This is a genomic window from Xenorhabdus sp. TS4 (assembly GCF_014467265.1).
Lineage (GTDB): Bacteria > Pseudomonadota > Gammaproteobacteria > Enterobacterales > Enterobacteriaceae > Xenorhabdus > Xenorhabdus ehlersii.
Window position 1 is genome coordinate 1 of record NZ_NKHQ01000080.1, and the last position, 170729, is coordinate 170729.

At 42.3% G+C, this 170729-nt stretch carries 146 protein-coding genes, 3 tRNA genes, 6 pseudogenes and 1 other annotated feature; of the genes and pseudogenes, 79 read left to right on the forward strand and 76 right to left on the reverse strand.

Annotated elements, in window-relative coordinates; genetic code table 11:
• Positions 1–46 precede the first annotated feature (46 nt).
• From Xets_RS16510 to Xets_RS16550, 9 genes are all read left to right on the forward strand, one after another.
• A complete protein-coding gene (locus Xets_RS16510; protein WP_187652143.1) occupies positions 47–964 on the forward strand; it encodes an integrase domain-containing protein in 918 nt (305 codons plus the stop codon).
• Between the two features lie 322 nt (positions 965–1286).
• Complete coding sequence (locus tag Xets_RS16515; RefSeq protein ID WP_074025092.1) at positions 1287–1727, forward strand: antirestriction protein; 441 nt, start codon at positions 1287–1289, stop codon at positions 1725–1727.
• Between the two features lie 96 nt (positions 1728–1823).
• Positions 1824–2288: an antirestriction protein gene (locus tag Xets_RS16520; protein WP_187652144.1), complete on the forward strand. Its 465-nt coding sequence runs from the start codon at positions 1824–1826 to the stop codon at positions 2286–2288.
• A 124-nt stretch (positions 2289–2412) separates the two neighbouring features.
• Positions 2413–2955: a hypothetical protein gene (locus tag Xets_RS16525; protein ID WP_187652145.1), complete on the forward strand. Its 543-nt coding sequence runs from the start codon at positions 2413–2415 to the stop codon at positions 2953–2955.
• Positions 2956–2971: 16 nt separating this feature from the next.
• Positions 2972–3280 (forward strand): TA system toxin CbtA family protein, encoded by a 309-nt coding sequence (locus tag Xets_RS16530; protein WP_074025093.1) that lies wholly within the window; start codon positions 2972–2974, stop codon positions 3278–3280.
• Between the two features lie 89 nt (positions 3281–3369).
• Entirely contained in the window at positions 3370–4293 is a 924-nt protein-coding gene (locus Xets_RS16535) for a DUF1281 domain-containing protein (protein WP_187652146.1), read from the forward strand.
• 114 nt (positions 4294–4407) lie between these two features.
• A complete protein-coding gene (locus Xets_RS16540; protein WP_187652147.1) occupies positions 4408–5097 on the forward strand; it encodes an N-6 DNA methylase in 690 nt (229 codons plus the stop codon).
• A gap of 228 nt (positions 5098–5325) precedes the next feature.
• Positions 5326–6357: a TraI domain-containing protein gene (locus Xets_RS16545; protein WP_099130989.1), complete on the forward strand. Its 1032-nt coding sequence runs from the start codon at positions 5326–5328 to the stop codon at positions 6355–6357.
• 79 nt (positions 6358–6436) lie between these two features.
• Positions 6437–7465, forward strand: coding sequence for a site-specific integrase (locus tag Xets_RS16550; protein ID WP_187652199.1), 1029 nt, complete (start codon positions 6437–6439; stop codon positions 7463–7465).
• A 37-nt stretch (positions 7466–7502) separates the two neighbouring features.
• Here Xets_RS16550 and Xets_RS16555 read toward each other — a convergent pair whose 3' ends face one another.
• The 6 genes from Xets_RS16555 to aspA all read right to left on the reverse strand — a co-directional run bounded on the left by Xets_RS16555 (position 7503) and on the right by aspA (position 13462).
• Positions 7503–7670, reverse strand: a complete 168-nt coding sequence (locus Xets_RS16555) for a hypothetical protein (RefSeq protein ID WP_167383256.1) — start codon at positions 7668–7670, stop codon at positions 7503–7505.
• Between the two features lie 142 nt (positions 7671–7812).
• Positions 7813–7888 (reverse strand) — tRNA-Phe (locus Xets_RS16560).
• A 129-nt stretch (positions 7889–8017) separates the two neighbouring features.
• The gene (locus Xets_RS16565; RefSeq protein ID WP_099133142.1) at positions 8018–8590 is read right to left on the reverse strand and encodes a transcriptional regulator; all 573 of its coding nucleotides are present in this window, start codon (positions 8588–8590) and stop codon (positions 8018–8020) included.
• Positions 8591–8608: 18 nt separating this feature from the next.
• Positions 8609–10387 (reverse strand): protein-disulfide reductase DsbD, encoded by a 1779-nt coding sequence (locus Xets_RS16570; RefSeq protein WP_099133248.1) that lies wholly within the window; start codon positions 10385–10387, stop codon positions 8609–8611.
• Between the two features lie 209 nt (positions 10388–10596).
• The gene (locus Xets_RS16575; protein WP_099133143.1) at positions 10597–11898 is read right to left on the reverse strand and encodes an anaerobic C4-dicarboxylate transporter; all 1302 of its coding nucleotides are present in this window, start codon (positions 11896–11898) and stop codon (positions 10597–10599) included.
• Between the two features lie 139 nt (positions 11899–12037).
• On the reverse strand, positions 12038–13462 hold the full coding sequence (aspA, locus tag Xets_RS16580) for an aspartate ammonia-lyase (protein ID WP_187652148.1): 1425 nt from the start codon (positions 13460–13462) through the stop codon (positions 12038–12040).
• Between the two features lie 332 nt (positions 13463–13794).
• Between aspA and Xets_RS16585 the strand changes: the two genes are divergently transcribed.
• The 4 genes from Xets_RS16585 to Xets_RS16600 all read left to right on the forward strand — a co-directional run bounded on the left by Xets_RS16585 (position 13795) and on the right by Xets_RS16600 (position 16974).
• Positions 13795–14337 carry an FxsA family protein gene (locus Xets_RS16585; protein WP_099133145.1) on the forward strand — a complete coding sequence of 181 codons (543 nt, stop codon included), beginning with the start codon at positions 13795–13797 and terminating at the stop codon, positions 14335–14337.
• A gap of 185 nt (positions 14338–14522) precedes the next feature.
• A complete protein-coding gene (locus Xets_RS16590; RefSeq protein ID WP_074020370.1) occupies positions 14523–14816 on the forward strand; it encodes a co-chaperone GroES in 294 nt (97 codons plus the stop codon).
• A 59-nt stretch (positions 14817–14875) separates the two neighbouring features.
• Positions 14876–16522, forward strand: coding sequence for a chaperonin GroEL (gene groL / locus Xets_RS16595; protein WP_099133146.1), 1647 nt, complete (start codon positions 14876–14878; stop codon positions 16520–16522).
• A gap of 110 nt (positions 16523–16632) precedes the next feature.
• On the forward strand, positions 16633–16974 hold the full coding sequence (locus Xets_RS16600; RefSeq protein WP_187652149.1) for a DUF4156 domain-containing protein: 342 nt from the start codon (positions 16633–16635) through the stop codon (positions 16972–16974).
• A 169-nt stretch (positions 16975–17143) separates the two neighbouring features.
• On the opposite strand, the gene epmB is transcribed toward Xets_RS16600, so the two are convergent.
• Positions 17144–18172, reverse strand: a complete 1029-nt coding sequence (gene epmB / locus Xets_RS16605) for an EF-P beta-lysylation protein EpmB (protein ID WP_187652150.1) — start codon at positions 18170–18172, stop codon at positions 17144–17146.
• Between the two features lie 40 nt (positions 18173–18212).
• On the opposite strand from epmB, the gene efp reads away from it, so the two are divergent.
• Positions 18213–18779: an elongation factor P gene (efp, locus tag Xets_RS16610; protein ID WP_099133149.1), complete on the forward strand. Its 567-nt coding sequence runs from the start codon at positions 18213–18215 to the stop codon at positions 18777–18779.
• A 203-nt stretch (positions 18780–18982) separates the two neighbouring features.
• A complete protein-coding gene (sugE, locus tag Xets_RS16615) occupies positions 18983–19297 on the forward strand; it encodes a quaternary ammonium compound efflux SMR transporter SugE (RefSeq protein WP_099133150.1) in 315 nt (104 codons plus the stop codon).
• Positions 19298–19336: 39 nt separating this feature from the next.
• On the opposite strand, the gene Xets_RS16620 is transcribed toward sugE, so the two are convergent.
• Positions 19337–19549 (reverse strand): helix-turn-helix transcriptional regulator, encoded by a 213-nt coding sequence (locus Xets_RS16620; protein ID WP_099133151.1) that lies wholly within the window; start codon positions 19547–19549, stop codon positions 19337–19339.
• Between the two features lie 218 nt (positions 19550–19767).
• Between Xets_RS16620 and Xets_RS16625 the strand changes: the two genes are divergently transcribed.
• Both Xets_RS16625 and Xets_RS16630 read left to right on the forward strand, forming a co-directional pair.
• Complete coding sequence (locus Xets_RS16625) at positions 19768–19938, forward strand: helix-turn-helix domain-containing protein (RefSeq protein ID WP_311062235.1); 171 nt, start codon at positions 19768–19770, stop codon at positions 19936–19938.
• A gap of 276 nt (positions 19939–20214) precedes the next feature.
• Positions 20215–21003, forward strand: a complete 789-nt coding sequence (locus Xets_RS16630; RefSeq protein ID WP_099133250.1) for a sulfite exporter TauE/SafE family protein — start codon at positions 20215–20217, stop codon at positions 21001–21003.
• Positions 21004–21067: 64 nt separating this feature from the next.
• Here Xets_RS16630 and Xets_RS16635 read toward each other — a convergent pair whose 3' ends face one another.
• Positions 21068–22018 carry a nucleoside hydrolase gene (locus Xets_RS16635; protein ID WP_187652151.1) on the reverse strand — a complete coding sequence of 317 codons (951 nt, stop codon included), beginning with the start codon at positions 22016–22018 and terminating at the stop codon, positions 21068–21070.
• Between the two features lie 441 nt (positions 22019–22459).
• On the opposite strand from Xets_RS16635, the gene Xets_RS16640 reads away from it, so the two are divergent.
• The 4 genes from Xets_RS16640 to phoA all read left to right on the forward strand — a co-directional run bounded on the left by Xets_RS16640 (position 22460) and on the right by phoA (position 27360).
• Positions 22460–23761: an FAD-binding oxidoreductase gene (locus tag Xets_RS16640; protein ID WP_099133252.1), complete on the forward strand. Its 1302-nt coding sequence runs from the start codon at positions 22460–22462 to the stop codon at positions 23759–23761.
• A 47-nt stretch (positions 23762–23808) separates the two neighbouring features.
• Positions 23809–24189, forward strand: coding sequence for a cupin domain-containing protein (locus Xets_RS16645; RefSeq protein WP_099133154.1), 381 nt, complete (start codon positions 23809–23811; stop codon positions 24187–24189).
• A gap of 15 nt (positions 24190–24204) precedes the next feature.
• Positions 24205–25698, forward strand: a complete 1494-nt coding sequence (locus Xets_RS16650; RefSeq protein WP_187652200.1) for an aldehyde dehydrogenase family protein — start codon at positions 24205–24207, stop codon at positions 25696–25698.
• Between the two features lie 225 nt (positions 25699–25923).
• Positions 25924–27360 carry an alkaline phosphatase gene (phoA, locus tag Xets_RS16655; RefSeq protein WP_099133155.1) on the forward strand — a complete coding sequence of 479 codons (1437 nt, stop codon included), beginning with the start codon at positions 25924–25926 and terminating at the stop codon, positions 27358–27360.
• 360 nt (positions 27361–27720) lie between these two features.
• On the opposite strand, the pseudogene Xets_RS28745 reads toward phoA, so the two are convergent.
• A pseudogene (locus Xets_RS28745) lies at positions 27721–27918 on the reverse strand (ISAs1 family transposase); the annotation flags it as partial.
• A 46-nt stretch (positions 27919–27964) separates the two neighbouring features.
• Positions 27965–28214 (reverse strand): annotated as a pseudogene (locus tag Xets_RS16665) (hypothetical protein); the annotation flags it as partial.
• A gap of 250 nt (positions 28215–28464) precedes the next feature.
• Between Xets_RS16665 and Xets_RS16670 the strand changes: the two are divergent.
• The 4 genes and pseudogenes from Xets_RS16670 to Xets_RS16685 all read left to right on the forward strand — a co-directional run.
• A pseudogene (locus tag Xets_RS16670) lies at positions 28465–29331 on the forward strand (peptidase domain-containing ABC transporter); the annotation flags it as partial.
• Positions 29332–29471: 140 nt separating this feature from the next.
• Entirely contained in the window at positions 29472–30812 is a 1341-nt protein-coding gene (locus Xets_RS16675) for an HlyD family type I secretion periplasmic adaptor subunit (RefSeq protein WP_187652152.1), read from the forward strand.
• 107 nt (positions 30813–30919) lie between these two features.
• Complete coding sequence (locus tag Xets_RS16680; protein WP_187652153.1) at positions 30920–31300, forward strand: tetratricopeptide repeat protein; 381 nt, start codon at positions 30920–30922, stop codon at positions 31298–31300.
• Positions 31301–31318: 18 nt separating this feature from the next.
• Positions 31319–32515, forward strand: a complete 1197-nt coding sequence (locus Xets_RS16685; protein ID WP_187652154.1) for a hypothetical protein — start codon at positions 31319–31321, stop codon at positions 32513–32515.
• A gap of 63 nt (positions 32516–32578) precedes the next feature.
• Here Xets_RS16685 and Xets_RS16690 read toward each other — a convergent pair.
• A pseudogene (locus tag Xets_RS16690) lies at positions 32579–32671 on the reverse strand (IS5/IS1182 family transposase); the annotation flags it as partial.
• Positions 32672–32760: 89 nt separating this feature from the next.
• Here Xets_RS16690 and Xets_RS16695 point away from each other — a divergent pair.
• Positions 32761–33795: an IS110 family transposase gene (locus tag Xets_RS16695; RefSeq protein ID WP_187652156.1), complete on the forward strand. Its 1035-nt coding sequence runs from the start codon at positions 32761–32763 to the stop codon at positions 33793–33795.
• A gap of 313 nt (positions 33796–34108) precedes the next feature.
• Positions 34109–34553, forward strand: a pseudogene (locus Xets_RS16705) (IS1 family transposase); the annotation flags it as partial.
• Between the two features lie 294 nt (positions 34554–34847).
• Here Xets_RS16705 and Xets_RS16710 read toward each other — a convergent pair.
• From Xets_RS16710 to rsmC, 3 genes are all read right to left on the reverse strand, one after another.
• Positions 34848–34934 (reverse strand) — tRNA-Leu (locus Xets_RS16710).
• A gap of 46 nt (positions 34935–34980) precedes the next feature.
• Positions 34981–35067, reverse strand: a tRNA-Leu gene (locus tag Xets_RS16715).
• A gap of 217 nt (positions 35068–35284) precedes the next feature.
• Positions 35285–36298 (reverse strand): 16S rRNA (guanine(1207)-N(2))-methyltransferase RsmC, encoded by a 1014-nt coding sequence (rsmC, locus tag Xets_RS16720; protein WP_099133172.1) that lies wholly within the window; start codon positions 36296–36298, stop codon positions 35285–35287.
• 135 nt (positions 36299–36433) lie between these two features.
• On the opposite strand from rsmC, the gene Xets_RS16725 reads away from it, so the two are divergent.
• The 17 genes from Xets_RS16725 to Xets_RS16805 all read left to right on the forward strand — a co-directional run bounded on the left by Xets_RS16725 (position 36434) and on the right by Xets_RS16805 (position 54910).
• Positions 36434–36844, forward strand: coding sequence for a DNA polymerase III subunit psi (locus Xets_RS16725; RefSeq protein ID WP_099133173.1), 411 nt, complete (start codon positions 36434–36436; stop codon positions 36842–36844).
• A complete protein-coding gene (rimI, locus tag Xets_RS16730; RefSeq protein WP_187652158.1) occupies positions 36813–37289 on the forward strand; it encodes a ribosomal protein S18-alanine N-acetyltransferase in 477 nt (158 codons plus the stop codon). The genes Xets_RS16725 and rimI overlap by 32 nt, the downstream gene beginning before the upstream one ends.
• A gap of 112 nt (positions 37290–37401) precedes the next feature.
• Entirely contained in the window at positions 37402–38991 is a 1590-nt protein-coding gene (prfC, locus tag Xets_RS16735) for a peptide chain release factor 3 (RefSeq protein WP_187652159.1), read from the forward strand.
• A 198-nt stretch (positions 38992–39189) separates the two neighbouring features.
• Positions 39190–39591, forward strand: a complete 402-nt coding sequence (locus Xets_RS16740) for a BON domain-containing protein (protein WP_187652160.1) — start codon at positions 39190–39192, stop codon at positions 39589–39591.
• Positions 39592–39867: 276 nt separating this feature from the next.
• The gene (locus Xets_RS16745) at positions 39868–40974 is read left to right on the forward strand and encodes a DUF6363 domain-containing protein (protein ID WP_187652161.1); all 1107 of its coding nucleotides are present in this window, start codon (positions 39868–39870) and stop codon (positions 40972–40974) included.
• The gene (locus Xets_RS16750) at positions 40975–41745 is read left to right on the forward strand and encodes a TatD family hydrolase (protein ID WP_099132760.1); all 771 of its coding nucleotides are present in this window, start codon (positions 40975–40977) and stop codon (positions 41743–41745) included. It begins immediately after the preceding gene.
• Positions 41746–42041: 296 nt separating this feature from the next.
• Entirely contained in the window at positions 42042–43307 is a 1266-nt protein-coding gene (locus Xets_RS16755; protein WP_187652202.1) for a NupC/NupG family nucleoside CNT transporter, read from the forward strand.
• Between the two features lie 108 nt (positions 43308–43415).
• Positions 43416–44195, forward strand: coding sequence for a deoxyribose-phosphate aldolase (gene deoC / locus Xets_RS16760; protein ID WP_187652162.1), 780 nt, complete (start codon positions 43416–43418; stop codon positions 44193–44195).
• Positions 44196–44279: 84 nt separating this feature from the next.
• Positions 44280–45635, forward strand: a complete 1356-nt coding sequence (gene deoA / locus Xets_RS16765) for a thymidine phosphorylase (RefSeq protein ID WP_187652163.1) — start codon at positions 44280–44282, stop codon at positions 45633–45635.
• A gap of 77 nt (positions 45636–45712) precedes the next feature.
• Positions 45713–46936, forward strand: a complete 1224-nt coding sequence (deoB, locus tag Xets_RS16770; protein WP_187652164.1) for a phosphopentomutase — start codon at positions 45713–45715, stop codon at positions 46934–46936.
• Between the two features lie 73 nt (positions 46937–47009).
• Entirely contained in the window at positions 47010–47726 is a 717-nt protein-coding gene (gene deoD, locus Xets_RS16775; protein WP_099132755.1) for a purine-nucleoside phosphorylase, read from the forward strand.
• Between the two features lie 723 nt (positions 47727–48449).
• On the forward strand, positions 48450–49001 hold the full coding sequence (locus Xets_RS16780; RefSeq protein ID WP_099132754.1) for a fimbrial protein: 552 nt from the start codon (positions 48450–48452) through the stop codon (positions 48999–49001).
• A 497-nt stretch (positions 49002–49498) separates the two neighbouring features.
• Positions 49499–52141 carry an outer membrane usher protein gene (locus Xets_RS16785; protein WP_099132796.1) on the forward strand — a complete coding sequence of 881 codons (2643 nt, stop codon included), beginning with the start codon at positions 49499–49501 and terminating at the stop codon, positions 52139–52141.
• A gap of 130 nt (positions 52142–52271) precedes the next feature.
• Positions 52272–53030, forward strand: a complete 759-nt coding sequence (locus Xets_RS16790; protein WP_099132753.1) for a fimbria/pilus periplasmic chaperone — start codon at positions 52272–52274, stop codon at positions 53028–53030.
• Between the two features lie 118 nt (positions 53031–53148).
• Positions 53149–53712, forward strand: coding sequence for a fimbrial protein (locus tag Xets_RS16795; protein ID WP_099132752.1), 564 nt, complete (start codon positions 53149–53151; stop codon positions 53710–53712).
• A 64-nt stretch (positions 53713–53776) separates the two neighbouring features.
• Positions 53777–54616, forward strand: coding sequence for a pilus assembly protein (locus tag Xets_RS16800; RefSeq protein ID WP_099132751.1), 840 nt, complete (start codon positions 53777–53779; stop codon positions 54614–54616).
• Between the two features lie 30 nt (positions 54617–54646).
• Complete coding sequence (locus tag Xets_RS16805) at positions 54647–54910, forward strand: helix-turn-helix transcriptional regulator (protein WP_317618135.1); 264 nt, start codon at positions 54647–54649, stop codon at positions 54908–54910.
• A 95-nt stretch (positions 54911–55005) separates the two neighbouring features.
• Here Xets_RS16805 and carB read toward each other — a convergent pair whose 3' ends face one another.
• From carB to ribF, 8 genes are all read right to left on the reverse strand, one after another.
• Positions 55006–58230 carry a carbamoyl-phosphate synthase large subunit gene (gene carB, locus Xets_RS16810; protein WP_187652166.1) on the reverse strand — a complete coding sequence of 1075 codons (3225 nt, stop codon included), beginning with the start codon at positions 58228–58230 and terminating at the stop codon, positions 55006–55008.
• A 16-nt stretch (positions 58231–58246) separates the two neighbouring features.
• Positions 58247–59407: a glutamine-hydrolyzing carbamoyl-phosphate synthase small subunit gene (gene carA / locus Xets_RS16815; protein ID WP_099132748.1), complete on the reverse strand. Its 1161-nt coding sequence runs from the start codon at positions 59405–59407 to the stop codon at positions 58247–58249.
• 438 nt (positions 59408–59845) lie between these two features.
• Complete coding sequence (dapB, locus tag Xets_RS16820; protein WP_099132747.1) at positions 59846–60667, reverse strand: 4-hydroxy-tetrahydrodipicolinate reductase; 822 nt, start codon at positions 60665–60667, stop codon at positions 59846–59848.
• Positions 60668–61068: 401 nt separating this feature from the next.
• Positions 61069–62022 carry a 4-hydroxy-3-methylbut-2-enyl diphosphate reductase gene (gene ispH / locus Xets_RS16825; RefSeq protein ID WP_187652167.1) on the reverse strand — a complete coding sequence of 318 codons (954 nt, stop codon included), beginning with the start codon at positions 62020–62022 and terminating at the stop codon, positions 61069–61071.
• Positions 62003–62473, reverse strand: a complete 471-nt coding sequence (gene fkpB, locus Xets_RS16830; RefSeq protein WP_099132745.1) for an FKBP-type peptidyl-prolyl cis-trans isomerase — start codon at positions 62471–62473, stop codon at positions 62003–62005. Before fkpB ends, ispH begins: the two co-directional genes overlap by 20 nt.
• A gap of 115 nt (positions 62474–62588) precedes the next feature.
• Positions 62589–63101, reverse strand: a complete 513-nt coding sequence (lspA, locus tag Xets_RS16835; protein WP_099132744.1) for a signal peptidase II — start codon at positions 63099–63101, stop codon at positions 62589–62591.
• Complete coding sequence (ileS, locus tag Xets_RS16840) at positions 63101–65914, reverse strand: isoleucine--tRNA ligase (RefSeq protein ID WP_187652168.1); 2814 nt, start codon at positions 65912–65914, stop codon at positions 63101–63103. The genes lspA and ileS overlap by 1 nt, the downstream gene beginning before the upstream one ends.
• A gap of 26 nt (positions 65915–65940) precedes the next feature.
• Complete coding sequence (ribF, locus tag Xets_RS16845; RefSeq protein WP_187652169.1) at positions 65941–66885, reverse strand: bifunctional riboflavin kinase/FAD synthetase; 945 nt, start codon at positions 66883–66885, stop codon at positions 65941–65943.
• Between the two features lie 348 nt (positions 66886–67233).
• Here ribF and rpsT point away from each other — a divergent pair, with 348 nt between their 5' ends.
• Positions 67234–67494 (forward strand): 30S ribosomal protein S20, encoded by a 261-nt coding sequence (gene rpsT / locus Xets_RS16850; protein ID WP_038240544.1) that lies wholly within the window; start codon positions 67234–67236, stop codon positions 67492–67494.
• Positions 67495–67597: 103 nt separating this feature from the next.
• Here rpsT and nhaR read toward each other — a convergent pair whose 3' ends face one another.
• Together nhaR and nhaA are read right to left on the reverse strand one after the other, a co-directional pair.
• A complete protein-coding gene (gene nhaR, locus Xets_RS16855) occupies positions 67598–68524 on the reverse strand; it encodes a transcriptional activator NhaR (protein ID WP_099132741.1) in 927 nt (308 codons plus the stop codon).
• Positions 68525–68741: 217 nt separating this feature from the next.
• The gene (gene nhaA / locus Xets_RS16860) at positions 68742–69920 is read right to left on the reverse strand and encodes a Na+/H+ antiporter NhaA (RefSeq protein WP_187652170.1); all 1179 of its coding nucleotides are present in this window, start codon (positions 69918–69920) and stop codon (positions 68742–68744) included.
• Positions 69921–70127: 207 nt separating this feature from the next.
• On the opposite strand from nhaA, the gene Xets_RS16865 reads away from it, so the two are divergent.
• Positions 70128–70973 (forward strand): DMT family transporter, encoded by an 846-nt coding sequence (locus tag Xets_RS16865; RefSeq protein WP_099132739.1) that lies wholly within the window; start codon positions 70128–70130, stop codon positions 70971–70973.
• A gap of 111 nt (positions 70974–71084) precedes the next feature.
• Here the strand turns inward: Xets_RS16865 and dnaJ are convergent, their stop codons facing one another.
• Both dnaJ and dnaK read right to left on the reverse strand, forming a co-directional pair.
• Positions 71085–72221 (reverse strand): molecular chaperone DnaJ, encoded by a 1137-nt coding sequence (gene dnaJ, locus Xets_RS16870; RefSeq protein WP_099132738.1) that lies wholly within the window; start codon positions 72219–72221, stop codon positions 71085–71087.
• Between the two features lie 104 nt (positions 72222–72325).
• Positions 72326–74236 carry a molecular chaperone DnaK gene (dnaK, locus tag Xets_RS16875; RefSeq protein WP_099132737.1) on the reverse strand — a complete coding sequence of 637 codons (1911 nt, stop codon included), beginning with the start codon at positions 74234–74236 and terminating at the stop codon, positions 72326–72328.
• 349 nt (positions 74237–74585) lie between these two features.
• Here dnaK and satP point away from each other — a divergent pair, with 349 nt between their 5' ends.
• Complete coding sequence (gene satP, locus Xets_RS16880; protein ID WP_099132736.1) at positions 74586–75158, forward strand: acetate uptake transporter; 573 nt, start codon at positions 74586–74588, stop codon at positions 75156–75158.
• Between the two features lie 72 nt (positions 75159–75230).
• Here the strand turns inward: satP and Xets_RS16885 are convergent, their stop codons facing one another.
• The 9 genes from Xets_RS16885 to Xets_RS16925 all read right to left on the reverse strand — a co-directional run bounded on the left by Xets_RS16885 (position 75231) and on the right by Xets_RS16925 (position 86694).
• Entirely contained in the window at positions 75231–76502 is a 1272-nt protein-coding gene (locus tag Xets_RS16885) for an MFS transporter (protein WP_099132735.1), read from the reverse strand.
• A gap of 305 nt (positions 76503–76807) precedes the next feature.
• On the reverse strand, positions 76808–77383 hold the full coding sequence (locus Xets_RS16890; RefSeq protein ID WP_187652171.1) for a flavoprotein: 576 nt from the start codon (positions 77381–77383) through the stop codon (positions 76808–76810).
• A 34-nt stretch (positions 77384–77417) separates the two neighbouring features.
• A complete protein-coding gene (locus Xets_RS16895; protein WP_099132733.1) occupies positions 77418–78260 on the reverse strand; it encodes a metallophosphoesterase in 843 nt (280 codons plus the stop codon).
• Positions 78261–78301: 41 nt separating this feature from the next.
• Entirely contained in the window at positions 78302–78766 is a 465-nt protein-coding gene (locus Xets_RS16900) for a group II truncated hemoglobin (RefSeq protein WP_187652172.1), read from the reverse strand.
• 72 nt (positions 78767–78838) lie between these two features.
• Positions 78839–79708, reverse strand: a complete 870-nt coding sequence (locus tag Xets_RS16905) for a GNAT family N-acetyltransferase (protein WP_099132732.1) — start codon at positions 79706–79708, stop codon at positions 78839–78841.
• Between the two features lie 37 nt (positions 79709–79745).
• On the reverse strand, positions 79746–80882 hold the full coding sequence (locus Xets_RS16910) for an acyl-CoA dehydrogenase family protein (RefSeq protein WP_099132731.1): 1137 nt from the start codon (positions 80880–80882) through the stop codon (positions 79746–79748).
• Positions 80872–81636 (reverse strand): thioesterase II family protein, encoded by a 765-nt coding sequence (locus Xets_RS16915; protein WP_099132730.1) that lies wholly within the window; start codon positions 81634–81636, stop codon positions 80872–80874. The genes Xets_RS16910 and Xets_RS16915 overlap by 11 nt, the downstream gene beginning before the upstream one ends.
• The gene (locus Xets_RS16920) at positions 81626–83278 is read right to left on the reverse strand and encodes a GMC family oxidoreductase (RefSeq protein WP_099132729.1); all 1653 of its coding nucleotides are present in this window, start codon (positions 83276–83278) and stop codon (positions 81626–81628) included. Before Xets_RS16920 ends, Xets_RS16915 begins: the two co-directional genes overlap by 11 nt.
• Positions 83275–86694 carry a non-ribosomal peptide synthetase gene (locus Xets_RS16925; protein ID WP_187652173.1) on the reverse strand — a complete coding sequence of 1140 codons (3420 nt, stop codon included), beginning with the start codon at positions 86692–86694 and terminating at the stop codon, positions 83275–83277. The genes Xets_RS16920 and Xets_RS16925 overlap by 4 nt, the downstream gene beginning before the upstream one ends.
• Before the next feature lie 889 nt (positions 86695–87583).
• Here Xets_RS16925 and trxA point away from each other — a divergent pair.
• Positions 87584–87904 (forward strand): thioredoxin, encoded by a 321-nt coding sequence (trxA, locus tag Xets_RS16930; protein WP_099132727.1) that lies wholly within the window; start codon positions 87584–87586, stop codon positions 87902–87904.
• Between the two features lie 115 nt (positions 87905–88019).
• Entirely contained in the window at positions 88020–88175 is a 156-nt protein-coding gene (locus Xets_RS16935; RefSeq protein ID WP_187652174.1) for a hypothetical protein, read from the forward strand.
• A 114-nt stretch (positions 88176–88289) separates the two neighbouring features.
• Here Xets_RS16935 and Xets_RS16940 read toward each other — a convergent pair whose 3' ends face one another.
• Positions 88290–88787 carry a DUF2938 domain-containing protein gene (locus Xets_RS16940; RefSeq protein ID WP_099132726.1) on the reverse strand — a complete coding sequence of 166 codons (498 nt, stop codon included), beginning with the start codon at positions 88785–88787 and terminating at the stop codon, positions 88290–88292.
• Between the two features lie 135 nt (positions 88788–88922).
• Here Xets_RS16940 and Xets_RS16945 point away from each other — a divergent pair, with 135 nt between their 5' ends.
• From Xets_RS16945 to ascB, 3 genes and pseudogenes are all read left to right on the forward strand, one after another.
• The gene (locus tag Xets_RS16945; RefSeq protein WP_099132725.1) at positions 88923–89564 is read left to right on the forward strand and encodes a metalloregulator ArsR/SmtB family transcription factor; all 642 of its coding nucleotides are present in this window, start codon (positions 88923–88925) and stop codon (positions 89562–89564) included.
• Between the two features lie 213 nt (positions 89565–89777).
• Positions 89778–91166, forward strand: a pseudogene (locus tag Xets_RS16950) (PTS transporter subunit EIIC); the annotation flags it as partial.
• A gap of 71 nt (positions 91167–91237) precedes the next feature.
• Positions 91238–92638: a 6-phospho-beta-glucosidase gene (gene ascB / locus Xets_RS16955; RefSeq protein ID WP_187652175.1), complete on the forward strand. Its 1401-nt coding sequence runs from the start codon at positions 91238–91240 to the stop codon at positions 92636–92638.
• An 86-nt stretch (positions 92639–92724) separates the two neighbouring features.
• Here ascB and mog read toward each other — a convergent pair whose 3' ends face one another.
• From mog to tal, 3 genes are all read right to left on the reverse strand, one after another.
• The gene (gene mog / locus Xets_RS16960; RefSeq protein ID WP_099132722.1) at positions 92725–93300 is read right to left on the reverse strand and encodes a molybdopterin adenylyltransferase; all 576 of its coding nucleotides are present in this window, start codon (positions 93298–93300) and stop codon (positions 92725–92727) included.
• 370 nt (positions 93301–93670) lie between these two features.
• Complete coding sequence (locus Xets_RS16965) at positions 93671–95923, reverse strand: TonB-dependent receptor domain-containing protein (RefSeq protein ID WP_167450518.1); 2253 nt, start codon at positions 95921–95923, stop codon at positions 93671–93673.
• Positions 95924–96170: 247 nt separating this feature from the next.
• Positions 96171–97124 carry a transaldolase gene (gene tal, locus Xets_RS16970; RefSeq protein ID WP_099132720.1) on the reverse strand — a complete coding sequence of 318 codons (954 nt, stop codon included), beginning with the start codon at positions 97122–97124 and terminating at the stop codon, positions 96171–96173.
• A gap of 170 nt (positions 97125–97294) precedes the next feature.
• Here tal and yaaA point away from each other — a divergent pair, with 170 nt between their 5' ends.
• A complete protein-coding gene (gene yaaA, locus Xets_RS16975) occupies positions 97295–98071 on the forward strand; it encodes a peroxide stress protein YaaA (protein ID WP_099132719.1) in 777 nt (258 codons plus the stop codon).
• Positions 98072–98154: 83 nt separating this feature from the next.
• Here the strand turns inward: yaaA and thrC are convergent, their stop codons facing one another.
• The 3 genes from thrC to thrA are packed head-to-tail and all read right to left on the reverse strand — an operon-like array spanning position 98155 to position 102856.
• The gene (thrC, locus tag Xets_RS16980) at positions 98155–99447 is read right to left on the reverse strand and encodes a threonine synthase (RefSeq protein ID WP_099132718.1); all 1293 of its coding nucleotides are present in this window, start codon (positions 99445–99447) and stop codon (positions 98155–98157) included.
• Between the two features lie 2 nt (positions 99448–99449).
• Positions 99450–100400 carry a homoserine kinase gene (thrB, locus tag Xets_RS16985; RefSeq protein WP_187652176.1) on the reverse strand — a complete coding sequence of 317 codons (951 nt, stop codon included), beginning with the start codon at positions 100398–100400 and terminating at the stop codon, positions 99450–99452.
• Positions 100382–102856, reverse strand: a complete 2475-nt coding sequence (thrA, locus tag Xets_RS16990) for a bifunctional aspartate kinase/homoserine dehydrogenase I (RefSeq protein ID WP_187652177.1) — start codon at positions 102854–102856, stop codon at positions 100382–100384. Before thrA ends, thrB begins: the two co-directional genes overlap by 19 nt.
• A gap of 25 nt (positions 102857–102881) precedes the next feature.
• Positions 102882–102998: a sequence feature (Thr leader region), on the reverse strand.
• Positions 102999–103704: 706 nt separating this feature from the next.
• Between thrA and arcA the strand changes: the two genes are divergently transcribed.
• Complete coding sequence (gene arcA / locus Xets_RS16995) at positions 103705–104421, forward strand: two-component system response regulator ArcA (RefSeq protein ID WP_099132715.1); 717 nt, start codon at positions 103705–103707, stop codon at positions 104419–104421.
• A 117-nt stretch (positions 104422–104538) separates the two neighbouring features.
• Here the strand turns inward: arcA and creA are convergent, their stop codons facing one another.
• Complete coding sequence (gene creA / locus Xets_RS17000; protein ID WP_099132714.1) at positions 104539–105015, reverse strand: protein CreA; 477 nt, start codon at positions 105013–105015, stop codon at positions 104539–104541.
• 631 nt (positions 105016–105646) lie between these two features.
• Here creA and robA point away from each other — a divergent pair.
• Positions 105647–106528, forward strand: coding sequence for an MDR efflux pump AcrAB transcriptional activator RobA (gene robA / locus Xets_RS17005; protein WP_099132713.1), 882 nt, complete (start codon positions 105647–105649; stop codon positions 106526–106528).
• On the opposite strand, the gene gpmB is transcribed toward robA, so the two are convergent.
• On the reverse strand, positions 106525–107172 hold the full coding sequence (gene gpmB, locus Xets_RS17010; RefSeq protein ID WP_099132712.1) for a 2,3-diphosphoglycerate-dependent phosphoglycerate mutase GpmB: 648 nt from the start codon (positions 107170–107172) through the stop codon (positions 106525–106527). The genes robA and gpmB overlap by 4 nt on opposite strands.
• Positions 107173–107226: 54 nt before the next feature.
• Between gpmB and yjjX the strand changes: the two genes are divergently transcribed.
• Positions 107227–107754, forward strand: coding sequence for an inosine/xanthosine triphosphatase (gene yjjX / locus Xets_RS17015; protein ID WP_099132711.1), 528 nt, complete (start codon positions 107227–107229; stop codon positions 107752–107754).
• 83 nt (positions 107755–107837) lie between these two features.
• Here the strand turns inward: yjjX and trpR are convergent, their stop codons facing one another.
• The gene (gene trpR / locus Xets_RS17020) at positions 107838–108161 is read right to left on the reverse strand and encodes a trp operon repressor (protein ID WP_099132710.1); all 324 of its coding nucleotides are present in this window, start codon (positions 108159–108161) and stop codon (positions 107838–107840) included.
• 54 nt (positions 108162–108215) lie between these two features.
• Entirely contained in the window at positions 108216–110135 is a 1920-nt protein-coding gene (gene sltY / locus Xets_RS17025) for a murein transglycosylase (RefSeq protein ID WP_099132709.1), read from the reverse strand.
• Between the two features lie 264 nt (positions 110136–110399).
• Between sltY and ettA the strand changes: the two genes are divergently transcribed.
• On the forward strand, positions 110400–112067 hold the full coding sequence (ettA, locus tag Xets_RS17030) for an energy-dependent translational throttle protein EttA (RefSeq protein WP_187652178.1): 1668 nt from the start codon (positions 110400–110402) through the stop codon (positions 112065–112067).
• A gap of 91 nt (positions 112068–112158) precedes the next feature.
• Here the strand turns inward: ettA and Xets_RS17035 are convergent, their stop codons facing one another.
• The 4 genes from Xets_RS17035 to serB all read right to left on the reverse strand — a co-directional run bounded on the left by Xets_RS17035 (position 112159) and on the right by serB (position 117752).
• Positions 112159–112887 carry an ATP-binding cassette domain-containing protein gene (locus Xets_RS17035; protein WP_099132707.1) on the reverse strand — a complete coding sequence of 243 codons (729 nt, stop codon included), beginning with the start codon at positions 112885–112887 and terminating at the stop codon, positions 112159–112161.
• A 676-nt stretch (positions 112888–113563) separates the two neighbouring features.
• Positions 113564–114790 carry a multifunctional transcriptional regulator/nicotinamide-nucleotide adenylyltransferase/ribosylnicotinamide kinase NadR gene (gene nadR, locus Xets_RS17040; protein ID WP_187652179.1) on the reverse strand — a complete coding sequence of 409 codons (1227 nt, stop codon included), beginning with the start codon at positions 114788–114790 and terminating at the stop codon, positions 113564–113566.
• A gap of 562 nt (positions 114791–115352) precedes the next feature.
• Positions 115353–116735: a DNA repair protein RadA gene (radA, locus tag Xets_RS17045; protein ID WP_187652180.1), complete on the reverse strand. Its 1383-nt coding sequence runs from the start codon at positions 116733–116735 to the stop codon at positions 115353–115355.
• Positions 116736–116774: 39 nt separating this feature from the next.
• Positions 116775–117752 carry a phosphoserine phosphatase gene (serB, locus tag Xets_RS17050; RefSeq protein ID WP_099132704.1) on the reverse strand — a complete coding sequence of 326 codons (978 nt, stop codon included), beginning with the start codon at positions 117750–117752 and terminating at the stop codon, positions 116775–116777.
• A 116-nt stretch (positions 117753–117868) separates the two neighbouring features.
• Between serB and Xets_RS17055 the strand changes: the two genes are divergently transcribed.
• Positions 117869–118534, forward strand: coding sequence for a YtjB family periplasmic protein (locus Xets_RS17055; protein WP_187652181.1), 666 nt, complete (start codon positions 117869–117871; stop codon positions 118532–118534).
• 13 nt (positions 118535–118547) lie between these two features.
• On the opposite strand, the gene Xets_RS17060 is transcribed toward Xets_RS17055, so the two are convergent.
• From Xets_RS17060 to metC, 4 genes are all read right to left on the reverse strand, one after another.
• Positions 118548–118859, reverse strand: coding sequence for a hypothetical protein (locus Xets_RS17060; protein ID WP_099132703.1), 312 nt, complete (start codon positions 118857–118859; stop codon positions 118548–118550).
• 306 nt (positions 118860–119165) lie between these two features.
• Positions 119166–119996: a 2,5-didehydrogluconate reductase DkgA gene (gene dkgA / locus Xets_RS17065; RefSeq protein ID WP_099132702.1), complete on the reverse strand. Its 831-nt coding sequence runs from the start codon at positions 119994–119996 to the stop codon at positions 119166–119168.
• Positions 119997–120248: 252 nt separating this feature from the next.
• Entirely contained in the window at positions 120249–120920 is a 672-nt protein-coding gene (locus Xets_RS17070) for a DedA family protein (protein ID WP_099132701.1), read from the reverse strand.
• 161 nt (positions 120921–121081) lie between these two features.
• A complete protein-coding gene (gene metC / locus Xets_RS17075; protein ID WP_187652182.1) occupies positions 121082–122275 on the reverse strand; it encodes a cystathionine beta-lyase in 1194 nt (397 codons plus the stop codon).
• 465 nt (positions 122276–122740) lie between these two features.
• Here metC and exbB point away from each other — a divergent pair, with 465 nt between their 5' ends.
• The 4 genes from exbB to Xets_RS17095 all read left to right on the forward strand — a co-directional run bounded on the left by exbB (position 122741) and on the right by Xets_RS17095 (position 124856).
• On the forward strand, positions 122741–123700 hold the full coding sequence (exbB, locus tag Xets_RS17080; protein ID WP_187652183.1) for a tonB-system energizer ExbB: 960 nt from the start codon (positions 122741–122743) through the stop codon (positions 123698–123700).
• A gap of 6 nt (positions 123701–123706) precedes the next feature.
• On the forward strand, positions 123707–124132 hold the full coding sequence (gene exbD / locus Xets_RS17085; protein ID WP_099132699.1) for a TonB system transport protein ExbD: 426 nt from the start codon (positions 123707–123709) through the stop codon (positions 124130–124132).
• A gap of 181 nt (positions 124133–124313) precedes the next feature.
• Positions 124314–124574 (forward strand): type II toxin-antitoxin system RelB/DinJ family antitoxin, encoded by a 261-nt coding sequence (locus Xets_RS17090; RefSeq protein ID WP_099132698.1) that lies wholly within the window; start codon positions 124314–124316, stop codon positions 124572–124574.
• A 6-nt stretch (positions 124575–124580) separates the two neighbouring features.
• Entirely contained in the window at positions 124581–124856 is a 276-nt protein-coding gene (locus tag Xets_RS17095; protein ID WP_099132697.1) for a type II toxin-antitoxin system YafQ family toxin, read from the forward strand.
• A 43-nt stretch (positions 124857–124899) separates the two neighbouring features.
• On the opposite strand, the gene Xets_RS17100 is transcribed toward Xets_RS17095, so the two are convergent.
• The 6 genes from Xets_RS17100 to Xets_RS17125 all read right to left on the reverse strand — a co-directional run bounded on the left by Xets_RS17100 (position 124900) and on the right by Xets_RS17125 (position 129112).
• Complete coding sequence (locus tag Xets_RS17100) at positions 124900–125289, reverse strand: cytidine deaminase (RefSeq protein WP_222941629.1); 390 nt, start codon at positions 125287–125289, stop codon at positions 124900–124902.
• 46 nt (positions 125290–125335) lie between these two features.
• A complete protein-coding gene (locus Xets_RS17105) occupies positions 125336–125596 on the reverse strand; it encodes an HPr family phosphocarrier protein (RefSeq protein ID WP_187652184.1) in 261 nt (86 codons plus the stop codon).
• A 71-nt stretch (positions 125597–125667) separates the two neighbouring features.
• A complete protein-coding gene (locus Xets_RS17110; protein ID WP_099132695.1) occupies positions 125668–127107 on the reverse strand; it encodes a glycoside hydrolase family 1 protein in 1440 nt (479 codons plus the stop codon).
• Positions 127108–127118: 11 nt separating this feature from the next.
• On the reverse strand, positions 127119–127460 hold the full coding sequence (locus Xets_RS17115; RefSeq protein ID WP_099132694.1) for a PTS lactose/cellobiose transporter subunit IIA: 342 nt from the start codon (positions 127458–127460) through the stop codon (positions 127119–127121).
• A 29-nt stretch (positions 127461–127489) separates the two neighbouring features.
• The gene (locus tag Xets_RS17120) at positions 127490–128734 is read right to left on the reverse strand and encodes a PTS transporter subunit EIIC (protein WP_187652185.1); all 1245 of its coding nucleotides are present in this window, start codon (positions 128732–128734) and stop codon (positions 127490–127492) included.
• Positions 128735–128797: 63 nt separating this feature from the next.
• Positions 128798–129112 (reverse strand): PTS sugar transporter subunit IIB, encoded by a 315-nt coding sequence (locus Xets_RS17125; RefSeq protein ID WP_099132692.1) that lies wholly within the window; start codon positions 129110–129112, stop codon positions 128798–128800.
• Positions 129113–129297: 185 nt separating this feature from the next.
• Between Xets_RS17125 and Xets_RS17130 the strand changes: the two genes are divergently transcribed.
• From Xets_RS17130 to Xets_RS17150, 5 genes are all read left to right on the forward strand, one after another.
• Positions 129298–131211: a transcription antiterminator gene (locus Xets_RS17130; protein ID WP_187652186.1), complete on the forward strand. Its 1914-nt coding sequence runs from the start codon at positions 129298–129300 to the stop codon at positions 131209–131211.
• 611 nt (positions 131212–131822) lie between these two features.
• Positions 131823–133037, forward strand: coding sequence for an alpha-xenorhabdolysin family binary toxin subunit A (locus Xets_RS17135; protein ID WP_099132690.1), 1215 nt, complete (start codon positions 131823–131825; stop codon positions 133035–133037).
• Between the two features lie 42 nt (positions 133038–133079).
• The gene (locus tag Xets_RS17140) at positions 133080–134132 is read left to right on the forward strand and encodes an alpha-xenorhabdolysin family binary toxin subunit B (RefSeq protein ID WP_187652187.1); all 1053 of its coding nucleotides are present in this window, start codon (positions 133080–133082) and stop codon (positions 134130–134132) included.
• A 490-nt stretch (positions 134133–134622) separates the two neighbouring features.
• Positions 134623–135282, forward strand: a complete 660-nt coding sequence (locus tag Xets_RS17145) for an SGNH/GDSL hydrolase family protein (protein ID WP_099132688.1) — start codon at positions 134623–134625, stop codon at positions 135280–135282.
• Between the two features lie 12 nt (positions 135283–135294).
• Positions 135295–136338 (forward strand): acyltransferase, encoded by a 1044-nt coding sequence (locus Xets_RS17150; protein WP_099132687.1) that lies wholly within the window; start codon positions 135295–135297, stop codon positions 136336–136338.
• A 433-nt stretch (positions 136339–136771) separates the two neighbouring features.
• Here Xets_RS17150 and Xets_RS17155 read toward each other — a convergent pair.
• A protein-coding gene (locus tag Xets_RS17155; protein WP_120211298.1) for an IS1 family transposase occupies positions 136772–137465 on the reverse strand; the annotation gives its coding sequence in 2 pieces (ribosomal slippage) (positions 136772–137192 and positions 137191–137465; 696 coding nt in all).
• 116 nt (positions 137466–137581) lie between these two features.
• On the opposite strand from Xets_RS17155, the gene Xets_RS26765 reads away from it, so the two are divergent.
• Entirely contained in the window at positions 137582–138124 is a 543-nt protein-coding gene (locus Xets_RS26765; RefSeq protein ID WP_099132685.1) for a hypothetical protein, read from the forward strand.
• Positions 138125–138284: 160 nt separating this feature from the next.
• Here Xets_RS26765 and Xets_RS17165 read toward each other — a convergent pair whose 3' ends face one another.
• The 3 genes from Xets_RS17165 to Xets_RS17175 form a co-directional block, all read right to left on the reverse strand.
• The gene (locus Xets_RS17165) at positions 138285–138911 is read right to left on the reverse strand and encodes a TetR/AcrR family transcriptional regulator (protein ID WP_099132684.1); all 627 of its coding nucleotides are present in this window, start codon (positions 138909–138911) and stop codon (positions 138285–138287) included.
• Between the two features lie 196 nt (positions 138912–139107).
• Entirely contained in the window at positions 139108–139509 is a 402-nt protein-coding gene (locus tag Xets_RS17170) for a type II toxin-antitoxin system VapC family toxin (RefSeq protein ID WP_099132683.1), read from the reverse strand.
• Entirely contained in the window at positions 139509–139754 is a 246-nt protein-coding gene (locus Xets_RS17175) for a type II toxin-antitoxin system Phd/YefM family antitoxin (protein ID WP_099132682.1), read from the reverse strand. Before Xets_RS17175 ends, Xets_RS17170 begins: the two co-directional genes overlap by 1 nt.
• 436 nt (positions 139755–140190) lie before the next feature.
• Here Xets_RS17175 and Xets_RS17180 point away from each other — a divergent pair, with 436 nt between their 5' ends.
• On the forward strand, positions 140191–141339 hold the full coding sequence (locus Xets_RS17180) for a porin (RefSeq protein ID WP_222941636.1): 1149 nt from the start codon (positions 140191–140193) through the stop codon (positions 141337–141339).
• Positions 141340–141383: 44 nt separating this feature from the next.
• Here the strand turns inward: Xets_RS17180 and rdgC are convergent, their stop codons facing one another.
• Complete coding sequence (gene rdgC / locus Xets_RS17185; protein ID WP_099132681.1) at positions 141384–142295, reverse strand: recombination-associated protein RdgC; 912 nt, start codon at positions 142293–142295, stop codon at positions 141384–141386.
• 168 nt (positions 142296–142463) lie between these two features.
• Here rdgC and mak point away from each other — a divergent pair, with 168 nt between their 5' ends.
• The 5 genes from mak to Xets_RS17210 all read left to right on the forward strand — a co-directional run bounded on the left by mak (position 142464) and on the right by Xets_RS17210 (position 151014).
• Positions 142464–143372 (forward strand): fructokinase, encoded by a 909-nt coding sequence (gene mak, locus Xets_RS17190; RefSeq protein WP_187652188.1) that lies wholly within the window; start codon positions 142464–142466, stop codon positions 143370–143372.
• Positions 143373–143465: 93 nt separating this feature from the next.
• Positions 143466–145436 (forward strand): bifunctional 2',3'-cyclic-nucleotide 2'-phosphodiesterase/3'-nucleotidase, encoded by a 1971-nt coding sequence (locus Xets_RS17195; protein WP_187652205.1) that lies wholly within the window; start codon positions 143466–143468, stop codon positions 145434–145436.
• A gap of 481 nt (positions 145437–145917) precedes the next feature.
• Entirely contained in the window at positions 145918–147552 is a 1635-nt protein-coding gene (locus Xets_RS17200; protein WP_187652189.1) for an ABC transporter substrate-binding protein, read from the forward strand.
• Positions 147553–147683: 131 nt separating this feature from the next.
• Entirely contained in the window at positions 147684–149318 is a 1635-nt protein-coding gene (locus Xets_RS17205; protein WP_187652190.1) for an ABC transporter substrate-binding protein, read from the forward strand.
• Positions 149319–149391: 73 nt separating this feature from the next.
• On the forward strand, positions 149392–151014 hold the full coding sequence (locus tag Xets_RS17210) for an ABC transporter substrate-binding protein (RefSeq protein WP_187652191.1): 1623 nt from the start codon (positions 149392–149394) through the stop codon (positions 151012–151014).
• A gap of 83 nt (positions 151015–151097) precedes the next feature.
• Here the strand turns inward: Xets_RS17210 and gltP are convergent, their stop codons facing one another.
• Positions 151098–152411 carry a glutamate/aspartate:proton symporter GltP gene (gene gltP / locus Xets_RS17215; protein ID WP_099132447.1) on the reverse strand — a complete coding sequence of 438 codons (1314 nt, stop codon included), beginning with the start codon at positions 152409–152411 and terminating at the stop codon, positions 151098–151100.
• A gap of 751 nt (positions 152412–153162) precedes the next feature.
• On the opposite strand from gltP, the gene Xets_RS17220 reads away from it, so the two are divergent.
• Positions 153163–154785, forward strand: coding sequence for an ABC transporter substrate-binding protein (locus tag Xets_RS17220; protein ID WP_167450522.1), 1623 nt, complete (start codon positions 153163–153165; stop codon positions 154783–154785).
• A 34-nt stretch (positions 154786–154819) separates the two neighbouring features.
• Here the strand turns inward: Xets_RS17220 and Xets_RS17225 are convergent, their stop codons facing one another.
• From Xets_RS17225 to sbcD, 4 genes are all read right to left on the reverse strand, one after another.
• Positions 154820–155224 (reverse strand): type II toxin-antitoxin system HicB family antitoxin, encoded by a 405-nt coding sequence (locus Xets_RS17225; protein WP_187652192.1) that lies wholly within the window; start codon positions 155222–155224, stop codon positions 154820–154822.
• Positions 155225–155275: 51 nt separating this feature from the next.
• Positions 155276–155467 (reverse strand): type II toxin-antitoxin system HicA family toxin, encoded by a 192-nt coding sequence (locus Xets_RS17230; RefSeq protein ID WP_099132450.1) that lies wholly within the window; start codon positions 155465–155467, stop codon positions 155276–155278.
• Positions 155468–155546: 79 nt separating this feature from the next.
• The gene (locus Xets_RS17235; RefSeq protein ID WP_187652193.1) at positions 155547–159227 is read right to left on the reverse strand and encodes an AAA family ATPase; all 3681 of its coding nucleotides are present in this window, start codon (positions 159225–159227) and stop codon (positions 155547–155549) included.
• A gap of 17 nt (positions 159228–159244) precedes the next feature.
• Entirely contained in the window at positions 159245–160462 is a 1218-nt protein-coding gene (gene sbcD / locus Xets_RS17240; RefSeq protein ID WP_099132452.1) for an exonuclease subunit SbcD, read from the reverse strand.
• Positions 160463–160754: 292 nt separating this feature from the next.
• Here sbcD and phoB point away from each other — a divergent pair, with 292 nt between their 5' ends.
• The 3 genes from phoB to brnQ all read left to right on the forward strand — a co-directional run bounded on the left by phoB (position 160755) and on the right by brnQ (position 164469).
• The gene (phoB, locus tag Xets_RS17245) at positions 160755–161444 is read left to right on the forward strand and encodes a phosphate regulon transcriptional regulator PhoB (protein ID WP_099132454.1); all 690 of its coding nucleotides are present in this window, start codon (positions 160755–160757) and stop codon (positions 161442–161444) included.
• A 19-nt stretch (positions 161445–161463) separates the two neighbouring features.
• Positions 161464–162774, forward strand: coding sequence for a phosphate regulon sensor histidine kinase PhoR (gene phoR, locus Xets_RS17250; RefSeq protein WP_187652194.1), 1311 nt, complete (start codon positions 161464–161466; stop codon positions 162772–162774).
• A 354-nt stretch (positions 162775–163128) separates the two neighbouring features.
• Positions 163129–164469: a branched-chain amino acid transport system II carrier protein gene (brnQ, locus tag Xets_RS17255; RefSeq protein ID WP_187652195.1), complete on the forward strand. Its 1341-nt coding sequence runs from the start codon at positions 163129–163131 to the stop codon at positions 164467–164469.
• 94 nt (positions 164470–164563) lie between these two features.
• On the opposite strand, the gene ggt is transcribed toward brnQ, so the two are convergent.
• The 3 genes from ggt to Xets_RS17270 all read right to left on the reverse strand — a co-directional run bounded on the left by ggt (position 164564) and on the right by Xets_RS17270 (position 167913).
• Positions 164564–166324, reverse strand: coding sequence for a gamma-glutamyltransferase (gene ggt / locus Xets_RS17260; protein ID WP_187652196.1), 1761 nt, complete (start codon positions 166322–166324; stop codon positions 164564–164566).
• 199 nt (positions 166325–166523) lie between these two features.
• On the reverse strand, positions 166524–167126 hold the full coding sequence (locus tag Xets_RS17265; protein WP_099132457.1) for a peroxiredoxin C: 603 nt from the start codon (positions 167124–167126) through the stop codon (positions 166524–166526).
• A gap of 199 nt (positions 167127–167325) precedes the next feature.
• On the reverse strand, positions 167326–167913 hold the full coding sequence (locus Xets_RS17270) for an ACP phosphodiesterase (RefSeq protein ID WP_099132560.1): 588 nt from the start codon (positions 167911–167913) through the stop codon (positions 167326–167328).
• A 118-nt stretch (positions 167914–168031) separates the two neighbouring features.
• Between Xets_RS17270 and queA the strand changes: the two genes are divergently transcribed.
• On the forward strand, positions 168032–169105 hold the full coding sequence (queA, locus tag Xets_RS17275) for a tRNA preQ1(34) S-adenosylmethionine ribosyltransferase-isomerase QueA (RefSeq protein WP_187652197.1): 1074 nt from the start codon (positions 168032–168034) through the stop codon (positions 169103–169105).
• 177 nt (positions 169106–169282) lie between these two features.
• Here the strand turns inward: queA and Xets_RS17280 are convergent, their stop codons facing one another.
• Together Xets_RS17280 and Xets_RS22630 are read right to left on the reverse strand one after the other, a co-directional pair.
• Complete coding sequence (locus Xets_RS17280; RefSeq protein ID WP_187652198.1) at positions 169283–170329, reverse strand: site-specific integrase; 1047 nt, start codon at positions 170327–170329, stop codon at positions 169283–169285.
• Between the two features lie 201 nt (positions 170330–170530).
• Positions 170531–170729: hypothetical protein (locus Xets_RS22630; protein ID WP_222941630.1), on the reverse strand; the 199-nt coding region annotated here is incomplete at its 5' end.

The following is a 170729-nucleotide window of genomic DNA, read 5'->3' on the forward strand; positions in this document are numbered from 1 at the left end:
CTCAAAAAATGAATAAAACACAAGCAAAGCAGCAGGAGAGGCGAGAATGGCGCAGGGATCGACACGTTCAAAGGTTGAGCAGTTCAGAAAAGCCTTTATTACTCATGCCCGACAGGCGGGCGGAAGTTTTGTGACAGTGGCTGATCGTGAGCGGATTGCCCGGTATTTCCTTGATTATTTAAAAAACAATGGCATCAAACTCCGGCAAATGGATAGCCTGAAGGTGAAATATATTGAGCGCTACATCGCTGAACGGAAAGCTCACCATATTAATCACCGGACATTGCAAAATGAAATGTCGGTGCTGCGGGCCATTTTAGCGCAGGCGGGAAAGCACAAGCTGGCTGATCCCGATAATGCCCGCCTGAGTAACCGGGCATTGGGTATCGCTGAGACGAGCCGCAAGGGAACGAAAACGGCGTTGACACCGGTCGCGTTCCGGGAAATTTTTCAGCAGGTGGAACAAAAAGACCGGCGCGTGGCAGCGGTAATGCAACTGGCTTATGTACTGGGGCTGCGCACCAAAGAAGCGATCGAAGCCTATAAATCGTTAGCGACCTGGAAAAAAGCGCTGGAAAACGGGCATACCTCTGTGCGGGTGGTGTTCGGCACCAAAGGCGGACGTCCAAGACAAACGGTCATATTGGATCGGGAAGCCCTGCAACACGCGATTGCTTATGCGGAACGCGAGCAGGCCGGGCGTAGCGGCAAATTGATTGATAAGCCCACTATCACCCAGGCCATAGATCGCTATCGGTATATTGTCAGAAGGGCAGGCCTGAGCGGCAAGAAAGCCCCACACAGTATGCGCTACCATTTTGCCCAGCAATCTGGTGAACATTATACCGCGCAGGGCTTCAGCGAGCAGGAAGCACAGGCCCTGGTCTCGATGGATTTGGGGCATGGCGATGGGCGTGGGCGCTATATCCGGCAGGTGTATTACCAGAATATTGAGGGTGAATAAGATCATCCCGTTTCTGACATTATTTTCAGTATCAGAAAATGAATTACCCATTGATCTTAATATGTTCATTGATTAGCGTAGCCAGACTTATCAATGATCCGGTCGCTTGTGAGGATCACCTTCGGGCAGCGACACCCACACTCCCGTAGCCTGCAAGAGAGTACACACTGTGTGGTACATCTGCCCACCTTTGGAAGCAGATATCATCTTTGTTGATGATGAAGGTTATTTAATCCACGCTGGCAACCCAGCCAGTCAACCCGGACGGGGAACATGCTTCCCGTCGGGCAAGGTGTTCTCCGTTATTTTAAAGGAGTCCACCATGCAACAAAACGAAACCAGGACAACGGTGCATGCTGTACCGGCGTCTGAATTGTCCCCTTTTGCGGACGTCTTTCCGCGAAGTAGCCCACTGGAATTGAGGCTGCTGGAACACTCGGTCATTAAAGCGGCGGTTACGCTGTGTGAGGATTACCGGTGTGATACCTGGCAGTGCCGGAAAGTGTCCGACAAAATTGCCTATGCCGTGCCGACCCGTGCTGACACGTATGGGGTCAAAATCGAGACCACTGACTTTAACAGCGAGGTGTCAGCAGATACGTTCGGGCTGATGGTCACCCTGACGGTACTGGGCTATCTGACGGCACTGGTAAAGCAGGATGAAATCGCTGAACGGTTGTGTGATTTGCGGGAATATGCGCTGCAACACCCCCAGGCCCCGTGTATCCGGGCGGCTTTAAGTTTAGCAGGGGCATGGCGATAATTTAATCTACCCTGGCACAATGCCAGTCACCCGACGGGGAATTCCTTTCCCATCGGGCAGGGTGTTCTCCGTCTTTTTTATTTACAGGAGAACATCATGCAAGAAGGTGACCTTATCATGCTGGACAGTCTCGCGCTGTCCGCGGCATTTCCCGGCAAAAAATCGCTGGAGCGGTTGTTTCTGGGATTTCTGATTGTCAATACTGCCTCAACGTTATGCCGGGATTACCCGTCTGAGCAATGGACAGGCCGACAGGTGTCTGAGTCGCTGGCCTATATGGTGCCGACATCCGCGAAAAACTATCCGGTGTACCTGTCGGACACGCAGTTAACGGTGACACTCTCAGCCGATGCCTTCGGGCTGGCGGTGACGTCAATCGTGCTTGCCCGTATCGCCGCGCTGAATGAGCTGAATGCGGATGCCTGTCGGTTTCGCGAATTGCAGGAATATGCGAAGCAACATCCGGAAAATGGCCTGATAGAGTCAGTCATGACATTGAGACTCCACGAGGACTTTATCAGCCCGTCATTAATCGAAAATCAAAATCATCATCATCATTGAGGTTATCGGCCTATGTCGCTGTTAACCCTGCTCTTTTCTTAAGCGCCTGACCAGGGAGCTGAAAACACCTTCCCGGCATCGGGCGGGTGTTTTCTTTATTTGACATTCAATCAAGGAAATACCGATGAACCCGATTTTTCTGCCCGTGCCGGCTGAAACCAACCCGGCCTTACGTGAAGATATTTTTACTGCCCAGGTCACCGGCCTGATGCAACCCCCACAAATGCCCCCGTCTCTGCGGGCGGAAACCCTGACGGTGTGCGAAGCTTTCTCGGTTATGGAAGTGGTGCAGCGGCTGAAGGTTATCCATTTACTGGGGGACTGGCCGGTGCCGGAGACTCCATCCGGTCAGGCGGCATGTGTGTTTTTTCCGCTGACCGTCATGATTTATGACGCCGGGGACAGAAAGGTGCTCGGTGGCCGGTTTTATGACGAAATTGTCTGGGCACAGCCGGTGACGCTGGCCTCAGAGCGCCTGTCACTGGCACAACGGCAACAGCAATTGTGTCAGTCGGCGGTATTTGAGCAGAGCTGGCAGAATATCCCGGCCGCTCGGGCATTGTGGCATGAGGCGCACTTACTGTCGCTGCATGGGGTTTCGCCCCGTTATCAACAGTGCCGTGAAGTGCAGGATATTCTCCGGCACAGCACGACAGTCAGTATTTAACGTGTGAGATATTACTATGGCACCTTTACGTTTAACCGTCTGGCAGGTGATTGCCGGCACGCTGCTGAAACGGCATTTTGGCCTGAACCTGAATGATACGGCCCTGTGTGATGCTGACACCGTGGCTGAACTGATGGCCAGTGGCGTCCAGCCCTTTGAAGCCATCAATGCGTTGGTGGATAAATACGATTTAACCCGGCTGAATGCGCAGGGTATCCAGAGCAGTACACCGTATCTGGGTATTCATGATGAACTGAGGGCGATTTTCGACAGCGGTATTACCGAAACGCTGCTCAGTCAGGACACAGGGTCACAGCCCAAATAACCTATTTTTCAATCACCCATCGGGGGAGCGGTGCCCTGATGGCGCGGTTCCTCCGGTTTATGCTGATTCATCCAATGAGGAACCTGACCATGGCAGAATGGTATACTAATCAACTGGACATCACCGGTAAGTCGGTGTGTATTGACGTAATGCAGCAATGGGTCTGCGGGGAAGAACCCCCCCGTTACCGCCAGGCGGTACAGCAAAGCCTGCGGCTGTTTCTGGCCGGCTGTGCGGGGATACTGAAACCGACTAAACCGCAAACCTATGCGCCTTACCCGGCACTGGTGTGCGGCACGGCGGCGCCGACGGCACAGAACCTGGCTTTTGAACAGTGGCTTAAGTTGTTGCAGGATAATGTGCCGTTAAACAGTGACAACATTAAACGGACCGATAACCTGTACCGCCAGTCCTGTCTCAGCCTGGTGCGCTGGGACAATGTACCGGCACCGGCGCGTGACATTATCACCCGTCTCCTGACCCGCCAGTATACCGACTGGTTTGGCATGGTGGGCTGGTCTGAAACTATCGATATCGGCGCGTGCTGGGATAAGCTGAACACTTACCCGGGATCGGCGCAGCCCTGCGATATGCTGATGATAATGCCGACCTGCCTTGCCACTGAGATTAACGGCAACAGTGGCTTGCTCAAAGGCATCGCGACTCCGGCGCAGTTTTACGACGCGCAATACGGTATGGAATGGCCGTTGGGTCACCATGTCCGCTGGGAGCGCCGGCATGTCAGCAGCCTGACCGTGCGCTTTGATTCCCCCTGGGCACCCCCTTCGGCCGAACTGATGGGCGAGCTGTCATCGGTGTTTGACTGTGAAATCCGCCACTGGTACAGCGAACCGTCAGGAAGCCTCAAAGGTTACGATTGCTATGACCAGGGCGAGCATGTGGACAGTGGCAACGGGCTGTCAGGACGGGAGAACCGGCCTGCGCTTTATCTGGTCAACGATGACAAACGGGCGGTGAACCTGCCCGTGCCGGCCATTGCCGTTGGGCAGTAACGCGTTATTTAACCCATCATTAATTTATTTTTTATCTTCACTTCAACCGAAAGGGGAAACATTTTCCCTTTTCGGGATGTGTTTTCCCGTTATTTTTTGCAAGGAAAACACGTGATGTCATCACAACTGAATCACCAAAAAGCATTTATCGCACTGTTTAACCAGACGGCACGTGACCACCGTCGTTATCAGGTTTTTCAGGATTTTTGCAATAGTGCAATGACCGCCATTCACAATAAATACCATTATTGTGAGGAGCTGGAGCAGTATTACCTGAAAACCATCAATAAGTACGAACGGGAGGATGTTGACCGGATTGTAGAACTTTTTTCCTGTACCGTGCTGGGGCTGGCGCAGGAACCCGGTGATTTTCTGGGCAGTGTGTTTATGGCGCTTGATTTAGGTAATAAAGAACTTAATCAGTTTCTTACCCCCTGGTGCGTGGCCAGAATGATGGCGGAGATGCAGTTGCAGGATGTCTCTGCACGCTTGCAGGAGAAACCCTTTATCACCCTGTACGAGCCGGCCTGTGGGGCGGGTTGTATGACGCTGGCCGCTGCCGACGTCTTGAGAGCGCAGGGGCATGATCCGTTATGCAGTCTGTGGGTATCAGCGATTGATATTGATCCGCTGGCCGCGGTGATGGCCTACATCCAGCTTGCCCTGACCGGCATTCCGGCCGCGGTCACCATTGGCAATGCCCTGCATGATGGCGGCAGTCAGCGAACCCGCTATACACCGGCACATTATCTGGGTAACTGGTCGAACCGTTTACGGGAGCATCAACAGCCACAGGCAGCCTGAATTTTTCTCAGTATCTATTCTATTGTTCTCATGCGCCTTTCGGGGCGCTTTCTTACTTTTGAGTAGTATTAATGCATTGATTTATAATTAGAATTAAAGTGACCCGGTAAATGAATCCATGGATGAATCGGGTCAGTTTAATTTTCATTTCCGCAAAAAGAGTTTCTCCTTGTTTCCGATTGTGATCCACCGACACTGAACCCAATTTGAACCGAAAGAGGAAAAACTATGTTTGAACGTTTTAAATCGCATTTTGCCCGCCAGTCTGCCACACCGCAAAAATCCCCCGAACAACAACCGGCCGCTATTCGTGACAGCCAGGGCTATTTCCGGCCGCAATCGGCTGACGAGTTACTGGCAACGCCCCTGCGCCGCCAGTGTCTTCAGCAATTATGGCAAAACAGTGCCTTGCCGGAAGGGCTGTATCAGCGTTTCTATCTTGCACCGGTGAAGCAATTACTGGGCAGTGTCCAGCAAGTACCCGCTACGTCGGAAGGTGACTGGTCAGGGGCAGGGGGATTTGCCGACCTGACGCTGCAATTTACCACCTGTGCCGTGCGGCTGGCGAAAGGGCATCTGTTACCACCGGGGGCGGCACCCGAAACGCAGGCGGCACAGAGCCTGTTGTGGCAGGCGGTGGTGTTCTGGGCGGCGTTGTTTTACCACCTGCCGTTATTGCGGCAGCTCGAAGGAGAACTGGAAGACGGGCATGTCTGGCAACCGGGCATGGGTATCCCCGATAAACCGTTTCGTTTCCGTTTTCGCGCACCGGAGAACATACCGTCGGTTCCGCAGGAAGTGTTGCTGGCTGCCTGTTTGTTACCAGAAAAAGCCATGATGTGGCTGGTGAGTGTACCGGCAGTCTGGCATTGTCTGATGCAGCATCTCAATGGGTGTCCCTCCACTGTTCCGCTGATAGATACATTGCTTCAGGACGCTGCCGGGCAGGTTCATTCCCCTTTGCGGGGAAAACAGGGAGTTTCTCCATCTCCGGCGAAGGAGGCGGTGTGCTCTTCCGAATATAATCCGGTACCGGAAACGATACCCACGCCGCCTGTCAGTGAAATCACAACCCCGCCGCTATCCGTGTCTGATGATACCCTGACATTATTATCCTTATTTCAGTCACCTGATGGATCTTCGCCGCAAAATCAGGGAAAAAGTCACCCCCCCGCCTCAAAACTGACCAAACGGTCAAAACGGGAGAAAGAAAGTATTGCCCCTGACAGTCACCAGCGTTCATCATTTAAAGATAAATAATTCAAACAGTTATTTTTATTTTATTGCCGCGAATTGTTTTTGGACAGGAAACGGCAGGATGAGCCGAGGAAAAAATAATATGTTGCACACAGCAGAAGCCCACAGTTGGGAAGCGCTATTAGAAGAGTACTTTTTTTCACATATCCTGCGACCGGATACCGCATGGAGTTATCGTAAGGTCACACGGGGTTTTATCCGGTTTATGGGGGAAGCGGCATCACCGGCGCAGATCACTCATCGGGATGTGTTGCGGTGGCGGCGCCATCTTCTGGTGGAAAAAAAGCAGTCGAGCCATACCTGGAACAATAAGGTAGCCCACCTGCGGGCGATTTTTAATTTCGGTATGGCGCAAAAATTGCTGCCCCACACCGAAAACCCGTTTAACCACGCCGTGGTTAAAAAAGAGAAGAAAAAGAAGAAGATTTTGAGTCAGCCGCAGATAACCCGTATTAACCTGTTGATGGGGAAGTTTGCGGAAGAAGAAAGAACCGACGTGATGCCACGGGGAGGGCGGTGTGCGCTGTACCCAACCTGGTATTGGTCAACCGTGCTGGCGACATTGCGCTTTACGGGAATGCGCCAGAACCAGTTACTGCACCTGCGGCTGCGGGATATTAACCTGGAAAGCAATTATATTGAACTGGGGCTGGAAGGCAGTAAAAACCACAGTGAATGGGAGATACCGATTATTCCGCAACTCAAACCCTGGCTGGCACAACTCGTGGCAAGGGCGATGGCTGCCGGTGCTGAAGGCCACGATCCAATTTTCGATCTCAGCCGGTTAAGTGTGCCGCACCCCAGCCGGCTTTCCCGTTACCAATATGATATCAATCGGGAAAAACAACAGCTCCGTTCTTTCTTTCGTCGGCTGTCCAGGGAGTGTGATTTTGCCGTCTCGCCTCACCGTTTTCGCCATACCGTGGCCACGACGCTGATGAAAGCGCCGGATCGGAACCTGCCGTTGGTGAAAAGATTACTGGGGCATCGTAATGTCGCGACCACGATGGAGTACATTGATCTCGATATGGAAGTGACGGGGAAAACACTGGAGCGGGAGCTGGGATTGTACACCGATCGTTCTGATGAGCCTGCCGGTGAGAAGGAATAAAGCGGATTAAAAAAATCAGGGCAGATCGCAGGATGGATTAAGGAGGAGATAGCGTGAGCTGCCCTGCATCAACAGTGATGGGATGGAAAAAAGCGTTCATGCTGATCCGGTATCCCGTCGTGAAGTTTTCACCTGACTTGACATCAGAATCAATTACTGAAATCATTACCTTAAACAAGAAAAGGGCAACTGATAAAACAGCCACCCTGTTATCTTGTCTTAAATGTTCTTATCGACTAAACAGTACAAATTGAACTGATTAGGCTTTAACATTTAATTAACGATTGATTCTTTTTCGCGCTTTTGTCAGGGAATTTAACAATCTACGACAAACCCGCATGGAAACTTGGTGCCCGGAGGCGGAATCGAACCACCGACACGGGGATTTTCAATCCCCTGCTCTACCGACTGAGCTATCCGGGCTAACGGGGCGCATTAAACCGTATTCAGCCCAATCCGTCAAACACTTTCTGCGAAAAAACCATAAAAATTGATTGATTGCTTTATTTTTATACCGCCTCAGTGTGGTTATTCAGCTAATGCCGTTTTTTATTAACTTAACGCCCCATTTTTTCGGCATTTTGCGATGGTTAGAATATCTTGAGCCAGAATTTTCGCAGTGATCACATCTTCAAGGTCTCTTTTCACCAATAGCTTACTGAGACACCCCTCAAGAATAAGTTCCATCTGTTGGGCGACTTGCTTACTGTCGTCAATATCAAGTTGTTGTAATAATTCTTCCGTGTAATGGAAAGAGTTTTGTTTTTGTAATTCTGCTAATTGGTGGATTGGATGGTCAACATCAGGAAAAGCGTTGCAAGCAGCAATAAACAGGCAACCTGGATAATGCTGTTCCTGTACTTTTTCCTTAAGAGCGTCGTAGCGTGCCAGTAATTTTTGCTCAGGGCTTAAGGCTTCATTTAACAGGGTTTGACGCTGCCAGATTTCAATTTGCTGGCTGTGATGGCGCAGGCAGTCGTAGAGTAAGGCTTCACGATCAGGCCAAAAATGTTTTATATGGCTGATATCAATATCGATAGGGTTTAAAAGTGTCTCGAGTGTCGCTGACAGGCCATGTTGCTCCAATAAGTTCAGGACATGACTAAGTACATATTCACGTTGCACGGTGGCTCTCCTTCCAGATTATTTTTGTTGTAGATGTTGTAATTGCTGTACATGCTGGTTAAAACGCTGAGCGTCCATGAATCCATTGACCCTCTCATCGGTTAGCTCTTTTCCCTTATCGAAAAATAAGATAGTGGGAAGTCCCAGCACTTGCAGTTTTTGCAACAATTCTTTTTGTTTTGGGGCGTTATCTGTGACATCTGCCTGTAACAAGAGAAATTGGCTTAATTGTGCCTGTACTTGTGGATCACTGAAAGTATATTTTTCAAACTCCTTGCAGGCTATACACCAGTCAGCATAGAGGTCCAACATAATCGGTCGATGATGATTTTCAGCCAGAATTTGACTCAACTCTTGCCAATCAGAGACTTGTTGAAATTTTAAAGTGGCTTTTTGCTGCTCTGCCGCAGGGCTTCCCCATACCCAATCTTGCAAAGGACGTGAAGCGATAAGCGCCAAAGCCAGCAAGATGATTTGTAAAGTTCGTACCCAGCCGTTTTTGCTGTTTAAGGTTAATGCGAATGCCCAACCAAGGAAAGAAAATGCCAATAGGCTCCATAATCTTATGCCCCATGTGTCACCAAGTACGCGTTCCAGTAGGAAGACTGGCAGGGCCAATATAATGAATCCGAAAGCTTCCTTGACGTATTGCATCCACGGGCCGCTGCGTGGCAGGAGTTTGTGACCAAATAGTGTGACGGCGATAAGCGGTAAGCCCATTCCCAAGGCGTAGAGGTATAAGGTTAAGCCACCGACCAATGTATTACCGCTTTGGGCGATATAAAGCAAAATAGCACTGAGTGGTGCGGTAGTGCAGGGAGAGGCGATTAATCCGGCTAAAGCTCCCATCACAAATACGCCAATGTAAGAGCCGCTTTGCTGTTGGTTGCTCCAATCCACGAGGCGAGTTTGGAGTGAAGAAGGAAGTTGTAATGTATATAGCTCAAACATTGATAAGGCGAGCAAAATAAACAGCACTGACAGCCCTACGAGAATGTAAGGATTTTGCAGGGCCGCCTGAAATTGCAAGCCAGCCGCCGCGACGACTAAACCAAGTATTGTATAAGTGAGCGCCATTCCCTGAACGTAACTCATGGCAAGCCAAAAGATCCGTTTTAGGCTTTCAGGACGTTTTTGGCCCAAAATAATACTGGAAATCAGCGGATACATGGGCAGTATGCAGGGAGTAAAAGCAATACCAATGCCAATTAATAACGCCCAGAGTGGCGAAAATGGCACATCATGGGACTCGGATGGTATATCTTCCTGTTGCAGAGGTGCTTGTAAGGAGCTGTCTTCTTTATTTGTCGCTATGTTAGTTGGTGTCGCGGTTTCATTGCCTGATAGGGTGGAGGCAGCCACGGCTTGCAATGGTACGTTTAGGGTCTCAGGCGGATAACAATAACCCGCTTCTGCACATCCTTGATATGTGACCTGGAGAGAGCCGTCGTTGGTGGCAGACAGAATGGGAATATCAATCTGTGCCGATTGAAAATAGACTTCTGTTTTGCCAAAAAACTCATCTTCATGATCTACACCTTTAGCGTATGTAATTTTACCCAATGATGTTTCTTGATTAGGAATGATGTTGAATTGTTTTCGATAAAGGTAATAACCGGGTTTAATATCCCAGTTCAACGTGAGTTTATTTCCTTGTTGCTGAAAATCAAACATGAATGCCTGATCAGCAGGAAGGTAGAGACTTTTCCCCGGTTGCTCAAACAGTGCGTTAGCTTTGTCAGGAGACAGAGCGATACCACTGAACAATAGAAACAACATCAGAATACGTTTCATCATAAGATAATCTTTAGCCTGCCTGTATCGTAAGTTTGATTTGGGAAATTTATTAGAATCTGCACTATAACTGATGATGCTCATAGCAGAAAGTCACTTGTTCAATATTAAGACAATACTGGATTTTTGACAGGAAAAGATAGGCAAGGAAGGAAGTTTCAGGGGCTGGCAGGCCCCTGAAATAACGATGTCAAACAATCGAAATTGTAAAGTTACAAGATAATACCGCCAAACAGGAAACCGAATGTGACCGCCAATACAACGGCAAGGGTTCCCGGAATAAAGAATGGATGATTGAAGACAAAACGCCCGATACGAGTGGTTCCGGTATCATCCATCTGTACGGCGGCAACCAATGTTGGATAAGTTGGCAGAATAAACAGACCCGACACCGCCGAGAACGAAGCAATTGCTGTTAATGGAGTGACATTCAGTGCCAGAGCCATTGGCATCAACGCCTTAGCCGTTGCTGCTTGTGAATAGAGCAAGGCTGAACAGAAGAAGAAAATGATTGCCAGCAGCCACGGTTGGGCATGAATCAAACTGCCCGCAGTTTCTTTGATCCAATCGAGATTGGCCTGTACAAAAGTATCCCCCAGCCATGCAACCCCTAAGATACAGATACATGCGCTCATGCCTGCTTTGAAAGTGCTTGAGTTCAGGATGGCATCGGTATCGACGGAGCAAATAATGGTGGTGAGAGTAGCGATACTGAGCATGATGATCAAAATCGCATTTGTGGTGTTCATCAGGGGTTTTTCAACCAGACCGACACTTGGGCTATTGATAATCGCATAAATAACAACACTCACGACACCTAGCAGGAACAACAGAACAGAGCATTTTGCTTTGGGTTTGATTTGAATCTGGCTGGCACCACGCATTTCTATCAAGCCATCTTCAAGGCGTTTTTGGTAAACAGGATCATTCGACAGTTTGGCATCAAAAAGCCATGAAATAATGAATGACATGAGGATGATGGCACAAAATGTTGAAGGCAGTAATACCATTAACAGGTGGATATAGCTGATGCCTTGCCCTTCCATAATCGATGCCATATAAACCACCGCCGCAGAAATAGGCGAAGCAGTGATCCCTATCTGGGCAGCAACAACAGCAGTAGAGAGTGGACGGCATGGTTTTATGCCCTGCTCTTTGGCAACCTCTGTAATAACAGGCAATGTTGCCAGTGAGATATTCCCCGTACCTGCAAATAGCGTCAGAAAATAAGTGACGATCGGTGCAAGGATTGTGATGTATTTGGGATTCTTACGCAGTAATTTTTCAGTTTGCTGAACGAGATAATCTAATCCCCCAGCCACTTGCATGGCTGATATCGCAGCAATGACGGCCATGATAATTGAAATAACATCAAATGGAATACTCCCTGGTTTAACACCGATGGCGGCGAGGATGAGAACACCAAGCCCACCAGCAAAGCCAATACCAATTCCCCCTAGTCGTGCTCCCAAAAAAATGGCCAGCAGAACGATAGCTAATTCTACGGCTAACATGTTAAATACTCCTTCATTTATTTAGTATTATGAAAATCTATGGTTAATAGTTTGTGTTTGCGGAAAATTAAAAAGGCACGCTTCCGGTTGGAATAGCGTGCCTTAATAATTAAGACGAACTTGTTATTATAATCATTAATTAGTCATCAAAACGTTTTGCTTTATAAGTTGGATGTTTTAGGTTCTCAACGGAGAAAATATCATCTAATTCAGTTTCGGTCAGTAAACCACGCTCAAGCACGACTTCACGGACGCTTTTGCCCGTTTCAGCACAGATCTTGCCCACGATATCACCATTGTGGTGACCAATAAATGGGTTCAGATAAGTCACGATCCCGATGGAGTTGAATACGAAACTTTCACAGACTTCTTTATTGGCAGTAATACCGTTGATACATTTTTCAACCAAATTACGGCATGCATTGCTCAGGATAGATATAGATTCAAACATAGCCTGACCAATCGCAGGTTCCATTACGTTAAGCTGTAACTGACCGGCTTCTGCTGCCATCGTGACACAAGTATCGTTACCGATGACTTTGAAGCAAACCTGGTTAACAACTTCTGGCACAACGGGATTAACTTTCGCTGGCATGATGGAGGAACCTGCCTGCAATTCTGGTAGGTTGATTTCATTCAGGCCAGCACGAGGGCCGGAAGAGAGTAGACGCAAGTCATTACAAATCTTGGACATCTTAACCGCCAGACGCTTCAACGCGCTGTGAACCATAACGTAAGCTCCACAGTCAGAGGTAGCTTCTATCAAATCTTCCGCTGGTTGGCAAGGTAATCCTGTGACTTCGGCCAATTTTTCAACTACCAGTTTTTGGTAACCTGGTGCAGTATTCAGGCCAGTACCGATAGCAGTCGCGCCAAGGTTCACTTCCAGCAGCAGCTCTGCCGTGCGAGTGATGTTTTTGATCTCTTCTTTCAACAGCACGGAAAAAGCACGGAATTCTTGACCCAGTGTCATTGGGACCGCATCTTGTAGTTGGGTACGGCCCATTTTCAGGATGTCGTCGAATTCAACACTTTTTTTGTCGAAGCCCTCTTTCAGCAATTCGATGGAATCAATTAAGTGCATCAAGGAGTTATAAACAGCAATACGGAAGCCTGTAGGGTAAGCGTCATTGGTTGATTGGCTTCTGTTCAGGTGATCATTTGGATTCAGGTACTCATATTCGCCTTTTTGATGTCCCATCAACTCCAGGCCGATATTTGCCAACACCTCATTAGTGTTCATGTTCAGTGAGGTACCGGCCCCCCCCTGAAAGACATCAACAGGGAATTGATCCATACATTTGCTTTTAATGAGAACTTCATCACAGGCTTTGACAATGATATCTGCCACTTTTCCAGGAATAGTATGGAGTTCTTTGTTTGCCAGTGCCGCGGCTTTTTTCACCATCACCATGCCACGGATGAATTCAGGCACATTGTTGATGGTACGGTCACTGATATAAAAGTTTTCAATCGCACGCAGAGTGTGAATACCGTAGTAGGCTTCAGCAGGAACTTCTCGTTTACCTAACAGGTCTTCTTCGATACGAATGTTGTTTGACATGAGAACCTTCTTAAAATTGGATACGTTTTTTGACTGTTCTATTACGTGTTTGTTGAAAAATAATGTTGCCGATAACAATTTCCCTGATATTAGACACTTATCATGAAATTGCTGGCGCGATCATATGTGGATTTGTAAGAAATGCCTTGAACCTGGATCACTTTATAGTGCTATTTTATTAATGGAATACCATATGTGTGACTGAGGTCACGATTACGGAGAGAAAAAGTTAAGAGTTCGAAGTATTGAAAATGATCACGATTATCCCCACATGTGTTATCTAACACCATATTATGTGATCTAATCCTCAATAATAATGAAAGGAGAACCACGTGCGTTGGCTCCCGCTTATCCTTATATGCCTTCTGGTTTACATCGAGTCTGTCCTGTTTGTTCGGATTGCCTCTGAAGTTGGGGTCTTGTTGACTCTGTTATTGGTTATTCTTACGTCTTGTCTTGGTGTATCCCTTGTGCGTAATCAAGGCATCAAGAATTTTATCTCTATGCAGCAAAAACTTACAGTCGGTGAGAGTCCTGCGGAAGAGGCGGTAAAAAGTGTTTCTTTGGTCATGGCTGGATTTTTGCTGATATTGCCTGGTTTTTTCACCGATTTTCTCGGATTACTGTTGTTATTGTCTCCCGTACAGAAACTGCTGACAGCGAAGTTATTGCCTCATATTAAGTTTTACCGCCCGAATACTTTTTATGGTTCCGGTAATAACGGTAATCATAATGGCGGTTATGGTCAGAGCGGGCAGACTTTTGAGGGCGAATATGAGCGCAGGCAAGATGGCGCTTCCCGTATATCGGATGACCAAAAATCCGCAGAGCAAAAGCATTATGGTGAGTCTGGCAGTGAGTGCAATAAAAAATGATTGCCGCTGTGTTGGCTGAGATTTCAGTGAGTAAGAAAAAAGTAAAATATTTTTGTTACTCACCCTTGAAGTCATGATCTCAAGCCCCAATTTGTAGCTTCATGATACCGGTTCTTACTGGTTATGCTGGGTTCTGGTATCAATCCTCTTACCTGATATGGACTTTATTTATAGGAGATCTATCAATGAAAATTCGTCCATTACATGACCGCGTTATCATTAAGCGTACAGAAGTTGAATCAAAATCCGCTGGCGGTATTGTTTTGACGGGCTCTGCTGCGGGCAAATCTACCCGTGGAAAAGTTTTGGCAGTCGGCAATGGTCGCATCCTCGAAAATGGGGAAGTGAAGGCGCTGGACGTAAAAGTGGGTGATACCGTTATTTTTAATGAAGGTTACGGCGTTAAAACAGAAAAGATCGATAATGAAGAAGTATTGATCATGTCTGAAAGCGACATTCTGGCAATTGTTGAAGCGTAATTGAGAATCTTATTTACGCTTAGATCTTCTTAATTGAACGAATTTAAAGGAAAGACACAATGGCAGCTAAAGACGTAAAATTTGGTAATGATGCTCGCAGCAAAATGCTACGCGGTGTGAATGTACTGGCTGATGCAGTTAAAGTGACCTTGGGTCCTAAAGGCCGTAATGTAGTTTTGGATAAATCTTTCGGTGCACCTGTCATCACTAAAGACGGTGTATCTGTAGCACGTGAAATCGAATTGGAAGACAAATTCGAGAACATGGGTGCTCAGATGGTTAAAGAAGTCGCTTCTAAAGCTAATGATGCGGCCGGTGATGGTACCACCACAGCAACCGTATTGGCTCAAGCTATCGTCACCGAAGGTCTGAAAGCTGTTGCTGCTGGCATGAACCCAATGGATTTGAAACGCGGTATCGATAAAGCAGTTATTTCCGCTGTTAATGAGCTGAAAAAACTGTCCGTACCTTGCTCTGATTCCACTGCTATTGCACAGGTTGGTACTATCTCTGCAAACTCCGACGAAACCGTAGGTAAACTGATCGCAGAAGCGATGGACAAAGTCGGTAAAGAAGGTGTAATCACCGTTGAAGAAGGTACTGGCCTGGAAGATGAGCTGGATGTTGTTGAAGGTATGCAGTTCGACCGTGGTTACCTGTCTCCTTATTTCATCAACAAACCAGAATCGGGTTCTGTTGAACTGGAAAACCCATACATCCTGCTGGTTGATAAGAAAATTTCCAACATCCGTGAACTACTGCCAGTTCTGGAAGGCGTCGCTAAGGCAAGCAAGCCTTTGATGATTATCGCTGAAGATGTTGAAGGCGAAGCATTGGCAACTCTGGTTGTTAACAACATGCGTGGTATCGTGAAAGTTGCTGCGGTTAAAGCACCTGGCTTCGGTGATCGCCGTAAAGCAATGTTGCAAGATATCGCTACCCTGACCAACGGTACTGTTATCTCTGAAGAGATTGGTCTGGAGCTGGAAAAAGCGACTCTGGAAGATCTGGGCCAAGCAAAACGTGTTGTTATCAACAAAGACACTACAACTATCATTGATGGTGTAGGTGAAGAAAGCGCAATTGCTGCACGTGTTACTCAGATCCGTCAGCAAATCGAAGAATCTACTTCTGATTATGACCGTGAAAAACTGCAAGAGCGTGTTGCTAAACTGGCAGGCGGTGTTGCTGTAATCAAAGTAGGTGCAGCAACTGAAGTTGAAATGAAAGAAAAACGCGCTCGCGTTGATGATGCATTGCACGCAACTCGTGCGGCTGTAGAAGAAGGTGTTGTTGCTGGTGGCGGTGTTGCTCTGGTTCGTGTTGCCAGCGCGATCACTGACCTGACTGGTGACAACGAAGATCAGAACGTCGGTATTCGCGTTGCACTGCGTGCAATGGAAGCACCAATGCGTCAGATCGTAGAAAACGCAGGTGAAGAACCTTCTGTTGTTGTAAACAACGTGAAAGCAGGTAAGGACAACTACGGTTATAACGCTGCAACTGAACAGTACGGCGATATGATCGAAATGGGTATTTTGGATCCAACTAAAGTAACCCGTTCTGCACTGCAATTCGCAGCTTCTATCGCTGGTTTGATGATCACTACCGAAGCAATGGTGACTGAACTACCTAAAGATGACAAAGCTGACTTAGGTGCTGCTGGTGGCATGGGCGGCATGGGTGGAATGGGCGGCATGATGTAGTGCTGTTCATCCTGATGATGGCATTGCCCATCCGTTAGGATAAGCCTTTAAAGGCGAGCAGGGAAAACTTGCTCGCCTTTTTATTGTTCCTATAACTAATGAGGGAAGTTATGCGAATTAAAATTTTGTTTGGTGCGTCAGTATTACTGTTGGCAGGGTGCACCACAACTCATCAATTAACCTCCGCTGGTGCTAATGTGCGTTTTGCGGATACCCAACCAGGAAGTGAATGCCAGCGGCTAGGTGAAGTGACTGGTACTCAAAGCAACTGGCTCAATGGCGTTAGTAATGAGAGCAGTTCTATGCGCAGTGCAGCCAATGACTTACGTAATAAAGCGGCTGAAATGGGCGGTAATGTTATTTATGGGATAAATAGTCCATCAGAGGGATTACTGGCAAGTTTTGTCCCCCTCGATAGCAAAATGGTTGGCCAGGTCTATAAGTGCCCTTAGGTATTAATAGATGGGGCTAGTGAGAAAGTGGTTTGGGCAATGCCAAGAAAGAATGTTTCGAAACAGCAAGATTTGCGTATACATTCAGTTTCTGTGCGCTGCCCATTTAGAAGAACTCAATAATGATGGAATTAACCTAATCAGTTATCGATTGGCATAGGAACTATCACTAGTTTTGTGCTAGCCCTAAATCCAGCGGGGTTTTGCTTGGTTCTCCACCAATTTCCCTGGTCAGACTCGGAACCAGATAACCGGATACTTTAGTCAATAATTCTCGCATGATAGTTTTTGCCTCGTCATCGTCCACGAGAAAATGTGCGGCACCTTGAACTTTATCCAGCACGTGAATGTAGTAAGGTAATATGCCTGCGTCAAAGAGTGCATTACTTAAATCAGCCAAAGTATCTGTATTATTATTGACATCACGTAACATCACACTTTGATTCAGCAGTGTCACTCCAGCTTGTTTTAGTCGCATCATACTTGTGCGGAACGCATCATCAATTTCATTTGCATGGTTGATATGGGTCACCATGATCACCTGCAAACGAGTTTGTTCTAAACGATTACACAGTGAAAGCGTGATTCGATCAGGGATCACAACCGGCAAACGCGTATGGATACGTAATCGCTTAATGTGTGGAATTGACTCAAGGCGGCTGATTAACCAATCCAGTTCATGATCCTTAGCCATTAGCGGATCACCACCAGAGAAGATAATCTCGTCAAGTTCAGGGTGTTGTTCAATATAATCCAGAGCAAGCAGCCAATTGTTTTTATTGCCTTTATTGTCTCCGTAAGGGAAATGACGACGAAAACAATAGCGACAATTAACCGCGCAGCCCCCTTTGACCAATAGCAAGGCTCGATTGTGATATTTATGCAATAGACCTGGAACAACACTGCGTTGTTCATCCAACGGATCGGTGGAGAAACCAGGGGATATTGTAAACTCTTCCCGTAAGGTCAGGACTTGTAATAGAAGAGGATCACGGGGATCGCCCTTTTTCATCCGTGTTACAAATGCTCTTGGCACACGCAGAGGAAATAAGCGCTTTGCTTCATTGCCTTCTTGCAGCTTCGTGTGTGTATTTAAGGATAATAGTTGCAACAACTCATTGGGATCAGTAATAACATCCGCGAGTTGTTGTAGCCAGACTTCTCTGACGGGGTGAATATGGTTTATAATGTGTGCCATTTTTTGGCTAAGCCATTTTGTTAAAAATTAGAGGATCTCCATGGCTACTTATAGTACCAATGAATTCCGTTCAGGTCTTAAAATCATGTTAGATGGCGAGCCGTGCGCTATTCTTGACAGTGAATTTGTTAAACCAGGTAAAGGACAGGCATTCGCCCGTGTTCGTATTCGTAAACTGATCTCTGGTAAACTGCTAGAAAAAACTTTTAAATCAACAGATTCTGTTGAAAGTGCAGATGTCATGGATGTCAACCTGACTTATTTGTACAACGACGGTGAATTCTGGCATTTCATGAACAACGAAACTTTCGAGCAGTTGGCTGCGGATGAGAAAGCCGTTGGTGACAATGCAAAATGGCTGATCGATCAGGCAGAATGTATTCTGACTCTGTGGGATGGCCGTCCTATCGCTGTAACTCCACCAAACTTTGTTGAACTGGAAATCGTTGATACTGATCCAGGTCTGAAAGGTGATACTGCGGGTACTGGCGGTAAACCTGCAACCTTGAGCACCGGTGCTGTCGTTAAAGTCCCTCTGTTTGTACAGATTGGCGAAGTGATCAAAGTTGACACTCGTTCTGGCGAATACGTTTCTCGCGTGAAATAATCGCGTTTGCTATTCTAAAAAAACCGCAGCCTCTTCGTCCAGAGGCTGTGTTTTTTTTGTTATAACTCCTTGGTTATTATCATTGCAAGCTATCAGATCGGATAGCTATAATCCAATTTCATTTCTTATCGTTATCCTGGACGACCTGGATCAACGTCATTTCATCGGGGACGGCCCCACTTGTCTCATATAAAGGGCAAAATATGTCTTGGTTGATCCTTCTTATTGCTGGTTTATTAGAAGTAGTGTGGGCGGTAGGCCTAAAATATACCCACGGTTTTTCACGCTTGGTGCCGAGTTTAATTACGATCAGCGCGATGGTGGTCAGTATGGGGTTACTGGCCTATGCCATGAAAAATCTACCGGCAGGAACTGCCTATGCAGTGTGGACAGGTATTGGCGCGGTAGGTACGGCGATTTTCGGCATCATGGTGCTAGGGGAATCTGCAAATTTCACTCGGATATTGAGCCTTGGCCTGATTGTGATTGGCATTATTGGCTTAAAGTTGGCGAGCTGATTACTTATAAATAAACCCAGCGTAGTGCTGGGCTTATGATTATTTCTTTTCATAACGCGAAGGCCATATTTCTTCTGGCGTGCGTCCCAGCGCTGTTGCAATAAGACGCTCGCCTTTTGGCCAGTGTCGTTGCAATGCATTGGCAAGAGTTGATGACGCCAGTCCTGCTGCTCGCGATACTTCTGACAGTGTTGTCCCGCGTTTTTTCAATTCAGCGATGATGTCAGCAGAATGCCAGTCTTTTTTTTCCATCCTTAAGCTCTCCAGTTATCAATCATCTTTTCAATTAAAAAGTGAGTGAGTATTCAGTAGACTATAAGTCACACATCATAGCATAACTCTAGCTGAAACGTGACTCATAGTCCGTGGTCGGATAAGTAACATGAATCGATACTTATCGGATGAAAAAATCGAACAACATCAGATCCCTTTTTGGTCAAAGAATTAGGTATCTCAGGAGAGAGGCTGGGATGTCACAGGAGGCTTTTGCCGATAAGTGTGGACTGGATCGCACTTATGTCAGTGGTATTGAACGTGGTGTCAGGAACCCTACCTTGGAAATTATTAATGTGATAGCAAATGGATTACAGATTGAACTCAGTGAATTGTTCGATTTTGGGACAATACACCCTCCCCATTAAAACCAATGATCAAGATAAAATACAGATCGTTAGAAATATAAATTTCAGCAACTAATCCCCTATATTTTCATCTTCTTTACTTTCAATTGCAAAGTTGCAGCCAATAAAGCTGCGACTTGAAAGAATCGTGTTTCCTTGTCGTTTGGCCTTAGTACCAAACTGAGAGATATATTCTATTTTTGAATATGATATTTATTTTTGTCATATTATAAGCAATGCTTGCTGAAACTTGGTAAGAAAATGATCTTTGATTAGATATCAGCTGGGAACAAAATGATGTTAGTGATCCCTGAACTTGCGATTGGGGCGATTGTTGGTTTGATTATCAGTACTACCGGTGTTGGTGGTGGAGTGATAGTTTTGCCGATCCTGACCTATTTTTTTGGATTAGATGCACTAGCTTCTGTCGCGACGGCTAATTTTCTTTCAATGTTGATGAAAATATCATCTTCTTATATACACTTTCGCATGGGAAATATTCCCTTACGCCAATCTTTGATTATTCTGCTGATTATGATACCCGGTACGGTATTCGCCAGTTATGGCGTCACTATGCTGAGTCATTTAAGCCATAATCGAGTACAATTTGAATGGGGAATTAATTTACTGGTTTTATTGGCTATCTTGTTTTCCCTTTATCTTTTTTACTGCCGAATACGTCAGCCACAGTTACACATGAACCAAACGCAACCACAATTACAATCTGAGTTGATTAAGCCTTTTTTGCTGCCTGGTACGGGGGCTGGGTTGGTGCTTGGGGCGACAGGAGTTGGTGGTGGCATAGTGGTATTGCCACTATTATTACGCTATGGGCAAATGAGTATTAAACAAGCGGTTGGTGTTTCCCTTTTTATCACGATGATGTTATCCGGCTCATCTGCTTTTGCTTATGCCTATGGAGGGCATACGGATTGGAAACTGGCGTTGGTACTGTTTATTGGTTCTTTGCTGGCTATCCCTTTTGCCAGGTATTTGATAAAGCATTTGTCTGACAAAGCACTACAATATGCCACATTATTCCTGATCTTATGTAGTGCTGTGTTGATGGGTATCCGGTTAGTTTGATAGAAATTCTTTGACTATTGAGGCAGAGAGATAACCTCAATAGTCAAAGAATAAATTAATAATATCAGTAAGTTGTTTCACCAATGTTTTTCAGAGCATCAATCACTAATTGCCAGAATTTGGCATGATCCAATTTGACAGCAACTTGCGTATGGCAATCTTCAGGTGGTGGAAAACGGAAATCTGCAACTGTCATTCCTGTTGTTAAAGTTCCCATCAGTTCAATATTAACGGGGACTTTTTGGGTCGTCATAACATCAGGATTGATCACATAGGCTACAGCACAGGGATCATGCACAGGAGGATAGCCAAATCCTTGATGTTCACGATACCTGTCACCATAAAATTTCAGTGCATCCAAAACGAACTGGGCGGAACGTGTTTTAATCTGGGCAATTGCTTCGATAATTTCAGGTGTTGCTTGCGCTTGGTGAGTGAGATCTAAACCAACCATCGTCAGCGGCCATTTTTCATTAAAAACAATGTGAGCGGCTTCTGGATCGATCACGATATTGAATTCTGCAACTGCACTTCTGTTTCCTTTATGATAACCACCTCCCATTAATACAACTTCTTTTACACGCTCAACAAGTTGCGGTGCTTTGCGTGCAGCCATAGCGATATTCGTCAAACCCGCAGTTGGCACCAAAGTCACACTTTTGGGCGGATTTTCCATAATCACATCAATAATGAGATCAACTGCGTGGCGCGCATCTAGTTTCATGTTAGGTTCAGGAAGAATAGGGCCATCCAGACCCGTTTCCCCATGAATGTCTGGAGCTGTATTGATCTCCCGAACAAGTGGACGGTGGCAACCTGCTGCGAAAGGAACGTTATGAATATTAGCGATGCGTGCAACGCAAAGAGCATTGCGGGTGACTTTATTCAGGGTTTGATTACCAACAACTGTCGTTACAGCCAATAATTCAATATTGGGGTTCCCGTGGGCAAGCAGGAGAGCAATGGCATCATCATGCCCGGGATCGCAGTCAAGGATAATTTTCTTGGGTAGCATACTTATTCCTTTCCAGTAATTATGAACTTAATTTCTCAAGTTGCTGTTTTGTCGGCTACAACTCGAAACCTATTAAGTACATATGTAAATATTTATGTTCAGGATAATTTACTAACAGAAAAAATTCCTTCCAACTCCATCACAAAATGAAAATGTAAAAATTACAATTTGTTAATAAACATTTTAATAATTGTGATTTGATTAACATGAAAACAACAAATGGTTTGAGCATTTCAAGTACATATGATTCATATATATATCAGACATGAAATGCATGGATGTCTGTTTTTATTAATTTATTAACTTATTAATATTTTGTTCTTTATTGTTTTGTTAATACACATGAACAACTAATGTTCAAAAAATGTGATAAGCACCCCTGATAAAAGGAGTAGCAAGGCAACACCATCAGGGGATAAGCAGATGCTCATGGGGTATAACATGAATAATAAACTTGATTCATTAACATATTATACGACGACGAAAAAATATGATCTTCGTTTTCCAATGCTGACAGAAGATTTGGATGTTGATGTAGTTATCATTGGCGGAGGCTTTTCCGGTATCAATACGGCATTAGAGCTGGCAGAAAAAGGCATCACCAATATTGCTATTTTGGAAGGCCGAACGTTGGGATATGGCGGTACAGGCCGTAATGGTGGACAGGTGATGACGGGTATTGGTCATGATTTGGATAAGATCAAACGCCATGTGGGTAAAAAAGGCCTGGAAACTATATTTAAAATCAGCAACTTGGGGGCGGGAATTATTCGTGATCGAATTGCCAAATATGATATTCAGGCTGACTTTTGCCAAGGTTATGCCTATCTTGGCTGGAATTCGCGACATGATAAAACCCTGCATAGTTGGTTACAGGAATTTCGTTCGGCTTCCCCTGATGAAGAAATTGAGCTTTATACTGGTGCAGATGTTAAAAAAGTCATTGGCTCAGACCGTTATACCAGTGCATTAAAACATATGGGGGGCGGGCATGTGCACTCACTCAACTTGCTGCTAGGAGAAGCCAAAGCTGTCACTGAATATGGCGTCAAAATCTTCGAAAACAGTCAGGTTGTGAGCGTAGAGTATGGTCCCAGGGTTATAGTACGTACAGTAACGGGATCAGTTCGTGCCAGTAAGATGCTGTGGGCATGTAATGCCTTTTTGGATGGGCTCGAACCGACTATTTATAGAAAGACGATCAATACTTATGCTTTTCAATTGATGACAGAAGAATTGTCGGACGATTTGATTGAAAAGATCAGCCCAATTCGTGGGGCATACAGTGATATTAGTCCGGTCATTGATTACTACCGTGTTACCAAAGAAAATCGCCTGTTATATGGCAGCGCGACACACTTTCTTGAATATATACCTTCCGATTTAAAAGCATGGAACCGCAATCTCATGCTCAAGACTTTCCCTTACTTGAAAGATGTGGAGATAGAACTGGCATGGGGCGGGCCATTATGTTGCAGCGCTAACCTGTTTCCGCAAATGGGTTCTCTGCCTAATCATAAAAATGTGTTCTATGTTCAAGGCTATTCGGGTTTTGGTGTAACGCCGAGCCACATCATCTGCAAAATTCTGGCTGAGGGAATGAGCGAAGGCTCAGAGCGTTATTCGCTACTCAGTTCGATTCCACACCTTGATATTATCGGGAAAGACAAACTGAGAAATGTATTGCTCTCTGTCGGTAAGACCTGGCACCAGGCTTCAGGTTACTGGAAAGGGCGTCGTTAGTTTTTCTTTTTACATTTTTGGAACGGTCACAGTTAAAGGTAAAAGTCATGATAAAGCCATTATTGTTAGATAAAGCTCTTCCTGAATTAATGCCAATTGGCAGTGTCACTCATCTTGGTTCTGTTGTGGTGGAAGGTGATCCGCAGGCAAGTGTAGCCATGATCTACGGGGAACCATCGGATAATCTGACATGTGGTATTTTTGCCTGTACCAAGGGCAAATTTAAAATGACCTATCCCTTTGATGAGATGGCAACGGTGCATGAGGGTTCAGTGAAATTGACCGATGTCAAAACAGGGGTGATGGTTGAATATCATAAAGGTGATTCGTGGTTTGCGGCAAAAGGAAGTGAAATATTGTGGGAAATCACCAGCGAGCGTTTTGTCAAACATTATATGGCTTGTATAAATGGGGAATTGTCTGACTAGACAGGGGAAAAGATGATGAGTGAAGTTAATTTGCTGGAGTCCGTTACAACTTTTTTGCAGCGCTCTCATGGTCATTATATTAATGGAGTCTCTGTTCTTGGTCAGGAAAATGAAGCTTTTTCTGTTATTAACCCTGCTTCTGGTGAAGTGATAGCTACGGTTAATCAAGGAGGAGAGCACGAAGTTAATCAGGCAATGCAGGCAGCATCAGATGCTTTTCACGGCGCATGGGCACAGATTTCTCCTATGGAACGGGGGAATTGCCTGAATCGGTTGGCTGATCTATTACAAAAAAATAGTGAGGAGTTGGCACAACTGGAAAGTTTATGCTCTGGTAAACCGATTCAATTATCCCGTATGTTGGATGTGGGAGCATCAGCCGATTATTTACGCTATTTTGCCGGATGGTCGACCAAAATCACGGGTGAAACACTGAATGTTTCATTGCCATCGCTTAAAGGGGAAAAATATTCCGCGTTCACGCGCCGTGAGCCTATCGGTGTCGTAGTTGGCATTATTCCGTGGAATTTTTCCATCATGATTGCGATCTGGAAATTGGGGGCGGCATTGGCCTGTGGTTGTACGATTGTGCTTAAACCCAGTGAATATACCCCCTTAACCATACTTCGTGTGGCGGAACTGGCAAAAGAAACGGGAATTCCAGATGGTGTGATCAATATTGTCAATGGTTCAGGTGCTCGCGTGGGTACTTCTCTCATTAATCATCCTCAATGTGCCAAAGTCACTTTTACAGGCTCTGTTCCAACAGGAATGAACGTGGGAAAATTGGCCTTGGAGCAGGGATTAAAGCGCACAACGCTGGAACTTGGCGGCAAAAACGCGGCGGCTTTTCTGTCTGATATGACAATTGAAAAGATCGTTGATGGCATACTGGAAGCGGGATATGTGTATCAAGGGCAAATTTGTGCAGCCGCGGAGCGTTTTTATATTCCATCCGTTCATATGGATGCGGTTTTGGTATTACTTTCTGAACGTTTATCTGCAATGAAAATTGGTTCCCCCCTTGATGAATCGACGGAAATGGGGCCTTTGGCAAATAAAGAACATTACGAAAAAATTCTGTCTATGTTTGAGACGGCGCGTCAGGAAGGCAATGAAATTGTCCACGGAGGCTATGCTTTGGAGGGGCCGGGATTTTTTGTCGCACCAACAGTGATTAAAGCCAATAGTGTTGAAGACACATTAATGAACGAGGAGACATTCGGGCCGATTGGCACTTTCCTCAGTTATGATGATGAGGAAGAGCTAATTACTATGATGAATGCAACGCCATTTGGTCTGTCAGCCAGCCTATGGACGAATGATATGAGCAAGGCGATGCGTATGATCCCTGATATTAAAGCGGGAATACTGTGGATTAATATGCATACGTTCCTGGATCCTGCGGTTCCATTTGGTGGGATTAAATCTTCAGGGATTGGTCGTGAGTTTGGCAGTGCATTCATTGAGCATTATACGGAGCTGAAATCGGTCATGATGCGTTATTGATGGATGCGTTAAGTCACCAATGGAATAGGGAATTATATTGGTAGAGCGCTGTTTGGCCTTTGTCTGCTGAGGCGCTCATTTTTTTCTTCTTGCCTTGCAGAAAAAATCGTTGTCACAAGAATGTCGCCATAGGTTCAAATAATTGTCATGTGACATATCTATTATCCGGGCAATTCAACATGATGATTTTTTTTATCCTATTCATCCGATTGCAAGGAAAATCCTATGTCGCGTAATCATGAAAAAAACCTGCTTGCTATGGTAGTTGCTGCATTGATGTCAGGGGTTACAGTGCCTGTATGGGCTGTCAGCGATTCAAATCACATTATGGCGCAACAGCGTGCAGCCCAAGGCAATATTACCGAATTTGGTGGTGCCCGCCGTCTTACCCAAGATCAAACTGAAGCGCTTAAGGCTGAATTAAGCAATAACAAAGCTAAAAATGTGATCCTGTTTATCGGTGATGGTATGGGGGATTCTGAAATAACCATTGCCCGTAATTATGCCGAAGGTGCAGGTGGATTCTTTAAAGGGATAGATGCCTTGCCATTCACGGGGCAATATACACACTACTCATTAGACAAGAAGACGAAGAAACCTAACTATGTTACAGATTCAGCGGCTTCTGCCACGGCCTGGGCAACAGGAGTAAAAACTTATAATGGGGCGTTGGGAATCGATGTCTTTGGCAACCCTCATCAATCTCTTTTGGAGCTGGCTAAAAAGAACGGTAAGGCAACGGGAAATATCACCACGGCCGAAATTCAGGATGCAACACCAGCGGCTTTATACGCCCATATTACGCATCGTAACTGCTACGGCCCTAAAGAAACTTCAAAGTATTGCGCCACAGATGCCCTGGAAAATGGAGGTAAAGGCTCTATTACTGAACAATTGCTGACCGCACGTGCGGATGTCACCTTGGGAGGTGGTGCAAAATCGTTTACCCAGCAATCGAGATCCGGCGCCAATAAAGGGAAGACATTGCAACAACAGGCATTGGAGCAGGGATACCAATGGGTAACGGATGCGAAGTCTTTGGCAGCCGTCAAAGACGCCAATCAACAACAACCCTTGTTGGGTTTATTCCATGATGGAAATATGGATGTCGCCTGGGAAGGGCCAAAAGCAGTTTACCACGGTAATATCAATGAAAAGCCAGTGAAATGTGCAGTGAATGCTAAATTAGATCCTAACGCACCTACATTGGAGCAAATGACAGAAAAGGCGATTGATTTACTGAAAAAGAATAAAAATGGCTTTTTCCTGCAAGTGGAAAGCGCTTCGATTGATAAACAGGATCATAATGCCAACCCTTGTGCACAAATTGGTGAAACAGTAGCTTTGGATAAGGCCGTACAAGCTGGCCTTAAGTTTGCCAAAGAACATGGTGATACTCTGGTGATTGTGACTGCCGATCATGCGCATGCTAGCCAAATCATTGAGCCTGATGTCAAATCCCCTGGCTTGACTCGATCGCTGATTACAAAAGATGGCGCAGTCATGACCGTAAACTATGGTAATTCGGAAGGAGATAGACAGGAACATACCGGTACACAGCTACGTGTTGCCGCTTATGGAGCACATGCTGCCAATGTTGTCGGTTTGACTGATCAGACCGATCTGTTCTTTACCATACGTGACGCAATGGCGTTAAAATAATCATATCTTGCTTATAATCCCTGTCATTTACTTTCAACTTGTGATTAATTCGCTACCATATATGGTATTGAGAATCATTATTGTTATAGTGGGTGGCTACTATGTTTAGCGAAAAGTGGAATTTAAAGCTGTTTTTTTGCCAAAGCATGATGGGATAAGGTATGACGGGATTCTGGGGATTACTGTTATTCAGCTTGATCGCATCGGTAGTGGTTGTGTCAGTGCTGGAAATAGTCTGTGCAGGTGTAGTGGTCAAGGAATTCCGGACACATTTTTAGCCTCTTCCCTCTGTTTTTCATATTCAGCCGGTGAAATTCCTCCATTAAGACTATGTGGGTGGGTGATTGTAATAACCTCCCAAATATTGAGTGATATCCCGTATAGCATCATGGATATCACGATATTTTCCACTGCATTTTCTCGATAAATCTGACCATCATCCTCGTGAAAAGTCGCATCTAATACCCAATGGAGATTATTCTCAATACGCCAATAGTTGCGTACTGCCTGTGCGAAGTTTTCTTCTGTCAATGTGGCTGAGCTAATGTAATAGCGATACCTGTTCCAGTGGCAAACTTACAGATACCCGTTCTTTCAGGCTCTATTCTGAACGTGGATAAGGGTAATCGGCACGAAAGTAGATAACTGAATCACTGGCATTGAGTTCATGCAAAAGCGTGGGAATATCACTTTGGGCACTGCTTGGCGCATTCTGTTAAGTTGGCCGAAACCAAGCCAGCTTAACTCTTTTTCAGGCGAAACACGGATGTCCGCAAGAAACGGTCATTGAACCCCATCGGTTTCAGCAGGAGACTCAGGCTGCTAAGCTTGATTTCACCTCCACGGTGGCTGAGGGTTTTCAATGCTTAATAAAAGAAATAATTCAATTGAAAGTGATTATAATTTGTGTTTATATTATCATTAATAGTATTAATCATTATGGATTTTTTTAAGTGTCAGACAATTTACTTACTGGATTAGTACTTATTGCGGGATACCATGGTGTAAATTTAGATAGTCAGATGATAAAACAGAGGTTTTGTGATAAAAATGGCAACGTTGGCGTGACTCAGTGTTTGCTGGCTGCTAAAAAAAAAGCTATCACAAGTTGCAGCACCTATTATTAGATTAGCTCAATTGTGGCAAGATTTTCAGCAAGTAAGTATATCAGTTGCTAGATTGGGTGATATATTAAATTCTCCAATAGAGCACTCAAAAAATAGCTTAACGTTATCGAATCTACAAGGAAAAATCACTTTTGATAAGGTTAATTTTCGTTATAGTCCTAATGGTAAATGGAATATTGATAATATTTCATTAAATATTAGACCTGGTGAAATCATTGGTATTGTTGGAGAATCAGGTTCAGGTAAAAGTACAATAACAAAATTACTTCAACGTTTTTATACTCCAGAAACGGGAAATATTACTATTGATGATTTAGATCTTTCTTTAGTTGATCCAATCTGGTTACGCCAAAATGTAGGTGTTGTTCAACAAGAAAACGTTTTACTAAATCGGACAATAAAAGAAAACGTATCACTAACAAAACCATCAGCATCTTTAGAACAAATTATATTAGCATGCAAACAAGCTGGAGCGCATGATTTTATTATGCAATTATCAGAAGGATATAATACACAATTAGGAGAAAATGGTGTTGGATTATCGGGAGGCCAAAGACAAAGAATAGCCATCGCAAGAATATTACTAAATAACCCCAAAATACTTATTCTAGATGAAGCTACAAGTGCACTCGATTATGAGTCAGAAAAAATTATTATGAATAATATGCCTCTCATATGCCAGAATAAGACTGTGATTATAATTGCACATAGATTATCTACAGTAAGAATAGCGAACCGGATAATAGTAATGGATAAAGGCAGAGTCATTGAAGAGGGCACGCACGATAATTTAATGGCAATTGAAAATGGCGCTTATCGCAAAATGATTGAGTGTGTAAGATAATGAATATACTTACTAATATTCATATTCGGCTTAAAGGAGTAATATATTTTCTTCAGTATTATAAGTCGACTTTTTTTAAGGTTTAGCACATTCGCCATAAACTATCCTCAACCAAATATATTAAAGATGAAAGAGCATTTTTGCCTGATTATTTACAATTAATAGAAAATCCACCTTCGCCGACAGTAAGGTGGACCTCTTGCTCTATTGTCATCTTTTCATTATTAATCATTATATGGTCATTTATAGGTAAAATTGATATTCATGTTATTTCACAAGGTAAGATCATAAGTAATGGTAGAAGTAAGATTATTCAGCCTTTAGAAACCGGAAGAATAAAGGCTATATACGTTAATGAAGGGCAAATAGTAAATAAAGGCGACAAATTAACTAATATAGAAGTTATTGGCGCTGAAGAGATATATTTGCAAAATGAATCAGACTTAATTTCATCTTTTATTAACTATCAGATTGGTCATTCGGTAATAATAGCAATGTCTTCAACTTCATTTAATTTTGAATGGTTAAATGAGTTACCTCACAATGGAAAAAAGTATATAATATCTGATATGAAAACCACTTACATTAAACAAAATCATGAGGGAGAGAAAATAGCTCTATCGATATATCAGTCATGGATAAATAAAATAAGAAAATTAACAGAAAGGAAAAAACAAATAGAATCAGAGATGTTGGCTACAAAAGAAGAGATAAAGTCATTGTCTTTTTCTATTAGTTTGGAATCTAATAAATTAAATGACTACCAAAAATTGAATAGTAAAAATTATTTATCACATCATGAATTAATTAACCTGAAAGATAAAATATCAAAATTAAATCATCAATGTGAAATTACAAAAAGCAAATACAATGAGCTTTCTTATAAAAACAATGAGATAGATAATGAAATGGAAATAAATACCCAAGAGGTATTAAGAAATGCTATTGAAATGAAAAGAAATGCCGATAATGAAATAAAGAAATTAATTATAGAAATGATAAAAAACAAAAAAAGATATCAGACAACAACCTTAACTAGTCCTGTTGATGGTAGAGTACAACAACTATCAGTTAATACGATTAATGGCGTGGTTACGACCGCCACACCTTTAATGGTTATTGTACCGAATGATTCACCATATGAAATAGAAATAATGATAGAAAATAAAGATATTGGATTTATTAGAGAAAATCAATCTGTCATTGTAAAAATAGATTCATTTCCTTATACAAGATATGGTTATTTAACGGGTAAAATAAAAAGTATCAGTTATGATTCAGTAAAAGATGATGATAAGGGATATGTATTCCCTGCAATAGTAAATCTTGTAAATAATAAAATAATTATCAATGGTGAGTCTGTAAATTTAAAAGCTGGAATGACTGTAACTTCAGAAATAAAAACAGGGGAAAGAAAGGTTATTGATTATGTAATTAGTCCATTACAAACAAAGATAGATGAAAGTTTTTGGGAAAGATAAGTTAATAATTCTAAAAAGAGGTAATGATGAATAATTTTTTTAAATCATTAATAATACCATTGTCAGTGTTAATGGGGGGATGTTCCCATAACAATGGGATGCCAAAAATGAATGATGGGGATTTATTAAAAGAAGCTAATGATCTTTATTGGAATAAAAAGGAATACAACAAAGCTTTCGACTATTACTTATATTTGTCTAACAAAGATGATATGGTTGCCATGAATAATTTAGGTTTCATGTATGAACGAGGGGAAGGGGTAAGACAAGACTATCAAAAGGCTTTTGAATATTATAGTAAAGCAGCAAAAAAAGATCATTCTAGTGCTATAAGTAATTTGGCTGGGTTATATTTGAATGGACTAGGAGTAAAAAAAGATAAAGAAAAGGCCATTAATTTGCTAGAAAAGGCTGCAAAACTAGGAAATAAACAAGCAGCTGACGATTTATATTGGTTAACACACCCAGAATCAAAAGAAAATTATTAATATCTAAGGAAATATATTATGGAGAATATACTCAAAATACCAAATGAACATGGAGCCTATACTTTTCAACATGAAGTCACTGTGCATGTTGCTAAACCTGGAACTAAAATTAAAAATTCTAATGGTTCATATGATACTTCAAAAACGGGTCATGTTTGGCTTAGCATTGAAATGCCTGGCTCTACGAGGACTTTTAAAACTGATGCTGGGTGGTCAACAGGTGACTCAATGAAAGTTGGCGGTTATGATAATGTTAACCTAAATGATAGTGAAATGTATGATAAAAGTACAGTAAAAAGTGTCACCATTAATATGGATTACTCAAACGTAGAAAAATTGGCAGAATTTGTTAATAAAGCTCCATTAGGATTAATAAAGGGTTTTTCCAGTAATTATAATCTTTTAACTAATAATTGTATTCACTTTGTAAGACCCGCTCTTAATTATGCGGATTCTAATGCAGGTAATAAAGTACTTCCATACTTCACACCAAATCAAAATTATGGAAGTCTAGAGTCAATGATAAATAATAATATTAATCTTCCTTCTCCATTAGTTATCGATTTAAATAATGATGGAGTTAAAACCATTGCAGAAGGAAGTGTGTTTTTTGATCTTGATAATAATAACTCTAAAGAATCAGTTGGATGGATAGATAAAAATGATGGCTTCATCGTGTATGATAAAAATAATGATGGGAAAATTGATTCAGGTTCTTTTCTTTTTGGAAATCATACTGAAATTAATGGATTAAGTAATTTTAAAAATGGCTTTCATGCTTTATCACAATTAGATTCAAATAACGATTTGATTATATCAAAGGATGATAATGATTGGAATAACTTAAAGGTTTGGCAAGATAAAAATACTAATGGAATTGTGGATAATGATGAATTAAATACATTATCTGATATTGGAATTAAAGAGATTGATTTGAATTACAAAGAAAAACCTTTTATAGATGATAATAAAAACTTACATAAGGAGATTTCACAAGTAACTTGGGATAATGGAGATAAAACTGATATCGTAGATGTTTGGTTTTTAACTCATCCTAAAGTTACGAAAGAAAATTCTAATCCAGTTATTCAGCAGGAAATTCATAAAATTGTTAATTCAATGGTTGAGTTTAATGGGGAAATATCAAGTTTTTCTGAAAATCAAATTTTATCTAGACAAAACACAATGTCTGAAATATTAACTATTCCTAACTAATTTCTTTAATTAACATTCTCGCTTTATGGGTTATATTGCGGGAATGTTTTTAGTTTGTGTCCCTTAATTATATAATTTCCGGCAACAGAGTCGAATACAGACTAATTTCACCATGGACAGGTAGTTTCGCGCTGTCTTTTCGTAACGTGTTACGATACTCTGTAGTGATGTGATGGACGTCCCCTTTTTCAGCAGTAAATAGTGCCATCTTTTTTCCGATGCACTGAATTTCGGGAGAACATCTCATGAATGCGATTAAAGTCATTGGCATTGACCTCGCCAAAAACGTTTTTCAAGTCTGTGTCTGGATGGAGGACGGTTCTGTCGCCTCGAACCGAAAAATTTCACGGCAAAAATTGCTTGATACTGTGCGCACTTTTTCGCCAGGAACCCTCATTGCTATGGAGGCCTGTGCAACTTCTCACTATTGGGGCAGAACCCTTCAGGCGATGGGATTTATCATCAGGCTTGTGCCGACCCAGCATGTTAAAGCTTTCAGCCATCATCAAAAAAATGATGCCAATGATGCACTGGCTATCTGCGAAACGGCCTGCCGACCCGGTATCCATTTTGTTCCGGTCAAGACGGTGGAACAGCAAGATATCAAGGCACTGCGCAGTGCCCGACAACTCATGGTGGAACAACGTACCGCACTCACCAACCAGATTCGGGCTTTCCTCGCTGAGGAGGGGGTGATCGTTCCTGCTGGTATTCAGAAACTGCAACAGTACCTGCCTGAGATTCTAGAAGAGGAGAGCCATGAGCTGTCCTCTGTACTACGACGTTTGCTTCATACTTTGGGGGAAGACCTACGGAATCTGAACATTCGCATTCATGAAATGGATAATGAAATAGCGGCACTTTCTCGTCAGCAAAGTGGTTATCACCATCTGCTCACGATCCCCGGCGTCGGTCCTCTTATTGCAGCCGCCTTCGTGAGTGAAGTCAGTGCGCCCCAATTTGCCAATGGCCGGCAACTTTCTGCCTGGTGTGGCCTGGTTCCCCGACAACACAGTTCAGGTGGAAAAAACCGGCTGTCTTCCCTGAGCAAAAATGGAAACCGTCATCTCCGAACGTTAATTATCCACGGTGCTCGTGCCGTGATGCGCTGTGTCCAAAATCGTGATGATGGTCTGGGAGAATGGTTGAGAAAACTGATTGCCCGATGTGGGTTTATGAAAGCCACGATCGCTTTAGCCAACAAACTGACCCGGATTATCTGGCGTGTTCTGCGGGATGAAGTGGATTTTAATATGCAAAAAGCTTTTACTATTAATTAATTGAGCAACAAAAATAGACGCATTATCGAGTTTGCAAACACTGATGAGAAAACGGCTACCGTCCCTGTAATAGCCTGTTCTTATACAAGGTAGTGATATACCGATGTAGTGAGAAGGAAGCAGGGTGCGGATGACATCATGGCGCGGATAATTTTTCCATTATGACGCCGGATATATGGTCGCAAACCGTATAACTTAGTGCTTGCACAACTGGGGCGTCCATATATGGTATAAGAACCCTTGACACTTTATAATCCTGCTAAGTTTGTGTACAAGGCCTATAAAACAAAAGTGAAGTTAAATATTTTCGTAAAAATTCGATCTCCGGAACGTGACGACCTTGCCGCTTGGAAGAGGTGATATTCAGCTTATCTGCGAGATAGATGAACAATGGTCGTTTGTCGGAAGTAAGAAAAATCAGCGCTGGCTTTGGTATGCTTATTAGGAACCCCCGAATGAAACGCATTGTGGCGCATGTTTTTGGTGATCGCAGGAGGAAAACACGGGATAAATTACTAGCGCAGCTGTTTCCCTTTAACATTCGGTTCTATTGCACGGATGATTATGTTGTTTATCATTGCTTTCCGGAAGAAAACCAGCTTGTTGGAAAGACGTTTACCCAACGAATAGAGCGAAATAATCTCACTCATTGTACCCGGCTAAAAAAGCTGAATCGAAAAACAATAGGCTATTCTAAATCGGAAGAAATGCACGATAAAGTGATAGAGACATTTATTGAGTGTGAAAACTACGTTTAGCGAGTGATCTAACCATTCAATACATGACCAGATTTTTCACTCTGAATACGCGTATTGCCCTTTAAAACCCTTATCACAGTGAGTGGTTCTGTTGCATAAACCCAGTTGGCTCAATGGAAGCAAAGCTGTAAGATACGATATTTAAACATTGTTGAGAAGCTCAAGTTTTGTTATTGCCCCAGCAGTTCTCCATGCCAACATTTTACACGTATTATGAATAGACCTGTGCTTGCGTTATCTGGGACATTAAGGAAGATCGGGGAAACAACGAGAAAGAGAAGAAAAATGTAACAGTGGTGCGAAGGGGGGGACTTGAACCCCCACGTCCGTAAGGACACTAACACCTGAAGCTAGCGCGTCTACCAATTCCGCCACCCTCGCAGGTACTGCCATTTATCTAGTTTGTTTAATCGATAGCCATCTGATTTGGTGCGAAGGGGGGGACTTGAACCCCCACGTCCGTAAGAACACTAACACCTGAAGCTAGCGCGTCTACCAATTCCGCCACCCTCGCGTTAATCAGATACTATTACTTAAACAAATAGCATGGAGGCGCATTCTAGAGATTTTATGGCTGGCGTCAATCATTATTTAGGGAGAAAACGTGTGATTGGTGTAAAAATCAGCATGTCGATATGTTTGGCAAGGGCAGAAATGAAATGCCAGAAAATAGAAATTGCCTGCCCGTTAAGTTGAGGCAGGCAACACAGGAATTGCGTTTGCTGCTCCAATTATTTCTTAGTCGCTTGGTATACTTTGAATTTACCTGTTTGCGCAATAACTTCATGGTGGCCAAAGGCATTATCTAGCAGATCAGGATAAGGTAAGAAAGCGTTTGCAACGATCCGCAATTTACCGCCGGATTTTAGATAATTGGGTGCCATGCGGATCATATCTTCAGCCGCCACCAGGTTGGTTTTTATGCCATCATGGAAGGGGGGATTAGAAATGATCCAGTCAAATTTTTCTTCAATGGCAGAATACACATTACTTGTGACTACATTGCCTTTCAGTTTATTGGCTTGCAGGGTCGCCTTACTCGATACGATAGCGGCAGCATTGACATCACTCAATGTCAGGGACAAGTCGGGGTTCTTTTTACCCAATACGGTAGCCAGTACTCCGGCACCACAAGCCAAATCCAACAGACTGCCAGAGATAGGAGCATCGAAAGTAGAAAGTAGCAGACGACTGCCGATATCCAAATCATCCTGGCTAAATACGCCGGGCAGCGTATTGACGGTGACATCTCCCACCTGATAACTGTTCCACCAATTGTTTTGGTCAAACTGAACCTGGTTTTTCAATTGACCGTAAAACAGGCTGCAACGGCGTGCTGTATCAATTTTGCGGAAAGTAGCGATGCCTTCCATTAACTTATCAATACTGCGTACACCACTACGGTTTTCACCCACAATAAAGATATCAGTACCGGATGGCAGGATAGAAAATAGATTGCGTAGTTGAAAACGCGCTTCCTGTTTGCTTTTTGGCCAGTAATAAATCAGCGTATCACATCCTCCGATAAATGCGCTGTCCGCTACGAGGCCAAACCAGGCATTGTCACCAAGCTGGCGGATCAGGGATTGCCAGTGGTGATATTGGTTAGTATGCACACGCACACTTGCAGCTTCGATTTCCGTTGCCAGGTTATCCTGAAGATCACCGGCAAAAAGCAGATGATGGGAGCGAAATTGCTCATGATGGCGCAGGATAACTTCGCTGGCCGGGGTTAATACTGACATCTATGTATAGCTCCTTATAAATCTTTATCTGAATATCAATATCAGCGGGCAGTGCTGACAAGCTGGTTGGCGCAGAGCTAAGCCCTCTGATAATATATTACCTGTTATTTTTTATGGCAGATGGAATAAAACACGATGACAAAGCGTGACAGATTACTCTCCCGGTTGGGGATCACCCAATGGGTTTTGCGTAGCCCAATGGCTTTGCAAGGTGAATTATCTGTCCTCATCCCTGATTCAACCCGTCTATTGATCATTAGCCATGATCACATTGACTTAAGTCATTCATTGTTTGCTGATATTTTTACAGCCATGGGGATCGATGCCTCATCGGTATATTGCATCACGACAAAAGATGTTGAGCTACTTTCGGAATCAATCCACTGCCCAAGCTGGCTGCTGGGGGTTGATATTACCTTACCAGTACAAGGGATTTCTTTGAGAAGCCCGGCATTAAATGATTTATCTCTTGATGGGAATGCAAAACGCGCTCTTTGGCAACAAATTTACCATTATGAAGAATATTTCTCTATTAACTCCCGTTGATCTTCCCGCAGCATTTCAAATAGAACAGGCCAGTCATGCGTTTCCGTGGAGTGAAAAAACCTTTTACTCCAATCAGGGGGAACGTTATCTCAACTATAAGATATCGCAGAATGACCAGATTATCGGTTTTGCGATAACACAGTATGTCATGGATGAAGCAACACTATTTAATATCGCTATTCATCCTGAATATCAATCACGGGGATATGGCAGGGCATTGCTGGAGCATCTTATCAACATATTACCTGAAAAACAGATCAATACATTGTGGCTTGAAGTCCGACGCTCTAACCAGGCTGCCATTCGTTTATACGAAGAGATGGGTTTCAATGAGGTTTCCATCCGCAAGAATTATTACCCGACTGCGGCAGGTAAGGAAGATGCCATTATTATGGCATTGCCGTTGTTTGAAGTCGATTTGGATAATAAGTCGCAAAATCACTGATTGTTTATAAATCCAAGTTCAGCGAAAATAAGCGCCAATCACGACTAACACGACGGATTGAGGCGCTTTCCAAGTGATATCAATCCGCCTACGAACCAGAAGATTCTAATTGATGTCAAATTCCCCATTTCAGCAGGAAGTCGCGAAACGGCGCACTTTTGCAATAATTTCTCACCCGGATGCGGGTAAAACAACCATTACCGAAAAAGTATTACTGTTCGGACAGGCGATCCAGAAAGCGGGAACGGTAAAAGGCCGCGGCTCCAACCAACACGCAAAATCAGACTGGATGGAGATGGAAAAACAGCGTGGTATTTCCATTACCACTTCCGTGATGCAGTTTCCCTATGCTGACTGTTTGGTTAACTTACTGGATACCCCAGGGCACGAAGACTTTTCGGAAGATACTTACCGCACTTTGACAGCCGTTGACTGCTGTTTGATGGTCATTGATGCCGCGAAAGGGGTTGAGGATCGCACCCGTAAGTTGATGGAAGTGACTCGCCTGCGTGATACACCGATCCTGACATTCATGAACAAGCTCGACCGTGATATTCGTGATCCAATGGAGCTCATGGATGAAGTGGAAAATGAGCTGAATATTGCCTGTAGCCCAATCACATGGCCAATCGGCTGTGGTAAATACTTTAAAGGCGTTTATCACCTCTATCTTGATGAAACTTACCTGTACCAATCAGGACAAGGGCATACCATTCAGGAAGTTCGTGTTATCAAAGGAGTGGACAACCCTGAGCTGGATGTGGCAGTGGGTGAAGATTTGGCGAACCAATTGCGCGAAGAGCTGGAACTCGTCAAAGGTGCGTCCCATGAATTTGATCAGGAAGCCTTTTTACAGGGAGAATTAACACCGGTCTTCTTCGGTACTGCATTGGGTAACTTTGGTGTTGATCATATGCTGGATGGCCTGGTTAAATGGGCTCCAACCCCAATGCCGCGTCAGGCTGATGCACGTGAAGTGCCTGCCAGCGAAGAGAAATTCACCGGTTTTGTTTTCAAAATTCAGGCGAATATGGACCCGAAACACCGTGACCGTGTGGCATTTTTGCGGGTTGTTTCCGGTAAATATGAAAAAGGCATGAAACTGCGCCAGGTTCGCATTAAGAAAGATGTTGTCATTTCTGATGCACTGACCTTTATGGCAGGGGATCGTTCTCATGTCGAGCACGCTTATCCGGGGGACATTATCGGTCTGCACAATCATGGCACTATTCAGATTGGCGATACCTTCACTCAAGGTGAAGAGCTGAAGTTTACCGGCATCCCTAACTTTGCACCTGAATTGTTCCGCCGGATTCGCTTGCGCGACCCGTTGAAGCAGAAACAATTGCTGAAAGGTCTGGTGCAATTATCAGAAGAAGGTGCTGTGCAGGTATTCCGTCCGCTATCCAATAACGATCTGATCGTCGGGGCGGTAGGTGTGCTGCAGTTCGACGTAGTTGTTGCCCGTTTGAAGAGCGAATACAACGTTGAAGCGCTGTATGAACCGGTTAACGTTTCTACGGCCCGCTGGGTAGAGTGCAGCGATGCGAAGAAATTGGAAGAGTTCAAGCGCAAAAATGAGCAGAATCTGGCTCTTGATGGTGGTGATAACTTAACTTACATTGCACCAACCATGGTCAATTTAAACTTGACCAGTGAGCGCTATCCTGAGGTTTCCTTCCGTAAAACACGGGAACATTAATATCTTTTCAGGGCCAGCTATCCTGTTGGCCCTTATTCTTTATCTTATCTTTATATTCTGCTTTTAATGACAATAGAAGAATAATTCTCTGGATTAATGAAAATATACGTTATTTTTTGTAAATCTGATTTTATCATTATTGTCTAATTGACATACTGCCTTAGTGGTCGTTCAAGCTGAAGTTAAAAAGGTGGTAGGATGAAAAATATCAAGTTTACACATTCACTACTGGCTGTTGTTCTAGGCTCGGTATTGGCTAGTAGTAGTGCTCTGGCAGCGGATCTTTCTGTGGGAAAAACGTTCGAGAATACAGGGCAGCAAATCGATAAATCTCTAGACAGCGCAGGGAAAAAAATTGATAACTCCTTACAAAAAGCAGATGCTTATTTAGACGATAGTGCCATCACAGCAAAAGTGAAGGAAAAATTGCTGGAACATAAGGGCATAAATAGTCATGACATTTCGGTGAAAACGGAAAAAGGTGTTGTCCATCTTGCCGGTTTTGTCAAAAACAAACATCAAGCAGCGAAAATAGCTAAGATTGTTCATGGAATAAAAGGTGTCAAAGCAGTAAAAAGCACGATAGAGATTAAGAAATAATTTTAATCTGAAAAAATAACAGACATTGTGAATAGAGTGGCTGATAATAGCCACTCCTTCTGCTTCTTTTCCTCAAATAATATCTTGTCAATTTACGAAATTATTCATAGGAATGTTATTCGTTGGCGGCATTCCGATAACTTGCTATTTTCATATCACTCGTATCAATTTAACTATTGATGCTTTGTTTTTCACTTTTTATAAAAATGTTACAAGCAAGTTGTTCGAGCAACGATATACTGATAGATATTCAGCGGCTTTCAGAGGGAGAGAAGAGTGGGGAAACATATTTCAATAACATTGGGTAATATTGAACCTTTAGCTTATAAATCACAGATTAAACCTGGGAAAATTGCTCTCGTTTGTGAAGGTGGTGGTCAGCGAGGTATTTTTACCGCCGGTGTTTTGGATGAATTTCTCCGTCTTGGTTTTAATCCGTTTGAACTGTTCCTTGGGACATCTGCGGGAGCGCAAAACCTTTCTGCTTATATTTGTGGTCAGAGGGGGTATGCACGCAAGGTCATCAACCGTTATACAACCGACCCCGCCTTTTTTAATCCATTGCGCTTTGTACGCGGCGGGCATTTGATCGATTTAGATTGGTATGTTGATACCCTATCTGAGCAGTTACCACTCAATCTTTCTGTCGCAATGCGTCAGTTTGATTCTGGACGTGAATTCTATATGTGTGCTTGCCGATCGGACAATTTTGAGCCAAGTTACCTGCATCCAGATGACAAAAACTGGATGGATATTGTCAAGGCCTCAAGTGCCATTCCGGGGTTTTATCGTAATGGCGTTACTCTGGGTGATGTGGTTTATCAAGATGGTGGTATTTGTGATGCGATCCCAGTGCAGGAGGCCTATCGCCGAGGAGCGGATACTATCGTTGTGATTCGCACAGTGCCTTCACAGCTTTACTATACGCCTCAGTGGTTCAAGCGCATGGAGCGCTGGTTAGAGGTTAGTAGTTTGCAAAAAATGGTCAAGATGCTTAACCTTCATGCACAAAGTTACCGTCGAACCCAGAAATTTATCGAAAATCCACCGGATGATGTGCAAATCTTCGAAATTTATCCACCAGCACCATTGGCAACAATGGCTTTAGGCAGTCGGCTCAGTGCGCTAAATCAGGATTATCATTTAGGCCGGCGTTGTGGACGATATTTTCTGGCAACGATTGGGCATACTTTTGTTGAAGGAAAATTTGGGTATACAGAACGTAAGAGTTATGGGGTATGCCGTACAGGGTTAAGTTCTGATCGCAACTGTTTTCGGCGAAACCATTTCCTGAACAGCGGCAATCACTGCCCGCCAGTGGAACCCCCTGTGCCTGAGGTGGTGGAGCCGTCAGGAACTCTGATGATGGATAAGTTGGACTAAATGCTTATTGATACACATTGCCATTTTGATTTCCCTCCTTTTGTTGGTGATGAAATAGCGAGCCTGCAACAAGCCAGACAAATGGGCGTGGAAAAAATTATCGTTCCCACAATAAGTCAAACAAATTTCCAGAGAGTTTCTGCGTTGGCTGAGGCTTATTCTCCGATTTATGCCGCATTTGGTTTACATCCACTCTATATTGCTGAACACCAAGAGGTTCATTTGGATGAGTTGGAGCAAAAACTACAGGAAAAAGAGGCCAAATGCGTGGCGGTAGGTGAAATCGGTCTTGACCTTTATATGCCAGAGCCGCAGTTTGAAAAGCAGAAAAGCATGTTAGAAGCACAGCTAAAACTCGCGAAACAATATGAGCTACCTGTGATCCTCCATTCCAGAAAAAGCCATGATCAATTGGCGGCAATCTTGAGAAAACACAAGTTACCACGAGCAGGGGTTATTCATGGTTTTGCGGGGAGTTTATCCCAGGCTCAAGTCTTTATTCGCCAGGGGTTTTACATTGGTGTCGGGGGGACAATTACCTATGACAGAGCGCAAAAAACACGTAACACCATTTCACAATTGCCCCTGTCATCTTTGGTATTGGAAACAGATGCACCTGATATGCCGTTATCTGGGTTTCAGGGGCAGCCAAATCGACCAGAGAGAGTTGCACAGGTTTTCTCTGCATTGTGTGAGTTGCGGCGAGAGCCGTCAGATGAAATTGCCAATCAAATTTACCAAAATAGTATGGCCCTATTTGCATTGAGTTGACTTATAACATATTAATAATGCTTAACTTGTATTTCTTGCCTGTTTATCCTGTTTTTCACCTTTTCCTCCGTTAAATTATCTAATCTCACCGAAATTAGATGGATTTATGTGATGTATATCTCATTTTTCATTTTTATATTGCTTTTTGCGACATTAATTTGTGATGTTAGTTGCTTGTTCTTTTTTAGTCCTAGGTATAATCGGCCCACACACAATGTCAGTAGAATCTTATGGAATAACTGACATATTTTCTTATTATTTTTTAGTGAACAGGGATTCTTCCAATGCAACTCCTTATGAGCCTGGTCGGGATGGTAGTGCTGATTTTTATCGCGGTACTCTTTTCCAGTAATTATCGAGCCATTAAAATCCGCACTGTCCTGGGCGCCTTTCTGATTCAGGTTGCCGTTGGGGCATTTGTACTGTACGTACCAGCCGGTAAAGACATTTTGGAGGCAATATCCTCAGGTGTTTCCAATGTGATTGGATACGGACAAAAAGGAACAGATTTTATTTTTGGCGGCCTGGTGTCCGACAAAATGTTTGAATTGTTCGGCGGCGGCGGTTTTGTTTTTGCTCTGCGTGTCCTGCCAGTCATTGTTTTCTTCTCATCTCTCATTGCGGTGTTGTATTACATGGGCATTATGCAGCTCATCATCAAAATATTGGGTGGTGGATTGCAGAAATTATTGGGAACCTCACGGACTGAATCTTTGTCTGCAACGGCGAATATTTTCGTAGGTCAAACCGAAGCTCCTTTGGTTGTACGTCCGTACATTTCGACCATGACCCAGTCTGAATTGTTCGCTGTGATGTGTGGTGGATTGGCTTCTGTTGCCGGCTCTGTACTGGCGGGCTATGCATCTATGGGTGTTCCATTGGAATACCTGATTGCGGCCTCATTTATGGCAGCACCAGGTGGTTTGCTGTTTGCAAAATTGCTGGTGCCGGAAACAGAAAAAACTCGCGATACTGATGATGCGATGTCGTTGGTTGCGGCGGAAGATCGTCCTGCAAATATTATTGATGCTGCGGCATCGGGTGCAGCATCCGGTATGCAGTTAGCTTTGAATGTCGGTGCCATGCTGTTGGCGTTCACCGCATTGATTGCTTTGCTGAACGGTATCTTAGGCGGTATTGGCGGCTGGTTTGATTATCCTCAATTATCAATGGAATTGATTTTGGGTTGGGTTTTTGCACCAATCGCCTACCTGATCGGTATTCCGTGGAATGAGGCAACAATTGCGGGTTCTTTCATCGGGCAGAAATTAGTTGTTAATGAATTCGTGGCATTTATGAGCTTTAGTGAATACCTGCAAGCAGATGATGTCGTCCAGGCTGCGGGTCTGCAAGTGCTTTCTGGTCATACTAAAGCTATTATCTCTTTTGCTCTGTGTGGTTTCGCTAACTTGTCTTCTGTTGCGATCCTTCTGGGCGGCTTAGGTGGTATGGCACCAAACCGTCGTGGTGATATTGCCCGTTACGGTTTGAAAGCCGTATTGGCGGGTTCACTCTCTAACTTGATGAGTGCAACAATTGCCGGATTCTTCCTCTCGTTGTAAGACGCAGGAAGTCTATATCAAATTGAATGCAGGTGAGATTTCTCACCTGCATTTGTTTTAAGTCTGTTGTCTGATTCAGTGACGATAATAATACCGTTGGAGAGTTTTATGACCGATTTAACTGCCGCCGCTCAGCAGGCGCTGAGTTTGATGGATTTAACTACACTTAATGATGATGATACAGATGAAAAAGTGGCAGCACTTTGTCGTCAGGCAAACAGCCCTGCCGGACAGACGGCAGCTATCTGTATCTACCCACGTTTTATCCCTTGGGCACGTAAAGTATTACGCGAACAGGGAACCCCTGATATTCGTATTGCCACGGTGACTAACTTCCCACATGGTAATGATGATATCGACATTGCATTGGCTGAAACTCGTGCTGCCATAGCTTATGGTGCTGATGAAGTGGATGTTGTTTTTCCTTATCGCGCCTTGATGGCCGGTAATGAGCAGATTGGTTTTGACTTGGTAACAGCCTGTAAAACGGCCTGTGCTGAATCAGGCGTCTGGCTAAAAGTCATCATTGAAACGGGGGAATTAAAAGAAGCGACTTTGATTCGCAAGGCATCTGAAATTTCCGTTAAAGCTGGAGCGGATTTCATCAAAACTTCAACCGGTAAGGTTCCTGTTAATGCGACGCTGGAAAGTGCTGAAATTATGCTGGGTGTGATCCGTGAGATGGGCGTAGGTGATAGCGTTGGTTTTAAACCGGCAGGCGGTGTACGTACTAGCGAAGAAGCGGCACAATATCTGGCGTTGGCAGAACGTATTATGGGAAACAAATGGGTTGATTCCCGTCATTTCCGTTTCGGTGCTTCCAGTTTGTTGGACAGTTTGTTGACTACTCTTGGACACCAGAGTCAAAAACAGAGTAGTGGTTATTGAGATCAATAATGACTCATTGCACACACGATAAAATAGTGTGTATTACTGCCATTCTTTTCAGATAATAATGATTGGGAGGTAGCTTTGTTTTTGGCACAGGAAATTATCCGCAAAAAACGTGATGGTCATCCATTGAATGAAGAAGAAATCCGCTTCTTTATTAACGGCGTCCGCGATAATACGGTTTCCGAAGGGCAGATTGCTGCACTGGCAATGACTATCTATTTCCATGACATGACGATGGATGAACGTGTCGCACTGACATTAGCGATGCGTGATTCTGGTACGGTTTTAGACTGGAAGAAATTGAATTTACCTGGCCCGATTGTCGATAAACACTCGACGGGCGGTGTGGGGGATGTCACTTCCCTGATGCTTGGCCCAATGGTGGCGGCTTGTGGGGGATATGTGCCGATGATATCGGGACGTGGCTTGGGACATACCGGAGGAACACTGGATAAATTAGAATCCATTCCCGGTTTTGACATTTTCCCTGATAGGTGCCGTTTCCGCGATATTATTCGCAATGTAGGTATTGCCATTATCGGACAGACAAATTCGCTGGCACCTGCGGATAAACGCTTTTATGCGACGCGCGATATTACGGCGACCGTTGATTCTATCCCTTTGATTACCGCCTCTATCTTGGGTAAAAAATTAGCCGAAGGGCTGGATGCTTTAGTCATGGATGTGAAAGTGGGTTCTGGGGCATTTATGCCGACCTACGAACAATCGGAACGGCTGGCCGAAGCCATCGTTGAAGTCGCCAATGGTGCGGGATGTAAGACCACGGCACTATTGACGGATATGAATCAAGTTTTGGCATCCAGCGCGGGTAATGCTTTGGAAGTGCGTGAAGCTGTCCAATTCCTGACGGGGGAATATCGTAACCCCCGGTTACTTGAAGTCACCATGGCATTGTCTGCTGAAATGCTGGTGTCAGGTAATTTGGCTATTGATCGTGACGATGCATATCATAAGTTACAAGCAGCATTGGACAGTGGCAGGGCGGCGGAAACATTTGGTCGCATGGTGGCAGCGCAGAAAGGGCCTATTGATTTTGTTGAAAATTACACTCGTTACCTCCCGACTGCGGACTTTGTCAAGCCAGTATTGGCTGGAGAGGTGTTAGCTGAACAGATGTTAGCGGGAAAAAATTGCATTGTTGCAGAAATGGATACCCGTGTCTTAGGAATGTCTGTTGTTGCATTGGGTGGAGGACGTCGTAAGGCGACAGATCCTATTAATTACAGTGTGGGGCTCAGTGATATCATTGCGCTAGGCACAAACGTGAATGCGGATACTCCTTTGGCAATGATTCATGCTAGCAGTGAGCATGACTGGCATGAAGCCGCAGAAGCAGTACGTAAGGCTCTTGTTTTTAAGGAAAGCGAGACACAAGCCACTACACCGATGGTTTATCGTTATATCCGTGGATAAACCATACAAGCATTGAAATTGATTTTAATAGCTGGCAGTTTCCGCATTGATAGCGTGAATTGACGCAGGAGAAAATTATGAAACGTACATTCATCATGGTATTGGATTCCTTTGGTATCGGTGCAACTGCTGATGCTGAAAAGTTTGGTGACAAGGGATCTAATACTTTGGGTCATATAGCAGAACGCTGTGCCCGTGGTGAGGCTGATATTGGCCGTAAGGGACCACTACATTTGCCAAACCTGAGCCGTCTGGGATTGGGTAAGGCAGCAGAAGAGTCTTGCGGAACGTTCCCGATTGGTCTGGATAAAGATGCCGAAATTATTGGCGCTTATGGTTACGCGAGTGAGCTTTCTTCTGGTAAAGACACGCCGTCAGGACATTGGGAAATTGCCGGCGTTCCGGTTCTGTTTGACTGGGGTTATTTCCGTGATGAAGAAAACAGCTTTCCACAGGAATTGCTGGATAAACTGGTCGAACGTGCAAATCTGCCTGGTTATCTGGGTAACTGTCACTCTTCCGGTACCGTTATTCTGGACAAGTTGGGTGAAGAGCACATGAAAACCGGTAAACCGATTTTCTATACTTCTGCGGATTCTGTTTTCCAGATTGCTTGCCATGAAGAGACATTTGGCCTGGATCGTCTGTATGAGCTGTGTGAAATCGCTCGTGAAGAGTTGAATATTGGCGAATATAACATTGGTCGCGTTATTGCCCGTCCATTTGTGGGGGATAAAGCCGGGAATTTTCAGCGTACTGGCAACCGTCATGATTTGGCCGTTGAGCCACCAGCCCCAACTGTCCTGAAAAAACTGGTTGATGAAAAGCAGGGAGAAGTGGTTTCCATTGGCAAAATTGCAGATATCTACGCGAATGTAGGGATCACCAAAAAGGTCAAGGCGACAGGCATTGATGCCCTGTTTGATGCTTCGCTGATTGAAATGGAGCAGGCGGGGGATAACACTATCGTATTTACCAACTTTGTTGATTTTGACTCTTCTTATGGCCACCGCCGTGATGTCGCCGGTTACGCAGCAGCGCTGGAGTTGTTTGACCGTCGTTTGCCAGAAATGCTGAAATTGGTTAAAGAAGATGACATTCTGATCTTGACCGCTGACCATGGTTGTGACCCAACTTGGGCGGGAACAGATCATACCCGTGAACATGTCCCAGTTCTGGTTTACGGACCTAAAGTTAAACCAGGTTCATTAGGACATCGTGAAACGTTCGCCGACATGGGTCAGACAGTAGCTAAATACTTCGATCTGACGCCAATGGATTACGGTAAACCGATGTTTTAATTTTTGGAGGAGATCTCAGGGTCTCCCCATTTTCATCTATTTTGATATGTAATAAAAACAAGGAAATAAATTTATGGCCACCCCACATATTAATGCTGAGATGGGCGATTTTGCTGATGTTGTTTTGATGCCTGGAGACCCACTGCGTGCAAAATACATTGCAGAAACTTTCTTGGAAGATGCTCGTCAGGTTAACAATGTTCGCGGTATGCTGGGTTTCACCGGTACTTACAAAGGTCGCCGCATCTCTGTTATGGGCCATGGAATGGGTATCCCATCTTGCTCTATCTATGCCAAAGAGCTGATCACTGAATTTGGTGTTAAAAAAATCATCCGTATCGGTTCCTGCGGTGCAGTCAGCAAAGACGTTAAAATCCGTGATGTTGTGATCGGTATGGGTGCATGTACTGATTCCAAAGTAAACCGCATGCGTTTTAAAGATCACGACTTCGCCGCTATTGCTGACTTTGATCTGGTTCGTAATGCAGTGGATGCAGCGAAGGCGAAGAATATCAACGCGCGTGTCGGTAATATCTTCTCTGTGGATCTGTTTTATACGCCAGATCCTCAAATGTTCGATGTAATGGAAAAATACGGCATCTTAGGTGTTGAAATGGAAGCTGCGGGTATTTACGGTGTTGCTGCTGAATTTGGTGCAAAAGCGTTGGCGATTTGTACTGTGTCTGACCATATCCGTACTGGTGAACAAACCACTGCTGAAGAGCGGCAAAATACATTTAATGACATGATTGAGATTGCGCTTGAATCCATCCTGATGGGTGACAATTAAAAAAGTGTAAATAGTTTTAGTCTTTCATTAAAGAATTACAGGCCCTTTCCATTATTGGAAAGGGTTTTTTTTATAAATTACATGCCAATTGATATCTATTATTGAGAATAGTTTTTAGCTATTTATTTAATAGGTATTTCTTTTCTTCTAATTTGACTGGAAAACGAATGAAAAATAATAAGCTTAACAATATTTGGACGATTTTTTTAAGTGATATTTTCAATTAACAATTAGCTTGATAATTATGTTTTCTGGATAAATGTACTGATTTTATATTGACGTTCCCGATAATCATGACAATAAAAACCAAATGTTATGGTTATAACGGGATAATAAAATGCACATGTCTTTCAGGAAGATAAAACAGAGCAATAAAACAACGCCAATTAAGATGCTAAATTACTAAACATTGTTCGATATAACTTAGGGGAATAACCCAAAATTGAAAAATAATTAGTAAAATACACTACTCATTATGCGTACTTTTTTGCAAAAAATCATATTTCATATGATGTTAAGGATCATAAGCAGACTTATCGGCTGAAATTTGACTTAAGATTTATTATGTACAATGATATTGCCGGTTTGGTTTATTTTGACTGGTTATGATTTTTGTCAAAAAACTAAATAATCATTTGCCTAAGTGTCAGAAATTAATTTCTGCGCTTCGGCTTCCCTTTGGTTATGAATATCTACTTTTTGATTAAAGGAATAAGTTAAATTATGAAACTTAACAAATTGGCAATGGTTTTAGGTTTTGGTGTGGCTTTAGCTGCTGGCGCTGCAAGTGCGACTAACCAAGGTAGTGGTACAGTTAAATTCAGAGGTTCTATCATTGATGCGCCTTGCTCAATCAAACACACTAATGTCGAAGTTGATCTGGGCGCTGTTTCTAGTCAGGTTCTGGACAAGGGCGGTCGTTCAGCTTCTAAGGCTTTTAAAATTGAATTAGAAGGTTGTACGACTGAGACTCAAAAAAGCGTGAAAACCACCTTTACTGGCCCAGAAGCGAGTGAGAAAGGTTTACTGGCTATCGAAGGTACAGCACAAGGTGCAGCAATCGCAATCACTAACCACGGTAACAAAGTGATTCCTTTGGGGACAGAATCAGACGCAATGTCTCTACATGATGGCAACAACGATCTGAATTTCGCAGCACATCTGAAAGGTCTGACAAGTCAGGCAGGTCAGGCTGGAGAGGAAGGTGGAAATACTGTGAAAGTCGTACCAGGTGATTTCACTGCTATCGCAAACTTTACTTTAAGCTACCTATAATATTGCAAGCTATCTGATATTTTTTAATGCTTGAATATCAGGAAATTCACTTTAATTGTTAATCTTGACTTTCCTGATAATATATTTAGGGTATTTCTGGGATATAACGTGTAAGTAAGGTATGACTACAATATTCTGTAACAAGATCTGTTTTATTGATGTAAATCAATATTATTCATGCTTGAGTAAGCAGATTATGTCATTAACGAAATGATCCCTGTAGCAGTAAATTGAAATACCCTTTTTTATTTATTTAATCAGTGAAGCATAAACAGAGAACGTAACATATTACGGCTAGGCAGGACATGTGGCTATCTCTGCAATCCCAGTATCGGTCAGGGTCCTCAATTTAGATCGATGAACTTTAATGACGCCATGTATGAGGTAAGAACTCCTGTGCGCTTACAGACAGGATCATGTCTGACAGCGGCTAATTTCAAACTGGATGATTAACGATTCATTGTTCAGAGGATGCTATGGCTTTGTTTTCAGATTCTATGAATCATGATTTTTTATCTAATAATAGAAAAATAATCAGTAATAAAAAGACAAACAGTAATAGAAATAATGTGATTAATCAAAAAAGAATAGCTAATAAAATAAAAACAGAACACCTACTATTCGGAATTAATCCTCTTTTTGCTCTTATACTGTTTGCGTTGTCTGGCATTCAGGTTACTCATTCCAGACCATCAATTGAATTCAATATTGGTGCACTGGATGTCAATGAACGTGCCAATATTGATTTGGATAAATTTGCCCGTGCAGGGTACATCATGCCGGGTAACTATATGATGAGTGTTCGGATGAATCAGCATGAACTCTCGGATACCTATTCTATCGATTTCATTGCACCGCCTGATGATCCAACGGGTAGTGAAGCCTGTATATCTCCTGAATTGGTGAAACAAATCGCCCTGAAACAACAGTGGGTAGAAAAATTAGGTTGGCAGAATGAAGGTAAATGTCTTGATCTCAATACGTTGCCAGGTACGTCAGCCAGAGGTGATCTCGCTACTTATACGCTTTATTTAATCATACCTAAAATTTACCTGGAATATGACTTACCAGACTGGGACCCCCCTGCCCGTTGGGATAATGGGATACCTGGGTTACTGTTTGATTATAACGTTAACGCACAAACCTCTAAACCTGTTCACGGGAGTAGTAACCAACAAATAAGTGCTATCGGAACAGCGGGCATGAATGTAGGGGAGTGGCGTTTTCGGGCTGATTGGCAGGCCAGATATAACCGTTTCAAAAACCAAAGTGGCGATAAATTAGGCTCTTCTGGTGGGAGAGAACGCGATTGGGACTGGAGCCGTTACTACATGTATCGTGCGATCCCTCGCCTGGAAGCGAAATTGACATTGGGGGAGGATTACCTCAATTCCAGCATTTTCGATAGTTTCCGTTATACGGGGGTCAGTCTAGTGACTGATGAAAATATGTTGCCCCCGAATTTACGTGGATATGCGCCTGAAGTCACGGGTGTAGCACGGACTAATGCCAAGGTGACAGTGAGGCAACAGGGAAGAGTGCTGTATGAAACTCAGGTCGCTTCTGGCCCATTCCGGATTCAGGATCTTAGTGATGCGGTGGTAGGAACGCTGGATGTCAGAGTCGAAGAGCAAGATGGTGGTGTGCAAGAGTTTCAGGTTAATACTGCGACGATCCCTTATCTGACCCGCCCCGGACGAGTACAGTATAAATTTGTTGGTGGTCAATCCACGAATGATAAGCACCGTCGTGAAGGGCCTGCGTTCGGCCTGGGTGAATTCTCGTGGGGAATTAACAACGGTTGGTCACTGTATGGTGGTCTCTTAGCCGCGGGAGATTATAACGCCCTGTCACTGGGGATCGGCCGCGACTTGATGATGTTTGGTGCACTGTCGTTTGATGTGACGGAATCAAGGGCAAGATTACCGGGAGAAAACAAAACTCTTACCGGTGGATCTTATCGTTTCAGTTATTCGAAACGTTTTGATCAATATAACAGTCAGGTGACGTTTGCCGGATATCGTTTCTCTGAGCGCAATTTCATGAATATGGGGCAGTATATCGATCGCCGCTATCGCAACGTTTCTTCTAATAGCGGTAAAGAGATGTATACCATTACCTTCAACAAACAATTTATAGATATTGGTTTAAGTGCCTACCTTAACTATAGCCATCAAACTTACTGGAATCGGCCAACAAACGATCGCTATAACATTTCCTTATCCAAGTATTTTGATATTGGGCGTTATAAAAATATCAGCGTCAATCTGTCAGCCTATCGTAACAATTTTGACAATAAAAAAGATGATGGCATGTATCTGAATCTTTCCATTCCGTGGGGAGAAAGTGGCACTGTCAGCTACAACGGATTGGTCAATCGTCAGGGCAATGCTCATACAGTGGGTTATTTTGATCGTATTGATGATCGCAATAACTATCGTGTTTCAATGGGTACGAGTATCGATGGCAGGGCATCAGTTGACGGTTATTACAACCATTATGGTGACCAGACGTTGCTCACTGCCAGTGCCAGTTATCGGGATGGTGGCAATACTACGGCAGCCCTTGGCCTGCAAGGTGGGGTGACTGTAACGGCAAAAGGGGCTGCACTGCACCGTACTAATATGCCTGGCGCGACGCGCTTGATGGTAGATACAGAAGGGGTTAGCAATGTGCCTATTCGGGGATTTGGTTCAGCGGTGTATACCAACTACTTTGGTAAAGCTGTGTTGGCCGATGTGAATAACTACTATCGCAACAGGGCAAATATTGACTTAGATAACTTACCTGATGATGTAGAAGCACTGCGTTCTGTTCAGCAAGCAACATTAACGGAAGGCGCAATTGGTTATCGTAAATTCCAAGTGATATCAGGAATTAAAGCAATGACAATTATCCGGTTATCTGACGGATCATTTCCACCTTTTGGTGCTTCTGTCTTGAATTCTGCCCAGCGTGAAATCGGAATTGTCAGTGATGATGGATATGCTTATCTGAGCGGAATAAATCAGGGTGAAAAGCTGCAAGTGCATTGGGATGGACAAGTTCAGTGCGAGATTACAGTGCCAGATGAAATGACCTCAGAGCCTTTAACTTCACTTTTGCTACCTTGCCAGTTTTTAACAGGTGATGATAAGTAAATTGTAATGAAACGATCTGAAAAATCTTTATTTAATAGAGTATTATGTTTATTTGATTTGAAAAATATGGCGATTAGTTAGTGCAGCAAATATAAACATGAATCTCTTTTGAGCTTGAGCAAATGACACTATGAAACTGAAAAATATTCTAATGATAACCGCTATGACGGTAAGTTGTTTGATGCCAATTCATCAGGCAACAGCGGCGATAGCGTTAGATCGCACTCGCGTAATTTTTAATGGAAATATGAAATCCGTCAGCTTGAACATTGAAAATCAGCATCTTGATTTGCCTTATCTGGCACAGGCATGGATTGAAGATGATAAGGGAAATAAGATAAATGGCCCGATTGTCGTGGTCCCGCCAGTACAGCGTGTTGAAGCTGGAGCGAAGAGCCAAGTCAAAATTCAAACACTGCCAGCGATAGCCCAATTGCCACAAGATCGGGAAAGTTTGTTCTATTTCAACTTACGTGAAATTCCACCACGCAGTGAAAAACCAAACGTGCTGCAAATCGCCTTGCAGACACGTGTCAAGCTGTTCTATCGCCCGGAAGCCGTGATTGCACGCCGTATTGATCTTGATAATCCCTGGCAGGAAAAACTCACCTTAACCCGCGAAGGCAATCAATATGTGGTGAATAACCCAACACCTTATTACATCACTATTTCAGAAGCATCGAATAAGGTGAACGGTAAAAGTGTCGAGGGGTTTGAGCCTCTTATGTTGGCACCCAGAAGCAGTGAAAAACTTGGAGGAAGCGCTAACTCATTAGGCAATACGCCAGTACTGACCTATGTCAATGATTATGGTGGACGTCCACAGTTAACATTCAACTGTAGTGGCAATCCCTGCGCAGTGACAAAAGTTGTTACTGATGGAAACTGATTAAGTTGTATCGATGATGTTCCATCAATCAAGGTGTTGACTGGGCATCAACACAGAATTAGCCGAAATATGATGCGTTTTTTCGGTAATTAGTTGGATAAATGTAGGGTAAATAATCATGAATCCGTTAAGTATCAGATTATCCAGATATGTATTGCCAATGCTGTTTCTTTTCGGCATTGGTAGTCAGCAAAGTGCCTATGCACAAGATAATCTGCGTCAGGATGTCAGAATTACGCTAACTGTACTTGCTCCTACTTGTTCGATTAAGACAGAAGATCAAAACATAGAAGTGGATTTTGGAAATATTCTTAACAGTGATCTTTATCTGAAACATCGTACAAAGGGCGAGCTATTTTATCTGTATTTAGAGGATTGTGATCCTCAAATGATAAAGCGACTAAAAATCAAATTCTTAGGAGAGCCAAGCGAAGAGTTACCGGGGCTGTTGGCAATTAGATCTAATGGCCGCATTCGCGGAGTTGCCATTGGTATGGAAAAAATTGATGGTACGCCGATGCCGTTTAATAAAACCAGTGAATTCCCGTTATTAGCTAATAAAAAAGAGAATGTGATTCCATTCCGAGCATACATACAAGCAGCCCCCCGTGCTATTCAAGAGAAAAAGATTGGTTTTGGTCCATTTACTGCTGTCGCAACTTTTGAAGTTAATTACGACTAGTCATGCTGACTGGTTTTTCATCCACGATCTTGAGTCAGAGTTTGATGTTATTGGAAAATAAGTTATGTGCCATGTTAAAAAATCGTTGTTGAAGCTAGCAGCCTTGTTATTTTTGGTCAGTACCACGCATGTTTATGGCGGGGCTTATGTTATGCCGGTGAATACGCTTCCCTCAGGTAATCAAGCTATTACGACCATGGAAATCGTTGCATGGACAGAGGAAGAAGGGATACCAAATCCTTGCTACGGAAATACCGAATGCTATGTTGGCCCAGATGTGAAGTATAAGAATGGGCATCAACCGGGAATGTACGGCTCCTGTAGAGGGGCGAGGGTATGTTTGAATGATGCAAATAAATACCGGACAACTGCCGACGTTATGCGAGCCTATAAACACAAATTTGGCATTCCTAAACAGGTAACATTTACCATCATGACCACAGAGGCGGATTGTATCGGTTTGTTTTATACAACAAAGATAGATCCGGGATACGGTCAGGCTCAACAATTTCCCAATTCCACTTGCAACAAAATGCCACCTCCAAATCAAAGTTGTGAAATCCATTTACCTTCTGAAATTGCTTATGGGGAATTAACCGCTACAGAAGTGAATAATGCGACCCGCACAATTGACGGTACATTTAAATGTGCTGTTTATAGTAACAAGATTATGTTGCATGCCAAATCAACTAATAATGAAACAAAAATCTATCTCGATTCCGATAAGCAAATATATTCGACGTTACAGATTAATAAAATAAATGCAGCAAATGGAGTGAATGTCACTACTGATGGGAAGAATGTTGCCACGCCTTTCACACTGACGTCAGTATTGCACACACTAACACCACCGAAAGCCGGAAAATATGAAGGTACCGCAATAGTTTATTTAACTTATTTATAAATTGAGAGTAAAGATATTATGCAAGTCAGTATGCTGGTAGGAAAAAGAATCCAAATGAAAAGAAAAGAAATTGGAGTGACAGCAGCAGAGCTGGCAGACAAAATTGGAGTTAGTCATCAGCAATTGTCACGTTATGAACGCGGAACCAATAAAATCAGTCTGGAGCATTTGGTCGCTATTTCTATTGCCCTGGAAACGCCCGCAAACTGGTTTTTAGAGGATTGTTTTACTCCCCCTAAGGTTCATATGAATAATCAATATACCTGTGTAGCAGAAACAATATTGGGTTTGTAACACGAGCTTATTTATATTGATAGCAGCCATTCCAATTCAGGAATGGCTTTGTTTTTTTACCGCCAAAAATGGCGGTATCTTATGGTAGGGTTATTTTATTTAGCAATTTTAGCATGCATTTCTTGTACAGAAATAACCTGCTCAGTAGGATCAGCGCTAAGTGCCATAGTGGTTGCAAAGCCACCATTCAGAGTTGTGTCATAGTGCACTTTATATTGCAGTGCGCTGCGGCGCAGCAGTTTTGAATCTTCAATTGCTTGGCGACCCGCAGTGGTATTAACAATATAGTCGTATTCACCATTTTTGATCCTGTCCTGAATATGCGGGCGTCCTTCATGAACTTTGTTCACCAAACGTGGGTTGATCCCTGCTTCACCCAATACAATCGCTGTACCGTGCGTTGCATCCAGTTCAAAGCCATGTTTAAGTAATTTAGCGGCTAAATCAACAACGCGCTCTTTATCACCTTCGCGTACAGACAGTAGTGCCCGGCCTTTTTTGCGCATGGTGGAATTACTGCCTAACATTGCTTTTGAAAAGGCTTCGGCAAAGGTCCGGCCAACCCCCATTACTTCACCGGTAGAACGCATTTCTGGTCCCAGAATTGGGTCAACGCCTGGGAATTTATTGAATGGCAGTACCACTTCTTTTACGGAGTAGTAAGGTGGAATGATCTCTTCCATTGTACCTTGCTCAAGCAGAGACTGGCCTGCCATCACACGTGCCGCTATTTTTGCCAGCGGCATACCCGTTGCCTTGGAAACAAATGGGACGGTACGTGCTGCACGTGGGTTCACTTCAATCAGGTAAACTTCGTTGTCTTTCACCGCAAACTGGACGTTCATCAGGCCGCGGACACGCAGTTCAAAGGCCAGTTTTTCAACTTGCTGGCGCATAACATCCTGAATTTCTTTGCTCAAGGTATAAGCAGGCAGAGAACAGGCTGAGTCACCGGAGTGAACACCCGCTTGCTCAATATGTTCCATAATGCCGCCAATCAGGACACGTTCACCATCACAGATAGCATCCACATCAACTTCAACAGCATCATCAAGGAAGCGATCCAGCAGGACTGGCGCATCGTTGGATACGCTGACCGCAGTCTGGAAGTAACGGCGCAAGTCTGACTCGTCGTATACAATTTCCATTGCACGCCCACCCAGCACATACGATGGACGAACGACCAGCGGATAACCAATCTCATTACCTTTTTCAACCGCCTGCTCGATAGTGGATACTGTGGCATTGGCTGGTTGTTTCAGGCCAAGACGATTAACGGCTTGCTGGAAACGTTCACGGTCTTCTGCCCGGTCAATGGCATCAGGGCTGGTGCCAATAATGGGTACACCGGCTGCTTCCAGTTCACGAGCCAGTTTCAGTGGTGTCTGGCCGCCATACTGGACAATAACGCCTTTTGGCTGTTCAACACGCACGATTTCCAGCACGTCTTCCAGTGTAACAGGTTCAAAATAAAGACGATCGGAAGTGTCATAATCGGTAGAAACGGTTTCTGGGTTACAGTTCACCATGATGGTCTCAAAACCATCTTCACGCAGAGCCAGAGCAGCATGTACGCAGCAATAATCGAACTCAATGCCTTGCCCGATGCGGTTCGGGCCTCCGCCTAATACCATGATTTTCGGTTTGTCGTTGTTCGGGTTGGCTTCACATTCGTCTTCGTATGTGGAGTACATGTAAGCAGTATCGGTAGCAAATTCTGCCGCACAGGTGTCAACACGCTTATAAACGGGGTATAAGTTGTAGTCATAGCGTAGCTTACGGATCTCTTTACCAGAGACTCCCACCAGTTTCGCCAGACGCGCATCCGCAAAACCTTTGCGTTTAAGATGGCGCAAGAAATCAAGGGTCAGGCCGTTAATACCTTGTTCTGCAACTTGTTCTTCCAGACGAATCAACTCTTCAATTTGTACCAAGAACCAGCGGTCGATATTGGTCAGGTTGAAGAGTCCATCAACGGACATACCAGCGCGGAAAGCATCAGCGATATACCAAATACGCTCAGCACCTGCATCTTTCAATTCACTACGGATTTTAGTCAGGGATTGTGGATCATCCAGATTGACTTTAGCATCAAATCCGGTCGCGCCAACTTCCAGACCACGCAGGGCTTTCTGCATGGACTCTTGGAAAGTACGGCCAATTGCCATCACTTCACCAACAGATTTCATCTGAGTGGTGAGGCGGTCATTGCTGCCGGCAAATTTCTCAAAGTTGAAGCGAGGAATTTTCGTCACAACATAATCGATGGAAGGTTCGAAAGACGCAGGGGTGAGTCCGCCCGTGATGTCGTTCATCAATTCATCAAGGGTATAACCGACCGCCAGTTTTGCGGCGATTTTCGCGATTGGGAAACCTGTTGCCTTGGAAGCCAATGCTGATGAACGAGAGACTCGTGGATTCATTTCAATGACGATCAGGCGGCCATTTTTCGGGTTCACTGCAAACTGAACGTTTGAACCACCGGTTTCGACACCAATTTCACGCAATACCGCCATCGAAGCGTTACGCATGATTTGGTATTCTTTGTCGGTCAGTGTCTGTGCTGGTGCTACGGTGATGGAGTCACCAGTATGGATGCCCATTGGATCGAAGTTTTCAATGGAACAGACGATAATGCAGTTATCGTTTTTATCCCGCACCACTTCCATTTCATACTCTTTCCAGCCAATCAGGGATTCATCGATCAGCAATTCATTAGTTGGGGAAAGGTCTAAGCCGCGTTCGCAGATTTCTTCGAACTCTTCACGGTTGTAAGCGATACCGCCCCCGCTTCCACCCATGGTAAAAGAGGGGCGGATAATGCAAGGGAAACCCACTTCTTCAGCTACCGCCAGCGCTTCTTCCATCGTGTGGGCAATGCCAGAACGAGCGGTGTCTAAGCCAATTTTCTTCATCGCCTTGTCAAAACGCTGGCGATCTTCTGCTTTATCGATGGCATCAGCGGTCGCCCCAATCATGGTGACGCTAAATTCTTTCAGTACGCCCTGACGCTCCAGTTCCAATGCACAGTTTAGTGCCGTTTGCCCACCCATTGTTGGCAGGATGGCATCCGGGCGCTCTTTTTCAATGATTTTGCGTACTACTTCCCACTGGATCGGCTCGATATAAGTTGCATCAGCCATTTCAGGATCGGTCATTATTGTTGCTGGGTTCGAGTTTACCAGAATGACGCGATAACCTTCTTCTCTCAGCGCCTTACAAGCCTGTGCGCCGGAGTAGTCAAATTCACAAGCCTGGCCGATAACAATGGGGCCAGCACCTAAGATCAGGATACTTTTAATATCAGTACGTTTTGCCATTTTTTTCTTCTCCTGATTATTTGGTGTTCTGAACGTTTGTCAGGCGATATTGCTCAATTAACTCGATAAAATGATCGAACAGTGAAGCGGCTTCATGTGGGCCTGGGCTAGCTTCTGGGTGCCCCTGAAAACTGAATGCTGGCTTGTCAGTACGATGAATGCCTTGCAATGTGCCATCAAAAAGTGACTTATGTGTTACACGCAGATTGGCTGGCAGTGAACTTTCATCAACAGCAAAACCGTGGTTCTGTGCCGTGATCATGACAACATTGCGATCCAGATCTTTGACCGGATGGTTGCCACCATGATGACCAAACTTCATTTTCACCGTTTTTGCGCCGCTGGCCAGTGCCAGCAACTGGTGTCCTAAACAGATGCCAAATACAGGGATTTCGGTATTCAGGAAGGTTTTGATTGCTTCGATAGCATAGTCGCATGGCTCTGGATCACCAGGTCCATTGGACAGGAAAATGCCATCCGGTGCCATTTTCAGTACTTCGTCGGCGGGAGTTTTTGCCGGTACAACGGTAACGCGGCAGCCGCGATCGACCAGCATACGCAGGATATTGCGCTTCACCCCAAAATCATAGGCCACAATATGGTAAGGCAATTCTTGCTCTTTGCGAGCTTCGGGTAGCCCATCCGCTAATGTCCAGCTTCCTTGTACCCATTGGTAAGATTGTGCTGTCGTGACTTCTTTTGCCAAATCCATGCCTTTCAGGCCAGGAAATGCTTTTGCTTTTTCCAGTGCAATCTGAGCATCTGCATCATTACCTGCAATGATACAGCCGTTCTGTGCCCCTTTTTCTCTTAATAGTCGGGTCAGTTTGCGTGTATCGATATCCGCGATGGCGACGATATTATGACGTTTCAGGTAATCAGACAGGTTTTCTTCGCTGCGGAAGTTACTGGTCACTAAGGGTAAATCACGAATAACTAAGCCTTGGGCTTGAATGGCGGGGGATTCTTCATCAGCGGCATTGATGCCGACATTACCAATATGGGGATAAGTAAGAGTAACAATTTGGCGGGAATAGGAAGGGTCGGTAAGTATTTCTTGATATCCGGTCATTGAGGTATTGAAGACCACTTCTCCAACAGCCACACCTTCTGCACCAATGGCGCGACCGTGAAATTGGGTTCCATCTTCCAGAACCAATATAGCTGACTTAATCAAAACGCCCTCCAAAAATGAATAATCAGTCGCATCCAATGCATATTAATTCAGAATTAGTCCTTAAAATCAATGCCAATCATGATTTTTGTCAAAATTTTGGCAAATTGCGCGCATTCTAATGATGAGAAGGGGGGTTGTCTACAAAAAATGGCATTTTTATTGGCTTTTTTACAACTCCCGGTTTGAGTTTGAATAAATATAGCTGAAAAGTATAAGGAAAGGGTGAGCAGATAAACGATTATGGTGGGAGAAAACTTAAGAACAGAAAAAATATGTGGTTTTTTTCGTGTTTATGAGAAAAAGACCACAAAAAGACTAAATATTATTACATAAATAGTCATTAATTGGGGTATTTTATCATAGATTGTCTATATATCATTTTTACGCAATTATTTTTTAAATAATTGCGTAAAAACATAATGTTATAATATTTTAAAATTAAATTTTATCAAGATTTAGTACATCTTTCATATTATAAAGTCCACTGTTTTTTCCTGTTAACCATATGGCTGCCTTAATTGCGCCATTAGCAAAGGTCATGCGGCTTGAAGCCTTGTGGCTTATCTCTACACGTTCACCGATATCGGCAAAGATCGCAGTATGCTCTCCCACAATATCACCTGCTCGGATGGTGGCAAATCCAATGCTTTTAGGATCGCGTTCTCCTGTATGGCCTTCACGGGCATAAACTGCGCTGGTTTTGAGATCGCGGCCTAATGCACTGGCGATGGATTCCCCCATTGCCAATGCTGTTCCTGATGGAGCATCTACCTTATGGCGATGGTGGGCTTCAATAATCTCGATGTCAGTATATTCCCCCATCACTGCGGCAGCTTTTTCCAGCAATTTTAATACCAGATTGACACCGACACTAAAATTCGCAGCAAAAACAATGGAGATCTCACGGGAGGCTTCTGCAATAGCTTGTTTACCGGCATCATCAAAACCTGTTGTGCCGATGACCATTGATTTGCGATATTGCCGACAAATGGAGAGGTAGGCCAATGTGCCTTCAGGGCGAGTAAAATCGACCAGTACATCAAAGTGTTCAATGACCTGATGCAGGTCATCATTAATCATCACGCCGTTTTTACCAATCCCAGCCAGCTCTCCCGCATCGATTCCCACCAATGATGAGCCGGAACGCTCTAATGCTGCACCAAGCGTAACACCATCCAACAACTGGATAGCCTGAATGAGGTGGCGTCCCATGCGCCCGCCAGCGCCCACGATAGCAACACGAATATCTGTATCAGCCATAAGGCCCTCTCTATAAATCATTTTTAATTGAGGTGACAAAGGAAAGTTCTACAGCTTAACTGGCAAGAACTGGCAGCGCCAGATTTATAGCTTGGTCATAAGAAAAACAGGGATCATGTTGGAAATTATAAAATTTATCTATCTTCCTGCCTCTGGCAATTCGTAATGAAGATATTTGGTATTAAATCCTGCTAACAGTCATAAATGGCGTTTTAGCATTAGCAATAATAGTTATAAATATATAATGTGTTGATTTAATATACTGAATTATTGAGGTAATCTCTGGTAATGAGAAAAATGAAGAGGATAGTATTGCAAACTCGGTTTTTGTTGGAAATCGTATCAGAATAAATTGCTTATACGTTCCAACCTAAAAAAACCGAGTTTAAATAAAATTGAAGCTAATTAACCTCTTTCACTTCAACCCGTAACTCTTTTGGTACTTCAAAAACAATATTTTCTTCTCGGCCATGCAGCTCGTTAACCGTTTCTGCACCGAAAGTTTTCAAACGTTCAATCACCTGTTGTACCAAAATATCAGGCGCAGATGCACCTGCCGTGACACCCACTGCATCCACACCTGTGATCCATTCTTCCTGGATATCCTTAGCTGAATCAATCAAATAGGCAGGCTTGCCTACGCGTTGTGCAAGTTCGGCCAAGCGATTTGAGTTTGATGAGTTTTTAGAACCAACCACTAGAACCACATCAGCCCCTAATGCCAAATCACGTACCGCTTCCTGACGGTTAGTTGTGGCATAGCAGATATCATCTTTGCGTGGGCCGACAATATTGGGGAACCTTGCATTAAGCGCATCAATCACTTCTGAGGTGTCATCAACAGAAAGTGTTGTTTGGGTCATAAAGCAGAGGTTATTTTCATCCTTAACTTGCAGTTTCCACACGTCTTCCGGTGATTCCACCAGATACATGCCACCATTAGGGTTATTGTATTGCCCCATGGTGCCTTCTACTTCGGGATGACCGGCATGTCCGATTAAAATTGCCTCTTTGCCTTTGCGACTCGCCCTTGCCACTTCCATATGGACTTTAGTAACCAGCGGGCAGGTAGCATCAAACAGCATGGTTAAATTACGGGAGCGGGCTTCTGCACGAATGGCCTGGGAAACACCATGGGCAGAGAAGATCAAAATGGCGCCATCAGGCACTTCTGAAATTTCTTCAATGAAAATGGCGCCGCGTTTCCTGAGGTTGTCAACCACATAACGGTTGTGTACCACTTCATGGCGAACATAGATGGGGGCACCGTACAATTCCAGTGCACGCTCCACGATGCTGATAGCACGATCAACACCGGCACAGAAACCACGAGGGTTAGCCAGCAATATTTGCATGGGTTTCCTCCAACTGAGGGTCAATTTCCAGCACTTCAATTTCAAAAGTGATGTTTTGTTCAGCCAGTGGATGGTTAAAATCAACAGTAATGGAACCTTCAGCCACTTCTTTGACAAACCCCGGCATTTCACTGCCGTTTATGGCTGTAAATAACATGATGGTTCCCACTTCTGGGATACCGGCATCGGAAAAATCACGAGGAGTGAAGTATTGGACTAAATCAGGATTGTGTTTGCCAAAAATGGTTTCCCCAGCCAGCGTAAATTGATGCTTATCACCAACTTTCAACCCAAGAAGCTGCTCTTCCAGTGGGGCAGAGAGGCTACCATCACCGAGGCGGAATAATGCGGGTTTATCTTGACTATAAGTCGAGTCTGCCGTAGAGCCATCATCCAGCTTTAATGTGAAATGTAATAAAACTGCACTGTGCGCTTGCACCTGCATTGACATGTTGCTCAAGCCTTTTACTTAAAAATGATTGCAAGTATACCGCTATTGGGTATAGACGAAGTTACCAGCCCCAGTTAACCATGCTGGGGCTGGTTTATTATCATTCTTTCAATGACTAAGTTTTCGAGACTGCTTGCTTGTCCTTGTTATCAGGGCTGATAAAGCTCTCTATGATAATGAGAGCAGCACCGATACAAATTGCAGAATCGGCAATATTAAAGGTAGGCCAGTGCCATTCTCCGACATAAAAGTCGATAAAATCGACAACAAAGCCATGCACCAGCCTATCGAACAAATTTCCCAAAGCCCCACCAATCACTAAGGCGTAGGCAATATTGCTCAGTTTTTGCTTGGCATTGGAACGATACATCATTACCAGCAGAACAACCGTGATGGCAACTGCCACCAATGCAAAGAACCAACGCTGCCAGCCACCCTTATCGGCCAGAAAACTAAAGGCTGCCCCTAAATTCTGGGCGTAAGTCAGATTGAAATAAGGTATCAATGGAATGGATTCGTACAGCGTGAAATGCTGCAACACTAAGTACTTGCTTCCCAAATCCAGGATGAATACCACAACAACCAGCCAAAGCCAGCGAAGTCCGGTGGAACAAATGGGCTTACTCATCAGGCAAATTTACGCTCTTCACCGTTACCGGCAACGTTAGTCACACAGCGGCCGCAAAGTTCTGCATGTTCCGCCACCAGACCCACGTTTTTAGCATAGTGCCAGCAACGTGGACATTTTTCTCCGTCTGCTTTGCGCAAAGCCACTTTAAGACCTGCCATTTCACTTTGTTGTGCATTCTCACTGGCGGCTGCATAAGCAGCAACTTCAACCTGAGAGGTCAGCAGGACAAAGCGCAGTTCATCAGACAGTTTGTCGAGTTTTTCTGCCAGTGCTTCATCTGCATAGAGTGTGACAGCCGCTTCCAGTGAACTGCGGATATGCTTATCATTACGAGCCTGTTCCAGAACTTTGTTCACTTCGCTACGTACTGCCAGCAGGTCAGCCCAGAAAGTATCGTTCATATCTTCGCCATCTGCCAGACCAAACAGCCCGTCATACCACTCTTCGGTAAAGACGTATTGAACACGTTTACCTGGCAATTCATGCCAAATTTCATCAGCAGTAAACGACAGAATCGGCATCATCCAGCGAACCAGGGCTTCTGCGATATGGAACAAGGCAGTCTGGCAGCTACGACGGGCAAGGCCGTCACTTTTCGCGGTATACTGGCGATCTTTGATGATATCCAGATAGAACGAACCCATTTCCACGGAACAGAATTGCATCAAGCGTTGAACCACAGAGTGGAAATCATACTCTTCATAGTATTTAAGGATATCTGCCTGTGCGGCCTGAGCGCGGCCTACAGCCCAGCGATCCAGAACAACCATATCTTCTGCTTTTACCATGTGCTCTTCTGGGTTGAAACCATTCAGATTTGCCAGCAGGAAGCGGGCGGTGTTGCGGATACGGCGGTAAGCATCAGCAGAACGTTTCAAGATCTCGTCAGAAACAGCGATTTCGCCAGTATAATCAGTGGCTGCCACCCATAAACGCAGGATATCTGCGCCCAGTTTGTTCATCACATCTTGCGGGCTGATGGTATTGCCGATGGATTTGGACATTTTACGCCCTTGTTCATCAACGGTGAAACCATGAGTCAGAACCTGGCGGTAAGGGGCTTTGCCTTTGATCGCAGTGGACAGCATCAATGAAGACATGAACCAGCCACGGTGCTGGTCAGAACCTTCCAGATACAGATCGGCTGAATTGCCGTTGAATTCTGGACGGGCATCCACAACCGAAGAATGGGTACTTCCTGAATCAAACCAAACATCCAGCGTATCTGGCGCTTTGGTGTAATCTGCGGCCTCATCACCCAGCAGGTCTGCTGCGTCCAGATCCCACCATGCCTGAATGCCATCGACTTCAACGCGTTTAGCGACTTCTTCGATCAATTCAACGGTACGAGGATGTGGCTCTTGTGTCCCTTTATGAATGAACAGAGACATGGGTACGCCCCATGTACGCTGGCGAGAAATACACCAGTCTGGACGGTTTTCTACCATTGATTCGATACGCGCTTGTCCCCAACCAGGTATCCACTGAACATCTTTGATCTCTTTTAGGGATTGTGCACGTAAACCATTTTTGTCCATGCTAATGAACCATTGTGGTGTTGCACGGAAGATGATGGGTTTTTTGTGGCGCCAGCAGCACGGGTAGCTGTGTTGGATTTTTTCCAGATTCAGCAATGTGCCTTTCTCTTTCAGCAATTCAACAATGATGTCGTTGGCTTTAAAGACAAATTGTCCATCCAGTGAAGGATAAGTGCCAGAGAGATAGCAGCCATTAGGGCCAACCGGGTTAGCGATTTCAAGGCCATATTTTAAGCTGATAGAGTAATCGTCTGGACCGTGACCACCAGCAGTATGTACTGCACCTGTACCGGCTTCAAGCGTTACGTGATCACCGAGGATGGCGGGAACATCGTAGCCCATGAATGGATGGTTGAAGCGCAACAGTTCCAGAGCTGCGCCCGTGCAATCGCCTAAAACTTCCCATGCAGTGATACCTGCGCGCTGCATAACGCTTTCGACAAGTTCAGCCGCCAGAATGATGCATTCATCATTGATTTTGACCAATTGGTAGGTAATTTCCGCACCCAAGGCAATTGCACGGTTTGCTGGCAATGTCCACGGGGTGGTGGTCCAGATGATTAAAGAAACAGGCAGCCCTTGTGGTTGTACATCAAATTTGGCGTACACGGCATCGGCATCAACGGCCGCGAAGCGCACGTCGATGGAAGGGGAGGTTTTATCGTAGTATTCCACTTCCGCTTCGGCGAGGGAGGAACCACAGTCAGTACACCAGTGAACAGGTTTTACACCTTTCAGCAAGTGCCCATTTTTGATAATACGGCCTAGTGCACGAATGATGTCGGCTTCGGTTTTGAAGTCCATGGTCAGGTAAGGTTTATCCCAATCGCCCAAGACACCCAGACGTTTGAAGTCCGCTTTTTGTGCTTCGACCTGAGTCATGGCATATTTACGGCACTCAGCACGGAATTCAGCGGCGGAAAATTTTTCCCCTGGCTTGCCGATAATCTGCTCAACCTTGAGCTCAATAGGCAAACCGTGGCAGTCCCAACCCGGAATATAAGGTGAGTCGAAGCCTGACAGCCCCTTGGACTTAATAACAATATCTTTGAGAATTTTATTAACTGAGTGACCAATATGAATATCGCCGTTTGCATAAGGAGGGCCATCATGCAAAATAAACGTTTTCTTGCCAGATTTTGCTTTTCTAATTGCCTGATACAAACCTTCTTTGTACCAACGTTTCAACATATCTGGTTCGCGCTTAGCTAAATCCCCGCGCATAGGGAACCCTGTTTCCGGTAAATTCAGGGTGTCTTTATAGTCACTCATTATAGATTCTCAGTTCCAATTTTCCGCTAGATACATGACTTGGCTCGCTGCAAGAGATAGTCTCTCGCAGCAACCACATCATTTGCGATTTGCTGTTTAAGCGCATCAAGCGAAGCAAATCGCTGCTCATTACGCAATTTTTTACGTAATACCACATCGATATGATGCCCATACAGATCCATTTGGGTATCAATCAAATGCACTTCAAGTTGCTGGCCAAGGCCTGCAACTGTGGGGCGATTGCCTATGTTTGCAACACCCGGTAGGGGGTTATCGCCCAGTCCGTGGACTTCAACAGCATAAACGCCCTTAACAGGCGCAACGAGACGTTTCAACGGTAAGTTGGCTGTGGGAAAACCGATGGTGCGCCCCAATTGCTTACCGTGAACAACTCTGCCACTTATACTGTAAGGATGCCCCAATAATATTTCGGCCAAAGCCAAGTCATCACTTTGCAGTGCCTGACGAATGGCTGTACTGCTGATCCTAAGACCGCTATCACAAAAACTGTCTGTGCTGGCGACATCAAAACTGTATTGTTTACCTGCTTGTTGTAAGTAGTGGAAATCTCCGCGGCGATTTTTGCCAAAACGGAAATCGTCTCCTATTGCCAGAAACTTAACACCCAGTTTTTCAACGAGCAACTGTGAAACAAAGGCTTCAGGTGAGTTGGCTGCAAAATGTTTGTCAAATTTCACACATAACAGATAATCAACGCCATTTTGGGCTAGATATTTTATTTTATCTCTCAGCCTTGTCAGGCGAGCTGGCGCTTTATCTGCCACAAAAACTTCCAGAGGCTGCGGTTCGAAAATCATGACCATCGTCGGTAACCCGAGACGCTGCCCTTCTTGCTTCAAGTGTTTTAATAAAGCCTGATGCCCGCGATGGACACCATCAAAATTACCAATCGTCAGCACGCAACCATGGTGACGCGCCCGGATATTGTGTATACCGCGAATTAGCTCCATAGCTGGCTCAATACCGTGGAAATTGCCGGATTATACCTTGTACAAAGCTCAAGGTTAACCCACGATCACAAAGGGTTTTAATTAATAACCTGATTCATACAATAAAAATAGGCTAGATGCCCGAAAAATATTTAATTTATCGCATTTCTCTGTGATTCATTCAGTTTTTTATTGCGAAAGACTGTATTCCCTCTGAGTAAGCTGATAAAATCCCGCCCCATCACAACGTAATCAGCGTCGCTGTACAACGACGCTTATTTGCACAAATCCATTGACAAAAGAAGGCTGAACAGGCATATTCCTCGGCCTTTGAATTGTCCTCGATAGAATATATTTGGGAGTTGGACCTTGGCTAATATCAAATCAGCTAAGAAACGCGCCGTACAGTCTGAGAAACGCCGTCAGCACAATGCGAGCCGTCGTTCTATGGTGCGCACTTTTATCAAGAAAGTCTACGCGGCTATCGCTGCTGGCGACAAAGAAGCTGCACAGAAAGCATTCAATGACATGCAACCAATTGTTGATCGTCACGCCTGCAAAGGTCTGATCCACAAAAACAAAGCAGCACGTCATAAATCTGCTCTGGCAGCACAAATCAAAGCAATGTAATCATTCGTTTTGATGATGCTAAAAAAACCGGCTTTAAGCCGGTTTTTTTGTATCTGCTGGTTTTAACGTGTTAGTTTTAATCTGCTGTTTTTAAATAAAAACTTTAATATAATTTTTCAGGGCGACTTTTTGGTGGTGAACTGAATAAAGCAGAAAAATCTTTGTTACACACGCGCTGGACTGCCGGATGCTGAATCATACGCTCGGCAAAGATGACGTAATATTCTTCCTGTACCGTATCCAATCGACCTATCTCAACAATATCACTATCAGCAAAAATATCATTGGCGTAGAAAGAAGGCGCAATGAAAATGGCGTTGTGATACATACCAAATGCTTTCATCAAAGCGGCATCATCAAATTCACCCAGCACTTCAACTTCAAGATTTTTATTGCGTATCCATGTCAGGAGCTTTCTTCCCAACATTGAGCGGCGGCCCGGAATTAATAAACGGCGCTCTTCCAAACATGCTGGAAAGGATTTTTCTGGAATTGGTTGGCGGCAGTAAAAACTAATATTACATTCCCCCAATTTCACTGAAAACAATCCTTCCTGTTGAGAAGAATCCACTGGGCAATCGGATAGGATCATATCCAGCTTATGCTGGCTAAGTTGTTCAAGCAGCATTTCATGTGTAGATTCAAAACAACGCAAGTGGATCTTTTCGTGCTCTACAACGGTCGTTTCCAATACCTTACTTACTAAACGTTTGGACAGCGCATCAGCGACACCTACATCAAACAGCAAATTTGATTCTCGGCTGTAAGTCACGATGTCCATCATTTCCTGGCTGAGTGTAAACATCTTATCCGCATAGCGGAAAACTAATTGTCCCAGTTCTGAGGGCACTAATCCTCTTCCTTGGCGTTTGAATAACTTCCCACCCAGGCGCTCTTCCAACGCTTTTATCTGTCCTGTAATGGTTTGTGGGGTCAGATATAGTGCTTCTGCCGCTCCCACAACAGAGCCTTCCTTGCAAACGTGCCAAAAATAATAGAGGTGGTTAAAATTTAAATGTGAAACCCGCATATATTTATCCTTGTGTATTGCCTCGTATCTGTATAACAGCCGTGACCATACATTTCAGGTCGCCAGATTATGGCGTTTTCCTATTTTTCTATCACTATTTTTTATTACTATGAAAATATTCGCGACATCTCAGGTATCAAAGTTTTGCCGCGAATATTAAAAGAATGAGTTACCTCGGAAATTCTTTCTATATCTGTGCTTAAATTAATCTATTCATCTATTTTTGACCACGTTTTTTCTTCGGTAACAGTATGGTGAGTAACCCATAACCAACAACCGCCGCGGTTGTGGAACCTATCAATATGCCTAAGCGGGAATAAGTACTGAAGGTATCATTGAGACCTTCAAATGCCAGACCTGAGATAAAAATAGACATGGTAAAACCGATTCCACACAGTACGGAAACAGCGAAGATTTGTCTCATACCAATTTTTTCCGGCAATTTGGCGATCCCCAGTTTTACCGAAATCCAGCTAAACAGGAAAATACCCAATGGCTTACCAAGAAACAGGCCAAGTGCGATGCCTATAGGCAATATACTGGTTAAACCATCTAATGTGACACCCTGTAGTGAAACACCCGCATTGGCAAAAGCAAACAGTGGCAGAATTAAATAAGCGACCCATGAATGCAGTTCATGCTCCAGGGTTTCTGAGGGTGACTCACCTTTTTTATCTCGAAGGGGGATCAAGAATCCAACAATAACGCCAGCCAGTGTGGCATGAACACCTGATTTCAAGATACACACCCATAAAACAGCACCAACAATCAGATAAGCGGATGTTTTAGCTATTCCTTTCCAATTCATCCAAGCCAATAGCCCAATCATGGCGGTAGCCAAACCTAATGCAGCCAGGGATATTGTTTTGGTATAGAACAAAGCGATAATGATGATGACACCTAAATCATCAATAATCGCCAGCGCAAGCAAAAATACTTTTAATGCGGTGGGAACGCGTTTCCCCAACAACGCCATGATCCCTAATGCAAAAGCGATATCTGTTGCGCAGGGAATTGCCCAACCTTGTTGGGTGATCTCGTCACTGCCATTAAACAGCAGATAGATCAATGCCGGAGCCAACATCCCTCCAAGCGCCGCAATGGCGGGGAAAATGGCTTTGTCGCGACCAGCAAGTGAGCCTTCCATGAGTTCCCGTTTCACTTCCAGCCCGACAATGAGAAAAAACACGGCCATTAATCCATCATTTATCCATAGTAATAATGGCTTATTGATTTCCAGCGCTGCGAATTGCATTGCAACAGGAAGATTGAGAAATTGATGATAAATACCCTGCAATGGCGTATTCGCCATAACCAGCGCAAAAATGGCCGCTATAATGAGAAGGATTCCTCCAGCGGCCTCTAATTTCAAGAATTGGCGAATGATTGCAGTCATGGATAAATTAACCTATGAAATGGATCAAGGTCATGCATATTATGCTAGTCATGATATCGGAAAAAGCAGATTATTTGTGCTAAATTGTTCGTTATATTCGAATTATAACATAATGAAATAATGTTTTTCGAACTATTGATAAATTACACTGCATAGCAGAAGAAATTTTAATCATTATTTGTGCTAACGATATAAGAAAAATACTCTATGACAACGTTACTTTTCCTGTTTGTCCTTGGCGCAGCATTGCTACATGCCAGTTGGAATGCTTTGGTTAAGATTAGCGCAGATCGGTTCTTGGGCATTGCAATTATTGTCTTTTTTGCCGGAATTATCGCCACATTGGGATTGTTTTGGGTTGAATTGCCGTCATTATCCTCTCTGCCGTGGTTAATCTTCTCTGCTGTTTTACATACGACTTATTGTCTGTTTTTAAGCCGCTCTTATGCTACGGGAGATTTAGGGCAGGTATATCCAATTGCCAGAGGTTGTGCGCCACTCATTACCGCTTTATTTAGTTGGGTCATTTTGCAGGAAATGTTGCCGCCCCTTGCCATGCTCGGAGTAGGGCTTATTATCGTAGGGATTATGTTAATTGCTTTTCCACACGGGAAAAATTCTCTTCAACTGGATCGCAAAACGTTAATTGCAGCAATCATAACATCGGCATTTACCGCTGGTTATACTTTATCCGATGGAGCAGGCTCCAGAGCCAGCGATAATACTTTGACCTATATCTTATGGCTGTTTGCTATTAATGGCTGGGTAATGGGCGCGATTATGTATTTCCGGTATTGGAATACTGCCGGAAGGATGCTCCACCAATACTGGAAACAGGGAGTACTGGGCGGGCTGATGCAATTATTAAGTTATGGCATCGTAATTTGGGCGATGGGTCATGCGCCCATCGTGCTGGTTGCGGCATTGCGCGAAACTAGCGTGTTATTTGCAATGTTATTGTCAGTCGTTATCTTGCGGGAACCGTTTAGCAAAATGCGATTATTAGCTTGTATTGTGATTGTGGCTGGGGTTATTGCTACGAAGCTAGGGTAACTTCCCTTTAAAGTTGAGGGTGGCTTAATAGATTAGAAATCCCGCCTGATTATCAATACATTAGAAAGATAATCAGATGGGATTTATGCGAGATCTCACAAAGGTATTAAATTACTTAGTCAGATCATCAAAAAATTTCTTCACACCATCAAGGAAACTTTTGGAGCGAGGGCTATTGGTTTCACCGCTTTTTCCGCCAAAAGATTCGCCCAATTTACGCATCAGCTCTTTTTGCTCTTCATTCAGCTTAACCGGTGTTTCTACTACGACACGGCACAGCAAGTCGCCCTGAACACCGCCACGGACGGATTTAACACCTTTACCTTTCATACGGAACAACTTGCCAGTTTGGGTTTCCGCCGGGATTTTCAGGCTGACACGGCCATCAAGGGTTGGGACTTCAATTTCGCCGCCCAATGCCGCGGTTGCGAAGTTGATCGGAACTTCACAATAAAGATTGCTACCATCGCGCTCGAAGATATGGTGAGGCTTGACTTGAACCTGAACGTACAAATCGCCGGATGGTGCTCCGTGTTCACCGGCTTCACCTTCACCACTCAAGCGAATGCGATCGCCAGTGTCGACGCCTGCTGGAATTTTAACGGACAGCGTTTTGTATTTTTCAACACGACCATGTCCATGACATTTACCGCAAGGATCTTTGATGATTTTTCCGTGTCCATGACACTGCGGGCAAGCTTGTTGAACTGCGAAGAACCCTTGGCGCATTTGTACCTGACCTGCCCCGTGACAGGTTGGGCAAGTTTCTGGGCTGGTACCCGCTTTAGCTCCGCTGCCGTGACAGGTATCACAAGATTCCAGGGTTGGAATGCGGATCTCTTTGGTCACACCACGGACAGCTTCTTCCAGGGTTAATTCCATGCTGTAACGCAGGTCTGAGCCACGGCTAGGACGCTGCTGACGACGGCCACCACCGAAAATATCTCCGAAAACGTCACCAAAGATATCGCTAAAGTCAGCTCCGCCACCGAAACCACCTGAGCCACCGCCCATGCCACCTTGTTCAAAGGCAGCGTGACCATATTGGTCATAAGCGGCACGTTTCTGAGAATCTGTCAGGATCTCATACGCTTCTTTAATTTCTTTGAATTTACTTTCTGATTCTTTATCACCCTGGTTACGGTCTGGGTGATATTTCATTGCCAGCCGTTTATAGGCTTTTTTGATCTCTTTTTCGTCTGCGGTTTTGGAAACTCCCAAAACTTCGTAATAATCTTTTTTTGCCATCGTATTGTTTACCCTTAACACGCACGCACGGGCGTAGAGTTACCTCAACGCCCGTGCCAGTTAACAAGTAACAGGCGCCCTGTTACTTTGCCCGCTAAGGGCTATTATTTTTTGTCTTTAACTTCTTCGAATTCAGCGTCTACAACGTCGTCGTCTTTCTTCGCGTTGCTTGCGCCAGCATCGGCAGCACCAGCCTGAGCTTGTTGTTGGGCAATTTCCAGCAGTTTCTTGGATGCTTCAACCAAGGCTTGGATCTTCGCTTCAATTTCAGCTTTATCTTCGCCTTTCGCCGCAGTTTCCAGCTCAGAAGTTGCTTTCTCGATTGCCGCTTTATCGTCTGCTGCCAGTTTGTCACCCGCTTCTTCAACTTGCTTACGAGTGCCGTGGATCAGTTGGTCAGCTTGGTTACGGATTTGAACCAGCTCTTCAAACTTACGGTCAGCTTCTGCGTTTGCTTCTGCATCACGTACCATCTGTTGGATTTCTTCTTCGTTCAGACCAGAAGAGGCTTTGATGGTGATGTTTTGCTCGCGACCTGAGTTTTTGTCTTTCGCAGAAACGTGCAGGATGCCGTCAGCATCGATATCGAAAGTCACTTCGATCTGCGGAGTACCGCGCATTGCTGGCTGAATACCATCCAGGTTGAACTGACCCAGAGATTTGTTATCGCCGGCACGCTTACGCTCACCTTGTAATACATGGATCGTTACCGCAGACTGGTTGTCTTCCGCTGTAGAGAACACTTGACTATGTTTAGTCGGGATAGTGGTGTTCTTAGAAATCAGGGAAGTCATCACGCCGCCCATGGTTTCGATACCCAGAGACAGTGGAGTTACGTCCAGCAGCAGAACGTCTTTCACGTCACCAGCCAGTACACCACCTTGAACTGCTGCACCCATTGCCACTGCTTCGTCTGGGTTCACGTCTTTACGTGGTTCTTTGCCGAAGAAATCTGCGACTGCTTTCTGCACCAGTGGCATACGAGTCTGACCACCAACCAGAATAACGTCGTTGATGTCAGAGACAGACAGGCCAGCGTCATTCAATGCAACTTTCAGAGGTTCGATAGAACGTTTAACCAGGTCTTCAACCAGAGATTCCAGTTTTGCACGGGTAACTTTAATGTTCATGTGCTTAGGACCGGTTGCATCTGCTGTGATGTATGGCAGGTTTACATCAGTCTGCTGTGCAGAAGAAAGTTCGATCTTCGCTTTTTCTGCTGCTTCTTTCAGACGCTGCATTGCCAGTGGGTCATTACGTAGATCGATGCCTTGTTCTTTCTTAAACTCGTCAACCAGATAGTTGATCATGCGGCTGTCGAAGTCTTCACCACCTAAGTGGGTATCACCATTGGTTGCCAGAACTTCATACGTTTTTTCACCATCAACTTCATCGATTTCGATGATAGAGATATCGAAAGTACCACCACCCAAGTCATAAACCGCGATGGTACGGTTGCCCACTTCTCTGTCCAGGCCGTAAGCCAGTGCAGCCGCAGTAGGTTCGTTGATGATACGCTTAACTTCCAGACCTGCGATACGGCCAGCATCTTTAGTTGCCTGACGCTGTGCGTCGTTGAAGTATGCAGGAACGGTGATAACCGCTTCGGTTACTGGTTCACCCAGATAGTCTTCCGCTGTTTTCTTCATTTTTTTCAGAACTTCAGCAGAAACTTGAGGGGGTGCCATTTTTTGGCCTTTTACTTCCAGCCATGCATCGCCGTTATCCGCACCTGTGATTTTGTATGGCATGATAGATACGTCACGCTGTACTTCTTCGTCCTGGAAACGACGGCCAATCAAACGTTTAATGGCGAACAACGTGTTTTGCGGGTTAGTAACAGCCTGACGTTTAGCTGGTTGACCAACCAGAGTTTCACCATCCTGAGTATATGCGATGATAGAAGGTGTGGTACGGTCACCTTCGCTGTTTTCAAGCACACGAGTGGTTGTGCCGTCCATAATTGCTACACAAGAGTTGGTAGTTCCCAAGTCGATACCAATGATTTTACCCATCTAAACGCCTCCACAAAGAATTCATATATTCGGTCAAGTTACTAAGCTATATGAGGACGAATGTTTACTTTTCAATGGCTCTGTTCGCCAGACATTCCTCATTTTGTTTTCCAGCTAATGCTGAAATATTCAGTAGTAACTGTAGTTGAGACTTAGATGGGGTCATTCATCTCATCATCAAGGGGAGAATTGAAAAAAAATTGAGATTTAATAAAAAAATTTTTCGCAGGCCATTGTGTAGTTGATGTCATCACATTATGATTCGCCGCCTTTTATGATTTCTTGGTGCAGGAAAGCGCCACGATAAATTTTTTAATATTTTGTTTTATTTGTATTTTCTAGGGGAAGTATGCATTCTAATCAGTTGGCGAACCCAGGCCCATTGGGTTTAATGGGTTTTGGCATGACAACCATTTTGTTGAATTTGCACAATGCAGGTTTTTTCCCATTGGCATCAGCAATTTTGAGCATGGGAATTTTTTACGGTGGTTTGGCTCAGGTGCTGGCCGGCATCTTTGAGTACAAAAAAGGAAATACGTTTGCTGCAACCGCATTTACCTCTTACGGCCTGTTCTGGTTGAGTCTGATCGCTTTGCTTTTCCTGCCAAAGATGGGGCTGGCTGACGCAACCAGTCATGAGTTCCTTGGTGTTTATCTCGCCTTGTGGGGAATCTTCACACTGTTTATGTTCTTTGGTACGTTGAAAGCTAACCGTGTCCTGCAATTTGTCTTTGGCAGCTTGACGCTGCTGTTTGCATTGCTGGCAATTGGCAACATCACCGGCAATGCCAGCATCTTGATCTTCGCGGGTTTTGAAGGTGTTATCTGTGGTGCGAGTGCTTTCTATCTGGCAATGGCTGAGGTTCTGAATGAACAATATGGCCGTACTATTCTGCCAATTGGTGAAGTGAAACACGCTTAACCGTTTTTAACAGGATGAGTCATTCATGCTCATCCTGTGCTTTATCAATCCTCTAATTTCTTACCTACTTCTTCAGATAGATTTTTTCCGCAAGTAAAACCCCAATAACAGGCCAACAGCCGATAAGGTCATCATATAGTAAGCGGGTGCCAGTGCGGTATATGTCAGTAGTAAGGTGACGAAAATTGGTGTCAATCCACCAAAAATGGCATAAGCCAAATTATATGCAAATGAAATGCCACTAAACCTGACTTCTGGCGGATAGCTTTTCACCATAACAAAAGGAGTGGCGCCAATCACACCGACAGTCAGACCAGCGAGGGAATAAGTACTAAATAGTTTAAGTGGTTCATGGCTGATATTGTGGTAGAAAAACCATGTTGTGGCAGCCAATAGAGTGCAACCGATAATCAGCACGATACCGGCTCCCCATTTATCGCATAAATATCCGACAGAGATACAGCCAATCGCCAATGAGATAATAGCCAGACTGTTTGCTTTCAAAGTCAGTGATTGTTCCAGATTAAATACCGACTGCATATAGGTTGGTGTCATCAAGATAACGACGACAATGCCTGCGGAAAGGAGCCATGTCAGCAGCATGGAAATAGAGATGGCGCGTTTGTGATTAAAAACAACAGTTTTTAGTGGCAGCTCTCCTGCCAACGCTTTGCGTTCTTGCATTTCCTTGAAGACAGGGGTTTCATGGAGCCAACGGCGCAGATACATGGCGCATAAACCGAAAATACCGCCTAAGAAAAATGGCAGACGCCACGCCCAATCTAAGACTTCTTGTCTGGAATAAATCGAAGTAATAATGGTTGCGACGAGAGAACCAAATAAAATCCCCAAACTCAATCCTGCCGTTAAAACACCACAGGCAAATCCGATGCGTTTATGAGGAACATGCTCTGCCACAAAAACCCAGGCTCCGGGTACTTCTCCACCAATTGCGGCTCCCTGCATAATCCGCATCAGTAGCAGCAGGATAGGGGCAGCAATGCCTATGGCGTCATAGGTGGGCAACAGGCCGATGGTCAGTGTTGGTACAGCCATCAACAATATGCTGAGTGAAAACATTTTCTTACGCCCAATGAGATCGCCAAAATGGGCCATGACGATCCCACCTAAAGGCCGAACCAGATAACCCGCAGCAAAAATACCAAATGTCTGTAGTTGCCTGAGCCATTCAGGTATATCAGCAGGAAAAAAGAGTTCCCCAAGCGCAACAGCAAAGAAGATAAAGATAATAAAGTCGTAAAATTCCAGAGCGCCACCTAAAGCCGCCAAGGACAGCGTTTTATAATCTTGTTTATTTAATGGACGATTGTGATGTTGTGACATAAGTTACCGGTTTATAGTTATAAAATGGGTTCTAAGGTGATTATTTTCAATGTCCTGACCAGACTCAAAATAGATGAAAATAAAACTTACACTATATTAAAAGATATTTATTCTACAATTTTTAAAAAGAACCCATTGTGGTGATATGTAACTTAGATTTGAACAGAGGAAGAATTTACAGCTATATATCAGGGAAAATGTGAAATAGAAGAGTACCCAGCCCACATATTAGATCACTTTCATGTCGAATATTTTTTGTCAATTAAGGGGCGAAATACTCTTCCATAACGCGATTAATCTCGAACTTATTCTGACTGATATTGTTTCAGTAGTGAAATAACGGTTTCAATATCTGGTAATGAAGGATGTCCAACCATTCGTTGTAGTGAAACATCAAAATTTTCGTGCCATACAGGTTCAATAACGTGATAGCCATCATCACGTAATTGATTGATATTGCGACGTGTTGCTTTTTTTTCCCACATTACGTGTCCCATGACAGGAAAAAACAGCACAGGAAATGTGGAGGCCAGCACGACAGTTGTTAATCGATTGGTTGCGCCACCACAAGCAACGGTCGCAAGCGTGTTAGCTGTTGCAGGTAAAACCGCCATAATGTCATGATCCGCGACAATGCGTGAAGGTTTGTCTGTTGGCCAATCGTGGGGCATCTCTCCGCTAATGACCCGATCGGCATAGAGCGCTATGGTTGAAGCGGGTAAAAAGGTGGTGGCATTGTTTGTCATCAATACTGTTAATGTACAGTCGATCGCCGCCTTAATTGCTGAAAGATATTTGGGGAGGAGGGTGATATCTACTGACCCGGTTGTCCCAATTAAGATCCGAGGTTTTATCTGTGGAATTATTTCATCATTTTTCATCGTTAAATTAGCCTCTTATTATAAAAATAGATGATTAGCTATACGCGTTAGCGTGTTCCAGTAATCCGTCTAGTTGTACTAAGTAAGAACTTCTGCCACGCTCTTGCCATTCCCGCGGATATCCCAAAGAGACTTCCAAATGAGCAACATCTTGAATATATTCGAGATTAGGAATGTGTAGGTGTCCATATACCACCATGCGAACCCCTTTTTTTGATGCCCATTGGTGAGTTTTTTCACTGCCACACCAAATGGAAAATTCACTGTTGCGTAAGGATTCGAGCGGCTTACGGATAATGGGGAAATGGCTTATCAGTACGATATCTTTGCCATCTGGAATGGTGTTCAAGCGTTTGGCGGTATATTGGATACGTTCCCGACACCAATCGATAATATTTCTATGGGGATAGGTTTTCAGGAAGAATTCGTCAGAGCTAATGACACCACAACGACGAGCGCGTTCTATAGCCTGTTCCGCCGTATAGTCATAGGTATTTCTAAATGAATAATCGTATAGGGTAAAAATAGGGGCAATGGTAACCGTTGTACCATTCCCCATGCGGTAATGACGAAACTCATCTTCGGGGGTGAGTACGTTATGCTGCCGACAGATATTGACCAGATGTTCATAACGCAGTACGCCAGGCAACTTTAATTGATCTTTTGGTGTGCACCAGAGTTCATGATTTCCTGGCGTCCAGACGACTTGAGCAAACCGTTGGGAAAGCATACTGATGACCCATGTAAAATCTGACTCCTGCTCTGCGATGTCGCCTGCCAGCAGCAGCCAATCGTCAGGTGTTGATGGCCTGAATGATTCGACTATAGCCCTATTTGTTGCATGAGATACATGTAAGTCACTGACGGCCAACAACATAAGCTCACCTCTCTAACTTTACCTGTAAGTTTCTTTAAAAATCAGGGCGTTCCTGGAGGAGCTTCTCCCCATCCCCACTTGGGTACGGTTTCGCGACGTGAAGGAGCAGCATTGGGTTGAGAATTGGCCTCAGCCCTGCGTGAACCCCATTCGATGTAACCGGCGAATGCTGCGCGAAATTCAGGATCAGAAGGTAAGCCGATTTCATCAGCAGATTCCATCAACAGTTCTACCCATCTCTTTCTTTGTTCAGGTTGGATGCTTCTGCCTCTGTGACGGCTTATCATAACCTTGAAGCCACCACGATCTTTGGTATAGCGATTTTCTCCGCCGAGTACTTCTTCCAACCACATGGCGACGTGACCAGGGTGATCGGATTTCATATTTTTAAACAGTGGAGCAAGCAGCTCATCTTTTTCAACCTTGGTATAAAAGGCGTCCATGAGTTTCATGAGTACCTCACGGCCTCCCATCCATTCAAATAAGGTCGGTGTTTCATTTGCCATAACATAACCTCTCATATGAATATATTTATTGATGATGTTGCGATTCAGGTAATGGCTGTTTGTTGATATCCATTACCCTAACTCCAAAGACGCAATGGCCTTGACCTTATCCAGCCGCCCCTTTGGTATGAGATTGCCTTTGTACATTCTGTATGTGTTAAACAGTCCCTTTAGCCCATATTCGTTAGCCAATTGGAGAAACTCGTTGTTATCGGTTTCGGGAACATCGACCGATACAGGTAAACCATCAGGGATCTGTGCGAATGCGGTAAGAGCTAATGTTTCAACAGCTTCAGCGTTATCGGCAAAGAAAGGGCCTATTCGGTAGCCATTTTGCGATCGTCTTATGCCAATAACGCCGGAAATTCCCGTTCTGGAATAAGTACAAAATCCATAACGTTCTTTTCCCCAAAACCAATTAGCAAGTAATGCCCCTCGATGAACACCAATGCATTCAGTATCATATTTAATGACTTCATCAATATTGGCTGGCGTAATCAGAATAGCGCCAGCTGGTGGAGTGATTTTTTGCTTGATGAGTCCGGAAAGCCGGACATTACGATAATGGATGGCAAATCCTCTTCTTTCGTAGAGTTGCGTTCTATCCCAGTTACCATCACAGCCAATGGTGCGATGTTCTGCATAGTCCATAGAGCATTTCCATATTTTTCCTGCACAAACATGATTGCGGAATTCTGGTTGTATAATGAAATTGCCACCGAACGAATAAAAATCTGAATAATTCACCATCGATATTGATGCGATGGGTTGAATACCACGATAGGCAATAAAAAAAGCCTCTGGATCTACCCTAAAGAAACAGGCTGCATCGTCCACATTCATATCCCAGTTTTCGGCCTTTGCCCAATTAAGAATGATTGAGTTCCATTGACTGACATTGACCGATCGAATGAGACACGACTTGCTGTTCATCTTATTCATAACCAATATATCCTCTCCAACCGCGTATTATTGTGCTTTAAAGTCCGATTGATTTACTGATGATTTCTTGCAGTACCTCGCTGGTTCCACCGTAAATAGTCTGGGCGCGGCTATTCAACCAATTCTTGCCCGCAATGGAATCACGCATATAACCCAAGCCGCCGTGCAATTGCAGGCAACGATCTGCCACTTTCATTTGCAGTTCGGTCGTCCACCACTTGATGCGGGCTGCATCTACTAAACTGAAAAGCCCCTGATTAAAGAGATCAACGGCGTTATCCAGGTAGATTCGGGCAATTTTTACTTCGGTATCTAATTGCGCCAGAATAAAACGGTTGTATTGAAAGGAGCCGATCGGTTGATTGAAAGCTGTTCTTTCTTTCACATATTCCAGTGTGCTCTGCAATATATGTTCTGCACTGGCAACCGCCACAGTTGAGATGCTGAGGCGTTCGCGGGGCATTGCTGACATAAAGTAATAGTTACCGAGGTTTTCACGGCCAATCAGGTTGGTAACAGGGACCTTACAGTCATGGAAAAAGAGTTCAGCCGTGTCGCTGCCATTCCAGCCAATTTTCTTTAATGGCGCTCCTCTGGTGAATCCGGTCATATCCCGTTCTATTGCCAGTAAACTGATACCCTGGCCTTGTTGCCCCTCTTCTGTTTTTACCGCTACCACGATCAGATCCGCATTGATACCATTGGTGATGTAAGTTTTGCCGCCATTCACCAGATAGTGATCACCTTGACGTTTAGCCACAGTTTTGATGTCTGCGGTATTGGAACCACCAGTTGGCTCTGTCATAGCAATGGCGGCAACCCGTTTTCCGCTACACAATTCCGGCAGCCATCTTTTTTTCTGTTCCTGATTACCGAGGGCAAAAATGTAGCTGGCAACAATATCGTTATGAGCAACGATGCCTGGTACAGTTACACCTGCCTTGATGAGTTCTTCTGTCAGAATGACCGCAAACCGATAATCGTTTTTTCCCAGTCCTCCAAGCTCAGGGCTGACGCTCATACCTAATAACCCTGACTGGCCTAATTTCTCCCAAAAGGTGCGTTCAACCAGCCCATGCTCTTCCCACCTCTGATGTTCAGGGACGATTTCACGCTCAAGGAATTCACGACAGGATTTCCGGTAATTATCAAAATTATCAATCTCAATACGCATATTTACTCCAGTTCTTTGTCAGCCCAAATGGTTTTTCACTCAGCAATATTTGTTTAATAACATCCCAGTGGTGGTACACAGCAAAGTGATCCCCTTCAATATGGATGAGTGAAATATCGTCAGCGGTGTAATTTTTCCAGGCTTCCATGTCTGCCAAAGTGACATAACTGTCGAGAGTGGCGGAAACCAGCACCAGTGGATAACTCACCTGTATATTGCCAAGTTGGGGAAATTGGCTGCGTATCAGGTAATCATTGCGCAGTTGCCGGATGATGGGTTTTATCAGCGCCGGTTCGTTCAAGATTGCGTCAGGTGTCCCTTGATCCGCTTTGGTTTTCTGAATCAATTGTTCATCTGTCCATTCATGTCGTTCATCTTTGGGTTGACGATGAGGGGGGACAGAGCTGGATACCACGCCAAATAAAGGGGAAGTGCCATAGTTTTTCATTATCGCCTGACCTACCGCGATGCTCAGCACGCCACCAAAGCTATGACCAAAGGTGATCCACTCCGTGATACCCTGTGTTTGTTTCTGCTGAAAATCTGCCCAGATATCTGATGCCAGTCGTTCAGTCAGGGCATCGAGATCGTGAATTTCAGGTTCTTTAGCCAGATAACCACGACCTGGGATCGCAACGGGTTGTAAGATCGCAGATTGGGTGGTCATGAGATCAGTTAGCCAGGGGCGATAAATCGCTGTTGTTGCTCCTGCATGGGGAAAGGCATAAATCACCCGTCTGCAATTAGTTGCCATTTATCCTCCGCTCGCTGGTGGTTTCTCTTTCTATTAAAAAACTGACAATGCGTTCAGCCGTCATAATGGTTGTCAGATTAGTTGGCATAGAGGGAATAGTGGGGAATAGAGAAGCGTCAGCAACTGTCACACCCGTAACGCCATGGACTCGACCGTCTTCTTGCGTGGCGCTATCAGGATCATCATGGGTGCCCATTCTGAGCGTTCCAGACGCATGCCAGCCTGGATTAACCAGGTTTTTGATTGCACTGTTCATGATTTCATCGTTATGAATCATGGAGTCAGACCAAAATTGGATGCCATCAAGGAAGGTATCCACTTCCGGGTGGCGTAAAACCTGCCAAATTTTACGCACTCCCCCGACAAGGCGTGCGATATCTGATGGGGAGTGAGTCAACGGCAGATCAATTTGGGGTAATCCTGTGGGCGTGGCGGAATTGATGAAAACCCGTCCTTGAATCTCTGGACGCATTAACATGACGGAAGCACCAACCAGCATTGGATAAGTAACGCGATCTCTGAACCCCGGTACGGTGTCACTGGCAACATTGTTCAGCAAGCCAATTTGTACATCGACTTTTGCGTCATAACCGCTTCTAATGCGAGCAGCAATTTGCCGCCACGGCAGGCCCGTGGTACAGACACCGGCTTTAGGCAGCGCCCAGAGCACCACGGAAGCATGGTCAGTTAAATTTCTGCCAACGGCGGGCACTTGCGCAACGACAGGGATACCTAATCTGCTCAGATGTTCTGGATCACCCACACCTGAGCGCTGTAATAATGTTGCCGAACCAATTGCGCCAGCGCAGAGAACAATTTGTTTGGCCTGATAAACCTGCTCTTCTCCCGCCTGAATAATTTTTACCCCTGAGGCGACAGTGCCGTTGAAAATGATCTGCGTGACCAGGGCATCCGTCAGCACATGCAGATTTTCTCTATTCAGGATCGGTTCAAGGTATGAACGATAAACATCGACTCTTTCTGCGCCGTTAACGACATTGGCGGGCACAGGGCCGACAGCAGGATCTTCACCGATATTGAGATCATCGGCGTAAGGTACACCAAACTGTTCGCAGGCATGGGCAAAAGCCATATCAAGAGGGTGGATCTCGTTATTTGCCGGTCTGCGCAGACACATCGGCCCCTGTGAACCGTGGTTATCATCACCGATATAATCAGTGTCATTTTCCAAATGCTTAAACCATGGCAGGACTTGTTCCCAAGACCAATTAGGGCAGCCCATTTGGGTCCATTTATCAAAATCGCTCGGAAATCCTCGCAGGGCAATAGCACCGTTAACAGCGGAGGAACCCCCAAGGACTTTCCCCACACGATAATTGAACGGCTTGCGCTCTTTGTGCTTGCGAGTTTGTTGTTTGTTATCTTTTCCATGGGCAGGAGAAGCCATGAGATCGGCGAACCGATCACCATCATTGCGCACATTGGCTTCGTAATCCCAGTTATATCCTTCCAGCACCAGCCTTGACGCATCTCTGAGTGGACTGGCAGGGTTGTGTACATCAGATTCGTGACCTGCTTCAATCAGCAGTACGGACTTCGTGCTATTTTCAGACAGGCGAGAGGCAGCCACGCATCCTGCTGAACCACCGCCTACCACGATATAATCATATGCTTTGGTCATAGCTCATTCACCGCTTGAGATTGGACGATGGTTTCGATGATGCGAGAGAAAGACTGAATATTAGAATTCATGAACAGCCCTTCGATAATGTCCTGTTCGCCAACTGGCGTAATATTAAATTCCTGTCGCAGAGCACTCAGTAAACCAACGGCATGGAGTGAATCACCGCCAATATCAAAAAAGCCATCGGTGACATCAAAATCATCGTGTTGAAGTTGTGCTTGCCAGAGTTTCAGGATCTTCGCTTCTATTTCATTAGCGGGAGCAACCGGAGCATCTGCATGTTCTTCGGTATCAGACCAGGGAATAGGCAGCGCTTTACGGTCAATTTTTCCATTACTGGTTAACGGCATATGGGGCAATAAGATGTAATAACTGGGCACCATATAAGAGGGCAATGTTTTGCGGGCAATTTCCCTCAATTGATCCTGAAAATGGGTCGGATCATCCAACGTTTCTTGCGCCTCAGGCACAACATAGGAAACGAGATGTCGTTGTCCGGTTTTGGCATGAACGGGAGCATCAATGACGACATGGCTGGCATTTTCGTGGGTCAGAAGGCAGGCTTCAATTTCGCCTAATTCAATGCGGTAGCCGTTGATTTTTACCTGATTGTCTTCACGCCCTAAAATTTCTATCAAGCCATCGGTAATATATCGTCCCAAATCTCCAGTTCTGTACAGCCGTTCACCTGTGGCGGGATGAATAATAAAGCGTAATGCGGTTTTTTCTGCATCGCCCAAATAACCTTGAGTCACTCCGTCTCCGCCAATATAGAGTTCTCCGGTGACCCATTTGGGGCAGGGAAGAAGCCAGTTATTCAAAACATGGAATGTTTGATTTGCCAGCGGCTTACCATAAGGAATGCTTTTCCAGTTTTTATCAATTTTCTCAATGGGATAATGTATCGACCAGATAGAACCTTCAGTTGCTCCACCGAGACTGATTATCGCAGTATTTGGCAAACTTTCCCGAATACGTTCAGGGAGATCGACAGGTATCCAGTCTCCGCTCATAAGGATTAGCCTTAATTGGGTCGCGGATAGTGCGGAACCATTTCTGTCTACCAATACTTTCACGGGAGCAGGGACACTATTCCAAATCGTAATTTGATGTTTGATCAGCATGTCTAGCCAGATTTTTGGGTCATTGGCCGTTTCTGACATGGAAAAAATAACTTTTCCTCCCACGCCTAATAGCCCGAAATAGTCATAGACGGACAAATCAAACCCGGCAGGCGCGACAGACAACACAACATCTTTTTCTGTTACCCGGAATTTATGATTAATATCAAATACGGTATTGGCGGCATTACGGTGGGAAGCCATCACCCCTTTCGGCTCTCCTGTTGAACCAGAGGTAAAGATGACATAGGCCAGATCATCTAATCCTTGCATTGAAGGCATGGAAGACCAATGTGCCGTAGCCATTTGTTCTGTATCCATTGCCTGATGCATAGAACACTCATCCAGATTGATACGAAGTAAATTCGTAAATTCATCATGTGCAAAAACCGTGCTGTCAGTGACAATCCCTTTGGCTGAACAGCGGTTGAGCAAACTCATTCGACGTTCCGCAGGCAGTTGGGGATCAATGGCCACGTAGGCCGCACCTGACATAAGAACACCCAGCAACCCAATGACTAACTCTGGGCTTTGTGGCAGGGAGACAGCGACAATATCATTGGGATGAATTAGGACAGAGCTTCGTAGTTGTTGTGCTATTGCATAAGCTCTGTTAGCCATTTCTGCATAGGTAACTTGTTTTTCGCCCTGAATAAGTGCAATTGCATTGGGAAATTTGTCAGCAGCTTGTAAAACCATTTCATGCAGTAGCTTGAGATCAAATTCGGTATCTGTTGCATTGGCTTTTGTTCTTTCCACTAAATCTGAGGCAGGCAATGTCACCAGTGGTGCGTTTTTATCCCATACTGAATTGTCTTCTGCACAAGTCGTTATCAGTGCCAGATACGCATCCAACATGGCTTCCACCATGCCATCAGGGAATAGCTCATTGACTGTATTCCAGTTAATTTGCACCAGATCATCAACACGAACAATCTGGTTCTCTAACCAAACTTGGGGGGTTTGATTACTGCTATAAACTTGGGTCGCTTCCGTCCAACTGATATCTGTCACGACATTATCCAAATTGGCCGTCAGGGTATTGCTAAATACTACGGGGGCGGTTGCTGCTCGGTTGCCATGATTTCGGCGGGTCAGTTCTCTGAGAACTTGAACACCATTATAGGAACAGTGCCAGCGGTTCATCATCAAATCAGTCTGGATCTGTACCAAACGATTATTGAGGCTTTCTTCTCCTGTTCCTCCAATACCCAGTAACATGGGTTGCAGGAAATTGCCGACAACATTTTCAATGCCATCAAAATAAGGACGGCGTCCAAATTGAGTGACAGTCAGTGTAAAAGTCTGACGTTTCGACCATTGACGAAGCACTTCTGCGTACATACCGAGCAGTACAGTTTCCAATGTTAATTTGCGTAATTCCGCTTTTTTTCTCAGAGCTAATAATGTTTCAGAAGAAATTGTTCGGCTGTAACGTTTGAACACTGGTGGAGAAAGTATCTCTGGTGCATTTTTTAAAGGTAATTCCGGTGGTTGAGGTAAATGCTCTAGCTGTTGTTCCCAATAAGTTTTATCACGTAATCCTTGTGGCTGCCCCTGTAGATAACGTTCTAATTTGATATAACTGGGGAAATTCATATTATCAGGTAGAGCAGGCAGCTCATAACCTTGATAAACTTGCCACCAGTCACGTAATACCAAACGGACACTATGAATGTCGACAAACATCAGGTCGAAATAAATATGCAGACGGGTAATATCATTATTAAGTATTGTTGCCCGTATATCGAATGTAGGGGCTTTATCTACAGGTAATAATTGCGTTTCCATTTCCCGACGAAGTTTTTCCAGTCTATTATCTTTTTCTGACTCTGACCACTTTCTACAATCCTGAATAGGAATGATGTAATTTAATGGTGTGGGTAAAATCCGCTGTTGTCCATCTAAAGATAAAGTCGCCCTTAACATAGGGTGATATGCAATGATTTTGTTTAATGCGTTATTTAATAAATTGATATCTAATGAATTAATATCTAATTCAGTATATAGGCAACTGGTTAAACCTCCTAGTTCCAGTCCGGGGTTACGCCCAATTAAATAGGCATATTGAATATCTGTTAATGGAAAACTTTCTGTCTCAATCGTATTTTCTTGTAGAGTTACAGGAATGATAATATTTATTAATGGTAATCTGTTTTGAAGTATCCCATTAACCTGATTTTTCAATTTTGATAGCTCTACTTCTAAATTTTTATTTTCTGGTTTATATAATTCAGGGGGATTAGAGGTTTCTAATCCGGATTCTTGTAATGCCTGGAGGAAATTTTGCATGCATTATCCCTTGTATTTGATTGATAAGTTAACTTATGTTTTTTTGAGGTTGTTTTTTTATCTTTGAAATAAAATAGTGCCGGGAATAGGGTTGGAGTTCTTAACAAAGAATCTTTTTACAGTTCACCAATTTATTTTGGTGAAAATAAACATCATTTACTATCAGATTAATATATTGACTCATGAGTTTAAAATAAAAGCAGTGCATATTCAGACGCCTCATTAATCTTAGTAAGGTGTTTAGTTTTATTTGTTGGTTTGCTTTTATGCAAAAATAACATGTTTATAACTAAATGTAATATCAAATAATAATATTTTATTAACGATTATTGTTATGTGAAATATATGGATACTGATCAAATTCAAGTTGGTAGTCGCATAATAATTCCTGACGCCTCACCAACCTGCTAATCTCCTGTGGGTAAATTAATAACTCCCTGGCAAAATATTATTACGTTATTTTTTGATTTTTTAATAGTTAATATATGAAATCATCGTATTTATAATTAGCAGATTGCCCATTGGTTTTTTCTCTGGTTAAAGTTATTAGTCAGAATTTATGTGATTGATTTTTTTGATTATTATGTTTATCCAATATTGAATGAATAAATTTTGTGTGATTTATTTTAAGGATTTTAATAACTGATTGTTATTAATTGATAGCCTATTCCTATCTTCCTGATAGGAAAAGATCTATTGATCTAACTATAATATTCAATATAATAATTGAATTGAGGGTATCGAGTATTCTGAGTTAGCGATTATCTTGTACATGGATTCATAAAATGAATGTTCCAATATCAAAGTTAACAAATATACATGCGCATACCCCACATTTCATTTATGAGCTGCATTTTAGTAACTTAAAAATTTTTACTGAGGATTCAATATGAGTACATTAATTGAATTAACCGAAGATAATTTTGATAGTGTAGTCGGTTCTAAAGGGATCTGTGTTGTTAGATTCTGGGCGCCATGGTGTGGCCCGTGTCGTGCGGTAGCACCAACGTTTAATCAATTATCAATTGATATGAAAGATAGTGCCACTTTCGGGGAAATCAATATTGATGATGCCAATAATATCGCTATGAAATATGGTATTCGCAGCATACCAACGACATTAGTATATAAAGATGGGCAACCTGTAGATTCTCTTGTTGGCGTCGCTTCATTATCACAATTTAAGAATATGGTTTCTAAAAATTTGTAATCCAGGTTGAGTTAAATTTGAGGAGCCTGCCTTAATTAAACAATTTAATGTTTTTGTGTCAGGCTCAATTTATCAAAAATAAGCGCTTAAAAATAACAGTGAAAAAATTTGGCCGATGAGTTTTGGTTCATCTGTTTCGGGTAATCAGATTAATTCATTGGGAAAATATCCATGGGAATACCTAAAAGTCATGATGATTTTTTCATCTGATGAACCAGCAAAATGGTCGCTTTCATTGGAAAGTGCTTATGTCATCAAAGAGTTTTTGTAAAAATTATAGATAAGATCCCAAATTGGATAACAATAATAAGAAAATAGATGGAAATAAAATGTGTATTCCGTCGATAAATAATGAAAATTTATCGACGGTCATTTAAAAATGAAATCAAGAAAATAACGTTAATAATAACGCAGCTAAATACAGACCAACACCATAAGAAGTGTGTGCCATCAGGCTTCTTAGTCTGGTTGTATTAGGGGCAGGTGTTTTAGATGCAGCCATCCCCATTCCCATACCTGGTTGCATAATGAAGAAAGGGGCAACTAAAGTAACGATGCCGATAATTAAAGCTGGCAGAAAAGTGGGGTTTCTTGCCCAATCTAATCCATAAATGAGTAATAGTACGCCGGCAAAAATGATCCCAATCAAATAGTGGGCAAACCAACCAATTCCGGTTTCACCTTTCACAGGCTCAGCTTGTAGAATGCTTGTATGGATAAATTTCCCTTTGGGAATATGTCCAATCCAGCGTCCTACCATGCTATAGTTCAGTGAGGGAATTCCGAAACACCGTTTTATGAAAACCGCCCAAAGATCCATAACAACCGTTGCACCAACGCCAATCAGTACAGAATAAACAATAAACTCCAATCCTTCATTCATCTGTTGCGATCCTCCGAATTGTGGCTATCTATTAATGGTCAATCAATCAGCGAGTACTCGAAATGACTAAAAAACTTTGCTACCATGATGGTCAATTAAATTATTGAATATAATAATGATGGAAGTAGAAAGTCAATGTTTGATAAAGAAATTCTTGTTGAGATCGCGGAAATTGCTAAGGTGTTGGGAAATTCCCATCGATTGATATTGCTTGAGTGTCTGATAGATACTGAACAATCCGTGGAAAATTTGTCGGAGCTTTCCGGTTTGTCGATTGCCAATACTTCCCAGCATCTCCAGCATCTCAAACGTGCAGGGTTGCTCCAGTCTCGCAAATCAGGTAAGCATGTACTTTATCGTCGGAGTGAAGGGCCTATCATAGAGGTTATCTCTGCGATCCAGCAATATGCCGAATTTAACCGCAAAGAAATGCGTAGGTTGATCGATGATTCGAGCAATCAGGAAGCCGTTTCGTGGGAAGAGCTGCTGGAGAGGATCAAAGCTAAGAGTATGACTTTACTCGATGTCAGACCAAAAGAGGAGTTTGAACAGGGTCATTTACCCGATGCCATTAATATTCCTGTTGATGAGCTGGAGAATAGGCTGGATGAACTGGCATCTAATAGGGAGTTGATCGCCTATTGCCGTGGCCCTTATTGTGTACTTTCTGCCAATGCCCTCGCATTGCTTCGTGCTAAGGGAATTCAAGCCCGTCGGTTTAAAAAAGGATTTTCGGGTTGGAAAGAGGCCGGAATGCGAATCGAGACAAAATCTTAATAAATATCTAGCGATCACAATCACATTTTTGTTGATTAAAAATTGAGCTGGCATTAAAAGTAAATAAAATCAAAAACTGATTGTTACTGCTTAGATAGGAAAAACCTGACATCGGCTTTCTCCACGGTATAGAGACTGACGTTGTCAGGTTTTTTTCATTGGTAGCCAATAGATTTTGACAGCACAGGCAGTGCGGAAAACGAGGGAAGTGGCATGACATACCAGATACTGACCCAAGAAATCATTGCAGGTGTTGGTGGTAAAGAAAATATTGTCAGTCTCGTTCATTGTGCGACTCGGCTGCGCTTTAAACTATGGGATAGCACACTCGCCGATATCAATAAACTAAAAGCCCATCCTAATATCATTACGGTTGTTGAAAGTGGAGGGCAATTTCAGGTTGTGATTGGTAATCAAGTCAAAGAGGTATATCAGGCTATTCAGCAAGTGTTGGCACCTTCTGATGAAGCACCCTTAATGGCAAATCCAACTGGCAAGCGAGATAATTTATTTAACCATTTTATCGATATTATTTCGGGTATCTTTACCCCATTTTTAGGGGTAATGGCAGCTTCCGGGATCTTAAAAGGCTTGCTTGCAGTTGCCATTGCATTTCATTGGCTAACGCTTGATAGCGGTACTTATCGTATCTGGTATGCAGCCAGTGACTCGCTGTTTTATTTTTTTCCTTTATTACTTGGCTATACCGCGGGTAAAAAATTTGGGGGTAATCCATTTATTACGATGGGAATTGGCGGAGCTTTGGTACATCCCATGATCATCTCTGCTTTCGAGGTATCAATGGTTGCTGGCAGCGCAACTAAATACTTTATGGGGATCCCTCTCTCATTTTTGAATTATAGCTCTTCTGTGATCCCAATTATTTTTGCCTCATGGATAAGCTGTAAAATCGAGAAAAAATTGGATGCACACCTGCCAGCCACTATCAAAACCTTCATTACTCCCCTTGTCTGTCTGATGTTGATTGTTCCGCTCGTATTTATTGTCATTGGGCCAGTGGCGACATGGTTAAGTCATTCACTGGCTTATGCTTATCAAGCCGTATATGGATTTGCTCCGGTTCTGGCAGGAGCGATTATGGGGGCAATCTGGCAAGTTTGTGTCATTTTTGGCCTGCATTGGGGACTAGTGCCAGTCATATTCAACAACTTAACTGTGTTGGGGCATGATACGTTAGTCCCTCTGTTGTTGCCCGCCGTAATGGGACAAACGGGAGCGGCATTGGGCGTTTTCCTGCGTACCCGCGATGCTAAATTAAAAATGCTATCTGGCTCTGCTGTTACTGCCGGTATATTTGGTATCACTGAGCCTGCGGTTTATGGGGTTACCCTGCCTTACCGGCGACCGTTTATCTTTGGTTGTCTTGCTGGTGCGATCGGTGGCTCTGTTGTTGGTTATTACCAAAGTGCCATCTATTCAATAGGACTGAGCAATATTTTTACCTTCACTCAAATGATCCCGCCATCAGGAATCGATAATACTGTTTGGGGTGCAATTATTGGCACGTTGCTGGCATTTATTATTGCGGCTATTTTGACGTGGATGTTTGGTCTGCCTGCCGTTACCAATCCGCCTACAGAAACAATACTTACTGATAAAAACCAGTCTGAATTCCCACATAAGCCTTAAATGTCCATGAGAGGAGGGTTTGCATGAAACAGTTTCCAATGCATTTTTTATGGGGAGGCGCGATTGCTGCCAATCAAGTTGAAGGTGCTTATTTGACGGATGGAAAAGGTCTTTCTACTTCAGATGTTTTGCCGCAGGGGATTATTGGCCCTGTTGTTGAACGTGCTCCTTCGGATGAAACGCGATATCTCAAAGATATTGCTATCGATTTCTATCACCGTTACTCCGAAGATATCGCCTTGTTTGCGGAAATGGGATTTAAATGCTTACGTACATCTATTGCCTGGAGCCGGATTTTTCCTCATGGGGATGATAAGCAACCCAATGAAGCAGGCCTGGCATTTTATGACAGGTTGTTCGACGAAATGGCCAAATATGGCATTCAACCTTTGATCACATTATCTCACTATGAAATGCCGTGGACGTTAGTCAAAAAATATGGCGGGTGGGGGGATCGTAGACTGATTGCATTTTTTGAACGTTATGCGCGCACGGTATTGACTCGCTACCAGAGTAAGGTGAAGTTATGGCTGACATTTAATGAAATCAATATGTCGCTGCATGAACCGCTGACAGGTGTTGGATTGCCGAGAAATAGCACTCAATCAGAGATCTATCAGGCTATTCACCATCAATTGGTTGCCAGTGCCAGAGTGGTGAAATTGTGCCGAGAAATCATTCCTGATGCCCAGATTGGTAATATGTTGCTTGGTGGTTTGATGTATCCATTAACCTGTAAACCAGAAGATGTATTGGCAACTCTTCAGCAAAATCAAAAGTGGTTGTTTTTTGGCGATGTCCAGAGCCGTGGGAATTATCCTGGCTACATGCTGCGTTATTTTCGCGAGAATGGTATTGAACTTACTATTACAGAGCAAGATAGGCATGATCTGAAAAATACGGTCGATTTTATCTCATTTAGTTATTACATGAGCGGCTGTATGATCGCAGATAAAGCGGAATACCAGAAACAGCGGGGCAATATTCTGCATATGGTGGCTAATCCTTACTTGCCCAGTTCAGAATGGGGTTGGCAGATAGATCCCCTTGGTTTACGCACTATATTGAATTTGCTATGGGATCGCTATCAGAAGCCCTTGTTTATTGTTGAGAATGGCTTGGGGGCGAAAGATACACCGGAAGCAGATGGCAGTATTCAGGATGATTATCGTATTCAATACCTTAAAGAGCATCTTATCCAGGTCAGAGAAGCGATTGAAGATGGTGTGGATATTATGGGGTATACCAGTTGGGGGCCGATTGATTTGGTCAGTGCTTCAAAAGGTGAGATAACCAAACGCTACGGTTATATCTATGTTGACCAGAATGAACAGGGAACAGGTACGTTGGAGCGACGTCGTAAGAAGAGCTTTTATTGGTATAGACAAGTGATTGCAACCAATGGCAGTAGCTTGAGTGAATGATTCTATTTTTGATTCATAAGGTTCTGAGTCTGTTCAGAACCTTTATGGTCTTCAATGATTAATAGCAACAATCAACATGTGGATTTTTAACGACGTGCACTTTTCGGCCTGAATGCGGCTACAACGCTTTCATCTGTTTCTACATAAGGGCCATCCAGCAATTGGATGCAGTAGGGAACACTGGCGAAAATTCCCGCTACCAACACCTTGCCATCTTCGTTTTTTAATCCTTCTAGTGTTTCTGCGATGGCTTTCGGTTGTCCGGGAAGGTTTAGAATCAGCGCTTGATTGCGGATCACGCCAACTTGCCGGGACAGAATGGCTGTTGGTACAAATTGAAGGCTGATTTGGCGCATTTGTTCCCCAAATCCTGGCATTTCACGATCAGCAATTGCCAGCGTTGCATCCGGCGTTACATCGCGACGTGCGGGACCCGTCCCCCCAGTGGTCAGTACCAGATGACATCCCAATTCATCGACCAGTTCACACAATGTTTGTTCAATCAGGATTTGCTCATCAGGGATCAGGCGGGTTTCTACGCTAAAAGGTGTGGTAATCGCTTTTTTCAGCCATGTTTCCAGTGCGGGCAGCCCTTTATCCTGATAAACGCCATTTGACGCACGATCAGAAACAGACACGAGGCCAATGCGCAATACATTCATACAAACCTCAATTAATTATGAAAAATAATAAAACTTTTTGGCTGCAACTTGAAATTTATTGGGTATAAGTTATAGCTAAGTCGATGGTAGCATGGCTCCAACTTCGTTGCAGCGTAATAATATTTCTACTATTCACCTATATGGTATTGTGGCAAATTTTTATCGTCCACATCCATCTCCTGGTACAGATAAAGGTGCTGTTGCGGGAAAGCAGATGAAGTTTAAAGCTATAAAATCACGCTGTACTGCTTTAATCATAGCCTGAGGAGTTCCACTATTCTGTTTTCTTTAACAAAAATTTTGATCGTTCCTCAGGCTCTGAGTTTCCTTTCTTAAGCAGAGTTCGGGTTATTTAATCAACTTTATTTGATCAAAAAGTCGCCGTTATACCTAACCTGAATGTACGACCAGGAGAAGGAATATAACCTACATTAATTGGTTGTATATAATATCTATCAAAAACATTATCCACAGTAAAATCTGCTATTATGTTTTTATTTATAATTAATGAACTTCTAAAATCAACGATTGTTGCCGGTTTATAGTCGATAGGTGCTAACAATGGAGCAGAACCTCGTCCAACCCTAGCGGTTGGTATTGCTCTTTTATCAAAGTACGATATTCGTCCACCAATAGATAATTTGTTGTTAAGGAACCCTTGATTTACATCGAGTGAATAGCTTTTTTTAGGCGGAATGTGGTTTGTTGCATAATCAGATGGAAGGTTCTCATTAATGCATCCTTTTTCTTTTTTACAAAACTCAATATTTATATAGTAATTTGCTGATGCTTTTACTGTAAAATCCTTAATCTTATAGCTTGTCTCTAGCTCAATTCCTTCAAATTTTGCTTTATTGATATTATCAATATGCATTGAAAATTTATCCCATTGCCAGCTACGACTAATATAATTATCAATGTTAGAGTTAAAATAACCGATGCTTAATTTTAATTCATCATTTGCTATCAGATTTTCAAAGCCAAACGCAGATCCTATTTCAATATTTTTCATAGTCTCATGTTGTAGGTTATTATCAGCTTTCATAAAAAAGCCATTTGTCCCTTCAACTAATGAAGGAAATCTTGGACTTTGAGAATAACGACTATACAGCATTATTTGTTTTGTTGGTCTATATTCAACGCCGAAACTATATCCATAAGCCGTTCCATCCTTAGGTATTGATGGGGTATCACCTTTATCTTTTAATGAATAACCTTTATGCTCAAAAGAAGATAGTAAATTAATGTTATTGGTTAATTCATACTTCCCATTAACAAAAATACGGTATTCTTGTCTTGTTCCTTCTCGCTGGTGAGGATGCTGAGACCAAAAACCTTTGGCTGGCCCCGTTTTTTCGGTAAGATAACTCCCTCCCAGAAGTACATTTGTTGGTTTATTATACATGTCAAATTCTAAGTCATTAGAAAGATTAACCCCCCATGTGTCAGATTTCTTTTCATCACCTAATGTATTTTGGGATGTTTTAGGTCTGTCTTTTAAATCTAAATGCCATAGAGAAAAGTTAAAATCAATTAACGGGTTACTTGATTTCCAATCATAACCTAGTTTATATCTTGCTAAACGAACATAAGCATTTGGTCCTTGTGATACTGGGACCGTAGTTCCTTTATCTATAGTTGTTGTATCTGCAACATATGTTTCACCAAAAGTACTATCATATAGGCTGTAAACAGCACTAACTCTGTGCTCATCATTAATCCATGCGCTGGTTTTTAATAAATAAGAACGTGTATTCTCTGATGTATTAGGTACTGCTGCACCTTTAGGATAAATGGTATAACCAGCATCTTGGACAGTTTCGGCTGTTACGGGGCAAGGCGCTATATTGTCATTATCATCATAATATTCATCCGGACATAAATACCCTGGTCGCGTATAATTATTTGTACCAAATCCTTTTTTTCCTGAATGATAATTTCCTCTGATGCGTTTTGATACCCCAGCTAAAAACTCGAAATTTTCATCTGCATAAGCAACCACTACACTTCCAGTGTTGTTTTTTCCATTAAATATGTTTTCTTTTTTTGGAGACGGTTCATCATTCCATGTGTAATTATTATAGTTTGAGTGGTTACTTAAAAGACTACCTTTTAGGCGTATACCAAAGTTATCACCTGGAATTAATATATCAGCAGGAGATATTGTTTTCATATTCACAGTACCACCTATCCCTGTAATACCGGAACCGCCATAAAATCCTTTTTTTATATCTACTTCACCGATGAAGTCTGGATCAATATAAGTACGGTTAGATACCCCCTGATAGCCTCGATATAAGGCTGTTTGATTTATAGTATCATCAACACTAGTAGAAATTCTTCCTTGACCTTGTAAACCTCGGATATTGACATCTATTGCTCCTGATGATCTGGATTCACCAGACAGAACTCCCGATGTACTTTTAAATATATCAGCAGGATTAATGATTATTTGTTTATTTAATTCCTGACTATCTAGTAATACTTCATTATTCTTCTTTAAGTCTAATGAAGAATAAACATATATAGTATCGCTTGAATGTTCGGTAGTTGATTCATTCGCAGCGAAAGAGTAAAGCGGGCTGACTGCAAAAAGAGTGATAAAAAAGTGTGGATTATTCATAAGATTACTACATTTGTTGATAATAATAACTATTATCATTATGCATTAATAATGTTCTTTGAACAACTTATCTTTAGGGGTTTTGTACGGAGCGAGCAGGAGCCAAAATGTCAAATAGGGGCAGGACAAATCGGTTTGATGGCAAGGCAAAAAAACAAACTCCATTAGTTTTGAATGGAGTTTGTCAGTGGCTTAAGGCGACCAATTAGTCGCCTTTGTGCAAGAAAAAATAGCGTATCGCTTGAGATTACAGCAGATCAGCAATCATGCTCTCAAGTTTGCCTTGGTCTACTGCAAACTTACGGATACCTTCTGCCAGTTTTTCAGTTGCCATTGCATCTTGGTGGTGGTTCCAGTAGAACTCGGCTTCAGTCATTGGCGCTGGACGTCCTTTGGTTTCGCCTTCGTAACCCAGTTTGCGCTCAACTTCACCTTCTGTCTCAGACAGTTCTTTTAGCAGTGCTGGAGAGATTGTCAGGCGGTCACAGCCTGCCAGTTCCAGAATTTCACCAGAGTTACGGAAACTTGCACCCATAACAACCGTGTTGTAACCGTGCTCTTTGTAGTACTGATAAATTTCAGAAACAGAAATCACACCTGGATCTTCATGCGGTGCGAATTCTTGCTTGCCACTATTTGCTTTGTACCAGTCAAGGATACGGCCGACAAATGGAGAAATCAGGTAGACACCGGCTTCTGCACAAGCACGTGCCTGGGCAAAGGAGAACAGCAGAGTCAGGTTACAGTTGATGCCTTCTTTTTCCAGTTGTTCCGCAGCACGGATACCTTGCCAGGTGGAGGCCAGTTTGATCAGGATGCGATCGTTGCTGATACCTGCTTCGTTGTACAGTTTGATCAGACGTTTTGCTTTCGCTACGCTTGCTTCGGTGTCATAAGACAGGCGTGCATCAACTTCAGTGGAGATACGGCCAGGGATCAGTTTCAGAATTTCCAGACCAATGTTAACAGCCAATTTATCGCTGGCATCAATAACTTGTTGTTCACGGGAATCGCTTTGACCACGCGCCCATTCAACAGCTTCATCGATCAGTTGGCGATATTCTGGAATTTGAGCTGCATTCAAAATCAGGGAAGGGTTAGTGGTCGCATCTTGCGGCTGATACAGTTTCATCGCCTCGATATCCCCGGTATCTGCTACTACTGTTGTCAGTTTACGCAGGGAAGTCAGTTTATCGGTCATGTTTAATATCTCATCGTTATACGTAAAATCTTTGGCAACGTTGCCTCGCCATCTTGTGATAATAACATGGTCAAGCGCGGCTGTAAGGTAGGAAAATTCTATCGCTGAGATTCTCCGCTTTTTGTCTTTTTTGCTAAAGTGAGGGAAGTCTGGATTATTAGGAAAAAATAATGCTTATTATCATTTCACCTGCAAAAACACTCGATTATGAAAGTCCACTCGCAACAGAAAAATATAGTCAACCGCTGTTATTGACGGAATCCCAACAACTGATCGAGATTTGCCGGACGTTAACACCCGCACAAATCGGTAGTTTGATGAGTATTAGTGATAAATTGGCGGGATTGAATGCTGCTCGTTTTGCAGAATGGCAGCCCGATTTCACGCCAGAAAATGCCCGTCAGGCGATTTTGGCATTTAAAGGCGATGTTTATACCGGTATGCAGGCTGAAACTTTTTCTGCCGATGATTTTGATTTTGCCCAAACACATTTAAGAATTCTATCTGGCCTGTATGGGGTTTTGCGTCCTCTCGACTTGATGCAGCCTTATCGTTTGGAAATGGGCATTAAGCTGGAAAATCCACGCGGTAAAGATCTGTATCAGTTTTGGGGTGATTGTATTACTGAAAACTTAAATACAGCATTGGAACAGCAAGGTGATGATGTTCTGGTCAATCTGGCATCAGATGAGTATTTCAAATCAGTAAATACCAAAAAGCTGGCAGCCAGGATTATCAAACCTGTTTTTCTGGATGAAAAAAATGGTAAATACAAGGTCATTAGCTTCTATGCTAAAAAAGCTCGTGGTCTGATGAGCCGTTTTATCATTCAAAACGAACTGACCGATCCAGCACGGCTGGTAGAGTTCAATCTGGAAGGATACGTTTTTGATGAATCTCTCTCTAAGGGAAATGAATTGGTATTTAAGCGTTCTGCGCAGAATTAGTTTCTTAGTGTAACCAATTTTAGTCTATAAAGCCCAGTATGGAATCACTCCACCTATAAATGGGTGGAGTGATAAATGCCAGGTTATTTCGATGCTTTTTCCATCAAAAATTCACGTAACGTTAAGAAATCAGCGGGCATAAAGTGGGATAACAAGTCCAGATCTGCGCGTTCAGCTAACGCTTGTGGCAAGGACAATGGTTGGCCGAGTGTTGCTTCGACGCTTTCCTTAAATTTGGCTGGATGAGCAGTACCCAGGAACAAGCCATATTCCCCTTCTTGTAATTGATCACGCAAAACACGATAAGCGACGGCAGCATGTGGTTCGGAAATATAGCCTTTTGCCGCCAGTTCGCGCATGGTGCTTTGAGTGGTTGTATCATCCACAACCCCGTTGGCCAGTTCACTCAGTGCCCAGCTTTTGCGTTCGAACAGTTCTTCAATGCGCGGCCAGTTATTGGGCTGGCTGACATCCATGGCATTGGATAATGTTGGAATGGTTTGATGTGGTAGCCACTTACCTTCCGCTAAATAACGAGGAACAGTGTCATTAACATTAGTTGCCGCGATAAAACGTTTTATCGGCAATCCCAGCGATTTTGCCAGTAGCCCTGCGGTTAAATTACCAAAATTTCCGCTTGGGACGGAAATAACTAATTGTTCACGTTTTTCTGCTGGGATTTGTGCAACCGCTTCAAAGTAATAACAGATTTGTGCCAGTAGGCGGCTGATATTAATTGAGTTGGCTGAGTTGAGATGTAAAGCCTGCTTCAATTCTTCGTCATCAAAAGCCTGTTTGACCAATGCCTGGCAAGCATCGAAATCCCCCTTGATAGCAACCGTATGAATGTTGCCACCCAGAGTACAAAAGAGTTTTTCCTGCAATGGGCTGATTTTGCCTTCGGGATAAAGGATCACAACCTGTACGTTATTCAATCCATAGAAAGCATGAGCAACTGCGGCGCCGGTATCACCGGATGTTGCAGTCAAAATAGTGACGGGTTGTTCTCCTGCAATCTGGGTAAGAATTTGTGCCATGAAACGGCCGCCAAAGTCTTTGAACGCCAGTGTTGGGCCGTGATAAAGCTCCAGTGAAGCGATGTCATCTTCGACAGTCGCTACAGGGGCAGGGAAGGCAAATGCATTTTTCACGCGAACTGCCAATTGCTCTGCGGGAATTTCATCGCCGATAAAGGCAGTGAGAATACGTTGGCTGCGGCTGACAAAATCCAATTGCAATAAGTCATCAATTTCATTACGGCTGAATGCTGGTAAATCCTGTGGAAAAAAGAGGCCTTGCTGTTTACCTAATCCCTGTTTTACCGCCTGTGAAAAACTGACCTGCTCGCTGTTGTCTTTTAAATTATATAATTTCATGGTTACTTTACCTGTCGTGCGCCTGCGAGATCCAGACGGCAAATGTGTACAAAGCCTTCATCATTCTGTACGTAATGTTGTTGCAGCCAGTGTGCAACCTCTTCTGCTACAGCTTTTTTATTACAAATTGCAAAAAGTGTTGGGCCAGAACCGGAAATGCCGCACGCCAGCGCCCCTAATTTTTTGACTGCATCGCGTGCATTGGCAAATCCCGGTAAGAGTTGTGTGCGATAAGGTTCTGCCACAACATCTTGCATTAATTTGGCAGCCAGTTCTGATTGCTGGGTATGGCAGGCATGGATAAAACCAGCAAAGTGACGTCCATGCTCAATGATGTCTTTACGGGCGTAGTGATTGGGCAGGATTGCACGGGCTTCCGCTGTCGATACTTTGATGCCAGGATAAGCCATTACCCATAGCCAATCATCAAATGTGGGAACAGGCAGACAGGTGGTATCTTCCTGAGATAATATCAATTGCAATCCTCCCAAATAGCAGGGAGCGACATTATCATAATGAACACCACCGGAAATGCGCCCTTCTAATTCTCCCATCATGCCCAGCAACTGGTGTTGGTTAAATGGTCGGCCTGTATATTCATTCAATGCCACTAAACCGGCGACGACAGAGCAGGCACTGGAGCCTAATCCTGAACCGATCGGCATATTTTTCTCTAATGTCATGGCAACGGGCAGTTCTTTTCCCAGTTGTTGACAAAAAAGCTGCCAGCATTGGTAGACAATGTTTTGTTTGGGATCGGCAGGTAATTTGCCAACAAATCGCCCTTTATTATTCAGGCTGAAACTTTCAGCTTCACTTACGGAGACACAATCTCCAAGTAACGAGCCATCAATGGGAGAAACTGCTGCGCCAAGCACATCAAATCCGACGCCAACGTTCCCGATAGAGGCAGGCGCATAAACCCTGATAACCATTAAACCCCCAATTTCCATGACAGAGTGCGTAATATATCAGCAAAAACGCCGGCTGCCGTTACATCATTTCCTGCGCCATAACCACGTAATACCAGCGGAATGGGTTGATAATAACGGGTGTAGAAAGCCAGAGCGTTTTCGCCATTTTTGACTTTATAAAGTGGATCGTTGCCATCAACAGAGACAATTTTCACTGTACAACGGCCTTGCTCAATTAAGCCAACATAACGCAAGACTTTCCCTTGTTCTGCGGCTTGTTCCGCACGTTGGCTAAATTCCTGATCCAGTTGCGATAAACGTTGCAGGAAACTGTCAACTTCGCCACTGGCGTCGAACGATATGGGTAAAACGGGTTCGACATGAATATCTTCCAGTTCCAGTTCATAACCTGCCTCACGCGCTAAAATCAGCAGCTTTCGGGCAACATCCATGCCAGAGAGATCATCGCGTGGATCGGGTTCAGTAAAGCCTTTCTCTTTGGCGAGCATGGTTGCTTGTGACAGCGTCATACCTTCATCCAGCATACCGAAAATATAGGATAGAGAACCCGACAGGATGCCACTGAACTGTACTAGTTCATCACCGGCATTAAGCAGATTTTGTAAGTTTTCGATAACAGGCAATCCAGCCCCTACGTTAGTGTCATACAGGAACTTACGTTTCGATTTTTCTGCGGCCTGACGGATTTGGCGATAATAAGCCATTGATAAAGTATTGGCTTTTTTATTTGGTGTGACAACGTTAAAGCCATCGCTGAGGAAGCTCGCATACTGTTCCGCAATCGACTGATTGGAAGTACAGTCCACAATGACTGGATTCAGGAGATGGTACTCTTTTTCAAGGCGGATCAGACGACTCAAGCTAAAAGGCTCAGTTGCTTCTGAGAGTGCTTGCTGCCAGTTATCCAGACAGATACCTTGCGCATCAGTCAATAAAGCACGGGAATTGGCAATACCACAGACGCGCAAATCGATATGTTTCTGTTTGAGCCAGGTTTGCTGACGACGTATTTGCTCGATCAACGCACTGCCTACACCACCTACACCGACAACAAAGACCTCAACAACTTGAGCTGTGTTAAACAGCATTTGATGGCAGAGACGAACAGCCGTAGTCGCGGCATCATTTTCAATGACGGCGGAAATGGAACGTTCGGAAGAACCTTGCGCAATGGCAATGATGTTGATATTGGCGCGTGTTAATGCGGAGAAAAAGCGGGCAGAAGTCCCCGGCTGAGTACGCATACCATCGCCAACGACAGAAATAATGGCAAGATTATCGATCACGTCAATGGGATCAAGCACACCATCTTTCAGCTCCAGATAAAATTCTTCTGTCAGTGCCTTCTGTGCTTTTGTCGATTCTTTTTGTGGTACACAGAAGCTGATGCTGTATTCTGACGAGGACTGCGTGATTAACACAACGGAAATACCTTTGCGTGACATGACGGAAAAGATCCGTGCTGCCATCCCGACCATACCTTTCATGCCAGGGCCGGAAACGTTGAACATTGCCATATGATCCAGATTGGTAATGCCCTTAATCGGCATGTTCTGGTCTTTTTGCCCATCATCAATGAGCGCATCGCCAATAAACGTACCCGGTGCATCGGGATTAGCCGTATTTTTTATCAGGCAAGGAATTTGAAACTGGGCAATCGGGGCGATAGTACGAGGATGAAGGACTTTCGCACCGAAATAAGACAATTCCATCGCTTCTTGATATGACAGGCTTTTCAGCAAGCGTGCATCTTTCACCGCTCTTGGATCACAAGTATAAACACCGTCTACATCCGTCCAGATTTCACAACAATCTGCACGCAGGCATGCTGCCAATACTGCGGCTGAATAGTCAGAGCCGTTGCGTCCCAACACAACCAATTCGCCATTTTCATTGCCCGCAGTGAAACCAGCCATCAGGATGATGTGGTCAGCAGGAATGTTAAGTGCCGCAATGCGTTTGGAAGATTCATGGATATCGACGGTGGATTCGAGACAATGCCCATGCGCCAAAAGGTTTTTGACCGGATCAATGACAGTCACTTTATGACCACGAGCTTGTAGCACGGATTCCATGATGGCAATCGACAGTTTTTCACCACGACAGATCAGAGATGCATTAATGCTGTCTGGGCATTGTTTTAACAAAGAAATGCCGTGCAGAGTCTGTTTAAGGCTGGCAAGCTCACGCTCTACTAGCCCTTTCAGGCGTTCATAATCAAACCCTGGTTGTTGTTCTTTCAATCCTGACAGCAAATCAGCAAAGATTTGGGTAGCATCGCTCATATTGGAAACAATATCTTGCCCAGCAACCGTTTTTTCGATCATCGCCACCAGATGGTTTGTGATTTTTGCTGGTGCAGAAAGTACTAAGGCAACTTGTCCAAGGGATAACTCATTCTCGGCGATATCTGCAACACTCAGTACACGCTGGTGATTCGCAACTGAGGTTCCGCCAAATTTCAATACTCGCATTAACGTTCTTCTCCTGATTTCTGTCCAAAAAAAAGCCCGTATCTTGTGGGATACGGGCTCAATGTTGTTTTATGTGTATACGTCAGCCCGCACCGCAACTCATGGTTCCGGTGGTAATCGTGGTTGTAGTAATGGTTATAGTGGTGTTTGCAAGAACCATTTTTTTCGGGCTGATGTGGTGCATAGTTTCCTGTCTGTCTTTTTAATTCGTTTGACCCCCTATTGGTTAAATTAAATTGTGGTCAATGTCAAATATTTTTTATGGTGAAAGAAGAAAAAAACGTCATTTTCCGTATCGAAATTATTCAAAATATAACCCAAATGACAAATCATTATTTGGTTAGTCAGCTTATTTAATAGCATTTAATTTTACAAAAAACATATTTTGTAATTATTTTGTCTTTATGATAAAAACGTGTCATCTGGATATTTCAGTGTCGAGCGAATCTCTCTTCAAGTATTCACGACATTTCAACATCCATTAACATAACTTATTCAAGTTAATAACAAACAACCCAAATTAAAATTAACAATTACAATTAATGTTAACGTGCTACAATTGATTTTGATATGTATCAACAAAAGTTAGTTTTTTTAGAAGGCAAATGCATTACTAGCTGTTATATTGCTGTTAATAGACTAATATAGAAGCCTCGTTTAAATCGGGTTTTTTCGGGTATGTACCCTCTAGGAAAGCGACGCTGGCTTTTAGCGTAAAACATATCAAAACATTTATTTCGGGCATAAGCTGGTTTTCTGTCATTCAGAACAAGATCAGCATATTTTCTTTTAATAATAACAGCTTGTGTCATACAGATTCTGTTTTTTAGCGATTTTAGGTAGCAACCATGCAAACCCCGCACATTTTGATTGTTGAAGACGAAATTGTCACACGCAATACCCTTAAGAGTATTTTTGAGGCTGAAGGGTATGTTGTTTATGAAGCCAATGATGGTTCAGAAATGCACAACATTCTGTCAGATAACGATATCAATTTAGTCATTATGGATATCAATTTGCCAGGTAAAAATGGCTTACTGCTTGCCCGTGAATTACGTGAGCAGGCAAATGTTGCATTGATGTTCTTAACCGGCCGTGATAATGAAGTGGACAAAATTCTTGGTCTCGAAATCGGTGCTGATGATTATATAACTAAGCCATTTAACCCACGCGAACTAACCATCCGTGCTCGTAATTTGCTTTCGCGGACAATGAACCTGAGTCATCCAGGAGAAGAGCGTCGCCAAGTTGAAAGTTATAAGTTCAATGGATGGGAGCTGGATATCAATAGCCGCTCTTTGGTTAGCCCGATGGGAGATCATTACAAACTGCCGCGTAGTGAATTTCGTGCGATGCTCCATTTCTGTGAGAATCCAGGAAAAATCCAAACCCGTGCAGAATTGTTGAAAAAAATGACGGGCCGTGAACTGAAACCTCACGATCGTACGGTTGATGTAACTATTCGCCGTATTCGTAAACACTTCGAATCGACACCAGATACTCCAGAAATCATTGCGACCATCCACGGTGAAGGTTACCGTTTCTGTGGTGATTTAGAAGAATGATTGATACCTTTTTATAGGTATGTATTCTACATAGGATATCTGTCAAAAGCCCCGTATGTCTTATGACATCAGGGCTTTTCTTTTAGTCGGTGCTTGCTTGCCTCAGTGATGAGTTATTCACTCTTTCCACGGCATAATCGGTACAGCACTGATGGCATTTTTAGGGGAACCATCGATCACTTTGTCAGAATAAGTTAAATAAATTAGTGAATTACGATTTGGATCGTAGAAGCGTACAACCTGCAATTTTTTAAATACCAAAGAAGTGCGTTTTTGGAAGACGACGTGTCCTTTCTTGGCGGATTTTTTTATCTTATCTGCCAATTCGATCGGGCCAATTTGCTGACAGGATATGGCTGCATCAGATGTATCTTCTGCCAATCCCAATCCTCCCTTGAGTCCTCCAGTTTTGGCTCTGCTCAGATAACAGGTGACATTTTTAACGTCAGGATCATCAAAGGCTTCTATCACTATCTTGTTATCAGGGCCAAAAAGTTTGAACACTGTGTCAACAGAACCGATCTCTTCAGCATGCAACGCCGCAGGAGAAAAGAGTAAGGTAGCCGCTATCACTATTTTCTTCATTGTTGCCATATATATAGTCCAATTGAATTAAATAAATACAGTGAAAATATCTATCATTCACATATAATGTAACGCAATAAATTTAATTAAATCATTTCCAATGTGAATGTGTCTGTGATGGAAAATCAGGGCATTATAGCTGAATATGCACCCAAGACGAGTAAGTAATGGTCTTTAAAAATTTATGCCATTGGAATTAGGTCAACATCCAGCACATCAGTAGTAGATATATTTTCTCTTATAATTCATATCATTGACTTATTTATCAAGACAATGCTTGACATATTACCGATTCTGCTATTAATTTATTCCAAGTGAAAACTTGTTTAATTCATTGAGGGTTTATTGATAACATCAATGTAACAATCAATATGCCTAATGGAATCATCTTGGCATATTGTACCTAAAGAATAACTAACTAATAGTTATAGTAAATATTGGTAATCAATTACTGGGATAGGTGTACTGCAACAACACTCAGGGAAATTGTCATCTAGGTTTATTTGGGGAAAAGTATAGGTGTTGATTATTTATCAAACTACACAATATCTTTTTTAGGAAAAAACTTTTAGTTTTCAAACTAATAAGTTGTTTTACATTTATATGATTTTCTTTTTGTCTTAATGACTGAGGGAGATGTATGGATCAAACCAACATCATTCGAGACTTGCTGCATTGGGTGGATAATAATCTGGATCGTCCATTGTCTCTTGATAACGTTGCAGCAAAAGCAGGTTACTCCAAATGGCACTTGCAGCGCATGTTCAAGGAGGTAACAGGCCAGGCAATAGGTTCTTATATCCGTGCGAGAAGATTATCCAGAGCCGCCGTTGCATTACGTTTAACCAGCCGTCCTATCTTGGACATTGCCTTGCAATATCGCTTTGATTCTCAACAAACTTTCACAAGAGCTTTCAAAAAACAGTTTGACCGAACGCCAGCAGCCTATCGTCGCAGCGAAGAGTGGTGCGCAAAAGGAATATGTCCTCCTATCTTGCTGGATAACAAACCTTTGCCAGAGCACAAATTTGTCACGTTGGAAGAGAAGTCACTTATCGGTACTGAGCACACTTGCAGTTACACGCTTGAGCAGTGGTCAGAAGATTGCAAGAATATGCGTCATGAGTTTTGGATTAACTATCTACAAGATGCGGAAATATTACCACCGAGACTTTATGGACTACACCATACGACCCCTTGTATGGAAAGTGAAGATGAACAGACAGTGTTCTATACCACAGCCATAGAACCAGAATATGCTACCTTTGATACCAAAGATAGCCGTCCAGTCGCCTTGCCGAGTGGAGATTATATTTCATTCAGTTATTTTGGTGATAAAGAGCAGTTACAAGAGTTTCTCTTTACCGTTTATGGTGTCTGTTTGCCTACACTAAACATAACTCGCAGAAAGGGATACGATGTCGAGCGATATTACCTCACTAATCTTGAATGGAAAAATCTTGGGGATGAGACACAAAATCATGTTGTGGAATTTGAGTATCTCATCCCAATTGAACGTTAACCTTGTAATTCATCCAAGGCGGGCATATCCAGATGAGTGATATCGCCCGTTGTTTCAACTATCCAACCTGGGGCCAGCCACGGGCTATCCTGATAATCCACCCGTGAGATGGAACAGTTTCTCAACCGTAGGCGGCGTTCTGAGTTAGCGGGAAGGCCCAGAATAGAGCAGATCAAACCGACGAGTGCTATTCCATGACTGACCAAAAGTGGACGGCTACCCGTAGGCAGGTTAAGGCAATTTTCCAGTGCGGCCCGCATACGGGTAGATACTTCATGCATCGATTCACCTTCTGGGATCCGTCCATTTGGTGTACCATCAACAAGACTTTTACGCCAAGATTCTTCTTCTGGTGTGAGGGAAGTTAGTTCGCGATTTTCCAGAACGCCCATATTTAACTCTCGCAGGCGTGGTTCCAGTATGACGTCACAGCCACAGGCTCTCGCGATGATTTCTGCTGTTTGGCGTGTCCGACCAAGGTCACTGGTGATAACATGGGTAATGTTTTCTGATTTAATTCTCTGCGCGACCAAGTGAGCTTGGCGCTGACCCGTTTCAGTCAAAGGACTGTCAGATTGCCCCTGAATACGACGAGCCACATTCCATTCGGTTTCGCCATGACGAACAAGATAGACCTGTAACATAGTTATTTTCCGTTATACTGCATCATGAAATAATTCAAAGGATAATTTATTTATATGTACCACGTTATTGCAGCAACAACTAACCCTGCGAAGATAAAAGCGATTAGCCTTGCATTCGATGATGTTTTTGGCCCAGGCACTTACCACATAGAAGATGTTAATGTAGACAGTAGCGTACCTCAACAACCCATTGGTAATACTGAGACTCGTACAGGTGCTCGTCATCGAGTTATGGCTGCTCGCCAGGTCCGGCCTGAAGCTGATTTCTGGGTTGGAGTTGAAGCAGGAATTGAAGATGATATGACGTTTGCCTGGATGGTCGTTGAACATAAACAAATTCGGGGAGAATCGCGTTCTGCTAGCCTGATGTTGCCAGAAAAAGTTCTGGAAGGCATTCGTAAAGGACGCGAACTTGGCCATGAAATGGCGGATGTCACTGGCGTCGATAATATCAAGCAGAAAGGTGGTGCGATTGGCTTTTTTACCAATGGTATTCTGACGCGTACCAGCGTTTATCATCAAGCTCTGATACTGGCTCTGGTGCCTATTCATCATGAAATTTACAAAGAGTCGAATAACTAATCTTAACGGTACATCGTTGTTTGGGGGCGCGATTGGACGGCCCCCGCTGCATTATCTAATTTGTTATTTTATCGTGGTTATTGTCAATCAGTTATTAACTGATTTTCCAGCCATTTCTTAACATGAGCCGGTGCGTTCTTTAAGCTATTGGAACCACGTGTAATTGTCGCAATACCAACGCCTAGCTCATTTTTCAGTTCGCGCTGGTTCATTTGACCACGCATCAATTCCTGAATAATCCGAACCCGAGTTGATAAAGCGGTACGTTCATCGGGAGTCAATAATAGCTGCAAAATAGAATGTTGCAAATTTTGTTCAAATGCTATTTTTAACAACTCAACAAAAGTGAGCCAGTCATCACCATCTTCCGGGGAAAGCGCCGGATCAATCAAATGATTTTGTGCCATAATTAACCGCCATACTATTCAACTAGTACAGTAGCATATCATATTTATCTTAAATTAATAACGTCTTTGCCATTCCGCATTTGTCAGCACATTGGGCATTTTCCCCATAAAATTATGGTAGAACATGTCGTAGGCAAGAACATTTTTGACATAAGAACGTGTTTCCGCAAAAGGAATGCTCTCAATAAAGGCGATGGGATCGATGTTCCCAGCGGTGTTAGCTAACCAACGCTCAACATTTGCAGGGCCGGCATTATAAGCGGCACTGGCAAGAATACGGTTATTGTCAAAACGCTGATAGACTGACTCCAGATAAGCGGTGCCAATTTTAATATTAGTAATCGGGTTCATTAATTGATTGCTGCTGACATAACCCTGAATTTTCTCACTCTTCACGGTATGTTCGGCGGTTTTGGGCATGATCTGCATTAATCCACTGGCTCCTTTGGAAGAACGGGCCTGTGGGTCCCAGGCACTTTCCTGACGGGCAATTGCCATTGCATAACTTTGTGAAATATTTTTATCTGATGTGAAGTTTGCAAATTCGTTTTGCCACGCCATCGGGAAACGCTCTTCAAGGTGATCCCACATTTTTCCCGCAATGGTAGCTTGTACACTGAATGCGGGCCAGCGCTGCTCAAATGCATAACGAGCCAACTGTTCTTGTTTCACGCGATCTTGCGAAGAAACCAGGAGGAGCCATTCTGAGCGTGCCAAATTATCCATATTCCAATACAGCAATTCCCGGATACGTTTAATTGCTGGCATATTGGCAATGGAACGATCGGGTCTCTCTGATTTATTGATGGTCAGAGGATAAGAAATATGTAATTTCTGGGCGGCCACCATGGGATAAAAACCACGATGTTCGGTCAGTTTACGTAATATCGCGTTGCCTTCTGCGCTTTTCCTTTGATTGAGCAGAATAATAGCTCTCCAATATTGCCACTCATCTTGTTGCAACGTTTTTTGCGGCAACAACGAAATCCATCTTTCAAGCCCAGAATGATCGCCATCCCTCAATGCTAAGCGAGCACGTCTCTCAATCAATTTGATAGAGTGTGAATCGTGAATGGTATCATCCCGCCATTTTGCCTGCTCTGGTGTAATGTCTCCCATCAATTGCCATGCGACGATATCTTTTAATTGTTGTCGTTCGGCGTCATTCATCTTTTGAGAGCGGACAAGTGTAGGGATGCTTACTCTGGCAAGTTCAGCATTTATGCGGGCAAATCGGGAGAAGTTCGTTATGATAACTGAGCGGGTGAAGTCGGTTGGTGTGGCAGTTGTGGCAACTTGTTCAATTAACGTTGGATCATGTTGCAGCTTCAGTAAATTCGTACTCAAGCTTTGATAACGCAATGGCAAGCGTTTGGCAAGATAGGTAACAAGTGTGGTGTTATTGGCTTTCATCGCCAATTCGATACGCTGCAAAATTAAATGTGCAGACAGGTATCCAGCCTGATCCCAGGCAGTGAGTAGTTTATCGCAACTAGCAGGTAATGAGTTGCCATTGAGCCAAATTTCTTGGGCACCTTGCCAGGCGACTTGTTGGTGTCCTGTGGCCCATTGTGCAAAGTAATAATCACAGCGTTCTGCCACTGTATTTGGCGGGTTGGGACTGAATGCCAGGATGCCACTCCAATCACCATTGTTTGCCAGTACACTGATAAATCGAGATGCCAGCGAACGTGCTGGTGGCAAGGTAGGGTGAGTATTAATAAAGTGCTGAACTTGCTGAGGAGTGGTAGTTGCCAGATCCTGAGATAATTGACGATATTCGAGATAAGGATACAGCGGGTAATTTTTCAGCATTGGCATCAGACGCGTCACTTCCGCCATATTTTTGGTATCCCATGCCTGTTTTATTTCTTGATATCGTTGACGTTGGGCATTCAGAGAATCAGCATGTGCCGCTCCAGCAACAACAGAAACCAGACTTACAGCCATGACGAAATGCTGCCACTTACTCATTGCCACATACCCCTTCGGAAGACTACTATCAGTGTCCAATTGCCCTGTATTTAAATGCTTTGCTCAGGTGCGCTGTCCAAGTGAATTGTTAAGATGCTATGTAATTATAATCATATTATTGATGTGAATTATTACAATTGTCATACCAAATAGAAAACGCTGAAAAAGTGCTATTTGATAAGAGGATAGGTAAAATAAGCCATCCAAACTCGATAAACGCAGACGTTTTTTAAAATTTCTTGATTAATCAAAAGGTAAACTACATTGGCTCAATATGTTTATAGTATGCATCGGGTGGGAAAAGTTGTTCCTCCTAAAAGGCATATTCTGAAAAATATTTCTCTGAGTTTTTTCCCTGGAGCAAAAATCGGTGTTCTCGGCCTCAATGGTGCCGGTAAATCTACTTTACTGCGCATTATGGCGGGTATTGATAAAGATATTGAGGGAGAAGCGCGTCCACAACCGGGTATTAAAATCGGCTATCTGCCGCAGGAACCTAAGCTTAATCCTGAACATACTGTTCGTGAAGCGGTGGAAGAAGCTGTTAGCGAAGTTAAAAATGCTCTGACTCGCCTTGATGAAGTTTATGCTGCTTATGCTGATCCGGATGCGGATTTCGATAAGCTGGCAAAAGAGCAAGGTGAGCTGGAAGCGATTATCCAATCCCACGATGGACACAATCTGGACAATCAGCTTGAGCGAGCGGCTGATGCTCTACGTCTGCCTGCATGGGAGGCGAAGATTGAACACTTGTCCGGTGGTGAACGCCGTCGTGTGGCAATTTGCCGTCTGTTATTGGAAAAACCAGACATGCTGCTGCTTGACGAACCCACTAACCACCTTGATGCTGAGTCTGTTGCATGGCTGGAGCGCTTCCTGCATGATTACGAAGGCACAGTGGTTGCGATCACCCATGACCGTTACTTCCTCGATAACGTTGCTGGTTGGATCTTGGAACTTGACCGTGGTGAAGGTATTCCGTGGGAAGGCAACTACTCTTCATGGCTGGAACAAAAAGATGCACGTCTGGCACAGGAAGCTGCGTCAGAAGCGGCTCGCCGTAAATCCATTGAAAAAGAACTTGAGTGGATCCGCCAAAATCCGAAAGGACGTCAGGCAAAAGGCAAGGCACGTTTAGCTCGCTTTGAAGAACTGAGTAGCGTTGACTACCAGAAGCGTAATGAAACCAGCGAATTGTTTATTCCGCCTGGTCCACGTTTGGGGGACAAGGTGCTGGAAGTCACCAATCTAACCAAGTCTTATGGTGATCGCGTACTGATCGACAACTTGAATTTCTCTCTGCCGAAAGGGGCGATTGTTGGGATCATCGGTCCGAACGGTGCGGGTAAATCAACGCTGTTCCGTATGTTGTCCGGTCAGGAGCAGCCAGATTCTGGCTCAATTACACTGGGTGAAACGGTTAAATTGGCTTCTGTGGAGCAGTTCCGCGATAGCATGGATGACAGCAAAACCGTTTGGGAAGAGGTTTCTGGCGGTCAAGACATTATGCGTATTGGCAACTTTGAAATTCCGAGCCGTGCCTATGTTGGTCGCTTTAACTTCAAAGGCGTAGATCAAGGCAAGCGTGTTGGTGAATTGTCTGGTGGTGAGCGTGGTCGTCTGCATTTAGCTAAACTGTTGCAAGTTGGCGGCAACATGTTACTACTTGACGAACCGACCAACGATTTAGACGTCGCAACTTTACGTGCATTGGAAAACGCCTTGCTGGAATTCCCAGGCTGTGCGATGGTTATTTCCCATGACCGTTGGTTCCTTGACCGTATCGCAACACACATCATTGATTATCAGGATGAAGGTAAAGTCACCTTCTTTGAAGGAAACTTCAGCGAATACGAAGATTATAAGAAGCGGACTATGGGGGCGGAAGCACTGGAGCCTCACCGCATTAAATATAAAAAGATCAGCAAGTAAGCCTGCCAGAAAATAAACCTGATAGAAAAAACGGCCTGATATCAGGCCGTTTTTTGTTGCTGGTAACTAACTTGTTGTTATTGCCAAACTATTATGACACTAAAACTCGTTGTTCCAGTATGGATTCATAAGTCTTAGTTGCTTTTCCACTTGCTAAAGTGATAACGCTATCAACATGTTTCATCAGGCGTCTATCCTGGGAGGCAATGACAACCGTACCTTTCTGTTCATGGGCAATAAATTTAACGATATTAATGAACGTCTGAAATGCCTGATGATCTAAATTGCGTGTTGGGTCATCTGCAAATAAATATTCAGGTCTTCTGACTATGGCTTTCGCCATTGCTGCCAATTGTTTCTCGTTTTCAGACAGTTCCCCTGGATAATAACGGCTTTTATCGCCTAATTTCACAATATCCAGCGATTTTTGCGCGATTTTTTCGGCTTGCTCGCGAGCAAGTGACAATCCATAAGACGTTGATAATAACAAATTATCTAAGAGAGTGAGTTCACTAAATAAATTGAAATCTTGGAAAATAAACCCACTATTTTCATGATGAAACTTTCCTAATTCCACATCATTCATTAGTTTCAACTTGTTATTATTAATTAATACATCTCCTTGATCTGGTTGTAACATACCCGATGCAATCGACAACACTGTGCGGTTAGTCGATGCCTTCGGCCCTGTTATCAAAGTAATTTCACCTGGTATAATAGAAAATGTGATATTTGAAATCATTTCATGATTAACTGTAGCATCAGTTAAACCATATGAAATATTGATAACCTCAATCGATTTAAATTGATTCAAGTTCATATTCTCAACACAATTAGGTTAAAAGATTAAAGCTTTTTCCTTAAACATATGCTGTCTAAATTCATTCGTAATAACACTGATATCCTTATGGTATTATACGAATAAAAATAGTCTATATGCGAAACATCTTCACCAAGGATATACTCATCTTATGTCAATTATTATTTACAATGACTATCTAATAAATGAGATGTTTCTTAGTCTTGGAATAAAAAATCAAAAATATTAGTGAATTATGCTTAAGGCAACAATGAAAAAATAAAAATAGCATAAATTCTTCTATTTTTATTCCACTTTTATAATAAGGGAAAAAGTCATTTTATATTTCGTTAATATTTTAATGTTACTTGTTATTACCTCCGTTATTGATAAAAACACCTAGAATATTTGTGGGTTTGTTAGTAACTAATAAATTTTATATAAATAAACCAATAGACCTGTTCATTAAATGACTTATTTTCCTGTAATTCAAGTCAAAACAGTAAAATTAAAGTATCAAAAAATATTATTATCACAATTTATTTTATTACATTTGTTAAAATAACCAAAGTAAACATTTAATTCATTGTTAAGTTAGGGTAATAATAATAAGATAAAGATTACACTGAATAATAAATTACTATCAATTAACCGTGATAATAATATAAGTGTAATCTATTTTATATATAAAGGTTAGTTATTCCATTAACATCTGTTGAACTAATTCAACGCAGCATAGAAAACGTTGATCATAATCCGGTGAATTGACACAGATATAATCGATATTATTTGTTTTCAACAAACTTTCAAGCAAATGTTGAAACTCTTTGCGATCTCGCTCGCTGCCCAAACTTCTTAAACCATCTGCAATCCACGGTGTGTTGTTTTCTAAAAGAATAACTAAATCAAAACGATATTCATCAATCATCGCCTGAACAAAAGGATGTTCTTTTCCTTCATAGCGTTTGCAAAATGCCTGCGTTGTTACAAAATCAGTATCGATAAACGCAACCTTATTGGCATATTTAACAGAAAAATCAATGTATTGAGCATGACCTAATGCAATTTTATCGTAATCTGAGTATTGTAAAGCCATTTCATCGCCTCCCAGATGGGAAAATACGTATTCGCGCCCATATTCCCATGCGCTGGTCGTGTTAAACATGTTGGCCAGCTTATTCACTAATGTCGATTTTCCGCTCGATTCTCCGCCAAGAATAGCCACTGTGCGTACAAAAAATGGCTTTACTTCTGTAGGAATATATTCCCAGTAACGGAAAGGCGCCTGACGGATTTGGCTACCACTAATATTCATGAATGAGCGTTGTGGGTCGATAAGCACAGTTTCAACGCCGAAATATTCTTTATAACGAGGGACATCCTGTGCTTCGCTGGAATAGATATAATTAGGATTGATGCTTTTTGCTGCCAGAAACGACTTAACACTTTGACTCCACGCTTCCCAGCCATTCGGGTAAGGTTCCATTCCTTGTTCATCAATTGCATGAATATGAATACTTTTCTGATACTTGAATGTTTGCAGCAACCATCTCAGACGGTCACTTACAGTAGGTTGTTGAGACATTGAACTGTTGATGAATAACTCATGATCACGCGCTTCGTCATAACAAAGAACAACATGTAACTCATCAACTTGACTGGATGCTCGTTGGATCAAATAAATGTGTCCAGTATGTAATGGGTAAAATTTACCAAACACAACTCCGACTGTTTTCTTTTCCATGGGATATGCTAATCCTAGATATTGATGAAGAGAAGCTAGTTTCAGTGCACTGGGACTTTTTATTTTGGCATTAATAAGTTGGCTTAGATAGCCTTTGGTCATTCCGCTGGCATCAGCAACCTGCTGTAATGTGTAACCTGCCTGTTTGATCGCCTGTTTCAAATAGTCAAATTGCGCCATAAGACCTCCTCTGTGTTTAGTATACTAAACAAGGTAGCATGTTTGTTGTGAAAGGTAAAAATAAAATTGGTTGTTTATTGATTTTTTGGGATTAAATGACGTTATCTTGACTATAATAAGTATTTAAAATTGCATAATCGGCTATTTATTTTAAATAAAATAACCAGATGCTAAATTTATAGTTAAAAAATCAAGAAGAATGACAATAGCGTTTGTTCAATGATTATTGAACAGATTGTTTGGTTTTACTCGTTATATAAATATTTGCATAACCATTTGTGATTTAGATTTAACCAGCATCTGTCATTAATAAATACCAACCTGTGGTAAGAATAGAAAAAATTTAAATAATATAGTGATTAACTATTTGATTTTTTATTTAAGTAGAATGAATAAAATATTTACCCAAAATTCTATTATCCGCCTCGTTTGATATGTGATGGTAGGTGGGAAAATATTCTGACAAATTAGGAAAAATACTTAGATTGCCGTTTAATAGATTTCAAGCAGTAACTTGAAATCTATTGGTTATATAGATCTAAAAAGAATAACAGATTGTTTCTTAATCCAGATCATCCAGAACAGATAACGCATCGGCCAGCTTTTTGACGCCAAATACTTTCATACCGAGCAGTGATTTTTTCGGCATGTTAGCATGGGGAACAATGGCCCGTTTAAAACCGTGTTTAGCGGCTTCTGAAATGCGTTCTTGTCCACTGGGAACGGGACGAATTTCTCCTGCTAATCCCACTTCGCCAAATACCACCAGATCACGGGGCAGAGGCCGGTCGCGGAAACTGGAAACTAAAGAGAGTAATAACGCCAGATCAGCACTCGTTTCCGTTACTTTTACCCCACCTACGACGTTCACAAAAACATCTTGATCAGCCATTTGCAAACCGCCATGCCGATGCAGGACTGCAAGCAGAATAGCCAGCCTGTTTTGTTCAAGCCCCACTGCTACGCGGCGTGGGTTTGACATCATAGAGTGATCTACTAATGCCTGAATTTCAACGAGTAGAGGACGAGTACCTTCCCAGACAATCATGACCGAACTACCTGAGGTAATTTCATCGCCACGACTCAGGAAAATGGCGGAAGGATTACTGACTTCCCGTAACCCCTGTTCGGTCATTGCGAATACACCTAGCTCATTAATGGCACCAAAGCGGTTTTTATGGCTGCGCAGAGTGCGGAAACGCGAATCAGTTTCACCATCCAGCATGACGGAACAGTCTATACAGTGCTCGAGCACCTTGGGGCCAGCCAATGTGCCATCTTTTGTCACATGTCCAACCATGATAATGGCAACACCACGGGTTTTGGCAAATCGTGTCAGGTAGGCTGCGGTTTCCCTGACTTGTGCAACACTGCCTGGTGACGATTGTATATCAGCCATGTGCATGACCTGAATTGAGTCAATCACCATAAGTTTAGGTTGTTCTTGCTCTGCAATCAGACAAATCTGCTCAATGCTGGTTTCCGATAGCATATTCAGTTGATCTGTCGGCAAACCCAACCGCTGAGCTCGCATCGCCACTTGTTGCAATGATTCTTCCCCTGTTACATACAGGGTTTTCATCTGGGTTGATAGTTGGCACATGGTTTGTAAAAGCAGGGTACTTTTCCCTGCACCGGGGTTACCGCCAATCAAAATGGCACTGCCGGGAACCACACCACCACCGAGAACACGGTCAAATTCTTTAAACCCCGTTGAAAAACGGGGCAGTTCTTCCAGACTGATATCAGAGAGTTTCTGCACTTTACTAATACCAGCGTTCCCGGCATAGCCACTGAGACGTTCATTACGGGATGATGAAGCTGCGGCTAAACGCACTTCCGTAATGGTATTCCATGCGTGACATGCGGTACATTGCCCCTGCCAACGGGGATAATCCGCACCACACTCGTTACAGACAAATGCCCGTTTTGCTGCTTTTGCCACTTTGGACTCCCTTAATGTAATGACTTTTGCCTGTGGGCATTAGCGTTCTTCGTGTTTCAAACCACCGCTCAACACACACAGGACGCCCATTAAATCTGCATGGCGGATAGCAACTTTGGCCTGGGTGTAAACTTTTGGCTTAGCATGATAGGCGATCCCCAATCCTGCCTTACGGATCATTTTCAGATCATTGGCGCCATCCCCAATAGCGACGGTTTGGCTCAGAGGAATATCCAGTGCTTTTGCCAATCTTATCAGAGTGGTTGCCTTGTATTTTGCATCGACAATCGGCCCTTTGACCTTACCGGTCAGTTTGCCATTTTTTATCTCCAGTTGATTGGCAACTGCATCAAAAAGGCGTAGCTGCTGGCGAAGATTATCGGCAAAGAAAGTAAAACCACCGGAGGCAATCGCGACATGCCAATCCAATGATTGTAACTTGCGAACCAGACTGGTTAGCCCTGGCATAAGCGGAAGTGTTTCCATCACTTGCTGCAAGATTGATGCATCGGCGCCTGCCAACTGAGCAACTCGCTCGCGCAGACTTTCTGAAAAATCCAGTTCGCCTTGCATTGCCCGTTCTGTGATTTCCGCCACTTTATCACCAACTCCGGCCAGGCGGGCAATTTCATCAATGCATTCAATCTGGATAGCGGTAGAATCCATATCCATCACCAATAAGCCTGGTGAGCGGAGGCGAGGGATCTGCCCCAAGGGAACGACATCCAAACGACACTCATCTGCCTGCCGTTTAATGCGAGGCGAAAGGCTACCGGCAATACGGACAACCTGATAATCATCGATCCGCCATGAAGAGACCACCACAATGGCAGCGCCCAATCGGTGCTGGAACTCGCTGATACGTTGTTTATCCAAACCACGTCCATACAGCAACCAGCCGCTATCTCCTGCCCGGTAATCCAGTGGCATGACTTCATCACCACTGAGGGATAGGGGTAATCCGGGCCATTTATGGATCTCATCCGGTAAGTAGCGATAGGCCAGATTATTAGACATGAACATTGACTCCTGTAATTCCATATAATTTGGTGCAGGCAAAAAACGCTTTTCAAACTATCCTATCATTACCGCATCTGGCAACATGTGCTTTCTGAACATGGGATGAGATAACTATGATAAAAGCCAAGCTAAAAATTAGACTGCACAAGACGGCGATTATATTAATATGTATAGCACTGCTAGTACTGCTGATGCAGGGAGTTTCCTATTTCAGCCGTTCTCAACAACAGGCGCATATGGATCAATTTGAAGATCTGGCGAAAACATTGGCGAAACAGGTCGCATTCAGCTTGTCTGATTATATGGAGAATGGTAGCAAAGATCTTAATAATAAAAAGATTGTCGCTAACTTAGATTATTTGACTAGCAATAGCCGCATTTTGGATGCCAGTGTCTATCTGGAGAATGGCACACAGATAGCACGAAGTGGTGAACCGATTTCTGTTCGTGAACGATTATCGTTGGAAGGCAAAAAATCCAGTAGTTATTTCAACCAACAAATTGTTGTGCCAATACCAGGAAAAAATCATCCAAAAGGTTTTCTTCGCCTGACACTGGATACGCATCGATTGGCAACTGAGGCTAAGCAGGTCGATAACACAACGAACTTACTCAGGATAATGCTCCTGCTATCTTTGGCGATTGGATTTATTCTGGCTCATAACTTGCTAAAACTGTCTCCTAGTCGCTGGCAACAATCCCCTTATCTGCTGACTGCCAATACCAAACCTTCTGATGAAACAGAAAGTAAAGTGCAAGATGATGATAACCAAAGATAATGTGACATTACCGTTAGTTATTGTGCGGATGACTTTCCTCATTATCAATGTGCTTTCCATAATACCGCTTGAAACAAATGGAATAGAGGACGCCGTGTAGAAGTGCAATCATTACTGCGCCATAAAACACAATCGGCCGATGGGCAACATTAATATGCACAATCGGAATATTGTTAAAACGAAAGATATACATATGAAAGGCCATAGCTGCGATTGCAAGTAAGATCCCCGCTGCGTTGTGGTGGATCCGGTGTGACAGCAGGAACCATTTTAAGGTGAAGAAAAAAGGGATAAGCATTAATAAAGAAATAACTACATAAACCATTATCATTTCCTTAAGTTTTTATTTGGAACGTTGATGTAAGTAGATAGATTGAACGCTGTCATAAACATGCAGTGTGTTTCAATTATCTATTTAATATGCCTGTTATTTAGCGCTGTGAAGTAAGTCTATAACATAGTTCATACATAAATAGTAAACATAGTTATTATTAATATTTTTGATTTGTTAGATAAATTATAGTGTTTTATGGAAGAATTCTATTCAAGTACATGACCTGAACCCTGCTGAAGAACAGCGTTCAGGCCTGTTGGAATGGATAGATGAATCTATAGAGGATGATTTTACTAACTAGAATTGATTGTAAGTATCGGGATTTGGCCCTATTCGCTTCCCGATGTCCAGTTCAGCCATCGCTGTTAAGTCTTCTTTTTCCAGTCTGAAATCAAATACATCAAAATTTTCTTTAATACGGGCAGGTGTAACTGATTTAGGAATGGTAATCATGCCGCATTCAAGATGCCAACGAATGACAATTTGCGCTGGCGTCTTACCGTATTTAAGTGCCAGACGTTCAACCAATGAAGAATTAAAAACGCCTTTTCCCCCCCGTGATAACGGGCTCCAGGATTCGGTTGTAATATGATGGGTAGCATTCCATGAGTGAAGTTGTCGCTGTTGCAGCAGAGGATGCAATTCAATTTGGTTGATTACAGGAACGACACCTGTTTCCTGGATTATTTTTTGTAAATGCTCGATATGAAAATTACACACTCCAATACTGCGAGTCAGGCCAGCTTCTTTCAGTTTAATCAGTTGCTTCCATGCATCAACATAATGATCCTGTTCGGGCACTGGCCACTGGATGAGATAGAGATCAACATAATCTAACTGTAGTTTGTCCAGGCTTTCTTGTAATGCCGCCCGAGCATCCAGGTGGCGATCATTCCAAAGTTTGGTGGTGATGAAAATTTCTTCGCGTGGGATATCAGTTTCCTTTAAGGCTTTTCCCACCCCTTCTTCGTTATGAAAAATTGCTGCTGTATCAATGGAGCGATAACCGACTTCTAATGCGGTATGGAGAGACTCAACAACCTGTTCATTACTCGCTTTCCAAACGCCAAGCCCCAATTGTGGCATGTGATTCTCATCAGCGAGTTTAATAATTGTCTGTTGACCCATTATTACCTCCTTTAGGTTTGGAATTTTTTGATCATGGCTGGGACAGAACTGCCATCAAGCTGGTCATCAGAGAGGTGGACTTTTACGCCCAGACTTTCAAAAAAACCGCCGGGTGGCGTGGATAACTTTATTGATTCGTTTTTCTTTTAAACCCTCCGTAAACCTGCCCAATCCTGAAGTACATCGGCATCCTGGGATGCCATTCAGCATAAGCGTTATGTCCATTCCATTCAGGGGAAGTTATTCAGCATGTTATTTGTTTTTCTTTGCTGTTTTTTTCTTATGACGCCAATACATCAGTACAGAAGCGGACAACCCACTGATCAACAGAATGACAGGTAAAATCACCAAAATATTCATGACTATATCTTGATGTGCTTTAACGAAAGGGATCTGGTTCAAAATATAACCAAAACCCACGATAATAATGACCCATAAGAAGCCACTTAACCAGTTAAAAAATTGAAAGCGTTTATTATTTAGGCCAGAAATACCGGCAAATGTTGGCAGGAGAGTGCGAACAAACGCTAAAAAGCGTCCGATAAGCAGGGCAGACAAACCGTGTTTAGAGAATAATACATTGGCACGTTGGCGATATTGCAAGGGAAGTTGAGCCAGCCAGTTTTTGACAATACGGGTATGGCCGAGCCAGCGCCCCTGTAAATAACCCAGCCAACAACCCAGGCTTGCCGCGATGGTTAGCAGCACTACCGTGGGGATGAAACTCATGACGCCTTTGGCAATTAAGGCACCGGAAAGCACCAGCAGAGTATCGCCGGGCAAAAAGGCAGCTGGCAGTAGCCCGTTTTCCAACACTAGCGTGACAAAGAGAACGCCATAAATAACCCAGATGACATCTGGATTGGCAAGTTGGTTAAAATCATGATGCCAGAGTGCATGCACGATCTCGCTTAACGTTTCCATTGTTTATCCTGTAACTTTTGCGAGTAAAAATAATTAACAAACAGATCTGCCTCAGTGTACCGCAAAATGATGAGATAGGGGGTGATTTGATTCAGCATCAGGGAAACCGTGGCCATCTGCAAATACGGAGTAAAGAGATAGCCACAATTTAAAGGTGAAAGTTACTGAGTCGCCAAACGAGCAAAACCGGCTTCTAGATCATCAATCAAGTCTTGTGGATTTTCCAGCCCGATATGGAGACGGAATAAGGTGCCCGTTTTTTGTGGCGAAGGGTATTGACGCAGTCGTTGAAGCATTTCTGGTTGAATGCCTAAAATCAATGACTCAAAACCTCCCCACGAAAAGGCCATCTTAAAATGACTCAGGTTATCGAGATAATCAGCAAATTGTTGAGGTGTAAGTTGGATATTCAGGAGAAAAGAAAATAGTCCACAGGAGCCAGTGAAATCGCGCTGAAAGAACTGATGCCCTGGGCAAGAAGGCAGGGCAGGGTGGTAAACTTCGGCAACTTCCGGCCGCTGTGCAAGCCATTTGGCAATTTTGATACTGTTTTCTTCGTGTTGTTTTAAACGAACCGCTAACGTGCGCAGCCCTCGGTTTGCCATATATACCGTATCGGGATCGGCAATTTGCCCTAGCAGGTAAGATCCTTCTCTAAGCTGATCCCAACATCGTGCATTGGCAACTGCTGTCCCCAGCATTCCGTCTGAATGGCCAATAATATATTTGGTGGCAGATTGAATGGAAATATCGATGCCAAACTCCAGGGCCTTGAACAGTACGCCAGCCGCCCATGTATTATCGATGATAATGACAATCTCAGAATTGACTTGTCGAATAGCCCGCACGATGGCAGGAATATCTTGAACCTCCATCGTTAGGGAGCCAGGTGATTCAAGAAAGATAACTTTGGTATTGGGTTGAATCAGAGAAGCAATGTTTTCTCCGATCATGGGGTCAAAATAATCGGTGGAAATCTCCATTTTTTTCAGAACGTGATGGCAAAATTCCTGTGTGGGTTCATAGGCCGTACCTGTCATTAAAACATGATCACCAGTTTTTACAAATGCCAGAATTGAATGGGTAATAGCTGCCGTACCGGAAGGATATAGTGCACAGCCAGCACCGCCTTCCAGCTCAGACATTGCTTCTTGGAAGGCAAAATGAGTCAGTGTGCCACGGCGTCCATAAAATAATTCACCCTTGGCACGGTTCTTCAAGGCTTGTTTTAAGTCTTCAACAGTATCGAAAATGACAGATGAAGTACGTTGAATCAGAGGGTTAACAGCACTTTGCGTATATCTTTTTTGTCTCCCTGCACTAACTAATAAGGTTTCTAGTTTTTTTTCTGTCATGGCATCATTCCCCAAGTTATTTCCTGCCTGTATCTAAATAGAATCGTTCAAATAATGATTAGCAAGTTAAAAGATTTGGGGTGGTTTTACCAAAGAGATTCACGCAACTTGACGAAAATTCAAGGTGAGCTGGCGATGGTAAATCAGGATCGATTAACGAAGGAACATCATTAAGTGGTACTTTTTTATTAAATAGTAATGATAATTACTATCAAATCGCCAAATGTCTGATATCATTTGTAGCGGACTTTTTCCTCTTTCGAGGTAAGAGGCATGGATCAGGGTTCAAACGAGACCAGTATCTTCCTGAATGCACCTTGCAGTGTCGTTATCAAGCTGCAAGAGGGCAGAGATGCATGGTCAAAAAATGAGCCATGACTCAGAAAATATTAGGATTAGCAAGATGAGTAAACGTGATTCACTGCTAAGTAACAGAATCTATAAGAAAGAGAGTAAGGCTAACTGATGCGTAATTTGACAGCTTCTATTCTATTGGCACTCGGATTAACAAGTTCAGCATGGGCTGATACAACACCAGCCACACCAGAAAATCAGGCTTCTGCTCAGGTAGCCGCTCCGGCAACACCAGCATCTCCCGCAGCTGCGCAAGCGGCTGAACCAACAACTGATAAGCAGAAAACTGATGCACTATCAGTCCCAGATGCGCAAACCGTGACGACTGAAGAAACCGTTGTGGCACCAATTGAAGAAGTTTCTGGCAACCAGTCTGGTGGTTTCGCAACGGATCTGTCTGTTTGGGGCATGTATCAAAACGCAGATGCGGTAGTAAAAACCGTTATGGTGGGCTTAGTGATAGCTTCTGTTATCACATGGGCGCTGTTTTTCTCCAAAGGTACAGAACTCTTAATGGCTCGCCGCCGTTTGTGTAAAGAGCAATTGGCTTTGGCTGAAGCTGCCAATCTGGATGCGGCAGTGAAAATTGCAGCAGATTTTGGCAATCGCAGCATCAGTCGTCTGTTGTTGAGTGCAGCACAGTCGGAGCGTGCCCTGTCTGCTGACAGCATTGACAAGGTTGGAACTAAAGAGCGAACTTCGTTCCGCATGGAACGTGCCGTCGCAGCAATTAGCCGCCATATGGGGCGTGGTAACGGTTATCTGGCGACCATTGGTGCAATTTCTCCATTTGTGGGGCTGTTTGGTACTGTTTGGGGGATCATGAATAGCTTTATCGGCATCGCTCACTCACAAACCACTAACCTGGCCGTTGTTGCACCAGGGATTGCGGAAGCCCTGTTAGCGACAGCATTGGGGCTGGTGGCAGCAATCCCTGCGGTAGTGATTTATAACGTCTTTGCTCGCGTTATTTCGTCATACCGTGGTCAGGTGGGTGACATGGCCGCTAAGGCAATTCTGTTGCTGGGGCGTGATCTTGATCTGGCTGAAAGCAAAGCAGAAGCAAGGTAATAAATTATGGCAATACGTCTTAATGAAGATTTGGACGATAACGGCGAACTGCATGAAATTAACGTCACGCCGTTTATTGACGTGATGTTAGTGCTGTTGATTATTTTCATGGTGGCAGCACCATTGGCAACGGTAGATATTAAAGTTGATTTGCCGGCATCAACCGCTAAGCCGCAACCACGACCAGAAAAACCGGTATTTTTGACTGTGAAAGCCGATAAGCAGTTGTATGTGGGAGATCAGGCAATTGATCGTGATAACTTGTCTGTCGTATTGGATCAAACCACGCAATCCAACAAAGACACGACAATTTTCTTCCAGGCTGATAAAACAGTGGATTATGAAACTCTGATGAGCGTCATGGATTCTCTACGCAAGGCGGGTTATCTCAAAGTGGGATTAGTGGGAATGGAATCAGTTTCCGCGCAATAACTTTTCTTTGCTCACCCGAAATATGAACTGCCCGAATCGTTAATCGGGCAGTTTTAAGTAATCACTCTCATATTCTCTCTTTTAACCCGAATGGCTGCATATTTAGATTAATGTCTTCATATTTGATTATGTATCTCAATTGAGCTACAGTGTGTTTATTGACCAATGTAGGGGATTCAACATGGCTGCAAATGCGTTTGTTCGTGCTCGTATAGATGAAACACTAAAAAATGAAGCTGCTGAAGTGCTGGCTAGCATGGGCTTAACTGTATCTGACTTAATTAGAATTACTTTGACCAAAGTAGCCAAAGAGAAGGCGTTACCGTTCGATCTGCGTAATCCTAACGCACTAACTGCAAAAACCATTGCTGATAGTGAAAACGGTATAAATATCCATAAAGCGAAAGATGTTGACGATCTATTTGATAAATTGGGTATTTAATGAGCCATGAAACAACGGGAAATTGAATACTCAAGTCAATTTCAACGAGATTTGAAACTGGTTCAAAAACGCCATAAGGATATGAACAAGTTAAAAGATTTAATGAAACTTTTAATTAACAATGAGTTCCCTTTGCCAACTATATACAAAGATCATCCTTTGCAAGGGAATTACAAAGGTTACAGGGATGCTCATATAGAGCCTGATTGGATTCTTATTTACAAAATTACTGATAACCTGATTAGATTTGAGCGAACAGGAACGCACTCCGATCTATTTTAACTGGAACTGCCCGAATCGTTAATCGGGCAGTTTTGGGAAAGCACTAATATTGATTCTTCCAGTCAAAAGGTAATAGTTCACTAAGAGATAAAATCTTTTCTTGAGTGACTTTTACTTCTGCATGGATATTTTCTGGATTTATCTGACTGATAAACTCTCGGCAACGGCCACAGGGAGGAATGATATTACCATGCCGATTGACAGCAATAATCCTGATTATCTGTGTTTCACCCTGCTTTATCATCTCAGCGATGGCACAATGCTCTGCACAAAACCCCATAGAGCAAGCAGTATCAATATTAATTCCAGTATAAATATGACCAGATTTACTTTGAATAACAGCACCTACATGACCATATTTAATATATTTATTTAATTGAGTTGGGGATATTAGGCGATGTGCCATATGCTCCATTTCGTCAAAAGAAATCACAAAATACTCCTTACTCATGATTAAAGGAATTAATAAAGTAGATGGCTCATTCTTTTATATTACGAATAAAATCAATAACTGATTGTGCCATCTCCTTCTCATTATCGCCTTCAACCCGAATAATCACTTCCATACCACTTTTGATTCCCATCGACATCACTTTAAACATGCTTTTTAGATTCGCACTTTTATCTCCTCTGATAATTTCAATTTTGCCAGTGTAATTTTTGACAAAATTACAGAGTTGAGCACAAGGCCGCGTATGCAACCCTGAAGGAGCAGTAACAACCACCGAATATTCAATCATAAAAATTACCTGTTTATATATTCTCTATCTTTCAAGCTACAATTCGCAATTTGTTAAGTACAGAAATAAGATCAGGATTTTTTTAACGAACCACCACGGGTTTGAATAACATTCTGATACCAGTAAAACGAGTCTTTTTTATAGCGGGAGAGATCTCTAATGTCTTTATCTGTTCGATTAACATAGACAAAACCATATCTTTTTTTATAGCCATTACTGGTGGAGAGCAGATCAATAAAACTCCACGGGTTATAGGAAATCACCTTAACCCCATAATTCATTGCTCGCTGAATGGCATTTATATGTTGTTGAATATAGTTAATGCGATAATCATCATGAATAGTACCATCAGATTCCAGCTTATCATCGGCACCAAAGCCATTTTCTGTGATCATTAATGGCTTCTGATAACGGGTATGTAAATCACGCAAAAGATATTCCAATCCAATGGGATCAATTGCCCAATCCCAGTCTGTTGTATCAAGATGTGGGTTTTTATGAATTTGATAGAAATCCGGCTGAATTTCATGCCCATCTATTTGCCCTTTAATGCCAGTTGGATTAAAGCCATCCATTCGTCGTTGAGCTCCTTTTTCTGCGGCGGCGGCAGCATGACTGCAATAGTAATTAATTGCCAGAAAATCAGAATAACCTTCTTTAATCAATGCCATATCACCAACTTCTATATGCGGTGCCAGACCATGATTTTTTAGATAGATTAGTGCTGATTGGTTATAGTGCCCTTTTAGGTAGATATCTGTGAAGTAGTAATTACGCAGATCATTGGCATTTTGGGCAGCTAAATTATCTTCCGGTTTACTGGTGAGTGGATAAATGGCGGAATATCCCAAGGCAGCGCCGACCAAACCGTTGGGAACCCATTGATGAACTAATTTGCATGCGATAGCATGTGCAAGATTCATATGATGATTGATCTGATATTTGATTTGTTCATCATGCAGATAGTGATCGGGGATCAGACACTTTTTCGTCCAGAATTGCACAATAATACTTTGTTCATTGATGGTTAACCAATATTGGACTTTCTTGCTAAATTCTTTGATCACAAATTCTGCGTAATAAGCAAAATCTGCAACACTTTGCCGATTAATCCAGCCGTGATATTTTTCGACTAGCGCCATCGGCATATCATAATGATATAGCGTTGGAATTGGTGTAATTCCATTTTTCAATAATTCATCGATAAGATGATGATAAAATTTTACTCCCTCATTATTCACTTCTCCGACACCATCTGGAAAAATACGCGACCATGCAATAGAAAAACGGTAAGATTTCAAACCAAGCTCTTTCATTAATGCAATATCTTCTTTATAGCGATGGTAATGATCACTGGTTATATGGGTATCGACAAAACCTGGATTATTATTAATGACATCTTGTTGTGAGAGTTTTTTACCGTATTTTTCCGCAGCACCTTCAACCTGATAAGCACTGGTTGATGCGCCCCAAAGAAAATTCTCTGGAAATAAATCATTATTTTTTATCATAGTGTTTTCCTTTATTGACTTTTGTTAGGGATATTATGAATAAATTCATAAAGGCCAATTATCTCTTTTCGCAAATTAAGCTCACTTCGTATGGTCATTAATGTATCCTGAGCATGGATAAACAGTAGATCTAAATAAAAATTTTCACCTTGGGTTTCTTTTTGAATAATCTCAGTTTGTGCATGATGAGCAGAGAGCATCATTTTTTTTGCTTTCTCCAGATATAAATAGGCATTCTTAAAATCACCAAGATGAGCATATTTAATGGCTTCTTCACTTTTTTCTCTTGCATTACCTGCATTGAGAATAATTTCCAGAGCAACGGGGGTTAAAATATTGTCCTCACGATTCATTTTTAAACTTCCTGATGAAATTAAACAATTTAATCTTGCTGATTTGTATTAGCACTTTCTTCCTCAATACGTTTTTTCTCATAAACCTTAAAGAAGGGATACCAGGTGATAAGGAAAACGGCCATAAGTACCACATAGCAAATAATCGCTCGCCAGTCTTCCGTAATGATGACACTGGAAAATGGAGCCGGTATCTGACCAACTTGAATCATTTTCGAAGGTATATTCAGCCAATCTGAGCGCATGAAAATCCATACGATAATTGGGCTGGTAATTGCATTGATCCACATTGGCAGCATTAAGAGTGGATTAAGGACAATTGGCGTACCAAATACCAACGGTTCGTTAATATTGAAAAAAGAAGGGCCGATACAGATATAGCCTGTTGTTTTTAGTTCTCTGGATTTTGAAAACAGCATTAAAAGATTCAAGGCAAGTGTTGCACCCGTTCCTCCCATGGTGATTAAAGCGGCGGTAAATAAGGTTTCGTAAGTCACGATATTAGTGGCTGGCTGACCAGCAGCAACCAGCGCAATATTGGCAGTGATCCCAAGCATGAAGATTGGCATTTGTAGACCTGTAAATGTCCAGACGGAAATGCCCATAGACATGGCTATCGCAGGAATTAGCGCCATGAGAATAAAGCCGGGTAGGGTTTGCCCGAATGCAGCGATGGGAGAAAAGAGCGATAACAGTTTGGAAAAAACATCAATATCAAAAGTGAAGACCAACAATGTTCCGCAGCCAATGGAAATCAGTATGGGAATAATCGCGTGTATCCAGCCGACAACGAAATCAGGTAAAGAACTTTCTTTCAAGAATCCTAACTTGGTATATAAATGAAAGAGATAAGAAACAAACAGCCCGGTGACAATACCTAATAATATTCCCGCTGGGCCAAAGCGATCAAAACTGACGAGCATATTGCCATCGGTAAATTCTGGCTTAATGAACATCATGTAAACACAAATCGAAGTGAGTCCGGCAATAAGCGTATAACGAAAGTGATATAGCTTCTCCATCATTTGATTTGCAATCATAAAAGCCGTAATTAAACCGAGCATTCCAAAAGAATAATTGGCAATCTTGCCAAGATCGGGCAAAAACAAAAAATAAGAACGAAATACGTTATAAAAAAAGATAAGTGAACCTGCTAAGATAAAAGGGATATTTTTTTGCATTGCCCCAGAAATTGCTGCTACCCAAGGCCGTTTGGTAAAATTTTGCATAGCAGGTGCAAATGAGTCAGATAACCAAGACATAAATGCTTGCATTTTGTATCTCTCTTTAATTTTTTTTCTAAAATTCCCTGGTTAAATTTAATTTAAATAACTAATTTAGTTTTTCAGGATCTTTATGGCTAACTCAAGTAATGCTTTACCATCTAATCTTCCATAGATTTCTTGTGGTACAACCATGACAGGAATATGATAACGGTCGGCATGTTTCTGAAACTCTTTTTGCTGTGAAGCATAGTGTGGCCCAAGGAATAAAATATCGATTACAGAAAAATACTCTGCGACCTCACTTTCACTTCTGGCTTCAACAGTGACAGGGATAGCCTTATCTTTTGCTGCATTGCGGGTTCTGGTTGCCAGCATTCCGCTAGAAATACCTGCCCCGCAGCATAACATAATAAATATCTTTTTCATGTAATCCTCTTGTTTCTTGTTATTGCGTAGTTCATTGATTGCTATTTTTTATGTGGATACACTCTCTACTATTTTTCTTGCATATTCAAATTAATATTTGCACTCATAGAGGGCAGGTTTTTATTTTTAAATGAAAATATTAACAGTAATATGAAGTCATTATTTTTAATTTTATGGGTATTGTTATGCTAAGAATTAAACTGAAAGATTTATTAGATTACCTATTAACTCAGAAGGTCCCTGTTTCAGCATTAAAATTATCTCAAGTCTTAGGGGTATCAATAAGATCTGTAAAAAATTATGTTGCAGAGATTAATGGGGCACATGAACAAAAAATTATTATTTCCAGTCGGCAGGGGTATTTATTGTCACAAAGTTTATTATCACACAATATAGTAAAGCAGTTAAATTGCCAGAAGAACAGTTTGCCCAAGACGTATCAAGAAAGAGCACATTTTATTATTAAAGCGATCTTGTTATTTAAGAGAAGCAGTAATATATATGACCTGAGCAATGATTTATGTATAAGTGATTCTACAGTAAAGGCATTAGTATATAAGATGAATACATCATTTCAACGCTTCAACGTGCAATTTTTATGTAAAAACAGTCATGTTGAAATATTAGGCACTGAACATGATTTAAGAAAATTAGTTTCTTACACGATATTTGAACAAACAAGCTATCGTTTTATTGACTCAAAAGTATTGGAAAAAATATTTGATAAAAAACAAGTTAAAGATGTTATTGAAATAATGACCAACGTTTTTGATAAATGGGAATTGTATCTTAGTGATTTTTCGTATACCAATCTTATTTTACACTTTCTGATTCTGATAGAACGCCTGAAGAAGGGCAGGTATCTGGAGAATCGGGCATTACCTATAGAAAATAGTGATCTAAGATTGATCTCAGATGAGTTATGCGACAAACTGCAACTTTGTTTTGGGATTCTTATTCCTGAAAATGAAAGAAGATCTTGCTATCTTTTTTTGAAAACCAATACAAACCTTAATAAGGTAGATAATGAAGTCATTGACTTAGTTGGCGCTAAACTTTATCAATTTACTCGGCAATTAACTGAGTCCGTGCAAGAAAATTATCTGATTGATTTAGCCTCCGATGATTTTATTTCTTTACTGTCTTTACACTTGTCAGGGCTACACACAAGGTTGAAACATAAAATTTATACTAAAAACCCCATGTTGGAAATAATCAAAAAGGAATGCAGAATCGTTTTTGATATTGCTATCTTCATTTCTTTTCAGTTAAATAGATATTTCAATAATAAATTGAATGAAGATGAAATTTCTTTCATTGCATTACATGTTGGGGCGGAGTTTGAACGGCAAAAAAGAAATATTACTAAAATTAGAACGGTGCTCCTGTGTCCGAGTTATCGTGGAATTGAAAATAAAATTTACCATCAACTATTACGTGATTTTGGTGATGAAATAAATCTTATTAAGGTTATTTCCCAGCCTGCTGAATTGGAAGGCATGGAGTTTGAGTTATTGATTACGACAATAAATTTTGCTCCAGAACGATATTATGAAACTGTTTACATTTCACCTTTTCATTTAAGAGATAAGCATTCTGAATTGATGGAAAAAATTGACACAGCCAATGCGAACCGAAAAAGGGCAAGGTTAATCCGAAATATTGATTTATTCTTTGATCCCGAACTTTTTCTTTATAATCCCAATCTTCGCAATCGGGATGAACTTATCGAAATAGTTTGCCAGAAAATGTTAGCGAAGGGCTATGTTGAAGCTGATTTCATCAACTATGTGTATGAGCGTGAGAATGCATCTTCGACAGCTTTTGGCATTTTAGCGTTACCTCATTCGATCAAACTGGATGCGGTGAAAACTTGTATCTCGGTAGTCATAAGCTCAAAAGGCATACGTTGGGGAAAAGATGAACGAGTGCATGTGGTGTTTTTGAGTGCAATAAATCGGGTAGACAGGACGTGTTTTGCTGAGAGTTACGATGCGTTGTTGGATATCTTTAATCACGACAGTGTTATTGGTGCACTGGGTAAAATCACTGACTTCGAAAGGTTTCGAGATATTTTAATTGAATATCAATATCATTAAATCACCTCATTACCAACAGGGTGAGAATTTAGTTCTTTGCCCTGTTTATGAACTGTTTAAGATAAGTGTTTTAATGTTGTAAAGTTAATTGAAATATCCTTAAATAAGGTTATTTGTACTGATATTATATTTTTTGTTTTATCTTGGGAAACTTGGTTTATTTTTCTGTATTAAAAAAAGTAAAAGATAGATTATTTTTACTACATTGCTTTATATCGATACACTTCTATTTAGCCTTGAGCTGATCTATTCTTCTGTTATTTTTCTTTCTGGCGGATATATATTCTTATATAGAAAATGAGGAACAATAAAAACATATTATATGGTATGCGAAAATAAATATTAGTAATGGGTTGTTAATCTGATTATTTTGGTTTGTTTAATCGTAAATAAATAAAATTTTGATTTTGTCATGATGCTTGTGTAATAAGAATAAACAAAATAAACAGAATAAATTAAAGTAAATTTGCAGATAAAAATATCAACTTTTCACATTAAGGTTAATGTAAGTGTTCGAATTAAAATTATATCGAAATAAAAGGGTTTTCAGATGGAGAAATGAGAAGTTAAATTAACTTTAAATTAAACCTACAACACGAATGGAGAACGATATGTCATTAAATAAACTCTTAGCAGAAAATAAGATACCTGTTACAGAAGTCCCCGCAGTGACCTTAAAAATGTTGACCAGTCAGATAGAAGGCATTGCTCGTCCAGGAGGTATCTTTACTAAAGAAGATCTCATTAGTATCAAATTATATGTTAAACATGGTTTGGAACTACCTTTTAATTTACAGGGAGTCAAGGAATATATCGGTTATAACGATATTGATATTGATGGTTTGAAACCTGCGAATATGACCAACCTGTTTAAAGAAATTCACAATCATGCACTTAGTTGGAGTGATGTAGAAAGTAACGTCCAACAGCAAAGTATCGATCTGGAAAATGCCGGCAGGCAAATTACCGGAACGGGAGGAGAAATAATCAGTGTTATTGAACAAATGCCGATTATTGAACGGGTCAAAACAAAATTAGGTGATTTAACTGATAAGCAATTAGCGGAAATAACTTATACCAATGATGATAAAGAAATCGCTGTTGAATTGGGTAATATCCTTGAAAGCATGAAGAAAGATATTAAAAAACAGCAGGAAAATACTCAGAAAGTTAAAAATTCGGTAACCGATTTTAAGATCACTTTGATTGGTGGAAAATTAACAAATGGCGGAATTGCACAAGGATTAGAGCCACAGGTGAATAGTAAGAAAAAACTGATGGATGAGAATAATCTTTCTGCGACCATTAAAGATCTGCAAGATAAGATTGATGAGAAGAATAAAGAGATTGAGCAACTCAAAAAAGACTATGATAAATACGTTGGCCTGGCATTTTCTGGCATGGCAGGAGGCATAATTGGTTGGGCGATTACTGGTGGTATTTTTGGTGATAAAGCAGAAAAAGCCCGTAAACGAAAGAATGAATTGATCGAGGAAGTTAAGGGATTGCAAGATCAAGTGAAAAATAAAAGTGCACTGCAAACCGCCATTCAAAATCTTTCCCTGAATTTTTACAATATTCATATTTGTATGCTGGATGCGGAATCTGCCTTAAACCACTTAGATTTTATGTGGAACACAATGCTAACGCAAATTACATCTTCAAAAGATAAGTTTTCTGAAATTAATGATGCATTGAAACTGACCTCTTTTGTGTCAACATTTAAGCAAGTTATTAGCCCCTGGAAAGAAGTACAAGGTTCTGCTGTGCAATTAGTTAAGACTTTTGATGAGGCACTGGCAGAATATAAGAAACTCTACAACTAATTTTTTCTGAGAATAATTAATAAAATAGAAAGGAATATTAAAATGTCCGAAGATATTATCTTACAAAAAGAAATTTTGTATCCAGAAATTAATATCAAAGCCATGAATCAGGCGGTAAATGCTATTTGGCTTTTGGCACAACGGCAAACATCCGGTATTGCAATTATTGGGGAAAAAGTTGAACGAATCAGGCTCTATAGCCGTGATCTTGATGAACTGGTGCGTCGCTCGTTATCACAATTAACGCCGATACTCAGCCAGCTTGCTGCGGGAGAGGCTTTCCAGACAATCAACCAAATCGATGAGGCTTTGGCAGCTTCTGATTTGAGTGACGATGATCGTCAGGCTTTGCTGGCAGAGCGTGATCAATTGATCCAAAAGTTATCGCAAGATATTGACCATGTGATTGTTAATTTCAGTAGCAGCACTAATCAACTGAATGGAAAAATCAATGATATTCGCAATATGGTGATTGCGGAGCGTCTGGAGGAGCTTCTGGCACAAACGGAATCACGAAAAGCAGAATTGCAGAGTGATATTGAGAGTAAAGCCGAAAAAAGAAATAAATTGGATGCTGAACGGGCTAAAATTATCGAAAGTCAGGATGTGATCCGTGAAAATAATATCGCGGATATGTTTAAAGATTTTATCCCTGACGCCAGTGATATTGATGGTCTGGATTTTACTCAACCTAAAAAAGAGGCTATTAAACAGGCTATAAAACAAGGTGTTGAGATAGCCAGAAAAATATTAGGTAAAGTTTCTGAAGGATTGAAATATATCGATCTGGCAGATACCAGAATGAAACTGAGTGATCAAATCGATCAAGTAATAAAAGAAACTGATGCACTGAAAGTGACATTACGGGAAACGGAGCGACGGCTTTCTGGCTTGAAAGATGTAATGCAAATCGAAGCAGAACGCACCATCATGCTTGCTGAGGCGGTAAAACTGGGACAAGCGTGGAACGCATTCGCTACTCAATTACATCGTTTATCAGGTAATAAAGTTGATCAGAAATACTTAACGAGTTTGATAAATAACCAATTGGATTTTTTGGCTAATTTAGCCTCACAATATCATATGTTGAAATAAATATTCTGATAAATAAAAGGCTGGGAATAGGTATTCTCAGCCTTCGTTTTGATAAATATATATTTGTCAAAAGTGTTAATATTTAATTACTTTATAACGTATCTGTTTTATATTTCCGTTGATTATTAACTTATTATTTAAAATAAACTTACACCAGTTGTTTTTTTGCTCTGCAATTTCTATAGGGCAATGTAGTCAGCTAGAAAGCACAGTAGCCACCGACTGAGTGACAAAAATTTGGGCGATTCCCCTGCGCCAGCCGATAACCCCAGAGACAGAAATTCTTCAACATCCGATTAATTATTGATCGTCATTTCATCAATAATATTTATAAATAATTACAGAATGATAAGTTGCACACAATATTTTATGGATTTAACTGTTAATTTCTTGAATGCGGGAAAATACTGTGATGTGGGTACCTTTTTTCCTGAGAAGGATACCCCAGGAACGGCCCGATTATCATTCCAGAAAAAGCAAAGGAAAAGAAATGACTTATATTCAATCTCATTTGGCGGGGCAAGTTTGGTTCTCACTCGGAGACAGCATAACAGAAAGAGGGTGGTATCAACCCATCGTGACTGAAATATTAGGCCTAAGAGAATTTGTTAATTACGGTATTGGAGGAACATGTATAGCTCAAAAAGATAAAGATGATAGTTCTGCTATGTGTTTAAGATATAAAGAAATGGGAAACAATTCAGACATCATTACCATATGGGGAGGGGTTAACGATTTTGGCTATGATTTTGGTTCCCATGGGGGGATAGAAATAGGTGACAGTAAAGAAGAAAAAACTCCATTAACATTTATTGGCGCTATGCATTTATTGCTGGCAGGAGTGACAAAGCAATACCCATTATCAAGGATAGGGTTCATCATAACAACGCCTCTCTCAATAAAAAGAGGAATGAACGAAAAAAATTTGAAAGGATACTATTTGTCTGATTATTGCAATGTTTGCAGGGAAGTTTGCGAAAGATATTCTATTCCGTATCTGGATTTGTTGAAAAACTCCGGTTTTAATGAAGGAAATATAGATATCATGACGAGCAATAGCTCAGGTACTGTGTCCGATGGACTGCATCCATCAAAAACAGGCATGGCAAAAATAGCGCCTAAAATTGCAAACTTCATGTTATCAATTTAAGAGGAATTTTAAATGAGAATTCTAACCATAGATTTATTAAAGATAATGTCTATATTTTTCGTTGTCGTATCCCACGTTACATTGTTCTTTTTGTTACGTCATGATAATGATGTGATTTTGTATTTATACAGGCAAGCAGGCCAGTTGGGTGTTTCGTTATTCTTTATGTGTAGTGGTTATTTTTTACTAAATAACAAACATGAAAACCAAACAACTTATGTAGTTAATAAAGTAAAGAAAATTTTAATTGTATTGTTGTTTTGGTTGGTTTTTTATTATTGTTATGATAATTTCTTTATTAGTAAATTCACAACAATTCCTCCCGTCAGTTTTTTTAACTACATTAACGTTAGTCGTATTATATCCGACGCCACTCATTTATGGTTTATATTTGCAATAATTTCTCTCTATATACTAACCCCATTGATACGGAATTCATTTAATCCAGGGAACGCTAAGGGACTGATAAAGATTATAATCATAATGTTTATTATTTCTAATTTTACCTTGCTGAATGCATTGACAGATTATAAATATAACTTTTCCATTGTGCCCTTTAATATTTTACTCCCATTCCAGGTTCAAGGGCTTCTCAGTTTTCTGATAGGAGGGTATATAGGGCTTACGAACCCTAAAATAAAATCCTTCTCCTTTAACCACATAACTTTATTGGTGTTATCCATTATTTCATTGATAATTTTGTCATTTATATCAGTCAGGACAGGAATGACCTTCTTTTATGGGAAGTTTTATAATATCTTTCTTCAGATCTCTTCCGTGTGCCTATTTTTATTCTTGGTTAATTTAAATATAAGTAAAATATCAAGCGTAACAGAAGACATCAGCAAGAATATTCTGGGGATATATCTCGTCCACAATATTTTTGTTGTTGAGATACATAATGACTTTATTCATGAATTTTTGTTAAAGGAATTTCATTACGTAAATATATATGTTTATATAATAGTGTATTCACTACTGGCTTTTGCTTTATCATATATGTTATGTATTTTATTACGAAAGTTTAAGATAACGTCGTCAATCATCACTGTTTAATGTGATAATAAGGCCAAAAGATCTGCGTTTACAAGGAAGAACACAGATCTTAACGGACTTTTGTGGTCAAGATCGTACTTTGCCTGTAGCGCTAGAGGTGCAACGATAGAAACACTTACCTTCCCAAATTACCAGTGTCAAATTTGGTTAACAGCCTCAAAGGGGTAACGTAACTGATTTCCCTTAGCTTCTAGTTTTTCTGACGCTTTAATTACCTTACCTTGCATAAAAAATGGAGTTGTGCATGGTTATCACTAAATTCTATGAGTTACTCGATCAACTACCACCGAAAAAAATCGGTTTCATTTAAACGCGAAATAGTGAATGACAATTTTTATTTATAACTGGCTAACCTTATTTCAGAAAAACAAAAAGGCTATACCGGAAGCATAGCCTTGGATTCAGGTCATGTATTAAATGGTTAGATTGAATATTAAAAATAGTACTCACGCTCAATAAAAGTCCCTATCACCTTATCGTGCATTTCTTCGGATTTTGAATAACTGATCGTTTTTCTATTCAGTCTTTTTACTCGAGTACGCTGCGTTAAATTCGTTCTCTCTATACGCTGAGTAAACATCTTTCCAGTCAGGTGCTCTTCCTCGGGAAGGTTGTTATAAACAACATAATCATCCGTGCAGTAAAACCGAATATTAAAGGGCGATAAGAGGGCAAGCAGCTTGTCTAACGTTTTTCTACTGCGATCGCCAAAAACAGGGGCCACTACTCGTTTCAGGCGGGGTTCCCAAGCATACCAAAGCCAGCGTTGATTTTTCTTGTTCCTCACAAACGCCCATTGCTCATCTATTTCACAGATAAGCTGAAAGTTATTTCCATCAAGGGGCAGTGTCGTTACGTTTCGGGGCGTGAGGTTTTAACGTTTTCATGACGGTGGCCGTTGCGACTTTCAGGACTCGGGCGGTGTCACGAATTCCCCCGTTATTCATCGCCATGTCGACAATCTGCTCTTTAACGCCGGGTTTGCAGGCTTGATAGGTGTATTCCAACTGAAAAACCTTACAGCAGGTATAGCAGCGATAACGAGGATGACCGCCATTCCCTTTTCCATGTCCTTTGACATGTTCGGATTTATGACAATAACGGCAATAGACGTCAACTTTGGCCATGCTTCCTCCTTAAAAAGCCGGAAGCATATCACAACAACTAACCATTTAATACATGACCTCAGAGTACAGTTTATTCTGTCAGTGTTGATGGCAACAACGATCCTCGTGCAACAGATGTGAATGGAAACATTGGTGATGCTACTCTAAAAGAGCAAGATCAGGGAATTGCATTAGGACCTTTAGCTTACGCTTTGTTGGCATCAACGGCAGTAGGAGGGAATTCTAGCTCTTATGCAAAATATGGTGTAGTTATTGGTGCAAATTCACAAGTTGATACTGGTGCTACTAATTCTGTTGCGGTGGGATATCAATCTTATGTAAGCGGAAAGAATTCTATTGCGTTAGGCGATAATTCAGTTGCAAGTGAGGATAATGTTGTATCAATCGGAAATGATGGCCTTGGTAATGGCTATGGTGGTCCGAAGAAACTACGGAAGCTAGTTAATCTTGATGACGGTAAAATTTCGGATGACTCAAAAGAGGCTATTAATGGTTCCCAATTGCAGAAGGTGCAGGATACTATAAAGAATAACGAAAAGGATATTGAAGCTAATAAGAATCTGCTTGCTAATACAAATGTGATGGCAGAGGAAAACGCAAGGGATATCATCTCTATCTATGATAGAATTGATATGTTGGAAAAAAAATGCAATCCGTAGATAGCGAACTTGGTCGGATTAATTTATTTCAACCCTATGGTGTTGGTAATATACGGGTGTAAATATAGAATGGTGATAGGGTTGTGAAATATATTAAAAATAGCTATTTTGATAAATAAAAGGCTGGGAAACTATTTCTCAGCCTTAATTATAATAAATATTATCCACACTCAAGCAAACTAACCGCTGCGGTAATACGGGGCGTAATATCTGTTTCTGGCAGCGCTGGAAGAATGTCCAGTACCATTTGCCTGAGCGGCTCTACAATAACCATCGAAATGACAAGTTCACTGATAATAGGAAAATCCATTTTTTTCAGTAATCCTTGTTGATATTGGCGTTCAAGCCAATTCACTAATATATTTCTGCTTCTTTCAATTCCACCTTGCTGATATTTATCCAATAATATTTCACGATAAGGAAAATCAGATTGTAATAATTTAAATAATCCTACCGCTTCCATAGATAAGGATTTCTCTGCTATTTCAGTTAGAAATATTTTCAATAATTCTATCAATTGCTGAAAATTATTGGCGTCTTTTTTAAAGTTGGGAATAAAAGGCTCTTCCCAACCCATAACAATTTGTTCAAGTAAATCTTCTCGATTTTTGACAAACCGATAGAGCGTTTTTTTGGCAATACCGGCTTTTTTGGCTACCACATCCATGGTTGTTTTGTTATAGCCTTGATTAATAAGCAGTAGAAAGGTGACCTCGTGAATTTTTTGGCGTATTGCTTGCTCTGGAATTGTCGGGCGGCCTCGTGGACGTGGATGATTTTCTGCCATTTTAGCACCTTTACGTTGTGAATATTTGTACCGCACTGGCGTGATCCCATTAATAAACAGAACAGACTGATACACAACTCGCAGGTGCTTGTCAACTCTATCAAAACATGATTATCCGTTCATGAAATTATTGCCGGATGTTGACGAAAAATAGCAGAACAGAGTAGGACCATGGTCCCACTTGGAGAGTGCAGCGTCATCTATTAGGGATTACGGTAATGTAATTGCTGACAAAATCTATTAGCTTGCTATCACTCGTGATGAGTGGAATCTTGTTGTGTTTTGCCTGAGCGACAATTAACCGATCAAATGGGTCTTTATGTAACTTTTCCGGTAAATCGCATACAACGAGCGAATGATCGCTTTTAATGGGGATTTCAATCAAACCAGCGTCAAACAACCCATCCCTGAACTGTTCGGGATCTATGGAAAAATCAGGTTTGTTTAAATTGCTTTTAATGACCACCTCCCATATAGACGCTGCGCTAAAACACAGGGTTTTGCTGGTATCTTCCAGCAGATCAGCAATATCAGCTTTCAGTTTTTCCGGTTCATATGCCATAAACAGCAGGATGTTGGTATCTAACAGGAATTGCACTATGAATATTTCCCTTCAAACATATCAACAATTTCGGCGCTGTTCATATCGTCAAAATTGGCGGGAACCCGCCCCTTGCCTTTGAGGAAGCCTAATTTGCGTTTGGGCTGTTCTTCTCTGTATGCAATAACTTTAACCAGTGCATGACCATTTTTGGCGATCACCACTGGTTCTCCGGTGCGGGCGACTTCCTGAACAATTCTGGATAGGTTGGTTTTTGCATCGTAGATGTTAATTTGTTCCATAACATCCCCTCTTGATGTTTTAATGTACACAATTTTAGGATATTTATTTTTATTAGTCTGGTCAAGTTGATTAGACCTATAATTGCCAAAATACGTTCTCTATGCTCGAATCATAGCATTTTTTATTACTCATCCATTATTTATAACTTACTGTTTTTAATAAGTTATTATCATAATTAATATTGTTGAATTATAGGGGATATCCCTATAATGTGACCTTCTTCACAAGGTGGCATTTTTTGCTAATTATTGTTAGCAAAAGGTTTTGCTAGATCTTAATATCGTCATTGCTTGTTACAAATTTAACATTAAATTAACTAAAGCAAGTAAAATATTCCGCCCACCTGATTATTGACTATTCCAGAGCAAGTTGTTCTTGGGATAAGGATCTTTTGGCGGTGGCTCAATAATAACAAGTCCAATGAGGATTATTATGATGATAAAACGCAACGCACTCGCAATGGCAATTCCGGTACTGCTTATTACAGGGGCTGCAAATGCTGCTGAAATTTATAATAAAGATGGTAATAAAATAGATTTATATGGAAAGGCTGATGTTCAAAGAACATTCTCCAAATCAGACAAACAGTCTGGGGATGGTTCTGTCGGTCGTATCGGTATTAAAGGTTCAACCCAAATTACGGATACCCTAACTGGCTTCGGGCGCTGGGAATTCAACATGGGTGCCAATGGCACAGAAGTGGAGAGTGGAGCAAACACCAGAACTCGTTTGGCTTTCGCCGGGCTGAAATTTGGCGAATATGGTTCGCTGGATTATGGGCGCAATTATGGTGTGGTTTATGATGCCAACTCATGGACAGATGTATTGCCAGTATTTGGTGGTGATTCCATGGCCGCAACCGATAACTTCCTGATGGGGCGTTCAACAGGGTTATTAACATACCGTAATACTGACTTTTTTGGCTTGGTGAATGGCCTGAATTTTGCTTTGCAGTATCAAGCTAAAAATGATGACGGCACTAAAAATAGCCGTAGCGATGTTGCAAGACAGAATGGTGATGGTTTTGGTCTTTCCAGCACCTATGATTTTGGTAATGGCTTCAATATTGGGGCGTCATACGGCAACTCTAACCGTACTTCGGCACAGAAGTACGGTTCTGATGCAGCTAATGTTCTGGCAAAAGGGAATAAAGCCGAAGCATGGATCGTTTCTGCCAAGTATGACAAAGATAATGTCTATCTGGCGGCTATGTATGGTGAAACCCGTAACTTAACCAGATTTGGCAGTTCCGTGGATAGCTACACGATGTTTGCCAATAAAACCCAAAACATTGAGTTGACTGCTCAGTATCAGTTTGATTTTGGTTTGCGTCCCTCTGTCGCGTTTGTTTATTCCAAAGGTAAAGATCTGGGTAATGACCTGGCTGATAAGCGCATACAGACAGGCAAGGGAGCTGAAGATTTGGTGAAATATGTTTCAGTCGGTGCTTTCTATAATTTTAATAAAAATATGGGTACGTATGCTGAATATCAATTTAACTTATTGAAAGACAATGATTTCACCAAGAAAGCGAAGATTAGCACTGACGACGTCTTTGGTGTTGGTTTGGTTTATCGCTTCTAATTGTATCGAACTGCCTCAAGGGGGTTGAGGCAGTTCACTTGTGCTTACCTTTCGGCTTCGCCGCCGAGTGCATCAATCGTATTTTTGATTAGCGCACTGAGTTCTCCTGCCATTAAGGTAAAATCAGCATCGAATCGTTGGGCAACATCTTCACGATCAATATCATCATTTTGTTCACGTAAAGTTTCACTGAATTTAATGCGCTTGAAAGTGCCATCGTCTGACAGCATAAACTGAATACGTTCTTCCCAATCTAAGGCCAACTTAGTGACATATTTGCCGGATTCAATATGTGTCGCAATTTCGTCTGAAACCAAATCCTGTTTCTTACAGCGGATCACTCCACCTTCCTCCAGAATAGCTTTGAGTTCGGCTTCATCCATCAAAGCATAACCTGTAGGAAGATCACCTGAACGTACCCATTCGGTTAGCGTCAATTCAATGGGGTTGGTGAAAGTAAGAGGAACAACAGGTAATGATCCCAATGTTTTTCTCAGCAGTGCCAGATTATCTTCAGCTCGTTTTGCGCTAGCGACATCAACGATAATCAAATGGTTGACGGTATCGATCCAAATATAGGTTTGGCTGAAACGGCTGAATGCTCTTGGCAGCAGCGTATGAATGACTTCATCTTTTAGTGAATCTTTCTCTGTTTTTTTCAGTTTGCGATGTTGTTCACCCTCCAGGCGGGCTATTTTGGTCTGTAATTCCTGCTTAATCACCGGAGAAGGTAACATTTTTTCTTCTTTGCGCGCGCAGATCAGAATTTGATTGCCGGAAGCATGGGTTAATGCTTCACCGTGGGAACCCATTGGCGAAACCCAGCCAGTTTTCATCATATCCTGGCTGCCGCATGGGGTGAATGCCAATGGGCTTAATTGTTTTTCCAGTTCATCTGCCGAAAGTGAAATCTCTCGGTTTAAACGGTAAATTATTAAATTTTTGAACCATAACATGCAGTTACCCCATATTGTTGCGCATTGTGACAAAAGTCATCTTAAAACATAAGGGAGCATGATAACGAATCATGTGATGAAGCCCTAGAACTTCATTCGTTTCATATAATCACTGCCTTATTCTCATATAATAAAAAGCATCGTCCCGCTAAATAGGAAAAGTCAGTTATGCGTATAGGAATTGATCTTGGTGGAACCAAGATTGAAGTGATTGCATTAGGCGATCAGGGAGAAGAGTTATTTCGCAAACGGGTGGATACTCCCCGCAATGATTACCAGAAAACATTGGCTGCCATTGTTGGGTTGGTTATTGATGCGGAACAAGCAACCGGACAGCAAGGAACTGTAGGGATTGGCATTCCTGGTGCAATTTCGCCTTTTACCGGAAAAGTAAAAAATGCCAACTCAGTTTGGTTGAATGGCAAGATATTGGATAAGGATATAGCGGCTTTGTTGGGGCGTGAAGTGCGTATCGCTAATGATGCCAATTGTCTGGCGGTATCGGAAGCCACTGATGGCGCGGGGGAAGGGATGCCAATGGTATTTGCCGTTATCATTGGAACAGGTTGCGGCTCAGGCATTGCATTTGAGGGGCGGGTTCATGCCGGTGGCAATGGATTGGCAGGGGAATGGGGACATAACCCATTACCGTGGATGGATGAAGAAGATCGCGTGTATCAGGATGAAGTGCTCTGTTTTTGCGGTAAGCCAGGATGTACTGAGACATTTGTGTCAGGCACCGGATTTATGACGGATTACTTCCGCTTAAGTGGAATGCAGAAAAAAGGCAACGAAATCATAGAAGCGTTGGCACAGGGAGATGAGTTAGCGGAATTGGCGATGCGCCGTTATGAAAGGCGTTTGGCGCGAGCGCTGGCACAGGTGATTAATTTATTGGACCCGGATGTAATTGTACTCGGCGGTGGCATGAGCAATATTGATCGTCTTTACCAAACGTTGCCCGATTTAGTCAAAGAGTGGGTTTTTGGTGGCGAGTGTGCAACACCAATCAGAAAAGCCGTGCATGGGGATTCCAGTGGTGTGCGTGGTGCGGCCTGGTTGTGGCCTGTTTGTTGAAACGGCATATGATGATGCCCGTAGTGACAATCCGGCTTACAAAAATAAAAAACAGACCATTCTGGGAACAATTCTATAAAGGGGCATAGCATGATGAAGAATATGTTGAAAAGGAAGAACGTGTTGAGAATGTCAACCTTGGCAATGCTGGTGGCATTCAATGTGAACGCGGCAACCGTTGATTTACGGGTGATGGAAACCTCGGATATTCACGGTAATCTGATGGATTTTGATTATTTTAAAGATAAATCCACGGAGCAATTTGGTTTGGTTCGTACTGTGAATTTAATTAAGGCGGCCAAAGCGGAAGCAACCAACGCGATCTTGGTAGATAACGGTGATTTGATTCAAGGCAGCCCACTTGCGGATTACATGGTGGCAAAAGGATTGAAACAAGGGGAGGTTCATCCAGCTTATAAGTTGATGAATACTATGGACTATACCGTCGGTAACTTTGGTAACCATGAATTCAACTTTGGATTGGATTGCCTGAAACAAGCCATCGCCGGTGCTAAATTCCCTTATATCAATGCCAATATCATCGATGCCAAAACCGGCAAAAACTACTTTACACCTTATATTATCGTTGATACTCCAGTTAAAGATCGCGAAGGCAAAGAGCACACGATTAAGATCGGTTATATCGGTTTTGTGCCACCACAAATCAGTATTTGGGACAAAGCCAATCTCAATGGCAAAGTGGTTGTTAATGACATCACTGAAACCGCGAAAAAATTCGTCCCTCAAATGAAAAAAGAGGGCGCAGATCTGATTATCGCCATTCCACATTCCGGTTTTTCCCAAGATCCTTATAAAGCGATGGCAGAAAACTCGGTTTACTATCTGAGTGAAGTTTCTGGCATTAATGCCATTATGTTTGGTCATGCTCACGGCGTGTTCCCAAGCAAGGAATATACCGGTATCAAGGGTGTGAATGTCGCTAATGGAACGATTAATGGCATTCCTGCCGTCATGCCGGGGCAGTGGGGGGATCATCTGGGTGTTGTTGATATGGTGATCAATAACGACAGTGGTGAATGGAAAGTCGAATCTGCTAAAGCACAAGCCCGTCCTATCTATGACAAAGTCCATAAAAAAGCATTGGCTGAACGCGATAATAAACTGGTTTCCATCATCGAAAAAGATCATCTGGGAACTCGCGAATTTGTGAGTAAATTCATTGGTAAAGCCTCTGATAACATGTACAGCTATCTGGCTCTGATCCAGAGTGATCCAACCGTTCAGATCGTCAATGATGCGCAGGTAGATTATACCAAACGCTTTATTCAAGGTGATCCAAATTTGGATGGACTCCCTGTTTTAGCGGCAGCGGCACCTTTTAAGGCGGGTGGACGTAAAAATGCGCCGGCTGATTTTGTGGAAGTGGAAAAAGGTGATCTGACTTTTCGCAACGCGGCTGATTTGTACCTTTACCCAAATACATTGGTGGTAGTGAAAGCAACGGGGGCGGATGTGGTCGAATGGCTGGAGTGTTCGGCGGGCATGTTTAACCAGATTGATCCAAATTCCACCAAACCGCAAGAATTGCTGAACTGGGAGGGTTTCCGTACTTATAACTTCGACACCATCACGGGTGTTAACTATAAGATAGACCTGACTCAACCCGCTAAATACGACACCGATTGCCAGCTTATCAATAAAGGTGCGAACCGCATCAAAGATGTTACCTATCAGGGTAAGCCGATTGATCCAAAAGCCATTTTCCTGATCGCCACCAATAACTATCGGGGTTACGGCGGCAAATTCGCCGGAACCGGAGAGGATCATATTGCGTTTGCTTCACCGGATGAAAACCGCACCATTTTAGCTTCTTACATTTCCAGAATGACTAAAGAAAAGGGCGTAGTATCAACTCAGGCTGAAAATAATTGGTCATTCTTGCCAATCAAAACAGATAAAAAATTAGATATCCGTTTCGAAACTTCCCCAACAGAAAAAGCGGCGAAGTTCATTAAACAACACGCCCAATACCCAGTGAAGTACTTAAAAAATGATGATACTGATTTTGCCATCTACCAAATTGATTTGACAGAGAAAAAATAAAACTTACTGAACTTAATTATATTAATGCCTGCTCTTGTGCATAGCTAAAGGGTAGGCAACTGTTTGAACGTTAAGAGATAACAAAACGAATTATAAATATAAATGACTTCCGATTTCGATTGGTGCTGCATTGTTGGTCGGGTGTGTAACCAAGCCAGCCTATGATGCTGAAAATGTTGTGGATGTACGAGTTCTGGGCCTCGGGTTATTGATATCGGAACAAAATAATGTGACGGGGATAAAAGATAACGCAGATCGGCGTAGATAAAACCAATAGATCAAAGATACTGTAACGGTTGTTTGATCCAGATCAGAAATGCAACGCTAATTATTATGCGTTGCACTTTGGTATGAGAATAAATTTCAAATTACTCGAATATATTACTCAATATAGTCATTTTCATATCGGTAATAGTCATCAGGTAACAGTGATATATGTATTGATTATTTAATATTGAAAACAATTATGGAGACCAATAATATGCAGAAAATTCTGGTAAAGATAACAAAAAATAAAATAGCTAAAATATTTATCTGTTCTGTCAGTCTGATTCTGGGAAATATCACTTTCTCGTATGCTGCGATTGTTCCTCCCAATGTTCAATTGGCGGATAAGCAGGAAATTACCCGCAACAATTTTTCCGAACCTAGTTCTTTAGATCCGCATAAGTCTGAGGGAAGTAGTGAATTTGATATCTTGCGGGATTTTTTTGAGCGTTTAGTTGATACCGATAAAAAAGAAAATATTATTCCTGCTTTAGCGGAAAACTGGGAAACTAAAAATAATAAAACATGGATCTTCCATTTAAGGAAAGGGGTTAAATGGTCTGACGGTTCACCGATTACCGCCCATGATGTGGTTTTTTCTTTCCGGCGGCTGGTGACACCTGATACGATTTCTCCTTATGGTAGCTACTTGATTCAGGCTACTGTCGTGAACGCCCGTGATGTACTATCTGGTAAGAAAAAACCGCAAGAACTCGATGTAAAGGCGCTGGATGATGCAACGGTAGAAATTGTACTGGAAAGGCCAAAAGCGGGTTTTCTGCAAATGTTGGCGCATCCCGCAATGTCTCCTGTTAGTGAACAGGTTATTAAAAAATATGGCAATAAGTGGACTCAGCCTCAACATTTTGTCAGCAATGGGCCTTTTAAACTCTCTGCATGGGTAGTGAATGAAAAAATTATTGGTGTCAGAAATCACCATTATTGGGATGATAAAAATACCGTAATTAATAAAGTCACTTACTTGCCATTATCAGATTATAAAGCGGATCTAAACCGCTATATGACAGGAGAGATTGATATATCCAATGGAGGGCCATCGGAATTCTTGCCAACCGTTAAGAAGAAGTTTGGCGAGCAATTGCATGTTAGTCCCATAATGAGTGTTTATTATTATCTCTTTAATACACAAAAGTCGCCATTTAATGATGTTCGGGTCAGACAAGCGCTGGCTTTAGCACTGAATAGAAACATTATCACTGACAAGGTATTAGGCAACGGTCAAAAGCCCGCTTATGATGTCGTGTCTCCGGGCGCTGGAGGTATTTATTTAAAACCGCCTGAATATGCCTCATGGACACAAGACCAGCGCGTTGCCAAGGCTAAAATGTTACTGAATGAGGCGGGTTTTAATGAAAAGAATCCACTCAAATTTACCTTGCTATATAACACCTCCGATGCTCATAAAAAAATCGCCATTGCTGCCAGCTCGGCGTGGAAAAAGCATCTAGGTGTGGAAATCATTTTACAAAATCAGGAAACAAAAACACAAAATGATAGTATGGCTCAAGGCAACTTTGAGGTGACGAGATACGCATGGAATGCCGATTATAGTAGCCCGACCAGTTTCTTAGATATTTTTACATCAGGTAATACCAATAATCATACCCAATATCAGAATAAGGAGTTTGATCAATGGGTTTTAAAGGCGGATGAAACTAATGATCCAGCTGATTACCAACAAGCCATTGATATTCTCAATCAAGAAATACCCGCCATCCCCGTTTATTATTATGTCCGTGTAAAACTAGTCAAGCCTTATGTTGGTGGATTCCACGTGGACTCAATGGGAAATATCCCGACAAAAGATCTTTATATTATTAAGCACTAATTTTTTGATAAGTGATAAGAGCCTGTTGCAGTCGGCTATTATTACTTATCAAAGTTAATTGAAATTATAAGTTAAATAAAAATGGTAGAGTAGTGTAATAGTAAAAATAGTAATTAATGGAGAATCAAAATATGAAAAAAATCATGGCAGGTTTAATGAAAAATAAGCTCACCCAAATTCTTACCTGTTCGATGGGAATACTATTAACAAACATCACATTCTCTTATGCTGCCGTTGTTCCACCGGGAACACAATTAGCTGAAAAACAAGAAATTGTGCGTAACAATGGTTCTTTCCCCGCTTCTTTAGATGTACATAAAGTAGAAAGTAATGTTGAGTTGAATATTATCCATGATTTTTTTGATGGTTTGGTTTACACCGACAGAAAAGGTCATATCGAGCCCAGATTGGCTGAACGTTGGGAAACGAATGACAACCAAACCTGGCTATTTCATTTAAGAAAAGGCGCTAAATGGTCTGATGGCTCGCCGATTACCGCTCATGATGTAGTATTTAGCTGGCGACGTCTTCTTGATCCAGAAATGGGTTCGCCTTATAGCAGTTATCTTGGAACCGCCCACGTGGTTAATGCAAACGACATATTACTAGGCAAGAAAAAAGTGGAAGAACTTGGTGTGAAGGCGCTGGATGATTTCACATTGGAAGTGAAACTCGATAAACCCGTGGCTTATTTTTTGCAAATGCTAACCCATCCAATTTTGGTCCCGGTGAGTGAAAAAGCGGTTAAAAGATATGGTGACAAATGGACACATCCAGATGTTTTTGTTGGCAGTGGTGCATTTAAGCTATCTGAATGGAAAGTGAATGAAAATGTGATTGGTGTCAGGAATCCTCATTATTGGGATAATAAAAACACGGTAATTAATAAAGTGACTTATCTTGCTATCACATCAGAAAAATCGGATTTAAACCGCTATCTTGCCGGTGAAATTGATATGACTATGACCATTCCTTTGGATTCTTTTGCATCATTAAAGAAAACATTGGGTGATCAAGTTCATATTAATTCTATGCTCAGTACTTACTATTACGTGTTTAATACGCAAAAACCGCCGTTTAATGATGTTAGAGTCAGAAAAGCCTTAAGTTTAGCCATAGATAGAGATGTGATTGCTAATAAGGTATTGGGAATGGGGCAACTACCTGCTTATGATATTCTGCCCCCTAATATCGGTGGTATCACATTAACCCCGCCAGAATATGCCTCCTGGACACAAGAGCAGCGGGTAAAAAAAGCTAAGGAGTTGTTGAACGAAGCCGGTTTTAACGAGAAAAACCCGCTCAAATTTAACTTGCTTTATAACACGAGAGAATCTCATAAAAAACTTGCCATCGCTGTCACTTCAATGTGGAAACAGAACTTAGGTGTTCAAGCCAGCCTACAAAACCAAGAATGGAAAGTGATGTTGGATAATATGCACCAGAACAAGTTTGATGTTGTCAGATACGCATGGACAGCGGATTACAACAGCCCAATGTCTTTTTTGGATACTTTCCTGACAGGAAGCAGTCATAATATACCACAATATGCCAATAATGATTTTGATCAGACAGTCATTAAAGCAGGTGAAACCGATGATGTCGCTTATTACCAAAAAGCAATGGACATTTTTAATAATGATATTCCAGTGATCCCTATTTATTATTATGTCAGTAATCGTCTGGCGAAGCCTTATGTTGGTGGATTTTACGTTACCCCAATGGATTATATCTCGACAAAAGATCTCTATATTATTAAATATTGAATATCAATCAATTTGTTGTAGAAAAATGTCGGGTTGAAATATAAAAAATAAATACAGTTATGAAGGGTTGAATATGAAGAAAATAACGATAAATAAAAAGATAAAAGTTCTCTCTTTAGCTATCTCTGCCATGATTGGGAATATAGCAATATCTTATGCCGCTGTTATTCCTGAAGGAACAAAACTGGCCGCTAAGCAGGAAATTGTACGTAATAATGGTTCAGAACCCGCTTCATTGGATACACATAAAGTTTCAAGTGATGTCGAATTTAATATTATTAATGATTTTTTTGATGGTCTGATTCAGGTTAATAGTCAGGGCAATATTGAGCCAAGGTTAGCAGCCAGTTGGGAAACTAATGATAATAAAACGTGGATTTTTCATTTAAGAAAAGATATCAAGTGGTCAGATGGTTCACCTATTACGGCTCATGATGTGGTATTCAGTTGGCGGCGTTTGATTGATCCCGATACCGTTTCCCCTTATGGAAGTTATCTTGAGAATGCTGCTGTAGTGAATGCAAATCAGGTATTGACGGGTAAGAAAAAAACGGAAGAGCTTGGGGTAAAAGCGTTGGATGACAAGACGCTAGAGGTGAGGCTAGATAAACCTGTCGGAGATTTTCTACAGATGCTGACTCATCCTGTTATGTTTCCAATAAGTGAAAAGGCAGTAAAACAATCTGGTGATAAATGGACCAGGCCAGAAGTTTTTGTGGGAAGTGGTCCATATAAACTCGCTGAGTGGGTCGTCAATGAAAAAATAATCGGAGTCAGAAATCCTCTATATTGGGATAATAAAAACACAGTGATCAATAAAGTAACCTATCTTCCGCTCTCTTCAGAAAAAGCAGATTTAAACCGTTATCTGGCGGGAGAAATTGATATTACCAATACTATTGCCGCAGAATCTTTTCCATCGCTGAAGAAAACATTACCTGATCAGGTACGTATTTCTCCTAAATCTACAGTCTATTTCTATGAGTTTAATAATAAAAAACCGCCATTTAATGATGTCAGAGTCAGGCAGGCACTGAGTTTAGCCATAGATCGCGATATCATTGTGGATAAGATATTGGGACAGGGACAATTACCGGCATATATTATGCTCACGCCAAATATAGGAGGCTTTAATTTTAAACAACCTGATTATGCTTCCTGGACTCAGGAGCAGCGTATTGCTAAAGCGAAAAAGTTATTGAATGAAACTGGATTTAATCAAAATAACCCTCTTACTTTTAATCTGCTTTATAACACTCAGGAAGGACATAAAAAAATTGCCATTGCGGTTAGTTCAATGTGGAAGAAAAATCTTGGTGTAAATGCTGTTTTGCAGAATCAAGAATGGAAAGTGATGTTGGATAATATGCATCAGGGGAAATTTGATGTCATCCGGCGGGCATGGGTTGCTGATTATAATAGTCCGATGACATTTTTATCCATATTTTCATCTAATCAAGTCAAAAATACATCCATGTATGAAAATGTTGAGTTTGATAAATTAGTGGAAAAAGCAAGCAGTAATAATGCTAAAGATTATTATCAGCAGGCTTCAGATATTTTAGCCAAAGACTTACCTGCTATTCCAATTTATTTTTATGTGAACCATAATATGGTTAAACCTTATGTTGGCGGATTTAATATTAATACAAGAGGTGAATATTTCACAAAAGATCTTTATATCATCGAGCATTAATAACCGTAGTGGAGCGTGACATAGGTTAAAAGGAAAAGCAAGGATTGCTTTTCCTTTCAGGATAATACGACTAAAAATAAATGTTATTTAGAAATCAGTGATTCTTCATATTGCTTAGATTTTTGCTGATCAAATTGTCTCTCCCATTTAGCCACAACAAGTGCAGCGAGTGCATTACCTACTACATTTAATGCGGTACGAGCCATATCAAGAATTCGGTCAATCCCCGCGATGAAGGCTAAACCTTCTAATGGAATTCCCACACTTCCCAGCGTTGCCAACAGAACGACGAAAGAGACCCCTGGAACACCGGCAATTCCTTTTGAGGTAATAATCAATGTGAGGACAAGCGTAATTTCTTGCCAAAGCGATAAATCTATTCCATAGAGTTGGGCAATAAAAATGGCGGCGATACTCTGATACAGTGTTGAGCCATCGAGATTAAATGAATAACCAATTGGAATAACAAAACTGGTAACTGATTTTGACGCACCATATTGTTCCATTTTATCCATGATACGGGGTAATACTGTTTCTGAGCTGGCAGTAGAATAGGCTAACAGTAGTTCATCTTTGAGGATCTTAAAGAGCGTAAAAATGTTGATATCGCAGTAGCGGGCAATCAAACCAAGAATGACAATAGCAAAAAATAAAATTGCACAGTGAACTAAAATAACTAATTTTATTAATGGCAATAATGAGCTAAACCCGAAATTAGCTACTGTTACTGAAATCAACGAAAATACCCCGATTGGAGCATACATCATAATAATATGAGTAACCCTGAACATGGTTTCAGAGAATGTTTGTAATACCGTTAATAAAGGTTGTTTTTTTTCCTTCGGTAGTGATGATAAGCCTAAACCAAATAATACAGCAAAGAAAATGACGGGCAACATGTCGCCACTGGACATAGCAGCAAAAATATTATCAGGTACTAATGATAGAATAGTATTAATAATACCATGTGAATGATTTTCAACCTGCTGTGTTGTACGTTCATATTGAGATATATCTACTTGATGAAGAGTAGACATATCAATACCTACACCAGGTTTAAACGTATTTGCTAAAAAAATGCCTACAACGATTGCAATTGTTGTTACTATCTCAAAATAAAAAATTGTTTTTAAGCCTAGTTTTCCTAATTGCTTAGTATTACCAACACCGGCAATACCAACAACTAATGTTGAAATAACAATTGGGACAACAATCATCTTAATAAGCTGGATAAATATTTTCCCAGCAGGAGAAAGAACATTAACAATTAACCACTGTTTGTGTTCATTGTCATGTAAAACTGCTCCTACAATAATTCCTAATATAAGCGCAGCTAAAATTTGCCAGCCTAGCCCAAATTTAAATTTCTTTTTATTAACTGTTTCGGTCTTATTCATTAGACAACCTTATGTTTTTTTATTTCTTTACTCCTCTTTTTTATACAATAACCTTGACCTAAAGCACAATAAAAATTGCGGTAATCTTTTAAATAATATACAAACAATACCCGTAATTATTAAAGATGCTGATTTATTATTCAAATCAGCTCATGCTAGCGGCCATGAAAATTGATCTGACACTAACTCAGAAACAATCCCTTGAATTGATATATGATATGATTCGTGATGGGTGAGTAGCTATCTGAAAGGCTACTTCAATCGGGAAAAGGAACCTGTGGCCTACCTCATGATTGTTTTAAAACATTAAAATAATCTGTTAATTATTTTCTTTGCTATTTTGCAGTAATTTGAAAACTATTGTGCATAAATAAATACCTTTTCATAATAGTGAGCGACTAAGGTTAGTGGAGAGCTTGACTCCTTGCGCCGCAAGGAGTCAAGCAGTGTCCTATCATTTTGGAAAGCTATTTATATAGCTATAAATACAGTATTTCTTTATATTTCTAGATGGGAATTTTTAATCACTTTCGGGTGTATTTAAATAATCTGAATATATTAAATTGATTTTAAAAGAAAAATAAAAATGAATGTCAAATATCCATTTGAAAAATACTCAATCAAAAAATTTATTGTTGTTGCACTAAATAATTTATTGAGTAATAAATAGCGTGTCATGCTGTAACATGGATTGAAAACAAAATGGAGGACAAAAATAAATAATTACAGCACAGCTATGGGGAGACATGACATGTTAAATAAAATCAGCAAAAAAAAGATTAAAACATTAGGTTGTTCTATCAGTATTATATTGAGTAGTATCACATCATCTTATGCCGCAGTTATTCCACCTGATACACAATTATCGGAAAAACAAGAAATTGTTCGTAATAATGGTGCGGAGCCTGCTTCACTGGATGTCGATAAAGTCGAAGGTAATATAGCACTAAATATTATCAATGATTTCTTTGATACGTTAGTGGGCACGGATAAACAAGGCCAGATCATACCCAAATTGGCTGCAAGCTGGGAAACGAAGGATAATAAAACGTGGATTTTCCATTTGAGGAAAGGAATCAAATGGTCTGATGGTACACCCATTACCGCTCATGATGTTGTTTTTAGCTGGCGACGGCTGACAAATCCTAAAACACTTTCTCCATATGGTAGCTATTTTGTTGATGCTTCTGTGGTGAATGCCAAAGAGGTTTTGGCCGGAAAGAAAAAAGTGGAGGAGCTTGGTGTAAAAGCCTTGGATGATTCGACATTGGAGGTAAGGCTAGAAAAACCGGTTGGATATTTTTTGCAGATGCTGGCGTTCTCGATTACGTCTCCAGTTAGCAAAAAAGTTGTTGAAAAATACGGAGATAAATGGACTCAACCTGAGTTTTTTGTTTCTAGTGGTGCATTTAAATTAGCTGAATGGAAAGTGAATGAAAAAATTGTTGGAGTGAGAAACCCTTATTATTGGGATAATAAAAATACTGTTATTAATAAAGTAACTTATCTTCCATTGTCATCAGATATATCAGATTTAAACCGTTATCTGGCTGGAGAAATAGATATTACATTTACAATTCCATTAGAATCGTTTGCCTCATTAAAGAAAAATATGAGTTCACAAATTCATATTTCGCCTATACTTAGCACATATTACTATCAGTTTAACAATAAAGAACCTTTGTTTAAAGATATTAGGATCCGACAAGCGCTAGGTCTTGCTTTGGATAGAAATATTATTGCCAATAAAGTCGTTGCCCAAGGGCAAATACCTGCTTACACAATCTTGCCTCCTGGAATTGGTGGTTTTAAATTTAAACAACCTGATTATGTATCATGGACACAAGAGCAACGTAATGAGAAAGCCAAACAGTTATTAAATGAAGCAGGTTTTAATAAAGATCATCCTCTTAAATTTAATTTGGTTTATAATTCATCAGGTTTACATAAAAAAGTTGCTATTGCTGCAACCTCAATGTGGAAAAAGAATCTCGGTGTTATTGCTAATATACAAACTGAAGAGTGGAAAGTAATGTTGGAGAACGAACATCAAGGTAAATTTGATGTTGTTAGAGGTGGATGGATTGGCGATTATAATAACCCAATGTCTTTTTTTAATATATTTACAACAAATCAAACAAATAATACTTCATTTTATTCTAATAAAGACTTTGATAATTGGATTCGTAAAGCAGGAGAAACTAATAAAAAAGAAGATTTTCAACATGCACTCGATATTATGACAAAAGAGACTCCTATTATACCCGTTTATTACTATGTCACTGCGATATTGGTTAAGCCTTATATTGGTGGTTATCACGCCGATCTGCTGGGAATGATATCAACGAAGGATCTTTATATTATTAAGCACTAAATTAAAGAGCCTGCTTAAGCAGGCTCTCCATAGTCTATTGTAGTGCTTTACGAGCAGCCAAAGCTAAAAATCCACTGCGGCTACCATATTCGGGATGCTGCTTGACTTTTGTATCAATGCGATTGATTAAACGCAATGGTAAGGTAATATTAATCCGCTCTGTTTTGTCTTCGAACTGGCTCATATCTACAGGAATTAAAAGCCATTGCCCATTTTTGTATTCACCGGTCTTTTCTACAAGGTGTTCTTGCATGGCTTTTGGCAATGGGAATTCCAGGTTTTGTTCTTTCATTAACTCGAAATGTGCATTGATCGCAGATTGCGCATCAGAATGTGCTGCTTCAAGTGTGTCACCAGCAAAGATACACCCTGCAACGTCAGGAAACCAGCCACTGGCACTACCATCTTGATCTATTTCGACAAATGCTGGATATAACATAATTTTATTCCACTTTTATCTGTATATTTTTTCTGGGTAATTCGTAATCCATTAACTGGATTGTTTGAGTTTTGCGTCTTTTAGAATCTTGCTGAGAGTTCCTGGTTTAATATCTCTACGTGGGTGGGGAACTGTTATCACCGCAGCGAACTCAGGATGAGTGAATTGATGATGACTCCCTTTGATTCGTTTAAGTTTCCAGCCATTTTTTTCCAATAATCTCATTAAATCTGAACTGTTCAAGCAGCCTCCTTTCCGCTTCGAATATTATATACACACCATACGCATTGCTCAAGCGGTTGTTACTATTTGATTTCCATGTTTAAACCCGAAATTCTGCAGCTAATTGACTGAAACCCAATCCATTCTTTTTTTCCACTTTGATCTGAACAGGAATTCGCTCTTTTAATGCTTCTACATGACTAATTACTCCGATAGTCTTTCCTGATGCATTAAGGTGATCCAGTGCATCCAAAGCGATATCCAAAGTTTCAGGATCAAGCGTGCCAAACCCTTCATCAAGGAACAGGGATTCTATTTGTGTCTTGTTACTCACTAGATCAGACAAGGCGAGAGCAAGAGCAAGGCTGACAAGGAAACTTTCTCCTCCAGAAAGCGTTTTGGTATCCCTCGTAGCATCCGCTTGCCAGGTGTCAACGATTTGTAATTCCAGTCCGCCGTCATCTTTGCGTTGCAAGTAGTAGCGCCCATGTAATTTTTCCAATCGGATATTTGCCAGATGTACGAGATGATCCAATGTCAGACCTTGAGCAAAACGGCGGAATTTCGCGCCATCGGCAGAGCCAATGAGATTATTGAGATAGCTCCAGTCATCATATGTCTGTTGTAAGAGTGCGATCTGTGCCAGTAACTTGTGTTGGTGTTGACGGCGAGTTGCATTGCTGTTCAATACGATTCTGACTTCACCTTGTTGTTGGTTATTTTGTTTCAACTTAGTCGTAACGTCGGTCAATATGGTGGATAGTTGTTGAGGTTCATGTTGATTAAGCAATTGTGGCTGCGTTTCTGTATGTCGCTGTAAGGCCACTTCTGATTCATGATGCCGTGTTTTAGCTTGCAATTGTTGCTGTTCAAGTTTTTCTTGTAACTGTTGTAATTTTTCCCGCTGTTCTGGTTCCAATAAGGCATGTTCAAAGGATGATTGATCGGGAAAGCCTTGCTGTTCTAAGCCTGTTTGTAAATGGCTGATAGCAAGTTTGTAGTTTTCTTCGGCAATGGTGTGGCTTTTTTCTATTTCACTGGCAGCACCGATTAATTGACTCATTTTGTTTTGCAGTGTTTGCAGATGGAAAACAGCCTGTTTGTAGGCGATTTCCAATTCATTGGTTTTTTGCTGCAAGGCCTGACGAACAGCAATGATGGATTGTTCGCCAAATAAACACTGACGTTCCTGACGTGTTTGTTCCAATAACTGCATTTGCTGTTGTTGTTGTTCCCTCAAAGTATGAAGGTGAGTGGAGAGCTTATTTTTTTGTTTGTCTAGTTCACCCAGTTTGCTTTGCAAGGCTGCTTGTTCTTTTTGTAGTTGCTGCCACTTTTCTCGTGAATCGTGGTAGTTTTTTAATTCTTGTTCACGCTGTTGCAGCCAGTTTTCTATTTCATGAGAGACAGGAAGTGTGAAAGGGGTCGGCTGTAATGCCGTGTTTAACTGTTGTGCTGTCGCTGCATAGTCGGCTTCTATTTGTTGAGCTTCTGCTGTCTTTTCTGTCAATTGTTTTTGCGCTGAATCCTGTTTGAATTTTTCCAGTTCAATACTCTTTTCACAGGCTTGGTATTGTTCTCGGTTGGTAGCAAGTGCTTTTTCGGCTGTTTGATAGTTTTTCTCTGCCTGTAATAGGGCTTCCTGCTGCGCTTGGTTTTGGTGATAAGCAGATTGTCGTTGGCTGATAAAGTAATTAACCGTCTTTGTCTCCATCGGTAATTCTGTAGCCTGCAACTGCTGGCAATGGTGTTCCCATTGTTTAACCCATTCCGTCAATTTAGCGTGGTATTGTGCGATATTTTTCTGTAATTGTTCGCCATACTGCTGTTGAAGCTGTTGTTTTTGCCGTAGGGTTGTACGATTTTCTTGCAGTTGATCAATCTGTTGACGCAGGGTTTTCAGGCGCTCTTCTGAATGTGGTAGGGCAATATTCTGGTATTCATTGATTAAAGGATGATGAGTTGAGCCGCAAAGCGGACAAGACTCACCTTCTTTTAATTGTGCCCGTTCTTTTTCCAGGCTGACTATTCGTTGTTCCAAACGAATTCGATTGGTGAGATCGTCATAATGTTGCTGTTTATCTACCAACTGTTGATTGAGGGTTGCGATCTGATCAGGTAAGGCTTTTATCAATGCTTGAGATTGGTTCAATTGGCTTTGATCGGCTGAGATCGCTGTTTGTAACTGTTGGATCTGGGGAAGCAAGATCTCCAATTGGTTCTGTGATACCAATTTTTTCTGATAATTTTCTAAATTTCTCTGCAACTGTTCCAAAGGATGCTTTTGCTGCAACGTTGTGAGTTGGTTTTCAGCAGAGGCAAAGCTATTACGCAGTATTTGGCTCTGTTCTTGCTGTTTAGCCAGCTCTGCATTTAATTTATGTAAATAATCGGTTGTACGGGCAAGCTCTGAGCCAATTTGTTGAGTGCTTTGGGTAAGTTGGTCTATTTTTTCTCGTCGTTCTTTCTGACGGGTGAATAGTTGTTTCCATTCAGGCAGTTTGCTGTCCAAATTGCAGTAATAAGGGTGCTGCTCATAGTAGGACTCCAACGTCTTTTGTTCGTTATTTAAGGTAGCCGTTCTATCCTGTGTGGCTTGGTGTTGGGATAAAATGTCTGTGAGATCACGGTTTTGTCCTGCGATTTCTTGTTCAAGTTTCAACAGCTCTTTGGATTGAATATCAATTTTATGATCGAGTGGCATAATTTGCTCTGAGATGAGCTTTTCTTGCTGATTTTGATGCTGTTGATGCTCTTCCCGCTTTTTATCCAACTGAGCCAGTTGCTGTTCAGCAGGTTGCAGCATTGCCAGTTGTTGTTGGCGCTCATGCTCTATTTTTGTGCGTTGTTCCACAATCCGCTGTTTTTCATGAGTGGCGCGGTTTTGTGCATCCCATAATGGACGGATTTTCTCTGCTGGTTCGCTAGCAGCAAGTTGTTGCAACTGAGGTTGTGCTTCTTGAATTACTTGCTCAGTTTGCTGTAAAAGTGAAGCACAGCTAACCAGTGATTGCTGTAGCTCATCCTGTCGCAAAAGCCAATTTTCGGCAGTTTGTAACGCCTTCATTTGTTGGCTGAGTTGGGTTTCTTCTGTAATAAGCTGTTGTTGCTGGTTTTGGTATGCCTGTTGTTGTTCTGGCGTGAGTAATTCAATGGAAGAGGCTTTAGCCTGCTGAATGTTCAGTTCAGATTGTGCCTCTTTATGACGTTGGTAAATTTCCTGGGACAGAATGCCGTAAATTTCTGTACCGGTTAGCTCTTCCAGTAGATCTGCCCGATCTTTATCCTGTGCATTTAAAAATGCGGCAAAATTTCCCTGTGACAAAAGCATGGATTTGGTAAAACGGCTGAAATCCAGTCCAGTTATTTCGGCAATTTTTTCTTTTTTCTCTGGAATTTTATCAGCCAGAATTTTTCCCTCTTTTTTGAGGGCCAATTCTCCTTTTGGGGGTTGGAGTTTGCCATTTGCTTGGTTGCGAGCACGGCGCTGACTCCAAAATGCCCGATAAGCAATGCCTTTGACTTCAAATTCTACTTCAGCAAGGCACTCTGCGGTATGACGGGTCATTAATTCATTTTGCGAAGCAGAAATAGTATTGAGCCTTGGTGTTTCATGATACAGGGCGAGGCAAATGGCATCCAATAAGGAGGTTTTTCCTGCACCAGTTGGGCCAATAATGGCAAATAATCCATTGCTGGCAAATGGTTCTGCCGTAAAGTCAATTTTCCACTCACCTTGCAGGGAATTGATATTTTTCAGCCGTAAGCTAAGAATTTTCATGGCATGTTCTCTTCATGTTATTGCTGAGAAATATCATCCAGCGTTTGTTTAAACAACGTGGTCAGGCGTTGTTTTTGCGCGGGATCATCGATTTCAGCCAGCGCCAAACGACGTTCAAAGACTTCATCTACGCTTAGCTCGGTAAGTGTTTCTTTATTTTGTTCAGACAATGACAGTTGGCGAGCGCTTTTGCTGCGGCGTAGCAGAATAATCTCAACAGGCAGGCCTTCACTGAGGGTTTGGATGCGTTTTTGGATATCGGGCAGGTAATCTTGGGTTGCGACTTCAATATCCAGCCAAACCGGACGCTCTCCTTGATATTCCTTGAAAGAGTGTAATTGCTCTTCAATTTGTTGCAAATTACCACGAATAAGCTGCATAGGCTGATAATATGGGATCGGTAAAAGTGTGATGCTATCGAGTTTACCTGATTTAAAGTCCACTAAGCAGACGCTTTTTTCTTGTCCCACTTCATCAAAACTGAGTGGAATGGGGGAGCCGCTATAGCGGATATGCTCTGATTTACCGATGACTTGCGGGCGGTGGATATGCCCCAGTGCAATATAGTCAGCAGGAGGGAAGGATTGTGCGGGGAAGGCCTCTAATGTGCCAATGTAAATATCGCGAACGGAATCCGTAGTGGAAGCTCCCACCGTAGTGAGGTGACCAGTGGCAATAATCGGTAATGGCTGGCCGAGCTGCTCTCGTAATGCACAAGCTTGCTGATAGAGTCTGTGGTAATGTTCGGTGATGGCATCCTGTAGCGCCTGCTGTTTTTGTGCGTCAGATTGCCCCGCCTGGCTGGTGATGATATCCCGTGGACGCAGATAGGGAATAGCGCAGAGAATCGCTCCGGCATTACTGTCTCTGCCATACAGGATCTTTATCTGCTGTGCTATATCTTTGGTTTCAGCATTAGCAATCACAGTGGTATTCAGGTAAGAGAGAAGGGATTTAGATTCATTGAGTGTGGCAACGGAATCATGGTTTCCACCGAGAATGACAAGTTGGCAGCCTGTGGGCTGTAGTGCCACAATGAATTTGTTATAAAGTTCGCGTGCGTAGCTGGGTGGGGAGCCGGTATCAAAAATATCACCGGCAATAATGAGTGCGTCAACTTGATGCTGTACGATCTTTTCAATCAGCCATTGCAAAAAATACTTATGTTCAGCGGCGCGGCTTTTAGTAAAGAAATATTGGCCAAGATGCCAGTCAGATGTATGAATGATTCGCATGATTTTCCCGCCGTTGCCCTAATTGTTTTTCTAGCCCGCTACTTATCGCCTGTTGCAGGTGCTAATTATAATGGCAGTGTGAGGGATGTCCTGTGTAATTTGGCATCCTTTACTGAATTTTCGAGCTGGTTTGCATTTCTAATGAAATATGACAAAGATGCAGGATTTTCTTTGGAAACCAGTTTGTATCTTGTTAATTGAGAAATAAGGAATTTCATAAAAGTGTCATAAAATTGACTCATAATATTTGCAGTGAAAGTCACTCACCTTAATGATATTAACGGGATTGATCATGGTTAAACGCATTTTGGTCGTTGAAGATGAAGTGCCGATTCGTGAAATGGTTTGTTTTGCATTGGAGCAAAGCGGTTATGAAGCCATTGAAGCCGAAGATTACGATACAGCAATAAGACGTTTGTCTGAGCCTTATCCTGATTTGGTATTATTGGACTGGATGCTGCCAGGAGGTTCTGGGATACAACTTATCCGGCAAATGAAGCGGGATAATAACGTTAAGGCGATCCCTGTCATTATGGTCACGGCTCGGGTGGAGGAGGAGGATCGGGTACGTGGTTTAGATGTCGGTGCTGATGACTATATAACGAAGCCGTTTTCACCTAAGGAATTGATTGCCCGGGTTAAGGCTGTTTTGCGGCGTATTTTACCTATAGAGTCGGAAGACATTATTGATATGGATGGATTGATTCTGGATCCATCATCCCACCGCGTTTCCAGTCAGGGACAAGATTTGGAAATGGGGCCAACTGAATTCAAACTTCTCCACTTTTTTATGACTCATCCTGAGCGTGTTTATAGTCGTGAACAGTTACTCAACTATGTGTGGGGAACAAATGTTTATGTGGAAGATCGTACGGTTGATGTACATATCCGACGGTTGCGTAAAGCGTTGGAGATAGGGGATCACGCTAAGATGGTACAAACAGTGCGTGGTACAGGTTATCGCTTTTCTACCCGCTATTGACTGTTTGGAGTAAAGTCACGTGCTTGAGCGTTTATTTTGGAAAAAGTTGGTATGGGGGCTTGTGCTTTTTTGCTTGCCCGCTGTCATTTTGTCTCTTTTTATCGGTTACTTGGCATGGCTGCTGGTTATCGCACTGTTTTTGGCTCTGGTATGGCATGGCTATAATTTGCTGAAATTATCCGATTGGTTATGGTTGGATCGCAATATGTTACCGCCTGTCGGTCGTGGCGGCTGGGAACCTATCTTTTATGGTATTTACCAGATGCAGCAACGCAATCGTAAACGGCGTCGTGAACTCGCATTACTCATCAAACGCTTTCGTAGCGGGGCTGAATCATTGCCGGATGCCATGGTGATAATGACCACGGAAGGCAATATTTTTTGGTGTAATCGTCTGGCACAACATTTACTAGGGTTCCGCTGGCCTGAAGATAATGGTCAGCATATTTTCAACCTGCTTCGCTATCCTGATTTCAGCCGTTATATCACAGCGAATGATTTTTCCCACCCTCTGTCCATCGAATTGAATAATGGCAATATGATGGAGTTCCGCATTATGCCTTATTCTGAGAAGCAATTATTGATGGTCGCGCGTGACATCACCCAAAAACGACTGTTGGAAAATGCCAGACGGGATTTTTTTGCCAATGTGAGTCATGAACTCAAAACTCCTCTCACTGTACTGCAAGGTTATCTGGAAATGATGGAGGATCAGGCGTTCGGCAATAAGGTGAACCAGAAGGTTATCGGTACGATGCGGGAACAAATACGAAGAATGGATGGCCTGGTGCAGCAACTGATGCATCTTTCCAAAATTGAAGGGGGACCACAAGTGGACATGAATGAAGCCGTGGATGTTCCCAACATGTTGAAAATATTGCAACGGGAAGCGTTGGCCCTGGGAAATGAACAGTATGATATTGTGTTTGATATCGATGAAACACTGAATGTATTTGGTAATGAAGAACAACTGCGCAGTGTAATGTCTAACCTTATTTATAATGCCATCAAACATACCCCGCCGGGCACAAGGATTGAGGTGAGTTGGCGACATGTTTCCCAAGGTGCACTGTTCAAAGTGAAAGATAATGGTGGTGGGATTAGCGCGGAACATTTACCACGTCTGACAGAACGTTTTTATCGCGTCGATCGAGCGCGTTCACGTCAAACTGGGGGAAATGGGTTAGGTTTGGCGATAGTGAAACATGCATTGCATCACTACAATACTCATCTTGATATTGCGAGTACTTTAGGAAAGGGCTCAGTTTTTAGCTTTTTATTGGCGTCTAGGCTTATAGCTGCTGCCAAAAACAGTTTTATGACAAAATGATTTATTAATCGCCATGAACAAAAAATGCGCATGAGCAAAAAAACACACAAATCATATAGTGTGTATTCAATGATAGATAACAATAATAACTGATTTTAAAAACCAGTTCAGGATATTGTTCTGGTTTTTGGTTTTGTGCTTGCCTTTTAGCGCTATAAAAGTTTTACTTGGGGACAGTTATTGGCGATTCTAGCTGTTATTACTACTATCATTCTGTATCTTGCGATTATCAGTGAATATTATGTTGCTCACTGACGGTTAAATCAGAATTCGGTCTCGCCAGTGAAATTCAAGTGCTAGCGATAGTTACTGTCGCAGATGCATCTCTTTTGGCAAAATACATTAACAATCATTATGGCATACCGTTTATCATCTAAGGATATTTGGGCATTAGGCTTTATGACCTTTGCCTTGTTTGTTGGTGCGGGAAATATTATTTTTCCGCCTATGGTTGGCTTGCAGGCAGGAGAGAATGTTTGGATCTCAGCCGCCGGTTTTTTGCTAACCGCTGTTGGCTTGCCAGTCATTACTGTCATTGCGTTGGCAAAAGTGGGTGGGGGCATTGAAGCACTCAGTACACCGATTGGAAAAACTGCAGGTCTGATTCTGGCAACTGTCTGCTATTTAGCTGTCGGCCCCCTGTTTGCAACACCTAGAACCGCAACGGTTTCTTTTGAAGTGGGTATTGCACCACTTACCGGAACAGGTGATCTTCCTTTATTTATCTATAGCGTGATCTATTTTGCACTCGTGGTGCTGATTTCATTGTATCCAGGAAAACTACTGGATAACGTTGGCCATATATTGGCTCCAATCAAAATCGTGGCGTTAGCCATTTTGGGAATTGCGGCTGTGTTGTGGCCGGCAGGTGGCCCTGTTCCTGCTATTGAAACTTATCGGGAAATTCCGTTTTCAAATGGCTTTGTCAATGGCTATTTGACAATGGATACACTGGCCGCAATGGTATTCGGTATTGTTATTGTCAATGCGGCCCGTTCCAGAGGGGTTGAAGCTTCTTCTCTGTTGACGCGCTATGCCATGTGGGCTGGTTTGATTGCTGGTCTTGGCTTGACGCTGGTGTACCTCTCTTTGTTCAAACTTGGGGAAGGTAGTGGCACATTAGTGCCTACAGCAGAGAATGGTGCTGTGATTTTGCACGCCTATGTCCAAAATATTTTTGGTGACTACGGCAGTTTCTTCCTCGCGCTACTGATTTTTGTTGCCTGTATGGTGACTGCTGTCGGTTTGACTTGTGCTTGCTCTGAATTTTTCAGCCGTTATTTGCCATTGTCTTATCGTGCTCTGGTACTGATTTTAGGTACATTCTCCATGCTGGTTTCTAACATGGGCTTAAGTCACTTGATTAAGTTCTCAATTCCAGTACTGACGGCAATTTATCCACCCTGTATCGCGCTGATATTACTGAGCTTTACAATCCGTTGGTGGAATAATTTCACCCGCATTTTGGCTCCTGCCATGTCTATCAGTTTGCTGTTTGGAATTTTGGATGCAATAAAAGCTTCTGAGTATTTATCCCATTTACTACCAGGGTGGGCGAATCATTTGCCATTAGCGGATCAGGGTTTGGCTTGGTTATTGCCTACTTTGCTGACGATTGTTGTGTGCGCCATTTATGATCGCATCGTAGGAGGCGTAAAACTCCCAAAGTATGAAGTGCAGCCTGAAGAGAAGTAGGAATAAAATTTGTTCATGATGTAAATGACGTTATTAGATGATAAAAGGGTGAGCCGCTGAAAACGGCTCACCCTTTTTTGTTGAGTTATTCGGGTTAATAACCAATAGCGGCACCGGCAGGTCGCCGTGCATCGTTGGCGCCGTAGATGTAGCCTTCACGGACAATACCTGATACGGCTGAATCATTACCTGATGATTGTGGAGTCACACCAGCGGCACCCGGCAATCCAATCATGATTAATTCTGCGGCTCCCCAAGGTATCTGTTCCACCATTTTGTAGCCCATTTTTTCCAGTAAGTTTAGGGTGTCTTTCGACAAGCCACGTTGTTCATAATAGACTTCGTCAGGTAGCCATTGATGATGGATCCGTGGGCTATTGACAGCTTCTTGTGGTGGCATGTTGAATTCGATGATATTCAGGGCCGCTTGTAGCGTGATGGAGATAATGCGTGAACCTCCGGGAGAACCTAAGACCAGGAAGATTTTATTATCTTTGGTCACGAGTGTTGGGCTCATTGATGATAGTGGGCGCTTACCAGGGGCTATTGAGTTGGTTGCACCTTGCACTAGCCCGTACAGGTTTTTCTCACCAACTTTAGTTGTGAAGTCGTCCATTTCATCGTTAAGGAAAAAGCCTGTTCCTGGCGCAATTACAACGGCACCAAAACGTCCATTGATGGTGTAAGTTGTTGATACCGCGTTTCCTTCTTTATCTACTACGGAATAGTGGGTAGTTTCCGGTTTTTCATGGGAACCAATGCCTGGTTGAATATTCACCGATGGAGTGGCTTTATTCGGTTGAATCTCTTTTCTGATCGATTCGGCATAACTTTTACTTAACAGTCGATCAAGCGGGTTATTAATAAAGGCGGGATCGCCCAGATAGGTATTTCTATCCATATAGGCGTGGCGCATGGCTTCTGTCAATGTGTGAATATAAGCAGCAGAGTTGTATCCCATGGATTTAAGATCGTAGCCTTCAATGATGTTTAATATCTCGCATAACGTAACACCGCCAGAGCTGGGAGGTGGAGAAGAGATAAACTTGTAGCCTCGGTAACTACAAGTGACGGGTGTTGTTTCTGTGATATGGTAATTGGCAAAATCCGCTGCGGTGATAATTCCGCCTGATTTTTTTGATGCTTGTTCAACTAATTGGGGAATTTTGCCGTGATAAAAAGCATCAGGCCCATGTTTGGCAATCATTTCCAGCGTGTTGGCTAAATCGGTTTGGATAAGCCTGTCCCCTGGTTCGAATGGTGTGCCATCCTTGCGCAGGAAAATACGGGCAGCTTCTGGATCTTGAGCGAAACGCTTCACTGTAGTATCCAGAATATCGGTATCGCCACGGGTCAGTATATAGCCTTCGCGCGCCAGTTTGATGGCCGGTGCCATGACTTGTTCGCGAGTTAATGTGCCGTACTTTTTCAATGCCTCTTCAAATCCCATGACTGTGCCTGGTACAGCAATCGCGTTATAACCATACAGGCTGGCACCTTTGATAACTTTTCCATCTTTATCCAGATACATATCAGCGTTAGCCGCGGCAGGGGCTGTTTCACGGAAATTGATGAAAGTATCTTTTCCATTAGCGAGATGGATGGTCATAAAGCCACCACCGCCAATATTACCGCAGCAGGGATTAACCACTGCCTGGGCATATCCAACAGCAACTGCGGCATCAATGGCATTCCCACCCATTTTGAGAATATCGATGCCAGCTTGTGAAGCAAGACGTTGTGAGCTGACAACCATGCCCTGTTTAGCTTCAACAGCAGGTTCAGTGGCAGAATAAAGTGGAGTAGAAATAAGTAGGGATACAGCGATAAGTGGTATTTTCCATGCTTTGAACATGTGTTGTTCTCCTGAGGATAGGCCAATTGTTATTAATCAATCGTTAATTGATTTGAGTTTTTGTGGTGTTTTTGTTGCGAATGCGTAATTCACCTTATCTAAAGCTCAGGATTTTTGAAAGTAAAAAACCAGCCGACTGGGCGGCTGGTTTGGAATGCTTCATAACATAAAGTTATGAACTGATTGAATCCTAACGGGATTACAGCTTATCAGCGTTTTTGGTCAGGTATTTTGCTACGCCTTCAGGTGAAGCGCCCATACCTTCCAGGCCTTTCTCCCATTGTGCAGGACAAACTTCGCCGTGCTCTTCATGGAATTGCAGAGCGTCAACCATACGCAGCATTTCATCGATATTACGGCCCAGTGGCAGATCGTTAACCACTTGATGACGAACAACACCATTTTTGTCAATCAAGAAAGAGCCACGCAGAGCAACGCCAGCTTCTGGGTGCTCAATGCCGTAAGATTTCATGATGTCACGTTTGATATCAGCAACCATTGGGTATTTGACTTCGCCGATACCGCCTTCGCTGATTGGGGTTTTACGCCATGCGTTGTGAACGAATTCAGAGTCGAAGGATACACCAACAATTTCAACACCACGTTTCTGGAATTCTTCATAGCGATGATCGAAAGCAATCAGCTCAGAAGGGCAGACGAAAGTGAAATCCATTGGCCAGAAGAAAATAACAGCAGGACGGCCATTCAGGTGTTTTTTCAGATTGAAGTTATTAACAATTTCACCGTTACCGAGAACTGCGGCAGCCGTAAAGTCAGGGGCTTGGCGGGTTACTAAAACCATAATTGACTCCTGTGATTTTAAAAAGATGTTATGTAAAAACGGGTTACAGCATAAGGAATTAGGTTATAGCAATAAAGGATAAAATACCAATCATTATAATAGATTTTACCTATCAATAAGATGTTTTTAATTCCTTTTAGACTACATAAGATAAAACTATTTATGAAAAATTCAAGTGATGAAAAGTTCAAGACAGATGCTACTCAAGCAGACGCTTATTTGATGCTAGTGCCATCATTTCTGGGTAGAACTGGCAAAATAGTGCTTCAAAATCAAGGTAATGATTTTCTATATCCTGATACGATCCTGTCAGTGCGGATAATTTGGGACGCCTGCGAGCCATGCTTTGCAAGACATTGGCGATGCATGACATATCGGCATAACGGATGAACAAGTTTTGTGACCAGAGGTAGTTGTTCAATTCCTGAAATTTTTCAGGAGTTGAAGCGAGATGAGGCTCTATATTGTGGCGGGCAAGATTGATAAATTCGGGCAGGGAGTAATTTTTTTCAAACTTGCCCCAATGCCGAGAAAGAAAGTGATCCCAGATGATATCAAGAGTAATGGGGGCAACGCGCCGATATTCGGGGCGAAATAATTTGCGTGCTGCCATGACAAGTGGATGCTTATCCGTCAGGCTGTCCACCCGACGGTGCATACGGATACCCGCTACAATGTCAGAACTGAATGTGCCTTCTGGAGATCCTCGGACGAAATCCGCCATCAAATTCCCCAATAAGGAACTTTCCGCTAATGCAGCTAAATGAAGGTGTGCGAGAAAATTCATTGTGCGAGTATACAGTAAAGAGTGCACCGTAAATAGTTAAACCAGGTGCTTCTTTGTTGCACCCTCGCGCTTGCAGCACTAGACTAGTCCGCCTGTTTTTTTGAATGATACAGATAAAATGCGTGTCGCTGATTTTACATTTGAACTGCCTGAAGAGCTGATTGCTCACTATCCCCAGCCACAGCGAAGTGCTTGCCGCTTACTTTCCCTTGATGGTGAAACGGGCAAACTGACGCACGGTGTTTTTACTGATGTGCTGGATAAGCTGGAAGCTGGTGATCTGCTGGTTTTCAATAATACCCGCGTTATCCCTGCGCGCCTGTTTGGCCGTAAAGCGACAGGGGGGAAGTTGGAAGTTTTAGTCGAAAGGATGCTGGATGATAAGCGAGTGCTTGCTCACGTTCGGGCTTCCAAGGCACCGAAAGAAGGCACTGAGCTTATCCTCGGTGAGACCCAAAACATTAAGGCAACGATGCTGGCGCGTCATGATACTTTGTTCGAAATCCGTTTTGATGATGAGCGTGATGTATTGACCATTTTGGACCAGATTGGTCATATGCCTTTGCCACCTTATATCGCTCGTCCTGATGAAGATGCGGATCGCGAGCTATATCAGACAGTCTATAATGAACGCCCAGGCGCAGTGGCAGCACCGACTGCCGGATTGCACTTTGATGAACCTCTTTTGGCTGCCTTGCGTGAAAAAGGTATTGAAATGGCCTTTGTCACCCTGCATGTTGGTGCCGGTACTTTTCAACCTGTGCGAGTAGAAACCATCGAAGATCATGTAATGCATGCCGAATATGCGGAAGTGCCACAGGATGTCGTGGATGCAGTACTGGCATGTAAGGCGCGTGGCAACAGGGTTATTGCTGTAGGAACAACATCAGTCCGTTCACTGGAAAGTGCCGCGAGAGCTTGTCAGGATGGGGTTATCGCGCCATTTTTTGATGATACCCAAATCTTTATTTACCCTGGATTTGAATATCAGGTTGTAGATGCACTGATCACCAATTTCCATCTGCCTGAATCCACACTTATCATGCTGGTTTCTGCGTTTGCCGGTTATAAGAATACCATGAATGCCTACAAAGAAGCGGTAGCAGAAAAATATCGCTTTTTTAGTTATGGTGATGCAATGTTTATCAATCGCAATAAAATGGCAGTAAAAGAGCGGGTATCAGAAGAGTGAGTACCAGAAGAAACGGTGCCGATATAAATTAAGTGCTTTGCAATAAAAGATTTTAAAATCAAAATACTCTTCATTTCAGCTTCGCTGATTTGAATGGCATCTAAACATAGCATCAGACTGTCTTTCTGATGTCTGGGAAAACGAATCTGATTAATGACGCTTAAATAACATTTAAAATCAGCCAGTTACTAGCCTTAAATGCTGTTGCTGGCTGTCATAATTATCGGGCTGTGCCAAAAATGTGACAGCGCCGCTATATTTGGCTAAATGTTCGCCGCTTAGGTGTGCGTATTTATTGACCATTTCCAATTTCTCCCATCCTCCCATTTCTTTCAAAACCATTAGAGGAGTTCCATCCTGAACATGCCAGCTAGCCCATGTGTGCCTCAGATCGTGAAATCTGAAATTATCAATTCCTGATTTTATTAGCGCTCTATCAAAATCAGTCCGGCTCATTTGTGTTCTACGCTTACCGTTAGATGAAAAAATAAACTCACCATCTCTCGGTAGTTCACGGAGAATGGAAATAGCCTCCTCATTGAGAGGGATTGCTCTGGCCTTACCTGATTTTGCATTCTCTGCCGTAATGACGGCGATTTTTCTGTTGATATCGACATTGCGCCACGTTAGAGACAGGATCTCTCCCTTTCTTGCGCCTGTTAGTAAAGCAAATGATACTAGCTTCTTCATCCAGTCGTATTTGAGATTATCTACCAATGACCTAGCCTGATGCCGCTCTATCCATCTGACACGAATTTTAGGCTCACTTAGTCGAGAGACATGATGCTGCCTATTAAACCATCCCATCTTGTGCGCAAGAGAGAATGCACGCATAATGAAAGCCCTATATCTATTCTGCGTTGCGTTTGATAACTTTCTTTTTGTCTTGGGATTGTACATAGGCAATGAGTTAGCTATCTCTTCGTTGGTGATTGATGTTATCTTTCGTCCTTTGAAGATAAGCAAAAAGTAACGTGCATAAATTTGTTTATTAGCAAAGCTCGATTGATGTTCTGCATCTCGCAAGGCTAAGATAATCATTTCCTCAAAATATCTTTCTGGTTGCTTATCTAGCCTTTCGATTTGCCACAACTCATGCTTAACCTTATCGTGATACTCTTGGGCTTTTAGTTTGTCCTCCGTTCCAGTAGATCGTCTAATTCTTTCGCCATTTGGCGCTGATACATCGATCCAATATTTGTTACCTCTTTTGTAGATCGGCATAGTGATTCCTCTTTACCACCGACTACAGCCAGCCGGAAAATATTATTGTCTTTTAGATTTTGTTGTTCAAATTTTTTCAGGCTTTCGTCATTGGCTCTCCATAAGCCACCGACTCGGAACATATAATATTTCAGGGGATTTCTATAAATTGTACCTTCTGAGAGTTGGAGCTTTTTCGCATACTGCCTAACGGTATAAAATCTATCCTCCATCCTTCATCTCCTTCTGAATCATCCGCACATAATACGCCAGCACTGATTTAGCGCTGAACTTCATGTGGTTGAGTGGTTTAAATTTGGGTGTGTATTTATCGAGAATTGCGGTTACTGCGATATCGTCGTATTTGGGCAGGGCGGTTAATTCTTTCAGGCAATCCCTCGCCACCTTCCTCCGTGCGTTC

Coding starts and splice junctions, on each gene's coding strand:
- Xets_RS16510 (WP_187652143.1), top strand. CDS start 47: ATGGCGCAGGGATCGACACGTTCAAAGGTTGAGCAGTTCAGAAAAGCC.
- Xets_RS16515 (WP_074025092.1), top strand. CDS start 1,287: ATGCAACAAAACGAAACCAGGACAACGGTGCATGCTGTACCGGCGTCT.
- Xets_RS16520 (WP_187652144.1), top strand. CDS start 1,824: ATGCAAGAAGGTGACCTTATCATGCTGGACAGTCTCGCGCTGTCCGCG.
- Xets_RS16525 (WP_187652145.1), top strand. CDS start 2,413: ATGAACCCGATTTTTCTGCCCGTGCCGGCTGAAACCAACCCGGCCTTA.
- Xets_RS16530 (WP_074025093.1), top strand. CDS start 2,972: ATGGCACCTTTACGTTTAACCGTCTGGCAGGTGATTGCCGGCACGCTG.
- Xets_RS16535 (WP_187652146.1), top strand. CDS start 3,370: ATGGCAGAATGGTATACTAATCAACTGGACATCACCGGTAAGTCGGTG.
- Xets_RS16540 (WP_187652147.1), top strand. CDS start 4,408: ATGTCATCACAACTGAATCACCAAAAAGCATTTATCGCACTGTTTAAC.
- Xets_RS16545 (WP_099130989.1), top strand. CDS start 5,326: ATGTTTGAACGTTTTAAATCGCATTTTGCCCGCCAGTCTGCCACACCG.
- Xets_RS16550 (WP_187652199.1), top strand. CDS start 6,437: ATGTTGCACACAGCAGAAGCCCACAGTTGGGAAGCGCTATTAGAAGAG.
- Xets_RS16570 (WP_099133248.1), bottom strand. CDS start 10,387: ATGATGAAACGTATTCTGATGTTGTTTCTATTGTTCAGTGGTATCGCT.
- Xets_RS16575 (WP_099133143.1), bottom strand. CDS start 11,898: ATGTTAGCCGTAGAATTAGCTATCGTTCTGCTGGCCATTTTTTTGGGA.
- aspA (WP_187652148.1), bottom strand. CDS start 13,462: ATGTCAAACAACATTCGTATCGAAGAAGACCTGTTAGGTAAACGAGAA.
- Xets_RS16590 (WP_074020370.1), top strand. CDS start 14,523: ATGAAAATTCGTCCATTACATGACCGCGTTATCATTAAGCGTACAGAA.
- groL (WP_099133146.1), top strand. CDS start 14,876: ATGGCAGCTAAAGACGTAAAATTTGGTAATGATGCTCGCAGCAAAATG.
- Xets_RS16600 (WP_187652149.1), top strand. CDS start 16,633: ATGCGAATTAAAATTTTGTTTGGTGCGTCAGTATTACTGTTGGCAGGG.
- epmB (WP_187652150.1), bottom strand. CDS start 18,172: ATGGCACACATTATAAACCATATTCACCCCGTCAGAGAAGTCTGGCTA.
- efp (WP_099133149.1), top strand. CDS start 18,213: ATGGCTACTTATAGTACCAATGAATTCCGTTCAGGTCTTAAAATCATG.
- sugE (WP_099133150.1), top strand. CDS start 18,983: ATGTCTTGGTTGATCCTTCTTATTGCTGGTTTATTAGAAGTAGTGTGG.
- Xets_RS16620 (WP_099133151.1), bottom strand. CDS start 19,549: ATGGAAAAAAAAGACTGGCATTCTGCTGACATCATCGCTGAATTGAAA.
- Xets_RS16625 (WP_311062235.1), top strand. CDS start 19,768: ATGTCACAGGAGGCTTTTGCCGATAAGTGTGGACTGGATCGCACTTAT.
- Xets_RS16630 (WP_099133250.1), top strand. CDS start 20,215: ATGTTAGTGATCCCTGAACTTGCGATTGGGGCGATTGTTGGTTTGATT.
- Xets_RS16635 (WP_187652151.1), bottom strand. CDS start 22,018: ATGCTACCCAAGAAAATTATCCTTGACTGCGATCCCGGGCATGATGAT.
- Xets_RS16640 (WP_099133252.1), top strand. CDS start 22,460: ATGAATAATAAACTTGATTCATTAACATATTATACGACGACGAAAAAA.
- Xets_RS16645 (WP_099133154.1), top strand. CDS start 23,809: ATGATAAAGCCATTATTGTTAGATAAAGCTCTTCCTGAATTAATGCCA.
- Xets_RS16650 (WP_187652200.1), top strand. CDS start 24,205: ATGAGTGAAGTTAATTTGCTGGAGTCCGTTACAACTTTTTTGCAGCGC.
- phoA (WP_099133155.1), top strand. CDS start 25,924: ATGTCGCGTAATCATGAAAAAAACCTGCTTGCTATGGTAGTTGCTGCA.
- Xets_RS16680 (WP_187652153.1), top strand. CDS start 30,920: ATGAATGATGGGGATTTATTAAAAGAAGCTAATGATCTTTATTGGAAT.
- Xets_RS16685 (WP_187652154.1), top strand. CDS start 31,319: ATGGAGAATATACTCAAAATACCAAATGAACATGGAGCCTATACTTTT.
- Xets_RS16695 (WP_187652156.1), top strand. CDS start 32,761: ATGAATGCGATTAAAGTCATTGGCATTGACCTCGCCAAAAACGTTTTT.
- rsmC (WP_099133172.1), bottom strand. CDS start 36,298: ATGTCAGTATTAACCCCGGCCAGCGAAGTTATCCTGCGCCATCATGAG.
- Xets_RS16725 (WP_099133173.1), top strand. CDS start 36,434: ATGACAAAGCGTGACAGATTACTCTCCCGGTTGGGGATCACCCAATGG.
- rimI (WP_187652158.1), top strand. CDS start 36,813: ATGAAGAATATTTCTCTATTAACTCCCGTTGATCTTCCCGCAGCATTT.
- prfC (WP_187652159.1), top strand. CDS start 37,402: ATGTCAAATTCCCCATTTCAGCAGGAAGTCGCGAAACGGCGCACTTTT.
- Xets_RS16740 (WP_187652160.1), top strand. CDS start 39,190: ATGAAAAATATCAAGTTTACACATTCACTACTGGCTGTTGTTCTAGGC.
- Xets_RS16750 (WP_099132760.1), top strand. CDS start 40,975: ATGCTTATTGATACACATTGCCATTTTGATTTCCCTCCTTTTGTTGGT.
- Xets_RS16755 (WP_187652202.1), top strand. CDS start 42,042: ATGAGCCTGGTCGGGATGGTAGTGCTGATTTTTATCGCGGTACTCTTT.
- deoC (WP_187652162.1), top strand. CDS start 43,416: ATGACCGATTTAACTGCCGCCGCTCAGCAGGCGCTGAGTTTGATGGAT.
- deoB (WP_187652164.1), top strand. CDS start 45,713: ATGAAACGTACATTCATCATGGTATTGGATTCCTTTGGTATCGGTGCA.
- deoD (WP_099132755.1), top strand. CDS start 47,010: ATGGCCACCCCACATATTAATGCTGAGATGGGCGATTTTGCTGATGTT.
- Xets_RS16780 (WP_099132754.1), top strand. CDS start 48,450: ATGAAACTTAACAAATTGGCAATGGTTTTAGGTTTTGGTGTGGCTTTA.
- Xets_RS16785 (WP_099132796.1), top strand. CDS start 49,499: ATGAATCATGATTTTTTATCTAATAATAGAAAAATAATCAGTAATAAA.
- Xets_RS16790 (WP_099132753.1), top strand. CDS start 52,272: ATGAAACTGAAAAATATTCTAATGATAACCGCTATGACGGTAAGTTGT.
- Xets_RS16795 (WP_099132752.1), top strand. CDS start 53,149: ATGAATCCGTTAAGTATCAGATTATCCAGATATGTATTGCCAATGCTG.
- Xets_RS16800 (WP_099132751.1), top strand. CDS start 53,777: ATGTGCCATGTTAAAAAATCGTTGTTGAAGCTAGCAGCCTTGTTATTT.
- Xets_RS16805 (WP_317618135.1), top strand. CDS start 54,647: ATGCTGGTAGGAAAAAGAATCCAAATGAAAAGAAAAGAAATTGGAGTG.
- carB (WP_187652166.1), bottom strand. CDS start 58,230: ATGGCAAAACGTACTGATATTAAAAGTATCCTGATCTTAGGTGCTGGC.
- dapB (WP_099132747.1), bottom strand. CDS start 60,667: ATGGCTGATACAGATATTCGTGTTGCTATCGTGGGCGCTGGCGGGCGC.
- ispH (WP_187652167.1), bottom strand. CDS start 62,022: ATGCAAATATTGCTGGCTAACCCTCGTGGTTTCTGTGCCGGTGTTGAT.
- fkpB (WP_099132745.1), bottom strand. CDS start 62,473: ATGTCAATGCAGGTGCAAGCGCACAGTGCAGTTTTATTACATTTCACA.
- lspA (WP_099132744.1), bottom strand. CDS start 63,101: ATGAGTAAGCCCATTTGTTCCACCGGACTTCGCTGGCTTTGGCTGGTT.
- ileS (WP_187652168.1), bottom strand. CDS start 65,914: ATGAGTGACTATAAAGACACCCTGAATTTACCGGAAACAGGGTTCCCT.
- ribF (WP_187652169.1), bottom strand. CDS start 66,885: ATGGAGCTAATTCGCGGTATACACAATATCCGGGCGCGTCACCATGGT.
- nhaR (WP_099132741.1), bottom strand. CDS start 68,524: ATGCGGGTTTCACATTTAAATTTTAACCACCTCTATTATTTTTGGCAC.
- nhaA (WP_187652170.1), bottom strand. CDS start 69,920: ATGACTGCAATCATTCGCCAATTCTTGAAATTAGAGGCCGCTGGAGGA.
- Xets_RS16865 (WP_099132739.1), top strand. CDS start 70,128: ATGACAACGTTACTTTTCCTGTTTGTCCTTGGCGCAGCATTGCTACAT.
- dnaJ (WP_099132738.1), bottom strand. CDS start 72,221: ATGGCAAAAAAAGATTATTACGAAGTTTTGGGAGTTTCCAAAACCGCA.
- dnaK (WP_099132737.1), bottom strand. CDS start 74,236: ATGGGTAAAATCATTGGTATCGACTTGGGAACTACCAACTCTTGTGTA.
- satP (WP_099132736.1), top strand. CDS start 74,586: ATGCATTCTAATCAGTTGGCGAACCCAGGCCCATTGGGTTTAATGGGT.
- Xets_RS16885 (WP_099132735.1), bottom strand. CDS start 76,502: ATGTCACAACATCACAATCGTCCATTAAATAAACAAGATTATAAAACG.
- Xets_RS16890 (WP_187652171.1), bottom strand. CDS start 77,383: ATGAAAAATGATGAAATAATTCCACAGATAAAACCTCGGATCTTAATT.
- Xets_RS16895 (WP_099132733.1), bottom strand. CDS start 78,260: ATGTTGTTGGCCGTCAGTGACTTACATGTATCTCATGCAACAAATAGG.
- Xets_RS16900 (WP_187652172.1), bottom strand. CDS start 78,766: ATGGCAAATGAAACACCGACCTTATTTGAATGGATGGGAGGCCGTGAG.
- Xets_RS16905 (WP_099132732.1), bottom strand. CDS start 79,708: ATGAATAAGATGAACAGCAAGTCGTGTCTCATTCGATCGGTCAATGTC.
- Xets_RS16910 (WP_099132731.1), bottom strand. CDS start 80,882: ATGCGTATTGAGATTGATAATTTTGATAATTACCGGAAATCCTGTCGT.
- Xets_RS16915 (WP_099132730.1), bottom strand. CDS start 81,636: ATGGCAACTAATTGCAGACGGGTGATTTATGCCTTTCCCCATGCAGGA.
- Xets_RS16920 (WP_099132729.1), bottom strand. CDS start 83,278: ATGACCAAAGCATATGATTATATCGTGGTAGGCGGTGGTTCAGCAGGA.
- Xets_RS16925 (WP_187652173.1), bottom strand. CDS start 86,694: ATGCAAAATTTCCTCCAGGCATTACAAGAATCCGGATTAGAAACCTCT.
- trxA (WP_099132727.1), top strand. CDS start 87,584: ATGAGTACATTAATTGAATTAACCGAAGATAATTTTGATAGTGTAGTC.
- Xets_RS16935 (WP_187652174.1), top strand. CDS start 88,020: ATGAGTTTTGGTTCATCTGTTTCGGGTAATCAGATTAATTCATTGGGA.
- Xets_RS16940 (WP_099132726.1), bottom strand. CDS start 88,787: ATGAATGAAGGATTGGAGTTTATTGTTTATTCTGTACTGATTGGCGTT.
- Xets_RS16945 (WP_099132725.1), top strand. CDS start 88,923: ATGTTTGATAAAGAAATTCTTGTTGAGATCGCGGAAATTGCTAAGGTG.
- ascB (WP_187652175.1), top strand. CDS start 91,238: ATGAAACAGTTTCCAATGCATTTTTTATGGGGAGGCGCGATTGCTGCC.
- mog (WP_099132722.1), bottom strand. CDS start 93,300: ATGAATGTATTGCGCATTGGCCTCGTGTCTGTTTCTGATCGTGCGTCA.
- Xets_RS16965 (WP_167450518.1), bottom strand. CDS start 95,923: ATGAATAATCCACACTTTTTTATCACTCTTTTTGCAGTCAGCCCGCTT.
- tal (WP_099132720.1), bottom strand. CDS start 97,124: ATGACCGATAAACTGACTTCCCTGCGTAAACTGACAACAGTAGTAGCA.
- yaaA (WP_099132719.1), top strand. CDS start 97,295: ATGCTTATTATCATTTCACCTGCAAAAACACTCGATTATGAAAGTCCA.
- thrC (WP_099132718.1), bottom strand. CDS start 99,447: ATGAAATTATATAATTTAAAAGACAACAGCGAGCAGGTCAGTTTTTCA.
- thrB (WP_187652176.1), bottom strand. CDS start 100,400: ATGGAAATTGGGGGTTTAATGGTTATCAGGGTTTATGCGCCTGCCTCT.
- thrA (WP_187652177.1), bottom strand. CDS start 102,856: ATGCGAGTATTGAAATTTGGCGGAACCTCAGTTGCGAATCACCAGCGT.
- arcA (WP_099132715.1), top strand. CDS start 103,705: ATGCAAACCCCGCACATTTTGATTGTTGAAGACGAAATTGTCACACGC.
- creA (WP_099132714.1), bottom strand. CDS start 105,015: ATGGCAACAATGAAGAAAATAGTGATAGCGGCTACCTTACTCTTTTCT.
- robA (WP_099132713.1), top strand. CDS start 105,647: ATGGATCAAACCAACATCATTCGAGACTTGCTGCATTGGGTGGATAAT.
- gpmB (WP_099132712.1), bottom strand. CDS start 107,172: ATGTTACAGGTCTATCTTGTTCGTCATGGCGAAACCGAATGGAATGTG.
- yjjX (WP_099132711.1), top strand. CDS start 107,227: ATGTACCACGTTATTGCAGCAACAACTAACCCTGCGAAGATAAAAGCG.
- trpR (WP_099132710.1), bottom strand. CDS start 108,161: ATGGCACAAAATCATTTGATTGATCCGGCGCTTTCCCCGGAAGATGGT.
- sltY (WP_099132709.1), bottom strand. CDS start 110,135: ATGAGTAAGTGGCAGCATTTCGTCATGGCTGTAAGTCTGGTTTCTGTT.
- Xets_RS17035 (WP_099132707.1), bottom strand. CDS start 112,887: ATGAACTTGAATCAATTTAAATCGATTGAGGTTATCAATATTTCATAT.
- nadR (WP_187652179.1), bottom strand. CDS start 114,790: ATGGCGCAATTTGACTATTTGAAACAGGCGATCAAACAGGCAGGTTAC.
- serB (WP_099132704.1), bottom strand. CDS start 117,752: ATGTCTAATAATCTGGCCTATCGCTACTTACCGGATGAGATCCATAAA.
- Xets_RS17055 (WP_187652181.1), top strand. CDS start 117,869: ATGATAAAAGCCAAGCTAAAAATTAGACTGCACAAGACGGCGATTATA.
- Xets_RS17060 (WP_099132703.1), bottom strand. CDS start 118,859: ATGGTTTATGTAGTTATTTCTTTATTAATGCTTATCCCTTTTTTCTTC.
- dkgA (WP_099132702.1), bottom strand. CDS start 119,996: ATGGGTCAACAGACAATTATTAAACTCGCTGATGAGAATCACATGCCA.
- Xets_RS17070 (WP_099132701.1), bottom strand. CDS start 120,920: ATGGAAACGTTAAGCGAGATCGTGCATGCACTCTGGCATCATGATTTT.
- metC (WP_187652182.1), bottom strand. CDS start 122,275: ATGACAGAAAAAAAACTAGAAACCTTATTAGTTAGTGCAGGGAGACAA.
- exbB (WP_187652183.1), top strand. CDS start 122,741: ATGCGTAATTTGACAGCTTCTATTCTATTGGCACTCGGATTAACAAGT.
- exbD (WP_099132699.1), top strand. CDS start 123,707: ATGGCAATACGTCTTAATGAAGATTTGGACGATAACGGCGAACTGCAT.
- Xets_RS17090 (WP_099132698.1), top strand. CDS start 124,314: ATGGCTGCAAATGCGTTTGTTCGTGCTCGTATAGATGAAACACTAAAA.
- Xets_RS17095 (WP_099132697.1), top strand. CDS start 124,581: ATGAAACAACGGGAAATTGAATACTCAAGTCAATTTCAACGAGATTTG.
- Xets_RS17105 (WP_187652184.1), bottom strand. CDS start 125,596: ATGATTGAATATTCGGTGGTTGTTACTGCTCCTTCAGGGTTGCATACG.
- Xets_RS17110 (WP_099132695.1), bottom strand. CDS start 127,107: ATGATAAAAAATAATGATTTATTTCCAGAGAATTTTCTTTGGGGCGCA.
- Xets_RS17115 (WP_099132694.1), bottom strand. CDS start 127,460: ATGAATCGTGAGGACAATATTTTAACCCCCGTTGCTCTGGAAATTATT.
- Xets_RS17120 (WP_187652185.1), bottom strand. CDS start 128,734: ATGCAAGCATTTATGTCTTGGTTATCTGACTCATTTGCACCTGCTATG.
- Xets_RS17125 (WP_099132692.1), bottom strand. CDS start 129,112: ATGAAAAAGATATTTATTATGTTATGCTGCGGGGCAGGTATTTCTAGC.
- Xets_RS17130 (WP_187652186.1), top strand. CDS start 129,298: ATGCTAAGAATTAAACTGAAAGATTTATTAGATTACCTATTAACTCAG.
- Xets_RS17135 (WP_099132690.1), top strand. CDS start 131,823: ATGTCATTAAATAAACTCTTAGCAGAAAATAAGATACCTGTTACAGAA.
- Xets_RS17140 (WP_187652187.1), top strand. CDS start 133,080: ATGTCCGAAGATATTATCTTACAAAAAGAAATTTTGTATCCAGAAATT.
- Xets_RS17145 (WP_099132688.1), top strand. CDS start 134,623: ATGACTTATATTCAATCTCATTTGGCGGGGCAAGTTTGGTTCTCACTC.
- Xets_RS17150 (WP_099132687.1), top strand. CDS start 135,295: ATGAGAATTCTAACCATAGATTTATTAAAGATAATGTCTATATTTTTC.
- Xets_RS17165 (WP_099132684.1), bottom strand. CDS start 138,911: ATGGCAGAAAATCATCCACGTCCACGAGGCCGCCCGACAATTCCAGAG.
- Xets_RS17175 (WP_099132682.1), bottom strand. CDS start 139,754: ATGGAACAAATTAACATCTACGATGCAAAAACCAACCTATCCAGAATT.
- Xets_RS17180 (WP_222941636.1), top strand. CDS start 140,191: ATGATAAAACGCAACGCACTCGCAATGGCAATTCCGGTACTGCTTATT.
- rdgC (WP_099132681.1), bottom strand. CDS start 142,295: ATGTTATGGTTCAAAAATTTAATAATTTACCGTTTAAACCGAGAGATT.
- mak (WP_187652188.1), top strand. CDS start 142,464: ATGCGTATAGGAATTGATCTTGGTGGAACCAAGATTGAAGTGATTGCA.
- Xets_RS17195 (WP_187652205.1), top strand. CDS start 143,466: ATGAAGAATATGTTGAAAAGGAAGAACGTGTTGAGAATGTCAACCTTG.
- Xets_RS17200 (WP_187652189.1), top strand. CDS start 145,918: ATGCAGAAAATTCTGGTAAAGATAACAAAAAATAAAATAGCTAAAATA.
- Xets_RS17205 (WP_187652190.1), top strand. CDS start 147,684: ATGAAAAAAATCATGGCAGGTTTAATGAAAAATAAGCTCACCCAAATT.
- Xets_RS17210 (WP_187652191.1), top strand. CDS start 149,392: ATGAAGAAAATAACGATAAATAAAAAGATAAAAGTTCTCTCTTTAGCT.
- gltP (WP_099132447.1), bottom strand. CDS start 152,411: ATGAATAAGACCGAAACAGTTAATAAAAAGAAATTTAAATTTGGGCTA.
- Xets_RS17220 (WP_167450522.1), top strand. CDS start 153,163: ATGTTAAATAAAATCAGCAAAAAAAAGATTAAAACATTAGGTTGTTCT.
- Xets_RS17225 (WP_187652192.1), bottom strand. CDS start 155,224: ATGTTATATCCAGCATTTGTCGAAATAGATCAAGATGGTAGTGCCAGT.
- Xets_RS17235 (WP_187652193.1), bottom strand. CDS start 159,227: ATGAAAATTCTTAGCTTACGGCTGAAAAATATCAATTCCCTGCAAGGT.
- sbcD (WP_099132452.1), bottom strand. CDS start 160,462: ATGCGAATCATTCATACATCTGACTGGCATCTTGGCCAATATTTCTTT.
- phoB (WP_099132454.1), top strand. CDS start 160,755: ATGGTTAAACGCATTTTGGTCGTTGAAGATGAAGTGCCGATTCGTGAA.
- brnQ (WP_187652195.1), top strand. CDS start 163,129: ATGGCATACCGTTTATCATCTAAGGATATTTGGGCATTAGGCTTTATG.
- ggt (WP_187652196.1), bottom strand. CDS start 166,324: ATGTTCAAAGCATGGAAAATACCACTTATCGCTGTATCCCTACTTATT.
- Xets_RS17265 (WP_099132457.1), bottom strand. CDS start 167,126: ATGGTTTTAGTAACCCGCCAAGCCCCTGACTTTACGGCTGCCGCAGTT.
- Xets_RS17270 (WP_099132560.1), bottom strand. CDS start 167,913: ATGAATTTTCTCGCACACCTTCATTTAGCTGCATTAGCGGAAAGTTCC.
- queA (WP_187652197.1), top strand. CDS start 168,032: ATGCGTGTCGCTGATTTTACATTTGAACTGCCTGAAGAGCTGATTGCT.
- Xets_RS17280 (WP_187652198.1), bottom strand. CDS start 170,329: ATGCCGATCTACAAAAGAGGTAACAAATATTGGATCGATGTATCAGCG.